At 37.7% G+C, this 194,758-nt stretch carries 152 protein-coding genes, 5 tRNA genes and 4 pseudogenes (1 of these 161 only partly in view); 115 read left to right on the top strand and 46 right to left on the bottom strand.

Features of this window, described 5'->3' with window-relative positions:
- The 12 genes and pseudogenes from rpoZ to O9A_RS08295 all read left to right on the top strand — a co-directional run.
- Window positions 1–67, top strand: partial view of a DNA-directed RNA polymerase subunit omega gene (gene rpoZ / locus O9A_RS03525; RefSeq protein WP_034458844.1) — the 3' portion only. 332 nt of this gene lie to the left of the window's left edge; 67 of the gene's 399 nt are visible here — the last part of the coding sequence; the start codon falls outside the window, past its left edge; its stop codon occupies window positions 65–67.
- A gap of 130 nt (window positions 68–197) precedes the next feature.
- Window positions 198–2,423 (top strand): RelA/SpoT family protein, encoded by a 2,226-nt coding sequence (locus O9A_RS03530; RefSeq protein WP_034458846.1) that lies wholly within the window; start codon window positions 198–200, stop codon window positions 2,421–2,423.
- Between the two features lie 17 nt (window positions 2,424–2,440).
- Window positions 2,441–3,019, top strand: coding sequence for an orotate phosphoribosyltransferase (pyrE, locus tag O9A_RS03535; protein WP_034458848.1), 579 nt, complete (start codon window positions 2,441–2,443; stop codon window positions 3,017–3,019).
- 94 nt (window positions 3,020–3,113) lie between these two features.
- A complete protein-coding gene (locus tag O9A_RS03540) occupies window positions 3,114–3,716 on the top strand; it encodes a DUF2062 domain-containing protein (RefSeq protein WP_034458850.1) in 603 nt (200 codons plus the stop codon).
- Window positions 3,713–4,114, top strand: coding sequence for a holo-ACP synthase (acpS, locus tag O9A_RS03545; RefSeq protein ID WP_034458852.1), 402 nt, complete (start codon window positions 3,713–3,715; stop codon window positions 4,112–4,114). The genes O9A_RS03540 and acpS overlap by 4 nt, the downstream gene beginning before the upstream one ends.
- Window positions 4,115–4,194: 80 nt before the next feature.
- Window positions 4,195–5,007, top strand: coding sequence for a signal peptidase I (gene lepB, locus O9A_RS03550; RefSeq protein WP_034458854.1), 813 nt, complete (start codon window positions 4,195–4,197; stop codon window positions 5,005–5,007).
- Window positions 4,988–5,695 carry a ribonuclease III gene (rnc, locus tag O9A_RS03555; RefSeq protein ID WP_034458855.1) on the top strand — a complete coding sequence of 236 codons (708 nt, stop codon included), beginning with the start codon at window positions 4,988–4,990 and terminating at the stop codon, window positions 5,693–5,695. The genes lepB and rnc overlap by 20 nt, the downstream gene beginning before the upstream one ends.
- On the top strand, window positions 5,688–6,593 hold the full coding sequence (gene era / locus O9A_RS03560; RefSeq protein WP_034458857.1) for a GTPase Era: 906 nt from the start codon (window positions 5,688–5,690) through the stop codon (window positions 6,591–6,593). Before rnc ends, era begins: the two co-directional genes overlap by 8 nt.
- Window position 6,594: 1 nt before the next feature.
- Window positions 6,595–7,341 carry a DNA repair protein RecO gene (recO, locus tag O9A_RS03565; protein WP_034458860.1) on the top strand — a complete coding sequence of 249 codons (747 nt, stop codon included), beginning with the start codon at window positions 6,595–6,597 and terminating at the stop codon, window positions 7,339–7,341.
- A gap of 181 nt (window positions 7,342–7,522) precedes the next feature.
- Complete coding sequence (gene panC / locus O9A_RS03570) at window positions 7,523–8,377, top strand: pantoate--beta-alanine ligase (protein WP_034458862.1); 855 nt, start codon at window positions 7,523–7,525, stop codon at window positions 8,375–8,377.
- A 3-nt stretch (window positions 8,378–8,380) separates the two neighbouring features.
- Window positions 8,381–9,208, top strand: a complete 828-nt coding sequence (panB, locus tag O9A_RS03575) for a 3-methyl-2-oxobutanoate hydroxymethyltransferase (RefSeq protein ID WP_034458863.1) — start codon at window positions 8,381–8,383, stop codon at window positions 9,206–9,208.
- Window positions 9,209–10,145: 937 nt separating this feature from the next.
- Window positions 10,146–10,421: pseudogene (locus O9A_RS08295) on the top strand (integrase); the annotation flags it as partial.
- 620 nt (window positions 10,422–11,041) lie between these two features.
- On the opposite strand, the gene O9A_RS03580 reads toward O9A_RS08295, so the two are convergent.
- Window positions 11,042–11,662 (bottom strand): YfbR-like 5'-deoxynucleotidase, encoded by a 621-nt coding sequence (locus tag O9A_RS03580; RefSeq protein ID WP_034458865.1) that lies wholly within the window; start codon window positions 11,660–11,662, stop codon window positions 11,042–11,044.
- Window positions 11,663–11,670: 8 nt separating this feature from the next.
- The gene (gene ygfZ / locus O9A_RS03585) at window positions 11,671–12,528 is read right to left on the bottom strand and encodes a CAF17-like 4Fe-4S cluster assembly/insertion protein YgfZ (RefSeq protein WP_034458867.1); all 858 of its coding nucleotides are present in this window, start codon (window positions 12,526–12,528) and stop codon (window positions 11,671–11,673) included.
- A gap of 65 nt (window positions 12,529–12,593) precedes the next feature.
- Between ygfZ and O9A_RS03590 the strand changes: the two genes are divergently transcribed.
- Window positions 12,594–13,922, top strand: coding sequence for a dihydroorotase (locus O9A_RS03590; RefSeq protein WP_034458869.1), 1,329 nt, complete (start codon window positions 12,594–12,596; stop codon window positions 13,920–13,922).
- 229 nt (window positions 13,923–14,151) lie between these two features.
- Here O9A_RS03590 and O9A_RS03595 read toward each other — a convergent pair whose 3' ends face one another.
- Complete coding sequence (locus O9A_RS03595; protein ID WP_034458871.1) at window positions 14,152–14,523, bottom strand: TIGR02301 family protein; 372 nt, start codon at window positions 14,521–14,523, stop codon at window positions 14,152–14,154.
- Between the two features lie 535 nt (window positions 14,524–15,058).
- Between O9A_RS03595 and cysS the strand changes: the two genes are divergently transcribed.
- The 5 genes from cysS to pssA all read left to right on the top strand — a co-directional run bounded on the left by cysS (window position 15,059) and on the right by pssA (window position 20,954).
- Entirely contained in the window at window positions 15,059–16,570 is a 1,512-nt protein-coding gene (gene cysS, locus O9A_RS03600) for a cysteine--tRNA ligase (protein ID WP_034458873.1), read from the top strand.
- Window positions 16,571–16,613: 43 nt separating this feature from the next.
- On the top strand, window positions 16,614–17,288 hold the full coding sequence (locus O9A_RS03605; protein WP_034458875.1) for a DUF421 domain-containing protein: 675 nt from the start codon (window positions 16,614–16,616) through the stop codon (window positions 17,286–17,288).
- A gap of 120 nt (window positions 17,289–17,408) precedes the next feature.
- Window positions 17,409–19,292, top strand: a complete 1,884-nt coding sequence (locus O9A_RS03610) for an ABCB family ABC transporter ATP-binding protein/permease (RefSeq protein WP_034458877.1) — start codon at window positions 17,409–17,411, stop codon at window positions 19,290–19,292.
- 115 nt (window positions 19,293–19,407) lie between these two features.
- Complete coding sequence (locus O9A_RS03615; RefSeq protein WP_034458880.1) at window positions 19,408–20,106, top strand: phosphatidylserine decarboxylase; 699 nt, start codon at window positions 19,408–19,410, stop codon at window positions 20,104–20,106.
- 8 nt (window positions 20,107–20,114) lie between these two features.
- Window positions 20,115–20,954, top strand: coding sequence for a CDP-diacylglycerol--serine O-phosphatidyltransferase (gene pssA, locus O9A_RS03620; RefSeq protein WP_034458882.1), 840 nt, complete (start codon window positions 20,115–20,117; stop codon window positions 20,952–20,954).
- A 381-nt stretch (window positions 20,955–21,335) separates the two neighbouring features.
- On the opposite strand, the gene O9A_RS03625 is transcribed toward pssA, so the two are convergent.
- From O9A_RS03625 to rpsF, 9 genes are all read right to left on the bottom strand, one after another.
- Window positions 21,336–22,085, bottom strand: a complete 750-nt coding sequence (locus O9A_RS03625; protein WP_034458884.1) for an SDR family NAD(P)-dependent oxidoreductase — start codon at window positions 22,083–22,085, stop codon at window positions 21,336–21,338.
- 2 nt (window positions 22,086–22,087) lie between these two features.
- Window positions 22,088–23,578, bottom strand: coding sequence for an amidophosphoribosyltransferase (gene purF / locus O9A_RS03630; protein ID WP_034458886.1), 1,491 nt, complete (start codon window positions 23,576–23,578; stop codon window positions 22,088–22,090).
- A 77-nt stretch (window positions 23,579–23,655) separates the two neighbouring features.
- The gene (locus O9A_RS03635) at window positions 23,656–24,237 is read right to left on the bottom strand and encodes a CvpA family protein (RefSeq protein ID WP_034458888.1); all 582 of its coding nucleotides are present in this window, start codon (window positions 24,235–24,237) and stop codon (window positions 23,656–23,658) included.
- Between the two features lie 118 nt (window positions 24,238–24,355).
- Window positions 24,356–25,753, bottom strand: coding sequence for a DNA repair protein RadA (gene radA / locus O9A_RS03640; protein WP_034458891.1), 1,398 nt, complete (start codon window positions 25,751–25,753; stop codon window positions 24,356–24,358).
- 5 nt (window positions 25,754–25,758) lie between these two features.
- Window positions 25,759–27,246 (bottom strand): replicative DNA helicase, encoded by a 1,488-nt coding sequence (locus O9A_RS03645; protein WP_034458893.1) that lies wholly within the window; start codon window positions 27,244–27,246, stop codon window positions 25,759–25,761.
- 1,574 nt (window positions 27,247–28,820) lie between these two features.
- The gene (gene rplI / locus O9A_RS03655; protein WP_034458895.1) at window positions 28,821–29,444 is read right to left on the bottom strand and encodes a 50S ribosomal protein L9; all 624 of its coding nucleotides are present in this window, start codon (window positions 29,442–29,444) and stop codon (window positions 28,821–28,823) included.
- 24 nt (window positions 29,445–29,468) lie between these two features.
- Window positions 29,469–30,449, bottom strand: coding sequence for a hypothetical protein (locus O9A_RS03660; RefSeq protein WP_034458897.1), 981 nt, complete (start codon window positions 30,447–30,449; stop codon window positions 29,469–29,471).
- Between the two features lie 149 nt (window positions 30,450–30,598).
- Window positions 30,599–30,847: a 30S ribosomal protein S18 gene (rpsR, locus tag O9A_RS03665; RefSeq protein ID WP_034458899.1), complete on the bottom strand. Its 249-nt coding sequence runs from the start codon at window positions 30,845–30,847 to the stop codon at window positions 30,599–30,601.
- Window positions 30,847–31,254: a 30S ribosomal protein S6 gene (gene rpsF / locus O9A_RS03670; RefSeq protein WP_034458900.1), complete on the bottom strand. Its 408-nt coding sequence runs from the start codon at window positions 31,252–31,254 to the stop codon at window positions 30,847–30,849. The genes rpsR and rpsF overlap by 1 nt, the downstream gene beginning before the upstream one ends.
- Window positions 31,255–31,609: 355 nt before the next feature.
- Between rpsF and O9A_RS03675 the strand changes: the two genes are divergently transcribed.
- From O9A_RS03675 to gmk, 7 genes are all read left to right on the top strand, one after another.
- Entirely contained in the window at window positions 31,610–32,197 is a 588-nt protein-coding gene (locus O9A_RS03675; protein WP_034458902.1) for an undecaprenyl-diphosphatase, read from the top strand.
- Window positions 32,198–32,273: 76 nt separating this feature from the next.
- Window positions 32,274–33,218, top strand: a complete 945-nt coding sequence (fabD, locus tag O9A_RS03680; RefSeq protein ID WP_034458904.1) for an ACP S-malonyltransferase — start codon at window positions 32,274–32,276, stop codon at window positions 33,216–33,218.
- 20 nt (window positions 33,219–33,238) lie between these two features.
- Complete coding sequence (fabG, locus tag O9A_RS03685) at window positions 33,239–33,976, top strand: 3-oxoacyl-[acyl-carrier-protein] reductase (protein WP_034458906.1); 738 nt, start codon at window positions 33,239–33,241, stop codon at window positions 33,974–33,976.
- Window positions 33,977–34,240: 264 nt separating this feature from the next.
- A complete protein-coding gene (locus tag O9A_RS03690; protein WP_011180466.1) occupies window positions 34,241–34,477 on the top strand; it encodes an acyl carrier protein in 237 nt (78 codons plus the stop codon).
- 110 nt (window positions 34,478–34,587) lie between these two features.
- A complete protein-coding gene (gene fabF, locus O9A_RS03695) occupies window positions 34,588–35,850 on the top strand; it encodes a beta-ketoacyl-ACP synthase II (protein WP_034458909.1) in 1,263 nt (420 codons plus the stop codon).
- Between the two features lie 109 nt (window positions 35,851–35,959).
- Window positions 35,960–37,069: an endolytic transglycosylase MltG gene (gene mltG, locus O9A_RS03700; RefSeq protein WP_034458911.1), complete on the top strand. Its 1,110-nt coding sequence runs from the start codon at window positions 35,960–35,962 to the stop codon at window positions 37,067–37,069.
- Window positions 37,070–37,131: 62 nt separating this feature from the next.
- Complete coding sequence (gmk, locus tag O9A_RS03705) at window positions 37,132–37,800, top strand: guanylate kinase (RefSeq protein WP_034458913.1); 669 nt, start codon at window positions 37,132–37,134, stop codon at window positions 37,798–37,800.
- A gap of 38 nt (window positions 37,801–37,838) precedes the next feature.
- Here the strand turns inward: gmk and rsmA are convergent, their stop codons facing one another.
- The 6 genes from rsmA to lptF form a co-directional block, all read right to left on the bottom strand.
- Complete coding sequence (gene rsmA / locus O9A_RS03710) at window positions 37,839–38,669, bottom strand: 16S rRNA (adenine(1518)-N(6)/adenine(1519)-N(6))-dimethyltransferase RsmA (RefSeq protein ID WP_034458915.1); 831 nt, start codon at window positions 38,667–38,669, stop codon at window positions 37,839–37,841.
- The gene (gene pdxA, locus O9A_RS03715; protein WP_034458917.1) at window positions 38,660–39,673 is read right to left on the bottom strand and encodes a 4-hydroxythreonine-4-phosphate dehydrogenase PdxA; all 1,014 of its coding nucleotides are present in this window, start codon (window positions 39,671–39,673) and stop codon (window positions 38,660–38,662) included. Before pdxA ends, rsmA begins: the two co-directional genes overlap by 10 nt.
- A complete protein-coding gene (locus tag O9A_RS03720; protein ID WP_034460184.1) occupies window positions 39,673–40,623 on the bottom strand; it encodes a SurA N-terminal domain-containing protein in 951 nt (316 codons plus the stop codon). The genes pdxA and O9A_RS03720 overlap by 1 nt, the downstream gene beginning before the upstream one ends.
- Window positions 40,624–40,740: 117 nt before the next feature.
- Window positions 40,741–43,095, bottom strand: a complete 2,355-nt coding sequence (locus O9A_RS03725; protein WP_034458919.1) for an LPS-assembly protein LptD — start codon at window positions 43,093–43,095, stop codon at window positions 40,741–40,743.
- Window positions 43,096–44,193: an LPS export ABC transporter permease LptG gene (lptG, locus tag O9A_RS03730; protein WP_034458921.1), complete on the bottom strand. Its 1,098-nt coding sequence runs from the start codon at window positions 44,191–44,193 to the stop codon at window positions 43,096–43,098.
- On the bottom strand, window positions 44,190–45,380 hold the full coding sequence (lptF, locus tag O9A_RS03735; protein ID WP_034458923.1) for an LPS export ABC transporter permease LptF: 1,191 nt from the start codon (window positions 45,378–45,380) through the stop codon (window positions 44,190–44,192). Before lptF ends, lptG begins: the two co-directional genes overlap by 4 nt.
- A gap of 412 nt (window positions 45,381–45,792) precedes the next feature.
- On the opposite strand from lptF, the gene O9A_RS03740 reads away from it, so the two are divergent.
- Genes O9A_RS03740 through O9A_RS08300 form a run of 3 tightly spaced genes read left to right on the top strand, consistent with a single transcriptional unit; the run spans window position 45,793 to window position 46,690 of the window.
- Window positions 45,793–46,239, top strand: a complete 447-nt coding sequence (locus tag O9A_RS03740; RefSeq protein ID WP_034458925.1) for a DNA polymerase III subunit chi — start codon at window positions 45,793–45,795, stop codon at window positions 46,237–46,239.
- Entirely contained in the window at window positions 46,236–46,388 is a 153-nt protein-coding gene (locus O9A_RS03745) for a hypothetical protein (protein WP_245262495.1), read from the top strand. The genes O9A_RS03740 and O9A_RS03745 overlap by 4 nt, the downstream gene beginning before the upstream one ends.
- 38 nt (window positions 46,389–46,426) lie before the next feature.
- The gene (locus tag O9A_RS08300) at window positions 46,427–46,690 is read left to right on the top strand and encodes a hypothetical protein (protein ID WP_034458927.1); all 264 of its coding nucleotides are present in this window, start codon (window positions 46,427–46,429) and stop codon (window positions 46,688–46,690) included.
- Here O9A_RS08300 and O9A_RS03755 read toward each other — a convergent pair.
- Window positions 46,687–47,976 carry an MFS transporter gene (locus tag O9A_RS03755; protein ID WP_034458929.1) on the bottom strand — a complete coding sequence of 430 codons (1,290 nt, stop codon included), beginning with the start codon at window positions 47,974–47,976 and terminating at the stop codon, window positions 46,687–46,689. The two genes, O9A_RS08300 and O9A_RS03755, sit on opposite strands and share 4 nt — an antisense overlap.
- An 807-nt stretch (window positions 47,977–48,783) precedes the next feature.
- Here O9A_RS03755 and O9A_RS07420 point away from each other — a divergent pair.
- The 6 genes and pseudogenes from O9A_RS07420 (at window position 48,784) to bafA (O9A_RS03775) (ending at window position 57,072) form a co-directional block, all read left to right on the top strand.
- A complete protein-coding gene (locus O9A_RS07420) occupies window positions 48,784–48,978 on the top strand; it encodes a hypothetical protein (RefSeq protein ID WP_051665573.1) in 195 nt (64 codons plus the stop codon).
- A 6-nt stretch (window positions 48,979–48,984) separates the two neighbouring features.
- Window positions 48,985–49,218, top strand: a complete 234-nt coding sequence (locus O9A_RS07425) for a hypothetical protein (protein WP_154656367.1) — start codon at window positions 48,985–48,987, stop codon at window positions 49,216–49,218.
- A 55-nt stretch (window positions 49,219–49,273) separates the two neighbouring features.
- Window positions 49,274–49,585 (top strand): hypothetical protein, encoded by a 312-nt coding sequence (locus O9A_RS07430; protein WP_154656368.1) that lies wholly within the window; start codon window positions 49,274–49,276, stop codon window positions 49,583–49,585.
- 501 nt (window positions 49,586–50,086) lie between these two features.
- Window positions 50,087–51,127, top strand: a pseudogene (locus O9A_RS03765) (autotransporter outer membrane beta-barrel domain-containing protein); the annotation flags it as partial.
- A gap of 379 nt (window positions 51,128–51,506) precedes the next feature.
- Window positions 51,507–54,071 (top strand): BafA family autotransporter, encoded by a 2,565-nt coding sequence (bafA, locus tag O9A_RS03770; protein ID WP_034458931.1) that lies wholly within the window; start codon window positions 51,507–51,509, stop codon window positions 54,069–54,071.
- A 385-nt stretch (window positions 54,072–54,456) separates the two neighbouring features.
- On the top strand, window positions 54,457–57,072 hold the full coding sequence (bafA, locus tag O9A_RS03775) for a BafA family autotransporter (protein ID WP_034458933.1): 2,616 nt from the start codon (window positions 54,457–54,459) through the stop codon (window positions 57,070–57,072).
- A gap of 274 nt (window positions 57,073–57,346) precedes the next feature.
- On the opposite strand, the gene O9A_RS03780 is transcribed toward bafA (O9A_RS03775), so the two are convergent.
- Window positions 57,347–59,218 (bottom strand): ABC-F family ATP-binding cassette domain-containing protein, encoded by a 1,872-nt coding sequence (locus O9A_RS03780; protein WP_034458935.1) that lies wholly within the window; start codon window positions 59,216–59,218, stop codon window positions 57,347–57,349.
- 521 nt (window positions 59,219–59,739) lie between these two features.
- Here O9A_RS03780 and ndk point away from each other — a divergent pair.
- On the top strand, window positions 59,740–60,162 hold the full coding sequence (ndk, locus tag O9A_RS03785) for a nucleoside-diphosphate kinase (protein WP_034458937.1): 423 nt from the start codon (window positions 59,740–59,742) through the stop codon (window positions 60,160–60,162).
- 91 nt (window positions 60,163–60,253) lie between these two features.
- Here ndk and pgsA read toward each other — a convergent pair whose 3' ends face one another.
- From pgsA to O9A_RS03800, 3 genes are all read right to left on the bottom strand, one after another.
- Complete coding sequence (gene pgsA, locus O9A_RS03790) at window positions 60,254–60,835, bottom strand: CDP-diacylglycerol--glycerol-3-phosphate 3-phosphatidyltransferase (RefSeq protein ID WP_034460189.1); 582 nt, start codon at window positions 60,833–60,835, stop codon at window positions 60,254–60,256.
- 74 nt (window positions 60,836–60,909) lie between these two features.
- Window positions 60,910–62,895, bottom strand: coding sequence for an excinuclease ABC subunit UvrC (gene uvrC, locus O9A_RS03795; RefSeq protein ID WP_034458939.1), 1,986 nt, complete (start codon window positions 62,893–62,895; stop codon window positions 60,910–60,912).
- Between the two features lie 405 nt (window positions 62,896–63,300).
- Complete coding sequence (locus tag O9A_RS03800; RefSeq protein ID WP_034458941.1) at window positions 63,301–64,164, bottom strand: 23S rRNA (adenine(2030)-N(6))-methyltransferase RlmJ; 864 nt, start codon at window positions 64,162–64,164, stop codon at window positions 63,301–63,303.
- Window positions 64,165–65,078: 914 nt separating this feature from the next.
- On the opposite strand from O9A_RS03800, the gene O9A_RS08305 reads away from it, so the two are divergent.
- The 11 genes from O9A_RS08305 (at window position 65,079) to O9A_RS03855 (ending at window position 73,700) form a co-directional block, all read left to right on the top strand.
- A complete protein-coding gene (locus O9A_RS08305) occupies window positions 65,079–65,366 on the top strand; it encodes a hypothetical protein (RefSeq protein ID WP_245262470.1) in 288 nt (95 codons plus the stop codon).
- Window positions 65,367–65,540: 174 nt separating this feature from the next.
- Entirely contained in the window at window positions 65,541–65,648 is a 108-nt protein-coding gene (locus tag O9A_RS08310) for a glycoside hydrolase family 3 N-terminal domain-containing protein (protein WP_245262490.1), read from the top strand.
- Window positions 65,649–66,097: 449 nt separating this feature from the next.
- Entirely contained in the window at window positions 66,098–66,397 is a 300-nt protein-coding gene (tatA, locus tag O9A_RS03810; protein ID WP_034458943.1) for a twin-arginine translocase TatA/TatE family subunit, read from the top strand.
- 60 nt (window positions 66,398–66,457) lie between these two features.
- Window positions 66,458–66,898, top strand: a complete 441-nt coding sequence (gene tatB, locus O9A_RS03815) for a Sec-independent protein translocase protein TatB (protein WP_034458945.1) — start codon at window positions 66,458–66,460, stop codon at window positions 66,896–66,898.
- Window positions 66,895–67,671: a twin-arginine translocase subunit TatC gene (tatC, locus tag O9A_RS03820; RefSeq protein WP_034458947.1), complete on the top strand. Its 777-nt coding sequence runs from the start codon at window positions 66,895–66,897 to the stop codon at window positions 67,669–67,671. The genes tatB and tatC overlap by 4 nt, the downstream gene beginning before the upstream one ends.
- Window positions 67,672–67,733: 62 nt before the next feature.
- Window positions 67,734–69,011 carry a serine--tRNA ligase gene (gene serS, locus O9A_RS03825; RefSeq protein WP_034458948.1) on the top strand — a complete coding sequence of 426 codons (1,278 nt, stop codon included), beginning with the start codon at window positions 67,734–67,736 and terminating at the stop codon, window positions 69,009–69,011.
- A gap of 132 nt (window positions 69,012–69,143) precedes the next feature.
- Entirely contained in the window at window positions 69,144–69,803 is a 660-nt protein-coding gene (locus tag O9A_RS03830; protein WP_034458950.1) for a protein-L-isoaspartate(D-aspartate) O-methyltransferase, read from the top strand.
- A 168-nt stretch (window positions 69,804–69,971) separates the two neighbouring features.
- On the top strand, window positions 69,972–71,150 hold the full coding sequence (locus tag O9A_RS03835) for a peptidoglycan DD-metalloendopeptidase family protein (RefSeq protein WP_034458952.1): 1,179 nt from the start codon (window positions 69,972–69,974) through the stop codon (window positions 71,148–71,150).
- 369 nt (window positions 71,151–71,519) lie between these two features.
- Window positions 71,520–71,966: a preprotein translocase subunit YajC gene (yajC, locus tag O9A_RS03840; RefSeq protein ID WP_034458954.1), complete on the top strand. Its 447-nt coding sequence runs from the start codon at window positions 71,520–71,522 to the stop codon at window positions 71,964–71,966.
- Window positions 71,967–72,456: 490 nt separating this feature from the next.
- Window positions 72,457–72,843 (top strand): Mth938-like domain-containing protein, encoded by a 387-nt coding sequence (locus O9A_RS03850; RefSeq protein WP_034458958.1) that lies wholly within the window; start codon window positions 72,457–72,459, stop codon window positions 72,841–72,843.
- Window positions 72,840–73,700, top strand: a complete 861-nt coding sequence (locus O9A_RS03855) for a phytoene/squalene synthase family protein (protein WP_034458961.1) — start codon at window positions 72,840–72,842, stop codon at window positions 73,698–73,700. The genes O9A_RS03850 and O9A_RS03855 overlap by 4 nt, the downstream gene beginning before the upstream one ends.
- Before the next feature lie 1,588 nt (window positions 73,701–75,288).
- Here O9A_RS03855 and O9A_RS03860 read toward each other — a convergent pair.
- Window positions 75,289–77,178, bottom strand: coding sequence for a peptidyl-prolyl cis-trans isomerase (locus O9A_RS03860; protein WP_034458963.1), 1,890 nt, complete (start codon window positions 77,176–77,178; stop codon window positions 75,289–75,291).
- A gap of 153 nt (window positions 77,179–77,331) precedes the next feature.
- Between O9A_RS03860 and tpiA the strand changes: the two genes are divergently transcribed.
- The 13 genes from tpiA (at window position 77,332) to O9A_RS03925 (ending at window position 90,802) form a co-directional block, all read left to right on the top strand.
- Window positions 77,332–78,096 carry a triose-phosphate isomerase gene (gene tpiA, locus O9A_RS03865; protein ID WP_034458965.1) on the top strand — a complete coding sequence of 255 codons (765 nt, stop codon included), beginning with the start codon at window positions 77,332–77,334 and terminating at the stop codon, window positions 78,094–78,096.
- 80 nt (window positions 78,097–78,176) lie between these two features.
- The gene (secG, locus tag O9A_RS03870; RefSeq protein WP_034458967.1) at window positions 78,177–78,635 is read left to right on the top strand and encodes a preprotein translocase subunit SecG; all 459 of its coding nucleotides are present in this window, start codon (window positions 78,177–78,179) and stop codon (window positions 78,633–78,635) included.
- A 125-nt stretch (window positions 78,636–78,760) separates the two neighbouring features.
- A complete protein-coding gene (locus O9A_RS03875) occupies window positions 78,761–80,389 on the top strand; it encodes a CTP synthase (protein WP_034458969.1) in 1,629 nt (542 codons plus the stop codon).
- 37 nt (window positions 80,390–80,426) lie between these two features.
- A complete protein-coding gene (gene kdsA, locus O9A_RS03880; protein ID WP_034458971.1) occupies window positions 80,427–81,266 on the top strand; it encodes a 3-deoxy-8-phosphooctulonate synthase in 840 nt (279 codons plus the stop codon).
- A 63-nt stretch (window positions 81,267–81,329) separates the two neighbouring features.
- Window positions 81,330–82,589, top strand: coding sequence for a phosphopyruvate hydratase (gene eno, locus O9A_RS03885; protein ID WP_034458973.1), 1,260 nt, complete (start codon window positions 81,330–81,332; stop codon window positions 82,587–82,589).
- A 79-nt stretch (window positions 82,590–82,668) separates the two neighbouring features.
- Window positions 82,669–83,073 (top strand): TM2 domain-containing protein, encoded by a 405-nt coding sequence (locus O9A_RS03890; RefSeq protein ID WP_034458975.1) that lies wholly within the window; start codon window positions 82,669–82,671, stop codon window positions 83,071–83,073.
- A 329-nt stretch (window positions 83,074–83,402) separates the two neighbouring features.
- A complete protein-coding gene (locus O9A_RS03895; protein ID WP_034458977.1) occupies window positions 83,403–83,732 on the top strand; it encodes an FtsB family cell division protein in 330 nt (109 codons plus the stop codon).
- Between the two features lie 128 nt (window positions 83,733–83,860).
- Complete coding sequence (pdhA, locus tag O9A_RS03900) at window positions 83,861–84,901, top strand: pyruvate dehydrogenase (acetyl-transferring) E1 component subunit alpha (protein WP_034458979.1); 1,041 nt, start codon at window positions 83,861–83,863, stop codon at window positions 84,899–84,901.
- A 16-nt stretch (window positions 84,902–84,917) separates the two neighbouring features.
- Window positions 84,918–86,291: a pyruvate dehydrogenase complex E1 component subunit beta gene (locus O9A_RS03905; RefSeq protein ID WP_034458981.1), complete on the top strand. Its 1,374-nt coding sequence runs from the start codon at window positions 84,918–84,920 to the stop codon at window positions 86,289–86,291.
- 14 nt (window positions 86,292–86,305) lie between these two features.
- The gene (locus O9A_RS03910; protein WP_034458983.1) at window positions 86,306–87,634 is read left to right on the top strand and encodes a pyruvate dehydrogenase complex dihydrolipoamide acetyltransferase; all 1,329 of its coding nucleotides are present in this window, start codon (window positions 86,306–86,308) and stop codon (window positions 87,632–87,634) included.
- Window positions 87,635–87,842: 208 nt separating this feature from the next.
- Entirely contained in the window at window positions 87,843–89,303 is a 1,461-nt protein-coding gene (gene lpdA / locus O9A_RS03915; RefSeq protein ID WP_034458985.1) for a dihydrolipoyl dehydrogenase, read from the top strand.
- 72 nt (window positions 89,304–89,375) lie between these two features.
- Window positions 89,376–90,338 carry a lipoyl synthase gene (gene lipA, locus O9A_RS03920; protein ID WP_034458987.1) on the top strand — a complete coding sequence of 321 codons (963 nt, stop codon included), beginning with the start codon at window positions 89,376–89,378 and terminating at the stop codon, window positions 90,336–90,338.
- Between the two features lie 2 nt (window positions 90,339–90,340).
- A complete protein-coding gene (locus O9A_RS03925) occupies window positions 90,341–90,802 on the top strand; it encodes a type II toxin-antitoxin system RatA family toxin (RefSeq protein WP_034458989.1) in 462 nt (153 codons plus the stop codon).
- A gap of 88 nt (window positions 90,803–90,890) precedes the next feature.
- Here the strand turns inward: O9A_RS03925 and O9A_RS03930 are convergent, their stop codons facing one another.
- The 3 genes from O9A_RS03930 to rirA are packed head-to-tail and all read right to left on the bottom strand — an operon-like array spanning window position 90,891 to window position 93,060.
- Window positions 90,891–91,379 (bottom strand): CinA family protein, encoded by a 489-nt coding sequence (locus tag O9A_RS03930; protein ID WP_034458991.1) that lies wholly within the window; start codon window positions 91,377–91,379, stop codon window positions 90,891–90,893.
- Window positions 91,376–92,569 carry a bifunctional 2-C-methyl-D-erythritol 4-phosphate cytidylyltransferase/2-C-methyl-D-erythritol 2,4-cyclodiphosphate synthase gene (locus tag O9A_RS03935; protein WP_195890928.1) on the bottom strand — a complete coding sequence of 398 codons (1,194 nt, stop codon included), beginning with the start codon at window positions 92,567–92,569 and terminating at the stop codon, window positions 91,376–91,378. The genes O9A_RS03930 and O9A_RS03935 overlap by 4 nt, the downstream gene beginning before the upstream one ends.
- Window positions 92,570–92,592: 23 nt before the next feature.
- Window positions 92,593–93,060, bottom strand: coding sequence for an iron-responsive transcriptional regulator RirA (gene rirA, locus O9A_RS03940; protein ID WP_034458994.1), 468 nt, complete (start codon window positions 93,058–93,060; stop codon window positions 92,593–92,595).
- A gap of 160 nt (window positions 93,061–93,220) precedes the next feature.
- On the opposite strand from rirA, the gene O9A_RS03945 reads away from it, so the two are divergent.
- The 8 genes and pseudogenes from O9A_RS03945 (at window position 93,221) to O9A_RS03980 (ending at window position 104,390) form a co-directional block, all read left to right on the top strand.
- Complete coding sequence (locus O9A_RS03945) at window positions 93,221–95,485, top strand: sensor histidine kinase NtrY-like (RefSeq protein WP_034458996.1); 2,265 nt, start codon at window positions 93,221–93,223, stop codon at window positions 95,483–95,485.
- A 1-nt stretch (window position 95,486) separates the two neighbouring features.
- Window positions 95,487–96,845: a nitrogen assimilation response regulator NtrX gene (ntrX, locus tag O9A_RS03950; protein WP_034458998.1), complete on the top strand. Its 1,359-nt coding sequence runs from the start codon at window positions 95,487–95,489 to the stop codon at window positions 96,843–96,845.
- A gap of 3 nt (window positions 96,846–96,848) precedes the next feature.
- Window positions 96,849–98,225, top strand: coding sequence for a Trk system potassium transporter TrkA (gene trkA, locus O9A_RS03955; RefSeq protein ID WP_034459000.1), 1,377 nt, complete (start codon window positions 96,849–96,851; stop codon window positions 98,223–98,225).
- A 76-nt stretch (window positions 98,226–98,301) separates the two neighbouring features.
- Window positions 98,302–98,998, top strand: a pseudogene (locus tag O9A_RS03960) (hypothetical protein).
- Between the two features lie 187 nt (window positions 98,999–99,185).
- The gene (gene clpP / locus O9A_RS03965) at window positions 99,186–99,818 is read left to right on the top strand and encodes an ATP-dependent Clp endopeptidase proteolytic subunit ClpP (RefSeq protein WP_034460192.1); all 633 of its coding nucleotides are present in this window, start codon (window positions 99,186–99,188) and stop codon (window positions 99,816–99,818) included.
- Between the two features lie 185 nt (window positions 99,819–100,003).
- Complete coding sequence (gene clpX / locus O9A_RS03970; RefSeq protein WP_034459002.1) at window positions 100,004–101,278, top strand: ATP-dependent Clp protease ATP-binding subunit ClpX; 1,275 nt, start codon at window positions 100,004–100,006, stop codon at window positions 101,276–101,278.
- A 180-nt stretch (window positions 101,279–101,458) separates the two neighbouring features.
- On the top strand, window positions 101,459–103,882 hold the full coding sequence (lon, locus tag O9A_RS03975) for an endopeptidase La (RefSeq protein WP_034459004.1): 2,424 nt from the start codon (window positions 101,459–101,461) through the stop codon (window positions 103,880–103,882).
- A 229-nt stretch (window positions 103,883–104,111) separates the two neighbouring features.
- Window positions 104,112–104,390 (top strand): HU family DNA-binding protein, encoded by a 279-nt coding sequence (locus O9A_RS03980; protein WP_034459006.1) that lies wholly within the window; start codon window positions 104,112–104,114, stop codon window positions 104,388–104,390.
- 635 nt (window positions 104,391–105,025) lie between these two features.
- Here O9A_RS03980 and trmFO read toward each other — a convergent pair.
- Window positions 105,026–106,432, bottom strand: coding sequence for a methylenetetrahydrofolate--tRNA-(uracil(54)-C(5))-methyltransferase (FADH(2)-oxidizing) TrmFO (gene trmFO, locus O9A_RS03985; RefSeq protein ID WP_034459008.1), 1,407 nt, complete (start codon window positions 106,430–106,432; stop codon window positions 105,026–105,028).
- A gap of 167 nt (window positions 106,433–106,599) precedes the next feature.
- Here trmFO and O9A_RS03990 point away from each other — a divergent pair.
- The 6 genes from O9A_RS03990 to O9A_RS04015 all read left to right on the top strand — a co-directional run bounded on the left by O9A_RS03990 (window position 106,600) and on the right by O9A_RS04015 (window position 112,272).
- Window positions 106,600–106,682, top strand: a tRNA-Leu gene (locus tag O9A_RS03990).
- 134 nt (window positions 106,683–106,816) lie between these two features.
- The gene (tig, locus tag O9A_RS03995; protein ID WP_034459010.1) at window positions 106,817–108,244 is read left to right on the top strand and encodes a trigger factor; all 1,428 of its coding nucleotides are present in this window, start codon (window positions 106,817–106,819) and stop codon (window positions 108,242–108,244) included.
- Between the two features lie 130 nt (window positions 108,245–108,374).
- Window positions 108,375–109,874, top strand: coding sequence for an Asp-tRNA(Asn)/Glu-tRNA(Gln) amidotransferase subunit GatB (gene gatB, locus O9A_RS04000; RefSeq protein WP_034459013.1), 1,500 nt, complete (start codon window positions 108,375–108,377; stop codon window positions 109,872–109,874).
- A gap of 192 nt (window positions 109,875–110,066) precedes the next feature.
- A complete protein-coding gene (locus O9A_RS04005; RefSeq protein WP_034459015.1) occupies window positions 110,067–110,465 on the top strand; it encodes an NADH:ubiquinone oxidoreductase subunit NDUFA12 in 399 nt (132 codons plus the stop codon).
- A gap of 85 nt (window positions 110,466–110,550) precedes the next feature.
- Entirely contained in the window at window positions 110,551–110,976 is a 426-nt protein-coding gene (locus tag O9A_RS04010; RefSeq protein WP_195890918.1) for a DUF2155 domain-containing protein, read from the top strand.
- 555 nt (window positions 110,977–111,531) lie between these two features.
- On the top strand, window positions 111,532–112,272 hold the full coding sequence (locus O9A_RS04015; protein WP_034459018.1) for a rhomboid family intramembrane serine protease: 741 nt from the start codon (window positions 111,532–111,534) through the stop codon (window positions 112,270–112,272).
- Here the strand turns inward: O9A_RS04015 and O9A_RS04020 are convergent.
- Complete coding sequence (locus tag O9A_RS04020; protein ID WP_034459021.1) at window positions 112,262–113,092, bottom strand: TrmH family RNA methyltransferase; 831 nt, start codon at window positions 113,090–113,092, stop codon at window positions 112,262–112,264. The two genes, O9A_RS04015 and O9A_RS04020, sit on opposite strands and share 11 nt — an antisense overlap.
- 204 nt (window positions 113,093–113,296) lie before the next feature.
- Between O9A_RS04020 and O9A_RS04025 the strand changes: the two genes are divergently transcribed.
- From O9A_RS04025 to O9A_RS04090, 14 genes are all read left to right on the top strand, one after another.
- Window positions 113,297–113,380 (top strand) — tRNA-Tyr (locus O9A_RS04025).
- A gap of 27 nt (window positions 113,381–113,407) precedes the next feature.
- A tRNA-Gly gene (locus O9A_RS04030) sits at window positions 113,408–113,481 on the top strand.
- Between the two features lie 187 nt (window positions 113,482–113,668).
- On the top strand, window positions 113,669–114,844 hold the full coding sequence (gene tuf, locus O9A_RS04035) for an elongation factor Tu (RefSeq protein ID WP_034459023.1): 1,176 nt from the start codon (window positions 113,669–113,671) through the stop codon (window positions 114,842–114,844).
- A 55-nt stretch (window positions 114,845–114,899) separates the two neighbouring features.
- Window positions 114,900–114,975, top strand: a tRNA-Trp gene (locus tag O9A_RS04040).
- Between the two features lie 206 nt (window positions 114,976–115,181).
- Window positions 115,182–115,394: a preprotein translocase subunit SecE gene (gene secE, locus O9A_RS04045; protein WP_034459026.1), complete on the top strand. Its 213-nt coding sequence runs from the start codon at window positions 115,182–115,184 to the stop codon at window positions 115,392–115,394.
- A gap of 20 nt (window positions 115,395–115,414) precedes the next feature.
- Entirely contained in the window at window positions 115,415–115,945 is a 531-nt protein-coding gene (nusG, locus tag O9A_RS04050; RefSeq protein ID WP_034459028.1) for a transcription termination/antitermination protein NusG, read from the top strand.
- 151 nt (window positions 115,946–116,096) lie between these two features.
- Window positions 116,097–116,525: a 50S ribosomal protein L11 gene (gene rplK / locus O9A_RS04055; protein ID WP_034459031.1), complete on the top strand. Its 429-nt coding sequence runs from the start codon at window positions 116,097–116,099 to the stop codon at window positions 116,523–116,525.
- Window positions 116,526–116,529: 4 nt separating this feature from the next.
- Entirely contained in the window at window positions 116,530–117,228 is a 699-nt protein-coding gene (gene rplA, locus O9A_RS04060) for a 50S ribosomal protein L1 (RefSeq protein ID WP_034459033.1), read from the top strand.
- Between the two features lie 367 nt (window positions 117,229–117,595).
- On the top strand, window positions 117,596–118,114 hold the full coding sequence (gene rplJ, locus O9A_RS04065) for a 50S ribosomal protein L10 (protein ID WP_034459034.1): 519 nt from the start codon (window positions 117,596–117,598) through the stop codon (window positions 118,112–118,114).
- 103 nt (window positions 118,115–118,217) lie between these two features.
- Window positions 118,218–118,589: a 50S ribosomal protein L7/L12 gene (gene rplL / locus O9A_RS04070; RefSeq protein ID WP_034459036.1), complete on the top strand. Its 372-nt coding sequence runs from the start codon at window positions 118,218–118,220 to the stop codon at window positions 118,587–118,589.
- 282 nt (window positions 118,590–118,871) lie between these two features.
- Window positions 118,872–123,023 (top strand): DNA-directed RNA polymerase subunit beta, encoded by a 4,152-nt coding sequence (gene rpoB / locus O9A_RS04075; RefSeq protein ID WP_034459039.1) that lies wholly within the window; start codon window positions 118,872–118,874, stop codon window positions 123,021–123,023.
- Window positions 123,024–123,199: 176 nt separating this feature from the next.
- Entirely contained in the window at window positions 123,200–127,408 is a 4,209-nt protein-coding gene (gene rpoC / locus O9A_RS04080) for a DNA-directed RNA polymerase subunit beta' (protein WP_034459041.1), read from the top strand.
- A 1,188-nt stretch (window positions 127,409–128,596) separates the two neighbouring features.
- On the top strand, window positions 128,597–129,286 hold the full coding sequence (locus O9A_RS04085; protein WP_034459042.1) for a nitroreductase: 690 nt from the start codon (window positions 128,597–128,599) through the stop codon (window positions 129,284–129,286).
- A gap of 354 nt (window positions 129,287–129,640) precedes the next feature.
- Window positions 129,641–131,038 (top strand): L-serine ammonia-lyase, encoded by a 1,398-nt coding sequence (locus O9A_RS04090; RefSeq protein WP_034459044.1) that lies wholly within the window; start codon window positions 129,641–129,643, stop codon window positions 131,036–131,038.
- Window positions 131,039–131,504: 466 nt separating this feature from the next.
- On the opposite strand, the gene O9A_RS04095 is transcribed toward O9A_RS04090, so the two are convergent.
- Both O9A_RS04095 and O9A_RS04100 read right to left on the bottom strand, forming a co-directional pair.
- A complete protein-coding gene (locus O9A_RS04095; protein ID WP_034459047.1) occupies window positions 131,505–131,783 on the bottom strand; it encodes a hypothetical protein in 279 nt (92 codons plus the stop codon).
- 32 nt (window positions 131,784–131,815) lie between these two features.
- Window positions 131,816–133,165 carry a D-alanyl-D-alanine carboxypeptidase gene (locus O9A_RS04100; protein ID WP_034459049.1) on the bottom strand — a complete coding sequence of 450 codons (1,350 nt, stop codon included), beginning with the start codon at window positions 133,163–133,165 and terminating at the stop codon, window positions 131,816–131,818.
- Window positions 133,166–133,577: 412 nt separating this feature from the next.
- Between O9A_RS04100 and O9A_RS08665 the strand changes: the two are divergent.
- Both O9A_RS08665 and clpA read left to right on the top strand, forming a co-directional pair.
- A pseudogene (locus O9A_RS08665) lies at window positions 133,578–133,780 on the top strand (ATP-dependent Clp protease adaptor ClpS).
- Between the two features lie 6 nt (window positions 133,781–133,786).
- Entirely contained in the window at window positions 133,787–136,138 is a 2,352-nt protein-coding gene (gene clpA / locus O9A_RS04110; protein WP_034459051.1) for an ATP-dependent Clp protease ATP-binding subunit ClpA, read from the top strand.
- A gap of 7 nt (window positions 136,139–136,145) precedes the next feature.
- Here the strand turns inward: clpA and O9A_RS04115 are convergent, their stop codons facing one another.
- Complete coding sequence (locus O9A_RS04115; protein ID WP_034459055.1) at window positions 136,146–136,568, bottom strand: HIT family protein; 423 nt, start codon at window positions 136,566–136,568, stop codon at window positions 136,146–136,148.
- A 140-nt stretch (window positions 136,569–136,708) separates the two neighbouring features.
- Entirely contained in the window at window positions 136,709–137,170 is a 462-nt protein-coding gene (locus O9A_RS04120; protein ID WP_034459056.1) for a RidA family protein, read from the bottom strand.
- A gap of 144 nt (window positions 137,171–137,314) precedes the next feature.
- Between O9A_RS04120 and O9A_RS04125 the strand changes: the two genes are divergently transcribed.
- The 13 genes from O9A_RS04125 to lpxB all read left to right on the top strand — a co-directional run bounded on the left by O9A_RS04125 (window position 137,315) and on the right by lpxB (window position 151,460).
- Window positions 137,315–138,139, top strand: coding sequence for a cell envelope integrity EipB family protein (locus tag O9A_RS04125; RefSeq protein WP_034459058.1), 825 nt, complete (start codon window positions 137,315–137,317; stop codon window positions 138,137–138,139).
- Between the two features lie 179 nt (window positions 138,140–138,318).
- Entirely contained in the window at window positions 138,319–139,092 is a 774-nt protein-coding gene (gene rpsB / locus O9A_RS04130; protein WP_034459062.1) for a 30S ribosomal protein S2, read from the top strand.
- A gap of 108 nt (window positions 139,093–139,200) precedes the next feature.
- A complete protein-coding gene (tsf, locus tag O9A_RS04135; protein WP_034459064.1) occupies window positions 139,201–140,124 on the top strand; it encodes a translation elongation factor Ts in 924 nt (307 codons plus the stop codon).
- A 159-nt stretch (window positions 140,125–140,283) separates the two neighbouring features.
- Window positions 140,284–141,003, top strand: a complete 720-nt coding sequence (gene pyrH, locus O9A_RS04140; protein ID WP_034459066.1) for a UMP kinase — start codon at window positions 140,284–140,286, stop codon at window positions 141,001–141,003.
- A 37-nt stretch (window positions 141,004–141,040) separates the two neighbouring features.
- On the top strand, window positions 141,041–141,601 hold the full coding sequence (gene frr, locus O9A_RS04145) for a ribosome recycling factor (protein ID WP_034459068.1): 561 nt from the start codon (window positions 141,041–141,043) through the stop codon (window positions 141,599–141,601).
- A 773-nt stretch (window positions 141,602–142,374) separates the two neighbouring features.
- Entirely contained in the window at window positions 142,375–143,190 is an 816-nt protein-coding gene (locus O9A_RS04150) for a phosphatidate cytidylyltransferase (RefSeq protein WP_034459070.1), read from the top strand.
- A gap of 15 nt (window positions 143,191–143,205) precedes the next feature.
- A complete protein-coding gene (rseP, locus tag O9A_RS04155) occupies window positions 143,206–144,354 on the top strand; it encodes an RIP metalloprotease RseP (protein ID WP_034460193.1) in 1,149 nt (382 codons plus the stop codon).
- A 207-nt stretch (window positions 144,355–144,561) separates the two neighbouring features.
- On the top strand, window positions 144,562–146,958 hold the full coding sequence (bamA, locus tag O9A_RS04160) for an outer membrane protein assembly factor BamA (protein WP_034459073.1): 2,397 nt from the start codon (window positions 144,562–144,564) through the stop codon (window positions 146,956–146,958).
- 65 nt (window positions 146,959–147,023) lie between these two features.
- Window positions 147,024–148,070: a UDP-3-O-(3-hydroxymyristoyl)glucosamine N-acyltransferase gene (lpxD, locus tag O9A_RS04165; protein ID WP_034459075.1), complete on the top strand. Its 1,047-nt coding sequence runs from the start codon at window positions 147,024–147,026 to the stop codon at window positions 148,068–148,070.
- Between the two features lies 1 nt (window position 148,071).
- The gene (gene fabZ / locus O9A_RS04170) at window positions 148,072–148,539 is read left to right on the top strand and encodes a 3-hydroxyacyl-ACP dehydratase FabZ (protein WP_034459077.1); all 468 of its coding nucleotides are present in this window, start codon (window positions 148,072–148,074) and stop codon (window positions 148,537–148,539) included.
- A gap of 23 nt (window positions 148,540–148,562) precedes the next feature.
- Window positions 148,563–149,387, top strand: a complete 825-nt coding sequence (lpxA, locus tag O9A_RS04175) for an acyl-ACP--UDP-N-acetylglucosamine O-acyltransferase (protein WP_034459079.1) — start codon at window positions 148,563–148,565, stop codon at window positions 149,385–149,387.
- 2 nt (window positions 149,388–149,389) lie between these two features.
- Window positions 149,390–150,262: an LpxI family protein gene (locus O9A_RS04180; RefSeq protein ID WP_034459082.1), complete on the top strand. Its 873-nt coding sequence runs from the start codon at window positions 149,390–149,392 to the stop codon at window positions 150,260–150,262.
- Entirely contained in the window at window positions 150,255–151,460 is a 1,206-nt protein-coding gene (lpxB, locus tag O9A_RS04185) for a lipid-A-disaccharide synthase (protein ID WP_034459085.1), read from the top strand. The genes O9A_RS04180 and lpxB overlap by 8 nt, the downstream gene beginning before the upstream one ends.
- A gap of 18 nt (window positions 151,461–151,478) precedes the next feature.
- Here lpxB and O9A_RS04190 read toward each other — a convergent pair whose 3' ends face one another.
- The 6 genes from O9A_RS04190 to gltX (O9A_RS04215) form a co-directional block, all read right to left on the bottom strand.
- On the bottom strand, window positions 151,479–152,252 hold the full coding sequence (locus tag O9A_RS04190) for an amino acid ABC transporter ATP-binding protein (protein WP_034459088.1): 774 nt from the start codon (window positions 152,250–152,252) through the stop codon (window positions 151,479–151,481).
- An 81-nt stretch (window positions 152,253–152,333) separates the two neighbouring features.
- Window positions 152,334–153,041: an ABC transporter permease gene (locus tag O9A_RS04195; protein ID WP_034459090.1), complete on the bottom strand. Its 708-nt coding sequence runs from the start codon at window positions 153,039–153,041 to the stop codon at window positions 152,334–152,336.
- Entirely contained in the window at window positions 153,041–153,760 is a 720-nt protein-coding gene (locus O9A_RS04200; protein WP_034459092.1) for an ABC transporter permease, read from the bottom strand. Before O9A_RS04200 ends, O9A_RS04195 begins: the two co-directional genes overlap by 1 nt.
- A gap of 78 nt (window positions 153,761–153,838) precedes the next feature.
- A complete protein-coding gene (locus O9A_RS04205) occupies window positions 153,839–154,591 on the bottom strand; it encodes a transporter substrate-binding domain-containing protein (protein WP_034459093.1) in 753 nt (250 codons plus the stop codon).
- 870 nt (window positions 154,592–155,461) lie between these two features.
- Window positions 155,462–156,757: a citrate synthase gene (gltA, locus tag O9A_RS04210; RefSeq protein ID WP_034459096.1), complete on the bottom strand. Its 1,296-nt coding sequence runs from the start codon at window positions 156,755–156,757 to the stop codon at window positions 155,462–155,464.
- A 255-nt stretch (window positions 156,758–157,012) separates the two neighbouring features.
- Window positions 157,013–158,464 carry a glutamate--tRNA ligase gene (gltX, locus tag O9A_RS04215; protein WP_034459099.1) on the bottom strand — a complete coding sequence of 484 codons (1,452 nt, stop codon included), beginning with the start codon at window positions 158,462–158,464 and terminating at the stop codon, window positions 157,013–157,015.
- A gap of 121 nt (window positions 158,465–158,585) precedes the next feature.
- Here gltX (O9A_RS04215) and O9A_RS04220 point away from each other — a divergent pair, with 121 nt between their 5' ends.
- The 7 genes from O9A_RS04220 to gltX (O9A_RS04250) all read left to right on the top strand — a co-directional run bounded on the left by O9A_RS04220 (window position 158,586) and on the right by gltX (O9A_RS04250) (window position 168,903).
- Window positions 158,586–160,910: a ComEC/Rec2 family competence protein gene (locus O9A_RS04220; protein WP_051665634.1), complete on the top strand. Its 2,325-nt coding sequence runs from the start codon at window positions 158,586–158,588 to the stop codon at window positions 160,908–160,910.
- A 392-nt stretch (window positions 160,911–161,302) separates the two neighbouring features.
- The gene (gene rpiA / locus O9A_RS04225) at window positions 161,303–162,007 is read left to right on the top strand and encodes a ribose-5-phosphate isomerase RpiA (RefSeq protein ID WP_034459101.1); all 705 of its coding nucleotides are present in this window, start codon (window positions 161,303–161,305) and stop codon (window positions 162,005–162,007) included.
- 105 nt (window positions 162,008–162,112) lie between these two features.
- Window positions 162,113–162,670 carry a DUF2059 domain-containing protein gene (locus O9A_RS04230; RefSeq protein ID WP_034459104.1) on the top strand — a complete coding sequence of 186 codons (558 nt, stop codon included), beginning with the start codon at window positions 162,113–162,115 and terminating at the stop codon, window positions 162,668–162,670.
- A 202-nt stretch (window positions 162,671–162,872) separates the two neighbouring features.
- Window positions 162,873–164,264, top strand: coding sequence for a glutathione-disulfide reductase (gene gor, locus O9A_RS04235; RefSeq protein WP_034459107.1), 1,392 nt, complete (start codon window positions 162,873–162,875; stop codon window positions 164,262–164,264).
- A 77-nt stretch (window positions 164,265–164,341) separates the two neighbouring features.
- Entirely contained in the window at window positions 164,342–165,721 is a 1,380-nt protein-coding gene (locus O9A_RS04240; protein WP_034459110.1) for a class II 3-deoxy-7-phosphoheptulonate synthase, read from the top strand.
- 127 nt (window positions 165,722–165,848) lie between these two features.
- Window positions 165,849–167,513: an NAD+ synthase gene (locus tag O9A_RS04245; RefSeq protein WP_084790513.1), complete on the top strand. Its 1,665-nt coding sequence runs from the start codon at window positions 165,849–165,851 to the stop codon at window positions 167,511–167,513.
- A 10-nt stretch (window positions 167,514–167,523) separates the two neighbouring features.
- Window positions 167,524–168,903, top strand: coding sequence for a glutamate--tRNA ligase (gltX, locus tag O9A_RS04250; RefSeq protein ID WP_034459117.1), 1,380 nt, complete (start codon window positions 167,524–167,526; stop codon window positions 168,901–168,903).
- A 79-nt stretch (window positions 168,904–168,982) separates the two neighbouring features.
- Here gltX (O9A_RS04250) and O9A_RS04255 read toward each other — a convergent pair whose 3' ends face one another.
- On the bottom strand, window positions 168,983–170,386 hold the full coding sequence (locus O9A_RS04255) for a DEAD/DEAH box helicase (RefSeq protein ID WP_034459120.1): 1,404 nt from the start codon (window positions 170,384–170,386) through the stop codon (window positions 168,983–168,985).
- Between the two features lie 150 nt (window positions 170,387–170,536).
- Complete coding sequence (locus O9A_RS04260; RefSeq protein ID WP_034459125.1) at window positions 170,537–171,310, bottom strand: NAD kinase; 774 nt, start codon at window positions 171,308–171,310, stop codon at window positions 170,537–170,539.
- A 269-nt stretch (window positions 171,311–171,579) separates the two neighbouring features.
- Between O9A_RS04260 and O9A_RS04265 the strand changes: the two genes are divergently transcribed.
- From O9A_RS04265 to O9A_RS04295, 6 genes are all read left to right on the top strand, one after another.
- A tRNA-Arg gene (locus tag O9A_RS04265) sits at window positions 171,580–171,656 on the top strand.
- Between the two features lie 646 nt (window positions 171,657–172,302).
- Window positions 172,303–173,841 carry a histidine ammonia-lyase gene (gene hutH / locus O9A_RS04270; protein WP_034459127.1) on the top strand — a complete coding sequence of 513 codons (1,539 nt, stop codon included), beginning with the start codon at window positions 172,303–172,305 and terminating at the stop codon, window positions 173,839–173,841.
- 1,658 nt (window positions 173,842–175,499) lie between these two features.
- Window positions 175,500–176,894 carry an amino acid permease gene (locus O9A_RS04275; RefSeq protein ID WP_034459130.1) on the top strand — a complete coding sequence of 465 codons (1,395 nt, stop codon included), beginning with the start codon at window positions 175,500–175,502 and terminating at the stop codon, window positions 176,892–176,894.
- A 1,153-nt stretch (window positions 176,895–178,047) separates the two neighbouring features.
- Window positions 178,048–179,820 (top strand): ShlB/FhaC/HecB family hemolysin secretion/activation protein, encoded by a 1,773-nt coding sequence (locus O9A_RS04280; RefSeq protein ID WP_034459133.1) that lies wholly within the window; start codon window positions 178,048–178,050, stop codon window positions 179,818–179,820.
- A gap of 23 nt (window positions 179,821–179,843) precedes the next feature.
- Window positions 179,844–187,814: a hemagglutinin repeat-containing protein gene (locus O9A_RS04285; protein WP_034459135.1), complete on the top strand. Its 7,971-nt coding sequence runs from the start codon at window positions 179,844–179,846 to the stop codon at window positions 187,812–187,814.
- A 723-nt stretch (window positions 187,815–188,537) separates the two neighbouring features.
- Complete coding sequence (locus O9A_RS04295; protein WP_195890929.1) at window positions 188,538–191,300, top strand: autotransporter outer membrane beta-barrel domain-containing protein; 2,763 nt, start codon at window positions 188,538–188,540, stop codon at window positions 191,298–191,300.
- Between the two features lie 451 nt (window positions 191,301–191,751).
- Here the strand turns inward: O9A_RS04295 and O9A_RS08555 are convergent, their stop codons facing one another.
- The 5 genes from O9A_RS08555 to O9A_RS08335 all read right to left on the bottom strand — a co-directional run bounded on the left by O9A_RS08555 (window position 191,752) and on the right by O9A_RS08335 (window position 194,528).
- Window positions 191,752–191,874 carry a hypothetical protein gene (locus tag O9A_RS08555; RefSeq protein WP_280949005.1) on the bottom strand — a complete coding sequence of 41 codons (123 nt, stop codon included), beginning with the start codon at window positions 191,872–191,874 and terminating at the stop codon, window positions 191,752–191,754.
- A gap of 204 nt (window positions 191,875–192,078) precedes the next feature.
- On the bottom strand, window positions 192,079–192,228 hold the full coding sequence (locus O9A_RS08320; RefSeq protein ID WP_246797547.1) for a beta-barrel domain-containing protein: 150 nt from the start codon (window positions 192,226–192,228) through the stop codon (window positions 192,079–192,081).
- Between the two features lie 1,236 nt (window positions 192,229–193,464).
- On the bottom strand, window positions 193,465–193,656 hold the full coding sequence (locus O9A_RS08325) for a hypothetical protein (protein ID WP_245262496.1): 192 nt from the start codon (window positions 193,654–193,656) through the stop codon (window positions 193,465–193,467).
- Window positions 193,589–193,837, bottom strand: a complete 249-nt coding sequence (locus tag O9A_RS08330; RefSeq protein ID WP_245262471.1) for an ATP-binding cassette domain-containing protein — start codon at window positions 193,835–193,837, stop codon at window positions 193,589–193,591. Before O9A_RS08330 ends, O9A_RS08325 begins: the two co-directional genes overlap by 68 nt.
- A 442-nt stretch (window positions 193,838–194,279) precedes the next feature.
- The gene (locus O9A_RS08335; RefSeq protein WP_034459140.1) at window positions 194,280–194,528 is read right to left on the bottom strand and encodes a 6TM ABC transporter family protein; all 249 of its coding nucleotides are present in this window, start codon (window positions 194,526–194,528) and stop codon (window positions 194,280–194,282) included.
- Between the last annotated feature and the right edge of the window lie 230 nt (window positions 194,529–194,758).

Below are 194,758 nucleotides of genomic sequence, written 5' to 3' on the forward strand. Positions count from 1 at the left end.
GTCTGAAGAAGAGCTTTTAGCGGGTATCGAAGGTTTGGTCGTTCCAGAGAAGAGTGACGATTATTAATTGCGGCGATTTACAGTACGAGAGCAAATATACGTTGTCATGCAAGGACGGTTATTTTTTTGGTCTTTTATTGATGAAATATTCATGTTCAATAAGGTTAGGTTTGTGAAAAAATAAAGGATATGCTTGTATGATGCGTCAGTGTGAGCTTGTTGGGCGTGTTCAACGTTACAAGTCTGACGTGGATGAAGCTCTTTTAAATAGAGCCTACGATTATGCAATGCGAAAGCATGGTCATCAGAAGCGTGCTTCGGGGGATCTTTATTTTTCTCATCCTTTAGAAGTTGCTGCTATTTTGACAGATATGCGATTGGATGAAGCAACAATTGCCGTTGCTCTTTTGCATGATACAATTGAAGATACAAGTGCTACACGGGCTGAAATTGATCAGCTTTTCGGGTCTGAAATTGGTAAGTTAGTTGAGGGGCTTACAAAGCTTAATAAGCTTGATCTTGTATCAAAAAAGGCAGTACAGGCAGAGAACCTGCGTAAACTTCTTATAGCTATTTCTGATGATGTTCGTGTTCTTTTAGTTAAACTTGCTGATCGTCTTCATAACATGCGCACCCTTGGTGTTATGCGTGATGATAAACGTCGACGCATTGCTGAGGAGACAATGGATATTTATGCGCCACTTGCGGGACGTATGGGTATGCAGGATATGCGCGAGGAGTTAGAAGATCTCTCTTTCTTTTATTTAAATCCAGAAGGTTATCGTACGATTACCAATAGACTTTCTGAATTATCAAAGCGCAATCGCGATTTGCTTTCTAGGATTGAAAATGAACTAACAAAACTTTTTTTCGAGAATGGCATTAAAGCAGATGTTAAAAGCCGTCAGAAAAAATCTTATTCCGTCTTTCGCAAAATGGAAAGTAAGGCATTATCTTTTGAACAATTATCCGATATTTTTGGATTTCGGGTTATTGTTGAAACAGTGAATGATTGTTATCGTGCTCTTGGTGTTATTCATACTACCTGGCCAATGGTACCTGGTCGTTTTAAAGATTATATTTCTATTCCAAAACAGAATGATTATCGTTCCATTCATACAACGATTGTAGGGCCTTCGAGACAACGGGTTGAACTACAGATTAGAACTGCTGCTATGGATGAAATTGCTGAATATGGTGTTGCCGCACATTCCATTTATAAAGACCACGGTTCCAATTATACAACTTCGAAGTTATCAAATGAGACCAATGCTTATGCATGGTTACGCCAAACGATTCAATCTTTATCAGATGGAGATAATCCGGAAGAGTTTTTAGAACATACAAAGCTTGAGCTTTTTCAAGATCAAGTTTTTTGTTTTACTCCAAAAGGCCGGTTAATTGCCTTTCCAAAAGGTGCTACTCCTATTGATTTTGCTTATGCAGTTCATACGGACATTGGTGATTCTTGTGTAGGGGTAAAAATCAATGGTCGTATTATGCCTTTGATGACAAAATTAAAAAATGGTGACGAAGTTGATATTATACGTTCACAAGCTCAAATTCCGCCAGCGGCGTGGGAATTTCTTGTTGTAACAGGTAAGGCACGTTCAGCCATTCGTCGAGCAACACGCACAGCAGTACGCAAGCAATATTCAGGTTTGGGATTTCGTATACTTGAGCGTTCGTTTGAATATATGGGAAAACAATTTTCAAAAGATGTTCTTAAGCAAGTTTTACCACGTTTAGCACGTAAAGATGTGGAAGATGTATTAGCTGCTGTTGGGCGTGGTGAATTGCCTTCCGCTGATGTGATTAAAGCAGTTGATCCTGATTATCAAGATTACCGTGTGGTCCAAAAGTCCTCTTTTAAGCCTGGGGAAGAAGGCTGGTTTAACATTGAAAATGCTCAAGGTATGATTTTTAAAGTTCCAGAAAATGAAAAGGATTCAACTACAGAGAAGCATCAATCCAAAGCATTACCTATTCGAGGAACCCGTGGAGATATTCCTGTACGCTTCTCTCCTGAGGGGGCCGTGCCGGGAGATCGGATTGTTGGTATTATGCAACCGGGGGCAGGGATCGTTATTTATCCGATACAGTCTTCGGCTTTGATGGCGTATGATGATCAACCTGAACGATGGATTGATGTCCGTTGGGATATTGATGCCCAAATGAGTGAACGTTTTCCAGCTCGAATTGATATTTTGGCTGTTAATAGTCCTGGCTCTTTGGCTGAAATTACGCAAGTGATTTCTGCTAATGACGCTAATATCCAAAATTTATCTTTTATCCGCACAGCACCAGATTTCACAGAAATTATGATTGATCTGGAAGTTTGGGATTTAAAACATTTGAATCGTATTTTTTCTCAGTTAAAAGAGGCTGGTTCGGTTAGTACAGTCCGACGAGTTCATGGATGAAAAAGGAAAATTCTGCGATGAATACACAAGGTGTGATTGATATTTTTAAACAAGCAGATGCTATTTTAGAAGGGCATTTTATTTTAACATCAGGCCGTCATAGTGCTATTTATATGCAGAAGGCGAAAGTATTCATGCATGCTGACTTAACAGAGAAGTTATGTCGTGGATTGGCTGAAAGAATTAAAAAATCTGTCGAGGGAAAAATTGATTATGTGGTTGGTCCTGCAATTGGTGGTCTTATTCCTTCGTACGAAACTTCGCGTCATCTTGGTATTCCCTCTCTTTGGGTAGAGCGTGTAAATGGCATATTTGAACTGCGTCGTTTTGAAATCAAGAAAGGTGCACGGGTTGTTATCGTTGAAGATATTGTAACAACAGGTCTTTCTATTCGTGAAACTGTTGAGGCTCTGCTTACAGCAGGAGCAGATGTGTTGGCGAGCGCATGTATTCTTGATCGTTCTGGCGGTAAAGTTGATGTCGGAGTTCCGTTGATTTCACTTGCTGAATACGAGATAGCATCTTATGCTAGTGATGCAATTCCTGCTGAACTTGCGAAACTTCCAGCGATTAAGCCAGGAAGTCGAAATATTTAATTGTTTTTCTATTTTTTTTTATGCAAAAGCTTGGAAAAATTAATTTGAATCATATGGATTATTTTATTGTCACAAAATATATATTGAGAATCATATGCTCTTTCGCCGTCGAGAACCAATAGATTTTGTAAAGCGTATTCGACTTTGGTTATGGCCACGTCGTTCATTTTCTCGCTTATTTTTTTATATACATAAACGCATTTTGCGTATATCAGCAACGCCACATAAAGTTGCCTTGGGATTTGCTATCGGCATTTTTTTAGCGTGCTCGCCTCTCTTTGGTATGCATATTGTTTTGGCAATATTTTTTTCTTGGATTTTGCGTGCAAATTTTGCAGCAGCGATTATTGGTACAATTTTTTCTAATCCACTTACATTTTTGCTGATTGTTGTGGCTGATTATAAGGTAGGCTCTTTTTGTTTATCGCTTTTTAGCAATGTGAGTGAGATTTCTCTTTCTCAAATTCACACTCTGTTTGATGGTTTGACGCTTTCAAATACATCTCTTCTTTTCAAGGGTGCATGGCAAACAATCATGAGGCCGATGATTTTAGGTGGTACACTTTTAGGTTTTATTTTCGGTAGTTTATCTTATATAGGCACTTACAGAGCAATCACTCGCTTTCAACAAAAGCGATATCAAAAGATTATCAAAAAAAGCGTTTGTAGCAAAAAAAAATCGGATGATATCTTATGATTGTTGGTCTTGGAAGTGATCTGATTGATGTAAGACGCATTGAGAAAATGTTGGTTCGCTATGGTGATCGTTTTATTCAACGTATTTTTACGGATATTGAGCAGAACAAATCTGAAAGTCTCCAAGAAAAATCTTCTTCTTATGCCAAAAGATTTGCTGCCAAAGAAGCCTGTGCTAAAGCTTTAGGTACAGGAATCGCTTGCGGTGTAAATTGGAAAGATATGGGGGTGGTCAATTTACCGTCTGGGAAACCAATTATGAAATTAACAAATCGTGCGCAAATGCAACTCCAAAAGTTATTGCCTTTTCATCATGATGCTGTCATTCATCTTAGCATGACAGATGATTTTCCTTGGGCGCAGGCATTTATTATTATCGAAGCACTTCCACGTGGATAGGTTTCGTGGGAGATTGTACTTTTGCTATTTGAAACATTATGATAAAAAAAGTTATATCTGTGATGGGAAGGCAGTTGATGATGATCCAGAAAGAGAAAATGTATAAAAATAAAGAAAAGAACGGAATTCTTGAATTTGTTTTCGTTTTGATACAGGCGTTGTTGTTAGCAGCGCTTATTCGGACACTTTTTTTTCAGCCTTTCAGTATTCCTTCCGGTTCCATGCGTCCTACTTTGCTAGTGGGAGATTATCTGTTTGTTTCTAAGTATGCATATGGGTATTCTCGTTTTTCTATGCCTTTTTCTCCTCCTCTTTTTTCGGGACGTATTTGGGCATCTCAACCTCAGCGTGGAGATGTTGTTGTCTTTCGTTTACCGAGTGATCCGGATATTGATTATATCAAACGTGTTGTTGGACTACCGGGTGATCGTATACAAGTTCGTCAAAGTGTCCTTTATATTAATGATGAGCCCGTTTTACGTCACTTTATGGGCAAGATTGAAAATGCTGATATAACAGAGGTTAATTATCCTGTTGATGTTTATCGTGAGATAATGCCTAATGGTGTTAGTTACGATACGCTTGATTTAGCTTTTATTCCGCAAGTTGATGACACAAAGGTTTTTGAAGTTCCGTCGGGGCATTATTTTATGATGGGTGATAACCGTGACAATTCAGACGATAGTCGTTTAGACGTAGGATATGTTCCAGAAGAAAATCTTATTGGACGAGCAAGTGTGATTTTTTTCTCTATTAGTAATGGTTCAAGTGCTTGGCAGATTTGGCGTTGGCCATTTGATGTGCGTTGGAATCGTTTGTTTTCTTTTGTTAATACTGTTCATGATTTGCCGATTATCAAGCAAGGAATCAATAATGAAGTTTCCAATGATTGATCAGCTTGAAAAGCTGACGGGGCATTGCTTTAAAGATAAAGAGAAATTAAGAAAAGCGTTAACACATTCAAGTGTACAAGATTCAGAACAGGGAAATTATGAAAGACTGGAGTTTCTAGGTGATCGGGTTCTTGGACTTTTGGTTGCGGAAATGCTGTATCAATTGTTTCCACAGGCAAGCGAAGGTGAATTATCAGTACGTTTAAATGGTTTGGTGAATGCGCAGACATGTGCTGATATTGCACTAGAAATGGGATTGCCTGGTATGATCCATGTTGGTTTTGAAATGAAAAGCTTAAAAGGTCGTCGGCTGACAAATATGTATGCTGATGTGATTGAAGCTTTGATTGCTGTAATATACCTTGATGGGGGATTGGAGAATGTTCGGCCTTTTATTCAAAGATATTGGCAAAGTCGGGCAAAGCAGATGGATGCTGGTCGGCGTGATGCTAAGACACAGTTACAGGAATGGGCGCATGTACAAGGTGGTCTACAACCACATTATCGGGTCGTAAAACGTTCTGGTCCAGATCATGATCCTGTTTTTATGGTAGAGGTAAGCATTTCTGGTTTTGTGTCAGAGATTGGGAAAGGAAATTCTAAGCGATGTGCTGAAAGAATGGCAGCTGAAAAAATTTTACGACGAGAGGGTGTATGGGAAACAATGGAAAAAAATGAGCATGAATGACGTTACTAAAACGCGTTCTGGTTTTGTTGTACTCATTGGGATGCCTAATGCTGGGAAGTCAACATTGGTGAATCAGTTAGTTGGAATGAAGGTTTCAATTGTAACGCATAAGGTGCAAACGACGCGAACTTTAATCCGGGGTATTGTCATTCACGATGATGCGCAAATTGTATTGATTGATACACCAGGTGTTTTTTCTCCTCATAAGCGGTTAGAGCGTGTGATGGTGTCTGCTGCTTGGGGAGGAGTTAAGAATGCTGATCTCCTGTTAGTTCTGATTGATGCTCAGAATGGTCTTTCGGATGAAGTTTGTAAGATGTTAGATATTGTAGAGAGTATTAAAAAGGATAAAATTCTTGTTCTGAATAAGATTGATACAGTTGCTAAGTCATCCCTTTTAGCGTTAACCGCTGAAATTAATGAGCATGTAAAGTTTTTGCAGACATTTATGATTTCAGCTCTCAATGGCTCTGGTTGCGAGGATTTGCTTCATACTCTAAGCACAATGATGCAGGAAGGACCATGGTATTATCCAGAAGATCAAATTTCTGATATGCCTATGCGTCAGCTTGCTGCTGAAATTACCCGTGAAAAACTTTTTCTTCGTCTTCACGATGAACTTCCGTATTCTTCAACAGTTGAAACAGAGAACTGGGAAGAGTGTCGAGACGGTTCAGTTAAAATTAATCAAGTCATCTACGTTGAGCGTGATAGTCAAAAAAAAATTGTTTTAGGAGCAAAAGGCAATACAGTTAAAGCAATTGGTCAGGCTGCACGTAAAGAATTGATGGATATCATGGGTCAAAAGGTTCACCTTTTTCTCTTTGTGAAAGTGCGTGATAATTGGGATACCGATCCGGAACGTTATCTCGAAATGGGACTAGATTTTTTTAAATAAAATGAAATGGAAAGAACAAGCCATTATTCTCGGTACACGCCAATATGGTGAAACAAGCGTTATTCTTGAAGTGATGACGCGTCAGCATGGACGTTATATGGGAATAGTAAAAGGAGGACGTTCGCGTCGTATGGCGGCTTTTCTTCAGCCTGGGAATTTTGTAGAGGTTGAATGGTGGGCACGTTTAGACGAACATTTAGGACTTTTTCGATTTGAAGCACTTGATTTACATGCCGCGCGATTAATTCTTTTACCAGAAGCACTTTATGCTTTGCAGTTAATCGCTTTCCATTTGCGTCTTCTTCCTGAGCGTGATCCGCATCCTATTTTATATGATATTTTACATCTTTTTATGCAGAATTTTGATGAGTCGTTTATAAACGCTGAATTGCTTGTACGTTTTGAAATGCGATTTCTTGAAGAACTTGGCTTCGGCCTTGATTTATCTCGTTGTGCTGCAACAGGCCACTTAGAAAAACTATGTTATGTATCGCCGAAATCAGGACGTGCTGTATGCGAGGAAGCAGGGCACCCTTGGAGGGAAAAGCTCTTAAATTTGCCCCAGTTTCTTGTGCAAAGAACTGTTCGTCCCGTTGATTTTAGTGACATAAAAAATGGATTTGTTCTAACAGGTTTCTTTTTAATGCGTCATGTCTGGGAACCACGAAGTATAAAACAGCCATCGGTGCGTATAAGTTTGATTCAATTATTTGAACGGCGATTCCGTATGCAAGCGTTCGTTTGTTGATCTGAAGACGATAAATAGAGTGTGAAAATATCAGTCTTAGAAACAATTACCGAAGTATGTTGGTTTGTCGCAGAAGGAAGACGATTAGGATTTTCGACTAGTTCTGTCGAACTATATTGGTATTACATGTTTGTATGCGAGCATTAGTTTATTGATTTGAAAAAATGAATAGAAAATGAAGATGAGAATCTTAAAGACAATTCCTGAAGTACGCCAATGTATCACAGAAGAACGACGTTTAGGATTTGCGATTGGTTTTGTTCCAACTATGGGAGCATTGCATAATGGTCATCTCGCATTAGTACGGCGAGCAAAAGCAATGTGTGATCGAGTATTGGTTTCTATTTTTGTTAATCCGAAGCAATTTGGTCCCGATGAGGATTTTGATAAATATCCAAGAGATTTGAAAGGCGATTGTGCTTTGTTAGAAGAAGCCGGTGTTGAATATGTTTTTACACCTTCTGTAGAAGAAATGTGGCCACCGGGAAATGAAACAATTGTGAATGTAGAGAAATTGTCACGTGTGTTGATAGGGAAATTACGTCCAGGACATTTTTGTGGTGTAGCCAGCGTTGTTGCAAAGCTTTTTAACATTGTTCAGCCGGATAAAGCCTTTTTTGGGGAAAAGGATTTTCAACAGATTTTGATTGTTCGTCGTATGGTTGAAGATTTAGCTTTTCCTATTGAAATTGTGGGAGTGCCTATTTTACGTGAAGCAGATGGTGTAGCGAGTTCTTCCCGTAATCAGTTTTTAACATTAGAAGATCGAAAAGCAGCAAAAATTATTCCTGAAAGCGGTAAAGCTGCTGAAAATCTCTATCGCCAAGGGGAACGGTCGGTTGATAAATTATGTAAAATTGTTCGGGATATTTTACAGCAAGAATCGCGCGCGATTATTGAATCAATAGATTTACGGGATATGGAAACTTTATCTGTGGTTAAAGGTAAATTAAACAAATCGGCAGTGTTATTATTAACTGTCCGTTTTGGTGAAATTAGGCTTATTGATCAATATATATTGCAAGAAAAGGGCTGAAAAATGACTATTCATAAGGCTGTAAAACGTATTACTGCTTCTGAAATACGATCAAGAAAAGGACAAAAACCGATTGTTTCTCTAACTGCTTATCAGGCTTATAGTGCGCGGATTGCTGATCCTTACTGTGATTTGCTATTAGTTGGTGATAGCGTTGGTATGGTTGTGCATGGGTTTGAGACAACGCTGCCAGTGAGTTTAGATATGATGATTTTGCATGGGCAGGCGGTTATGCGTGGATCTAAGAGAGCTCTTGTGGTTGTCGATATGCCTTTTGGATCTTATGAAGAAAGTCCAGAACAGGCTTTTTCCAATGCATCGCGTATTCTTGCAGAAACAGGGTGTAGTGCAGTTAAGCTTGAAGGTGGTGTTTATATAGCGGAAACAATTGATTTTTTGTGTAAGCGCGGTATTCCAGTTATGAGTCATGTTGGTCTCACACCACAGGCAGTGAATCGTTTTGGTGGTTTTAAGACGCAAGGACGCAATGAAAGTAATTGGCAACAGATTGAAGCTGACGCAGCAGCAATTGAAAAGGCAGGTGCCTTTGCTGTTGTTGTAGAAGGAGTTGTAGAACCATTAGCAGTAAAACTTACACAGATGCTTTCTATCCCTACCATTGGCATTGGTGCATCTAGTCAGTGTGATGGGCAGATATTGGTGATGGAAGATATGTTAGGTTATGGTACATGGGTCCCTAAATTTGTACGCCGTTATGGTATTCTCGAACAGGAGATGAAGAAGGCGATTAAGAGTTATGCGGATGATGTTAAATCACGTGCTTTTCCAGGTGATGAAGAAATTTATAAGCTCAAACAAAAATCAGGTTAAGACGAAGACTTTTTTAGAGAATGCTTGCTATGATAAGGTTAATATGAACGGATATTTTTTTTTGTGGGAATTTTTCTTTCTGCCTAGGCTTTGTTCAACTAAGTCAAGATGTGAGAGCAAAGGTTGATGGTAGTAACGTTCCATTTGTTTGTAAAGAACAAAGCGTTAGTAGAAAGAATTATCAAATCAGCCAAGTATTGGTAATAGAGTTAGCGTTTATTGAAGATAAGTTTCTCAGATGCATATGATAACTGAAAAACGTTCTCATTATTTTATTGAAAGCGTTCATTTTATTTTTAAATAGCGAAAATTTTTCTTTTACTTTTCAGATAAATGGTGTTTCATTTCTTCATCTATGGAAAATGGCGTAGCATACCTAAATGTTATAGAACTTGGTACCAGAAATGGATCTGGCATCCTGTTTTTAAGAGTATGCAAAGAACTATGAATATGGATTATGGTGGTAAAATTATCAGGGGTGATGCTATTTTTGTCTGTTTTCATCCTTGTACTTGCAGATTATAGATTGTGCAGAAATTCTATAAAGAAGGTCAGCACGAGAGAGACGATTTTGTAAGAAATAAGCCAAAGATTTGACTCCGAAGAGTCAGTCTATTGAAGATGGTTTGAGCCAAACTTTACGTTTTTGTCTCACTTTGTAGAATTGTAGAACTGGGATGCTATAATCTAAACAGCTTAGCTTGTTGAATGGGATGGAAATACATAAGTTGTTGCTAATAATAGTTGTATTCAAGAGATGTGCAAAGTATTGTTTTATAAGGATAGTTTATCATTTATCCATCTTGGATAAGAGACCTTAATATCGTAAGATTCTCTCATTTCAAATTTTGTTTATTTTAAAGCAATAAAAGCCATTCACTTGCACGTCACAAGTAGGATTTGTGTGTGGATAAAACACTTAAAGAAAGGGATAAAAGTGCTTCTTATGAATCGTCTCAAGTGCTAAGGGCTATAGCAACAATTGGGAGCTGGAAAATAGAATGATGGTCCAGCTTGCTCTTTCATAAGTGTAAAGATAGTGGTTCTCAATGGATTTTACGTTACACTATTCATGGGCGCTGTGTTGAAATGGGGTTGGGTGCCTTAAGAGGTTTTTCTTTAAAAAAAGCGTGTGAATTAGTAATAATGGCATTCTATTTTGCATGAGATGCGTGACCCCATTAAAGAACGCGGTAAACAAAAGCATAAAAGCAATGCGTATGAACAAAAGGGATGAAAAGAACAGGACTATGTCTCTATTCTTCTTTTCTGCTTAATTAAAAAATGATGCAGAATGATGATGAGCATCTTTACAAAGAGTGTTAGCTTATCGAAGACTTCTTTAATAAATTAAAAAACTTCAAATGTATCTGCTAATAATTGGGTGGAATTTTTTTCTCTTCTAGGATTATGCTTCAAACATTCTCTGGCTGAGAGAGTGAGGTGTGCAGGACTTAATTTGATTTATTATTTTGTTTATATATTTCATAATGGCTAATGACATCATAACTTTTCTGCAGTGTTGTGGGGAGCGTATGGGTATTTAGTGTTTGAGATCAAAACTGTTTTACGCCATTTATGGGATGCATTCCTCTCAAGATAAAAATTCTTTTCATAGATTGAATGCAAAGAGTTTTTTATATAAATCGCAATAATCTAATGTATGCAGTGTTTTTTTTTTGAATATTATTCTCTATAAAAATGAGATTATATTCTAATAAGATTATAGAGAATTATATGAGGATTTTTACATATATAAAAAGATTGGAATCATGGAGTTAGAATACCATAGAGTGTTTTGGTTGTGATAAAAGGTAAACAATCAAAACGATATCAATGTAATCTCTCAATATCAAGATCGTGAAAACGTTTTAAAAAAGCGTTCTCAATTTTCTGTGTAGAGCATGGTTGCAAATTGAGTTCTTCGGATGAAATATTATTTGGATGACCGAAGTAGCGAAGGGATTCTTCTATATTAAATCCGGCAAGAATAACAGATTCATGGAATGCAGCAATGCGATCAGCTTGTTTGATTTTTTTTAAGAGTTTTTTAGAGGGATCAATGGGGAGAGAAAAGCGTATGTGGATAGCATCTTGTATACGTTTTTCGATGAGTTCATATTGTTTTCCTATAACAGCTTTAAAAGGTGAAATTATATCACCGATAACGTATTCTGGTGCATCATGAAGAAGAGAACAAAGGCATTCATTACTCTGCGATTGCGGAAAAAGTTTCTGAAATATTTGTTCTACCAAGAGTGAATGTTGTGCAACAGAATAGGAATATTCCCCTTGTGTTTGACCGTTCCAACGTGCGACGCGAGCTAATCCATGAGCAATATCTTCGATTTCAATGTCAAAAGGAGAAGGATTTAAAAGATCAAGTCTCCGGCCAGAAAGCATTCTTTGCCAAGCGCGTGCTTCTCCATTTTGTGATAACTGAGCTTTGGCCATTAGTGAGTTTACTCAGTGCTTTCAGGGAAGGTAAAATTCATATTTTCAGCAATGCTTATAGTGACAGGAACATCTTTTACTGTAAAGGGGGTGTTATTATCCATCGCATCTTTGACGTGGTCAATACGCAGTAAAGCGAGAGCTTCATTCGCAGCACATGTTCCTAAAGAACCAAGTACTTTTGTTCTTGCTTCAATGTTAGAACCTGGGGTTAATTCATGCTGACTTTTTACGAGTAAAATACGGCGCCGTACTGCACGACGGTGATGCATTCGTGAGACAACTTCTTGTCCGATATAGCACCCTTTGTTGAATGATAATCCGTTGATTTGATCGTAATTAATATCATGGGGAAAGACTTTACCGATTTCATAGTCTTTATCGCTTTCTGCAATTGCATAACGGATACGCAATTGATTCCAATTGTCATGACATTCTGAAGCCAAAAGGGGTGTTTCCCCATAGATTCGCATTATTTTCTCTTTTGCTGGAAATCGTTTATCAATAAAACTTGAATCAAAATTTAAAATATCTGATTCATTATTCCAAGAAACTGTAACAAGTTCTTGTAATTGTTGCATAATTTCTACTTTCGTGCGCAGTTTATAGAGGAGAAGATGCTTGTAGAGGATATCAGATAAAAATGAAAAAATATCAATAAAATAACCATTATCTATTTTGCCGATGAGAAAATCAGCAAGAACCTTTCCTTGTGGAGATAAAAAGGCTCCAGGAAAAATTTCTTTTGGACCGATTTTTTTGACATCTGTTGTGATAAGGGCCTGCAGAAAATGTGTTGCTTCTTCACCCGTAACTTTAATAATCTTACGGTTTTTTAAGCGAATGGCATTTGGCTTTTTAATCATGGTTCTTGCCTTTCTGCTCAAAGTTACATAATCGATAAACGAGGGGACATTGAAGGAGCACGGTTATGTTTAAAACATTTGATACAATTTTTAAAGGTGCAACAGTTGTAAATCATGACGGAATTGGTAAGCGTGATATTGGTGTCACAAATGGCCGTATTGCTGAAATTGGTGATCTTACACGTGCGTCTGTAGGTGAAGTGATTGACTGTACAGGGCTTCATATTTTGCCTGGTATCATTGATAGCCAAGTTCATTTTCGTGAGCCAGGCAATGAACATAAGGAAGATTTGGAAAGTGGCTCTCGTTCTGCGGTTTTGGGAGGAGTTACAGCAGTATTTGAAATGCCTAATACTAATCCATTGACGACATCGGAAAAAACATTGACTGATAAGATTAAACGTGGATTTCATCGAATGCATTGTGATTTTGCATTTTGGGTTGGAGGAACACGTGAAAACGTTTACGAATTGGCTGAGTTAGAAAGACTTTTTGGTGTTGCTGGAATTAAAGTTTTCATGGGATCTTCTACGGGTGATCTTTTAGTGGATGATGATGAAAGTGTGCGTCTTATTTTGAAGAACATACGCCGTCGTGCAGCTTTTCATTCTGAAGATGAAGCAAGGCTCAGAGAGCGTAAAATGTTGCGTATGGAAGGAGATGCGTCATCGCATTCGGTTTGGCGTGATGAGGTTACAGCATTAAAGTGCACACAACGCTTGGTGAAAATTGCGCATGAAACGAAGGCGCGTATCCATGTTTTACATCTTTCTACTGCGGAAGAAATTGATTTTTTAAAAAATCATAAGGATATTGCAACGATTGAAGTTACGCAACATCATTTGACTTTAACGGCTGATGATTATCAAAAATTTGGCACGTTGATTCAGATGAATCCGCCTATACGTGAGAGTCGCCACCGTGAAGCGCTTTGGTACGGTGTGCAGCAGGGTATTATTGATATTATAGGCTCTGATCATGCGCCTCATACACTTGAAGAAAAGCTCCAGCCTTATCCAGCCTCACCTTCGGGGATGACAGGTGTTCAGACAACAGCAGCAATTATGTTAACTCATGTAAATGCAGGAAAGATATCTCTTGAACGTTTTGTTGATCTCACCTCTCATAGCCCTAGCCGCATTTTTGGCATAAGCCGTAAAGGACGCCTTGCTGTTGGATATGATGCTGACTTGACTATTGTCGACCTTAAACGAGAAGAGATTATGACGAATGCATTGATTGGTTCACGTGCAGGTTGGACACCTTATGATGGTAAAAAGGTTAAAGGTTGGCCTGTTGGGACCATAATCCGTGGTATGCGGGTGATGTGGGAAGGTGAAATTGTGACACCTTCACAGGGTGAACCTGTTAAATTTACGGAAGTTTTGGTATGAACAGATTAAAATTGAGGGTTTCATGGGATGGTTCCTTTGCCTAGAAAGCTTCTCGTGATGATTTAATACACATAAATATTGATCATACATAAAATAAAAGCCTTTTAAGGATTTGTTTTTTAGCAATTGAAATGGTTATTTATGTCAGATTTGGTTGATCAGTTTGTTCATTTTGACAATTATCATGATGAGTATAGCAAGGTTAAGTGGTTACTAATTTTATAGGCGCTTAGTTGTTAAGATGCGTGAGAAGGTTTTCGGATAAGAATTTTCCTTCTTTAACATATCGTTGGTTTGCTTCAATTGCTGATTTTGTACAACGATGATAATTTTCTGAAAAAGCGCGATAAGTTTCATTAAATGCTTCATAAAAATAAGCGCGTCTTTGTGGAGTCGGCTTTTCTGCTTTAATCAGTGAGCTCATATAGTCATACCAGAGGTTTGTTGGAGTGCTGCAAAGATTTTGTAGAGAGTGTAGGGCTCCCAAAATTTCTGCCAGTCGTAATAATTTTGTATCATAAGGTGGAGATTGTTGTGCAAAAGTTGATGTTGAAGTTAAACAAAATGTTAAAATAGAAATTTTTATCAGTGTATTACGCATTATTCTTATTGCTCCATTTTAATAAAATAAATTTCTATACAATTACAATCGCAGATAAAGTCATTTTGCCGTTGAACATATGTTGAAGAGTATGACAAAAACGGTATGTGCATCATTATTAACAGTGGGATGCATTATAAAATTTAGGGCATAGGAGACAATAAGGAAACAATTATGGGAATTATTGAAAATTTTCACGAAGCTTTGTGTAAGTAAAAATTTCAGGTTTTCTGCATGCAATCTGTTTTTTGCATAAATTCGCGTTATTTTTTCTGAATCGAAAATTTCTTCCTTTAAGATTTTTTTCATGAAGAAAAGGAATTAGAAATCTTTCTCAAGAAAATGTTCTTGTTCAATTAAATAAAATAAGGATTGTTTTTTTATGACGAATGATGGAGAGAGCCCTTTAAAATGGAGTAGTTATGAGAATGTACATGAGATTAAAAAGTTTTAATCTCAATCTACATAATGCAATGATTTTGGGTAAGCTTTACTTTGAAAAACGGCGAGTAAATATCGCTAACGGAGTGTAATGATGAGAGAGTTGCAATTTTATAATACACTTACACGTAAAAAAGAGAATTTTATACCGATAGATGCAACGAGAATCCGTCTTTATGTTTGTGGTCCGACGGTTTACGATTATGCGCATATAGGTAATGCACGTCCTGTGATTGTTTTTGATATTTTATTTCGCTTATTACGCTATGTTTATGGCAATGAGCATGTTATATATGCTCGTAATATTACAGATGTGGATGATAAGATTAATGCACGCGCAGCTTGTGAATATCCAGAGCTAGCACTAAACGACGCTATTCGCCAATTAACGCAGCTTACATATACTCAATTTCAACAAGATACAATGGTACTTGGTTGTCTAACACCCACCATTGAACCGCGCGCAACTAATCATTTAGAGGAGATGCGCTCTTTAATTGAAAGATTACTTGAAAAGGGACACGCTTATAAAGCGGAAAATCATGTTTTATTTTCAGTCAGCAGTATAAGAAATTATCCCTATTATGGATCATTTGCAAAACGCTCATTAGATGAAATGAGAGCGGGGGCACGTGTTGATGTTGCTGCTTATAAAAGAGAGGAGATGGATTTTGTTTTATGGAAGCCATCTGCTGAGGGGGAACCAGGTTGGAAATCGCCGGCAGGAATTCCTGTTCTGGGTCGTCCTGGTTGGCATATTGAATGTTCAGCAATGACCATGGCAAAGCTATTAACACCCTATGGCGGTGGTTTAACTTGTGATGATCCAACAGCGAATATTTTTGATATCCATGGTGGTGGTATTGATTTGATTTTTCCTCATCATGAAAATGAAATTGCACAAAGTTGTTCAGCTTTTGGAACTGAGCGAATGGCTAATCTTTGGATGCATAACGGTTTTTTGCAAGTTGAAGGCAAGAAGATGTCTAAAAGCCTTGGCAATTTCGTCACTATTCGTTCTATTTTGGAGAGTGATTTTTTTGAATTCAATAGTATTTTGACAAATAAAATGAAACAAAATTGGGCAGGTTTATCTGCCCGTTTTTCGATGTTACAAACGCATTATCGAGAACCGTTAAATTGGACCGCTCAGCGTTTAATGCAATCCAGTAGCGAATTGTATCGTTGGTATGAGTTGCTTCGTTGTGAAAAGAAGGAGGTGGAGAAGAAGAATGAGGTCGTTGATGATTCTTTGATAAACGCGCTCAGTGATGACCTTAATACTCCCAAAGCACTTACTCTTTTACGAAAATTTTATAAACAAGGGAATGCTGTTGCTCTTGCAAGTGGGATGAATTTCTTTGGACTCTTGCGGCATGAGTGGGTTAGAAATGAAAAATGCCCATTATTTATGAGAAAAACTGCTCTTGATGCAAAATTTATTGATCAACGCATTGCCGAAAGGTTACGACTTATCCATAATAAAAAATGGACAGCTGCGGATACAATTCGTGATAAGCTTGCAGCCGAGGGGATCGTCTTAAAAGATATCAAGGATCCACAAACTGGTGAGCGTACGACCATGTGGGAAATAAAACGGTTCTAATTCTCGGATTCTAGCAGCTTTCATAACTTAAGGAGGAAGCTTGATGGAATTTTTATCTTATTATGGATATGTTACACTTAAATTGGTTGTAGGCCTTGTAGCCTTTCTCTTAATTTTAAGAACCACGGGTCGTAGTAGTCTTAGTCAAATGACACCGGTTGATTTGGTCAGCAATTTTGTGATGGGGGGTATTATTGGGGGCGTTATTTATAATCAAAATATCAGTATTATTCAATTATTGCTTGTCTTATTTATTTGGCAAACTTTGATCACCTCTCTTAATTTATGGGGACGCCACTCAGTCTTTTTTCATCATTTTGTTATGGGGCGAAGTATTGCGTTAGTTTTAGATGGTGTTTTTCAAATTGATGAGATTAAGAAGTTGGGTATCAGTGTAAATGATTTAATTACAATGTTACGTATTAAAGGCTGTAATTTACATGAAGCGGCTTTTGTTCGTTTGGAGACCAATGGCGATTGTACTGTTATTAAAAAGGAAGAGAGGAAAAAATCTACTATTTTAGTGCAAAGTGGCGAAATTCTTGATGATGGTCTTAAAGAGATTGGTAAATCAAGAAAATGGCTTCAAGCAGAATTGAAAAAAAAGCATGTAAAAGTTGAGAATTTATTTGCAGCAGAATGGTATGAGAAGAATACAGATCAAAATGATAAAACCTCTAAAGGATTATTTCTTGTTCCTTTTTCAAAAACAGTCTAGGCTAAGCAGTTATAAATATAGTTTACTGAAAGCGTATAGAAAAAAGAATATGATCTCTAAACGATAAGAGGAGGAAGTATTATATACTTGTTGAATGGATGATAGAGAAGTTATGGCTTTATGGAACAGAATAAAATGGTAAAAACTGTGTCGTCAGATACAGGACAAACTCTACGTACGCTTTATAACTTATGGCCTTATATGTGGCCGGCAGATCGGCGCGATCTGAAGATGCGTGTTATATGGGCAATATTTTATCTTGTTTTAGCCAAGCTGGTTCTCATATCTGTTCCTTATTTCTTTAAATATACTATAGATGCACTCGATGTGAACTTAAAGTTTCCTGTATGGTTTCCCTCCAGTTGGGTTATGCCTATCATGCTCGTTTTTGCATATAATGTTGCACGTATTGTTCAGGCTGGACTAAACCAATTACGGGATGCCCTTTTTGCAACGGTTGGTCAACATGCTATTCGTCGGTTAGCCTATAAGACCTTTGTACATGTTCATGAACTGTCTTTACGATTTCATTTAGAAAGGCGAACAGGTGGCCTTTCTCGTGTGATTGAGCGTGGGACGAAGGGAATTGAAGCTATTGTTAGATTTTCAATTCTTAATACAGTACCAACGATTTTAGAATTTGTTCTGACGGCATTTGTATTGTACATAAGTTATGGATGGCATTATTTTCTTATAGTTGTGGTAACAGTTGTTTTATATACTTGGTTCACAATTAAAGCGAGTGATTGGCGCATTCGTATTCGGCAAGAAATGAATACAGCAGATGTTGAGGCTAATACACGTACTATTGATTCTCTTTTAAATTTTGAAACGGTTAAATATTTTGGCAATGAAACTCTAGAAGCATGTCGATTTGATTCTTCTATGGCAGGTTATGAAAAAGCTGCGACGAAGATTTGGACATCTTTAAGCTGGTTGAATTTTGGTCAGGCCCTTATTTTTGGTATTGGAATGACGATTTTGATGTTGATGTCGGCTTACGAAATTTTTCATAAAGCACAAACTTTAGGGGATTTTGTTTTTATTAATGCGCTTTTAATGCAGCTTTCTATTCCGTTGAATTTTATTGGTTCAATTTATCGTGATGTGCGACAAGGCTTAACTGATATTGAAGCTATGTTTGATCTTTTAGATGTTCAGCAGGAAATCGGTGATAAATTGGATGCCAAACCATTAGTGGTCAATAATGGGAACATTCGGTTTAATCAGGTAAAGTTTTCTTATGATCAGAATCGCCAGATTCTCAAAGGTATTAATTTTGAGGTCCCGGGAGGAAAAACTGTTGCAATTGTTGGTCCATCAGGTGCTGGTAAATCGACTATTTCTCGATTACTTTTTCGTTTTTATGATGTTGATGCAGGTTCTATCACAATTGATGGACAGGATATCCGTGATGTAACACAAAAAAGTTTACGTGAAGCTATTGGTATGGTACCACAGGACACAGTGTTATTTAATGATACAATTGCCTATAACATTTGCTACGGGCGTCCAAGTGCTACAGATGAAGAGATGCACAAAGCGGCTGAAATGGCACAGATATCAAAATTTATCGAGATGCTTCCGGAAGGCTTTCAGTCTATAGTAGGTGAGCGTGGACTTAAGTTATCAGGTGGTGAAAAACAGCGTGTAGCTATTGCACGGACACTGTTGAAAGCTCCTCCACTTCTTATTCTCGATGAAGCAACTGCAGCTCTTGATACTGCAACAGAACAAGAAATTCAACAAGCATTGGATATTGTAAGTCGTGGGCGTACAACATTGATAATTGCTCACCGTCTTTCTACTGTTGTAAATGCTGATGAAATTTTGGTTCTCAAAAATGGCCGTATTATTGAAAATGGAACACATACAGAACTTTTGCGTAAGAAAGGTTTGTATGCTTCAATGTGGAATAAGCAACTTGAAGCATCGCAAGCAGAAGAAAAATTACGTAAAATGCGTGAAGAAGATGAGTTGGGTGTTGTTAATCATAAAAAATAAGCTGCGTGAAATGATCTTTAGCTTTATAGAGAGTGATTGATTAAGTATAGAGAAAGATAGGAGGAACAAAAAGCGTTATTACTTGTTTAGATCATATTGATGAATAGGAAATTATATGAGTATTCTACAATCTGTCCATAATAGCTTTGCACCAATTCATAAAGAGGGTTACCCTTTTATCATAGCTTTTTTTGTTATTTCGCTCATTCTTGGTTGGGTATGGAGTCCTTTGTTTTGGTGTGGGCTTGTCCTCACAGTATGGTGTATATATTTTTTCCGCGATCCAAATCGCGTAATCCCCTTGAATCCAAATTGGATCATATCTCCTGCTGATGGGCGTATCTCATTCGCGGGGCCCTGTATTCCACCTGAAGAGTTGGGATTAGGTAATGCAGAAATGATCCGTATTTCCGTATTTATGGATATTTTTTCATGCCATATCAATCGTATTCCTATAAGTGGTACAGTGGAATCAATTGTCTATCATCCAGGTCGTTTTGCCAATGCTGAGCTTGATAAGGCTAGCCAGTTTAATGAGCGAAATGGGATGGTGATTGACAGCAAACATGGTAAAATTGGCGTAGTACAGATAGCCGGAGCAATTGCTCGCCGGATTGTTTGTTGGCCACAAGAAGATGATTCTGTTGTGATTGGGCAACGTTTTGGACTCATTCGTTTTGGTTCTCGTCTTGATATTTATATACCAACTGAAGTTAAATTGCGTGTTGCCGTTGGTCAGACAGCAATTGCTGGAGAAACAGTTTTAGGCTCTTTTGACGATAAGAGTGCTACAACTGAATTTAGATTCGATTAGGATAAACAATGAGAAATTTTTCGTTATTTTCTTCATTTAATCCTGAAGGACAGCATGATGATGTTGCACATCGGTGGCGTTCACCTACACCGATGCGGTATATCATTCCTAATATTATTACTATTTTGGCGATTTGTGCAGGAATGAGCAGTATTCGTTTGGCTTTTGAGCATCGCTATGAGGCAGCTATTTTAATGGTACTTTTGGCAGCAATTTTAGATGGAGCTGATGGTCGCATCGCCCGTTTAATGGATGGGAGTTCATCTTTTGGGGCGCAGATGGATTCTCTTGCCGATGTTATTAATTTTGGTGTTGCACCTTCACTTATTGTGTATTCCTTTGTTTTGAATCAGGCTCATCAAGTTGGTTGGATTGCAGGACTTGTCTATTGTGTTGCTTGTTGCTTGCGTTTAGCACGCTTTAATGTGATGTTGGATAACGCAGATATACCAAAATGGCAGGAGAATTATTTTGTTGGTGTTCCTGCCCCAGCAGGAGCGTTATTGCTTTTATTGCCTATGTATTTAGGAGCTCTTGGTTTAGTCCCAAGTTGGAGTTGGGCATTGTTTTTTAGCCTTTATACTGTGATTATTGCTTTTCTTTTGGTTAGTCGTTTACCTGTATGGAATGGAAAAACAATTGACCAAAATTTAAGACGTGATATCGTTGTACCGTGCATGCTAGGCATTGTTATTTATGTAGGTTTTCTGGCAACTTATACATGGCATACTTTATTGATCACGGCTGTTAGCTATATGATTTTTCTTCCCTATAGCTTTGTAGCTTATAATAAACGGGCTGCTTTAGAAGAAAAAAAAGCAAACATTAAAACTCTCTCAAGTTCATAAAGTTTCATATTTGGTTTTTGGTAAGCAAAGTAGAAGTAGAAAGAAAAATTTAATTCAGGTTTGTCATTTCTATGGCTTCTAACAAAGAATAGCAGGCTAAAGTGCTATTCACTAAAGAGGTTTGCTTTTTAAAAACACCTTGTTTCTCTCAAGCTCACTTCATGGTGGCGACTTGCAGAGAGAAGTGAAAATCCATTATGCACTATTATTGTTTAAAATTAAAGCTAGAAACTTTTACCGTTATTATATTTTACCAGTTTCCAATACCATAATGACTCTTAATTTAGATGGTTTATGAAAGATATATTTACTCTTTTCTTAGATGATTTTTCTAATTCATCATAAAAAAAATAAACTATTTTTATAAATTAATTTATTGCTTTAATTAGGTGCATGATAATCCATAAATCGATTTTTACGCACATTAAAGAGTTTGCCGGTTTCCTTTAAATCAGGTGAGAATAAATGTGCTATCTTTGCTGCAACTTCTTGTGGTGGAGGAAGAGTTTCAAGATCTTCCCCAGGCATAGCTTGTGCGCGCATGGCAGTGCGTGTTGCACCGGGATCAACACAGTTAATCTTGATTGGGGTTTGTTTTAATTCTTCTGCCCAACAGCGAGAAATAATTTCTAGAGCTGCTTTAGAGGCTGCATAAGGTCCCCAGAAAGCGCGCGCAACATGAGCAACGCTTGAAGATAAAAAAATTGCTCGTCCAGCATCAGATTTACGCAATAAGGGTTCGAAAGCTTTCATTAAGCGCCATTGGCTGATGAGATTTATTTGAAAAACATCTTCAAATACTTTGTTTTCTATATGAGCTATTGGTGAAAGTGTTCCAAGGATTCCTGCATTTGCGATCATAATATCGAGTTTTTTCCAGTGCTGAGAAATTGAAATAGCAAGAGCATCAATGTTTTCCATATGATGTAAATCGATTGGAATGAGTGTTGCACAAGCACCTTTTTTTCGGATTTGTTTGTCAAGTTTAGTGAGGCCACTAATCGTTCGTGCAAGAGCAATAATGTGAGCGCTACGTTTTGCAAGCTCTAATGCTAAATGATACCCAATTCCTCTTGAAGCACCGGTAACTAGTGCAACACGACCAAAGAGACTAAAATCAAGTTTTTTCATCCTTAATTCCTTGTTTTAAGGACAGATGATTGATGGATTTTAGGAATACTTTCTTGATCGATTAGATGGGTAGGATAATCTCCAGTAAAATAATGGTCAGTAAATTGTGGATCGGTATTATTTCGTTTTTCCCCTATCACAGCAAGATATAAACCATCTGTTGAAAGAAATTCTAATGAGTCAGCTCCAACAAAATTGCACATAGATTTTAAATCTGGATATTGATTAGCTAACAAGCTTTCAACTTTAGGTGTATCAATACCATAGAAATCAGGATAGAAAATCATAGGACTAGAGATGCGCATGTGAACTTCTTTTGCTCCTGCATCGCGGAGCATTTGCACAATTTTGACGGATGTTGTTCCTCGTACAATGGAGTCATCAACAAGAATGATGCGTTTCCCTTCAATAACAGGACGATTTGCAGAATGCTTTAATTTAACCCCAAAAGCGCGAATTTGTTGTGTTGGTTCGATAAATGTGCGTCCAACGTAATGATTACGAATAATACCAAGCTCAAATGGAATTCCAATTTCTTGAGCATAGCCAATTGCAGCGGGTGTTCCCCCGTCAGGAACAGGAACCACAATATCACCTTTACAGGGGGCTTCTTGTGCCAAATGGATACCCATATTTTTACGTGTCATATAAACACTTCGCCCTCCAACGATTGAATCAGGACGTGCAAAATAGACATATTCAAAAAGACAAAGTTTTTCTGGCTTATTATTTTCTGGCTTTATAATTTTTGTAGTAATTTCCCCATTTTTTTGTATTTCACATACGATGATTTCCCCATTTTTAACATCGCGGATATATTTTGCTCCAATAATATCAAGGGCACAGGTTTCGGAACAAAATATTGGTTTACCATTAAGTTCACCCATCACTAGAGGTCGAATACCTATTGGATCACGCGCAGCAATCAATTTAGTGCGTGTTAGCGCTAACATGGCATAACCACCTTCTACTTTTCGAATAGCATCAACAAAGCGATCTGACGACGATTCATAACGTGAACGGGCAATAAGGTGAAGAAAAACTTCAGAATCTGATGTTGATTGGCAGATGGCACCGGAAGCAATGAGTTCTTGGCGTAATGTAAGACCGTTGGTGAGATTGCCATTATGGGCAATAGCAATACCTCCAGCTTTTAATTCAGCAAAAAGGGGTTGCACATTGCGTAATGCTATTTCTCCAGTTGTTGAATAACGGGTATGCCCGATAGCGCGATTTCCCGGTAAACGTGCAAGTGTTGCAGGGTTTGTATAGTGATCACCAACAAGACCTAAATGCTTTTCTTGATGAAACATTTTATTATGATAAGAAACAATCCCAGCTGCTTCTTGCCCACGATGCTGAAGCGCGTGAAGTCCAAGAGCTGTTAAAGTCGCTGCATCCTCATGGCCAAGAATACCAAAAACTCCACATTCTTCATGAAGGGTATCATCATGCAATGAAAACTCCTGAAATGGAATGTCGATTTTTGTCATCGTATTCTTTCGGTTATGATGTGAGAAACGATTTGTATCATGCGTTGTATTACCTGAATTTTTTCCTCAATGATAAACTATTTTCCATTTTTGGGGGACATATTTTCATGAGAATGTTGATCATTTGTATTTGCACCATCTCTTTTAAAGAATTGTTCCGTTTTTTCGAGAAGAGTGTCGAGATTTTTAGGCAATATGTCCCAGACTTTTTGTCCCAGTGAATCGATGATGGGTTTTGTTTTCGCATTTTTAAACCAATCAGGTTGTTGTCCAGGTTTGACAAGTGCATTAATAAGTAACATGCTAATGACCATGATTAATAAGCCGCGCAGTGCTCCAAAAATAAAACCGATAGTGCGGTCAAGTATACCAATTCGGCTATCAATAATAAAATCAGATATTTTCATTGTAATGATGGAAGTAATAATTAGAATAGTAATAAAAATCACAATCAATGTGGTGATCAACGCAACTATTTTATTAGAAATATACTGTTCAAAGAAAGGCACTACGGATTTAAATAAAAATAATGTGACAACAGCTGCGATTATCCAAGAAATCAACGACAATACTTCGCGTGAAAATCCTCGGAGCATAGCGAGAAAGGCAGAAAACAGGATGACTGCTACGACAATTCCATCAAGAACTGTTATGCTCATTTGTTTATTCCTTATACATAAAATTGTACTCTATTTAAATAGCATGAAAGTATTTTGGGTTTGCCATTTTTTATTCTTATAGCAAGGATCTTTTTCATTTTGTAGAGTTTTTTCTTTATTATGATACATGTAGAGTAGTTCGTTTTTTACCTGAGGCAAGAGCGGCGATCAACTCAGGAAGTTCAGAGAATGTTTTTTGTTGAAAGTTTGGCGATTTTATCATTTTGGTTGTTGTGGTGGGTTGAACAGATCCTTGAAAGCCGAGTTTTTTGGCTTCATTGATGCGTTGTGCTGAATGAGAAACCGCGCGGATAGCTCCTGAAAGGCTTATTTCACCAAAATAGACATACTCCGTTGGGAGAGGAATATTTGTAAGTGAGGATACTAAAGCAGCGGCAACAGCTAAATCAGCTGCTGGTTCTGATATGCGATATCCACCTGCAACATTCAGATAGACATCATGTTGTCCAAAGCGAATGCTGCAATGAGCTTCTAAGACAGCAAGAATCATTGAAAGGCGATTGCCATCCCATCCAACAACGGCACGTCGTGGTGTTCCAAGTGAAGAAGGAGAAACAAGTGCTTGAATTTCTACTAATATTGGACGTGTTCCTTCCATTCCTGCAAAAACAACAGCTCCTGGTGCTTTTTCATTTCGTTCACCCAAAAAAAGTTCAGATGGATTGATCACCTCCCGTAATCCTTTATCAGACATTTCGAAAACACCAATCTCATCAGTTGGTCCGAAGCGATTTTTTACAGTTCTAAGGATTCGATAGTGATGTCCACCTTCACCCTCAAAATAGAGAACAGCATCAACCATGTGTTCGACAACCCTAGGACCGGCAATTTGTCCTTCTTTTGTAACATGGCCGACAAGAACAACAGTTGCTCCTGTTTTTTTGGCAAAACGGATCATTGCTTGAGCGCTGATGCGCACTTGTGTGACAGTGCCGGGTGCTGAATCTGCTGCATCTGACCATAGGGTCTGAATGGAATCGATAATAACCATATCAAGGTTTTTGTGTTTGTTTAAGGTTGCAAGAATATCTTCAACATTGGTTTCAGCAGCGAGCTGAATCTTTGTATTTGCGGCATCAAGTCTTTGGGCACGAAGACAGATTTGTGTGATAGCTTCTTCTCCTGAAACATAGATAACGTGATGTCCTTTTCGCGATAAGGTTGCTGCCGTTTGTGTAAGCAATGTTGATTTTCCGATACCTGGGTCGCCACCAACAAGTAATACTGATCCACGTACAAAACCACCTCCAGTTACACGATCAAGTTCAGAAATACCAGAATGGATGCGTGGAGCATCTTCAATATTTCCAGAAAGAGACGTAAGAGCAACTACACGCCCCTTGTGAATATTTTGCTTGGGGCCGGTGCCGATACCGCTATTCGTATTTTCTTCAATAAGAGAATTCCATTCTCCACAGGAATTGCATTTTCCGCTCCAGCGTGAATGAACAGTACCACAATTTTGGCAGATAAATTGAACACGGATACGTACCATAGTGATTAACCATATTGCTCTGGAAGATAATTATTGTCTGCCAGATCGCTAAAACGTGTGAAATCAGACTGAAAGGCAAGATGAACAGTTCCTGTTGGTCCGTGACGTTGTTTTGCAATAATAACTTCAGCTTTCCCAAAAGCTTTGTCCATGGTCTCTTGCCATCTTTCATATTCAAGAGTGCCTATCTTTGGTTCTCCATTTTTGAGGTAATATTCTTCACGGTACACAAAAAGGACAATATCGGCGTCTTGCTCAATCGAACCAGATTCCCGTAAATCTGAAAGTTGTGGACGTTTATCTGTTCGATTTTCAACTTGGCGCGAAAGCTGTGAAAGAGCAATAATGGGAATATTCAGTTCTTTAGCTAATGCTTTGAGGCCCGTAGTAATTTCTGTAATTTCTTGAACACGGTTTTCAGACGAACGCTTTGAATTGCTTGTCATGAGTTGTATGTAGTCAATAATTAAGACATCTAAACCATGTTGTCGCTTGAGACGCCTTGCGCGTGCTGCCAATTGGGCGATTGATATCCCACCAGTTTGGTCAATATAAAGAGGCGCTTTTTGTAGTTGATGCATTGCACGGATGATTTTGGAAAATTGCTCATCTAAAATAGATCCACGCCGAATGTCAGAAGAGGAAATCTCTGTTTGTTCCGAAATAATACGGGTTGCAAGCTGTTCTGATGACATTTCAAGCGAGAAGAATCCAACAATGCCGCCCTCATTTTCTTGTATATTGGTATCACGATTGCAAGCATTAGCAATATTAAAGGCAATATTTGTAGCCAACGACGTTTTACCCATACCAGGGCGACCAGCGAGGATAATAAGGTCAGAAGGTTGTAACCCTCCCATTTTTTCATCAAGTGTTTTAATATGGGTGGCTATCCCTGATAAGTGTGAAGAACGCTTTTTTGCAGCGGTTGCCATGTCAATAGCTTTTTTAACGGCCTCATTGAAATTTTCAAACCCACCACCATATTTCCCCTTTTCTGCTAGTTCAAACAACAGGTGTTCAACAGTTTCAATTTGTTGGGATGGCGTAAGCTCTAAAGGAGCATCGAAAGCTGTATTAACAGCTTGGTTACCAATATTAATCAAGGATCGCCGGATAAAAAGATCATAGATGACTCGTCCATAATCCTCAGCATTAATGATTGTTACTGCTTCTTTAGCTAAACGAATAACATAATTGAATACGGTGATATCTCCAATTTTTTCTTCTACTGGAATAAAGAGCTTGATAGTAACTGGATTTGCAAGTTTTCCATTTTTGATAAGGTGAGACACAACATCGTAGATTTTTTGATGCAAGGGTTCAAAAAAATGTTCGGGTTTTAGAAAATCTGAGACGCGATCGAGCGCATCATTATTAATAAGAAGTGCTCCAAGCAATGCTTGCTCAGCTTCAATATTATGTGGAAGTTCTCGAAAAGAAGCTTCTTCTTTTTGCAGAGAGCTGAAATTGACAACGCTTGTTTCTTCCATAACATTTTTTCCACTAATATTCTGTTTAGCTACTTTAAGCAATAAATCAAATAATACATATATTAAGAATAGGATTATAAATTTTTGTTAAGTGAAAATCACATTTTCAATTTTTAAAGGTGTTGAGCTCTAATTTCTTAATCACAATACATGCATGGCTTAATATGTAACATATTTCTTTATATTTTATCTTTTAAAAATTCAATTTCAGGTAAGAGTATCAGGTAATTTTCAAAATTGGTTTTTTTGTTTTCCAAAAAAAATATGCCACTGTGTTTTGAGTATTAGGACATTATGTGGTTTTTAAATATATATATTACATTGATTTATAAAGATAATTTATCGCTTTTCAACTTGAACAAAAGCCACGAATATTGTAAAATTCTTTCATCTTAAACCCTCTTATAATGAATCAATCAAAATCATTTTCTTGTATGTCATAAATGGTGTGTGGGTTTTCAAAAAAGGAATAAAAATGCCTCTTATGAATCTCTCAATGCAAAGGGGTACCGGAGTATTTTGAGTTGGCAAAGAAAATGATCGTGTCGGTTTGCACGCTCAATAAACGTAAAGATAGTGGTGCACAATAACTTTACTATTATACCCTTCATGGATGTGTTGTGAAGTAGGTTTGGGAGTATTAAGAGATTTTTCTTTAAAACAAGTGCGTGAATGTGCAAAACAATAGTGTTTTGTTTTGCATGCTGGGTATAACTCCATTAAAGAACGTGAGGGGTAAAAACGTGAAGCAATGCGCACTCTCCATTATTTAAAAGATATTGCTTTAAATACTTTTGAGAATCGTAAAGCCGAATTAAAAGAGTGATGATAAAGCTGGGTGCTGGTTTTTACCTTTACAGCTTTATATTCTCCAAAAATTAGACTACCTTTCTGGTTCAGAGATAAACCAAACAAATATACGTAAAAAACGTTTTTGCTCCGATTTAGCATACAAAAATTAATAGAGCTCATAGAACACTGAACCGTTCCTAATTTTGTCTCAAATATGCTGTTAGGCTAGGATTGGATGTTGATTTTACAAGTAGAAAAAAAAGTAATGGCTCTTTGGGGAAAAATACCATAAAACGAAAAATATGTGGGCTTATGGATTGGAGAGATATTCTGACTTTATTATCAGAAACTTTGCAAAAAAAATAACCACAACACATCTAGTTTTGCATTTGCTTATTCTTACAGGTGCTCGTACAAATCGTTTGCGTCATATTCATAAAGATCAAGTTGACGGTCATCTTATAGACAATTTCTGCTGAGAATATAGAAGGAAAACGTGATACTACAACAGAATTTTGTACACCCTTATTATTAAGAGCACTGAAAATGATTGAAAAAGCCCATTGTCTCTCCAAAAGTGATTTTATCCTTTTTTTCTGGTTGTGGTCTTCTTAGTGTAAATTTGCCTGTCACATCATATAATATACATAATGTTTATTCTTCGATGCTTTTATACAACATATCAAAGGTTGATTCTGTAACAAGAACTTAATTTTTAAGTTACGACATGCCAATTTAAACGGCAGAAAAATAAAAAAATGTAAAACAGAGAAAAACAGCAATTAAGTCTCTCTTTCATTGATGCTGTTTGTATCGTTTTTATTCATTTTTTCTGCTAATGCTTTCTGCTGTTTTTCTACGAACTTTTCTTCTTGATTTTCTGCTAATAGTTCTTGCTGAACATCATAGATTTCTTCGGCAGAGGTAAGAGTTTCACCTTCTGCTTGGTGTTGCGCTTCACTGGCTGAACGCGCAACGTTAATAATCACAGAAATTTGAACTTCAGGATGTAGGCTGAGCATGATGGTATGGAGGCCAATCATTTTTATTGGATGATTAAGCTTAACCTGATTGCGTCCTATAGAAAAGCCTACACTTGTTATGATTTCAGAAATATCACGTGTTGACACAGATCCGTAAAGTTGTCCTGTTTCACCAGCTGAACGGATGATAATGAAGGATCGACCATTAAGTTTTTCAGCAATTTTTTCTGCTTCGCTTTTGCGTTCAAGATTACGAGCTTCAAGTTGCGTGCGCTGTATTTCAAAATGTTTTTTATTAGCTTCATTAGCACGTAAAGCTTTGCCTTGAGGCAGGAGAAAGTTACGTGCATAACCTTCTTTAACTGAGACAATATCACCCATCTGACCAAGACGAGGAATGCGTTCAAGCAGAATAATATCCATAGTTTTTCCTTTCGAACAAATAAATTAGTGAAGTTTGTTACGTGACTGAAAGTTGTGTTGAATAGCTGCCCAAATACCCATTAAAAGCATCATGAAAGAAATAGGTGGAGCAAAAACAACGGTTAAAATAGCAATATAAACAAGGGAGAGTATAATGATCCGACCATTTATTCCTTTTGTAATATTGTGGAGATACGCTAGTCCATTGATTGATATAACGACAGTGTACGCAGTGCTAAAGACACGCGCGCTCAAATTAAGAGTAAAGCCTAACTCAATCATAGATGCTATACAAACACCAATGAAAATAACAATTCCCAAGATTGGGAGTCGGAGAGTTTTGCTCCAATCATCACGGGGTCTTTTGAGCCACTTCATATGCTGTGCTGTTATCATTGAAAAATAAAGATTACCAATGAGAAAAATCAGACTATAAACAGTCAAAACAATAGCTGTTAAAGTTGCTGTATGCGTCATTAAAAGTTCACTAAAGGCAACTATATCAGTTTCTTTTAGTGATTGCGATTGTTGCATAGCGTGAGTTATGTTTGCAGTGATTTTCTTCGCAATAAGAGATGTTGATGGATGAGTTTCAACATAGATTCCAATAAAGCTTGATATAAGAGCTATAAAATTGGTTAAATGAAAGATAACCGATGATAATGGATACCATATCAGCGAATTTTCTTTTTGCGCTGGTTGTGCAAGCCCAAGGAGCCAAGACGCATAGACAGCGGGAAGAAAAAATAATAACATAAAGCCAAAAGCAATGTAAATATTTGTAACTATGACAAGAACAACAGTGGCGCTTACTAAGGCAACGAGGCTAGCTAATGTTCCTCGACCGAATGCAACAATAAAAATTGGCAGTGAAAGAAAACAACCAAGAAAAAAAGAAAAATAGGGTGCGATATTTATGAAACTGATAATTGCTATCCCTATAACAACAACAAATAATCCAGCTAAAATACCAGTCACTATTTCATAAGTACGAAAATTTTTCATTTATTGCTGTCCTGCTTTCAGCAGTTAGGAGCATTGTCATGCCCCAACTTTGATATTTTATATCTTCCATAGTTAAGAAATTAAACCTATCGCTAAACCATATAAGAAGAGCAGCTGGGAGCTCCTCAGCTGCAAAGACGCATTTGATATTATTTTATAACATATGGAAGTAAGCCAAGGAAACGCGCACGTTTAATGGCATTAGCCAATTCACGCTGTTTTTTCTGACTAACGGCCGTAATTCGTGAAGGAACAATTTTCCCACGTTCCGAAATATAACGTTGTAATAATTTGATGTCTTTATAATCAATTTTGGGAGTATTGACACCTGAAAACGGACATGTCTTACGACGGCGATGAAAAGGACGACGTATTGCAGTTTGATTAATCTCAGTCATCATTCTACTCCTTCTATGACATCTTCACATTGACGAGGTGAAGAATGAGGACGTTCTTCATCATGACCAATGTGACCATTGCGATCAAGGCGTGAGAGCATAGCAGACTTTTCTTTTTCATGTTTTTCTACACGAATGGTCATATAACGTAAAATATCTTCATTGATTCGCATCTGACGTTCAACTTCAGCAATTGCTATAGCTGGTGCGTCAATATTGACCAGTACATAATAAGCTTTACGGTTTTTGCGAATACGATAAGCGAGGGGACGAAGACCCCAATTTTCTACACGCCCAACTTTTCCACCGTACGTTTCAATGACACCTTTGTAGATATTCAAAAGTTCATCAACTTGCTGCGGTGCAATATCTTGTCGGGCAAGGAACATATGTTCATAAAGAGCCATTGTTTTGCCTTTCTTCAATTAAATCTTACCGGTTTTAGCGCAAAGCCTCTGCGACTTGTCTTTTTTGGAAATCCAAAGAAGAAAGGACGCGTTTACAATTCGAGACATTCGAGAGTGGAGATACGGGAGGTCGGAAATATTGCACTTCCTACTGGTATTTTTAGTCCTCCGTTCAATCTCCAGCTAAAGTGCCGATAATGAACGTTTGGTATTTACAGCTTATCTTTTAAAATAGCAAGTTTATGCTCATAAAAAATGTGATTATTGAATCTTGATATATTTTTTATAACAGTTTGCTCTTCTTATGACAGAGATGATGCTATAAAACTATAAGTTAAGAAGGAAGGAGAAAAGAATGGATTTTTTAAACCAGATTGATGTTGCACTTTTTGAAATGTTTGCTGCTCATCATCAATCATGGTCTATCTTAGTTTTGTTTGGTGCTTTTTGTGCAAAGTTTTTAATTTATGTTATCCCTATACATCTTTGTGCGTTGTGGTTTTGCGGTGGAGAGAGGGAACGACGCGTAGTGCTAAGCATTTGTGTGAGCATTTGCATGGCTCTTTTTATAGGTTATTTCATTTCTCTTATTTATTTACGTCCACGCCCTTTTGTTGTGGGTTTGACAACACCACTGATTAAACATCGCGCAACTGCTTCTTTTCCTAGTAATCATGCCTTAATTATTTCCTCTTATATGGCGTGTCTCTATTTTTACAAATACAAAATTTCTTCTCAGTTTGCAGCGATATTTTTATGTTTGATTTGTTGGGGGCGTATCTTCGTTGGCGTACATTATCCCTTTGATATTTTGGCTGGTACAATTTTAGGAAGCCTTATAAGTTGGGGGATTATTCAGTTTATGGTACCGTATTTCCCTCAGTTTTTATATCAAATTCCGCCATTAAAATATAATTTTAAGAGGGATATTCGCTTCAAATAAAGTACTTTATCTTGATTTGTGCTCATAAATAAGTTCAAAAGAAAACAATGTCATTGAACAATTTAGGAGTCGATTAATGGGTGCAGCTTTTACTTTTCCAGGGCAGGGGAGTCAGCTTATTGGTATGGGAAAAGTTCTTACAGAGCAATTTGTTGTAGCGCGAATGGTTTTTGAGGAAGTGGATGATGCTTTAAGTGAGAAATTATCAGATATCATTTTTGAAGGGCCAGCAGATATTTTAACTTTAACAGCAAATGCGCAACCAGCTTTAATGGCTGTATCCATGGCAGTTATTCGTGTGATGGAACAATTGGGGCTTAATGTAAAAACAAAGGTAAAATTTGTTGCAGGCCATTCTTTAGGAGAATATTCGGCTCTTTGTGCTGCTGGTACATTTAGTCTTACTGATACGGCAAGGCTCTTGCGGATTCGTGGAAACGCCATGCAGGCTGCTGTTGCTGTTGGTGAAGGCGCTATGGCAGCACTTATTGGTTTGGATGAGAAAGATGTGGAAGAAATTTGTGGAGCTGTTGCCGAGGAAGGGCTCTGCCAGATAGCCAATGATAATGGTGGTAGGCAAATTGTTATTTCAGGTGAAGCAAAAGCAATTGAGACAGCGGTAAAGGTTGCATCACAAAAAGGTGCTAAACGTGCTGTTCTTCTTCCTGTTTCTGCGCCTTTTCATTCAGCTTTAATGCAGCCCGCTGCCAATGCCATGAAGAATGCATTTTTGACTGTCAATAAAACGGCTCCTATTGTTCCTCTCATTGCCAATGTTTCTGTTACACCAGAAAATGATCCAGAACGTATTGTGATGCTTCTTGTCCAACAAATAACCGGGAGAGTACGATGGCGTGAAACAATTGAGTGGATCAGTGCCAATGGGGTTAATACGCTTTTTGAAATTGGTTCTGGGAAGGTATTAACAGGTTTAGCGCGTCGTATTAATAAGGATATAAAAGCATTGACAGTTGGGACAGCGGAGGAAATAGAAGCAGCACTACGGGTGCTTGGTGTTTAGTCTATAAGGAGTCTGAAAAAATGTTTAAATTAACAGGTCGTAAAGCTTTTATAACAGGAGCAACAGGAGGAATTGGTGAAGCAGTTGCGCGTTGTTTCCATGCGCAAGGGGCAGTTGTTGGACTCCATGGAACACGTGAAGACAAGCTGAAAGAAATTGCTACAGATCTAGGAAAAAATGTTTTTGTGTTTCCCGCTAATCTTTCTGACCGTGAATCCATTAAGCAACTAGCTGAAGTAGCGGAAAGAGAAATGGATGGTGTCGATATCTTGATTAACAATGCTGGAATCACTCGAGATAGTCTTTTTGTTCGTATGCAGGATCAAGATTGGGATGATGTCTTAGCAGTCAACCTAACAGCTGCTTTTACTTTGACACGTGAATTGATACATTCGATGATGCGCCGTCGCTACGGACGGGTTATTAACATAACATCTATTGTTGGTGTTGTCGGAAATCCTGGACAAACGAATTATTGTGCTGCAAAAGCTGGTTTGATAGGTTTTTCTAAAGCATTAGCGCAAGAGATTGCTTCACGAAATATCACTGTCAATTGTATTGCTCCAGGATTCATTAAGTCTGCAATGACCGACAAACTTAACGAAAAGCAAAAAGAAGCTATTATGACTATGATTCCAATGAAACGTATGGGAATAGGAGAAGAAATAGCTTTTGCTACTGTTTATTTAGCAAGCGATGAAGCAGCATATGTGACGGGGCAAACACTTCATATTAATGGTGGGATGGCAATGATCTGAGTATTTGCTTTATTACACATTGATTTGTCAGTTGTATTATTTTAGATAGTGACGATTAAAATAGAAAAATCCATCTGTTTCTTTGAACAGGGTAGTTGATCAATTGATGTCGGAACGTCAGATTGATTCATTTTATAGGGGATATCCACAGGATGTTTTAAATTTCTACTAAAATCTTTAGGGTAAAGCATCTATTGCTTAATTAGACGATCTGATATAGCTAACCAAATTGTAGGAAAATAATATAAATTTGAGGATTTCAACATGAGTGATACAGTAGAGCGCGTTAAGAAAATTATCGTAGAGCATCTTGGGGTTAATGCAGATAAGGTAGTAGAAGATGCGAGCTTTATCGATGATCTAGGAGCAGATAGCCTTGATACGGTTGAGCTCGTTATGGCTTTTGAAGAAGAATTTGGTGTAGAAATTCCAGATGAAGCTGCTGAAACGATTTTCACAGTGGGCGATGCAGTAAAGTTTATTGATAAAGCTTCTGCATAATTCCTAAAAGGCAAAGGTGTAAAGTTAGAATGCTTTTGCCTATGTTCTTTGGGTGGCTATTTTGAGAAGGGAGCTTTGAGGGGTGAATCTCAATTCAGGGTTACAAAGTTATGAGGCGTGTTGTTGTTACTGGTTTAGGATTGGTATCTCCATTAGCTGGTGATGTCGAGTATAGTTGGAAACGACTTCTTGAAGGAAAAAGTGGTGTTCGGCGCATTACTGAATTTGATGTGTCCGACTTATCGTGCCAGATTGCTGCGCGTGTCCCTGTGGGGGATGGGACAAATGGTACATATAATGCTGATTTGCATATGGAATTCAAGGAGCAGCGTAAGGTTGATACATTTATTGTTTATGCAATGGCAGCTGCTGACCAAGCACTTGCAGATGCTGAGTGGTTTCCCAAGAGTGATGAAGACCAGGTTTGCACAGGTGTGTTAATTGGTTCGGGTATTGGTGGCATTGAAGGGATTGTTGAGGCCGGTTATACGCTTCGTAATAAAGGTCCACGGCGTATTTCTCCTTTTTTTATTCCAGGACGTTTGATTAATCTTGCTTCTGGCTATGTGTCTATTAAATATGGTTTGCGCGGTCCTAATCATGCGGTTGTAACGGCGTGTTCAACAGGTGCGCATGCCATTGGTGATGCAGCACGTTTGATTGCGTTAGGTGATGCAGATGTGATGCTAGCAGGTGGTACTGAATCCCCGATAAATCGAATATCTCTTGCTGGTTTTTCTGCTTGTCGGGCTCTTTCTACTTGTCGTAATGATGATCCTGAACGAGCATCACGTCCTTATGACGCTGATCGTGATGGTTTTGTGATGGGGGAGGGAGCAGGGATTGTTGTTTTAGAAGAGCTTGAACATGCAAAAAAGCGGGGTGCTCGTATTTATGCTGAGATTATTGGCTATGGTCTATCTGGTGACGCTTACCACATTACAGCACCTTCGGAGAGCGGTGAAGGTGCGCAGCGTAGTATGATGGCTGCTCTTAAGCGTGCACAAGTGAATGTGAGCGAACTTGATTACATTAACGCCCACGGTACATCGACGATGGCTGATGTTATAGAATTGGCGGCTGTAGAGCGTGTTTTGGGCCATTATGCACCACAAGTATCTATGTCATCAACAAAGTCATCTGTAGGGCATTTACTTGGAGCAGCTGGTGCAGCTGAGGCTATTTTTTGTGTTTTAGCTATACGAGACAATATAGCTCCAGCAACACTTAATCTTGACAATCCATCAATTGAAACGAAAATTGACCTTGTTCCACATAAACCACGCGAGCGAAAAATTGATACGGTTCTTTCCAATTCTTTTGGGTTTGGTGGAACAAATGCATCTTTAGTGATGCGGCGCTTTTCAGAATAATAAATATTTTTATTTGTTTTTGCATTTTATATTTTATTATAAAATTATTTAAAAATATAAGTAAGATATTATAGTTATAAGTACCTAAAAATTGTTGAGGTTGATAATTGTGCCTGACGTGAACAATCAAAAACCGTTTAAGGACGTAAATGCTTCCTCTTCAAATCATATAATGGATAATGAGTGTCTGTTAGCGCATAAGAAACGAAAGAAGTCGTCTATCATTCGTAATCCGTTAGTTATTCTCGGTCATTTTTTTTTGATGCTTATTGTGGTTTTTATTTTGGCCATAAGTATTCCTCTTTATATTGGAAAAAGTATTTTTGAAGGAAAGGGGATGATGGAAGAAGAACAAGTTGTCTTTATCTATCCTGGCACAGGAATTCGTGAAATTGCTTCACTTCTTGAAAAACATGATCTCATTCGATCATCTGATGTTTTTGTTTATGGGGTGGGTTACCACCAAAAAACAGCACATCTTAAGGCTGGTGAATATTTAATTCCAGCATATGCTTCTATGCGAGATATTATGGATATCTTAGTGAAAGGAAAATCTATTGAGTACACATTTACAGTGCCAGAAGGTTTGACGGTTCAACAAGTTTTCGATCGGTTAGCTGCTAATGAAATTTTAGTTGGAGATCTTCCAAAAGTTTTGCCTCCAGAGGGCAGTTTGATGACAGATACTGTTCGTTTTATTCGCGGAACAACGCGTAAAGAAATTATAAACAGACTGCGTGAAGGACAGACAAAATTAATTCATGCTATATGGGCTACGCGCTCACCTGATTTACCAATTAAATCCATTGACGAATTTGTTATATTGGCATCAATTGTTGAGAAAGAAACAGGAATTGCAGCAGAGAGACCGAAGGTTGCCGCGGTATTTTATAACCGTCTTGCAAAACATATGCGTCTTCAATCTGATCCAACGGTAATTTATGGTCTCTTTGGCGGAAAAGGACTACCATCCGGTCGTGCAATTTACCGTTCAGATCTTGAGAAGGAAACACCATATAATACGTATAAAATTAATGGTTTGCCACCAACAGCTATTGCGAATCCAGGTCGGGATTCTTTGAAAGCAGTGGCGCGTTCACCAAGCAGTGATGTGCTCTATTTTGTAGCTGATGGTTTTGGAGGGCATGTTTTTTCTAGAACTTTGGAGGAACATAATAAGAATGTTCGCAAATGGCGTGCATTAAAAGCAACACATTGATTTTGGGAGACTATAGAAAGCATGTTATTGAAGTTTGAAGGAAAGTTAAAAAATAGAACGATATGATGACCTTCTTTGAGAATGAATTGAGTATTAAAAAAAGAAATCAACGCCGCGGTTTTTTATTTATTCTCTCTTCGCCTTCAGGAGCTGGTAAATCAACTCTTTCTCGGTTACTTTTGAAAGATGGAAAATTAGAACTCTCCATAAGCATGACAACACGGAAAAGGCGTCCAAGTGAAGTGGATGGCCTTCATTATCATTTTATTTCAAAGAAAGAATTTAAACGCAAGCGCGATGATGATGAGTTCATTGAATGGGCAGAAGTTCATGGAAATTATTATGGCACTTTACGTGAGAGCGTTGAAAACGTGTTGAGTACTGGTAGAGACATGTTATTTGATATTGATTATCAAGGTACAAAACAGCTTCAAAAAAAGATGCCAGGGGATACTGTCTCTGTTTTTATCCTTCCACCATCAATGAAAGAACTCATTTCACGTTTGCATTGTCGAGCAGAAGATAGCCAAGATATCATCAATTTACGATTGAAAAATGCACTAACGGAAATGCAGCAATGGCGTTCTTATGATTATGTAGTCATTAATGAAGATTTAAATCAATCCATGTCGCTTATTAAATCAATTTATTTAGCCGAAACAGTAAAACGCGAGCGATGCTTCTTTCTTGAATCTTTTATTAATGGGCTTATTGCTGAAAAGATTGATTAATATTCTTATTGTTTTGCAAAAAAATAAAGTTACGCTTTTTAGATAACCAAATTAGCTAAAGTCACAAATTCGGAAATTGTAAGCGTCTCCGCACGGCGTGTTTCATCGATTCCAGCTTTTTCTAAAAGTACTTCACCTCCGAGTGTTTTGAGATTTTGGCGAAGCATTTTTCGTCTTTGTCCAAAAGCGGTTTTTGTTATAAAGCTTAATTTTTGTGCGGAGCAGGTGAGAGGTTGTGTTCGCGGAATAATATGAACAACAGAAGAAGTTATTTTGGGTGCTGGTATGAAGGCTTGAGGAGGTACATCAAAAGCAATTTTAGCAACGGTACGCCATCCGGTTAAGACACTCAGACGTCCATAATGGACGGATTGAGGTTTTGCAGTAATGCGTTGTGCAACTTCACGTTGAAACATCAATGTCATTGATTCATAAAAAGGAGGCCATGGCTCAGTAAACAGCCAATTTAACAAGAGTTGTGTTCCAATATTATAGGGAAGATTTGCAATAATGCGCGGTTTTTCTGGAGATTTTTCAAAGAGTTTTGAAAAATCTTGCTTTAGTGCATCATTACAAATAATTTTCAGTTTCTGCGGATAATACTTTTCTATCTCTAAGAGAGCTGGTATACAACGCTCATCACGCTCTATTGCTGTTACAATGGCGCCTTTTGCAAGTAATGCCCGTGTTAAACCTCCAGGACCTGGGCCTACTTCAATAACAGGTTTTCCTTCTATATTTCCTGCTTGATGGGCAATTTTAGACGTTAGATTAAGATCAAAAAGAAAATTTTGGCCCAAAGATTTATGAGCTTGCAATCCATATGTGTCAATGATCTCACGAAGAGGAGGAAGGTTATCTATTGGCATGGTATAGAACTATTTTCCGCCAGTTGATTTGCAAGTTTAAGAGCAGCAATAAAGCTTTCAGGAGAGGCAATCCCTTTAGCAGCAATATCAAAAGCAGTTCCATGATCTGGAGAAGTACGAATAAAAGGGAGCCCTAAAGTGATATTGACAGTGGTATCAAAGTCCAATGTCTTAACAGGGATAAGGGCTTGATCATGATACATACAAAGGGCAACATCATATGTTTTTCGCGCGCACTCATGGAACAATGTATCGGCAGGCAAGGGACCTACAATATTAAGTCCTTTATTTTTAAGAATTTCAATAGCAGGAATGATAATTTCAATATCTTCTTTTCCTATTGCTCCTTCTTCTCCAGCATGAGGATTAAGTCCAGCAACAGCTAGACGAGGTGAAATTATTTTAAATCGCGTTCTTAAGTCTTTTTCAGTAATGAGTGCTGTTTGGATGATTAAATGGTGGGTAAGATGTGAGGGAACTTTATTGAATGGAATATGAACAGTAATAGGAACGGTCTTTAATCGAGGACCAGATAACATCATAACCGGATGATAACATTTATCGGAAGCTTGATAAGCTAAATCGGCTAAAAACTCTGTATGACCGGGAAATTCAAATCCAGCATCATAAAGGCTTTTTTTTGCAATAGGGCAAGTAACGAGTGCACAGGCATGACCACTTTGAATCAACTGAACGCCGCATTTGATCGCTTCAATTATTCCAGCAGCATTTTCATGTGAAGGTAATCCTAGTTGATCACTTTGCCGGTTTTTTAAAGGTATTACAGGAAGAGCTTCTTGGAAGTTTTTTACAGGATTATCTGCTAAAACAGCCTCTACTTTGACGTCAATCTGTAAGAAATGCGCACGTGCACGAATAACATCTGGGTCAGCAATAAGAACAAAAGGTGGAATTTGACGTGTGGCACGCAAATTCCACGCTTTTAGTGCTATTTCAGGACCAATTCCGGCAGGATCACCACCACTAACAACAAGTACATCCATTATGAACTTTTAATACGCGCCACCTGCCGCAATTCTTTTAAATATTTTTCACTCAAGATTTCAAGTTTTTGCGGGCTTTTTTTCTTATTATCTTGAAGGGAAAAGATGAGTTGGGCAACATAATCATCAGAAACTCTTTTTATTTTGCAGACAGCAATTGCTTCAATTCCATTAGCTGTTTCTTGCAATTGTGTCATTTTTCCAGCAGGCGTTATACGAATAGCTTGTTCCCATTCTCTGGGAAGCTGGGGTTCCAGAAATCTTCCTAAGTTTCGAACAGTAACATCTAAAAAACCCTTTGCTTGCTCTGAAGTGTTAGCACATCCCCGGAAATGTGCGCGGAAATTATTCGCTTCTCTTTGACGTCTTTCAAAGATTTGTGAACGGCGATGCGCAGGAATGACAAAAATAATGCGCTGTAATGTATATTCATTTGTTGAAGGTTTGATACCACCATTTTTTAATATTCTGCGTACAGCTTCTTGTTCGCTGATCATACCTGTTTCAGCTTGATAACGCGCATTAACAAGGCGCCCCCACCCTAATTGTCCACGGATGTAATCCTTAAAGTGTTGCACGGTGATATCATTGTGTATCAGAATCTGGTTGAGTTGATCAATGGTCATATTATTTTGTGTTGCAAAGTTCTCAAAAGCACTCTCAACCTCATTATCGCTTACCTCAATATTACGGCGCTTTATTTCGATATTCTTGAGGACTTCATTGATAAGTTCATTTCTAGCTTGTTCAGAGAGATTTCCTTGCTTTTGTTGTAATTTGAGAAAAGCGACGCGCCTTTGAATATCGTAATTTGTGATAGGTCTGCCATTAACTGTAACAACAATGACAGTTTGCGCAAAGGTTGATGGAATCTCACTAACTAGCAGGTTGCTTACGCTCAAAGGTACGATACAAAATAAAGTAAGAATATGCTTTTTCAATTTGTTCATATGATTAGGCTTTCGCATTGTTTATCAATTCTCACCGATGATTTAAAATATACACTTTTTTTCATAAAAACAATGATAAGTTACATTACCTATACATTCTCTTTGATAAATCTTATTTTATTTTTTTTCGATATCTGCAATTGTACGCAATGAAAGAGAGAAATTGAAATTTTGCAAAGGTGTTTTTTCTCCTAGATTAGCTACTTGCTGATAACCAAATGTTAATCCAAAACATTCATCTGTATAACTTAAGCTGATTCCTCGTTTTACGAATGTACCGGATATTAAATCATAACCAGCATTGCTGTTAATGGACCAAGAGTTAGCCAATTTAATACCAGTTTGAAAAGAAATTTCTTGACGCTCTTGTGGATATTCATAGTCAGGTTGGCTTGCAATATAGGCATACTGTACAGCAGCCTCAAAATTTTTCCATTTCTGTGATGCTTCAATTTCACTACGGCGAATTGCTCCCGTTTTTTTATCAAAACGTCCACGAGCTTCCAACGAAAAACCATTCTTATGATTCGCACCAAACATTGCAACATAGTCTGAACGTGTTGTTTCAAGGCTAGAATGAATGCCTACATTAACAAAGTCCTTTTCTGCAAAAGAATTTTTTCCTGCAAGATGAAAGGATTGCCCAATAACACCATAAAGAGACCAATCATTGTTAAAGTTTCCAGAATACCTTAGTCCTATATTAGCTCTTGTTCCACCTTCTACACGGTCATAACCAGAGAACTTATCACGTTGAAAGAGAGTAGTTGCATCAAATACAAAACTTTGCGCATCTTCATTGGGGATTTGTCCAATATATTGTTCATTATTGCGTATAAAAATTTGTGCGGTTGGTTCTATAATATGCTTAGAGCTATCAAATGTAATGAGGAATGGATAGCGTAATTCTAAACCAGCAGTTGCCATGCCGCGCAGTGTTGAGCCACGGAGTATTGATAAGGAGTCATTTGTTATATGAGCATTCTCATTTTCGTGCGTATTTGTTGTCATGATATCAGCACGTAAAGAAAGAAGAGGAGTTAATATGAGGCTACCGTGTATGTTGAAGCGTTTTTTCCACTCTAGTTCGTTTGTTAAACGAAAACTATTTCCTGCGATACCAGAAAGCTTGGCAATGTTAAGCGGATGGCCGTTCCAGTCGCTAACGCTAAAGTCAGTATGACGACGATAAATTGATTGCATATTACTATGAAAAGTGAGCAGTCCAGCATAAATTGACTCATCTGGTGTGAAAGAATAATTGATTTGAGGGAGAACCCACGCTTGTCGAGAGTGGCGTTCATGAATAGGGTCATTCAAGATCAAATCTTGAATCTTAAAATGGTAAAAACGCATGTCAAAGTAGTTTTTACCTGCAAGACCATTCAGATAAAGCTGAGAAAGCTGTGTAAGGTCCTTGTAATTCTTAAGTTTATAAGCACGACTGAAATGTCGATCAGACTGTGCGAGAATATTCCATCCATAAGTCCAGCGTGAATTAATACGAAAATCACCCTTTGTTGCTAGCATATACCGGTTTTTATGCTGTGCATCAATAGTATCATTGTCAAAGTTTTGTGGTTGCATTTGGTATATATGAGCGAGGTGAATGTTATAATTGCCCGTTTTAAAACGTTGACGCCATTCACCCTCGGTTAAAAGACCTTGTTGGCTATAGACTGTAAAGGAAAGCGTGAAATCATAATGGGGAGCAAGATTCCAGAAATAAGAATTTTTTATGCCCATACCCAGATAATCGTTATAAAAAAAATGAGGTACGAGGAAACCACTAGCACGCCGTATCGTTGGGTCATAGAGCTCAAAAATTGGAAGCTGTGCAATTGGTACACCAAAAACTTCAAAACGACTATTTTCAAATCGAATTTTTTTTGTAACGCTATTCCATATAATCTTTCTTGCTTTAATCTTCCAAAGGACATCTCTATCTGGTTTATAAGAGCAAGGTTCACAGGCTGTGTAGGTGGCATTATCAAAAATTGTTATCTGGCTATTAATGCGTGTAGCACTTGTCGCTGCAAAATGGATATTGGTGGCTGTGTCGATGCGTAAAGCATTTACGAAGCCTTCGCCAAAATCTTTGGTCATATCAATCTGATTTGAATAAATTTTATTACCGTCTTTTTGAACAATTTCCACATCTCCTTGTGCTATAATACGTCCTGTCTTTTGATTATAGGTAACTTTTTGGGCGATAACTTTATTGCCATCATATTCGATTTGCACATTGCCTTGTGCAGAAACAGTATTTTCATCACGATTGTAGATGAGTTCATCTGCAGAGAGAAAGAGAGGACTTACGGGTTTTTGGCTGTGATTTTGAGCGAGAAAAGTAGGACTTTTGGCGTTTGTAGAACAGGATAAAAATATACTTAAGATACAGCCCATAATACTTTTAAAGGCAAGTACACGTACTTGTATTAAAATCACTTTTTTACTTATTAATGCTTTCACTTAGCCGTCCTCTTTATGGAGTAAAAAAGAGATTCCTAAAAATAATGCAATGAAAACTGGTGTCCAAGCTGCAATAATTGGTGGAATATATCCGGCATTACCAAAAGCTTGAACCAGTATGGAAATGACATAAAGCGAGAACCCAGCGGTTACGCCACCAAGAATTAATGTTTTAGATTGTCCAAAACGCGTAAAGTTTAAAGATACAGTTGCTGCAATCAGAGTCATTGCTATAAGCAATGCTGGTAATGCAATCAAAGATTGTAAATACATATCAAAATTATTGGCAGAATAGCCAAATGAGCGTGCAATCATGATTTTTGTTGGCAATTGGTAAAATGGGATAGTTGCGGGACTCGCTAAATATTCAGTTAAAAATTCAGGCTTTAGATTGGTTTTTATCTGAAATTCAGAAAACTTTTCAGGAGAATGCCCTATTTTATAAATTGTTCCATCTGTTAACAGCCAAGCCCCGTTTATTAATGTTGCTTTTCTGCTGTTAATCCAATTTTTGATTGTTGCATTATCGTTGTATTGAACAAATGTTGCATCGATAAGAGAAAGTCCTTGATCAGTGATAGATTTAGCACCAATGGTTGTTCTACCTGAATTTGTATGTTGTGTTAACCATAGGATGCGTGTATTATGAAGAGATGTAAGCACATTATTACTCTTACTGCGCCACTCTGTCATCATTCTTTCTGCTTGGGAAAATCCCCATGCTGCAAGAGGGTTAACGAGAAGAATTGAAAATAATCCAAAAAGAAAAGCTCCAAAACAAGCAGGCATGAGAAACTGCCACGCAGAAACACCGATTGAACGAGTTACAACAAGCTCAGATTTTCGATTAAGTGAGATCAGCATTGCCATTGCAGAAAAGAGTGCAATAAAGGGGATGAGTTGTTGCATGATAAAAGGGATGCGTAAAACGGAGATAAGGAATGCATCTTTTGCCGTATAACGAGGCAGAGAGGATAATCGACCAGAATTTTCTGTAAAGTCAATTAAAAGAGCGAGCACAAAAAAACCTCCCAAAAAATAACAGGTCATTTTGAGATAACGTATAAAGAAATATCGCCCAAGCGTCCATCCAATCATGATATCTCGTCCGAGGGAGATTGAGGTTTTCGATGTTCAAATTTACTGATTATTTTTTGAAAAACAATTTGAATAACCTCGTTAAATTTTGTAGGGATGCTAATTGTACGATCTGTTAAGAGCATGAAAAAAACGAGCATACCCATTCCTATTGGTACAATATAAAGGAGAGGAATGTATGCAAGATCACTCTTTGCTTTTTCGGCAGCAAAATATCCCATCCAATAAACTAGAAAAGAAAAGGCAATCGCGGAGAAATTTGCAGAATTACCCACTTGTCGATATGAGCGTGTATCTCCTGCTGCTGCTAATGCAATGAGTGAAAAAACGATAGGATAGAGCCATTCTGTAAGTCTGCGGTGAAATTCAGCTTTATATTGGAGTGGTTTACGCTGATAGTAGGGATCCTTCGGGTTAGGGTTTTGCAAATAAGAAAGAGGCCTATCTTTTGGATAAAGAGTGGGTGTTTTATCGTTGGGGATGAATTCACCCAGGCTAAAAGTATACGAGCTGAATTGAACGATTGAAACGCTGTCATTTTGATGATTGATTCTTTCTATTTCACCGTTATTGAGGATTAAAAAATGGCCGCTTTTATTACTAACAACTGATGCTTTTGTTGCATAATAAAAAAGGTCAATTTTAGGATCACGCTGGTCGGCAATAAAAAGACGTCCGAGGGTCCCATTGGGATTCCGTTGGCCAATTTCTATGTAAAGGTTATTAGCGAGTTTTTGGAAGCTGCCTTCACTAATGAAAAGATTAATAAGATCATAATGAGTATTTGCTAGCATTTGTCGCATATTAAGACGTGCTTGAGGAACGACAAAATTGGCTATAAAAAAGGATGCAGAGGATGCAATAAGAGCTAGAAGAAGAATTGGTTTCCAAACAGTGCTTTTGGGAAAACCAGAGGCACTGATGATAGCAAGTTCTGAGTCTTGATTCATTGCTGAAAGGGTGCTTGTAATTGCAATCACTAAGGCAAATGGAATAACAAGAAAAATAACAGAAGGAACCAATGAGAGTGAAAATTGCAAGACTGTTAGAATCGTTTGTCTACTTGTTGTAAGAAAGTTTATTCGTGCAAGAATTTGCACTGTCCAACTGATACCAATTGCTGCAATCATGACAGCACTGAATAGGATAAGAATGCGTTTCAGGATGTATAACTCAATGATACGCATAGATTGGATAACATCCTTAAAATTGAATTAGAGAGTAGATACTCTATACGAACCAGGTTGAAAAAGATAACCAGAATTTGTAAAACGCCTCTTTAATCTTGCACATTTTTATCAACATAAAGTATAAAGTAGCTAGTTAATTTCAACACATTCTGCCATACATTATATTCCAGTTTCAATTCTATTCTACAGAGAAGCTAAAAAATGGACTAAAATAGAACTTTTATTAACTTAAAAAATGACGATTTATCTTTTTTCTTTTTCTATTTTTAATACACAGCAGAAAAAATCTTTATATACAAATGCAAAAAAGGAATCTTTTATCTCAAAAAATTTTCTTTTGTATGAGGGATAGAGGAGTTTCTTCAAAAAGATATTGGCTTTTTCATAAAGAATGATAAGGGCGAAGAAGGTGGATATTCTTTTCTATCATTTGACGCAGTCAACGTTGGAAGATATTTTGCCAACACTTGTGGAACGTGCATTAGAACGTTTTGGTAGGGTAACAATACAATGTGTGAATAAAGAACGACGTGATGCTATAGATACACGTTTATGGGTTTATGCTGATGAAGCATTTATTGGACATGGAACTGAGTGTGATCAATATCCAAATTTTCAGCCTGTATTTCTTACTACAGGGCAGGGGAATCCGAATGATTCAAAGATACGTTTTCTCATAGAAGGAGCAATTTGTTCGGATATTGACGCTTATCAAAGACTTGTAGTGCTATTTAATGGTCAAAGTGATGAGCAGTTGGATCTTGTTCGTGCACAGTGGAAAAAATATAAAATGGAAAATCATAATTTGACTTATTGGCAGCAGACTGAAAATTGCTGTTGGAAAAAACAGGTTTGATGCGTATAACATCTATTATTTTGATTTTTATAGGACTGATAGGAATAATCAAGCAGGCAATTTTTATTGCAGAAGGAGGAGAAGGACGTTGCGATTTTTATTGTGATTTTTCTTCTGGAAGCAATAAAAATGTGGTCTATGATTGCTAATCATTGTCTTTCTGACAAAGTATTCAAACGGGGTGATGATGATCATTGATCGGATTTTGCTTATTTTATGGGCTGTAATGTTAGCTTTTTTTTGCGTTTCATGCTTGGGAACAACACATATCTTATCACAGATAGTTTCTGTTGCTTATATTGACAATATAGTGGATATTTTGTTCTTTTTTTTAAGTGCACTGTTTGCGGGAACATTGTGGTGGAATGTTCCTCAACCAATGCCTTTAAAAATGAAACTGGCAGCATTTCTGCCGCCAGTATTCATTTTTTTTCTCTTCATTGTGTTCTAGTTTGATATTTCCTCCTCCGTAAACCCAACAAAGCAAAGTAGTGAAATAAAAGAGGCAAGAAGTAAATAATAGCCGATATAAGAGGTATCAAAATGCTGCACCAGATATTCCGCAATATAAGGTGCAAGAGATGCACCTACGATGCCGGCTAAGTTGAAGGTTATAGAAGAACCAGTATATCGAATTGCTGTTGGGTATGGTGAAGCTAAAACAGCACCAAGAGGACTATACACCATTCCCATGATTGACAAGCCAATGGTAGACATTGCAAGCACTCCTATGACTCCAGAGCTTAAGAAATAAGGAATTGCGAAAGAATAGATACCAGTGATTATTGTAATGCAAATCATTAAAGTTCTGCGTTTAATACGATCAGCGAGTTTTCCAGTTAGGACAGTGAAAATTCCGCAGAAGATAGCACCAATGACTTCTACTTGGAGAGCCTGATAAAATGACAATTGCAAATGGTTTGTTGAATAACTTAACAGATACGCGGTGACCAAATAAAATAGAACGAATGTTGCCATACCAGCAAATGTCCCAAGAAATAAGATTCGTGGGCATTTTAAAAAGACATCTATTATAGGGACTTGAACACGCTCTTTGCGTTCAAGAGTTTTTTTGAATTCAACTGTTTCGTTGATTGAAAAACGAACCCATAATCCCACAAGCATTAGAAAAACTGAAGCAATAAAAGGAATGCGCCATCCCCATGCTAAAAGTTCGTCATGATCAAGGAAATGTAATAGACCTAAATAAACGACGATAGACAAGAACAAACCAATTGGAACGCCTAATTGAGGAAACATTGCATACCATCCACGCTTTTCTGGAGGAGAATTTTCTGTTGCAAGCAGAACGGCTCCACCCCATTCGCCTCCCAACCCCATTCCTTGTCCAATACGGCACAGGGTTAAGAAAAAGGGGGCAAACCATCCAGCTGTTTCATAAGTAGGAAGGAAACCAATAATGACTGTTGATAGTCCCATCGTCAGAAGAGCGGCAATAAGGGTTGCTTTTCGTCCGATTTTATCTCCAAAATGTCCAAAGACTATTGATCCAAGGGGGCGTGCAAAAAAGGCTGCTCCAAAGATTAGGAAAGATTGCAAAATGGCAATTTGATCATTTTGCGTTGGAAAAAACACATGAGGAAATATAAGAGCTGCGGCAGTTGCAAAGACATAAAAATCAAAGAATTCAATTGTTGGGCCAATGAGGCTTGCAAACAAAATGCGATAAGGAGAGTTTTGTTTGCTTATACCTTTTATTTCTGAGTTTATAGACATGAACAAAATGTCCCTTTCAGTATATGACAAATCAAATTATAAAACTAAAAGCTTATAATTATAAAAATTTAAAACTAGTGTCGAGTCGGTATTATTATGATTCCAGTTTATGAGAACAATGCAATAAGCATAGATGACTATACTGTATATGCGTCTGAATTGAAGATACAAAAACACCGTTTAAAAGAGAGGAATATCTTACTATAGACGATGCAATCTCTTTAGCCTTTCATTACTGTTTTCTTTAAAATACACTCCTATTTTTATCTGTTTAGGGATCAATCTTATTTTTGGTAAGCCAGTTTTTAGTATCTCAAGAGCATTTAAAAAAGTTTATATTGCTGCACTTTAAACAATTTTCGAGTGTATAATGCACATTTATTTTGGGGATTCAGAACTTAGTACACTGAATGCTGTCTGTAAGGTGGTTTGCCATCTTAAAAAAACAAGGGCGTGAGGAGACGCGTCATGACGTTTTTCTCTGTGCACTTTTTTCTCAATATGTAGTTATTTGAAATCATAGAGTCTGTAGAATGCAACGCAAATTGAATCTGAGTTTTTTGACGTTGTTGATGACCATTAGTTTTCTTATCAAAACTACAAATGCAGAGATAGTAGTTGCATCAGGAGACAGATCACAAAGGGCAGTAAGTATAAGCGAACAGCCAAGAGAAATGGATTAAGAATATCATCAATAGGAGCCTTATAATTTAAGGAGGATAAAGTTAGATTGTCAGAAATGGAGAAACTTCAAAGGGTACTCTTATCAATAAATATGGATTGCAGAGTGTTGAGTATGGAGGACAAATGAAGGATGTTAAAGTTCATGGTTGCAAACAGATTGTTTTAGGAGAGGGGAGCTATGCTTATAACTCTAAAATCCAAAGTAAAGGTAAAACATTAGGACAACAGAATGTGTATGATAATGGGGCAGCTTTTTTCGCAGATGTTATGAGCGGAGAAGAACAAAATTTTAGTGCATGGTTTGAAGATATTGGTTGATTGGCAGTGGCTACTAAGGTTTTTGTAGCAGGGGTGCAGAATGTTTTTGCTGGTGATAAAGCTAATACCGTACTTAGAAGGAGCTCTTCAAATGATGGACGCATGGAAACTCTGACGATTAATAGCGGGGCCAATTCATTGGTTTATTTTGGTGCAATATTGGAAGGAAAAGCAAAGGTTAATGGCTCTGGAAAACTCCATTTTGATGCTGGAGATAATGATCATCAGACTATGGTATAAAATATTGATTTAAATGGATAAAATGCCAGATTATACTTTATTTCTGATGAATTTGATGACAAAATCTTACATTCAGAAGTTAAGCGGTATAGGGAAAATTGTTTTTACTTCTGCGGGGGATGATTTGTATTACTCTTGGCTGTATATTGATGATTTTTCGAGTAGTATGCATTTCAATTTTAATGTCAGCTTTGCAGAAGAAAAAGGTGATTGTCTCTTTATTAAGTATGGCAGTGGTTCTCACACAGTAAGTGTTGTAGATTTTGGAATTGAAATTACAGATCATTCTTCAACAGATCTTGATTTAATTGTTGATCAAAGTGGGGTACGCGTTTCACTTTGTACAATTTGTCTGGTGCAAAAGTAAAATCTGTTGATTCTGGAACTTATTTGTATGGTTTAAAACAGAAAAATGGTGATGATAAAAATGAAAAAATTTAGTATTTATCTGTGGTATAGATAGTGTCCGGCATAGAGGCAGATTTTTCCGCTACTTAAATCAACCGATTTCTGTTCTTTCAACAAGTCTAGCTTCAGAAGAAAAGACAGCTGAAATTCCATGTCAAAGAGGAAGGTGCCAAAATTTACGTCAAAAACCTTTCGCTTCTGTTCATCCATTTACATCATCTCCGGAAAAGTACGCTGTTGGAGATTACATGAAAATAATATACACCAAAATTTAGATCAGATGCCATCGGGTTTTGATTCCTCGACCGTTTCAGTTTCTAAAAATCAGTTTTTTGAGATTTCACATCGGAATCATCCTCACCAGGATATAACTGAAGATTTGCAGATTTCTTCATCTACCTCATTTTTAGAAAGCCCAGTTTCTGATAGGTTACGCCCAACAGGCCATTATCATCCTTTTGATGAACAACAGCAGTCTGTAGTTTCTACGGATGATCAATCTTTAGCAGACCAGATGATTGTGCGTCCCAGTCAGCAGGATAGGCCTTCACTACAATCAAGTCAGAAGTTACCAGTTTTTAATTTTTTGACTACCCCTTCTACAGATGCAGTATTGTCTATGTCCGTAACTCCAGCACTGGTTTTTCACAGTGAGATGCAAACTGTACGTGCGGGAAGAAGAATTGTAGACAGAAGTAAACAACACGCGTCTTTTTGGACATATGCAATAAAGAGCAAAGAAAACATCGTTGTAGATCATAGAGACTTCAAGCTTGATCAGACGGGTATAGTTCTAGGTATCAGTGGTGTAAGTGAGCTGATGGATGGAGAGTTTTATATCGGTAGTTTTGGCAGTTATGATCAAGCACGTGTTGCACATGCACGAGGTGGTGTTAGCAATCTAAACATTTATAGTATTGGAGCGTATGCAACTTATTTTGATCATAATGGATGGTATCTAGATGGTGTTTTAAAATACAATCAGTATCAGAATAATCTGAAGGCTGTTTCAACGAATGGTATAGCCATTGAAGGAAATTATGGTCAATGGGGGGTGGGTACGTCATTTGAAGCGGGTTATCGTTATAAGACAACGAAGAGTGGTTGGATGCAACCATATGCACAATTCAGCTGGTTGCAGGTTAAAGGTAAAGAGATCAAGCTCTCGAATGAGATGATGGGTGATATAAATCGATTTACATCATTACGCAGTGAGTTTGGCTTATCTGCGGGATATGAATTCTGTTTAGGAGAAGATGTGTTCTCTATGGCTTACATTACGGCAGCATGGTTGCGTGAGAATAGAGATAACAATCATACGACGATTAATAAGTTGCATCAATTTGTTACAGATTTGTCTGGGAATTTTGGTAAATTGGGGATTGGTTTGAGCAGTTTAGTAAGTGAGAAATTCAAGCTTTATGCGGAAGCGCAGTATGTTAAAGGGGACAAAATGAAGCAGTCCTTTCAAGGTATTTTAGGGGTACGCTATAGTTTTTAAGGATGTAGGTTGGTTTCGTTTCCTGATCTGTTTTGAAAGTGTCATTTTTAAAAACGAAGTATTCAATGTATGGTTAAGGAACAGTTTTTGAGAGAATGTTGATACACTTTTTATAACAAACTGTGCGCTTCAAAGTATATTGTTTTTTGTATTTTTCTCTTTTTCTTTGATAAAAAAGCTTAGGGAAAAATGAGAAAAGAGCAATGAAGGAACTCCTTTATGCTTTCAGTCAAAAAAAAATCGAAAGAATACTAAGGGCATTTTTTTAGAGAAATAAAGAGGATGTTGAAGAGGATTATTATAATTTTAGATTGAAAATAGGTTTTGCAGAGCTAATTACGTTTCATATCTGTCCAGATATGAAGGGGAGGGTGTGATTATGCGATATAAGTGGAAACGGAGTTATTGGGTACTCATTGTGAGCAGCTGTTTTGTGCAAGCAGTTTTTGCGGGGGAGGGGGGGAGATGGCTTTTTTGTCTGCCTTCAAGCTATAGTGAAAATGAGAAAACATTCCATACTCGGTATAATGAGGATGTAAGAACAGTGAATTGCATACTTGAAGCATCTAACATGAACGTTCTTTTAGGAATGAACGAGGGGAAAGATACTTTGGAAAGGCTTAGTGGCTTCACCATGAAGAACAGCCCTGAAATATTGGTTAGAAAAATACGGGGACTTGAGAGCAAGAATGATGGTAATGCTGTACAGAATATACAAAAAACAAATATTACGCCACTTAAAAAGCTTGAACTCATTTTTGTTAAAGATGGGGCACGTCTGGAAAATTTTGTACTCGATCATAATGGGAAAGCCTACATTTCAAATGATGGTGAGATAGATAATCCAGGACAATCCATCAATAACACGGTGAGGAATGGTGCAGAGCTTTATGTTTATGCGGGAGGTTTCAGTAAGAATAGCAAAATTGAACATGGTGGGACTGAAAATGTTCAGGCTTTAAAAGGAAAACAAGGTTTTTCAAAAAATGCTATCGTTAAAGAAGACGGACAGCAAAGTGTTGGGAATGGAGGAAAAGTGGAAGGGACCAAAATTTATGGTGGAGAGCAGTTTGTTTTCGGAGAAGGGGATGTTGGAGGACAGATTAAAGGGAGTAGTGCTTCTAGTACTATTATTTATGGTCAAGGGGAAACATTAGGACAACAAAAGATATACGATGGAGGGATAACTTGGAATACAAAAGTTATGCGTGGAGGTGTGCAAGAGATTTCAAAAAAGACTCAAAGCGTAAAAAATGGTGGCTCTGCTTTTGATACACAAGTCTTTAGTGGTGGTAAACAGCGTATTTTAGAAGGGGGTAAAGCTATTGGAGTTACTTTAAATGAGACCTCTATTCAGGAAGTATATGCTGATGGATTTGTAAAAAATCTAACAATTAATGATAAAGCAAAATCATTGGTGTATGCTGGGAGTACATTGGAAGGAAAAACACTGGTAAGTCATTCTGGACAACTTCATCTTTATGCTGGAAAAGAGCAACATCGTACTACTGTAGAAGAGATTATTTTAAATGGAAAAGAGACAAAACTGTATTCTATCACCGATGAGTTTGATGGCAAAAGCTCTTTCATTCAGAAATTAAGTGGTGAGGGGAGTGTTATTTTTGCATTTACCGGCTCGGATCCCTATTATTCTCAGCTTCATGTTAATAATCTTTCAGGAAGTTTACATTTCGAGTTTAATACAACTCTTGCACAAAGTCGTGGTGATTATCTCTTCGTTGAGAAAGGCAAAGGTAATCACGCATTAAGTGTTGCTGATTCTGGGGTTGAAATCACTGATCCTTTTTCAAATAAGCGTGATTTAATTACAGATCGAAGTGGTGAAGCCTATTTTACTTTGATAGATCTCTCTGGTGAAAAAATTCATGCTATCGATGGTGGAACCTATATGTATGATTTGAAACAGAGAAAGGACGAAAATGGAAAAGTTTGGTTTTTATCTGCGGATCGCATCACTGGACCAGAATTTTCACTTACTGATCCGATAGATTCGTTAACTCCTGGTGGTCCGTCAACGACTCCTTCAGTCGATGCTGTACTCTCTACAGTGGTAGCTCCTGGACTTATTTTTATTAATGAGTTGGAAATTGTGCGTACTGGCAGAGGAGTTCTAGACAAAAATAAGAAAGATATAGACTTATGGGCTTATGCGATTAAGAGCAGAGAACGCGTTGCTACAGGCCATATGCATTTTAAGCTTGAGCAGACAGGTATAGTGGTTGGTGCTGATCAGTTGAGCGAATTAATGCATGGAGAGTTGTATGTTGGTGGTTTTGGCAGTTATGATCAAGGACGCGTTGCTCATGCACGAGGCGGTGACAGCAATCTCAACACTTATAGTATTGGAGCTTATGCGACTTATTTTGATCATCGCGGATGGTATCTAGATGGCGTTTTAAAATATAATTATTACCGTGATAATTTAAAAGCTCTTTCAACGAATGGTTTAGTCGTTCAAAGCAATTATAATCAGTGGGCAATAGGTGGAACATTTGAAATGGGTTATCGTTTTGAGCCAGCGCAGAACACTTGGATGCAGCCTTATGTCAAATTAACAGGTTTGCAAGTTGAAAGTAAAAAAATCACACTTTCCAATAAAATGGCGGCTGATATAAGTCCATTGACTTCATTGCATAGTGAAGTTGGATTAACTGCAGGGCATGAATTTATCGTAGAGGAAACTTCATTAACGGCCTACATTACAGCAGCGTGGTTGCGTGAGAATATAAATAATAATCATGCGACAATTAATAACCGGCATAAACTTGTCACCGACTTATCAGGAAATGCTGGTAAATTGGGAATAGGTTTGAATAGTTTCATTAACGATAAATTAACGCTTTATGCAGAAGCGAATTATCTTAAAGGACATAAGATTAAGCAAGCACTTCAAGGCATTTTGGGGTTACGCTATAGTTTTTAAGTTTATACGTTATTTTCTGATTAACTTTAGAAATCTAATTATTTTTTATAAAGGAAACAAGGCAATGTCTATAAATTTTTCAGAGATATAAACATTGCCGATGAGCTCATGTTCTATTTAAAGGTAATGTCATTTTTTTATTTATTATTGCAGTGTTACAAATTGCACCTTGAATATAAGAAACAATTTAAATTTTACAATAATTCTTTTTCATTAGACTATAATAGTCTTTTAATTCATATAGTTACTATTAATACTTAAAGTTTATGATGCCGCATTACAAAGTAATTGCAACATAAATAAAACACATTATGGTTTAATCTGAAGTAAACTACCTTTGTAGTCGCGGGATGTTTGTTTCATTATTGATAGTGGAGTGTTGATCATGCGGCATAAATACAAATTAAGTTTTTCAATATTAATATTCAGTAGTTATTTCACGCAAGTTACAAGTGCGGGTGAGAGTAAAAATGAGGCACTAACAAGAGTGGAAAGTGTAGGAAATGGAAAAGAGCTAGCAAAGGGTTCTGCGCTGATCACTAGGTCTCCAGTTTCCAGTAATAATATAAAAATCAGTGATGGCAGTGTAGAAATCGTTGAGAATGGTGGATATTCAATAGGTGCTACTATTCAAAAGGGTGGAAAACAAGTAATTACGCGCCAAGGAATTGCAATAGATACTAAGATCTTTGGTGGCAAACAATTTGTTTTTGAAGAGAGTTCTGCCAATCTTGAAGATTTGCAAAGGCAGAGTAGCGCTTATAATGTAACAGTTTCTGGTGAAGATGGAGGATTAGTAGGACAGCAGAATGTATATGATGGTGCGACAGCTTGGGAGACGAAAGTCATAAGGAATGGGGAACAAAATCTTTATAGGGGGCATAGAGAAGAGGGTGGTATTGCACAAGGTACTATAGTTTCTGGCAATGGTAGACAGCACGTTTTAGCAGAAGGGATAGCTACTAACACTACATTGAATCAGAGTGCTACTCAAGTAGTATATCCTGATGGGATTGTGGATGGACTAACGATTAATGACTCTGCTAGCTCGTGGCTGTATGTTGGTGCAGACTTAAATGGGGAAATAAAGATCAATGATGGAGGGCATCTTTATTTGTTTGTTGGTGATATCACAGACCATATTACAAAAGAAAAGCTTTCTGTTACAGAAAGGAATGGTGAAGTGCTATTTTCTGTTGGGACACGAAGTAATAAGGATAAACCTCAGATTTATATTGAGAATTTAAGCGGTAACGGTGGAACGGTTGGTTTTGCTTCCATCCCGTATGATCCACGCCACGTTTTGCTTAATGTTGAGTATCTTTCAGGGAGTTTAACTTTTCATTTAAATATTAGTCACGCGGAAATGCACAGCGATTACTTATTCATTGAAAATGGTACAGGAAATCATAAAATAAATATTTCCGACTCTGGTCGCGAAATTACAGGTTCCTTTTCACGAAACAACGATACTCTCGCCGAGCTTAATTTAATTTCTGATAGAAGTCAAGGTAAAGGAGCAAGTTTTACTCTGGTAAATCAATCAGGTGAAGAAATTGAAGCTATTGACGGTGGGACCTATATGTATCGTTTACATAGAAGAGAAAGGAATGCTGATTTTAACGGTGATTTTATAACTTGGTATTTGGGTAGAGAGACTGGTAGGCCAAGTTCTTCGGTAATTTCCTCTCCACGTGTGCATAAGAGAGCGAAGACACGTGTTCCTTTAGTTGCTTCATCTACTGATGTGGGTATGCAATCTCATCAGAAGCCCTCTTCTTCTCAGAGGCAAGGTTCAAATTCTCAAACTACTCGTAGAAAAAATAATGAACAAACATTTAAACAACGACCTCCTCGCCATTTAAGAGATGCACAGCATTTTCCTGTTCTTCCGACTGCCTCATTTTTAGAAAGCCCAGTTTCTGATAGGTTACGCCCAACAGGCCATTATCATCCTTTTGATGAACAACAGCAGTCTGTAGTTTCTACGGATGATCAATCTTTAGCAGACCAGATGATTGTGCGTCCCAGTCAGCAGGATAGGCCTTCACTACAATCAAGTCAGAAGTTACCAGTTTTTAATTTTTTGACTACCCCTTCTACAGATGCAGTATTGTCTATGTCCGTAACTCCAGCACTGGTTTTTCACAGTGAGATGCAAACTGTACGTGCGGGAAGAAGAATTGTAGACAGAAGTAAACAACACGCGTCTTTTTGGACATATGCAATAAAGAGCAAAGAAAACATCGTTGTAGATCATAGAGACTTCAAGCTTGATCAGACGGGTATAGTTCTAGGTATCAGTGGTGTAAGTGAGCTGATGGATGGAGAGTTTTATATCGGTAGTTTTGGCAGTTATGATCAAGCACGTGTTGCACATGCACGAGGTGGTGTTAGCAATCTAAACATTTATAGTATTGGAGCGTATGCAACTTATTTTGATCATAATGGATGGTATCTAGATGGTGTTTTAAAATACAATCAGTATCAGAATAATCTGAAGGCTGTTTCAACGAATGGTATAGCCATTGAAGGAAATTATGGTCAATGGGGGGTGGGTATGTCATTTGAAGCGGGTTATCGTTATAAGACAACGAAGAGTGGTTGGATGCAACCATATGCACAATTCAGCTGGTTGCAGGTTAAAGGTAAAGAGATCAAGCTCTCGAATGAGATGATGGGTGATATAAATCGATTTACATCATTACGCAGTGAGTTTGGCTTATCTGCGGGATATGAATTCTGTTTAGGAGAAGATGTGTTCTCTATGGCTTACATTACGGCAGCATGGTTGCGTGAGAATAGAGATAACAATCATACGACGATTAATAAGTTGCATCAATTTGTTACAGATTTGTCTGGGAATTTTGGTAAATTGGGGATTGGTTTGAGCAGTTTAGTAAGTGAGAAATTCAAGCTTTATGCGGAAGCGCAGTATGTTAAAGGGGACAAAATGAAGCAGTCCTTTCAAGGTATTTTAGGGGTACGCTATAGTTTTTAAGGATGTAGGTTGGTTTCGTTTCCTGATCTGTTTTGAAAGTGTCATTTTTAAAAACGAAGTATTCAATGTATGGTTAAGGAACAGTTTTTGAGAGAATGTTGATACACTTTTTATAAAATAGATAGGAGGTAGGTATGTTAGGTCATTATAGAAAGTATTTTCTCTGATCTCTCGTCCATTTTATGTATAATTTTTAGTGGAGGCATGAATTTTTTGTCTTGCTATTATCCCAGAGTTACCAATCGAGCAAATTTTAAGTGATAAGAGTTTATTTTTACATCAGTTGTGTTTCATATTGATCAGATAACATAAACCAAAGTGTTTCAGACTCTTCTAATTTTTTAACTATTTTCGCACGTTCTTTTATTTTTTCAGGTATTTTGTTATGGAAAGAAACAAAAGTGAGTTCTTCATCAAGTTGTGCAATTTGTTTATAAAGGTGCTCTATCAATGCTTCAGTTTCAACTATTTTTTTACGTAATGGAGCGCGATTAGCACGTTTTTGGGCGTTGCTTTTTCGTTGATCATTTTTAGAAAAGGAAAGTTGTTTTTTAAGAGATACATTTGTTTCTTTTTTGGGGGAAAGCCCAAGAATCTCTTCACGGTAAGTATGCATGTCACCTTCATAAGGGAGTACAGTTTTATTTTTCACAAGCCATAAGCGATCCATTGTTGCTTCAATAAGATGGCGGTCATGTGCAATAAGTATTACTGCTCCATTAAAATGATTGAGTGCATATATCAGTTCTTGACGGCTATCGATGTCAAGGTGATTGGTTGGTTCATCAAGAATAAGAAGATGGGGTCCTTCAAAAACAGTAAGTCCCATAAGCAAGCGAACTTTTTCACCTCCTGAAAGCTTTTTGGCTTTTGTCATCATTTTTTCCGTTGATATTCCCATACGAGCGACTGCAGCGCGTATTATAGATTCTGCTTTTCTTGGCATAAGATGGCGCATGTGATCTATTGCATTTTCTTCTGGTTGAAGATCATCAAGTTGATGTTGAGAAAAAAAAGCAATTTTCAGATTTGGAGCAAGGGTGATTGTTCCTTTTTCCGATTTCAGACGGCCGGCGAGCAATTTAGCAAGAGTTGATTTTCCGTTTCCGTTTGAGCCCAAGAGAGCGATACGGTCATCATTATCAATTCTTAAATTTAATTCTTGTAAAATTGGTTTTCCTGTTTCATAACCGACACTTACGTTTGATAATGCAATAATAGGAGAGGCTACAGGCTTTTCTGCTTTTGGAAAGATAAAAGGCTGAACATGTTGAATTTTCCACCTTGTGATGGGTTTAAGCTTTTCGAGTGTCTTGAGGCGTGATTGTGCTTGTCGCGCTTTACTTGCTTTAGCACGAAAACGGACAATAAAATCTTCCATATGTTTTTGTTGCGCTTCTTGTTTTTCAATTTGTTTCTGTTGTGCTTTAATAATTTCAACTTTTTGGTGTTCGAATTGATCATAATTACCATGCCAGAAGGTAAGTTGGTTATTTTCGAGATGCATGATAGAGTTAACTGTATTATTTAAAAAATCACGATCATGACTAATTATGATCACTGTATGGGGATATTGACGCACATACTCAGAGAGCCATAAAGTTCCTTCAATATCGAGATAATTTGTTGGTTCATCGAGGAGTAAAAGATCAGGCTCAGTAAACAGTACGGCTGCTAGCGCAATTCGCATGCGCCATCCGCCGGAAAAGGACGAGAGAGGTCGTTGTTGCGTATGAGAATCAAATCCTAAACCAGAGAGGATTTTTCCGGCACGCGCTTTTGCAGAATAAGCATCAATATCGGCTAAACGTGCATGAATGGCAGCAATACACATAGGATCAGTTGCGGTTTCTGCTTCATGAAGAAGATTAGCGCGTTCTGCGTTGGCGGCTAAGACAGTTTCGAGTAAAGAGCACTTAGTTGCAGGTGCTTCTTGAGCAACTTGACCAATCTTTGTATTTTGTGGCATGAGAATATCGCCATTTTCGGGTGATATTTCACCTGTAATGGCGCGAAAAAGAGTTGATTTTCCAGTGCCATTACAGCCAACAAATCCGGTTTTTGAACCAACAGGAAGAGCAATGTTAGCACGGCTAATTAAAAGGCGCCCAGCTATTCGTATGGTAATATTATTCAACACTAACATAATAAAAAGCCTCCTTTGCATATTTTAAAAATAAGTGCAAATGGATTTAATCTTTAAAGGTAAAATGTGTATGTTATTGTGCACCGCCATTTTTACGCTTGGTGCAAGTTGGCACAATTATTCTATTTTCCGGCTCAAAATGTTGCGAAAACTCTTATATTGAGACGGTTCATTAGGGGCATTTTTACTCCTTTCTTTAAGTGTTTTTATTCACACGCTATTCTCGTTTGTGATTTGCAAGCAAATGATTTTGATTAATTCACTATAAGAGAGTTTTAAATGAGAGAATCTTACAATATTCTGGGTTTTCATTCAAGTTGAAGAAAGGTAGATTATCTTTATAAATCAATCTATTGTATCTGTGATGGAGCAATAAATTAAAATGAGATTTTTTATTGAAATCAGCGAATAACTATACAATTCTAAAAATTGATGCGGATTTTCTCATAGTCACTTGGCAAGAGGTATCTTGCTCGTTATAAAACGGCCAGATAATTTATAATAAAATATAAGGTGGTCAAATGGCTGTAGAACGTACTTTTTCAATGATTAAACCAGACGCAACACGTCGTAATTTAACAGGTGCAATTACAAAGATGCTTGAGGATGCAGGGCTGAGTGTTATCGCATCTAAACGTGTGTGGATGAGTCAACGTGAAGCTGAAAAATTTTATGCTGTTCATAGAGGACGCCCATTTTTTAGTGAATTGGTTGAATTTATGTCTTCTGGTTCAACCATTGTTCAGGTTTTAGAAGGCGAAAATGCAATAGCTAAAAATCGTGAAGTGATGGGTGCTACAAATCCTGAAGATGCACGGGAAGGAACAATTCGTAAAATCCATGCTTTGTCGATAGGTGAAAATTCTGTTCATGGTTCAGATAGTGCTGAAACAGCAAAAACAGAGATCGCTTTTTGGTTTTCCGAAGTAGAAATTGTTGGTTAATAAAAAGCAAAAAATTCCGAAACATACTGTTTTGGAATTTTTCTTATGAAGTTATAGATTTCTTTAAAAGAGATGTAAGATTTATCATTTTTCATGTGATAACATGTTTTAAACCTGCACGAAAATAATCCCATCCTGTCCACAATGTAAGAAGGGCAGAAATCCACAGCATAGCGATGCCAAATTCCACTGTATAAGAGATAATTTTATTACCAGCTGGTCCCGCTAAAAGAAAGATAATAGCTATCATTTGTACAAAAGTTTTCCATTTTGCAAGACGAGAGACAGGGACACTAACTTTCAATTCAGCCAAATATTCACGTAATCCTGATACAAGAATTTCCCGACAAAGAATAATAATGGCTGCCCATAATGTCCAGCCCGCAATAGTACTGTCTGCTGCAAGCAAGAGTAAAGAAGCAGAGACGAGAAGTTTATCTGCAATTGGATCTAACATGCGCCCGATATTGGATGTTTGTTCCCAAATACGGGCAAGGTAGCCATCAAGAAAGTCAGTAATAGATGCAACCACAAAAATAGAAACAGCAGCCCAACGTGCAATATCGCTTGATTGTAATCGTCCTTCTAAAAAAAAGCATGCAACAACCATTGGCACAGCAACAATCCGTACATAAGTTAAAATATTTGGAAAAGAAAAAGTATGATTTTTCATAAAGCTATTTTCAATTTTTTGTGAAATTACAATATATTTTATAAACGTAACAAGACAAAGATTATGAAACAAGCTTATTTTTCATTAAAATGGTTATGAATTTTTTGTGCAATCGTGATAGAAATTCCTATAACTTTTGTTAAATCTTCTAGTGAAGCGTCAGAAACGGCTTTAGCACTTCCAAAGTGATGAAGCAACGCACGCTTTCTTGATGGACCAATATTTTCGATTTCATCAAGCGGATTTTTCAATGTTTCTTTTTTTCGTTTTGCTCTGTGAGTCCCAATAGCAAAACGATGTGCTTCGTCGCGTAAACGTTGCAAAAAATACAAGATAGGGTCGTGCGGGGAAAGTATAAAAGGTGTTTTTCCTTTTATAAAAAAACGTTCACGTCCCGCTCTACGATTGGCGCCTTTCGCTATTCCAACTACTGTAATGAAATTATCCAATCCTAATTCAGATAATATTGTATGCACACTGTTTATTTGTCCTTGACCTCCATCGATTAAGATAAGATCAGGCCAGATGGGAAAAGAAACATCGCCTTTACTTTGTATGTTTTTGCTTTCATGAGGCAGACCATGCTCTTTGATAAGGCGTGAAAATCTTCGTTTAATGACTTCTTTCATCATTCCAAAGTCATCGCCAGGCGTGATATCGGTTGAGCGAATGTTGAATTTGCGATATTGATTTTTAATAAATCCATTTTTACCTGCAACAATCATTGCACCTACTGCATTTGTCCCCATAATGTGGGAATTATCATAGATTTCTATACGGCATGGGGTATGAGGCAGTTGAAATATTTCTGCAATACCCTGAAACAATTTTGTATGTGTGGCTGTTTCAGCAAGCTTGTGTCCAAGTGTTTCATGGGCATTGATATAGGCGTGATTAACCAGGGTTTTGCGTTCACCTTGTTTTGGTAAAGAGAGGCATATTTTACGATTTGCTTTTAGACTGAATGCTTCTGCAAGAAGTGTCTTGTCTTCAATTGATTCAGATAAAAGGATGAGTTTTGGAAGTGGCTTATCATCGTAGAATTGGGCAAGAAAACTCGCTAAAATTTCACTACTGGAGAAAGATGGGTCTGCTTTAGGAAAATATGCTCGGTTTCCCCAATTTTGTCCCATACGGAAAAAGAACACTTGAATACAGGTTACTCCCCCTTTTTGCGCAATTGCAAATACATCTGCTTCTTCTATTGTTTGGGGATTAATGCCTTGATGACTGTGTATGTGAGAGAGAGCAGATAAACGGTCACGGTAGGACGCAGCTTGTTCAAAATCAAGATTTTCTGCAGCTTTATGCATAGCTTGCACCATATCATTTTTAACGGATTGGCTTTTTCCCGAAAGGAAAGATATTGCTCCTTTAACGAGTTCACTATAATCACGGTCACTAATTTCATGGGTACAGGGTGCAGAACATCGTTTGATTTGATAAAGCAAACAGGGACGTGTACGGTTTTCAAGAACTGAATCGGTACAGGTGCGTAATAAAAAAGCGCGTTGTAAAACGTTGATTGTTTGTGTAACTGCACCAGAAGAGGCAAAAGGACCAAAATAATGGGCTTTTCGTGTTCGAGCGCCGCGATGTTTGTATAGTGCGGGTATTCGATGATCATCAGTAATAATGATGTAAGGAAAGCTTTTATCATCACGCAGTAACACATTAAAACGTGGATGCGACCTTTTGATGAGATTAGCTTCTAAGAGGAGTGCTTCTGTTTCTGTGTGAGTAATGATAAATTCCATATGAGATGTTGCACGAATCATGCGGGTGATACGGTTCTTATGTCCCTGTTCACGCGTATAGTTTGAAACACGTTTTTTAAGATTACGTGCTTTACCAACATAAAGAACCTCACCATTTTCATCAAACATTCGATAAACTCCTGGCTTATGTGGAAGATGCTTGACAAACTCTTGTATAAGTTTGGTACCTTTGAATTGGCTTTTATTATTTCCTTGATTGGCATTATCCCATGTAAGGTTAGAGAGAAAAGGAAGATTTTCTAACTCATTTTCGGTACAAGCTGTTTTGTTTTTCAAGATCATTCTGTTTACCCAGGAATGTTTTGTGTTTTTTATATGAAATATTCTACTCCATTAAATCTTATCATTTATGTATTTATAGTTTTTGCCTGTAAATAATGCATTATGGTATGAGATTACATGATTTTTGAGTTATTACTTTTTATAAAAAAATGCGGAAACTCTCTCAGAGAACAGTTTTACAAGTCGGCCAACTTCATTTAATGAACTGATTGAAATGGTAAATTTGTTATAATAAGGATTATTTAAGATATTGTTTTTAAAAAATAAACACATACCATTCGCTGTTCTATGCATTTTGAGTCAATTGTAGAGCAAAAGACTTACCTCGTGTTCCAACCCTAAGTAGTTTAACCCTCTTTAATTACCCTAACAGGATCTTCTTTTAGAAATCATAGAAAAAAGTTTTTAACATAATAGCTGTTCTTTTTGAATCCATTTATGAGTTATGTGTGCATTTTTATCTTGCCCAAGACGAGTGATAAGAAAAGGGCTGAGCTTTTTCATTTCTTCTTCAATAAGATATGGGGGATTGATAAGAACCATGCCACTTCCATTCATTGTAAGGGGTATGGAGCTTTTTCGAATACGCATTTCGAGTTGTAGAATTTTTGGAATTCCTGTTTGATGAAGTGCATGAAGAAAGTTTTCAATTTCTTTGTCATATTTAACGGGGTACCATAAAGCATAAATTCCTCTAGGGAAACGGCGATATGCTTTCCTCAATCCCTCAATGAGACGAGAAAATTCACCAGGTTTTTCAAAGGGAGGATCAACAAGGATGAAACCACGTTTTTCTTTTGGTGGCAGATGGGCATTTAAGGAAAGCCATCCATCTAAATGTAAAACTTTTGTTTGATAATCACCAGCAAAATTTTTTGCTAAAATATGATAATCTTCATGGTGCAATTCAATTGCTGTTAACCGGTCTTGTTTACGCAGTAATTGACGAATAAGAACAGGAGAGCCAGGATAAAATAGGATTTCTTTTTCCCCCTTATTGAGTGCTTCGATGATATTACACCATGGATAAAGGAGTGCTTTTAAATCTTCTGGAATAGGTGCTGAAAGAAGTTGGTAAACACCTTCACGCCATTCACCTGTTTTATGTGCTTCTAGAGAGGAGAGATCATAAATGCCGATTCCAGCATGCGTATCTATAATACGAAAAGCTTTTTCTTTGCGTTTGAGATATTCTATGATGCGAGTGACAATAATATGTTTAAAAACATCAGCAAAATTGCCAGCATGATAAATATGCCGATAATTCATAAGTAAAATCTATCCTATCTAAGAATGCTCACCAAATCCCTTTCTAACATAAAAAGACAGTTTTCCTATTCACAAAAAACCTCTGAGAGAGATAAAATAATGTCTTGCTCAAAAAAACATATATGTTTGGCAGAATACCAATGTCATAGATTTACAGTGATTGGCTATACTATTTTATATCAATCTAATTTGTATAAATTAGATTAATCGCTAAGATTTCAAATCTTTTAATAAAACATGGCTAAAAAAAGAGAAAATACTTCGATTAAGGCATTTGGCAGATTATGAAAGAATTTTTTTATTACCACCGCCTCAAAAGGAAATGAATAAAAGGTACAAGTTAATTGATGTATCAGTAGAGGTTTCTAAAGATTGTAAGCGCAATTTGCACATTCATCAATAAATTTTCTAAGTTTTTGAAGATAAACTATTTTTAATATCTCACAAAGCAGTTAAACTGATCAGTTATAAATTCTATGAACAACAATAGTAAAAATGTTTGCACGCTGTATCGACAGATTTCTCACGGGAGCATTTAAGGAGTGTCTTTGTTTGGAACGCAAGTTTCACATTACATATGTGAAACGGTGAGGTTTTTATAGGATATCAAAAGACGAGTTTTAAAAAACTGACATAAGATGTACGAACTGTTTCAATCAAAGGAGAGATTATGAAGAAAATAAGCATAAAGATATCGAGATAATGTCAGAAATAAAAGCTATGATTACTAGTATTTCTAATTTTTTCTAAGAAAAAATGAAAAAACGTTCATTGCTGAGCATAAGCCTTGAACTTTTATTCTCTTTGCTTCCAATATTGGGTCGGCAGATGATGTCAAAGCACTGACTACATCTTTACATTGTGGTAAGTAGGCGTGATGATATTTTTCTTGATCAAGAAGGGGGAAAGGTACAATGTTTTCTTCCACCTTTGGTACTTCTTTATCCGGCAGCTGTAATTTTTGGGGAAATAAAAGGGATCAAGATAAGGGAATTCGTGCTGCGTGGATTATGTCTCGATTTCGTGCTATTGATTTAATAAAGTTTGGTATAAATGCCAATTGTCTTCCTGTTTTAGATATTTTGGTGGGTGGAACGCACGATGTTATTGGAACGCGTGCTTATGCTAAAGGTGTAGAAACAGTGATAGCTTTAGGGTGTGCAATTACTGAGGGACTTTTGGATGGGGGCTTTTACCGGTGATAAAACATATTCCAAGATATGGTAGAGCATTTTGAGAGACGCATTTTGAATTAGCATGTGACAATGTACCCCTTGATATTTTGGAAAAGTATGATTTTATGTTTTTAAAAAATTTGACTGATTTGCTTATCTGCGATAACTGCGCATATTGGCTATGAAGCAATTGACAAAAGAATTTCTGCAACGCTTTCTAAAAGAGTTATTGAGAATATTATTCGTAAAAAGATAGGTTTTTATGGGCTTTTAATGTCAGATAGTGTATCAATGAAAACTCTTTGGTAAAATGCATTTTCAGAAAATTTCTCTAATTTAACACGTGAAATTTTTTCTGCAAGCTGTGATATTATTCTACATTATAATGGTCATTTAGAAAAAATATTTGCGATCACGCATACGGTTTTGTTTTTAAAAGGTAAAACATTGGACGTGCGTATAGAGCTCGCAGACGGGATTTTCAACCAGACAGATCAGATGAAGTTGCTTTGAAAGAGGAATTTTCAAACCTTTTGACTTTTATTTGAAGAGGTTTGTCATTTTTGATTTATCTGCGCTTGTTGTAATATGCTAATTAAAAGTTGGAGAGGAGCTAAAAGCTATTTTACAATAAAAAATGTTCAATTGCCTTTAACTTGAGAAGAAAATATACAAGTAAGATATGATATATTTGGTATATTCCTTACAGAACTGTTATGAACAAGTGAAATCAAATTAAAAAGCAGTGAGAGAGAGTGATGGGTAATATTTTTTCACCAACACATTTAATTGTAATTTTATTGATTGTTATTGTGCTTTTCGGGCGCGGTAAGGTTTCTGAATTAATGGGTGATGTGGCGAAGGGAGTTAAAGCTTTTAAAAAGAATATAAAAGACGAAGAGGACATTCTCGAGGATAAGCTTGAGAGGGCTCACCATTCTGAAATAATTGATGTTGAACCTCAAAAATCTCAGTCTTTATCGGTGAAGCGTGCAGCTACGCATGTAAAAGGTTCTTCTTCCTCTAGAAAAAGCAAAACTTCTGTTGCTAAAAAATAGTGTGTAAAATAACAAAGACACAATCATAATTGTTCAAATAAGGAAGTCGAGTATAAACTGATGTTTGGGATTGATGGGCCTGAGTTTTTCGTGATCTTACTTGTTCTCATCGTCGTAGTTGGACCAAAAGATTTACCTAAAATGCTAAGGACAATGGCAAAGGCAATAGCTTATGTCCGTTCAACAGCGAATGAATTTCGTCACCAGTTTGATGATGCAATGAAACAAGCTGAGCTTGATAATCTGCAAAAGACACTATCGAATATAAGCGATTTTAATCCAGACAAGAAGTTGACAGGAATTTTAAATCCCATGCATGATATAAGAGGAGATATCTCCGATAATTTTGATGTAAATACAACGCACCATAAATTAGAAAAAGATCAAGAAAATTTTGAATGTGATCAGAACAAAACCAATGAAGATTTAGACGTACCTGTTGTTGTTCGTAGTTTTGGGAGTGTATCTGTAACTTCTAAAGATAAAGTAGATGCGTCATGAATGTTAAGAAAGATGAAGTTGATGCTAATATGGCACCCCTTTTAGAGCATTTGATTGAACTGCGTCAGCGAATTATTACTGCTCTGATCGCATTTTTTATCGCTTTTATTATATGTTTTCTTGTCAAAGATTATATCTTAAATTTTTTGATATGGCCTTATCAGTGGGCAATGAAAATATCAGGTAGTAATCCTGAGAGTATTCGTTTGCAATCAACGCAAGTATGGGAAACTTTTTTAACGAAGATGAAACTTGCTACTTTTGGGGCAGCTATTTTGTCTTTTCCTTATACGGCTTTTCAGTTTTATAGCTTTATTGCACCAGGACTTTATAAAAATGAGCGTATAGCTTTTTTACCATTTCTAATTAGTGGGCCGATTTTATTTTGTATTGGTGGGGCGTTTGTTTATGCTCTGGTGGCACCGATTATGCTTTGGTTTAGCCTTTCTCAGCAATTTCTTCCGGATGTTCATTTAAGAATAGAGTTTATAGTGCGTATCTCCGATTATTTAAGTTTTATGACATCGTTTATTCTAATTTTTGGTTTGATTTTTCAATTACCTCTTGTCACCAGTCTTTTAACGAAAGTTGGACTTTTAACTTCTCATAGTTTAGCGTCTAAACGAAAGTGGGCTATTCTCATCTCTTTTATAATTGCGGCGATAGTAACTCCATCGGATTTTTTTACTATGTTTGCGGTAGCATTACCAACGATAGCTCTTTACGAGATTTCAATTTTAATTGCCTACTGTATGGAAAAGAAATCCCCTTAAGAGAAATTTATAACTTGTGCCATAGGAAAATGAATTAGAAACGATGCAAATGAGGAATTTTGATGCTTGATATTAAGTGGATTCGTGAACACCCTGAGAAATTAGATGCAGCGTTGGCAAAGAGAGGTATTGAGCCACAAGCTGAAAGGTTAATAAAACTTGATTTTGAGCGTCGGTCATATGTCGCTAGATTACAATCCGCGCAGGAGCGTCGCAATGCAGCTTCAAAGGAAATAGGACAGGCTTTAGTTACCTGTGATCAGAAAACGGCTGAACACTTTAGAGCTGAGGTTGAAGAGATTAAGGCCTTTCTTTCTTCTGCTACAGTAGAAGAAAAACGATTGACAAAGAGTTTGGAGAATGCTCTTTCAGCTATCCCGAATATTCCATTAGATGATGTTCCAGAAGGTAAAGATGAAAGTGATAATGTTGTTATTCGACATTTTGGTACACCTACGGCGTTTGACTTTACACCAAAGGAACATTTTGATCTTGGTCAAAATCTCAAACAGATGGATTTTGAACGGGCAAGCCGTTTGTCGGGTACACGTTTTACAGTACTCTCAGGTATGTTAGCACGGCTTGAACGTGCATTGGGTCAATTTATGCTTGATGTACATGTTTATGAGCATGGTTATACAGAAGTTTCTGTACCTCTCCTTGTTCGTGATGAGATTGTTTATGGAGTAGCTCAGTTGCCGAAATTTGCTGATGATCTCTTTCGAACAACAGATGGTCGGTGGCTTATTTCAACAGCAGAAGTTCCGTTAACCAATTTGGTAAACAATGAAATTCTTGAGATATCGGATTTGCCATTGCGATTTTCTTCTTTGAGCCCTTGTTTCCGATCCGAAGCGGGATCTGCTGGTCGTGATACACGTGGTATGTTGCGTCAACACCAATTTTGGAAAGTAGAAATGGTATCAATTACCACTGCAGAACAGTCTTTAATTGAACTGGAACGTATGACAGAATGTGCAGAAGATGTATTAAAACGACTCAATTTGCCTTTTCGTACCGTGGTTCTTTCTACAGGTGATATGGGATTTTCCGCACGCAAAACCTATGATATTGAAGTTTGGCTTCCTGGTCAAGGATGTTATCGTGAAATTTCCAGTTGCTCATTTTGTGGAGATTTTCAAGGGCGACGTATGAATGCACGCTATCGTAAAGAAGGTGAGAAAACATTACATTTCGTCCATAGTCTTAATGGTTCCGGTACGGCTGTTGGTCGTTGTCTTATTGCCATTCTTGAGAATTATCAGCAGGCTGATGGGTCAATTATTGTACCCGATGTTTTACAACCTTATATGAAGGGCATACGTTGCATTACTGCTTAAATTTGAAAAGGAGAACGACTATACGTTTATTGTTGACAACTGAGAGCATAAAGACACAAGGGGATACCATTTAAAAAGAAATAAAATGTGAGTACAATGATATAACGACTCTGTTGGAGATCGAATGATATTATGGAGAAAAAGTGTATTTTACGATTTCATGAGGAGCTAGCTGGTCTTGTGTTAAGAATGCGCAGCAAAGGAATTGATGATGTTCACTTTTTTGCGGCATTGGAGAAAATTCCACGTCAACAGTTTGTCGGTTCTCCTTGGTTTAAGGGTGCTTATGATAATAAAGTTATTCCAATTGAGTGTGGTGAATATATTGAGCGTTTAGAAGAGCAACTCTTGATTCTTTATGCTTTGTCTTTGAAAAAAAAACATCGTGTTTTAGAGATTGGTACGGGTTCTGGTTTTTGTACTGCCCTTATGGCATGTCTTAGTGACCGTGTGATAACAGTTGATCGCTATAAAACGCTTGTTGATTTGGCGCGTCAAAAATTTCAAACTTTAGGCATTGAAAATATTGTTATACGGCAGATTGATGGAAGTCGTATTGTTGCAGGTTTGGGGTCGTTTGATCGTATTCTTATTTGGCCATCACGCTCTGATGAACCGAAAGAATTTTTAGAACTTTTAACTGAAAATGGAATTCTCATTCAAGCTATAGGACCTGATGAAGGGGTACAAACCATTACGCGTTATACAAAAATTGCGAGCCGGTTTGAGTGCTTAGAAATGTTTCAAGTGCGGTATCAACCATTTATTGAAGGTATTGCGGAAACACTTTGATTTTCAGACTATAGATACTCCATAAAATATTTCCTCTCTTAATTTTATGATAAATTCACTTTGATTTTATTGTAAAAATATTCCTGAATAAAATACCTTATTTTAACTCTTAGGTAATATTACAAAGCTTTAATAGATTGAGTTGAGTATTGGTGAATGAGCAAAACTATGTTTTTAAAAGTTTTGGGTAATGTTGTCCGATGTAATCAGAGTATAGCTCTTTTAGCGATGATAACAGTTCTTGTGGGATGTAGTTCTGGTATGGAGCGTTTCGCTAATACTTTCTCTTATTCTACAGTTTTTAATCAGCCAAATATGTCTACAACGATGTCGATGTCTACGGATTCTCCAACGTTGTCGTATGGCGCTGGTATGATACAAAGTACTGAATTGCCACCTGTAGAGCCAAGTAATGATTTATCAACCTATGATAATACTGTATATAATTCTCCTCCACAAGATGAGACCCCTTCTCCTGATAGTCGAGTTATGGGAACACCACCACGCAATCTTGGAACGCTTTCTCGTGCACAAATGAAGAAAGAACCTCTTTTTCGACGAAACTCTTATATTGTTCAAAGTGGGGATACGTTGTTAAGCATTGCTCGGCAAAGAGGAGTCAATGTTGAGGTATTAAAATTAGTAAACGGCATAAGTAGTAATTCCATTTATATAGGCCAGGTCCTTATAATCCCAAGTGGTCGTACAATAGAAACTTCGAATGCTCGCAATAATGATGGGAGGACAGAAAAACAATCTTTATCTCAGCCTCGAGCCACGTCTTCTATAAGACACAAGGAAGATTCATTTGCAGAGAAAGCTCCTATAACAACCAAGTCTTCTGCAAAGATAAGCAGGTCACATATTATACAGAATTTTTCCACACAGATGCCCTCATTAAATGATGAAACGGGTATTTTAGACACTGTGATGAATAAGGATAATGGTGTGACACCACAAGTCACAGGAATTTCTAAGATGCGTTGGCCGGTACGAGGGCGTTTATTAAACCAGTTTGGTCAAAAGAAAGGGACAGTAACGAGTCGGGGAATATATATTGCTGTGCCTGAAGGCTCATCGGTAAAGTCAGCGGAAAACGGTATCGTTATTTATGCAAGTGATGGGTTAAAAGAGCTTGGCAATGTTGTTATGATCCGACATGAGAATAATATTATCACTATTTATGGATGTAATAGCAAGCTTGTTGTTACTAAAGGGCAACAGGTACGGCGTGGTGATGAGATTGCTAAGTCTGGTGTTTCAGGTGATGTTAAAACTCCACGTGTTTATTTTGAAGTGCGTGAAAATTCTTTACCTGTTGATCCTATCAAGTATTTAGAAAACTAACGTATGGTGACTTTTAAAAAAAAATTTATAATTTATCTGGATTTCAGACAAAATAATCAATCTGCTTAAGTCAATGCTCTTTCAGCAAAAAAATCTTACACGCTTAAGGATAGCGATCAGTTTAACTGATTTAGAAGGGAAGAAGATTATTGTTCATTTATTTTTTCCGAAAAGAGAAACAAATCTGTTTTTTAAAAGTTTTTTCTCGTTGCCTTCTGCCTTTTAAGGTTTTATTGCCTTTCGATAAAGCTGTAATTACAGTTTGTAGTTATTGTTCTGCATGACGATCCTCTAGGAAAGCTTTTTTTAATCAAAAGCTTATTTAAAAAGAATAGGAAATACCTGAAGTTTAATCTATAGGAGATAAAAATGTTTATTACTAACGCTTATGCTCAAATTGCAAGCGGTGTTTCCAATGGGCCCTCACTTGTTACTTTCATCCCATTTATTCTGATTTTTGGGATTATGTATTTTTTTATTATTCGTCCACAGCGTGTACAAATGAAAAAGCGCCAAGAAATGCTTAATACTGTGCGTCGTGGTGATACAGTGATAACGGGCGGTGGTGTTATCGGCAAGGTTACGAAAGTTTACGATGGGAGCGGTGAATTAGAGGTTGAAATTTGTGATGGTATGCGCATTCGCGTTATACGTTCAACATTATTAGATGTTCGCGTTAAAGGAGAACCAATTTTGGAAGAAAAATCAAAATTGAATGCTAAAGCGAAAACATCATCGAAAGCTAGAGTTGTAAAAAAGGAAAATATGGGCGCTTCTAAAGAGAAAAAAGCTGTATCAAAGGAAGAACATTCTTAAAGTATGATGGCAGTTATCGTGTCCTTTTAAAACTGATTTTTATGAAAGTGGGTGGCTTTTATATATTTATGTAAAAGCCTTTTCATTGTATGGGTTGTTTTATAGTCGACAAATGAACCTTAATAATTTTTTGTTAAAAAAAATAGTTATTTTATTTGTTGAATATTGTGATAATTTTTAACTACTCTTCGAACAAGACCATTGTTCTAGAGGACGAAAATTGTTTGTTTTTGAATGAATAGGTTCAGATAAATTTATTTTCAATAAATATGTTGAAAACGGATATGGTATTTGACTACGTTTTATGGCAGACTTTTTCTATAGTATCTGTAATAGTTTTTATATATTGCTTTTTGCATTTTCAGGAGTGTATTCTTTATGAAAAATTTTGCATTAACCTTGCGATACAGGGTATCATGGTTTCTTTGCTGACTTTTAGGGGTAAAGGGGAAAAAACGCAATTAAGCTTTCAAAATAAAGGCAATGACTAGTGTTTCATGCAATTCAAATCCGCGAGGCGCATTTTCCAGGGCGTGCACCTATTGATGCTTATGGAAATGGTGGCTTTCGTTTTGCTGATATGTCACATAGAGGTTCTATTATTTGTGTACCATCAGGTATTTATGGTATTGATATGGCATGGCCTGTTCCTACTCAAGAGGATGTATCTCGTGTATTAGAAGAGTCAGACCAAATTGAGGTTTTATTAATAGGCACGGGAGTTGAATTATTGCGATTGCCTGAAGAGTTACGGGTACTGTTATGGGAAAAGCGTATTTCATCAGATACAATGAGTACAGGAGCAGCAGTGCGTACATTTAATGTTCTGTTAGCTGAAGATCGTGCAGTGGCTGCTTTATTGTTTGCTGTAGAATGATCAATTTTCTTCCTTATAGCCTTGATATTTTACGTTCTACAGATCGTGATCGTTATATATCAGTCTTATTTGCGCCTAAAAAGAAGCGTAGAGCATTGGCCGCTCTTTATGCCTTTAATGCAGAAATTGTTCGTATTCGTGAAAATGTGCATAATCCCCTTATCGGTGAGATACGATTACGCTGGTGGTATGATTCGATTGCTAAGAGTGAAATGGAGAAAAGTGAAAGCAATCCGATTTTGAGTGATTTGTTTACGGCAATGACTCTTTTTAATTTACCTAAGACAGCTTTTTTACGTTATTGTGATGCGCAGATTTTAGATCTTTATCACAATCCGATGGCAACTCTTTACGATCTCGAATTCTATTGTGGTGAGACAGCAAGTATAATTTTACAGCTTTCTTGTCAGATATTAGATTCAGATGCGGCACAAAATTTTACATATGCCTATCAACATGGGGGGATTGCACAAGGGTTAAGTGGTGTATTGCGCCTTTTATCATTCATGCAATCACGATATCAATATTATTTACCTGCTGATATGCTCAAAGCTTTAGGGGTGAAGAGGAAAGAGTTGGAGTCCAACCATATCAGTAAAGAACAAAAATGCCACATCATTGAAGCTATGGTAGCTTTATCACGAGATCGTTACACTAGATTTTACGAATATTTTAATATGATTCCTAAAACTCTTAAACCAGCGTTTCTTCCATTGGCAATTATACCAGCATCTCTTCAAAAGGCAGTACAATTGGGAGCAGCAGTTTTTCAAGAAAACACAGCTTTACCATTACTTCACCGCTATTGGTTTATAACCAAAGCAGCGATAAGTGGTAATCTTCCAAAGATATTGTAAAATAAAAAGAGCATTCACAAAGAGAGAATCAATAAAGATACGAGCAGATTTTTTACATTGAAGAGCCCAGTGCTATTGTGATTTCAATTCGTTTCTTTGTCATTTTAGAAACAGTGCTTACGCATGAAACGGGATGCTCTTAAAAGAGTTCAAATTGAGATTTACAATGTTGAAAATAATGCATATTGACTCATTGATTATGCATTTGTTAACTTCCTTGTATCGGTGGATGTAGAGAACATAAAACATGAGATCAAGTTCATACAATAGATCAGCTGGTTTTCTAGGGTTTATGCACCAGAGCAAAATTTAGGAGTAAAAGCGCGGTGGTGGTAATGTTTTCATTTGTAAAGAACAGGAATATTATCAGGAAAAAGCATTCCATCACCCAAGATTGGCAAAGGATTGAGAATTTATTAAGGATTAGATATAAGTGAGGACTGAAAATTTTATCCATCTTTTGTTGAAAGCATTTATTTTATTTTAAAATGGTGAAAATTTTTACCTTCAGGTGAGAGGCTTAACATCCCTAAACATTATGATATTTTGTATCAGAAAGAGATCTGAAATTTGATTTGAAAGAGCTTATCAAGGATTATGAGTTTATAATAATGATCTGTGAGAACCAATATCACCTTTGTTCGAGCGTATTCCTATGCTGTAAATTATAGATTTTTCTGGAGTTTATAGAGAAGCTTAGCATTAGAGGAAAGCATTGAGAAAAGAATTGTAAAAAAGAAAGCTAAGATTATTCCTGAAGAGTCATGCTATGGTGGAGATTTTGAACCGATCTTTACGTTTTTTTCTTAAATAAGGAGATTGAATGATATTGTTCCAGAATCTCAGTTTTTTGAAGGGAATAAAAATACATTCAGCTATTGCGAATAAAAGGCTATGTTTAGATGTATTAAGAAAAATGGAGGGGAAGTAAAACTGCATCTCTGTTTTTTTCCACTCAACTCAGAAAACATTATAGAATAATGATGAGCGTCTTTACAAATCGCTTTATCAAAATCTCCTTTAAGAAACTCAAAGATTTGAGATCTATCTCCTATTGATTCAATAAAAAAGCTTCTCCTTTGATAAAATTTCTAGTCAATTTTTCAATCACCCTCTTGTTTAGAGTGTTAAATACACAGAATCTAGGGATATTGGAATTTTAATACTCAGAGCTTTGAATGTATTGAGTGTTTTATTTTCTGATAAAACATGATTTCTTGTTTTAACGAGAAAAACTCTCTTTTCTTCTTACAAGAAAATTTTCAACTATGGATAGACTGTGAAAAATAAATAATCAATGTCTGTCACAACAACATTTAAATTTCAGTTAGAGCTGATAAAATCTTTAAATACACTAAAGAAACGCTTTTCTAAATTTCTTCGTCTGTTTCATAAAAATTTATCTCCGTTCGATAAAGATGGGATGCATTTATTTTTCTACAGTTTCAAGGGTTTAAAAGAAAGCTATTATAAAAATGTTATGTGTTCTAAAACCAGACGAAAAGAATTTTGTCTGGTTTTTAAATTACAGATAAAATGCTAAACACAATTTTATCAAAATAAATATTTAAAATCATTTGCAACACTTTTATTGGAGCGCTTTAAAGATTTGATTATAGTTAGTGCTATTAATTTTTAAAGGATGTTCTTTATTGGCAGCATGCAGCATCTCTAGCTTTAGATCTTCTCTTATCATCATATCTATGTTGGTACGAATATCAGATGAAAGGGTATGAGCAGAGATGTCTTTAGGCAGAGTGACTTCCTTTATTTGATAAAGGATACGGTTTGTTGTAACAGGACCTTTTACTATACCATAGTGACCTTTTGGACCAGAAAATAATGCTTTAACGCCTTCAAATCCAAGGATTTCAGATGAATCTTGACGCCGAAGGGGCTGTGTCGTTTGTTTTGTAATACCAAGTATATGGGCAAGAGAAACAAGACTTTTTCCTTCATTAAGCTGTTTGAGAGCATTCTTGGCTTTTTCATCAAGAAAGCGTTGGATTTCTTCCTTTTTCCATTGGGCAATAACCTCTTGTTTTGCTTCTTCAAGTGTTTTATCGTGCGAAGGAGTGATAGTATCGACCTTGTACCAGAGATACCCGCCTTTTGGAAGAGAGAGTGGATCAAGATCAGCTCCTTCGTTTGATTGATATATGGAGTTCAGCAAAAGATCTTTTTGGGGTAGATCTGTAAGTATTGTGTCTTCAATTGTTTTTCCTGTTTTATCAAGGGTAATTGTCCGCAAAGGCAATTTATATTGGTCAGCAAGCTCTTTGAGAGAAGTGCCTTCAAAACGTGCATTTTCAATTGCTGTATAATTGTTACGTATATCATCAGCAGCACGATTTTGAGCAAGTATTTGGCGAATATTGTTTTCCACTTTTTCGAAAGGAATGGGGCCTGCAGGTGTAATATGTGTAACACGAATGATAACAGGACCTTGTAAATCATTGATTACAGCACTGACTTGTCCTTGTTTAAGTTCAAAAATCTCGGAGGATAGGTAGCTAGGAAGTTCACTTTCTGCTAGAGGCCCTTTTTTTATGTCATTGAGAGTCTTGTTTTCAGCTTTAACTAAATCATCGAAACTTAATCCATTGGCTATTTTTTTCGCTGCATTATCAGCTGCCTCGCGTGTAGGAAATCGTAATTCTTCAATCGTACGTTTTTCAGGAGTTATAAAACGCGAGGCATTGTGGGTATAATAGGTTCTCACCTCATCTTCTGAGATATCTTCGGGTTTTACAAAATCAGCGAGTTTCATGGATAAGAAAGAAACGGTACGGTATTCTGGAACACGAAATTCGCTCTTATGTGTTTCAAACCATTTTTGCAATGTTTCTTGATCAGGTTCAGAAATTGTTTCCTTTTCTTTTAGATCAAGAACAAGATAGTCGGCAATGCGGGTTTCTACTTGATAAAAAGCGAGTGCTTTATAAAAAAGATCTGGTGCTTTCATCCCTGACAGTGACGCTGAAATAAGCTGATTACGCTTTTCTTTTTTTGTGTAATAATCAAGGAAATTACTTTCGTTGATATGTAATTGTTGAAGGTAGTTACGAAACAAATCATGATTAAAGACACCGTTTATTTGGAAAATATTATCCGCACTAATGCTATGAGCTATAGCATCTTTTGAAAGATTGATTTTCATTTGACGCGTTTGCTCATCAAAGAGCACATCTTGTTGTAATTGATTAAAAACAAAAGCGGGGATTTGGTATTGCTGCATTTCACCTGGTGTGAACATGCGTCCAAGACGAGAAGCGAGTGCTAAACGTGCACTTTGATCAGCTAGTGCGAGACGATAATCATCGACAGTTATTATGGACTCTCCAGAAGAGATAAGACCTCTTTCACTCTTTGTGTATAATTGTGGTATCCCCCATAAAAGGATGAAACATAAAAGCAAAATAGCAAGAAAAATTCTAGCAATCCAAGAATTTGTAGAGTTTCTTATGATGTCAAGCATCGTTCAATTCCATTTGTTGCATGAGTTATCATCAAAGTAATAACCGAATTTGCAATAAAGATGCGTAAGATGCAAGCTTAAAGACTTGCTTTCATTTTATAATTTGATACCTAAAGATAAACAATATGTTGTGATTGCTCTTAAGGTAAAAATATGTCTCAAAATATTCGACCTCTTATTGCTGGAAATTGGAAAATGAATGGAACTGGTGAATCTCTTGGAGAGTTGCGTGCCATTGCCGCTGGCATTAGCTCTGATTTAGGTCGTTTGTTTGAAGCGCTTATTTGTGTTCCAGCAACGCTTTTATCCCGTGCTTCTGATATTCTGGGTGGAGAAAATATTCTCTTAGGGGGGCAAAATTGTCATTTTGATGATTATGGTCCTTATACTGGAGATATTTCAGCTTTTATGCTTAAAGAAGCAGGAGCAAGTCATGTTATTGTTGGGCATTCAGAGCGTCGCACAGTTTATCAGGAAAGTGATGCAATTATTTGTGCTAAAGTGCGAGCGGCATGGCGAGCAGGTCTTGTTTCTCTTATTTGTATTGGAGAAACGTTGGAAGAGCGCAAAAGTAATAAAGTCTTTGGTGTGCTTACGCGGCAACTTGAAGGATCTTTACCGGAGGGCGCAACAGCAGAAAATGTCATTATCGCTTATGAACCTATATGGGCTATAGGGACAGGCAATACAGCGACTTCCGCAGATGTTGCAGAGGTACATGCGTTTATTCATCATAAGATGCGTTCTCGTTTTGGTGATGAGGGAGGCAAGATACGTTTGCTGTATGGTGGATCAGTAAAACCATCCAATGCATTCGAGCTTCTGAGTACTGCTCATGTGAATGGTGCTTTGATAGGTGGAGCAAGTTTAAAAGCAATTGATTTTTTAACTATTTGCGATGTTTATCGTAAATTATAATAGAAAAACTTGGTTTTCTCTTGGATTGTGTGCGATTTATGTGTAAATAACCATAAAGAGTTATTTGAAGAGCAGGATTTATGCAAACAGTACTTATTGTTATACATTTTTTGGTTGTTATTACTTTGGTTGGTATTATATTAATTCAACCTTCGGAAGGTGGTGGGCTTGGTGTTAGTAGTGGTTCTGGGTTAATAAAAACCCGTGGTAGCAAAAATGCGCTGTCTCGTTTGACGGCTATCCTGGCGTGTTGTTTTTTTGCAATATCTATTGGACTTATCGTAGTAGGCAGTATATCAAACTTCAGTTCTGATATTCTCAAACGTATTCCGGTCCACTCAGAACAAAATTCTACCAATAAAGGCACTTCAGAAGTTGCGCCATTATCAGATAGCAAATCCGAACCCTCTACTCTTGAGAAACTAGGTGGTGGTTCGATTCCACTTCAAGAACAAAATCAGCCTAGAGATCATCCTGCAGTTGAAAACCCAGTCCCGCCGATTCTTGAAAATCCGACCGATAATAATGGCGAAAAGTAGTTTTTTCAAGAGAGACAGATTGAAAAAGGTGATTTTTTCACCTTTTTTATTTTATAGGAAAAAATTGTTTTTCTTTACATTTTTTTCTGGAAAAATCATTATAAACTGCTTATCACTATAAGCCCATGGCACGTTATATTTTTATTACTGGTGGTGTGGTTTCTTCCCTTGGAAAAGGCATCGCAGCGGCAGCGTTAGCTGCGTTATTGCAGGCTCGTGGGTATCGCGTACGGCTTCGCAAACTCGATCCTTATTTGAATGTTGATCCAGGTACGATGTCGCCTTATCAACATGGTGAGGTGTTTGTAACAGATGATGGTGCAGAAACGGATCTTGATCTTGGTCATTATGAGCGTTTTACCGGGCGTTCTGCAAATAGCCAAGATAACATTACAACAGGGCGTATTTATCGCAATATCATTGAACGAGAGAGACGTGGTGATTATCTGGGTGCAACAGTCCAGGTGATTCCTCATGTCACTGATGAGATTAAGAGGTTCATTACTACGGGAAACGAAGAATTTGACTTTGTTTTATGTGAAATAGGTGGCACTGTTGGTGATATTGAAGCAATGCCTTTTCTTGAAGCGATTCGTCAGCTTCACAATGAATTGCCGAGGCAAAATGTTATTTATGTGCATCTTACATTAATGCCTTATATTTCTTCGGCTGGTGAATTAAAAACAAAGCCAACACAACATTCTGTCAAAGAATTACAATCAGTTGGTATTGCTCCCGATATTTTGTTGGTGCGTGCAGATAGACCTATTCCAGAAACAGAGCGGAGTAAATTATCACTTTTTTGTAATGTTCGCCCAACTGCAGTTATTCAGGCATTAGATATGCCAACGATTTATGATGTTCCCATAGCATATCATAAAGAGGGATTAGATTCAGAAGTTCTTTCTGCTTTTGGAATGAATCCAGTACATAAACCAAAAATGGATTGTTGGGAAGATATTACACGTCGAATTCACCATCCCGAAGGGGAAGTGACAATTGCTGTTGTTGGGAAATATACGGGATTGAAGGATGCGTATAAATCTCTCACTGAAGCGATTGCACATGGTGGTTTAGCCAATAAAGTAAAAGTTAATATTGAATGGATTGATGCGGAGCTTTTTGAAAGAGAAGATCCGACATCTACTTTACAAAAAGTTCATGGGATTTTGGTACCTGGTGCTTTTGGAGCGCGTGGTGCAGAAGGAAAAATGCGAGCAATTCAATTTGCGCGGGAATGTAAAGTTCCATTTTTCGGTATTTGTTTTGGGATGCAATTAGCTTGTATAGAAGCTGCGCGCAATATTGCACAGATTGAGAATGCTTCATCAAGTGAGTTTTGCGAAACAAAAAATCCGATTGTGGGTTTAATGACAGAATGGCTCAAAGGGGATATTCTTGAGACACGCACTCAATGTGGCAATCTTGGTGGTACCATGCGTCTTGGTTCTTTTGCCGCAGAGTTGAAAGAAAATAGCCATATTGCCAAAATTTATGGCATGACAAGGATTTGCGAGCGACATCGTCATCGCTATGAGGTCAATATTGATTATAAAGACAAGCTAGAACAGTATGGTTTGATTTTTTCTGGTATGTCTCCTGATGGTATTTTGCCGGAAACGATAGAATATGCAGATCATCCATGGTTTATTGGTGTTCAATATCATCCAGAACTAAAATCACGTCCGTTTGATCCACATCCACTTTTTTCTTCTTTTATTGCAGCCACTGTAGAACAAAGTCGATTGGTTTAGTTCATAAAATTGGGTTATTTGCTTTTTGAGGTATACAATGTCTGAACCAAATGCCGTTGTGAAAGTTGGAAATATTGTTTTTTCAAATGAAGCACCTTTTTCATTAATTGCAGGACCATGTCAGATAGAAAGTCGCGATCACGCTTTTGAAATGGCTGGCCTAATTAAGACAATTACGGATCAAGTTGGTATTGGGTTTGTGTATAAATCAAGTTACGATAAAGCCAACAGGACGTCTTTGAATGCGGTACGTGGTATTGGTCTTGAAAAAGCAATGGCTATTTTTTCTGATTTGAAGAAGGCATTTGGTTGTCCGATTTTGACTGATGTGCATACAGAAGAGCAATGTGCAGTTGTTGCTCCAACGGTAGATATTTTGCAAATACCCGCTTTTTTATGTCGTCAAACAGATCTTTTGGTAGCAGCAGCCAAAACGGGGCGTGTTATCAATATAAAAAAAGGTCAATTTTTAGCGCCGTGGGATATGAAAAATGTTTTAAGAAAGGTCACGCAAAACGGTAACCGGAATGTTATGCTTTGTGAACGCGGCACTTCATTTGGTTATAATCGACTTATTTCTGATATGCGTTCATTGCCTATTTTGCGTTCATTTGGTGTTCCTGTTATTTTTGATGCAACGCATTCTGTTCAGGAGCCGGGTGGTCAAGGTGATTCATCTGGTGGGCAGCGTCAATTTGTTGAAATTTTGGCGCGTGCGGCTGTTTCGGTTGGGGTGGCTGGTATTTTTTTAGAAACGCATCAAGATCCAGATAATGCCCCTTCTGATGGACCGAATATGATTAAAACTGATCATTTACAAAGACTGCTTGAGACTTTAATGGAATTTGATTATCTGTCAAAGAAGACAATTGGATAGAGAGGATATTTCTCATTATGATATTCAAAATGATCGAGACTTGTGTTGAATAAGGGAACGCACATGACTGCAATTATCGATATTATTGGACGTGAAGTGCTTGATAGCCGAGGTAATCCAACGATAGAAGTTGATGTTCATTTAGAAGATGGAGCTTTCGGTCGTGCTCTTGTTCCTTCCGGGATATCGACTGGTACCCATGAAGCTATAGAACTACGTGATGGTGGTATGCGCTATCAAGGAAAAGGCGTTGAGAAAGCGGTTGCTGCAATAAATGGCGAGATTTTTGAGGAACTTAGTGGGCGGGATGCCAGAAATCAAATCGGCATTGATCAAGCAATGATTGCCTTGGATGGAACACCAAACAAGGTGCGTCTTGGCGCTAATGCGCTTCTTGGTGTTTCATTGGCTGTAGCAAAAGCGGCAGCAGAGTCATTGTCTTTACCTCTATATCGTTATATTGGTGGTACACAAGCACATGTTCTTCCAACACCAATGATGAATATTATTAATGGTGGTGTCCATGCTGATAACCCAATTGATTTTCAAGAATTTATGATTATTCCTGTAGGAGCATCTACGTTAAAAGAAGCAATTCGCTATGGTGCTGAAATTTTTCATACGTTAAAAAAACGTTTAAAAGATGCAGGTTATAATACCAATGTTGGTGATGAGGGTGGCTTTGCACCTCAATTTAAAAGCACCGAGCAAGCAATTGATTTTATTATGGAATCTATAATAACCTGTGGGTATAAACCAGGTAAACAAATTGCTCTTGGTTTAGATTGTGCTGCAACAGAACTTTATAAAAATGGTTCATATTTTTATAAAGGTGAGGGAAAGTGTCGTGATGTGGGGGAACAGGTAGATTATTTAGCGCAACTTATTAAAACTTATCCTATTATTACAATTGAAGATGGTATGGCTGAAGACGATTGGGAAGGTTGGAAGTTACTCACTGACTCAATTGGAAAAAAATGTCAGCTTGTTGGTGATGATTTATTTGTAACAAATTCTGCGCGTTTGCGGGATGGTATTAAAATGGGAGTGGCCAATTCTATTCTTATCAAAGTTAATCAGATTGGCACGCTGAGTGAAACACTTGATGCTGTAGAAACAGCGCATAAAGCAGGTTATCGTGCTATTATATCTCATCGTTCAGGTGAAACGGAAGATTCTTTTATTGCAGATCTTGCCGTTGCGACCAATTGTGGGCAAATTAAAACGGGTTCGCTTGCACGTTCGGATAGATTAGCAAAATATAATCAGCTTATTCGTATTGAAGAAATGTTAGGATTGCAGGCATGTTATGCCGGTAATTAGTATTGTTGATTGTGATATCATTGAAATTGTAAGATTTAACTATGAGGCATGAGGGCAAAGATTTTATAGGTGTTAAAAGATGAGAGGTATAATTATTAGTCAGGATCAGGGAACTTATCTCGTTTCCGGTGATGATGGTAAGCGTTATCAATTTGTGACTTGGGATTGGTCAGGGAAGAAGCCACCGAAGATAGGTGATACTGTTGATTTTGTATGTGAAGGCGATGTTGTCAATTCTGTTTTTCCATTATTAAAAAAACAGTCAGAACATTTAAAAGTAATGCTTGCACTCGTTTGTTGGATTGCTGGTATATTTGGTGTTCATCGTTTTATGGTTGGTAAAGTTTGGACTGGTGCTTTAATGCTTATTCTATCTTTAACACTTGTCGGGTTGATGATTACAGGAATTTGGACAATTGTTGATTTTATAGTCATTATGGCTGGGAAATTTACTGACAAAAATGGTAATCAAATTACACATTAGTGGAAATTGTATATAATAACATAAAGTATTATTGTAAATGTAGAATATAAAAAATAAGAAATATTTTTTGGGTTTGAGCATTTAGTGTTTTTATAGTCATGTTAAAGCGAACTTTATAGACAAATGACTATAGAGTCATGAATTAGTAAATACCCCGTATATTGCAATGTAATAGAAGATAATATGGCAGAGCTTTGTTATGGCAGGGGTGCTCAGCGTATAATAACAAATTATTTGCATATATGGATTTGGTAATAAGGTATTAATCAAAATTGTTCATACTTGAATCAGGTATGAAAAGGGTTATGCTTTAAAGATTGTTCTATTTTATGTGGACAAAGCAAAAACGCAGATCAATCAAAATGCGCTTTGTACTCCCACTTATGACAGTGGGAGTTTTAAGCTATTTCAGTTATCATATTTATCATGGTGAATATGGCTTGTACTCACGCAATGAAGTTAATCAATATATTGCCGAATTAGAAAAGGAACTTCAGAAGTTAGAAGCTAAGCGGATGCTCATTGAAAAGCGTATTTCTCTTTTACGCAACGGGCATATTGAAAAGGATATGCTGGATGAGTACGTTAGGAAGAATTTAAACTTTTCGAAGCCAAATGAATTGACAATTTTAACTCCTTTAAATGATATTAAAAGTTAATTAGAAATCGCTTAATTTCAAAACATATTTTAAAACAATCCCCTATGATATTATTTAAACTGATTGATAATGCTTGTAACTTTTGTTCGTAAAGTTTATTCCTAAATAATCATAACAAGGAGTTTAATATGGCAGAACGATCTACAAAAAATTCTGCGTCGGTGGTACATAATGCATTATCAAACACCACAAAGAAAGGACAAATAGCCAGTTTTACAAAAGAAGAGGAAATTGATGCCTACCGTAAGATGCTTTTAATTCGCCGTTTTGAAGAAAAGGCAGGGCAACTTTATGGTATGGGGCTTATTGGTGGGTTTTGTCATCTCTATATTGGGCAAGAAGCTGTTGTTATTGGAACCTTAAAGGCAGCAAAAGAAGGTGATCAGGTTATTACATCTTACCGTGATCATGGACATATGTTGGCGGTTGGGATGAGCCCCCGTGGGGTCATGGCAGAGTTAACAGGGCGTCAAGGTGGTTTTTCCAAGGGGAAAGGGGGGTCGATGCATATGTTTTCTAAAGAAAAGAATTTTTATGGTGGGCATGGCATTGTTGGTGCACAGGTTCCAATTGGCTCTGGTTTGGCATTTTCGAATCAGTATCTTGGTAAAGATAACGTGACATTGGTGTATTTTGGTGATGGTGCTGCCAATCAGGGGCAAGTTTACGAGAGTTTTAATATGGCTTCGCTTTGGAAGCTTCCCGTTGTCTATATTATTGAAAATAACCAGTATGCTATGGGGACATCAGTTGCTCGTGCATCTGCAGAAACTGATTTTTCTCGTCGTGGTCTTTCCTTTGAAATTCCAGGTATTGTTGTTGACGGTATGGATGTTCGAGCAGTAAAAGGAGCTGCTGATGAAGCAATTACTTGGGCGCGTTCAGGTAAAGGGCCTATTATCCTTGATATGCAGACTTATCGCTATCGTGGTCACTCCATGTCTGATCCAGCAAAATATCGCTCAAAGGAAGAAGTGCAGAAAATAAAAGAGGAACAAGATCCGATTGATCAAGTAAAAAATCGAATTCTTCAACAGTGTTTTGTGAGCGAAGACGATTTAAAATCTATTGATAAAGAGGTACGTGCGATTATTGCTGATGCGGTAGATTTTGCGCAAAGTGATCAGGAGCCAGATGCTTCTGAGCTCTATACTGACATTTTAATTTGATGTGAGGGAAGCAAGTATGTCTATTGATATTTTGATGCCTGCACTTTCACCAACTATGGAAGAAGGTAAATTATCTAAATGGTTCAAGAAAGAAGGCGATAAAGTTAGTTCTGGTGATATAATTGCTGAAATTGAGACTGATAAAGCAGTGATGGAAGTAGAGGCTCTCGATGAAGGTATTCTTGGTAGAATTTGTGTGCTTGAAGGCACTGAAGGGGTGAGAGTTAACACCGTTATTGCAGTATTGTTAGAAGAAGGTGAAACTATTGAGAATATTTCGCAGACTACAAATTCTTTAAATATGCATCAAAAGAATGGGGGCACGTCTTCCTCTTTTTCTTCATCAGTGCCACGGCCTCCTATTCTGGTTACTCTTCCTGATTTTGATATTCCAGAGGGGACAAAAATGGTTACGATGACAGTGCGTGAAGCGCTTAATCAGGCTATTGCTGAGGAGATGCGGCGTGATGAAATGGTTTTCCTGTTGGGGGAAGAAGTAGCGCAATATCAAGGTGCTTATAAGGTTAGCCAAGGTTTATTGGAGGAATTTGGTACACGCCGGGTTATTGATACACCAATTACAGAACATGGTTTTGCAGGATTGGCTATTGGTGCTGCTTTTGGAGGACTGCGTCCCATTGTTGAGTTTATGACATTTAATTTTGCTATGCAGGCAATTGACCAAATTATCAATTCCGCAGCGAAGACCCGTTATATGTCTGGTGGGCAAATGACCGCTCCTATGGTTTTTCGAGGTCCCAATGGGGCTGCTGCACGTGTTGGCGCTCAGCATTCTCAGTGTTATGCTGCCTGGTATAGTCATGTTCCAGGTCTTAAAGTTGTTATGCCTTACAGTGCTGCCGATGCAAAAGGTTTGCTAAAAGCTGCTATTCGTGATGACAATCCCGTTATTTTTCTTGAAAATGAGATTTTGTATGGTTATCAATTTGATGTTCCACAAATAGATGATTTTGTTTTACCTATTGGGAAAGCGCGTATTCATAAATCTGGACAAGATGTGACGATTGTTGCGTGTGGGATTGGCATGCATTATGCAGTTCAAGCATTTCCAGAAATTGAAAAACTTGGTATTGACGTTGAATTGATTGATTTACGGACCATTCGTCCGATGGATCTTCCAACAATTGTTTCTTCAGTTAAAAGAACAGGTCGTTTGGTAACAATTGAAGAGGGATATCCGCAGTCATCTGTTGGGACTGAGATAGCAACGCGCGTTATGCAGCAGGCTTTTGATTATCTTGATGCTCCAGTTGTTACAATTGCTGGCAAAGACGTTCCAATGCCTTATGCTGCAAATCTTGAAAAATTGGCTTTGCCTAATACCGCTGAAATTGTTGAAGCCGTTAAGGCTGTAACGTATAAAGCATAACGGAGGAAAGCACTATGCCCATTAAGATTACAATGCCTGCACTTTCTCCAACAATGGAAGAAGGAAATTTGTCAAAATGGAATATTAAGGAGGGGGATAAGGTTTTCTCTGGTGATGTAATTGCTGAAATTGAGACAGATAAAGCGACAATGGAAGTAGAGGCGGTTGATGAGGGAATCGTTGCTAAGATTGTTGTTCCTGCAGGAACACAAGGTGTTAAAGTGAATAGTTTAATTGTTGTTTTAGCAGAAGAAGGGGAAGACTTAGCTGAGGCTGCAAAGGTTGCAGAAGAAACTCCTTCCTTTTTTGCAATAAAAGAATCAGAGGGAGCAAAACAGATAGATTCAAAGGTAGCACAGATTTCTCATATATCATCAGTCCAACAAGTTATGCAGCAAGATAAAAAGGGGATGCGTCTTTTTGCTTCTCCTTTGGCGCGGAGATTGGCAACTCAAGCTGGTCTCAATTTATCACTTGTTTCTGGAAGTGGTCCTCATGGGCGTATTATCAAACGTGATGTAGAAAAAGCCATGAGTGGTAGTGTTTTAACGGCTTCTTATTCTTCACAAATTGAACAATCGGTAGTGGCAAGTACTTCTGACAAACAGATACTGCAACTCTTTAAAGAGAATGAATATACATTCATACCCCATAGTAATATGCGTAAAACAATCGCCAAACGTTTGGTGGAATCAAAGCAAAGAATTCCACATTTCTATGTAACGCTCGATTGTGAACTCGATGCATTAGTGGAGTTGCGTGCGCAATTGAATGCTGCTGCACCAATAATTAAAATGCAAGAAGGCTCTAAGCCTGCTTATAAGCTTTCCGTTAACGATATGATTATTAAAGCTGCAGCACTTTCTTTGCTGGCAGTTCCCGATGCTAATGTTTCTTGGCTTGAAGGTGGAATACTTCATCACAAACATTGTGATGTTGGGGTAGCTGTTTCTGTTGAGAATGGGTTAATTACACCAATTGTTCGCCATGCAGAGAAAAAATCTTTATCGATTATTTCTAATGAGATGAAAGATCTTGCAAAGCGTGCACGTGAGCGCAAGCTGAAAATGGAAGAATATCAGGGGGGAACAACAGTTGTATCGAATATAGGGATGTATGGTGTGAAAAGTTTTTCTGCTATTCTTAATCCGCCGCATGCGACAATTTTTGCTATTGGTGCAGGTGAGCAACGTGCTGTTGTTAAAAATGGTGCATTAGCGGTTGCGACAATTATGTCGGTTACACTTTCTGCTGATCATCGTGCTGTTGACGGTGCGTTAGCAGCAGAGCTTGCGCGGACTTTTAAGAAGATGATTGAAAATCCATTAACAATGCTCATTTGAGCTGTTTAAAAAATGCTTCACGTAAAGTGTGTGTGAGTGTGGTATGCTAATATGAGAACAGTGGATTTAAGGAGTTTGAAGGGTGATATTGTTACCACTTCTGATTGAGTAAAGGCATTTATGTGAAGCTTAGAATAAAAGTCATCAGAAAATTCTGTTATATTTTTGGTCTTAAGCTCAAAGAGTGCATATCCATGGAGGAATTACTGTGGCGAATCTTTATGATGTAATTGTGATCGGATCGGGTCCTGGCGGATATGTAACCGCAATTCGTGCGGCGCAATGTGGCTTCAAAACTGCGATTGTTGAACGTGAACATCTAGGTGGGATTTGCTTAAATTGGGGTTGTATTCCAACAAAGGCGCTTTTACGTTCAGCGGAAATGAAGCGTTTTGCTGAAAATCTGAAAGATTATGGTTTAAAGCTCAACGGTTCAATTGAAGCCAATATCAAAGATGTTGTGGCACGTTCGCGTACAGTTTCAGCGCGTTTAAATGCTGGTGTTGGTTTTTTGATGAAAAAAAACAAAATCGATATTATTTGGGGTGAAGCAGAGCTTACCAAGAAGGTGAAAGGGAACCAGCTTGTGGAAATTATGGTTTCGTCGTCTTCCAAACCGATTATGCAACCACAAAATCCAGTACCGAAAGGAACGTTAGGAGAAGGGACTTATCAAGCAAAGCACGTAATTATTGCAACAGGTGCGCGTCCTCGTACCCTTCCTGGTATTGAGCCAGATGGGAATCTCATTTGGACTTATTTTGATGCTATGACTCCCCATGCAATGCCGAAATCGCTTTTGGTTATGGGGTCTGGTGCAATTGGTATTGAATTTGCCTCTTTTTACCATGATATGGGTGCTAAGGTAACCGTTGTTGAAGTGATGCCTCACATCATGCCTGCTGAAGATATTGAAATTTCAACATTTGCTCGTAAACAGTTAGAGAAAAAAGGCATTCGCATTCTTAGTCAAGCAAAAGTAACAAAGGTTGAAAAAGCTTCCAATTCTGTTACTGCATCTATTGATGTTAAGGGTAAGAAAGAAACAATTATAGTGGATCGGTTGATTTCAGCTGTTGGGGTTCAGGGTAATATTGAGAATCTTGGATTAGAAGCTTTGGGTATTAAAACCAATCGTGGGTGCGTTGTAACTGATGAGTGGAGTTGGACAGGTGTAGAGGGTATTTATGCTATTGGTGATGTAGCTGGTCCACCTATGTTGGCACATAAAGCAGAAGAAGAAGGTGTGATATGCATTGAACGTCTTGCGGGGTTGGAGAGTGTTCATCCTCTTGATAAAAGGAAAATTCCAGGCTGTACATATTGTACACCGCAGGTCGCTTCTGTAGGGCTTTCAGAAGCGGCGGCAAAAGAAGCAGGCTATGATATACGTGTTGGTCGTTATTCATTTTCAGCGAATGGCAAAGCTATTGCTTTGGGTGAAGATCAGGGATTAGTGAAAACTATTTTTGATAAAAAAACAGGACAGCTTCTTGGTGCACATATGGTAGGGGCAGAGGTAACAGAATTGATTCAAGGTTTTGTCATTGCTATAAATCTTGAAACAACCGAGGAAGAATTGATACGTACTGTCTTTCCACATCCGACATTATCGGAAATGATGAAAGAAAGTGTATTGGATGCTTATGGTCAAGTTTTAAATGCTTAATAACTGGATTGTATGAAAAGTTTTGTGTTTAATTTTTCATTGGCATTTTATATTGATGAGGCAAAGGCTTAGATGGTTACGGTTGTTGATAGAATTACGAATAGACGTTTGCGTCATCCTGAAAAGGCACATCGTCCGGATACAAGCGTTCAAAAAAAACCGGATTGGATTCGTGTAAAAGCACCAACATCACAAGTTTATAAAGAAACGCATGGTATTGTACGTGCTCATAAATTAGTAACCGTATGTGAAGAAGCAGGTTGTCCAAATATTGGTGAATGTTGGAGCCAACGTCATGCCAGCTTTATGATTTTGGGTGAAATATGTACGCGGGCATGTGCGTTTTGCAATGTTGCAACAGGTATTCCATGTGCTGTTGATGAGAACGAGCCAGAACGTGTGGCAGATGCTGTTGCACGGATGAAATTAAAACATATCGTCATTACATCAGTTGATCGTGATGACCTTTCTGATGGTGGTGCTGAGCATTTTGCGAAGGTTATTTATGCGATTCGTCAAAAAGCTCCAAAAACAACAATTGAAGTTCTCACACCTGATTTTCGCCATAAGGATGGTGCTTTAGAAATTGTTGTTACTGCTAAACCTGATGTTTTTAATCATAATTTAGAAACAGTTCCTTCTAAATATTTAAAGGTTCGCCCAGGAGCACGTTATTTTCATTCGATTCGGTTATTACAACGTGTTAAAGAACTTGATCCGACAATCTTTACAAAATCAGGCATTATGGTTGGTCTTGGAGAAGAAAGAAACGAAATTCTCCAATTGATGGATGATTTGCGCTCTGCTGATGTTGACTTTATGACAATTGGGCAATATTTGCAACCTACGCGAAAGCATCATCCAGTTATTCGTTTTGTGCCTCCTGAAGAATTTGAGTCTTTTGCTAAAATTGGTAAAGTGAAAGGTTTTTTACATATGGCTTCTAGTCCTCTGACACGTTCATCTCATCATGCAGGTGATGATTTTGCAATTTTGCAAAAAGCACGTGATAAAAAATTTGCTTTACAGAGATAGTTATGCCGACTTTTACAACACATCGGCAAATTTCCCATAGTGCCCGTGAAATGTTTGATCTTGTTGCAGATATTAAACGCTATCCTGAATTCTTACCGATGTGTGAGGCTTTAATAGTCCGTTCTTGCAAGGAATGTGAGGGGAAGACATTGCTTCTTGCTGACATGACAGTTGGCTATAAACTTGTCCGAGAAACTTTCACAACTCAAGTATTTCTTCAACCGAAGGAAAAACTCATAGAGGTTAAATACATTGATGGCCCATTCAAATATCTTGAAAATCGTTGGGCTTTTCATCATACTGAGAAGAGCAATGTTTGTAATATAGAATTTTTTATTGATTATGAATTTAAAAGTAAAATGCTAGGGTTGGTAATGGGCTCAATGTTTGATATTGCTTTTTATAAATTTACCGATGCTTTTGAAAGGCGTGCTCATAGGATTTATGGTGCTCCGGTAACATAATTTGTTCAGTTAAATTTATGATACCTGTCGTATGTCATGGGACGGTGTTTGTAGTGATGTGTCATCTTGAAATCAGATGGAGAGAATATCATTGCAGAGATTCCAAGATCATTTTCAAAGCATTTTCAACAGTTGCATGACGAATAGCCTTGCGATCAAGATTACCAAAGCGCATTTCTGTGTGCAGGGTTTTATGATTTTTATAAATAACTGCGAAATGCACAAGTCCTAAAGGTTTATCGAAACATGCTCCCCCTGGTCCTGCAATTCCTGTGACAGAGACTGCAATTTCAGCTTGTGAATATTTTAATCCACCTTCGGCCATTGCAAGAACAACTTCTTTTGAAACGGCACCATAGGTTTTTATAAGTTCAGCGCGTACGCCAACAAGGCGAGTTTTAGCTTCATTTGAATAAACAACGAATCCACAATCGAATACATCGGATGACCCTGCAATATTGGTTAGATTTGCAGCAATGAGCCCTCCTGTGCAGGATTCGACAGTTGTTAAAAGCAAACCTTTTTGGCGACAAGCTGTAAGGACTTTATGTGCTTGTTTTTCACAAAAACATGTCATTTAGGAATTTCTCCTGGATAAAGGACGTTTGCTGTTGCAAAAGCTGCAATGCCTTCACCACGACCAATAAATCCAAGCTTTTCATTTGTTGTGGCTTTTATGGAGATTCGATCGGATGAAATTGTGAGTATATTCATAAGATTTTCTATCATTGTATGACGATAAAGGCTGATTTTAGGTTCTTCAGCGATTAATGTAATATCAACATTGGCAATACGCCCACCTGCTTGTTTAACAATACTAAGAGCATGACGTAGAAAAAAATCTGAAGATGCATTTTGCCACTGAGGATTAGAGGGGGGAAAATGTGTGCCAATATCTCCTGCTCCTTGAGTAGCGAGAAGAGCATCTGTAAGTGCATGAAGAGCAACATCAGCATCAGAGTGTCCATTTAATTTTTTATGAAAAGGGATTTTTATGCCACATAATACAAGAGCAGTTCCTTCTTCAAAAGAATGAACATCATAACCATTGCCGGTACGGATATCAGGGAACATTTGCATTTTTTTCTGGAGATATAAATGTGCGGTATTAAAATCTTCGTGCCATGTAATTTTTATGTTGTTAGGGTCTCCAGGAATGGTACGCATAGAAATTCCAAACCATTCAGCAATTGCAGAATCGTCGGTGAATTCTTTTTTGCAAGCTTGTATTGCTTTTTCATGGGCTGCTAAGATACGTTCAAAAGGAAAACACTGTGGAGTTTGTGCACTATAAAGATGTGTGCGTGGAATTGTTTCTAAAACATGGTGTGTGCTATTGACACGTTTGAGAGTATCAGAGACGGCGAGAACGGGAAGAACGCCTTCTTGATGATTGATGGTAGTATGGATTTGCTCAAGGAGCTTGTTTTCGATAAAAGGGCGTGCACCATCATGAATATGCACATATTTAGGCTTAAATTTTTTAAGTGCTTGAAGTCCACGTAAGGTAGATTTTTGACGTGTATTTCCTCCTTCAATGATGATGAGCTGTTCTTTAAAGTCAGCAATAGCTTGTTCACAGATTTGACGGTCTTCTGGATGAATAACAAGGATAATCGTTGTTATCGCTGGGTTTTGACAAAAACAACGCACAGTATGGCAAATAACCGGCTCTTGTCCTAGAAGTCGGTATTGTTTTGGTTTTTTGGGAAGAGATCTTGCTCTTTTACCGCGTCCAGCGGCTAATATAATTGCTGCAATAGAAATGATTGATTTTCCTTATGTATTACTTAGTTGCTTTTCGCATGATTTGAGTTGGTTGTTCCACGATTATCAATCTTTAATTGATTTCGAAAGGAGGGGCGTTGCAGATCAGCAAGAGATATCACGGATAATACATCAAAAAAAGCATTTAATGCTTTTTGAAGTGCGGTATTTAAATTACAAAAATCGATCAATGGGCAATTAGATTTTGCAGTATCAAAACATTCTGCCATGGAAAAATTATCTTCTGTTACTTTCACAACATCGGCCACCGAAATCTCTGCTGCAGGTTTAGCCAATTTAACGCCACCATTGCGTCCTCGTACTGTTTTTATAAAACCTGCTTCAACAAGTGGTTGAAGAATTTTAAATAAAAAAAGCTCAGAAACGGCATATGCTTTGGCAATTTCTGGAATACGGCTTAGAGATTCCTGATTATCTGCACAATACATGAGAATTCGGAGGGCATAATTTGTCTGTTTTGTTAACCGCATCTCATCTCCTCTGTAAAATATTACCGAAAGCGCTTTATTTTAAACATATTTTGGAAAATGTAGAAGTTCTTTATTGGCTATATTTTAAATGTAGTATTGTCAATTTTTGTCACAAGAGGTTATATGGAGACAATGGGATAAGGTAGAGTATAAGTTAATTATGAATACAACATCTGTGGCGACTCTCCAAGACATAGAACAAAGTACTTATAACGATGAACTGTATCGCTTAAGTAAGGTATATATCTTTTTAGGTATCACAATTATTGTGTTGGCTTTATTAACAGCGTCTGTTTCATTTATTATTCTTATTGGGTTAACCCCTATTGTTCCCAGTAGAGCTGTAACTCTTATTCTTATAGGGATTAATAGTGTTTGGGTTTTGGGGCTGGTGATCATTGTTTTTTACGAGATGACACCTATCATTCGTACGTGGCGGTCAAGGCGTGCAGGATCTCGTCTTCACGTGCGTCTTATTTCATTGTTTGCACTTGTTGCAACAATGCCAGCTGTTGCAGTTGCTCTTGTATCAGGACCTGCTCTGAATTTAGGTCTTGATCGATGGTTTGATACGACAACGCGGCAAATTGTAGGTTCTTCTATTGATTTAGCGAATGCTTACGCCGATGAAATGCTGCAAAATTTGAAAAATTTATCTTACGCTATGGCTTTTGCACTCGATAACAAAAAGCTTTTGGAGCGTAATCCAGCTGAATATCGGATGCAATTGACACGTCATGCTATAGGACGTAATCTGCGTGGTGCATTTTTGTTAAGTTCTAGTGGAACTGTTTTTATATCGAGCGATCTTGGTGATGAGGATAAACTGCCTATCCCCCCTTCCAACCTTATCGAGCGAGCAAGTAGCACAAGACTTTTTTCCTTTCAACCGGGAGTTCATGATTATTTTGGCATTATTTTAAAATTTACCAATATTCCAAACACATTTTTGTATCTAGTGCGTGACGTTGATAAAGACGTTTTGTCTGCTTTGCGTTTGACAGAAGTTAATACAGACCGTTATCGTGATTTAAATGAAAATCGACTGCTAACGCAAATCGCATTTGGTATGCTTTATTTGTGTCTTTTTTTTAGTTTATTCTTGTCGGCTATTTGGGCTGGTATTGCTGTTGCTGATCGCTTGGTGCGTCCTATTCGCCTTCTTATTAGTGCTGCTGATGATGTAGCTTCTGGGAATATGGAGATCTTTGTGCCAGTCCGTGCGAGGGATGGGGATATTGGGCAGTTAGCAAAAACTTTTAATTACATGGTCAGTGAACTAAAAAGTCGACGCAATGAGCTAATTGCAGTTCGTGATCAAATTGATGAGAGACGACGTTTTTCTGAAGCTGTTTTGTCTGGTGTAACAGCGGGTGTAGCTGGAATCGATGATAATGGGAGTATTACAATTATCAATCGGTCTATTGAAACGATGTTTAATATTCGCTCTGAGCAAGTTATCGGACACAGTCTTTTATCGTTAAGTACTGAAATTGATCAAGTTTTTCAGTTTGCGCGTTCATTAGGTCGTAAAAATCATTGTGAGCAGGTAACTTTAAGTGTTTCCGGACAAGAACGCGTTTGTAATGTGCAAATTACGATGGAAGAAGATGACGGACAGGGTCAATCCTGGGTTTTAACGATTGATGATATTACAGATCTTGTTGAAGCACAACGTTCATCGGCATGGGCAGATATTGCACGCCGTATTGCACACGAAATTAAAAATCCACTTACACCTATTCAATTATCAGCTGAACGTATTCGTAAACGTTACAACAAAGTTATTACACAGGATCGAGAAGTTTTTGAGCGGTGTATCGATACGATTATTCGACAAGTTGGAGATATTGGGCGTATGGTTGACGAGTTTTCTTCTTTTGCGCGCATGCCCAAACCGCAAATGAATACTTTAGATATACGTGGATTACTGCGTGAAGCATGTTTCTTGATAGAAGTTACGCGACATGATATTCATTTTGAGAAAGACTTAGGAAGTGCACCACTTATGGGCGCATTTGACAACCGTCTTATTGTGCAAGCTTTTTGCAATGTTATCAAAAACGCGAGCGAATCTATAGACTCAGTCATGCGAGAGGAGAGTATTCACGGACATATTCTTGTACGTTCCTATCATCAAGAAGGATCTGTAGTTGTGGATGTTGTTGATAACGGTAAAGGGCTTCCTAAAGAGCAAAGGCAAAAATTATTAGAACCCTATATCACAACGCGGGAAAAGGGTACAGGGCTTGGGTTAGCCATTGTGCGCAAAGTTATTGAAGATCATGGTGGTTACATGGAATTGCATGATGCACCAAAAAGCTTTTATGAAGGTCGTGGAGCGATGATCCGTTTGATATTTCCGGCGGATGGGGCTAAGCAGAGTAATGTTGCACAAGCCATAAATCATAAGATAGGGGAATAAGATGGTATCAGATATTTTAATTGTCGATGATGAGGCGGATATTCGTGAACTTATTGCTGGTATTTTAGATGATGAAGGCTATGAAACACGTGTTGCGTGTAACTCTGATGAAGCATTGGCACAAATTAGTGAGCGTATTCCAAAGCTCATTTTTTTAGATATTTGGTTGCAAGGAAGTCGTCTCGATGGACTAGCACTGCTTGATGAAATTAAAACGCGATATCCCAATCTTCCAGTGGTTATGATCTCTGGTCATGGTACTATTGAGACAGCTGTTTCTGCGATAAAACGAGGAGCGTATGATTTCATTGAAAAACCTTTTAAAGCTGATCGGCTTGTCTTGGTTGCAGAACGAACTCTTGAAAATTCAAATTTAAAACGTGAGCTTTTAGAATTACGAAAGCGCTCAAATGAGACATTGGAACTGCTTGGAACATCGACTGCTATAAAACATTTGCGCCAAATCATAGAAAAAGTAGCGCCGACCAATAGTCGCATCATGATTACAGGTCCTTCGGGTGCTGGAAAAGAGATGGTAGCACGTGCTATTCACGCACTTTCAACGCGTTCGAATGGGCCATTTGTTACAATAAATGCTGCAACGATCACTCCGGAAAGAATGGAAATAGAATTGTTTGGCAGCGAAATGGAGGGGGGAGAACGTAAGATTGGTGCGTTAGAGGAAGCCCATGGTGGAATATTATATCTTGATGAAATTGCTGATATGCCACGTGAGACTCAAGGTAAGATTCTTCGGGTGTTAACGGGGCAGGCATTTGAAAGAATTGGTGGTACAAAACGTGTCAAAGTAGATGTTCGTATTATTTCTTCAACAGCACAAAATCTTGAAAATCTCATTTCTGATGGGCGCTTTAGAGAAGATCTTTTCCATCGTCTTTCAGTCGTTCCTATTGCTGTTCCACCGCTTTCAGCACGTCGTGAAGACATTCCAGAACTTGTCCGCCATTTTGTTAAAACAATATCGCAGCAAGTTGGTATTAAACCGCGTGAAATTAGTGAGGATGTAATGGCTATTTTGCAAACACATGCTTGGCCGGGTAATGTACGGCAGCTACGCAACAATATTGAGCGTCTTCTTATTCTTGTACGTGATGGTGATGATCCAATAACAACAGAGTTTCTTCCTAGTGAAGTGAGCGATTCTTTACCGCGCCTTCAAATGGATACAGATGAGAGTATAATAGATTTACCATTACGTGAAGCACGAGAATTGTTTGAAAAGAAGTATTTAGAGGCGCAGATTAGGCGTTTGGGTGGAAATATATCGCGTACAGCTGAATTTATAGGTATGGAACGTTCAGCTTTACATCGTAAGCTTAAGGCACTTGGAGTTTCATAGATTATGCGTGTTATTATTTGCGGGGCGGGACAGGTCGGATATGGGATAGCAGAGCGTCTTGCTGCTGAAAATCATGATGTCACTGTTATTGATATTGAAGCGAGATTGATTGAAAAAATTCGTGATACGTTGGATGTTAGAGGTTTTGTTGGTCATGGTTCTTGTCCTGAGGTCCTTTTGGCTGCTGATGCAGACAAAGCTGATATGTTGATTGCAGTAACTTTATTTGATGAAGTCAATATGGTGACTTGTCAGGTGGCACATTCATTGTTCAATGTTCCAACAAAAATTGCACGTATTCGTTCACAATCCTATTTAGAACCACGTTATAAGATGCTTTTTGCTCGAGAAAATATTCCCATTGATGTAGTTATTTCGCCAGAAATTGAAGTTGGAGAAATGGTTCTGCGTCGTATTGCTCTACCTGGTGCAATAGATGTTCTTTATTTTTGTAACGATGATATTGTTGCGTTAGCCTTGGAATGTATGGAAGATTGCCCAGTTATTAATACACCTTTGCGTCAGTTAACGGAGCTTTTTCCGGATCTTCGCACGACGGTTACTGCTATTAAGCGAGGCTCAGAATTATTGATAGCTCATTCAGAGACACAATTACAGTTTGGCGACATCACCTATCTTGTTGCTGCTCGTGATCAGATGCGTCGTGCAGTTGGGCTTTTTGGTCATAAAGAACAAGATGCACACCGCATGATTATTGCAGGAGGAGGTCACATAGGTCTTTATGTTGCTCAAGCTATTGAAAAGCGCCTCCATAAATTAAGGTTAAAAATTATAGAATCGAAAAGAGAGAGAGCGCTAACAATTGCTGATCAACTCGAAAAAACAACCGTTTTATATGGTAATGTATTAGATCCAGTTATTCTTCAAGATGCTGGAATTGATCAGGCCGATTTAATGATTACATTGACCAATCAAGATCAGGTCAATCTTTTGAGTGCTATTATTGCTAAGAGACTGGGATGCAAAGCCAATATGGTGTTGATCAATAATGTTGCTTATCAGGAATTTAGCCGTGCAGTTGGTGTGGATGCATATCTTAATCCACATAGTGTTACGATATCGAGAATTTTACAACAAATGCGTCGTGGGCGTATTCGTGCTGTTCATTCAGTTTTTAATGGTCAGGCAGAAATCATTGAGGCTGAAGTGATGCAAACTTCCTCATTGGTTGGTAAGTCATTGTCAGAGCTAGGGTTATCAGACGGTTTAAGGATTGGTGCGATTTATCGCAATAAGACAATAATCCAGCTTTCAGCAGATACGCGTATTTTGCCTGGAGATCGGATCGTGATTTTTGCTCTTGCTGAATGTGTTCGTGATGTTGAACAACTTTTTCGCGTAAGTTTGGAATATTTTTGATATATTGCTTATGGATATTTGCACTTTTTGATATAGGGAAAAATTGAGATTAATTGATAAATTTTGTTTGTCTTCAATGGTAAAAAACTGGGCAGCGTGTTAAGCTTTTTAGCTATGATAAAGTAGAAAATTTATCTTCTGGTATTGAATTGCATGAAACCGAATCGATTCTACCACGTTCGGCAATTTACCGCCTTGATCCCAATTTTTCTGGTAGTAGATTAGGGTGTACAATTGTTCAGTTTTTGGATTTTTTCGTGTTATGTTGATGAAATATCAACAGATTGTTTGGTTGGATACAGATGTTTACCTGGTTAAACAGTTTCATCCGGATGCGAATAAAGTTTTGTTTGCAAAAGAAAATACTTTAAAGGTAGGTATTTCTGCACTTTATTTTACACCCGATATCCTATTATAAAGGTGTTTAAAGATTATTGGACAGGTGCAGAAATTATTCCTAAGTGGTTTGGGTTTAAACGTCGTATTTGGAAGCCATTTGAGTTAAAGAGGAAAAAATGCCTATTTTACAGGCAAATCTTGGAGTTACAATCTTTGGAAATGATGGTATTTCGCGATTGGCTAAACGGTATAGTTTTTTTCATGAAGCAAAGAAAAAAGAAACTTTTTATTATTGGATGGGGCAAAAAAATGAATATATTTTTGATTCAGTTTTTTCTGTTGAGCCGCTTGCAGATCCATGTTTTATAGAATTTCATATCCACAGAAAGGCAAAGACCACTCAAAAACTTCAGGAAGGCAGCTTTTACCATTAGGCAGTATCTCGCATTCGTGGTGCTTATGATTTGTTCAGTTAGAGTTGTTATTGCTATTTTAACCATTGGGATTTTAATTTTGCCTGAGAGAACGTTGATTGCGGCTTGCGTAAGAGACTAGTGTTAGCCTATGGATAAAAGCGTTAAGCGTGTGAAGAGTGATTGTTATATAAACGGAAGTGTAAATATGAGTGATCCAATAAAAACAGCATTAAGTCTTGTTCCTATGGTTATTGAACAAACTAATCGGGGCGAACGAGCCTATGATATTTTTTCTCGTCTTTTAAAAGAACGGATTATTTTTATTAATGGTTCCGTTGAAGATGGTATGGCGATGCTTGTTTGTGCACAATTGCTTTTTTTGGAAGCGGAAAATCCTAAGAAAGAGATTAGTCTTTATATAAATTCGCCAGGTGGTGTAGTAACATCTGGTATGGCAATTTATGATACTATGCAGTTTATTCGCCCTCCTGTTTCTACGCTTTGCATGGGGCAAGCAGCATCTATGGGATCATTACTTTTAACGGCTGGAGCGAAAGGTCATCGTTTTACTTTACCCAATGCACGTATTATGGTGCATCAGCCATCTGGTGGTTTTCAAGGTCAGGCTTCAGATATTGAACGGCATGCGCAAGATATTATAAAGATGAAGCGGCGTTTAAATGAAATTTATGTTCAACATACAGGTCAGGATTATGAGGTTATTGAAAGAACGCTTGATCGTGATCATTTTATGACAGCAGAAGAAGCTAAGCAATTTGGTTTGGTTGATGACGTTATACAATGTCGTACAGAAACTGAAAAAGAAGAAAAAGATTAAGAGTTTTTATAGAAAAAGCCGCTAATTTAATAAAGAGTTTTGTAAAAAATATCGCGACAATAAGAAAAAAACATCTAAAGATATTGAGACATGCATGGTTTTTATATGTCTTTGTATTTTTTCATTATGAAAAACTTCCTTTTAAAAGGCGAAGTATTCATATATCGTGGTGAAAGGAAAGAGAAATGAGCAAACTTGGCAATAGCGGGAACGAATCAAAAAATACTCTCTATTGCTCGTTCTGCGGCAAAAGTCAGCATGAGGTGCGTAAGCTTATTGCAGGACCTACTGTATTCATCTGTGATGAATGTGTAGAGCTTTGCATGGATATTATTCGTGAAGAAAATAAATCTTCTGGGATTAAAGCGCGTGATGGTGTTCCTACTCCACAGGAAATTATAACAGTTCTCGATGATTACGTTATTGGTCAGCAGCATGCAAAGCGTGTTCTTTCTGTTGCTGTCCATAATCATTATAAACGGCTTGCACATCAGTCTAAAAGCAATGATATTGAGTTAGCAAAGTCGAACATTCTTCTTGTTGGTCCAACGGGGTGTGGTAAGACGTATCTAGCACAAACATTGGCCCGTATTATTGATGTTCCTTTTACGATGGCAGATGCGACCACTTTAACTGAAGCAGGCTATGTAGGTGAAGATGTTGAAAATATTATTCTAAAGCTTCTTCAAGCTGCTGACTATAATGTTGAACGTGCACAACGTGGTATCGTGTATATTGATGAGGTTGATAAGATTTCTCGTAAGGCTGATAATCCTTCTATTACAAGAGATGTTTCGGGAGAAGGTGTTCAGCAAGCGTTGTTAAAAATTATGGAAGGAACAATTGCTTCTGTTCCTCCTCAGGGTGGACGTAAGCACCCACAGCAAGAATTTCTTCAGGTAGATACGACAAATATTTTATTTATTTGTGGAGGGGCTTTTGCTGGTTTAGAGCGGATTATTTCGGGACGTGGTGAAAAAACTTCCATCGGTTTTTCTGCTACTGTTACAGCGCCTGATGAGCGTTGTGTTGGTGAGATTTTTCGTGACTTAGAGCCTGAAGATCTTATAAAATTCGGTTTGATACCAGAGTTTATTGGTCGGCTTCCCATTGTAGCAACGTTAGAGGATTTGGATATTAATGCGCTTGTTCAAATTTTGTCACAACCCAAAAATGCGTTGGTAAAGCAATATCAGCGTCTTTTTGAGATGGAAAATGTCGAATTAGCATTTCATGAAGATGCTTTGCGAGTTATTGCCAAGAAGGCGATTGAGCGTAAAACTGGTGCACGTGGTTTACGCTCTATTATGGAGAAGATACTTCTTGAGACGATGTTTGAACTTCCGACTCTTGAAGGCGTTCAAAAAGTGGTTATTTCGAGTGATGTAGTTGATGGGAAAGCGCGTCCTCTTTACATTTACTCAGAACGTACAGAAGATAAAGAAAATGTATCGGCATGATGTTGTGCCATATGAGAAGTAGGAATAAATATCATTTGAGGATGGATGTTTCTGGATATTATAGTCATAATGCTTGATTTATATGTTCACAGTCCCCACTTCATGTATTATGGAGAACTGGGTCTTTTCTAATGGTAGGCTTGTGTAGCGGATAGATCATAGGCTCCAGAAAGGAGAATTATGCAATATATTGATGAAAAGACAGATGGAGTAAGAGGAGAAATTTATGCTGTTTTACCTCTTCGTGATATCGTTGTCTTCCCACATATGATTGTTCCACTTTTTGTAGGCCGAGAAAAATCAATTCGAGCTCTCGAAGAAACAATGGCGGTTGATAAGCAAATATTATTAGTGACGCAAAAAAATGCTTCTGATGATAATCCAAAATCGGAAGATATTTATGATATTGGTACATTTGCTAATATTCTGCAACTTTTAAAGCTTCCTGATGGAACTGTAAAGGTTTTGGTTGAGGGGATTGCACGTGCAAGAATTAGCCAATTTATTACGAATGAAAATTACCATCAGGCTTTTGCAACTCTTACAGAAGAGTCTAGAGAGAATGATGTTGAGATTGAAGCTTTTTCACGGTCGGTGGTTGCTTATTTTGAAAATTATGTAAAGCTTAATAAAAAGATTTCTCCTGAAGTGGTCAGTGCTATTGGCCAGATTGATAATCCTTCTAAGCTTGCCGATACTATTGCTTCGCATTTGATGATTAAACTTTCAGAAAAGCAAGAAATATTAGCGCTATTACCTGTACGTGATCGCCTTGAACGTGTTCTTTCTTTCATGGAAGGAGAGATTTCTGTTTTGCAGATTGAGAAGCGTATTCGTTCACATGTTAAACGGCAAATGGAAAAAAACCAACGGGAATATTATCTCAATGAGCAGATGAAGGCTATTCAGAAAGAGTTAGGATCAGGTGATGATAGCCGCGATGAGCTCTCTGAGTTAGAAGAACGCATTACGAAGACAAAATTTTCGAAGGAAGCGCGCGAAAAGGCTGGAGCAGAATTAAGAAAATTAAGGAATATGTCTCCTATGTCTGCAGAGGCAACAGTTGTGCGTAATTATCTTGATTGGTTATTAGCAATGCCTTGGGGCAAAAAGTCGAAAATTAAAAACAATTTAAACTTTGCTGAAAAGGTCATGAATAATGAACATTTTGGTCTTGAAAAAGTTAAGGAGCGAATTATTGAATATTTAGCAGTACAAAGTCGGGCATCAAAAATAAAAGGTCCTATTATTTGTTTGCTAGGTCCTCCTGGTGTAGGGAAAACATCACTTGCTCGCTCTATTGCAAAAGCGACGGGGCGTGAGTACGTTCGTATCTCCTTGGGAGGTGTGCGGGATGAAGCAGAAATTCGTGGACATCGCCGGACATATATTGGCTCTATGCCTGGAAAAATTATCCAGTCTATGAAAAAATCTAAAAAATCTAATCCGCTTTTCTTGCTTGATGAAATTGATAAAATGGGGCAAGATTTTCGTGGTGATCCTTCATCAGCTTTATTGGAAGTGCTTGATCCTGAACAAAATGGTACTTTTATTGATCATTATTTGGAAGTCGAGTATGATCTTTCAGATGTCATGTTTATTACAACTGCCAATACCCTGAATATTCCAGGACCATTAATGGATCGGATGGAAATTATTCGTATTGCAGGTTATACTGAATGTGAAAAAATGGAGATTGTTAAGCAGCATCTTTTACCAAAAGCATTGAAGGATCATTGTTTAACTAAAAAAGAGTTCAGCGTTTCTGATGGCGCTATAAGATCAATGATACAATTTTATACACGTGAGGCAGGTGTTCGTAACCTTGAACGTGAATTAATGAAGGTAGCACGTAAATCAGTTACCAAAATTCTTAAAACGCAGCGAAAATCTATAAAAGTTACGGAAAATAATATTAATGACTTCTTGGGTGTTAAACGTTATCGCTATAACCAGATTGAAGGTGAAAATCAAATTGGTATTGTGACTGGCCTTGCTTGGACCGAAGTTGGAGGAGAGTTATTGACCATTGAAGGTGTTATGATGTCCGGTAAAGGCAAGATGACTGTAACTGGAAATTTGCGTGATATCATGAAAGAATCAATTTCAGCGGCAGCATCTTATGTACGTTTTCGTGCCGTTGATTTTGGTATTGAACCCCCACTTTTTGATAAACGTGATATCCATGTTCATGTTCCAGAAGGCGCTACACCAAAAGATGGGCCATCAGCTGGAGTTGCAATGGTGACGGCAATTGTTTCGGTACTAACAGGGATAGCTGTGCATAAAGATATTGCGATGACTGGTGAAATTACTTTACGCGGGCGTGTTTTACCGATTGGCGGATTGAAAGAAAAGCTTCTTGCAGCTCTTCGAGGGGGTATAAAGAAAGTACTCATTCCTGAAGAAAATGCAAAAGATTTAATTGATATTCCCGATGATGTCAAAAATAATATGGAGATTATTCCAGTAAGCCATGTGAGTGAAGTTCTTAGACACGCTTTGGTTCGTTTCCCTGAACCTATTGGATGGACGGATCCTTCTACGGTATCTGTTCCTATCAGGACAGAAAACGAAACTGAAGGAATACAGATTGCACACTGATTCACTTTCCGTTTTTTACTGCATTTTAAAGGCAGCAGAAGGCATTTTCGTGGTTATTTTTCTGTTTATTTTGAAAAAAAATAAAAAAATCCGTGAATAACTGTGATTATTGCTAAAAAAACAATGTTTTGGATAAAAATAAGGCTTCTGTTTACTGTACTTTTCAATAAACTGGCCGATGACACGGTTAAGTTGTGTTATCTGGTAATATAGGGAAAGGAAATATTCTATGAATAAAAGTGAATTGGTTAGCTCCGTTGCTGAAAAAGCAGGTGTTTCGAAAGCGCAGGCTGGCTCTGTTGTTGATGCTTTTATCGCTTCTGTAACAGAAGCTTTGGCTTCAGGAGGAGATGTTCGTCTTCCAGGTTTTGGTTCTTTTGAAGTTTCTCATCGTGCTGCCACAAAGGGGCGTAATCCTTCAACTGGCGCTGAAATTAATATTCCAGCGCGTTCTGTGCCAAAATTTTCTGCAGGGAAAAGTCTTAAAGAAGCTGTTAACAAACAATAGGTCACATCGCACTAAAAAACCCGGTTTATTTATAAGCGGGGTTTTCTAGAAATGTTGTTGTATGCTTTTCATACGAAGTTTTGTAGCATGTCTTTGCTTCAACTGTTTCAATGTTTTTAAAAGATGTTTTTAGAGTTTACAGAAAGTATTCGATGTGGAAATGTATCTTTATTACAACATTTTCAAATAAAATATTTGACTGTGAGAGTTGATATCCACTGTAAATAAAGGAGAGAGCTTAGCTTTGTGTCACAAGATAACACCAAACTTTCTCTAAATAGCAGAAAATTATGGCATTAATTAAGATTCTTGCTAGTGTGTGGGCTTTTTAGTGTCTATTTGGCTGCATTTACTATTGCAACATATTTCCTATCATATTTCATGTTTATGCTTGAAGTGTCTTTGAAAACTGTTTTTAAAAATGGTTGTTTTTCATAAGAAAAGATTTGAAGCTTCCACACTATATAATAAATGATAACTTATATATTGAGTGTTTATTGGTTAAGAAAGTCGCAAAGTAAACAAGTTTTTTGTTGTTTTTGAGGGAGGATAATGGCGTTTCTCTAACAAATTAGGAAAAAAGAGTTATCTATATCATGAAAATTAAAGACAACAATTGGTTGCTGGTGTTTGATCTAGAGTCTTTTTTCTTTGTAATTTGTTAGCCACTGAATGCAAGTATCTAGAGCTCTGGCAGTTATCGCTTGTTTTTTTGCTATTTTTTTTTCTTTACTTAGTAAGCGTTTTTCTGAGTAAGAAGCAGAAGCAATAGGAGGGAAAAGTCCAAAATTGATGTTCATTGGTTGAAAAGATTTTTTTCTTGTTTCTTCATCTACGATATGTCCATTGGTAATATAGTTCAAAAGAGCTCCCAATGCTGTGGTTAATGGTGGTAGGCAAGGGCAATTATGGTGATATTCAGCAGCGGCAAAACGTCCAGCGAGAAGCCCTATTGCGGATGATTCTACATATCCTTCACATCCGGTAATTTGTCCAGCAAAGCGCAGTCCGGGTTTTTGTTTTAGACGAAGAGTTTGATCAAGAATGATTGGTGAGTTGAGATAGGTGTTACGGTGAAGTCCACCAAAACGGGCGAACTCTGCGTTCTCAAGACCAGGAATCATTCTAAAAATACGAACTTGTTCACTATATTTCAGTTTTGTTTGAAAGCCTACCATATTATAAAGGGTTCCAAGCTTGTTGTCTTGGCGTAATTGGACAATGGCGTAAGCTTTAACCGTGGGATTATGAGCATTGGTTAAACCGATAGGTTTCATGGGACCATGCCTGAGGGTTTCAAGTCCGCGTTCAGCCATAACTTCGATTGGTAAGCATCCATCAAAATAGGATGGTTTTTCAAAGTCGCGGAATTCTGTTTTTTCCGCATTTTTCAACGCTTGAACAAACGCTTCATATTGTTCTTTATTAAGAGGACAATTAAGATAATCCTTTCCTGTTCCCTCAGGACCGGTTTTATCATAGCGCGATTGATACCAACAAATATCCATATTAATAGTATCGGTATAGATAATAGGTGCGATAGCATCAAAAAAAGAGAGAGATTCTGTTCCGGTTATCGTTTGGATTGCTTTAGCGAGTTTTGGTGAGGTAAGGGGGCCCGTTGCAATAATAATGTGAGGCCAATTCTCAGGAATCTCTTGAATTTCTTCACGCTTTATCGTTATAAGAGGATGGTTTTCAAGTGTTGCAGTAACGGTTTTTGAAAATCCATCACGATCAACGGCAAGCGCGCTTCCTGCTGGTACCTTATTGGTATCTGCAGCCTTCATAATCAAAGATTTTGCTAATCGCATTTCAGTATGGAGGAGGCCTACAGCATTTGTTGAGGAATCATCAGAACGGAATGAGTTTGAACACACCAGTTCGGCAAGTTGATCGGTTTTATGGGCATCTGATTTTTTTTGAGGTCGCATTTCATGCAAAATAACTGGAATTCCTGATTGAGCGATTTGCCAGCTTGCTTCACACCCAGCAAGACCGCCACCTATAATATGAATTGAAGTACTGAACTTATTTAGCATAATTTACTTTTAGCGGAAGCTGTTTTATCTGAAAAGTATAGATTTTTGTTTTTGTAATTTTGTAAGGATATACGTATTTGGTTTTTTGAATATATTTGTTTGCTTTTTTTCTTTAATTAATGGTATAGAAACGCCGCTTGTATAAGGTTAGTAGTTTGTAAGTTTGAGCGGATGTGGCGAAATTGGTAGACGCACCAGATTTAGGTTCTGGCGGGAGACCGTGGGGGTTCGAGTCCCTCCATCCGCACCAAAGGAATTTTTAGGCACTATGAACATCTGTGTGTCTGAAATTCTGTTTCGTGGTGATTTAACACTCAAGTGTTAGAATGTAGTTATTATCAGAGTAGGGTTATCCCTTTCTTTAGGAAGAATGAAGGTTGTTGAATGCAGGTTACCGAGACGCTTAATGAAGGACTGAAGCGCGAAATTAAGATCGTGGTTCCGGCGAGAAATTTAGAAGAGAAATTGAATGAACGGTTGGATAATACCAAGGATAAAATCAAACTTAATGGTTTCCGTCCCGGTAAGGTACCAGCTGGATATCTACGAAAGATGTACGGTAAGTCTTTTATGGCGGAGATTCTCAATGAGATTGTCAGTGATGCGCCTCGTTCTATTTTAGCTGAGCGCAATGAACGCTCGGCCATGCAGCCACAAATTGATATAGAGGAAGATGAAAAGATTCTAGATGGCAAAAGCGATTTTATTTTTAGTTTAAAATATGAAGTTTTGCCAAAATTTAAAATTAAAGACTTTGAACATATTGAAATCATCCGTGAAATTGCGGCTGTTCCTGAACAAGAGATTGATGATCAAGTAAAGCGCGTACTTTCTTCTACGCGTAATTATTCTCTAAAAGATGGCCCTTCTGAGGAAGGTGATCGTGTTACGATAGATTATTTTGGTAAACTTGAGGGAGTTCCATTTGAAGGTGGAGCAGATAGTGATGCGCAATTGATTCTAGGATCGAAACAATTTATTCCGGGTTTTGAAGAACAATTAGTTGGTGTAAAAACAGGTGATACAAAAACAATTTTTGTTAAGTTTCCTAACAATTACAGTGCAGTTCATTTGGCTGGTAAGGATGCAGAATTTGATATTACCGTTAAAGCTGTCTGCAAATCAGACGAGCTACAAATTGATGATGAAGCGGCACAAAAAGTTGGTTTGGAATCTTTAGAACGCTTGCGTGAAGTTGTTCGTGGGCAGATTGAAAGCCAATATGGTTTAATGACACGTCAAAAAATTAAACGTCAAATTCTTGATGCTTTAGATGCTGATTATAATTTTGAGATTCCTGAAGGACTTTTAGAAATTGAATTTAACAATATATGGGCGCAGGTTAATGATGATTTAAAAAAGGCTGGGCGCAGTTTTGAAGATGAAGGCGTTACAGAGGGACAGGCATGGGAAGAATATCGTGTGCTTGCACAGCGCCGTGTTCGTCTTGGTTTGGTACTTTCTGAAATTGGAATGAATATTGGTGTTGAAGTAAGTGAAGATGAGTTAAAAGCAGCAGTTTTTGATAAAGTTCGCCAGTATCCTGGACAAGAGAAAGAAATTATGGACTTTTTCCGTAATACTCCGGAAGCTGTTGCAAATCTGCGTGCTCCAATTTTTGAGGAAAAAGTTATTGATCATTTGTTGGCACGGATAAAGATCACAGATAAAGAAGTGACAGTTGAAGAGCTTATGAAGGAATATGATGAAACAGATTTAGCGGAAAGAAAACCGGTAAAGAAAAAGTCTGCAGTGAAAGAAAAAGCTGCAGAGAAAGTTTCAACTAAGAAAAAGACACCTAAAAAAGGTTAATATTTACACCAATAAAACAAGCCCGACTTCATCGGGCTTGTTTTATAAGATTTATATTCTAGGCTTGCACTTATAGTGGTTTTAGATTAGCCATCAGATATGTTTGAAAAATATTGATAGTGGATTGGCAATGGGAATCGTTGATACGCGTACTCCTGATTCTAAGCGTTTTATTTCTGGGGTTACAGGTGATTGGGAAGTCATCATTGGCATGGAGGTCCATGCGCAAATTATATCAAATTCAAAACTTTTTTCAGGTGCATCAACAGAATTTGGTGCAGAGCCAAATAATCACGTGTCACTTGTGGATGCTGCGATGCCTGGCATGTTGCCTGTTCTTAATCAAGAATGTGTTCGTCAAGCAGTTCGAACTGGTTTGGGATTAAAGGCGCGTATTAATCTGAAATCTGTTTTTGATCGGAAGAATTATTTTTATCCAGATTTACCGCAAGGATATCAAATTTCTCAATTTCGTTATCCAATTGTAGGAGAGGGGAAGATTATCATATCTGTTGGTCCAGATTCGAATGGTCAGTTTGAAGATATTGAAGTTGGGATTGAGAGATTACACCTTGAGCAGGATGCTGGAAAATCCATGCATGATCAGCATCCAACAATGTCTTTTGTGGATCTTAATCGTTCTGGTGTTGCTCTTATGGAAATTGTTTCTAAACCAGATATGCGCTCAGCAGATGAAGCTAAAGCCTATATGACAAAATTGCGTACGATTGTCCGTTATTTGGGAACTTGCGATGGCAATATGGATGAGGGCTCCATGCGGGCGGATGTTAACGTATCAGTTCGTCGTCCTGGTGAGAGTTTTGGAACACGTTGCGAGATAAAAAATGTGAATTCTATTCGCTTTATTGGCCAAGCGATTGAGTATGAGACTCGCCGTCAAATCGCGATTTTAGAAGATGGTGGTGTTATAGATCAAGAAACTAGGCTTTTTGATGCGGCGAAAGGGGAAACGCGGTCTATGCGCTCAAAGGAAGAAGCGCATGACTATCGTTATTTTCCTGATCCTGATCTTTTGCCATTGGAATTCGATCAAGCATTTGTAGATGCTTTGGCGGCTGAGTTGCCTGAATTGCCTGATGATATAAAAATACGTTTTATTAATGAGATGGGATTAACAGCATATGATGCCTCCATTCTTGTAACAGAAAAAGCCATTGCTGGTTATTTTGAAAAAGTAGCATATGGGCGTGATGGAAAAACTGTTGCCAATTGGGTAATTAATGATCTTTTGGGTGCTTTAAATAAAGATAATCGTGCAATTGAAGAGACACCAGTATCACCGGATCAATTGGGAGGCATTATTGATCTTATTAAGGAAGGGACTATTTCTGGAAAAATTGCCAAAGACCTTTTTGAAATTATTTGGCATGAAGGCGGGGATCCGCGTCAGATTGTAGAGGAGCGCAATATGAAGCAGGTAACAGATACAGAGGCTATAGAAAGAGCTGTTGATGAAATTATGGCCAATAATTCTGATAAAGTTGCTCAAGCAAAACAAAAACCTGCTTTAGCTGGTTGGTTTGTTGGGCAGGTCATGAAAACAACAGGTGGTAAGGCAAATCCTCAAACTGTTAATGAATTGGTTAAACTGAAACTTGGCATAGGTTAGTATTATGGGGTGGAGAAAAATCCGTAAATATGATATTTTCTTGGAGTTGAGGAATACGAGTTTGAAATTTTGATATCAAATAAAATTCTGATTGAGTTTACAGGTGGTTTTTGTCTCTAAGTAATTTCAAGCGTCATAACAGGTCTATTCCAATGGTTGGTTTTGTAGGTGTGCTAAGAAATGGAATAAAAGATGGCTAGTGTTTTTAAACAAGTTTTTACGTGGTGGAATGGAAATACTATCAATACGCGCTTTTTTACGTGGTGTAAAGGCAAGCGTGTAGGGGAGGACCAGTTTGGGAATATTTATTATGAAGGTGGTTATCATAAAGATGGTTATCTGCGCCGTTGGGTTATTTATAAAGATTATTCTGAAGCGTCTACTATTCCACCAGGTTGGCATGGTTGGATTCATCATCGCTGCGATATTCCACCTACGCAGGAGAATTATCAGCCATATGAATGGGAAAAGCCCCATGTTGCTAACATGACAGGGACAGGTGCAGCTTATCGACCAAAGGGCTCGATCGTTCATAAAAATGAGCGTTCCTCTACACATGAAGACTATGATGCATGGTCACCTAAAAAATGAAGTTTTTTAGTGCGTGAGTGTATTTTTTCTTAGTTTTCGCTATTTTTAGTTAGAATTGTTTTTTATATGCGATTGATTTGAGATTATGATTTTTTTTTTACTGCCAAGGTTAAGGCACATTTTTTGTGCTTGTTTTATAGGAATTGGAGTGATTTTATCTTCAAAGGGTGGGGTGCAGGCTGAACGTATTAGCAATGGAATTGCTGTTTTTGCAGGTCTTGATAAAATCACTGCTCGAACTACGCGTTTTGAAGTTTCTCTTGGTGAAATTTATCAATACGGTGCTTTGCAGGTGACACCACGAGCATGCTATACGAGTTCTAAGGATGAGCCGACTCGTACAACTGGTTTTGTTGAAGTGAACGAGGTGACATTAGATAAAAAAATACGGCGTATTTTTACAGGATGGATGTTTGCAGATAGTCCTGGCTTAAATGCTGTAGAACATCCTATTTATGACGTGTGGTTAAAAGATTGTAAGCAGAATTCTCAAAATCTGCCTCTTCAATGATTTGTTATATAAAACTATTACTGGAATCAGCTTATTATTTTTTATAAATCTTTCATAAAATTATCTTTTAAAATTATAGCAGTAGCGGGTTAAATCAAAAATTTATTAATATTTTTACTTTCTCGTCTCTAGGCAGTTTCTCTACTTTACATTTATGATGATTCTTGTGAAGATACTAACTATAAAATTGCTAAATTATCAGGTGTCATTTTTATAAAGAAAAAAGATAAATGAGATAATGAGCTTTGTTCTAACAACGGTTTTGTTTTTTCATTTTGATTGATCTGTGCGCTAAAGAGTTTAATAATCAAGATGTAGTTTTAGCTAATTTAAACAATCTTAAGTTTAAGTTTTGCATGGTGCAGGAATTTTGTGGGTGATATTTTTCATATCCGTTTTTTTGAAAATTTTTTGGATAGGATATAAAAATCTTTGGCTTTATGAGTAAAAATCGGAAAATTGTAAATTAAAGGGTTTGGTTTTTCATTATTTAAATTGATATATTTATTGTGCAAAAAAACTATCAATTTTGTAAAGTGTACGAGATTTTATACAATGGAAGATGCTAACTACCAATTTAATAATGCTTCTTTGCTACCAAAACAGCCTAGGGAACCATTTTTGAATATTCCATTGACTATAATTATTGTGATAGTATTTTGTTTTTGTATTTATTGCGTTACCCAGTATTTTTTTTCTGATGAGCTCTATATTGAAAGTCTTGATTTTTTTTCATTTACACCAGTGTTATTCAAAGCTGCGCCTTTAGCATTTTCTCATACTATTATGAGTTATTCATTTATACATGGGAGTTTTGAACATACTGCTATTAATATGGTTTGGCTTTTAGTTTTTGGGTCTCCTTTGGTAAGACATTTTGGAAGTTTACGTTTTTTAGTTTTTTGGGTCTTAACAGCAGCTATTTCTGCGTTGACTTATTTTGCGTTTCATCAAAACAGTATAGCGTCGCTTGTTGGGGCTTCGGGTGCAGTTTCTGGAATGATGGGTGCTATTGCACGTTATGGTTTTTCCCCTGTTCATTTTTGTGTCAATACGCAAAATGGGAGATTTTTTGGGCCTTTGTGGTCGGTTAAAAAAACACTTTGTTCCAAGACTGTTCTTGTTTATGTTTGTGTATGGCTGATGATTAATTTCATTATAGGTATTTTTTCCTCTTTATTTGAAAGGGATGATATTTCAATTGCGTGGGAGGCCCATATTGGTGGGCTTATTTCGGGATTTTTGTTGGTTGGTTTTTTTGACGTTTCGCGCGGTAAAATAAAGATTACCCTCTAAGATATTTATGAGTCGCATAGAGCGCTATTGTTGCTGCGTTTGAAACGTTTAACGATTTAATATTTCCAGGCATATCAAGGCGTGTTAATGCACAAACGGTTTCACGTGTTTTTTTGCGTAAGCCTTTACCTTCTGCTCCTAGAACAAGAGCAATTTTTTCTCCTGTTAATGTTTTTTCGAGAGGGTGATCGCCTTCTGAATCAAGTCCAAAACTAATAAAGCCTGCTTTGTGGAGTTCTTGGAGCGTTTCTGCGAGGTTTCGTACGGTGATATAATGAATCATCTCCAAAGCTCCGGATGCGGCTTTAGCAAGAACGCCACTTTCTTGGGGAGAGTGGCGACAAGTTGTAATAAGTGCCTCAGCTTTAAATGCGACTGCAGAACGCATAATAGCACCGACATTATGTGGATCAGTAATTTTATCCATTAGAATGACAAGATTAGTGTTTGTTAGTTCGGACAATTGGCACGGCTTGAGGGGTTCAGTTTCCAAAACAATACCTTGATGAACTGCATCACTTCCAACGAGCGAATCAAGTTGTTTGGGTGAGCATAATGTGATCGAACATGGTAAATCTGCTTCGAGTACATTTAATCGTTTTAAGGCATTTGGTGTGATATAGAGACGTTCAAAAACTCTTTTAGGATTTTTTAAAGCTGCATGAACGGAATGAAAACCATAAAGATGGATTATTGCATGTCTCACGGGAACAACTTTCTGTTTCATGCGCGCTGCAGGTAGAAAAGGAAAGCTTTTTTTGTCGTGAGATCGACGCTGTAAGCGAGTATAGTGAAAACTTTTCGATATTTTTTCTCTCATATCCTCTTTATAGCGCGTTAATAACAAAAGTAGAGAGAAAAAAGCTGTGGTTTGAAATTATTAGCAAAAAATTTGTACGGAATCGTATTTATTCTGTTGACAGATACGATAGTAATCGGCATAACCACCAGGAGACTAATTTGAAATGGGTAATCAAAATTTCTGTTGTCGTGATGCTTTATCATGCAGCTTTTCCGGTGTAATGGAGGGGTGCCCGAGTGGTTAAAGGGGGCGGACTGTAAATCCGTTGCGTATGCTACGTTGGTTCGAATCCAACCCCCTCCACCATTCATCGAAAGAGAGGTGTTATGTGTTGCGGGTATAGCTCAATGGTAGAGCAGCAGCCTTCCAAGCTGAATATGCGGGTTCGATTCCCGCTACCCGCTCCAAATGATTGTTAATACAGTGTAATTGTTGATGATTAGGCAAGTGAGCATGATGGGAGAGTGTTTCCATCGTAAATTGGGTGGGGTCTTCCGTCTAAGAGTTGTGATGGCCGGATTGATCTATCAATCTGGTTTAATTTAGTTCTGCAGATCTGTTTCTAGGTGCTAAGAAAACAAGAGATTAACAGCAATGGCAAAGAGCAAATTTGAACGCACAAAACCGCATGTTAATATTGGTACGATTGGTCACGTTGACCATGGAAAGACCTCATTGACAGCAGCGATTACGAAATATTTTGGTGAATTTAAAGCTTATGACCAAATTGATGCGGCACCTGAGGAGCGTGCGCGTGGAATTACTATTTCTACAGCGCATGTTGAATATGAAACAGAGAAGCGGCATTATGCACATGTTGATTGTCCAGGTCATGCGGATTATGTGAAGAACATGATCACAGGCGCAGCGCAAATGGATGGTGCGATTTTGGTTGTTTCTGCTGCTGATGGTCCTATGCCTCAGACACGTGAGCATATTCTTCTTGCGCGTCAGGTTGGTGTTCCAGCGATTGTTGTTTTTCTCAATAAGGTTGATCAGGTTGATGATGATGAGCTTTTGGAGCTTGTTGAACTTGAAATTCGGGAGCTATTATCAAAATATGATTTTCCAGGAGACGATATTCCGATCGTTAAAGGTTCTGCTTTGGCAGCACTTGAAGATAAAGATAAAAGCATTGGTGAAGATGCGGTTCGTCTTTTGATGAGTGAAGTTGATAATTACATACCGACGCCTGAGCGTCCTGTTGATCAACCATTTTTGATGCCAATTGAAGATGTTTTTTCGATTTCGGGTCGTGGGACTGTTGTGACGGGTCGTGTTGAGCGCGGTATCATTAAAGTTGGTGAAGAAGTTGAGATTATCGGCATTCGTCCAACTTCTAAGACGACAGTTACAGGGGTTGAAATGTTCCGCAAGCTTTTGGATCAGGGGCAAGCGGGTGATAATATTGGAGCGCTACTTCGTGGTATTGATCGTGAAGGGATTGAGCGTGGACAAGTTTTGGCGAAGCCTGCTTCGGTTACACCTCATACAAGGTTTAAAGCGGAGGCTTACATTTTGACGAAAGATGAAGGTGGTCGTCATACTCCATTTTTCACGAATTATCGCCCTCAGTTTTACTTCCGTACCACAGATGTGACGGGGATTGTTACGCTTCCGGAGGGTACAGAAATGGTTATGCCTGGTGATAATGTTGCTATGGATGTCTCTCTGATTGTTCCGATTGCCATGGAAGAAAAACTTCGTTTTGCTATTCGTGAAGGGGGTCGTACTGTTGGTGCAGGTATCGTTTCTAAGATCATTGAGTAAATAATGGTTGTTACATTATTGAAGGTGTATTAAAGATATTTTAATTTTGAGAGTTAGGGGTATAGCTCAGTTGGTAGAGCGGCGGTCTCCAAAACCGCAGGTCGCGGGTTCAAGCCCTGCTGCCCCTGCCAGGACAGTTAGGTTTTTAATTGTTGAGGGGGTAGATTTTAGCCTTTTTTTCTTTATTTTTGTGTGGGGCTTGTTTTTTTGTACGTGAATCGGTATTGAGTAGAGAATGAGAAAACTGTATAAGGTTAAAGATTAGCCTTTTGCATTTTTATCGTTTTTATTTTGTTGTATAAATCACAATAAGGTTAGAAAGAGTATAGTGTGACTGATGCCATCTAAAACCAATCCCGTTACCTTTTTAAAGCAAGTTTATGCAGAAACAGTTAAGGTGAAATGGCCAACCCGTCGTGAAACAGTGATCTCTGTTTTCATGGTGTTATTGGTGACGTCATTAGCTTCAGCTTTCTTTTTTATTGTGGATCAGGTTATGCATTTTAGTGTTTGGCATGTTATTGATCTTCTGAAATACCTTTTTAGTTGATAGTGCAAGGAAGTGTGACTGTGGCTGCTCGTTGGTATATTGTTCAAGCGTATTCGAATTTTGAAAAGAAAGTAGCGGAAGCTATTGATAAGGAGGCGAAGCAAAAAGGACTTGATCATTTATTTGAGAAGATCTTTGTTCCGACGGAGCGTGTTATTGAAGTTCGTCGTGGTCGTAAGGTTGATGCTGAGCGAAAGTTTTTTCCTGGTTATGTTCTTGTTTGCGCTGAGTTGACGGATGAGGTTTATCATCTCATTAAGAATACGCCTAAAGTGACAGGTTTTTTGGGTTCGGATTCGCGTCCTGTTCCGATTTCTGATCGAGAAGCTGAGCAAATTCTTAGACAAGTTCAGGAAGGGGTTGAGTCTCCGAAGTCCTCCGTATTGTTTGAAGTTGGAGAACAGGTTCGTGTTGCTGATGGCCCTTTTGTTTCGTTTAATGGAGTTGTTCAAGAGGTTGAGGAAGAGCGCTCTCGTCTTAAGGTAGAGGTGTTGATTTTTGGGCGTCCTACGCCTGTTGATTTGGAGTTTAATCAGGTTGAAAAGCTCTGATTAAACGTGGGGTGGTTTTAATCACCTTAGGTAACTGGTGGGAGGTGAGTTATGGCTTTTGTCGGCTTAACAATCCGAACCACTTAAACTGCAGAGGGTAGCCGGCGAGATGATTTGTCGGCTTACCGATTGAGATTGAAGGCAGATTGTTATGGCAAAAAAAAGTATAGGCCAGCTGAAGTTGCAGGTTCCTGCGGGGGCGGCTACTCCGTCTCCACCAATTGGTCCTGCCCTTGGTCAGCGTGGTATTAATATTATGGAATTCTGTAAGGCGTTTAATGCGGCTACACAGGAAATGGAAAAGGGGGCACCAATTCCCGTAATTATTACTTATTACCAAGATAAGTCTTTCACATTTTCTCTAAAGACGCCTCCTGTATCGTTTTTCTTGAAGAAGGAAGCAAATTTGAAATCTGGTTCAAAAGAGCCTGGTAAAGTCTCTATAGGGAGTATTTCTCGCGATAAAATTCGTTCAATTGCACAAGCAAAGATGAAGGATCTTAACGCAAATAACATTGAAGCAGCGATGCGCATGGTAGAAGGTTCTGCTCGCTCTATGGGCTTGGAAGTGGTGGGCTAATGTTATGGGAAAAATAGCAAAAAGAATAAAAAATATCCGTAAAGATATTAATTTCAATAAGCTTTACACTTTAAAAGATGCTGTTTCGATGGTTAAAGAGCGCGCAGTTGCTAAGTTTGATGAAACAATAGAAATTTCAATGAACTTAGGGGTTGATCCTCGCCATGCAGATCAAATGGTGCGAGGTGTTGCTCATTTACCTAATGGAACTGGACGCAATGTTCGAGTTGCTGTTTTTGCCCGTGGGGATAAGGCCGAAGAAGCTAAGGCCGCTGGTGCAGATATTGTGGGTGCTGAAGATTTGTTTGAAAGCATTAATGGTGGAGCTATTGATTTTGATCGTTGTATTGCAACGCCGGATATGATGCCTCTTGTCGGGCGTCTTGGTAAGATTCTGGGGCCACGGAATTTGATGCCAAATCCAAAAGTTGGTACTGTAACACTTGATGTTTCTGGTGCTGTTAAAGATTCTAAAGGTGGTGTTGTTGAGTTTCGTGTTGAAAAAGCTGGTATTGTGCATGCTGGTATTGGTAAGGCTTCTTTTGGAGTTGAGAAGATAGTAGAGAATATTAAAGCTTTTGCTAGTGCGGTTATTAAAGCTAAGCCGCAAGGTGCAAAAGGTGAATATATTAAGCGTGTTGCGGTTTCTTCTACTATGGGGGTTGGAATTAAAGTTGATCCTACGACTGTTCGTTCAGAGTAGGTATGAGCAGATTTATCATTTTATTTTGGGGTATGTGAATAATCAAAAATACATTTAAAGTGTCGGTTTTTGTCGACATTTTGCTATCTAAGCTTTATTGAGCTTGGGTTATAACGGAAGAAATTCCGCAATATCCTGTCCGAGATTGTGGGTGATACTGTTTAAGTATCTTAATCAATAAAAAGCCTTCATGAGACTGGGGTAAGAACTGTAGAGTTTAAAGACTTAAAGGGTTTGAGCCAGGGTTACCTTTGATCGTTGTGCGTGAAAAAGGGGACAGGATCCTCATCGATAACATAAAGTATTTTATGTTATCATAAGGTAACCAACAGATTTTTTAAGCAAATCTGTTAAATGGAGAGAGACAGTGAATAGAGCGGAAAAACGCGAATTTGTTACATGGCTTAATGAGGCTTTTCAAAAGTCTGGTTCTGTTATCGTTGCACATTATTCCGGTCTGACGGTTTCACAGATGAACGACCTTCGTTCGAAAATGGGTGAAGCTGGCGGTGCCATTAAAGTCGCCAAAAATCGTCTTGCTAAAATTGCTCTTCAGGGCACGGAATCTGAATCGATAGTAGATTTGTTTAGTGGGCAGACACTTATCGCTTATTCAGAAGATCCAATTACGGCACCGAAAATTGCTGTTGATTTTGCGAAAGCCAATGACAAATTTATCATCCTTGGTGGTTCAATGGGTGCAACAAGTTTGAGTGTAGATGCTGTGAGGTCTTTAGCTTCATTGCCTTCATTAAATGAGTTACGGTCTAAACTCGTTGGTATGATTTCTACCCCTGCAACTCGTATCGCACAGGTTGTTAATGCTCCTGCTGGTAAGATTGTACGTGTTATTGGCGCATATGCTCAGGAGGGTAAGGCAGCTTAGAGCTGTTTTGTGCTCATGGTGATAGAAGAGTTATGATGCTTTTCTGTTTTTTAAATAAGTTCTAAACAATGGTTTAAATCTTTTAATTTAAAGGAATTTTAAAATGGCTGATCTAGCGAAGATCGTAGAAGACCTTTCTAACCTAACCGTTTTGGAGGCTGCTGAACTTTCTAAGTTACTTGAAGAAAAATGGGGAGTTTCGGCTGCCGCTCCTGTGGCTATTGCTGCTGTTGCTGGTACTGCTGCTCCTGTTGCTGAAGAAAAAACAGAATTTGATGTTATTCTTGTTGAAGGTGGTGCGCAGAAAATTAATGTCATTAAGGAAGTTCGTGCTCTTACAGGGCTTGGTCTTAAAGAAGCTAAAGATCTGGTGGAGGGGGCGCCCAAACCTATTAAAGAGGGTGCTTCTAAGGATGAGGCAGAAAAAATTAAATCTCAGCTTGAAGCTGCTGGTGCTAAAGTTGAACTTAAATAAATTTGATTTTATCGGCGGGCCTTTATGTTCGCCGATTTTCTTTCTCCTGAAAGAGGAAAGGTGATTAATACAGCCCTTTTTCCTAACAGTTCAATAGCTGTCGGGTATGGGGTTGCTCTTACTGCCCTTCGTAGATCCAAGTAAATGGATTTCTGTTATTAATGGGGCAAATTGGTGATACTCACTATCGGGTATCAAATGAACTGGTCTGCATGTGCAGGTTAATGATGTAAAGCTTTCAAGGTTTAGTCTACCTTGAAGAGTAAAAATCGAGGAGCGACGATGGCTCAGACCCTAGCAATGACGTCTCAATTCAATGGTCGTAAGCGCGTACGCAAGTTTTTTGGTAAGATTCCTGAAGTGGCAGAAATGCCAAATCTTATTGAGGTTCAAAAAGCATCATATGATCAGTTTCTCATGATTGAGGAACCGAAAGGCGGGCGTCCAGATGAAGGCTTGCAGGCTGTTTTTAAATCGGTATTTCCTATTTCGGATTTTTCCGGTACAGCTATGCTCGAGTTTGTTAGTTATGAATTTGATTCACCAAAATTTGATGTTGAAGAATGTCGTCAGCGTGATTTGACTTATGCTGCACCATTAAAGGTGATATTGCGTTTAATCGTTTTTGATGTTGATGAAGATACAGGTTCAAAAGATATCAAAGATATTAAAGAGCAAGGCGTTTATATGGGCGATATGCCTTTAATGACGATGAATGGTACCTTTATTGTTAATGGAACGGAGCGTGTTATCGTTTCACAAATGCATCGTTCTCCCGGTGTCTTTTTTGATCATGATAAAGGAAAATCGCATTCATCAGGAAAGTTTCTTTTTGCTGCTCGTGTTATTCCTTATCGTGGTTCTTGGCTTGATATTGAGTTTGATGCTAAAGACATCATTTATGCTCGTATTGATCGACGACGCAAAATTCCTGTTACAAGTCTTTTGATGGCATTAGGGATGGATGCATCAGATATTTTATCGACTTTTTATAATAAAGTTACCTATGAGCGAGATGGAGATGGATGGCGTATTCCTTATTCTGTTGAGCGCTTTAAAGGCATGAAGCTTGTTTCTGATCTTATAGATGCAGACAGTGGTGAAGTTGTTGCAGAAGCTGGTAAAAAACTGACGGTTCGTGCAGCGAAGGCTTTGGCAGAAAAAGGTCTCAAGGCAGTTAAAGTCAGTGAAGACGATTTATTAGGATCTTATCTCGCGGAAGATATAGTTAATTACCAGACAGGTGAAATTTATCTTGAAGCTGGTGATGAAATTGACGAAAAAACATTAAGGATTTTGTTTGATGTTAATGTAGATAAAATCGATATTCTTGATATTGATCACATGAATATTGGGGCATATATCCGCAATACTTTAAAAGTGGATAAAAATGAAAGTCGGCAAGATGCATTGTTTGATATCTATCGGGTAATGCGTCCAGGTGAGCCGCCAACAATGGATACAGCAGAAGCTATGTTCCATTCGTTATTTTTTGATCCGGAGCGTTATGATCTTTCCGCTGTGGGGCGTGTTAAGATGAATTTGCGTATGGATCTTGATTGTCCAGACACAATCCGAGTTTTGCGTCAAGAAGATGTTCTTGCTGTGGTTAAAATGTTAGTTGAATTGCGCGATGGTCGTGGTGAAATTGATGATATTGATAATCTTGGCAATCGTCGCGTTCGTTCTGTCGGGGAATTGATGGAGAATCAGTACCGCATTGGCTTACTTCGTATGGAGCGTGCGATAAAAGAACGTATGTCCTCGGTTGAAATTGATACCGTCATGCCACAGGATTTGATTAACGCAAAGCCAGCCGCTGCAGCTGTTCGCGAATTTTTTGGATCTTCGCAATTATCGCAGTTTATGGACCAAACCAACCCCTTGTCAGAAATTACCCATAAGCGCCGTCTTTCTGCTCTTGGTCCAGGTGGTTTAACCCGCGAACGAGCAGGTTTTGAAGTTCGTGATGTACATCCTACGCATTATGGTCGTATTTGCCCAATTGAAACTCCGGAGGGTCCTAATATTGGTCTGATTAATTCCTTAGCAACCTTTGCGCGTGTTAATAAATATGGTTTTATTGAAAGTCCATACCGCAAAATTATTGATGGAAAAGTGACAACAGAAGTTATTTATCTTTCTGCTATGGAAGAGTCAAAACATTATGTGGCTCAAGCTAATTCTTCCTTAGATGTTGAAGGACGTTTTTCAGAAGAGTTTGTTGTTTGCCGTCATGCAGGTGAAGTTTTGATGGCACCACGCGATCATGTCGATTTGATGGATGTTTCACCAAAACAGTTGGTTTCAGTAGCTGCTGCTCTTATTCCGTTTCTGGAAAATGACGATGCGAATCGTGCGTTAATGGGATCGAATATGCAGCGTCAGGCAGTACCACTTGTACGCGCTGAGGCACCATTTGTTGGTACGGGAATGGAATCAATAGTTGCACGCGATTCAGGAGCTGCTGTTGCTGCAAAACGTAGTGGTATTGTTGATCAAGTTGATGCAACGCGTATTGTTATTCGTGCGACAGAAGATTTAGATCCTTCAAAATCTGGTGTTGATATTTATCGTTTGCAGAAATTTCAGCGTTCCAATCAGTCTACTTGTATTAATCAACGTCCTCTTGTGCATGTTGGTGATCGGGTAGAAAAGGGCAATATCATTGCGGATGGTCCATCTACAGATCTTGGAGATCTCGCTCTTGGTCGGAATGTCCTTGTGGCATTTATGCCTTGGAATGGGTATAATTATGAAGATTCCATTTTGCTTTCTGAACGTATCGTCGCTGATGATGTTTTTACCTCGATTCATATTGAGGAATTTGAGGTTGCAGCACGTGATACAAAGCTTGGTCCTGAAGAAATTACGCGCGATATTCCTAACGTTGCAGAAGAAGCATTAAGGAATCTTGACGAAGCTGGAATTATCTATATTGGTGCTGAAGTTCAGCCTGGCGATATTTTGGTTGGTAAGATTACCCCAAAGGGTGAAAGTCCTATGACACCGGAAGAGAAGCTTCTGCGTGCAATTTTTGGGGAAAAGGCTTCAGATGTTCGTGATACTTCTATGAGAATGCCTCCTGGGGCTTTTGGGACTGTTGTTGAAGTTCGTGTTTTTAACCGCCATGGTGTAGAAAAAGATGAACGTGCGATGGCGATTGAACGCGAAGAAATTGAACGTTTAGCTAAAGATCGCGATGATGAACAATCAATTCTTGATCGCAATGTTTATGCACGTCTTGCCGATATGTTGGTGGATAAAGTTGCTGTGGAGGGTCCAAAAGGCTTTTCAAAAAATAAGAAGCTCGACGCTACAATAATGGGGCATTATCCAAGGTCTCAGTGGTGGCAATTTGCGGTTGAGGATGAAAAGCTTCAGAATGAAATTGAGGCTTTGCGCAACCAGTATGATGAATCGAAAGAAGCCTTACAACGGCGCTTTATGGATAAAGTTGAAAAGGTTCAAAGAGGCGATGAAATGCCCCCTGGTGTAATGAAGATGGTAAAGGTTTTTGTGGCTGTGAAGCGTAAAATCCAACCAGGCGATAAGATGGCGGGACGTCATGGGAATAAGGGTGTTGTCTCACGTATTCTTCCAATAGAAGATATGCCATTTCTTGAAGATGGAACCCATGCTGATATTGTCTTGAATCCGCTCGGTGTGCCTAGTCGTATGAATGTTGGTCAAATTCTTGAGACGCATCTTGGTTGGGCATGTGCAGGTATGGGCAAGAAGATTGGCGATTTGGTAGATTTGTATCAAGAGACTGGTGATATACTTCCTTTGCGTCAACGTATTGAGAATCTTATGCCTGATAATGATCATAATGAACCAGTACGTCAGTATGATAATGAGAGCCTTTACAAATTGGCACTGCAGATGAGGAAAGGTGTTTCAATTGCAACTCCTGTTTTTGATGGAGCGCATGAAGCTGATATCAATATGATGCTGGAAGATGCCGGTTTGGATAGTTCAGGGCAGGTTACGCTTTATGATGGTCGTACTGGAGAGCCTTTTGATCGTCCTGTGACGGTGGGATATATTTACATGTTAAAGTTGCATCACCTTGTTGATGATAAGATTCATGCTCGTTCGATTGGGCCATATTCGCTTGTTACGCAGCAACCATTAGGTGGTAAGGCACAATTTGGTGGTCAGCGTTTTGGTGAAATGGAGGTTTGGGCACTTGAAGCTTACGGTGCAGCATATACTTTACAGGAGATGCTGACAGTGAAATCGGATGATGTGGCTGGGAGAACAAAAGTTTATGAGGCGATTGTGCGCGGTGACGATACATTCGAAGCAGGTATACCTGAAAGCTTTAATGTGTTGGTGAAAGAAATGCGTTCACTCGCTCTCAATGTAGAACTCGATGATGCGCGTGAGCTTATTACGCAACGCGCGTTATCTGATACAACGGAACGATAATTCAATGAGCACACTGGAAAGAGTGCACTCTAGTTATCTTGAAAAGGCTAAATAAAGGAATTTTTATTAAGTTAGTACAGGCAGTTTAAAAAGTAAAAACAGGTTTTAAATAAGGTCTGTAATTAAAATTAATGAGATATTACAACAGGTTCTAAGAATCTTTGAAGGAGAACGGCATGAACCACGAGGTCATGAATCTTTTCAATCCTCAGTCCCCAGCGCAGACATTTGACTCTATTCGTATTTCAATTGCGAGTCCTGAGAAGATTTTGTCTTGGTCGTATGGTGAGATTAAGAAGCCTGAGACTATTAATTATAGGACTTTTAAGCCAGAGCGTGATGGTCTTTTCTGTGCACGTATATTTGGTCCAATTAAAGACTACGAATGTCTATGCGGTAAATATAAACGCATGAAATATAAGGGCATTATCTGTGAGAAATGTGGTGTAGAGGTTACTCTTTCGCGTGTGCGTCGTGAGCGTATGGGCCATATTGAGCTTGCAGCACCTGTTGCTCATATCTGGTTCCTTAAATCCTTACCAGGTCGCATTTCTACACTTTTAGATTTGACTTTAAAAGATATTGAGCGGGTTCTCTATTTTGAGAATTATATTGTAACAGAGCCAGGACTGACATCCCTTAAGCTCCATCAGCTTCTTTCTGAAGAAGAATATATGCTGGCTATTGATGAGTTCGGGGAAGATCAGTTTACAGCCATGATTGGTGCAGAGGCTATTTATGAACTTCTAGCCAGTATGGAGTTAGAGAAAATTGCCAATGATTTGCGTGCCGAATTGTCCGAAACAACTTCAGAGTTAAAACAGAAAAAGCTTATTAAACGGCTTAAGATTGTTGAGAATTTCCTTGAGTCTGGCAATAGACCAGAATGGATGATTATGAAAACGATACCGGTTATTCCACCGGATTTACGTCCATTGGTTCCACTTGACGGTGGTCGTTTTGCTACGTCTGATTTGAATGATCTTTATCGGCGAGTTATAAATCGTAATAATCGATTGAAACGATTGATTGAATTGCGGGCTCCTGGGATTATTGTACGCAATGAAAAGCGTATGGTGCAGGAGGCTGTTGATGCATTGTTTGATAATGGTCGGCGTGGGCGTGTAATTACTGGAGCCAATAAGCGTCCGCTAAAATCTCTTTCAGATATGCTAAAGGGTAAGCAAGGGCGTTTTCGTCAAAATTTACTTGGAAAGCGTGTTGATTACTCTGGGCGTTCTGTTATTGTCACAGGTCCTGAATTAAAATTGCATCAATGTGGTCTTCCAAAGAAAATGGCTCTCGAATTGTTTAAGCCATTTATTTATGCACGACTTGATGCAAAGGGGTATTCATCAACTGTAAAACAGGCAAAGAAACTTGTTGAAAAAGAGCATCCAGAAGTTTGGGATATTTTAGATGAGGTTATTCGTGAACATCCTGTTTTACTTAATCGTGCACCAACATTGCACCGTCTGGGGATTCAAGCTTTTGAACCTGTTTTGATTGAGGGGAAAGCTATACAGCTTCATCCATTAGTGTGTACTGCTTTTAATGCTGATTTTGATGGAGATCAGATGGCGGTCCACGTTCCGCTTTCTCTTGAAGCACAGCTTGAAGCTCGTGTTTTGATGATGTCGACCAATAATATTCTTCATCCAGCCAATGGTGCCCCAATTATTGTTCCATCACAGGATATGGTTCTTGGTCTTTATTATCTTTCGATTGTTTCTGAAAAAGAACCGGGTGAGGGAATGGCTTTTTCCGATATAGGCGAACTTCATCACGCCTTGGAAAATAAGGTTGTAACTCTTCACACGAAGATCAAAGGCCGTGTTAAAAATATCGGTAAGGATGGAAAAGAAGTTGCTAAACTTTATGATACAACACCTGGTCGTTTGATTATTGGAGAACTTTTACCGAAAAATTCGAATATCTCCTTTGATATTGTTAATCAAGAAATGACTAAAAAGAACATTTCTAAAATGATTGATCAGGTTTATCGACACTGTGGGCAAAAAGAGACGGTTATTTTTTGTGACCGTATTATGCAGCTTGGCTTTTCTCATGCTTGTCGTGCGGGAATATCATTTGGTAAGGACGATATGGTTATTCCTGATAGCAAGTTGCGTTTGGTTGCGGAAACAGAAGCTTTGGCTAAAGAGTATGAACAACAATATAATGATGGTCTGATTACACAAGGTGAAAAATATAACAAAGTTGTAGATGCTTGGGGTAAATGCACGGATCGTGTTGCCGATGAAATGATGAAACGTATTCAAGCTGTCGAATTTGATCCTAAAACAGGTCGTCAGCGGCCAATGAATTCGATCTATATGATGTCACATTCTGGTGCGCGTGGTTCTGCTAACCAAATGAAACAATTGGCTGGTATGCGTGGGTTAATGGCAAAACCATCAGGTGAAATTATTGAAACACCGATCATTTCAAACTTTAAGGAAGGTCTTACTGTTAATGAGTACTTTAACTCAACTCATGGTGCACGTAAAGGGCTTGCTGATACTGCATTAAAAACCGCTAACTCTGGTTATCTTACACGGCGTCTTGTTGATGTTGCACAAGATGCTATTATTTCAGCGGTTGATTGTGGTACTGCAAAGGGGCTGACTATGCAGCCAATTGTTGATGCTGGACAAATCGTTGCGTCTCTTGGGCAAAGAATTCTTGGTCGTACAGCGCTTGTTGATATTCTGCATCCAGTTTCTGGGGAGGTTATTCTTGAAGGTGGTGCGATGATTGAAGAGGCTGATGTTGCTAAAATTGAAGAAGCTGGAATTCAGTCTGTTCAAATCCGCTCTGCTTTGACATGTGAAACACGCCTCGGTGTTTGTGCTAAATGCTATGGTCGTGATTTGGCGCGCGGGACACCGGTTAATCAGGGTGAGGCAGTTGGTGTTATTGCCGCTCAGTCGATTGGAGAACCTGGAACTCAGCTTACTATGCGTACTTTTCACTTAGGAGGAACAGCGCAAGTTGTTGATTCATCTCATTTAGAAGCATCTTATGAAGGTACGGTAGAGATTCGTAATCGCAATGTGGTTCGCAATTCTGAAGGCCATTTGATGGTTATGGGACGTAATATGGCCATCCTTATCAAGGATGGATCTGGAAAAGAGCGTGTTGTACATCGTGTTAGCTATGGTGCGCATATTTTTGTTGATGATGGTGATGTTGTTAAATGTGGCCAGCGTATTGCAGAATGGGATCCCTATACGCGTCCAATTCTCACTGAAGTTGAGGGGTATGTAGGTTTTGAAGATATGATTGATGGTTTATCAGTCACTGAAACGGCTGATGAATCTACGGGGATTACGAAGCGCTTGGTGATTGATTGGCGTGCTAATCCAAGGGGAACTGATCTAAAACCAGCCATTATCATCCATGCAGATAAAAAAGGCGAAGCTATTGCCAAATATAAGGGAGCTGAAGCCCGTTACATGATGTCAGTGGAGACTATTCTTTCTGTTGAGCCTGGTTCTCATGTTAAGGCGGGTGATGTTATTGCGCGCTTGCCAATGGAAAGTGCCAAGACAAAAGATATTACAGGTGGTCTTCCACGTGTGGCTGAGCTTTTTGAAGCGCGGCGTCCAAAAGATCATGCTATCATTGCTGAAATCAGTGGTACAATCCGATTTGGTCGTGGTTATAAGAATAAGCGTCGTATTATTATTGAACCAGACGATGAAACTCTTGAGCCAGTAGAATATTTGATTCCAAAAGGTAAATTGTTTCATTTCCAAGAAGGTGACCAAATTGAAAAAGGAGATTATATCCTTGATGGTAATCCAGCCCCTCATGATATCTTGGCAATTAAAGGTGTTGAAGCTTTGGCATCTTATCTTGTTAATGAAATTCAAGAAGTTTATCGTTTGCAAGGCGTTTTAATTAATGATAAGCACATTGAAGTGATTGTTCGTCAGATGTTGCAGAAAGTTGAAATTACTGAATCGGGAGATTCTGGTTATATTCCGGGTGATCACGTTGATCGTATTGAGTTAGATGAAATCAATGATAATTTGCTTGCAGAAGGAAAAAGGCCTGCATCTGGTAATCCTATACTGCTTGGGATTACAAAAGCATCTCTTCAAACGCCCTCCTTTATTTCAGCAGCATCATTTCAGGAAACAACTCGAGTGCTTACGGAGGCAGCAGTTTCTGGAAAGATTGATACTTTACAAGGTCTTAAGGAGAATGTTATTGTCGGTCGTCTTATTCCTGCGGGTACAGGGGGTACAATTGCTCAAATCCGTCGTATTGCTGCAGTTCGTGATGATTTGATCGTTGATGAACAGCGCAAGTCTAGTAATAACGAAGTAGCTAAGGCTATGTTAACAAATATGACAACAAGCGCAACTGCTGAGTAATTTGAATATGTACCAGCAGTGATAAAAAAACGCTTAAATCTCTATTTAAGCGTTTTTTTAGATCTTAAAATGCAAAAATAGTGTTTTTCCTGACAAAAGCGATTGTAAAAACGATAAAATGATAGTTGTTTCAAGCATTCTTGAAGCTTATTATACTTATAGCATTTTCTTATGAGGAGAGGAATCTTTTCTATAAAGCTCCTCATTTATAGCAATATGCTAGAAAGTTTTCTTTCAATAGATTCTAAAGTTAAAAAATGCATGGGCTAATATAATTAGCTGCTATGTGTTAAGGATAGATTGTTTTAAAACAAGGTGAATGTTGGTTTTGAATAGTTTTAGATTTTTTTTATGAATATCTTTTATAAAGATTGAAAAAGCATTAATGAACACTCAAAAATTTTTATTGTAGTTCGAAAAATAATTGATTTTCTACTGTACCATGTTTGTGTGGTTGGAAAACTTTATTTTTGCTCTATTTAAAAATACAAGGAATCTGAGGATAAAAAGCTAACTAAAATTTTATAAAAAACAGATATATTTCTGTGAATAGTGTGGTTTACGAAAACAGAATGATAGAATGTATGGATATTATTCAATTGGTGAGTTAACATGAAAATTTTCAATAACTGCTCGGACGTTACGTTATTATGAATGAGGGGGACTTTTTGTGCCCTTCCGGCGTGAAGGTGCAAGGTTTTATATGCAAACTAGATCGCTATAAATTAAAACAAATACTGCATGCTAAAAGAGTTAAATTTTTTATCTGAAATATCCGATATATTAAGCATAGTTAGAAAACCACAGAATGATGAGAAAAAACTTAAGGAATTAAATTGCAGGGATTAATAAAAATGCGCTGATTTACAGTAGATGCATCGCGATATTGATGATCTTCTACGTGATTTAGAACACATCGAGGAAACTTTTTTGAGAATTTAGCTGAATTGGGGGTTGATCGTTGGTTTTAAAATATATTTCATTTACTTATTTTTGAGGATTGCCTTTCTCTTAAAAGAGAGAGGCTTTATTGTTCTCTAATGATAGACATGAACAGAATATGGAATGTGTCAGTCATTTGGGAGGCGTAGCCTGAATAAAAGAGCTGCAAAGTTTTTTACAATACATTGATATTAAATGAGAAAACAATAATGTTCAAATTTATTTTTTAAAAAGAAAGTAAAAACAATGGCGGATTCTCCTATTGACATTTTTCAATCTATTCTGTCGCGAAAGTCAATACGGGCTTTTACTGATCAGCCTGTTACACAGGAAACGATTAGAGAAATTTTAAAACTTGCAGCACGTGCGCCATCTGGAACAAATCTCCAACCATGGCAAGTGATTGTTTTAACGGGAAAAATATTACAGAAAGTAGGACAAGAACTTTCACAACTTGTCCTTTCAGGAATAAAAGGAGAGCGTGAATATCATTATTATCCACGTCAATGGCGTGAACCTTATCTTTCAAGGCGTCGAAAAGTTGGTTTAGATCTTTATAAGAGTCTTGGAATTCAAAAAGGTGATCAAGAAAAAATGCTTCATCAGAAGGCAAAAAATTTTTTATTTTTTGGTGCACCTGTAGGATTTTTGTTCACAATAGATCATGACATGGAGATGGGGAGCTGGCTTGATTTAGGCATGTTTATGCAGACTATTATGTTAGCAGCACGTGGATTTGGATTAGATACGTGCGCCCAAGCGGCTTTTGCTGATTATCATAAACAAATTCGTACACTTTTGTCTGTGCCTTCTGATCGGCATATTATCTGTGGTATGGCACTCGGCTATCGCGATATGAACGCACCAGAAAACAATTTTGAGACTGAACGCGAGCCAATCGAGAATTTTGTACGTTTTATTGAATCATATCCATAGAATGTTTTTATGTAATTGAGCATAAAAAAATTAAGACATTGAAGTTCATATGAAAAATATTTTGGTGGGGAATTCTCATTCTTATTTCATTTTGATATTGCATCTTAACACTTATTTTACTACGCTTGGTGCATCAAGGGAATGATTGTTCGGGGTGTCGGGGGTCATTGTCAGTTTTTTGAAGGTTGGCTATGGAAAGCGCTATAGAAAGAAAGTGTTGGATAGTAGCAAGACGAGCAACATTCGTTTTTATTGCTGTTATTTTTTTAGCTTATCTCGCTATTTAATTTTAAATGGGACAAACGTGATAAAAAGATGTGCACCCAAAATTTATATTTGATTTTGAGGTGATTGGTGTTTTTATCTGTTTTTGAACTTTTTAAAATTGGTATTGGTCCATCCAGCTCCCATACGATGGGGCCGATGACTGCTGCTAATATGTTTTTGCGAGAGATTGTAAAACGCAGTTTTTTAAGGTCATCTCATACTGAGGTTTCTCATATACGTGTTTATCTTTATGGTTCACTAGCTTTTACTGGAATTGGTCATGCTACAGATAGAGCTATTATATTAGGACTTTTAGGAGAAGAAGCCGCAACTGTTAATCCTGATAATATGGATATGCTGTTAGAAAAGGTTATACGTGAAAAAAAAGTGCAACCAGACGGCCATCCTGCTTATTGGTTTGATTTCCAAAGGGATCTTATTTTTGAACGAAAGGAAGTTTTACCTGGACATACTAATGGACTTGCGTTTGAAGGGCTTGATTCTGATGGGAATGTTCTTTTGCGGCAGATTTATTATTCTGTCGGCGGCGGTTTTGTGGTGACTGAGGATGAATTAAGCTTTATGAATGGTACTACACAATCAACAACCTTCAAGGTACCATATCCTTTTGATTCTGCGTGTAAAATGTTATCAATGGCAGAAAAATCAGGGCTGTCAATTGCTGAAATGAAGCGCTTAAATGAAGAGACAAAAATGGAGCGTTCTGCGCTTGATACAGGGCTTGATAACATTTTTTCAGCGATAATGAGATGCATTGATAGAGGTCTTTCACAAGAAGGTGAATTGCCAGGTGGATTGGGTGTTTCAAGGCGTGCTAAAAAACTATATGAAACTCTTTTAGAAAACCAAAAGAAAAATTGCAATTATCCATTTTTGGCAAATGATTGGCTTTCAGTATATGCCATAGCAGTGAATGAGGAAAACGCCGCCGGTGGTCGTGTTGTTACGGCACCGACGAATGGTGCAGCTGGTGTTGTGCCTGCAGTTTTGCGTTACTATCTTCAGTTTAATGATGATTCGGATCGAGAAGGAATACATAATTTTTTGTTGACAGCAGCAGCTATTGGTGGTGTCATAAAGCATAATGCCTCGATTTCTGGTGCAGAAGTTGGTTGCCAAGGTGAAGTGGGGACGGCATCTTCAATGGCAGCTGCAGGATTGACAGCTGTGTTAGGTGGTACACCAGCTCAAATTGAAAACGCAGCAGAGATTGCACTTGAGCATCATTTGGGAATGACGTGTGATCCGGTTGCAGGTCTTGTACAGGTTCCTTGCGTTGAGCGCAATGCGATAGGAGCTGTTAAGGCAGTAACAGCTTCTTCTCTTGCGTTGTATGGTAATGGGAAGCATTTTGTTTCTCTTGATGCTTGTATAGAAACAATGCGCCAGACCGGACATGATATGAGTGAACGCTATAAAGAAACGAGTAAAGCTGGTCTCGCAGTTAATGCAATATCTTGTTAAAGTATGAAAACAATATTTAATCGGATAATTTTTTGCGATTTTTGGTTTGATAAAGAACACAAGTTTAAAAAAGTGCTTAGGCGGTTTTGTACACTGTCTATCTACATTGTTTTGAAATCTTTGTACGTCATTAAAAAGAAGTTCTTTATTTCATTGAATTATTCACGACAATACCTCGATAATAAGAGCTTATCTCCAATGGGGAAGTGCTTTTTTATAAAAAGGCATTCAGGCTAATTTTTGATATTAAATCTAAAATAATACAAGATTGAGTATTTTGACGTATTTGAGAGCGATTTTATTAAAAAACTAGAGATGCTTATTCAGAGAGTTTGACAGAAATTTGCAGCACAATTCTTATAAGTTTAAGGAAGAAATGATTTGTAAGGCTTTTTTAAAGATTGTAGACAATAATATGTAAAAACTCTTATTAACAAAATAATCCTTATAAAAATTATTTATAGAATTAAACATTTGTTGCACCAAGACGGATTTTAATAGGTACGCTATTTGTTTGGCTTGCAACGCGTAAATGAATTCGTACAGGAGGCATGATGAGACGACGATTCCGCGTTGTTTGGCAAATGAGAAGGTTGACAAGAGACTGTGTGTTTAGAGAAGCCGGATTATGCTTTAAGCCAGCAAGTTTTGTTGCAACATCCTGAAGAGAACGCAATGAGAAAAGAAATGATTGCTTCAACAAATTTTCTTTTTCAGCGGATGAAGCAAGAGCATTATGTGTCATAGTACTATCCTTAACGCAGAATTTAAAAACCTTCAATAAGCTACAGTATAGCAGTTAAAATTTGCTTTCTTTAATAAAGAACAAGCATTAAATGCAGCTTTTTTTGATTGAAATCCTACAAACCGCGCACGATAATAACGACGTTCGTTTTTTTCAAAAAGTTGCATGTGTGAAGATGTGTTCTTTAAAGCGAAATAGGCTGTATTTTTTGCTTTTAAAAGCAGATTTTCTGCTTGTTTTTTACTAGGAAGAGAACCAATTTGGATAGCCCATCCAGCGTTTGTGGACAAAGAGGCCGTAACAATCTCATCAATTTTAACAGATATAGCTTTTTGAGGGTTAGGGAGTGGTATAATTGCCTGGTTTACAGCCGCTATTGCTATATTAGAATTTCTAGGTTGTTCTGCAAATGCTGTCAACAGAGTAGAAATTTCATCATCAGAATCGGTTGAATCAGCTTTAATGAGCGGGATAGGAGTCTTAGTGCCAGTGGGCAAGTTATAGTGCGCAGAATTCATTAAACGTCCATCATTTTTTATGCGGCTTGCTTTGGGTAAATATTGGCTTAATAGGCTGGACATGTGCTTATCACGTGCGGTAGAGGATTTACCTCCCATAACGACAGCAACGATAGAGCGTCCTTCAATACGCATAGAAGTTGCTAAATTAGAACCTGACATTTGTGTATATCCTGTTTTAATTCCATCGACGCCGTTCATTGTTTTAACTAAGTTATTGTGAGTGTTTACGGTATGTCCATGGAAAATAAAACTTTTTGTTTTGAACAGTTTATACTGTTGTGGAAAATGTTTACGTAGGGCCAATGACAAAGTGGCCATATCTCGTGCTGTAGAATAGTTGCGCACATCCGGAAGTCCTGAAGCATTTACAAAATGAGTATTTATCATACCAAGTTTGCGAGCTTTAGCTGTCATCATTCGGGCGAATTTTTTTTCATTGCCACCAAGATATTCAGCAATTGCAGTAGCAACATCATTTGCTGATCGTGTAATGAGTGCTTTAGAGGCTTCTTGTGCGGAAATTGTTTGTCCTGTTTTAAGTCCAAGTTTTGTTGGTGGGCGTGCTGCTGCATTTCGTGAAACAGGGATTGGTGTATTGGGTGTTACGCGACGCATATGCATAGCCTCAAAAAGAAGATAAAGCGTCATCATTTTTGTCAAAGAAGCTGGATAACGTTTTAGCGTTGCATTGGCTTGAAATAGGGTTTTTCCTGTATTTTCATCTATAACGATAGCAGCATACTTATCAGTATAGGCTTCTTGAGGAGTAGCGAATGCCCAAGAATAAGAGAGAGCTAAAACAACAAATGCAATTACTATTTTCTTATAGCAACGCACAATTTTTTGGCAGTTAATATACACTTGCAGTATCCTATTTCTCCATTTACCCTAAAAAAACTGTAAAACTTTTTTGCGCAGCGGCTTGTCGATATAATTTATGCGAATGGTATTACTAATTTGTTTACAGAAAGTATTTTTGGAATTTTCATATTTGACCTAATCTCACCATAAAAGAAAGTTTTCTTTGTTCTTTACATAAACAGTTGTTGCAATAGTTATGAAAGAATTTAAGATTAATAAAAGGCCTGCTGCACAGGAAATAATGATGGTACAGAAGCTAATAAAAAATTCCTTACTCCGTATTATGCACAATGAAAAGGGCAAGAATGGGGATGAATACAGGCATGATGCTATTATAATGCCCAAAATGAGATCAAAACTTCAAAAGCCTAAGCTATATCGTGTGCTTTTACTGAATGATGATTATACACCTATGGATTTCGTTGTTTTTGTTTTAAAAAACTTTTTAAAAAAAGACTTCGAAGAAGCAATGCGTATTATGTAAATGTTCATCAAAATGGAGTAGGTGAATGTGGAATTTATAATTACGAAGTAGCTGAAATGAAAGTAATACAAGTTAGGGAGTGCGCACGTCAAAATGAACATCCGTTACAATGTGTAATGGAATGGAAGTGAGGATTTATGCCATCTTTTACGCCTAGTCTTGAAGAGGTTCTGCATCGCGCATTAACGATTGCTAATCAAGCGCGACATGAATATGCGACATTAGAGCATCTTCTCCTTGCTCTTCTAGATGATGCTGATGCAAGTTCAGTAATTCGAGCTTGTCAGGTAGATGTAGAAGAATTGCGAAAGCGCTTAACCAAATATTTACAATCAGAATTAGATGCACAAATGAGAGAGGGTGAGGATACAAAACCGACAACATTTTTCCAGCGTGTTATCCAGCGTGCAGTGATTCATGCTCAGTCAGCTGGGAAAAATGAAGTATCGGGAGCAAACGTTCTTGTTGCAATTTTTTCTGAACGTGAAAGTTATGCCGCATATTTCCTTCAAGAGATGGGCATGACACGCTATGATGTGGTGCGTTTTATTTCACATGGTATCACGCGTGATGATGGATTATCCATGTTACTTGAAGATCTAGAAGAGCAATTAGATCAGCAAATATCGGACAGTAGTGCAAAGGTAACAAGTGCACTGACTGCTTATTGTATTGATCTCAATTGTAAAGCACGCACTGGAAAAGTTGATTTATTAATTGGTCGTGAAGTGGAAATTTCACGCATGATTCAGGTTTTATGTCGAAGATCAAAAAACAACCCGCTTTTAGTTGGTGATCCTGGAGTTGGAAAAACAGCTATCATTGAGGGGTTGGCAAAACGCATTGTTGATGGGCAAGTGCCTGAAGTTTTATCAAATACAACGATATTTTCCCTTGATATGGGAGGGATTATTGCTGGTACACGCTATCGCGGTGATTTTGAAGAACGATTAAAACAACTTATTAAAGAATTTGAGCAATATTCAGATGCTGTTTTATTTATTGATGAAATTCATACATTGATTGGAGCAGGGGCTACATTAGGAGGGAACATGGATGCGGCAAATCTTTTAAAGCCTGCATTATCTTCCGGAACTATTCGATGTATCGGTTCGACGACTTATAAGGAATACCGCAAAATTTTTGAACAGGATCGAGCTTTAGAACGTCGTTTCCAGAAGATTGATGTTAATGAGCCTTCTATTGCCGACGCGATTAAGATTTTGCAAGGATTAAAGCCTTATTTTGAAGATTTTCATCAGATTAAATATACAGATGAAGCGATGAAGGCATCCGTAGAATTATCTTCACGTTATATGATTGATCGTAGATTACCTGATAAAGCAATTGATGTTGTTGATGAAAGCGGTGCAGCACAAAGGCTTTTGCCAAAAAAACAACGAAAGAAAAGTATAGGTGTCAAAGAAATTGAAGCAACTGTTGCTACTATGGCTAGAATTCCGCCAAAAACAGTTTCTGGTGATGATCAGAAGATACTTAGCAAGCTTGAAAGGGAACTCAAGCATGTTGTTTATGGACAAGATCAAGCAATTTCAGCATTAGTATCTTCCATTAAATTAGCTCGAGCAGGATTGCGCGATGCAAACAAACCAATAGGAAGTTATTTATTTTCAGGGCCAACAGGTGTAGGAAAAACTGAAGTTGCAAAACAGCTTGCATCGTCGTTAGGAATTGAACTGTTGCGTTTTGATATGTCAGAATATATGGAACGACATGCGGTGGCGCGCTTAATCGGAGCTCCTCCAGGTTACATAGGGTTTGATCAAGGAGGTCTCCTTACGGATGCAGTTGATCAGAAGCCTCATGCAGTTTTATTGCTGGATGAGATTGAGAAAGCCCATCCAGAGCTCTTTAATATTTTGTTACAGGTAATGGATTATGGGAAGTTAACAGACCATAATGGCAAAAAAGTTGATTTCCGCAATATCATTTTAATTATGACAACCAATGCTGGTGCTTCAGATATGGCGAAGTCGGCTATTGGATTTGGCAAGGTGCATCGCGACGGTGAGGATATAGAAGCGATCAATCGTTTATTTACACCAGAATTTCGTAATCGGCTAGATGCAATCATTCCATTTGCACCTTTATCTCAGTTAATCATCAATCAGATTGTGCAAAAGTTTATTTTTCTGCTTGAGGCACAACTGGCTGATCGGGGAATTTGTTTTGAATTAAGTCCTTCTGCAATGGTTTGGCTTGCCAATAAAGGGTACGATTTTCAGATGGGTGCGCGTCCATTGGGGCGTGTTATACAAGAATATATTAAGAAACCGCTAGCTGACGAAATTTTATTTGGACAGTTGCGCAATGGTGGCATGGTTCACGTATTAACATATAAACCAAATGGGGGAAAAGAGAAGCTACAGTTAAAAATTTCATCTTTCGATGGATCTGTTGGCTTAAAGAACAGAAAAACGGCACGTTTTAGCAAAAAAAATGTGGGAATAAAAAGGTCAGCAACTTAAGATTGCTTTAAAGGGCATCTCGAATTTTTTTTGCGTTCTCTTCAAGTATTTCTGTAGGCGTTATAACATTATTATGGGGGGTAAGTTCTATTCCTTCCATACGTGGTATAATATGGAAATGGAGATGATAAACGGTTTGTTGACTAGCAGCTTCATTAAATTGCATAACTGTTATCCCATCTGCTTGAAAGGCTTTTTTTACGGCATTAGCGATTTTTTGGACAGCTCTGATAACTGGAAATAATGTTTCAGTATCTGCGTCTAGGAGGTTTCTAGAGCCTTTTCTAGGAATAACCAGCGTATGTCCTGGCGCTTGTGGCATAATATCCATGAATGCAATAACATCATCATCTTCATAGACACGGATGGAAGGAATTTCATTACGAATCAATCTGGCAAAAATATTATTATTATCATAAACTTGTTTCATACAAATATTTCCTTTTATTCGTTTTGAGTTTAACTTTTAATTCAAGATGAAAAAAAATGCGAAAGTTGGTAGGGTGGACAAAAGAGAGGTTTTATATTCAAGTTTTTCTTTATATAGGTATTCTATCATTTGATGAAAGTTTAAACTTCTATGATGGCTTCAATTTCTACTGGAACGTTCATAGGAAGAGAGGCAACGCCAATAGCAGAACGGGCATGTTTTCCAGCGTTACCTAGGATATTGACGAGGAGATCAGAAGCTCCATTAGCGACAAGAGAAATATCGGTAAAATGAGGATCTACGGCAACGAAAACAGTGATTTTTACCACGCGTTTTATTTTATTTAAATCACCCAGAGCTGTTTTAACTTGTGCAAGAATGTTGAGCGCGCAGACTTCGGCTGATTTTTTTGCTTGTTCAGCGCTAACAGTTGCACCAACTTTACCGGTTTCTACTGGCTTGCCACCAAAAAGGGGGAGTTGTCCAGAAATAAAGAGTTGGTTGCCGCTTTGTGAAGTTGTTACATAATTGGCAATAGGTTGTGTTGCTTCTGGCAGAGTAATTTCAAAATTTTTGAGGTGCTTTTCAATTGCGTTGGTCATAATTTAAACTCCATAGCTATTCTATTATACATTTGTTGCATAAACTATTTTTCGATTTAAGGAAATGTGTGGTTAATTAAGATGCTGACCTTTTTTGTCTTCGTCTATGATGGTATGAAATGGCAATAAAATTGGAAGTTAGTGATGAGCAGATTATTATTTGTAACAGCTTTATATGTTGCTTTTTTGTGTGCGGCGAGAGCTGAGGAGTCTATTTTCGTTGCTCCACATCGAGCTGTTTACGATTTTCAGCTTGATAGTGCTTCTCACGACATGGCAATTTTGGGGATGACTGGACGAATGGTTTATGAACTTACGGGTTCAGTATGTCAGGGGTATACGACACGTTTTCGTTTTATCAGTCGTATTCATATTGAAGATATGCCAGTGCGTTTAACTGATCAACAAACGACGAGTTATGAAACAGGTGACAGTCGGACGTTTCATTTCAGTGTTAAAGATCAGGTTGGACAAGAGGTTGCGCGGAATTCTGAAGGTTTAGCTGAACGTACTCGAGATGGAATTATAATAAAACTGAAAAAGCCAAAAGATGAAGAATACAAGCTTGCAACGGCTGAGTTTCCAATTATGCAACTCAAGAGTATCATACGGCAAGCAAAAGCAGGTCGTCATTTTTATAACACTACCGTATTTGATGGAACAGATAAAGCGGACAAAGTCATAAAAGAAAGTATAATTATTGGGGAAAAGAAGACGCAGTTCTCTGATGATGAAAGGGAGAAGTTGGGAAAATTGGATGAGGAGGGATATTGGCCGGTTACGATTTCTTATTTTGATGATATAGAAAAAAAAGATGGCTTACCTCTTTATCGTACCAGCTTTCTTTTACATGAAAATGGTGTAATGCGTGATCTTCATATAGATTATGGAGCTTTTGCAGTGCGTGCAAAATTGAACAATCTTGAATTTCTTGATGGCGAGAAAAGCCTTGATCAATGCAAACATTAAATGTCAATGTAAGCGTTAAATGATTGTATAAAATAACTTGAAAAAGAATCAAATATTAGTATGGTTATCTCATTACACACGCGGAACTTTGGTGCTTGCAGAGAAAGTCTAGCAAGTGTCCGCCGGTAGTAGAGTTATCTACTTTTTCCGCGGAGGTTAAACCGGAAAGGATGAATTTAATGGCACTACCAGATTTTACTATGCAACAGCTTTTAGAAGCAGGTGTACACTTTGGTCACCAGACTCATCGCTGGAATCCGAAGATGACTCCTTATATTTATGGTCAGCGTAACAATATTCATATTATTGATCTTGCTCAGACTGTTCCACTTTTACACCAAGCGCTTAAACTTGTTTCAGATACGGTTGCACGTGGTGGTCGCATTCTTTTTGTTGGTACCAAGCGGCAGGCTTCTGATATTATTGCAGATGCGGCGAATCGTTCGGCACAATATTATGTTAATGCACGTTGGCTCGGAGGCATGCTGACAAACTGGAAGACAATTTCCAATTCGATACATCGTTTGCGTAAACTAGACAAAATTCTTGCTGCTGAAGCGCAAGGCTTTACTAAAAAAGAACGTTTAAATCTTGAACGTGATCGTGAAAAGCTTCACCGTGCACTTGGTGGCATTAAGGATATGGGGTGTGTTCCAGATCTTATATTTATTATTGATACCAACAAAGAAAATATTGCTATACAAGAAGCAAAACGTTTAGGTGTTCCTGTTATTGCTATTATTGATACCAACTGCGATCCTGATAACGTTGATCATCCGATACCCGGTAATGATGATGCTTCGCGGGCTATTTCTCTTTATTGTGATCTTTTTGCTCGTGCAGCTCTTGATGGTATTGCTCGTCAGCAAGGTGCGATGGGTGTCGATTTAGGAGCTCAAGCTGATGCTCCTGTGGAGCCTGTTTTGGAAAATGCTGTTTCGATTTCTGAGTAATATTAAAAAAGACGCTTATTAGGTACTTATTTTCTAAAAAAAGATCATAGGCGTGCATAGGAGTTTCTTTTTGCACGCCTTTTACAGTTACAGAATAAAGAGGCAAATATGAGCATTACTGCTGAACAAGTAAAAGAACTTCGAGAATTGTCAGGCGCTGGTATGATGGACTGCAAAGCAGCTTTGGAGGAAACCAATGGTGATATGGAGTCTGCTGTAGATTGGCTTCGTAAAAAAGGAATAGCTAAAGCAGATAAAAAAGCTGGCCGTACTGCTGCTGAAGGGTTGATTGGGATTGTATCACAAGATTTAAGCGCGGTTTTAGTTGAGATCAATTCTGAAACAGATTTTGTCGCGCGCAACGATGTATTCCAAGACATTGTACGCAATGTAGCAGCAGCTACTTTGAGAACAGATGGGAGTGTTGATGCTGTTTGTGCATCTTTTTATCCAGGTTCTGAGAAGACTGTAGAGGTTACAATTAGAGATGCAATTGGGATTATTGGGGAGAATATGACATTTCGTCGTTCTGCTAAATTATCGGTTGAGAATGGTGTTGTTGCTACTTATATGCACAATAGTGTGGCTGAGGGACTGGGTAAACTTGGTGTTTTGGTTGCTATCGAAACGACAGGAAATAAGAAGGCAGCAGCAGCTTTTGGTAGACAGGTTGCAATGCATATTGCTGCAACCAATCCGTTGGCGCTAACAGTAGAAGATGTTGATTCCAGTGCTATTGAGCGTGAAAAAGCAATTGTTTCAGAACAAGCACGCCAATCTGGAAAGCCTGAAAATATTATTGAAAAAATGGTTGAAGGGCGTATGCATAAGTTTTTCGAAGAAGTTGTTTTGCTTTCTCAGGCTTTTGTTATGAATCCTGATATTACTGTTGATGCTGCTTTGAAGGATGCTGAAAAATCGATTGGTGCGCCGGCAAAAATCACAGCTTTCATTCGTTTTGCTCTGGGCGAAGGTGTGGAAAAAGAGGAGTCTGATTTTTCTGCAGAGGTTGCAGCTGCTGCAAAAGGATAGCTATTTGTAAATGATTGATCAGAGATTTTAAATCTTACCATTGATTATAAAATCACTGATAATAAAGGGTATAATTATTAAAGAGGGCGTCACGTAGCAAAGTGGTGCCCTTAGTGGTGTCAAAAGCAAAAAGTAAATATGCTTTTGGGGAGATTCTCAATGACATTAGCACTTCAGTATAAACGTATTCTTTTAAAAGTTTCTGGTGAAGCTCTTATGGGGGGGCAGAGTTTTGGGATTGATGTTTCCGTTGCAGACCGTATCGCTGCTGATGTTGCTGAGGTGCGGGTGATGGGAATAGAAGTTGCTATTGTTATAGGTGGAGGCAATATTTTTCGTGGAGTTGCCGTTGCTTCGCATGGTGGAGATCGTGTGACAGGTGACCATATGGGAATGTTGGCGACAGCTATTAATTCCTTAGCATTGCGAACATCATTAACAAAACTAGGGATTGAAACGGTAGTATTATCTGCGATTGCTATGCCACAAATTTGTGAGAGTTTTTCACAGCGTAAAGCAATAGGTTATATGAATCAAGGAAAGGTTGTTATTTTTGCAGGTGGTACTGGTAATCCGTTTTTTACTACTGATTCTGCTGCTACTTTGCGTGCAGCAGAAATTGGTGCAGATGTTCTCCTGAAAGGAACACAAGTAGATGGTATTTATTCTGCAGATCCAAAGATAGATCCTACGGCTAAACGTTTTGATCAGTTAACACATGTTGAGATTTTACAATTGGGGTTATCCGTCATGGATACAACGGCGGTTACTTTAGCGCGCGAGAACAATGTACCAATTATTGTGTACTCTATTCATGAAAAAGGTGGTTTAGCTAAGGTGTTGAATGGAACAGGACGGTTTACAATAGTATCGGAATGAAGATAATTTTCAAGGCGTAATTAAAGGAGACAGAAATATGAGTGTTACATCAATTATGGATGATCTGAAACGTCGCATGCACGGTGCTATTTCGGCTTTTAAACATGAATTAGGGGGATTGCGGACTGGGCGAGCATCAGCCAGTTTACTAGAGCCATTAACAGTTGAGGCTTATGGTTCTGTTGTACATATAAATCAGGTTGCGAATATTTCTGTTCCAGAACCGCGGATGCTTTCAGTTTCTGTTTGGGATAAAACGATGGTAGGGGCTGTGGAGCGTGCTATTCGTGATTCTGGTCTTGGTTTAAATCCTATCACTGATGGTGTGAATTTGCGTATTCCTTTACCTGAATTGAATGAAGAACGTCGTAAAGAATTAGTAAAAATTGCTCATCACTATGCAGAGCAGGCCCGTGTTGCTACTCGTCATGTTCGCAGAGATGGCATGGATAATTTGAAGAAGTTAGAAAAAGAAGGTGAAATCGGTCAAGATGAAGCACATAGTTTATCCGAAAAAGTTCAAAAACTTACGGATGAAACCATTGCCGATATTGATAAGATTTTGGCTGTCAAAGAATCTGAAATTATGCACGTTTAAGACGGTTTTTTCACTAGAAAAAGAATATTACATCCCTATCTTATTCCTATTGGTGCTAAGGACAAGTTATGTGTGCTGTTGATAGCAAGGCATGGAATGCGAAGAAATGTATTTTACTATATTTATATATTGTATAAGAAAGATTAATTTGGAGTAGCAGATGTTTTTTGAAACTTTTTTTACCTTTGAGTAAGGCCTGGAGCGCATTATTTAATTAGGTAATGAAAGTTTTTTTCTCAATCTAATTTTGTTGAGTTCCGTGACAAAAATGTTTTCATGTTAATGATCTTTCAAATATTTCACGGCAACTTTTGGAAAAAGAATGTGAGTCAAAAAATCAATCTTAATCTTGATATTACTTTTCATTACGAATGAAACGGTAGGATAGATAAAGGAGCGTTGTTCTGTGCAATTTTTTATGTTTTTTTACTTTGAACAGATACTTAATAGTTTTCTAGAAAAATTTTTTAATGTCAAATAAATAGTAAAATTCATAATTCGCATGGTGAGTGAAGAGTATTTTCTTATTTTTAAAATCAGGGGTATATTGAGAAAAATATTTTAGGTTTGGTCTTTGATGTGTAAGCTTTTGAAGTCGTTATCACTGATTACTTGGTCTTATGAACACTATCTTGGTAGAGTAGATCATTTATGGTCAATTATTGGTAAAGTGTGCAAAATGTAAATATAAAAATTCTCCATAGCAAAGCCAGAGTTTTTTGTTTGCAGAGGCTTTTGAGTTTGCCTTTTTAATTTGATGTTTGGAAGTTGTTTTGTCTAATCTGGTTTCTCGTATTCTTACTGCTTTAACTTTTGGTTTCATTGCTTTGTGTTTAACGTGGGTTGGGGGCACTTTATTTTTTTTATTTGTTTGGGTTATTGGTGGTTTTATTCTTTATGAATGGATGAGTATTACTAAAGAAAAGTGGCATGTTTCACAAAAAATATTAGCGAGTATTTTTTATTTGGTTTTTTGCGCCTTATTGGTATCGAATGCATCTGCTTCATTAATCTTTTGTATTTTGATAGCTTTGGCAGCACTGTTAGCTATCGGGCCTGTGAGAAAGAGTATTTGGGTTTTTTTTGGTTTTTTATATGTATGTTTTCCGGTTGTGGCTTTATCCTTTTTACGGGGGCATGAGTCATTAGGATTCTGGGTTGTTATCTTTTTATTTACAATAGTGTGGGGAACAGATATTGCTGGATATTTTAGCGGACGTGCGTTTGGTGGTCCTAAATTAGCACCACAATTTTCCCCTAATAAAACATGGGTGGGGGCAATTTGTGGTACATTTGTTGGAGTTTTTGGCGGTGTATTGATTGCTTTTTGGTTTTTTGACTTAAATTCAGCAGTTTTTTTTGTACCATTGCTTACGCTCATTTTATCAATTGTTTCGCAAATGAGTGATTTAGGGCAATCATGGCTAAAAAGGCAATTTTCTGTTAAAGATTCTAGTTCTTTATTGCCTGGGCATGGTGGGTTTATGGATCGTATGGATGGATTAATAGGGGCTGCTTTTCTTCTTTATTTAATTGGTTCTTTTATGTCTGATATGGATACACCTTTTAATCTCTTTTGTATGGTTTAAATGGGAGAAGATATCTTGGATTTTTTGAATCATATAATTGCTTTAGGCGACGTACTTTTAAGAAGTTTGAGTGTTCTTTTCGTTGTTATGATTATCATTTTTGTTCACGAAGCTGGACATTATCTCATTGGGCGGTGGTGTGGTATTAAGGCATCGGTTTTTTCGCTTGGATTTGGACCACAAATAGTGGGTTACACAGATAGGCGTGGTACACAGTGGCGTTTAGCACTTATTCCTTTAGGAGGATACGTAAAGTTTATAGGGGATGAAGAAGGAGTGCATGAAACATCTTCTCGATCACTTCCGATTGTTGACGGTTCATTTGCTAGTGCGCATGCTTGGAAAAAAGCAGCAACTGTTTTTGCTGGTCCCTTGTTCAATGCCCTTTTTACCGTTGTTATTTTAACGTTTTTTTTCTTTATATATGGTCGTGTAGCCATTGAACCAGTTGTTGGTTCTTTCGTAAAAGATTTTCCTGCTGTTCAAGCTGGTTTGCAATTAGGCGACCGTTTTATTGAAATAGATGGTCGACAGGTTGAAAGTTTTGAAGATTTGATGAACTATGTGACGTTTCATGGTGAAAATCCTATAGAATTTAAAATGGAACGCGGTGGGCAGGTCTTTACGACGGTGATTACGCCAAAAGTGGTGGAGCGAGATGATGGATTTGGTAATCGGGTTCGAAGTGGACTGATAGGTGTAGGGGTTCCTGTTGATCCAGATAATCCTGCGCGTTTAGATCCAGCCTATGTGAAACATATTCGCTATGGTTTTGGCAGAGCTTTAAGAGAAGCATCAAAACGTGTTACGTTTATTGTTACCCAAACAATTTTTTTTATGGGGCGTTTACTAGGTGGAAAAGAAGATCATTGTCGGCTAAGCGGTCCTTCTAAGACAATTAAAATTGCTTGGCAAGTAAGTGAAACAGGTTTTATCTCTTTATTGAATTTTATGGCTTTTTTTTCAATAGGTGTTGGGCTTATTAATCTTTTTCCAATTCCTCCACTTGATGGTGGGCATTTGTTATTTCATGTTGTTGAAATCATTATTGGGAGACCAATATCAGTTAAAATTCGAGAGATTATTTTTCGCTTAGGTCTCTGCTTTGTTCTCCTATTTATGTTGTTTGCGCTCTTTAATGATTATTTTTGTTGGTTTAGCTAATTAAATTATGGAAAACATTTTATAAATTAGGTAATAGTAGAAGAATACAAATGAAAAGTCGTTTACCATATCCACAAAATATTGTGGCATCATGTGCTATAATGAGTAATTAAGGGGTGGAAAGTCTTGCTGTGAATAAAAGAGTTGTTATGGCAGTTAGCTTTTTGAGGCGTTGTGTTCAGGGAATAAGATAAGGTAAAAAAGCCAATGACTATGAATTCAAGGTTTTTAAATGCAGCATCTGTGTTGGTGTTAGGTATGAGGATTATTATCCCAACAACAGCCTTTGTATCAACTGCGATGGTTGGAGAAGTACAAGCATCTGTGGTTCGTTCCATTGAGGTTCGTGGGAATAAATTTGTAAGTGCTCAGGTGGTTCGAGATAATATAGATATTAAAGTTGGAAAGAGCTTTTCCAGTGGTGATGTCGATTCTGCGGTAAAGCGTCTTTTTGGATTAGGGTTATTTTATGATGTTAAAATAAACCAGGTAGGCGATAGGTTGGTTGTGTTAGTCAAAGAGTATGAAGTTGTCAATCAGGTGTTGTTTCAAGGAAATAAATCTCTTAAAGATCCTGATCTTAAACGGTTTATTTCTTTAAAACCGAATGAGCCTTTCAATTCTGCCAAGCTTTCGGCCGATACTAATATGATTCGTGAAGCTTATAAAACTGTTGGTCGTAATGATATCGTTGTTACGGTTCAAACTATTAACCTTGGAAAAGGGCGTGTAAATGTGGTTTTTAATATTGTTGAAGGTCGCAAGACAAAGATTAGCAATATCACTTTTAAGGGGAATCACGCTTTTGAGAGTCGCCGTTTACGTGATGTGATTTCAACAAAGCCTTCAGGATTACTCTCGTTATTGTTGAGAGGTGATGTTTATAGTGAGGAACGTTTGGCTGCTGATGAAGAGGCGCTCCGTCGCTTTTACTATAACCGTGGTTATGCTGATTTTCGCGTTATTTCCTCTAAAGCGGTTTTTGATGAAGCGCGTAATGCTTATAAAATTGATTTCGTTCTCGATGAGGGTGTGCGCTATAAAATTGGTGATGTTCAGATTGAAAGTGATATCGATGGGATTGATGTTCAATCTATGAAAGGGATACTTAAAACCCGTTCGGGTGATGTTTATAGTGCAGAAAATATTGAACAATCTGTTGCAATTATCAACAATAAAGTTGCTGATTCAGGATATGCTTTTGCTAAAGTTGAGACACGAGGAAATCGTGATTTAGCAAATCATACAATTTCTATTTTGTATAACATTGAACAAGGTCCTCGGGCTTATGTTCAGCGTATTGAAGTACGTGGTAATGAAAAGACACGTGACTATGTCATTCGCCGTGAGATTGATTTAAATGAAGGTGATGCTTACAATCAGACCTTAGTGCAGCGAGCAAAACGTCGTCTAGAAAATTTAGGCTTTTTTAAAGCCGTTAATATTTCAATGGTTCCCACCGATCAACCTGATCAGATTATCTTGGTTGTAGATGTGATTGAAGCACCAACAGGAGATCTTTCTTTTTCTGGAGGGTATACAACGGGAGGTACAAGCCCTGGTGTGTCACTTGAGGTATCTGTTACCGAGCGTAATCTTGGGGGACGTGGTCAGTATGTTCGTTTAAGCTTAGGTGCTGGACAAGAGAAATCCCGTAATTACAATTTATCGTTTGTTGATCCTTATTTCTTAGGTTATCGTTTATCCGCTGGGGTTGATATTTTTCGCAGTACTTATCGCGCTGATAAAGCATATGATGTAAGACAGACAGGTGGATCACTTCGGTTTGCGGTACCTATTAATGACCAGTTATCTGCTAATTTAGCTTATTCTTATGTGCAGGAAGAATATGATTTCGGTAAAGAATATGACTTAAGCAAAGATACTGATATAAGAGACTTATATGGGAAATATTCTGGTGCAATTGTTCAAGCAGCGCAGCATAGTCCTTGGAAACGTTCATCAATTAGTTATGGTCTAACCTATAATACTATTGATGATATGAAAAATCCGCATGATGGATGGTATCTACGTGTTCTTCAGGAATATGCAGGACTTGGCGGCAGCGCAAAGTTCTTGAAGACAACTGGTAAAGCGATGATGTATAAAACACTTTCCGATCGGATGGATCTTGTCGGTTTACTTTCTTTTGGTGGTGGTTATATCCATGAAATAGGCCGAGAGGGGGCTCGTATCTTCGATATGTTTAAAATAAATACTGATATGATCCGTGGGTTCAAATATAACGGGATAGGTCCGCGTCAAGTTTCCAATAAAGGTGAGGTTTATTTCTTAGGGGGAACGACATATATGAATGCGACTGCTGAAGTACAGTTTCCCATACCTGTTGTGCCTGAAGGGTTAGGATTTCGCGGTGCATTATTTGCGGATATTGCAACGCTTTATGGCAGTAATTATAAACCTGTTTTTCAGGGTGAAATGCCTGTTACAAATATCAAAAGTGCATGGCGTTCATCCGCAGGTGTTAGTTTGATGTGGGATTCGCCGTTTGGTCCGCTGCGTTTTGATTATGCTTGGCCACTAAAAAAGCAAGAAGGGGATCGTTTGCAGCAATTGAACTTTGGTATTTCTACGAAGTTCTGATTTAAATTTTTTTTAGAAGAAAAAATTTAAAGAAAATGGGGTAAGCTGGGAGAGAAAGTATTTTGATGGCGGATACATTTTTTTTTACGCCGTCCCGGCGGTTGACGGTTGCTAATGTTGCTGAGTTGACAGGTGCAAAACTTCTTAATCCAGAGTTTTCTAACAAAGTTATAAATACTCTTTCTTCGCTTGAAAATGCCGAAAAAGGTTCTCTTGTGTTTGTGGAGAATCGGAAGTTTTCTGATGCTTTAGTAGGAAGTTCTGCTGTTGCTGTTTTTTGTACGAATGAAATCGTTTTTAAAGTTCCTGAATCTATGGCAATTTTGGTGACATCCACACCACAGCGTGATTTTGCCCAGATTGGTCGTATCCTGTTTCCCGATTCTGTTAAGCCCATGCCTTGGTTTGGACAGAGGGAGATCTCTCCGCACGCGCATATTCATCCAAGTGCTAAGCTTGCAGATGATGTATGTATTGAAGCGGGAGCTGTTATCGGGAGAGATGTTGAGATTGGTTCAGGATCTCTTATTGCATCTACTGCTGTTATCGGTGAGAACTGTCGTATTGGGTGTGACTGTTATATTGCTCCCAAGGTAACAGTTCAGTATTCTTTGATAGGTGACAAAGTTCATCTTCACCCTGGTGCCAGCATTGGGCAAGACGGTTTTGGCTATATTGATGGTTCTTCTGGAATTGAAAAAGTTCCACAACTTGGTCGTGTTATTATTGAGGATGGTGTGGAAATTGGTGCCAATACGACAATTGATCGTGGAACATTTGAGGATACCATTATTGGTAAAGGAAGCAAAATTGATAATTTAGTACAGATTGCCCACAATGTGAAGATTGGTCGCTATTGTCTTATTGCCGCTCAATGTGGAATTGCTGGAAGTACATCCATAGGTGATATGTCTCAACTTGGTGGGAGTGTTGGGGTAGCAGATCATATCATCGTAGGTAAATATGTTCAGATTGCTGCTGGCAGTGGTGTTATGAATGACATTCCGGATGGTGAAAAATGGGGAGGTAGTCCCGCTCGACCATTTAAACAATGGTTCCGTGAAGTAGCGGCTTTGCGTAATATTGGCAAAGTTAAAAAGGAGAAACGCTAATATGATCACCACCGAAGAAACTAGAAGTTTAGAGGCTTTAGATATTGAAAAATTACTCTCAATATTACCTCATCGTTATCCGTTTTTATTGATCGATCGGATTGTTGAAATTGATGGTGAGCAAGAAGCTATTGGTATTAAAAATATAACCATTAACGAGCCACATTTTGTAGGGCATTTTCCTGAAAAACCTGTCATGCCTGGTGTGTTGATTTTAGAAGCTATGGCACAAACAGCGGGAGCAATTTCACTTTTAAGATTAGGGAATAAGCAAACAAAATTGGTTTATCTTATGACTGTTGATAATGCGAAGTTTCGTAAGCCAGTTATACCTGGTGATCAGCTAAAGATCCATGTTCAGCTTTTAAAAAAGCGATCTGGCGTGAGGCGTTTTTCGTGTATTGCAGAAGTAAAGAGCGTCCGTGTTGCCGAAGCGGAAATTGCTGCGATGATTCTCGAAAAAGAGTAAACGATATTGATGGGAATTTAAAAATGTCCGGTACGAAAATCCATCCAACTGCTCTTGTGGAGAAGGGAGCGCAGCTTGGTGAGAATGTATTCGTTGGGCCGTTTTGTCATATTAGTTCAGAGGCTGTTATTGGTGATGGATGCAGTTTGATAAGTCATGTTGTGATAATGGGGAAAACAACTTTAGGAGCCGATAGTAAAGTATTTTCACATGCAATTTTAGGAGCAGAACCGCAAGATAATAAACATAAGGGAGGTTATACAACTCTTTCTATTGGTAAAAATTGTACAATTCGTGAAGGCGTAACAATGCATAGAGGCTCTGATTCGAGTGTGGGAATGACAATTGTGGGTGATAATTGCCAATTTTTTTGTTATGCTCATATCGCCCACGATTGCCGTGTAGGGAATAATGTAACATTTGCGAATAATGCGATGATTGCTGGTCATGTTACTGTTGGCGATTATGTTATTATTGGTGGTGGTGCTGCTGTTCACCAATTTGTTCGTGTTGGACATCATGCGTTTATTGGTGGTGTATCGGCGCTAGTTGGTGATTTAATTCCCTATGGAACAGCTGTTGGTGTGCAAGCAAAACTTGCAGGGTTAAATATTATTGGTATGAAGCGTGCAGGTCTTGAGCGTAAAGATATTCATGCACTACGCCATGCGGTTGCTATGCTTTTTGATCACAGCAAACCGTTTAAAGAGCGTGTCAGCGATGTTGCTTCTTTCTATCCCGCTTCTCAATCTGTTGTTGATGTAGTTAATTTTATTAAAGAAAAAGGAAAGCGTTTTTATTGTACACCCAAATTTGAAGGTGATAGAATAAAAGAAAATAAGGATTAAAAATGTCTGTCTCTGGTGCGAGAAATTTTCTTTCCGGCCGTACTGCTATTATAGCAGGAAATGGTGTTCTACCTATCACTGTTGCTCAAGAACTTGAAAAGGATGGACAGAATCCTTTTCTTGTACTTCTGCGTGATGAAGCAGATGCTTTGCTTTATCGCTATGAACATTGTGAGTTATCAATTGTAGAGTTAGCGCGTCTCGTTAAAATTTTAAAGGCAGCTGAAGTTTGTAATATTGTTTTGGCCGGTGGTGTGAAAAGGCGGCCACTTCTTACGCAATTACAATTCGATTGGACAACATTTTTAGCTCTTCCTAAGTTAATTGGGGCTTTGAAGGGAGGGGATGATGTATTATTGAAAGCCTTTGTACGGGTTATTGAAGCGCATGGTTTTTATATTATTGGTGCTCATGAGATAGTCCAGAATCTTTTAGCTCCGAGAGAATTTGATTTAACATTACGGCGAGCCACGCGAAAAGAGAAAAAAGATATTGTCCTAGCAGCAGAAGCAGCAAAACTTTTAGGTCGTTTAGATATAGGGCAAGCAGCAGTTGCTAGCAATGGAAGGGTGATTGCGGTTGAGGGAGCAGAAGGAACTGATAATATGCTATGGCGAGTTTGTGAAATGCGAGAAAGAGGACAAATTCCGCCTAAAGGTGGTGTTCTTGTTAAATGTGCGAAACCACAACAGGATCATCGCTTTGATTTGCCATCAATTGGTCCTACGACAATAATGAATATTGCAAAGAGTGGACTGTCTGGTATTGCGGTGGAGGCAAATAGAAGTCTGATATTATCAGTGAAAACAACGATAGAAAAAGCCAACAAATATTCCTTGTTTATAGAAACATTTGAAAAATTTGATCATGAATAAGTGTTTCTTAAAAATTGCTATTGTTGCAGGCGAAGAGTCTGGTGATTTGCTTGGGGCAGATTTGATTTCTTGTTTAGCACAACAGATAGGATGCAAAATTGAGTTGATTGGTGTTGGAGGAAGTCATTTAAAGGCATTAGGTTTAAAAAGCCTTTTTGATTCTCAAGATATTGCTTTAATCGGTTTAGGCGCAGTATTTAAAAAATTGCCATCATTATTGATACATATTCGCAATTTATCTAAATTTATTGCAGAAGAACAACCCGATTGTTTAATTATTATTGATAGCCCTGATTTTACCCATCGTGTTGCAAAAAAAGTGCGTGTTTTAGCGCCTTCTATTCCTATCATTAAATATATTGCACCAACAGTTTGGGCATGGCGTCCTGAGCGCGCTAAAGCTATGCGTAAATTTGTTGATCATGTTTTGGCGGTTTTTCCTTTTGAAAAAAAGATTATGCAAGATTTGGGAGGTCCACCCACTACTTATGTCGGACATCGTCTTTTGACTTATCCTCCACTGTTGACTATCCAATCAGAAAAAAGGCATCAATCAGAAAAAAAACGTGTGTTTGCTAAACAAACGTCATCGCCTACATTAGTTATTTTGCCAGGATCACGTAATTTAGAGATTCGCTACTTAATGCCTATTTTTCGAGAAACAGTAGAAATTCTTATACAACGCGTTCCTCATTTACATATTATTTTACCAACTTTACCACATTTTGTGGATGAAATTCGTACTTTTGTACAAAGCTGGAAAATCAAAGTAAAAATTCTTGTTGATGAAGATGAAAAATGGCATGCTTTTTCGAAAGCTGATGTTGCGCTTGCGGCATTTGGAACGGTTTCACTTGAATTAGCATTAGCGAAAATTCCCATGGTTCTTTGCTATAAACTTGATCGTTTTTCTCAATTATTCATTTTTCCCAAAATAATGTTATGGAGTGCTGCTCTTCCAAATATTATTTCTGATAAGCCTATTGTGCCAGAATATTTTAATGAATTTCTACGTCCTGGCATGTTAGCAAGGCAGATAGAACAACTTTTGTATAATCCTTTATTACGACAAGCACAGCTCGATGCTTTTGAGATGGTAGAACAGAAAATGAAGACTGAAGTTCCATCCAGGGTCATTGCTGCTCAAACAATTGTCACCCTTCTCAAAGAGAGATCGGGACCTTTAAAATTCTCATAGATAAAACAATGTTAATGATTAATGTTTAATTTTAGTAAGAAAATCACGAGCACGTTGACTTTTAGGGTTAGTAAAAAATTCATCAGATGCTGTATCTTCAATAATTTTTCCATTTTCTAGAAAAAGTATTCTTTCTGAAACTTCTCGAGCAAAACCCATTTCATGGGTAACACACAGCATTGTTATGCCTGTATCTGCTAATTGAACCATAACTTCTAAAACTTCTCCGACACTTTCTGGATCAAGAGCTGATGTTGGTTCGTCAAAAAGCATCACTTCAGGTTTCATACAAAGTGCACGTGCAATTGCAACACGCTGTTGTTGTCCACCAGAGAGTTGTAAAGGATATTTCTCACAGTATTTTTCAATTCCAACCTGTGTCAGATAATGCGTTGCCAGTTCCTTTGCTTGTTGTTTGGAAAGTCCTTGAACTGTCATAGGTGCTAAAATGCAATTTTGCATAACAGTCATGTGGGGAAATAAATTAAAATGCTGAAAAACCATTCCTATTTTGCGCAGAACAGTTTTTTGTTGCTTTAGAGGAGCCGTATGGATATCAATATTATGGATACAAATTGAACCTTTGTGTGTTTGTTCTAATTGATTAATACAACGAATCAAAGTTGATTTTCCTGATCCAGAAGGTCCACAAATAACGATGCGTTGGCCAGTTTCAACATCTAGGTTAATATCATGGAGCACCTGAAAGTTTCCGTACCATTTATTTAAATTTCGAATAGAGATCACTGGGCTTTTAGTGGTATAGACAAGTTTATTATTTTTCAAATTCATCTTTTATATTCTTTCATTGATGAATAAATTGATTAATTTAAATATTTTAAGTTTAGTAAAAATTTTCCTGATCAGTTTTGTTTATCGTAAATATCGGGTGAGGTAGCGTTCAATCGCGATGATAAAACGGTGAATAAGGGCAACGACAAAAAGATAAATAAGAGCAGCCCAAACATAAACTTGAAAATCAAATGTACGTGAATAAGTGAGTTTCGCAATCCCCATTAAATCATAAATAGTAATAAGTGAGGCAATAGCACTGGATTTAATCATTAAAATAAATTCATTTCCTAGGGGACGTAACGCTACAACCATTGATTGTGGAAGAATAATTTTAAAAAACGTTGTAGAGCTACTTAGCCCTAGAGCTTTTGATGCTTCAATTTGTCCAGTTTTTACGGATAAAAAACTTCCTTTAAAGATTTCAGACTGATAAGCAGCGGAATTAAGCGCAAAAATGAAAATACAGCAATACCATGCATTTTGAAAAAACCACCATAAACCAACTTGTTGCCAAAAGCTATTCATTGAACCAAGTCCATAATAAAAAAGGAAAAGTTGGGCTAATAAGGGGGATCCACGGAAAAAATAAACATAAACATGTGCAAAATACCGCAAAAGCTTATTATTTGATAAACGCACAAATGTAATAAGCATACCGAGAAAAAAACCAAGAGAGCAAGAAATAAAAACCAGCTCAAAAGTTACAAGAAATCCATCAATAAATTTTAGTCCATAACGGTTCAAGAGAGTAGGATTGAAAAGAAAATGGAGCCACTCAGGAATCATCAGACTAATACCTTCTGATATCCTGATAGAGTGCGTATTTCAAGATAATATAGAATTGCGGAAAAAAAAGCTGAAAATAATAAATAGAGTAAACATGCCACAAGATAAAACAGCATAGGCTTATTGGTGGCAGCAACTGCTAAATTCGTTTGTTGCATAAGGTCAACAAGTGAAATAGTTGAGACGAGTGATGTATCTTTAAGTAAAGTAAGCCAATTATTGGAAAGCCCTGGCAAGGCATTTCGAATAAGTTGAGGAAAGACAACACGAAAAAATGTAGTTGAACGTGAAAGTCCTAGAGCTTTAGCCGCTTCATATTGACCGTTTTCAAAAATACTGAATGCTCCGAGCCAAACTTCACAAGAAAAAGCAGCAAGAACCATACTAAGTGCAAGAACACTAGCAATAAAAGCATTGATACTAAATATTATTTCAATGTTAAAATAATCAAGAACAGTTTGAATAATGCTTTGTAAACCATAATAGACTAAAAATAAAGTTAAAAGCTCTGGGAGACCACGAAATACTGATGAAAAAATGGTAGCTATAGCTTTAGCTGTCCTGATATTGGATCGTATCATCAGTGCATTTAGAAGTCCTAGAGGAAGCCCTAAGAGTCCACAGCATAAAGCCAATGATAATGTTATCCCTGCACTTGAAAGTATAACTACACCCCACCCCCCATTGCTAAATGATAGCAATGCTAAATTTTCAGCCATTTTTGTGCTCCTCACAAAAATTTAGATAAATTTTCTTACAATAAATAATTTTTTCAAATTTAGTTTGTATTGATATTTTTAATAAATATCGAATGTAAAATATTTTTTCATAATTTTATCATAAGTTCCGTCCTCACGGATTTCTTTTATTGCTTCATTGAACTTATTTTTAAGATCGTTATTATTTTTGCGTATAGCAATTGCAATGGGCAATTTTGTTTTTTCCAGACTACCAAGAAGTTGGCAGCAATCTTTTTCTTCATTTCCGAGCCATGTTACTGCTGCCAGTTTATCAGAGATAACGACATCAACCTTATGACTTAAAAGATCACGCTTAACTTCTATTGCAGTAGGATAAAGTTTGATATTGGCACCCTCAGATGCATAATGATCTTCTGCGTACGCAGCTTGTGTTGTATTTGATTGCACACCAAGATTTTTATTTTTAAAAGCCTCTGCCGAAATTTCTTTAATTCCTGAATCTTTGTGAACGATTACAACCAATTCTGTACTGTAATATGCGTCTGTGAAATCAATTTTTTGTAAGCGCTCTTCTGTAGGAGCGAGAGAAGAAATGATAGCATCGTATTTTTTTGCAAGAAGTCCAGGGATCATTCCTTCAAAGTCTTGGGTGACGATAGTACACTCGACATTCATTTTTTTACACAGTGCATAAGATATATCAATATCAAAACCCTGAAGTTCGTTATTTGAGTTGACGTAACTAAATGGGGGGTAGGAAGCATCACTCGCAATTTTCAGTGTTTTAGCATTGGCCAATTGGGCGAACAGTGTTGCACTTGTTATGAGGGCTACAGCTAATAATTTCATTATGTTCTCCTATCGGATAAGCGAGAGAATATTAGATCATCATGTATTTTATAATCTGTAAGCTCTTCTAAGAGCAATGCAAAAAATTTATTTGGCTTCATTTTATTATCATTGCAAGAATATCATTATTAAAAAGAATTATCTATTCTTATTCAAGGTTAATAGAGGAAAGAAATATTTTATTGACAAAAATTGAGAATTTAGCTTTTAAAAAAAGACACTTCTTAAGTAGAATAATTTTTTCTGAGATATCTACATATCGAAGAGCATAAAAAATCAATTATTTTGGGTCAATGCGGATATTTTACTCGTAAAAGAAGTATATTGCTAACAGATAATTTCAAAAAGATTCTTTGCATAGTGTTATATAGGCATATAACAGTACTTTTTATGTCGGTTTTTCATAGAAAAATTTTAATAATAGGCTTAGATTTTGAACTTTTTCCTAATCTGTAGAGAAAGTGCAAAAGGTATTTTTAGTTGAAAAAAGCACTTAGGTAATTTTTTGCGATGCTGTTTTAGGTGAGAGAGTGAAATTCTTACCATCACTGAGTTTTCATATGGAGATAATGTTTTTTATTTGTAGATAGATGGAGCTGTGGGTAATAAGTGTCTAAGTGAGTAGAATTATCAATCGAAGTTTTTTTATTTTACAAAATATATCGCTGATCTGAAAGAAGAGTCACCTTAATTCTATTGATTCACCAAATAGAGTTCATCAGAAAATTTCCATCACGATTTTTGTGTTATGATAATGTTATAGCCATGAAGAGAGCTTTAAAATCGAAGATTGTAAAAACATTTGATTTTCAGACCATTGAACATTCTTACTCAAGCTTCAATAAATTGAAGCTTGAGTGAATGGTTACTTTAATTTACACGCTTGTCTATAGGGACATATTCACGTGTGGTATAGCCTGTGTAAAGCTGGCGTGGTCTACTAATTTTTTGTGCAGAATCCTCAATCATTTCTTTCCATTGTGCAACCCAGCCAACACTGCGTGCTAGTGCGAAAAGAACAGTAAACATTTCAGTTGGAAAACCTAAAGCTTTTAATGTAATACCAGAATAGAAATCGACATTAGGGTAAAGTTTTTTTCCAACAAAATATTCATCATTCAGGGCAATATTTTCAAGTGCGATAGCAATATCAAGAAGTGGATCATCTTGAATGTTTAGTTCTTTTAAAACCTCATGACAAGTTTGTTGCATAATTTTTGCACGTGGATCATAATTTTTATAGACTCGGTGACCAAAACCCATAAGGCGGAAAGAATCATTTTTATCTTTTGCACGTGCAATGAATTGAGGGATTCTTTCAACAGAACCTATTTCTTGTAACATTTTTAGGCATGCTTCATTGGCTCCACCATGAGCTGGTCCCCAAAGGCATGCAACACCTGCTGCAATACATGCAAATGGATTAGCACCTGATGAACCTGCAAGACGTACAGTGGATGTAGAAGCATTTTGTTCATGATCTGCATGAAGGGTAAAGATTCGATCCATAGCTCGAGTTAGCACTGGATTAATTTTATATTCTTCACAAGGGATAGAAAAACACATATGGAGGAAATTTGCAGCGTAACTAAGATCATTACGTGGATAAACAAATGCTTGTCCGATGCTATATTTATAGGCCATAGCGGCAAGAGTTGGAACCTTTGAAATGAGACGAATAGAAGCAATCATTCTCTGTTGAGGATCTGTAATATCAATAGAGTCGTGATAGAATGCAGACATAGCTCCAAGACATGCAATCATGACAGCCATAGGGTGAGAGTCGCGACGAAAACCGTGGAAAAATCTTGCAAACTGTTCATGAACCACCGTATGCTGCATAATACAGCGGTCAAAATCAATTTTTTCTTGTTTTGTTGGAAGTTCACCATAAAGTAAAAGATAGCAACTTTCAAGAAAGTCTCCTTTTTCAGCCAATTGATCAATAGGATAACCGCGATAAAGCAAAATTCCTTCATTACCATCAATATAAGTGATTTTCGATTCACACGAAGCGGTAGAGGTAAAACCAGGATCATAGGTAAAAGTATCTATTTCTTTGTAGAGAGAAGCAATTTCAATAACGTCAGGGCCAAGTGTACCTTTACGCACGGAGAGTTCTATTTTTTTATCATTCACAGTAATGTGTGCTTTATTCTCAGACATGAGACATTCCTTTCAGATCCTTCTCCCTTGAAAATCAAGATGCCGCTTCATCAAAGAGGGAAGGGTATAAATGAAGCTTTTTCTACTATGTGAGGGTAGATTTACTCTAAAAGTTGGTACATGCAATATAAAAATATTTTTATTTGCAATTTTGCCAAACATGTATTTCAATTATTTGAGAGAGAAGGTAACTTTCAGTTTGTGTTGAGTCATCTATCCTTGATACCCATAGTGATGAAACAGATTCTCATTAGGCTAAATACATTGATCTATATCCAATGAGCGTGCGGATGTGACAAGTTGGTCATTGATACGGTTAAGAGACTCATCACGTCCTAATAAAGCAAGGACATCAAAAATTCCCGGAGATGTTGGGCGTCCTGTGAGAGCTGCGCGAAGTGGTTGAGCAATAGATCCAAATTTGAGATCTTGTGTTTGTGCATAAGATCGAAGAGTTTCATCCAAGCTTTTTACATCCCAAGAAGAGCAAGCTTTCAAAGTAAAATAAATAGCTTTTAAAATGGCTAGGCCATTTTTATCTAGGAGCCTTTGTGCTTTTTCATCAAGCTGTAATGGACGTTTTATAAAAATGAAGGAGGCATTGTCAATGAGTTCGCAAAGTGTTTTTGAACGTTCTTTTAAATTTGGTATAGCTTTTAGAAATTGAGCACAACGTTGTTCATCAAGCCTTTCCATGATTTGTAATCCACCTTCAATTTCTTCTAAAATATTAAGAGCAGCATCAAAAAGGTTTTGATCATTGCTCATACGTATATAATGTCCATTGATGGCGTCGAGCTTTTTGAGATCAAAACGCGCTGCACTTTTATTAATATCATCAATATCAAACCAGGAAATCATATCTTCGATTGACATGAGTTCGTCATCACCATGACTCCAACCCAGACGGACAAGATAATTGCGCAAAGCAGCAGGAAGGTACCCCATTTTTCGATAAGCATTGACACCTAGTGCGCCATGCCGTTTTGATAATTTTGCGCCATTTTCACCATGGATAAGTGGAATATGTGCCATAACAGGAATATCCCATCCCATTGCATTAAAAATGATTGTTTGGCGGGCTGCATTTGTGAGATGGTCATCACCACGTATGATATGTGTTACACCCATATCATGATCGTCAACGACGACGGCATGCATATAAGTGGGCAAACCATCGGAACGTAAAATAATAAAGTCATCCAGATCTTTATTAGGAAAGCGAACATCACCTTGAACGCGATCGCGCACAATTGTTTCTCCGTCTTGTGGTGCTTTGATACGAATAACAGGTTTTATATCTTTAGGAGCTCTCGATATATCACGTTCTCTCCAACGTCCATCATAACGCGGTGGGCGACCTTCTGCTCGGGCATTTTCACGCATTTCAGCTAATTCTTCAGGGGAAGCATAGCAATAATAAGCTTTTCCATCTTTGACCAGTTGTTCAGCGACTTGGCGGTGACGTTCTGCTCGTTCGAATTGTGAAATAGGGAGACCATCATAACTAAGTCCCATCCAATGGAGACCATCTATAATAGCTTTTACAGCTGCTTCTGTTGAGCGCTCTCGATCTGTATCTTCAATGCGTAGGAGCATTTTTCCACCAGTATGTTTTGCATAAAGCCAATTAAAGAGGGCAGTACGGGCACCTCCGATATGAAGGAATCCTGTTGGTGAAGGTGCAAAGCGGGTAATAACGGGCACGGATATCTTCCTTTAAAATTAAGATGTTATTTATAGAATTTTATGGAAAAGTTATGTTAGCATAGGTAATAGGGTGTGCAATAGCCGCATTGCAAGTAAAGTGGGGATTGGGGATTTGCGGATGTTTCATCGAGATAAAGTTAAGGATGGTGTGTACATAAGGAATGTATCAGAAAGAAAAAAATCACGACTGATATGGCACGCTGCTTTGTCTACCTTTTATGGTGCAAAGAACGATAGTTGTAACAAACAAGAGATTTTCTTATTTACACCCTTAAAAAAAATAATAATTTTTTTCTGGAAGTGGTTGATAGATTGCATATACAAAGAAATCTCTTTGGGGCTTCTTTTTTCGTTAATTTTAATCTTTTTTTCCATAGGCATCATTTTTTATTTTAGGTTAGAGCAAGAGCCAAGTTGGGGGCAATTGGGGGTATTGATTAGTCTCTTTCTTGGAATACTATATATTTTACGCTCTTATCAAAGAATATGGATCACTACGGGATTTCTGTTTTGTATTGTCTTAGGCGTTTTGGCTGCAAAAATAGAAACGTGGCGTATATCTACACCAATGTTAAGTGGCGACATCATTACTACATTAACAGGAAGAATTGTTTCTATTGATGCAAGGCAAAGAGGGCAATTTCGTTTAGTTCTAGATGTTTTAAGTACAGAAAAGCCAGTATTACATCATGCTCCTCATCGTGTTCGTTTATCAGCAAGGCATTTACCACATGGATTGGCAATTGGTGATGGGTTATATGGGAAAGTCAAGATTCGTGCATTATCTGGGCCAGTATATCCAGGAGGCTACGATTTTAGTTTCCATAATTATTTTAAAGGAATTGGTGCACAAGGGGTTTATTTTGGAAAACCAATCAAAATATCAGTTTCGAAGCCCGATAGCATATTAGCTATAGTCCTACAGAAAATTGAGAATTTACGGATAAACATGACACAAAGAATCCGTATGGCAATTAATGGGGAAAAGGGTAGCGTTTCGGCTGCACTCATAACGGGACAGCGGGGTGGTATTTCAAATAACATAAATGAAGCATTGCGGATAGCTGGATTAGCGCACATTTTATCAATATCAGGTTTGCATATGGCTTTGTTAAGTGGCATAATTTTTATAATCATCCGTAATTTTTTAGCACTTTTTCCAGTTTTTTCATCCTATTATTCCGCTAAAAAATTCGCTGCCATTATTGCATTAATGATAACAGCTTTTTATTTGCTACTGTCTGGTGTAGCTGTATCAGCACAGAGAAGTTTTATGATGATTGCAGTTATGTTGATTGCCGTACTGTTTAATCGTTCTGCTGTAACAATGCGTAATTTTTCTATTGCAGGTTTGGTAACTCTGGCTATTATGCCGCATGAAATATTAGGCCCCAGCTTTCAAATGTCTTTTTCGGCAACCGCAGCTTTGATTGCATTTTTTGATTGGTGGAGTGGGAGATCATTTTTTCGTAAGAGAAACACAAGATCCTCTTATGTTGGAGCTGGAGTGATTTACTTTGCGTTCTTATCGATACTTTCAATATGTGCATCTTCATTTGTAGCGGGGATTGCTAGCGGAATTTACGCTGTTTATCATTTTTCCAATATTGCATTTTTTACCATCATCAGCAATTCTTTAGCTTTGCCAATAGTTTCAATTCTCATCATACCTTTTGGATTAATTGCAGTCCTTGCAATGTTTTTGGGGCTTGAATGGTTACCACTTCAAATTATGGGTTTTGGTGTTGGTCTTGTGATAAAAATTGCTCATGCTGTCACATCCATTTCTCCTGATTTGAATCCTGGATCTATGCCGTTATCTGCGTTGGTTCTATTCAGTATAGGTTTGGTTGGATTGACTTTTTGCAAAACATCTCTCAGGTTTTTTTTTAGTTTTTTTATTCTGGCTGGTATTTATGCTTGCTTGGTGCATTCACCTGTACAACTCATTATAGCAGAGAATATGAGGGTCGTGGGTGTTATCAGTGAAAAGAAATTATATATTGATCATTACCATATTTCTAAATTTACGACATCTATATGGGAAAAATCATTTCGTGTGAATGAAATAATTAAGCCAACGAAATATGGCCCTTCATTTAATGAACAGTTCATGTGTGATAATCATGCGTGTGTATCTTTATTAGAAAATGGATTAAAAGTGATTGTTTTACGTGGAAAAACAGATCAATGTGTAGAAGCAGACATCATGATTAAGACATTTGCAATGAGTAGTCAAACATGCAACAAGAAAACAAAAATAGTATTCACTCCCCAACAATTGTTAACACGAGGGAGTGTTATGATGACTAAAAGTGGAGAGATCATTTGGTCCTTGGTAGGGTTTTACAGACCATGGAATAGGTACAGGCAGTATTCACAAAAATCGTACAACCTGTTGCATTCTCCATCCTTTTTCACGTCTAGGAAAAATATAGAATAGGAAATGATAGGCATATTTTTTTATGAAACTTTGTTATTTTTTATGGGCATTGTATTAGAGATGCCCAATTGTTCACAGTTTTTCAAAAAACAAACATTTTTTTTGAGATCTGAACAATTTATAATTTTGTAAAAGCATTTTATGTGTGTATTTTATCAATAGTGAGAAATCAGCTCAAAATGCTTATTGAATATGGAAAATGTCAATAAATTTTATCAAGAGATAAAATTGTTAATTATTCTATTTTATTATTATAATAATTTTTATAACAATTAACATTTCCTCAACAAAAAGGTGACGAATACATTACATGGCAAGAGTGAGGCAATAGGTTACTTTTTGTTATCGAATTGTAGTAAATGTTACTGCTTTGATAAAAGGTAAAATAATTCATGAATGTTCAGCAGTTAAAAAAAATGGCAGCTTTAAAAGCGCTTGAATTTGTTGAAGATGATATGCGGCTTGGTATCGGATCTGGTTCGACAGTAAATGAGTTTATTTCTCTTCTAGGTGAGCGTATCGCGAATGGTCTGCGCGTAACTTGTGTTGCAACCTCGCAGTATTCTGAACAACTCTGTCATAAATTCGGCGTGCCTATCAGCACTTTAGAAAAAATACCTGAACTAGACCTTGATATTGATGGGGCGGATGAAATTGGTCCAGAGATGACTCTTATTAAAGGAGGGGGTGGAGCATTATTGCATGAAAAAATTGTAGCATCGGCTTCTCATGCAATGCTTGTCATCGCTGATGAAACAAAAATGGTAAAAACGCTTGGTGCTTTTGCGTTGCCAATTGAAATTAATCCGTTTGGTATGCACGCTACACGCATCGCCATTGAAAAAGCAGTTGGTGATTTAGGGCTTTCTGGGAAAATTACATTACGAATGAATGGAGACAACCCATTTAAAACAGATGGTGGTCATTTCATTTTTGATGCATTTTGGGGGAGCATTTTACAGCCAAAATTATTATCGGAGGTACTTCTTGCAATTCCTGGTGTTGTTGAGCATGGTCTTTTTTTGGGATTGGCTTCACGTGCAATTGTAGCGATGGCGGATAGTCAAATAAAAGTTTTAGAACCGTTTGATTTTTAGGTAAGACAGTTTACATCTCTCTAGGTCAGCGTAATAAAGAGAGGTTGAAGGTTTTTGGTAAAATAATAAATTTGAATTACAATTAATTATCGGGGTAATCATTACATGGAAAAAATATTTTCTTTTCAGCGTTTTATAGGGTATTTTGGTGCAGTTGCTGTTGTGTTTGTGAATGTTGGAATAGTTCATGCACAGGGTGTAAGCGTTCAGCATTTAATTTCAGCGAGAAAGACTATCAATGCTATTCATGCCACTGATCAATTTGATAGCTTTTTACCAACTGCAGCACGTGATCTCAAAAATGAATTGATAGGCGATGATCCGAATTTGGCAACGGCTATTTCTGAGATTGTTGATAAGCAGGCACTTGCTTTGGTGAAACGGCGTTCTGATTTAGAAAAAGAAATTGCTCAGGTATATGCAAAGTATTTTACTCAAGAAGAGCTTGATGCAATCACGGCATTCTATAATTCCGATACCGGTAAAAAGTTTTTAACAGAAGTTCCAAGTATTGCACGTGATGCTTATTCTACATTTGATTCATGGCGTTCTAGTATTATGCAGGATCTTGTAAAAAATGTAAAAAAAGAAATGTCTGAAACACTTCATTTAGAAAATTCCATTACACCTACGAAATCTAGCTCTTCAGAAAATCCCGAATAGCTTAAGTGGTATCATTTATAATAATGAATGCTTCTTTGTTTATTTTTTTTTGAATGGCGGTTTTTCCGCCGTTTTTAATAAAAGTAAGTCTTTTTAGGATGTTACTTTATAGAAAAAATGAGACTGGAGAATAAAAAAGGACTTTCATTTAATATAAATGACGAGAGCCTCTTGTTTGAAGACATATAAGAAGGAATAGTTTATGGGATCCTTTGACTTTGATTTGTTTGTTATTGGAAGCGGTTCTGGTGGGGTGCGTGCTGCGCGTCTTGCTGGAGCACTCGGCAAACGTGTCGCGATAGCAGAAGAGTATCGTATAGGAGGAACTTGCGTTATTCGCGGTTGCGTTCCCAAAAAACTCTATGTTTATGCATCACAATATGCACAAGAGTTTAGTAAGAGCGTTGATTTTGGATGGAAATACGCTGATCCAATTTTTAACTGGGAAAAATTGGTTGCGGCTAAAAATAAAGAAATATCAAGATTAGAAGGACTTTATCGCAAGGGACTACAAAATAACAATGTTCATATTTATGAAAGTCGTGCTGTTTTTGTAGATGAACATACATTAGAACTCTCTATGACAGGTGAATGGGTAAGCGCAGAAAAAATTTTGATTGCCACAGGGGCAAAAATTTCATCAAACTCTACTATAAAAGGTAGTGATTTATGTCTTACTTCCAATGAAATTTTTGATCTTGAAAAACTACCAAAATCAATAGTCATTGTTGGTGGAGGGTATATTGGCGTGGAATTTGCTAACATTTTTCATGGATTAGGTGTAAAAACAACGCTTCTCCATCGTGGTGATTTAATTCTTCGTAATTTTGATTATGATTTGCGCCAGTTGCTTAATAATGCAATGGTTGCAAAAGGGATTTCTATTGTTTATGGAGCAACTGTTTCTCAAGTTCAGTCTAGAGGGAATTGCTATGATGTTATTTTAACAAGTGGACAAACGATTCGTGCCGATCGGATTATGTTGGCTACGGGGCGTGTGCCAAATACGACGGGTTTGGGACTCGAACGGGCAGGCGTTAAAGTGAATGAATTGGGTGCAGTTGTTGTTGATGAAAAAATGATGACAAATGTATCTCATATTTGGGCTGTTGGTGATGTAACAGGTCATATTCAATTGACACCTGTTGCTATTCATGATGCAATGTGTTTTGTTAAGAACGCATTTGAGAATACATCCACAACACCTGATTATGATCTAATCACAACAGCGGTTTTTTCACAGCCAGAGATCGGAACGGTTGGTCTTTCAGAAGAAGAAGCACTTCATCGTTATAAGCGTGTCGAGATTTATCGTACAGTTTTTTGTCCTATGCGCAGTGTTCTTTCCGGAAATTCGGAAAAAGTATTTATGAAGCTTATTGTTGATGGTGAAAGCCGTATTGTTATAGGGGCCCATATTTTAGGGGAAAATGCTGGTGAGATGGCACAGCTTATTGGCATATCTCTCAAGGGGAAAGTAACGAAGGATATTTTTGATAAAACTATGGCAGTGCATCCGACGATCGCAGAAGAATTGGTAACGATGTATAAACCGAGTTATGTATATGAAAACGGGGAAAAACTCGACAATTGAACAGCAGTGTATATTGCGGTAGAGCGTAAAGCGTTTGGCGTGACGATTTGTAAGCTTAAGTTTCTGGAGAGAATATAATGATAAAAAAATGGGCGCCAGATTCCTGGAGAACAAGGCCAATTGAACAAGTTCCGACTTATCCTGATAAATTTGTTTTAGCAGATGTTGAACGAAAGCTAAGGAGCTATCCTCCTTTGGTTTTTGCGGGTGAGGCACGTGATTTGAAAAATGAATTAGCAACTGTTGCGAAAGGTCAGGCTTTTTTATTGCAAGGAGGAGATTGTGCAGAAAGCTTTGCAGAGCACGAAGCTGATAATATCCGTGATTTTTTTCGTGTATTTTTGCAAATGGCGATTGTTTTAACTTTTGGCAGTTCTAAGCCGGTTGTTAAAATCGGTCGTATTGCTGGTCAGTTTGCAAAGCCACGCTCTTCAGACATGGAAAGTAAAGAAGGTGTTGAGCTTCCTTCTTATCGAGGAGATATTATTAATGACATTGAGTTTGAGGTGAATTCTCGTATTCCTGATCCTCAAAGAATGTCTATGGCTTATCGCCAGTCTGCTGCAACGCTTAATTTGTTGCGTGCTTTTTCACAAGGGGGCTATGCTAATTTAGAAAATGTTCACGCATGGATGTTGAGTTTCGTTTCTAATAGCCCACAGGGCGAACGTTATGAAATGCTAGCAGAGCGTATTTCTGAAGCGATTGATTTTATGCGTTCTATAGGAATTAACTCCAAAACAAATTCTTCATTACGTGAAACATCTTTTTATACCAGTCACGAAGCACTTTTGCTTGGATACGAAGAGGCTTTAACACGAATTGATTCGACTTCTGGAGATTGGTATGCAACGTCTGGCCATATGTTATGGATTGGCGATCGTACACGTCAGATTGATCATGCCCACGTTGAATATTGCCGCGGTGTTAAAAATCCACTTGGATTGAAATGTGGCCCTTCCATTGAATCTGATGAACTTTTGAGATTGATTGATATTCTAAATCCTGAAAATGAACCGGGGCGGTTAACACTCATCACACGTTTTGGTTATGATAAAGTTAAGAATTATCTGCCTAAATTGATCCGGGCAGTTGAACGCGAAAAGCGTAAGGTGATATGGTCATGCGATCCAATGCATGGTAATACAGTTACTATTAATGGCTACAAAACGCGCCCCTTTGATTATGTTTTGAAGGAAGTAGAGAATTTTTTTTCAGTGCATTATGGAGAAGGAACTTATCCAGGGGGCATTCATATTGAAATGACTGGTCGTGATGTAACAGAATGTACAGGTGGTGCACGTGCTATTTCTGTAGAAGATTTGTCTGATCGCTATCATACGCAGTGTGATCCACGATTAAATGCAGATCAAGCGTTGGAATTAGCCTTTCTTGTGGCTGAACTCCTGAAGAAAAATCGTGATACGGAACCATTAGTATTTGCTGCGAACAGTTAGACAGAAAATAATACATAACATTTTTTATTTAAATTTTTATAAGAGCAGAGGTTTTTTGAAAAAGAAATGTTTTCGATAAGTAAAGCAGAGTTATGGCTGCCAAACGGATAAAATGGTACAAAAGCTTGTGAAAAATGATTTTCGGGTAGCAGTTGCCCAATTAAATCCTATCGTTGGTGATACGGAGGGAAACTCTTCTCTTGCTATAATGGCGCATCAAAAGGCTAAAGAAGAAGATGCTGATCTTGTATTATTCACGGAGCTTTTTATAAGTGCTTATCCACCGGAAGATCTTGTTCTGAAACCTGTTTTTACTAAAGCATGTAAAGATGCTGTTAAAAAATTAGCAAAGCTAACAAAAGGAGGGCCAGGAATAGTCATTGGTCTTCCTCTAAGGCATAATAATAACATTTACAATGGTGTTGCGCTTCTTGATGAAGGACGGATAGTTGCTGAAAGCTTGAAACTTGATCTACCTAATTATGCTGAATTTGACGAAAAGCGTGTATTTTCTTCTGGTCCACGCCTTGAGCCTATCGTCTATCGTGGACTAAAACTAGGGATAGTGATTTGTGAAGATATTTGGAATGATTTCTCTCTATGTGCAGAACTTGCTAATAAAGGAGCTGAGATTGTTCTCGTCCTTAATGGATCTCCCTATCATCGTAATAAAACACTAAAGCGAATAGAAGTTGTACGTGCGCAAGCTCTTCAATCCGGTTTGTCAATTGTTTATGCTAATCAAGTTGGTGGTCAAGATGAGCTGGTTTTTGATGGAGGATCTTTTGCATTGAATGGAGAAGGCAAAATGGTGTTTCAAATGAAACATTTTGAAAGTCATATTGCTTTAAGTCATTGGCGACGAAAAACGGCTGGATGGCAATGTGTTTCTGGTCCAAATGAAACTCTTCTTAATGGGTTAGCTGCTGATTATCAAGCTTGTGTTTTGGGTTTGAGAGATTACGTCAATAAAAACCGCTTTCAGAATGTTATTCTTGGTCTTTCAGGAGGAATTGATTCAGCTCTATGTACGACAATGGCGGTTGATGCTCTTGGTGCTGAGAAGGTTCGCACTGTAATGATGCCTTATCATTATACTTCACAGGAATCATTAAAAGATGCTAAAAAGTGCGCGCATCTTTTAGGATGTCGTTATGAAATAATACCAATTGTTCAACTTGTTGAAGTTTTTTTGAAGACAATGGCACCTGTTTTTTTAGGATTGCCATCTGGTGTAACAGAAGAGAACCTTCAAAGTCGTATACGCGGTGTTATCTTGATGGCACTTTCGAATAAATTTGGCTCAATGGTGGTAACAACAGGTAATAAATCGGAAATGGCTGTGGGATATGCAACACTTTATGGTGATATGAATGGAGGGTTTAATCCTCTTAAAGATGTTTATAAAACACAGGTATATGCATTAGCTCAGTGGCGCAATAAAAATCACTTGCAAAATTTGAAGGGACCAGAGGGAGTTGTAATTCCCCCTAATATTATAGTAAAAGCACCTTCCGCAGAGCTTCGGGAAAATCAAAAAGATGAAGATTCTCTTCCACCTTATCCTATTCTGGATGATATTTTACAATCCCTTATAGAAAATGACATGAGTGTTTGTGATATTATTAAACGTGGGTATTTACGGGAAACAGTTGAGAAAATTGAACACCTTCTTTATGGTGCCGAATATAAAAGGCGGCAATCTGCCCCTGGCGTAAAAATCAGTTACAAGAACTTTGGACGTGATCGCCGTTATCCCATTGTTAATCGTTTTCGCGATAATAAAAATTGAGCATTGTTTTATGATAAAAGTTCGTTTTGCACCTTCTCCAACAGGCTATATTCACATTGGTAATATACGTATTGCCTTGTTCAACTGGCTTTATGCGCAAGCACATAATGGAACATTTATTTTGCGCTATGATGATACAGATGTTGAACGTTCTAAGCAGGAATATATTGATGCTATTGCTATTGATCTTGAATGGCTTGGTATTCAACCAGATGAAATTTATTATCAATCTAAGCGATTTAATCGATATGATGAAGTTGCAGAAATTCTCAAACAACGTGGTCTTCTTTATCCCTGTTATGAGACAGCAGAAGAATTAGATCGGCGTCGTAAAATCCAACTTTCACGAAAATTGCCTCCTGTTTATGACCGCGTTGCATTGAAATTGACACCAGAAGATAAAAGAGAATTTGAAACACAAGGTCGTAAACCTCATTGGCGTTTTCTTCTCCCTAATTTTAAAGATAATCCTTTACAAAAAAAGCGAACAGAAGTTTGTTGGAACGATGCAGTAAAGGGAAAGCAGATAATAGATTTAGCTTCTCTTTCAGATCCTATTTTAATTCGTGAAGACGGAAGCTATCTTTATACGTTACCCTCTGTAGTTGATGATATAGATATGGCTATTACGCATATTATTCGTGGGGATGATCATATTACAAATACAGGTGCACAGATTGCTCTTTTTGAAGCCCTCAATGCTAAATTGCCAATTTTTGGTCATATTAATTTGTTGACCACGGTTTTAGGAAAAGGGCTCTCAAAACGGAACAATGATCTTTCTATCCGTTCTCTACGGGCAGAAGGATTTGAATCTATAGCTGTTCAGTGTCTTGCTGTTTTGATTGGAACGTCACAAAATGTGTATCCTTATCCTAATCAAGCAGCTCTTTTAAAGCATTTCAATCTGCAAGATACCTCAAGATCGGTTGCAAAATTTGATACTGCTGATCTTCTTACTTTAAATAGTTATCTTGTCCACGAGTTAACCTATGAGGAAGTTAAAAAACGGCTTGAAAATCTTTCTATTAATGGAGAAAAGGTGGAGTATTTTTGGAACACAATAAGAAGCAATATTGATAAAGTGAATGATGCTGTTTTGTGGTGGAGAATGCTTCATGATGAACAGAACTTTGATACAGTGACGCTTGAGGATCGCGCATTCGTTCGTCAGTCACTCAATTTATTGCCCGAAGGTGCATTGAATGATGAAAGTTGGAAAGTCTGGACGACGGCATTAAAGGAAAAAACAGGTCGTAGAGGAAAAGCTTTGTTTCTGCCCTTGCGTCAGGCACTTACTGGAATGGATCATGGACCTGAAATGGGAAAACTTTTACAGCTTTTAGGACGTGAGAAAGTAATAAAAAGACTGACTATACAAGGGAAATAAAAACGAATGCCTCTGGGGTATTATATTCGTTTAATTGTTTTTTTGATGATTTGCCCTATCCAAGAAGCGAATTTCTATTTTAAGTGCGGATTTTTATGAGCATAAATGCTGGTATATCATCGCCAAATCCAGGGGGAGTATGATTGTTATTTTTTCGATGATTATGTTTTTGAAGTAAATTGACTTTATTATTTGTAGCTTTCGTATAACCAACTTTATCATTTTTAAAGGACTTTTGGGTGTGCACAGAACACTCTTTTTGAGCAGTTTTCTTTGATGGTGTTGGAGATTTTCTCTTTAAAATGATATCATCTGTTTGATCAGTGGTTGTTAAAGTAGAGAGATCTCCATTGAGCCATTCAATTTTTTCATTGCTTATTTCTTCAATGGCACTGATATATTTTTGATCAGCTTTTGTGACAATCGTGAAAGCTTTTCCGCTACGATTTGCACGTCCTGTACGACCAATTCTATGAATGTAGTCTTCAGCGTGTGTAGGAACATCATAATTGAAGACATGACTTACGGCTGGAATATCAAGTCCACGCGCGACTACATCAGAAGCGACAAGAAGTGTGATTTTGTTGTCTTTAAAATCGGCCAATGTGCTCATACGAGAATATTGGTCCATATCACCATGGAGTGCGCCTACACTAAAATTATGTCTGATGAGCGACCTCAAAAGTTCAGAGATATCTCTCTTTCGGTTACAAAAAATAATAGCATTTTTAAGTTCGTCACCTTCATTGTGAATAAGTTCTCGCAAAACAGCTCTTTTATCCCATGACTTATTTCCAGATTTGACGAGCCGCTGTGTAATTGTGCTAGCTGTAGAGGATGCTTTTGTAACTTCAACAGTCACAGGAGAATGTAAAAATTGTTTTGTTAGTTTTATGATTTCTGGCGCCATTGTTGCGGAGAAGAACAAAGTTTGACGCGTAAAGGGGGTTAGTTTACAGATGCGTTCAATATCAGGAATAAAACCCATATCCAACATACGATCAGCTTCATCAATAACAAGGATTTCAACACCCATTAAGAGCAATTTACCGCGTTCGAAGTGGTCAAGAAGGCGTCCTGGTGTTGCTATAAGAACATCAACTCCTCTTTCAAGTTTACGATCTTGCTTTTCAAAAGATACGCCACCGATGAGAAGAGCAACATTTAAACGATGATTTATTCCGTATTTATCAAAATTTTCTTCAACTTGGGCTGCAAGTTCCCGTGTTGGTTCTAGTATGAGAGTACGGGGCATGCGCGCTCTTGCACGCCCTTTTTCGAGGAGAGTCAGCATAGGTAAAACGAAAGAGGCTGTTTTTCCAGTTCCTGTTTGGGCTATTCCTAAAACGTCTTTTCTTTGCAGTACATGGGGAATTGTACCACTCTGAATAGGCGTTGGAACAGTGTATCCAACTAACTTTACTGCCTTGATAACCTTTGCAGAAAGACCTAAATCATCAAAACTGTTTAAAGGTTGTGTCATTTTTTTTTTATCAACTGTTCTGCGATTTTAACTTCGCTCTCCAAGTTCTTAGTAAAATTAAATATCCTATATTATTAGAGAGAGGTAAGATGCCTTCATAAAAAAGTCAACTATAACTGACATACTCGCATAGAGAGCATAATACAATAATTAATAGAGAAATTGTTCTGATAAAATGCGTTCATCCCATGAATGATTAGAATCAAAAAGGATTGAGACTATTACTTCTGTTGCCGTTGAAATAGTAACTGAATAAACAGATTTGACTTCAACATTATCGGCTGCGGCATTCACGGGGCGTTTATTAGATTCGAGCATATCAAAGTGTACTATCGCCGTATTAGGAAGCAGTGCTCCATGCCAGCGACGAGGACGAAAAGGGCTAACAGGAGTAAGCGCCATAAGGGGAGCCATGAGAGGCAAAATAGGTCCTTGTGCTGATAAATTATACGCGGTAGATCCTGCTGGTGTGGCAACGAGGATACCATCGCAACTTAATTGTTCCATACGCACGTTGTTATCAATGCTGATACGAATTTTTGCTGCCTGATAAGATTGACGGAAGAGAGATACTTCATTGATGGCGAGTGCTTCAATAGTTCCTTGACACTCAGCTTTTGCAATCATACGCAGGGGATGAATCTCCTTTTTATGTGCGACGGCAATACGGTTTGGCAATTTTTGTTCATGAAATTCATTCATAAGAAACCCTACAGACCCTTGATTCATGCCATAAATAGGTTTTCCGGTGTTCATAACATTGCGTACTGTTTGTAACATTGTTCCGTCGCCACCAATTGCAACAACGACGTCAGTTTCTTCCAAAGAATAGTGACCGTAAACGGAAATTAATTTATTGGTCGCTTTAATGGCATCTTCAGTTTCCGCAGAAATAAAATGAAAGCGGCTTGGTAATCGAGTCATTAAAAAATTATCCTGATATTTGCAATTTATTTGTAACTTACTTTTTGAGAGTTTTGAAGTTGTAATAAAAGCTATTTTTATAACAAGAAGAGAATTTTGTGCAAAAAAGAAGCTGTTTATAGAGAAAAGCTCATTGCTGGAGAGGGAAAGAAGATTATGTAGTTTGCATAAAACATAAACAAATATTTTTATCAGAATGATAATTCATCATTGAAGCCGAGAGTATGATCAGTTAAGAGGCTAAAGATGATTTTAATAACCAGCTATAAGCACCCGTAGCTCAGCTGGATAGAGCGCTGCCCTCCGAAGGCAGAGGTCACAGATTCGAATTCTGTCGGGTGCACCAAAATTTTCCATTTTATTTTTTATCATTTTTGTAACTGGTCTTGATTTTTGACAATAAGATTATTCTTATTTTTAAAAGATAACTTTATGAAAATGCGTTATTAAGTTATATTGAATGGGAAAAAAATTTTAAAAGGATAGAGCTTATTGTTTTTTTATAGTCATTGTGGTTAATTGTTTTTAATATTAAAATCAAGAGAGTGGGGGGCTTAATAGGAAAAATTGCTGTAATTTTTGCTATTTTTATAGAGACATTACATTCTGTATAAATGAAAAATCTAATTTATAAGACAGAACTGTTATTTTAGGAAGCAGAGTGGAATTCAGGAATTTTATTTTCGAAATCTTTGTTTCTTGATTATAAGTATGATGATGGTACTCTATAATATATTGCGTTATTGCATTGAAAATTTCATAAAAATTATTCGTAAAGTGATATGCATATATTGTCTTAATATTTTTATTTTTCGTGAAATTGTCGAAAGAAAATGTACGAGTATCGTTATTGAGCAGATTTAAATAATGGGCAAAATTGGTTTATCTAAGCAATTTAAAGCGTCGCATAAGTATTAAATAGCAAAAGTACTTTTTTGTTTGATAAATAAGCAGCAATATTAAGTATTTATAAATAAGCGAGAAAGAAAATTATGACTATTGTACTAGATCCGGGCAAAGTAATGCTTAGCCAACTTGAATCTGTTTATTGGAATGGTGAAGTAAGCAAACTTCATCATGATACGCATTTTGCTATCAAGAAGGGAGCAGAACGCATTGCAAAAATTGCCGCTGGAAGTGAACCAGTTTACGGTATCAATACCGGTTTTGGTAAATTAGCGTCGATTAAAATCAGTGCGGACAATGTAGTTATTTTACAAAGAAATCTTATTTTGTCACATTGTTGTGGTGTGGGGGTGCCTTTAGCAGAAAATATTGTGCGTTTGATGATGACCTTAAAACTTATTTCATTAGGGCGAGGGGCTTCAGGTGTTCGTCTAGAGTTGGTGCAATTGCTAGAAAATATGCTTGCAAATGGAGTTATTCCTGTTATCCCTGAAAAGGGGTCTGTTGGTGCATCAGGTGATCTTGCCCCACTTGCTCACATGGCTGCTGTTATGATGGGAGAGGGAGAAGCATTTTTTCAGAGTACTCGTATGAGTGGGGCTGCTGCTTTAGAAAAGGCAGGGTTGTGTCCTATTACTTTAGAGGCAAAGGAAGGTTTGGCTCTTATTAACGGCACCCAAACATCAACAGCACTTGCTCTTGCAGGTCTTTTTCGAGGTTATCGGGCATTGTGTGGTGCACTTCTTGCAGGAGCATTGACGACAGACGCTATCATGGGATCAACGGCACCATTTCATCCTGATATCCATATTTTACGAGGCCATTATGGACAGATTGTTGTATCAGAAACATTAGAAAAACTTGTAAAGGATTCAGGAATTCGGGAAGCACATTTGTGTGATGATGACCGTGTACAGGATCCTTACTGTATACGTTGTCAACCGCAGGTTATGGGCGCATGTTTTGATCTTCTTATGGCAGCAGCAAAAACACTGATTATTGAAGCAAATGCAGTCACAGATAATCCATTGATTTTAAGCGACGGTGCAGTGATATCGGGTGGAAATTTTCATGCTGAACCTGTAGCATTTTCTGCTGATCAGATCGCTCTTGCATTATGTGAAATAGGATCAATTTCTCAAAGGCGCATTGCTCTTATGGTTGATCCAGCGCTTTCTTATGGGCTTCCAGCTTTTTTAGCCCAAAATGCGGGTCTTAATTCGGGTTTTATGATTGCTGAAGTAACAGCAGCAGCTTTAATGTCTGAAAATAAACAAATGGCACATCCTGCTTCGGTTGATTCAACGCCAACTTCAGCAAATCAGGAAGATCATGTTTCAATGGCTTGCCATGGTGCTCGTCGATTGTTGGCAATGAGTGAAAATCTTTTTACTATTATTGGTATTGAAACGCTTGTTGCAGCACAAGGAATTGAATATCGGGCTTCTTTAAAAACAAGCTGTTTATTGCAGTCTGTTATAGAATATCTCCGCAAAAATATTGATACTTTGAAGGTAGATCGTTATCTGGCTCCAGATCTCCATAAAGCGCATATCTTTGTGAGTGAAGGGCATTTATTATCCGTTGTATCAGAAACAATTTTTCCACAATTAAAGCCAGAGTAATATTTATTTTGAGAGCAAGAAGGAAGAAGAAATAGTGAATTATGGCAAACAAAAGCAAAAAAAAATACAAATAGTGTGCTCTTAAGATAAGAACCATAAATTGACTTATAACTATCTTCTTCATATTCAAAGAGTAGCTAATCAAGGAAGTTTTTCTGATTGCAACTTCTCTGATTCAAAACCATAAACATTGGCTTATACGTTACAAGAAGGAGCAATATGGGGGAAAATCGCTTAAGAAAGGAGTCAATATACCTTTTATGAATCATTTAAATGCTAGAGCAAGAGTCATGTAATATTAGGAGCTTAAAAATATAATAATAATTTCTGATCTTGTTCTTCATGAGCGTAAAGAGGGAAATGTTGAGTAGAGCTTATATTATATCGCTCATGGTTGAATCAAGCAGACACTACCATTCTATTTGTTAGCTCCAATGTTGCATAACCCTTGCATTAAGACGGTTGATTAAGAGGCATGTTTATTCCTTATCTTGAATAGTTGTTATCCACATGATAAATCCACTTGTGACGTGCAAATGAATAAAAGTGATTGATTCACTATAAAAGGGGGTGAATGAGAGAATCTTATGATATTCTAGTCTCTCATTCAAGTTGCAAAAAAGATAAATTATCCTTATAAGTCAATATCTTATTCAAGTAAGCAACATTACCAGTAAGAAGAGTTTTCATATTGCCATCTCAATTGATTCTGAACAAATAGAATAAGAATTTAGATTAAATTTCTTAATATGAAGTGTTTGAATGTCCGTAGATACTGTTTTTCAAAACAGAATATAAGCATATAGATTTCATAAATCAAAGAAACAGTACCGTATAATAATTTGTATCATCGATTTCTTCATTCTTTTGATAATTCAAGACCATTATAATAGCACTTAAAACAGCAAACTCTTTGGTTCTTAAACAGACCGAGTATCTTGTTATAAAATAAACCAATCATCTACATGTAAAATTCACGAACCGCTATCACTTTTACATTTATGAAATAATAAAGCCAACATCATCGCTCTCTTGAATATACACTACTTTCATTTCAAGAGAGTGCATGAATTGCATATTAGATCCATTCTAAAATTGTTTTTCAATGGGTTAAACCAGTTCTAAGTTATTATTGAACAGTTTTGACTAGTTTAAAATAAGAGCATTGAAAAGTAAAAAAATACAATATCAAAAATCTGTTTTAATGTGCATTTAATTCTTCTCTAGAGTACAGTAATGACAGTTTTACTGTTGTGCATAATATGTTTTTCATTATGTTGGATTTATCTCTCGATAACAGCTTGCTCCTCTAAAGTTTTTTTGCTAAACGCGACAAGAATTAAACTTTAAATATGCTGTAAGGATACTGAAAGAGTGTCATCAAATCAGGTTTTTTTGTTATCAGTAACTCTTTAAATTGAGAAGGCAAGAGGGTGCGATTTTTTTATTGTAACCGCAGTTTGCTGCATTATCACTTAAAATGAAGTTATGCATCTTAGCCGTTATGATGCTGTACTCTTTTGTGAAAATGAAGCAACAGAAATTGCAAGTCCTCCAGATCCGTTAGAGTTTTTTCACATTTCAACCGGCTTCGATGCTTATAAATCTACGAATTTTATCTTTATTAGGGGATGGTAGCATTTTGAAGAAGGAAAGAAATGGCAACAAATGAACTTAAACGAGGTATGAGCAAGCGCCAGGTTATCTTTTTAGCTCTTGGTTCTGCTATTGGAACGGGTCTTTTTTACGGATCTGCACAAGCCATCAAGTTTGCTGGTCCTAGTGTTTTGATTGCTTATTGTATTGCTGGTTTAGCTATTTTTATGGTTATGCGGGCTTTAGGTGAGATGATCATTCATAATCCATTACCTGGCTCTTTTGCTCGTTATGCTGCAAATTATATATCACCATTGGCTGGTTTTTTAACAGGATGGACATATGTTTTTGAGATGATTCTTGTTGGTTTGGCTGATATCACAGCTTTTGCCACCTATATGGGATTTTGGTATCCTGATATTGCACCTTGGATATGGGCCCTTAGCATTACATTAATCATTACCGGTATTAATTTGGCAGCAGTAGAAGTATATGGTGAGCTAGAGTTTTGGCTGTCTTTCATCAAAATCATTGCTATCATTGCTATCATTGTTTTAGGAGTAACAATTATCTTTTGTGGTTTGGGTACAAGTACAATTTCTTCTGCAGTTAGTATCGGTAATCTATGGAAAAATGATGGTGTTTTTCCCAATGGTTGGTTTGGTTTTTTTGCTTGCTTTAGCGTTGTTATCTTTGCTTTTGGTGGCATAGAAATCATCGGGATGGCGGTGATGGAAGTACAAGATCCTCATCAAACAATTTCAAAGGCTATTAATTCTACTCCGATTCGAATTTTATTCTTTTATATCATGACGTTAACCATTTTGATGGTACTTTATCCTTGGAATGAAATTGGCTTTACGGAAAGTCCTTTCGTTTCAATTTTTGAAAGTCTTGGAATTTCATCAGCAGCTAATATTCTGAACGTTGTTGTTGTTACGGCCGCTATTTCAGCAATGAATAGTGGAATGTATGGTGCTGGTCGCATGATATATGGGTTATCGCAAGAAGGTTATGCTTTGAAGAAGTTTCAATATTTATCAAAAAACGGTATACCAATTTTTGTTATTTTACTGATTTTTATCATCTTTCTTCTTGGTGTTGTACTGAATTATTTTTACCATGATAAGCTTTTTTTTCTCATTGCAGCAATGGCAACATTTGCAACAGTTTTTGTTTGGATCATGATACTACTTTCGCAAATTTTTATGCGATTTAAGATGTCTAAAGAGGTGCAATGTAGTTTAAAGTTTCCAATTCCATTTTGGCCGATAGGATCAATTTTTTCTGTCTTATTTATGGTTTTTATTTTTATTCTGCTATGGTTCTTTGATGATACGCGACCCATTTTAATCGTAGGTGTTAGTTGGATTTCTTGGCTTATTATTTGCTTTTATGCACTTAAATTTTTTAATTTTAAGAAAAATAAAGGACACCAGAGTACGAATAAGGATTAAGCCAAGAACAAAAGGCGGCTAATTTGTTCTAGAAGGACACCTGATAATGCTCATCCAAGATTAGAAAAAATCTGCTAGTTCTCATTTTATTTTGAAGATATACTTATGTCCTTGGCTGATGATGATTGTTCAATCATATAAAGCAGTGATAGTTATAAAGTTGATAATCAGCCAGGTTATAAATTTATCTTCCTAATTTTCATTATACCATTGCAGGTTAAGAGCTTTTATCAGATTTCAGAGTGTCGTAAAAAATAGTTAAGCTCCCTCAAATCTATATTGGTGAAAATATTATTTCATAAGAGAAGTGCACTGAAATAATTATTATCATTTTAAAAATTTACATATCAATATTATTTTCATTTCGAAATATATTTACAAATCTTAAAGAGGATTATTATAAACATATTGAAATTATTAAATTGTTTTTATTTCTTTTATACTATGAAAGTTAAATTTCAAAAATAGTTTTTTATATGTTGATATTTTTAAATTTAGATAATAAAATAGAAATTATACTTTATATTAGGTTATAAAATTATTCTTTTTACATTTTAAAGATTATTTTTATATATTAAAAATATTAGAAAGTAATTAATATTTTATTCATTATGTATATTATTTATGTATGAATTTTACTACATAACAAATTATATTGATGGCAACAAGAAGAAAGGTTTTTGATAAAAGAATTTTATGATGAGTTTGATTATTGTAAGTTTTCTAACTTTTAATAAAAGGAAGGAAAAGAGTGAAACAATGCAAAACTTTATAAAAACAGTAAATCCAAAATACTGATAAACGTATAATAGTTTTTTCTATAGCTATAACATTTATGATGTCAGAGAAGATAGAGAGTAAAAGTTTCTTTTTTGGTACTTATTGTTGCCTGAATGTTTCTTTTCTGGAGGGTTCTGTAACAGCATTTAGGGGAGAAGATATGGCAAACAAGTTTTACCATAGTTATTAGAGAATCAAGGTATTGGGCGTCTTCATATTTCATAATTGGGATGCGAAGGTAAACGTGCTTTTAAAAGTGTCGAATATAGAAGTGATCATTTTTATTTTTTAAGAGGTTTCTATCAGGATGTAATTTTTTTAAACGATTTTTCAGGAATGCTTAATGAATAATAAAATGTAGGGGAATTTTGTGATGTTTTTTCTTTCGTTAAGCCACAAGTTGGCCTTCAGAATTTCTTTTTCCATTTTTGTATTATCCGGCTTTTTTGATAGCGTCACAGTTTATGGGCGTTCTTCTTCTATTTTATTCTCACAGTCCCCCACAGATAATTTTGTTCGGCAACAGTCTGAACAGCAAAGATTAGAGAGAATTAAGAATTTAAGGGCTTTTGCGCCTGAAAAAGTTTCTTCTTTTGTCGAAGGAAAACAGGAAGCGCTTGTTGGCGGTGGATCCTGTTTTGCGGTTCATCGTATTGTTGTGGACGGGGTCCATCATATCAAAAAGCGCACCATATCAGCAGTTACGACCCCTTATGTTGGGAGATGTATAGGTCTGTCTGATATTCAGATATTAATCAAGCAGTTAACCAAGCTTTATTTGGAAAGAGGCTATGTAGCGGCGCGTTTTTATATACCAGATCAAGATATCAAAAACAGCAAGGTGCTAAAGTTTGTTGTTGTTGAGGGAAAGTTATCAGAGATTTACTATAATGGTTTACCGGCTTTTCCTGATAACAATATTGTTTGGAGTGCTTTTCCAGGACTTAAAGGCCAAATTGTCAATATACGCGATATTGAACAAGGGCTTGATCAGATAAACAGGCTTGTTTCAGCCCATGCTAAAAGCGAACTTCTTCCAGGCAAGGAAGAGGGGAGCACAATTTTAAATATTAACAATCAGCCTGAGAGAGCTTTGAGGGTTACTGTTTCCCATGACAATATGGGACAATCCTTGACGGGCTACGCGCGTTATAAAGCGGGTTTAACGTTAGAAAACATTTTAGAAATCAATGATGCGTGGGATTTTGGTTATCAACGCAGTGAACGGGATTATTGGGGTGGGAGCAAACAAGAGGGGCATAGCAATAATCTTTCTGCGCGTGTGAGTATTCCTTATGGTTATTGGACATTTTACCTGAGCGGTTATGTCTATAATTACCAAAGTATTATCCATGGAAATTTTACCGATATTGAGACTACGGGGGATTCCAGTGAATTACATGCCGGTACAAGCAGGGTTCTTCATCGTGATAGTCTCTCACTTACAACCTTCAATTTGGGTCTTTTTTATAAAAAAAACCACAATTATCTTCTTGGCAATAAGATTGAGGTTGGTAGTCGCCAATATAGCGTTGCCAATTTTGGGATTTCGCACTCTCGCCAGATGTTAGGAGGAACATGGACATTTGATACCAGTTATTTGCAAGGAGTCAGCTGGTTTCATGCTGTTAAAAAACATGATCCAGGAGCGGGGGATGCGGAGCCTCAGTTTACGAAATTTACCGGCACGCTCAGTGCAATGACGCCTTTTAAGTTAGGAGCATGGAATTTCCTATTAAGCAATCTTTTGAGTGGGCAATATTCACCGCATAATTTATTGGGCGCGGAGCAGATTTCGTTAGGCGGTGTTTCAAATGTTCGTGGGACGCGCGACAGTTTGCTTTTTGGCAACAACGGTTTTTTTACTCGTAATGACTTGTTGCTGCGAACCATTCCATGGAGCAACAACGCCAAGCTCAAAAGGATTTTTGGTGAACTTCGTCCTTATATTGGATTGGACTATGGTCGTGTTTTTTCAAACTCTTTGTATGGTTTTACAGGTGGACGACTTGCTAGTTGGACAGCTGGCGTAAAGCTTGTAGGGGGTACCATATCGCTTGATGCATGCTATTCAAACGTTTTATGGAGCACGCTCAAGCATAAAAAGTCTGGAACAGCTTTTATGACAGTCACAATAAATCTTTAAGCATAGCGATGGGGAATTAAAGTATGTCATATGATTATAAAAAGAAGAGAGCAACTTGCTTAGGTATTTTAGTCTCCAGTACGATGCTTAAGAAGGTTTTGCTAGGCGGGCTTGGTTTTTCTTTTCTGTTCCAGCCTTCAATACTTCAAGCGCAAATTGCTGTTGATCCTCATGTTAGTGCCGCCAATCGTCCTGATCTTGGTGCAGCGCCTAATGGAGTCCCCTCAATTGATATTGTCACACCAAACAGCAGTGGTTTATCGCACAATAAATATTACGATTTCAATATTAGTCATTCTGGTGTTATTTGGAACAATCATGCTCAGGAATTAGGACAATCGCAATTGGGGGGTATTATGCCAGGCAATCCGCATTTACGTGTTTCTGGTTCGGCAAAAGTTATTTTAAATGAAGTGACAAACGGAAAACGTAGTGCGCTGAATGGCTCAGGGGAAGTTTTTGGGAAACAAGCCGATGTGATTATAGCCAATCCCAATGGCATAACCTGTGATGGCTGTGGGTTTATCAATACGTCCCATGCTATATTAACCACAGGTATTCCAGAAATTGATGTTTCTGGCTTTTTGAAAGGTTTTGTGGTGAGAGGTGGAGATATCACTTTTGGTGTAAGAGGTGCGAATTTTTTTTCAGGCAAGAGGGCGGTTGATGTTGTCGATATTGTTTCTCGGACGGTGCATTTTGGAGGTGCTGTTGCCGGCAAGGAAATTGGAGTTGCGGCTGGTACGGGAAATTTTGATTATGCTTCTCGCCAAATGAAGGCACTTACCGATATTACTGGCAAACCGGAATATGCGATAGATGGTTCTGCTTTTGGTGCCCTACAGGCGGATCGTATTAAAATTGTAGCAACAGAAAAAGGTGTTGGGGTTCGTATGCGTCATGATATGGCGGCCAATGCGGGGCAATTGCACATTTCTGCGGATGGAAAAATCTCGTTGCAGAATGTTTTTGGTCATGGAGGTGTTGTTCTTCAATCAAAGAAACAGAGTGTGTTGGCAAAACAGATCACATCGAAAAAGTACATTGAGATTGCGGCGCACAAGGATGTCACATTAGAGACGGTTGGTACTGATGGTCATTTATCCTTAGATGCGCAGAGTGGAGTTTTATCGATGGCAGAAAAAGCAACCTCTATAGGCAATATGAAGCTGTCTTCGGGCCGTGCTATCAAAGTCTCGCAGCTTGGTGCTGGTGCTGACATGGTGTATGAGACAGCTGGTGATTTGACCATTGGTGGTTATGTTTTAGCTGGGGGGATTCTCAAAGCGCGTGTGGGTGGTGATATCAGGGCGCACTTTTTAGCTGGTGGGGTTGATATGGCAGCTACAAAAGCTGCTGCTAGCCTTGTTTTTGGCAAAAAAGGAGGTGTTGATCTCCAAAGTGCAGAAGGTACTATTAATGCAGAAAACATTTATGGAGCTGGTGATGTTACATTGGTTGCTAATGGTGGGCTTTCTATTTCTCAAACACTGATATCGCATCACGATATCGCAATCCATGCAAAATCCAATGTTGCTGTTCATTTTGGTCAACTTATTGCCTATGGTAACGCAGACATTCGTGGTGGGGCGATTGATTTTTCTTCTCTGATGACGGGTGGTGATGCTGTTTTGAAGGTAGGCAGCCTTGAGGCTAGAACACTCCTTATAGGGGGAGACTTTTCCCAATCGAGTGTTTCTGGCAAACTTATTTTGCATGAGAAGGGCTCGCTTTCGATTACGGCAGAAAAAGGAGTCGAGGTTGGTCAGATTGTCAGTGGTGAAAATATTGCACTTTTTGCCGGCAATGACATTTATTATGATCAAATTATCGGCTATGGCACAGCAACGCTGACATCGGGGTCTGGAAGGATCAGTATTAAGAATATGCTGTTTGTCATGGGGGATGTGAGATTGACAGCAAAAACACTTGATTTAAGCAAGAATCGTTCTCGTATTCACACGCCTCAAACGCTATTTTTAAAAGGGGATTATATTGATGTCTCGGGGAGCGAATTGATTTATGGCGGTTTAGATTTTAACAGTACAGAGGCTCTTAAGATTCATCATGCACGACTGCAAGCAGTAACAGATGAGGCCGGGAGTGGAGATATTGTTTTTATAGCTCCAGACGTTATGGTTGATGAGGCAACGTCGGTTTTAGCAGCACGAGATTTTACTATAAAAACAGGGAAGTTTAAGAATAACGGTCAATTGGCCGCGGGACGAGATTTATCTTTTAGCGTAACAGGTGATGTGACCAATAGCAGAACGGGCTTAATCTATGTGAGGGGCAATGGCGCTCTCAAAGTTGATGGGATTTTGTTGAATGATTTTGGTGCTATTGTGGCAGAGCGTGATTTATCTTTCACCAATGTTGATGGCACAGGAAAGAGCCTTTCTCTTATCAACAAAGCAGGTTTGATTCAGGTAGGTGGAAACTTAAGCATCCAAACAAAAACTCTAAAAAACCAAGCTGATAGAACGCCGGTAATAACGGATAAAACTGAAGAAGTCGCCATCGCATTCAAAAAACCGGACAATTACGATTCACTCAACAATAATGGTTTATTAAACAAAATAACATCCGATCGCTGGAGCAAAGGGTACATTGATACCCCTTTTCTTGAGCACAGAGAATTTATTTTGGAAAAAGAGTTTTGGGATAGCAAAGAAAAAACCTATGGCAAGGTAACCTTGAATAGTGGAATAGTCTACAAAGCATTTACGTGGCAAATCGCAGCTGAAAATGGCAAAGATCGCACACAAACGTATATATGGAATGATCGGTCTTATATGACAGAGAAAACTGTCACGCAGGCGTTTTCGTATAAACCTGTGGTTCAGGGAATGATTCAGTCTACGGATGATCTTATCATTCACGCTGATAACATTGAGAATCATTATAGCATTATAGAAGCTGGGAGAAATGCTGATATTCATGCTGATGTACTGACCAATTTGGGTAAAACAGTTTATAAAAACATCTATCTAGGCTGTAAGGCAGGTACGGATAATTGTTATGCTTATAACGTTGATGGCAGCCGCAATATTGCTTTAGATCTCACAAATGATACCTTTCGCCATATCAGTTCACAAGTTCTTGATACAGTTTCTGGTTTTATTCAAGCGGACGGCACTTTGAATCTTATGGTTGAGACACTCGATAATACGGCAGCAGAAGGTTCCATTACAGGGGGAGCCCATTTTGGAGCAAAAGCGGTTGGAGGTAATCCACTGGATATACTGAATGGTTTGACCGGGGTGGAGGCTTTGTTTAGCCAGAAATTTGATATCAATGGTGCAGGAGGATTTGCTGAGGGGAGCGCTTTGCCTTTGCCAAAACCTCAATTGGATAATGTTGGTGGCACTTTGCCAAAACAAAATTTCCTTTATAAAACTCGGGCGAAATTCCTTGATGTCGACAAATTTTATGGCTCAGCCTATTTCTTGAATAGAATTGGTTACAATCCAGACAAGGAGATTTTTTTCTTAGGCGATGCTTATTTCGAAAAGCAATTGGTTGAAAACCAATTGCGTGATCTTGTGGGTCAAGGTTTAGGCAAAGGGATGTTGATTCCTGGCAAGGATGTCATTGAACAAATGAAAACTCTGCTTGACAGAGGAGCAGAATATGTAAAAGCCAACAATCTCTCCTTTGGAGAGGCTTTGAGCGAACAAAAATTGGTTGGTTTAGAAACTCCCATGGTGATTTATGTACGCCAAAGCGTAAAAGGCATGGATGTTTATGCTCCCGTGCTTTACATCCCCGAAAAAGACAGAGCCTCCTTTATTTCTGCTGGTGCTTGGATCATGGGAGAGGATGTCAATATCACCAGTAAAAATATCACCAATTCAGGGCAGATAAAGGCTGCACATCACTTGCAAATGAAGAGCAGTAAAATTCTAGGTCAAGGGGGGCATTTCGTTGCTGCTGGTGATGCTGTTTTGCTTGCGGATAGCAATATTTGTTTTGAATCAGGACGGACGAGTGTTGAAGGTGTAGAGACAGTGTTAAACACCGATGCGCTTTCTGTTGGAGGCAATGTTGTTGCCATTGCAAAACAAGATGTAACAGTGTCAGGGGTGCGGATTACAACAAGAAGAGCATTGGTACTGTCAGCACTAGAGGGAATTTTGTCTATAGTATCTGCTGCTAACACAAACCATATAGGACAAAATATTTTTGTCATACAGCATCAATCGGAAGTACACTCTGGTGGTTCTGTAACGTTTTTAGCGGCTAAAGATTTGAGTGTTGCAGGCTCTCGTGTCCAAGCTCATGATACTCTTTATTTAAAAACAGAGAAAAATGTTTCGATAGATGCCACGCACAATAGCATTAATCATTATACTCATGATCAAACATCACGATTCGTATTGCATAAATGCTCTCATTTAAGTGCTGGAAAAGACATCGTTGTCACAGCAGGTCAAGATATTGGCGTTTCTTCTTCCAATTTAGAAGCGAAGGGCAATGTGTCTTTTGGTGGACAAGGGGCAATAAATATAATAGCAAAAGCTGATAAAGTGGAATACCATTTGCAGAGTAAAGGCACTCAAATCGATAGGCATGTATCAGCTTTTGTTGGGGCATCTATTAAGGGCAAAGGGGATTTCATTGCTGTTGCAGGACAGGAGGGAAAACCGCATGACCTTAGCATATTTGGTAGCTCTGTTACTGCTGATGGCAAGGTGTGGATGCAAGCCAGCAACGATATCTTAATCACCAATACCGAAAATAGTTTACGGCTTAAGATATCAGATCACACAAAGGGTGGATTTTTTGGTAGTGATAAATCAGTTCATAACAATGTTGAAGTTAGCGAAGTTATGGGTTCAAACATATTCGGAGGTGAAGGGGTTACCATTGAATCTGGAAAAGATACACAAATTGTTCAATCAATCCTCATTGCCAATATGGCAGATGAAACACAAGATCAAGTAAAAGCAAATATTTTCCTTAAATCTGGTGACAATATTATCATAAAAGGAGCCGAAGAGAAGTTTAATCAACAAAAAGAGTGGATAAAAAAAGCATTTTTAAATAAAAAACGCTCACATAAATCTGAGGTGCATAAAACACCTGTCTCGTCCACCTTTGAGGCAGAGGGTAATATTGTAATTGAGTCAAAAGGTAATACAGTGATTTCAGGCTCTCAACTATTTACTGGAAAAGGTATGAGTGTGACGGGAGAGAGTGTTTCTATTGATGGTATGAACGAACATCATAACAGTCATTCACAAGAGCATGAGTCTGGTTTTGGTGTAGGTTCAACTACTAATTTCATATTTATCGGAGGAAAAGAATCCAAAACAAAAAACGATGAAATAGTTGAGTATAAAGGATCTTCTCTGAATGCTGGTGGTAATATAAAAATCGCTGCCGAAAAATCCAATGTGCGTGTAGTAGGCTCTGACCTTACAGCACGTGAAGAACTACGTCTTTCAGCTGCCCATAATGTCAATGTTAAGGATGGCCTTAATAATCATTCGTCGAATTCTCAAGAAAAACGTTTCGGTTTTGCCATTCAATTAACTAAAAAACACAATGACTCTGCTTTGGGTATTGTTTATGCAAAAGACAATGAGAAACAAGGAGAAAATTCCACGGTTCAGTCCTATCTCATGGGAAGAAGGGATGTGCAGGTTGGTGCTAATCATGATGTGTGTGTGCAAGCAGCAGATATTTTAGCAGAGCGTGATGTGAACATTCATGCTGGTCATGATGTAAAACTCTTAAAAAGTCATGATGGCTCCAATGCGAATGAAGTGCATGAAAAATCTTTTACAAATATTAAAACTTCTGTCAGTGTTGGCACGGTAAAGGATGTGAGTGATGCAACAAAATGCTTCACAAATGAGGATGAAAAACATGAAATTAACAGCAGCATTGCTGGAAAGAAAGCTTATGATCTCTATAACAAAGGCAAAGATCCTTACAATGGGATAAAGGGCGAAGTAACAAAAGATGCCCTTCTTCAGGGTGCCGATGTTTCCACTAGCATTACAGTCGGCTTTAAGTCTGAGAAAACAGCGGCATCTTCTCACATATCCACCGCAGTAACAGATACAATAGAGGCAGGGCGTGCTGTGAACATACAAGCGCAGAAAGGAAGCATCTATGGTATTGGAGCCGATATCATCGCTGGCAGTAATCCAGTTTATCAGGTTGATAATAATGAACAGAGACAGAATATCACCTTAAAAGCGGGTCAAAATATCAAGCTTGAAAGTGCGCAAAATACAAAAGCAACACAAAACAATTCGCAAAATAGTTTGGTGAATATTAATTACAACTTTAGTTCCAATGATTCAGGATGGATAGGAAATGCTTCTGTTGGGAAAGGAAAAGACTCCAGTGAGGAGGTACAGCAGAAGAACAGCCATGTTGTAAGTACGGACACTGTTCAGATCAGCAGTGGGGCAAACACCGCACTAGAAGGTGCCGTGGTGTCTAGCAAACATGCCAAAATGGATGTAGGCAGTGATTTCACCATCATGAGCCGCAGTGATAGGGGACAAACTTCTAGCAAGCAGCAATCCCTTTCTATCGGTTATAACGGTAAAAAAAAGACTGATGCAGCTACAACTAATATGTCCTTGAACAAGGATAAATTCTCTAGTGAGTATCACAGTGTTGTGGAACAATCAGGCATCAAAGCCGGTAAGAAAGGCTTTGAAATCATTGTTAAAGACAAAACAACGCTGACCGATAGCATCATTGAAAGTAGTGCTTTGGCAGAGAAAAACAGCCTGATAACAGGAACCATCACCATGAGTGATATTGCTAACAGTGCTAAAGCTCAAGCCAGCAGCAAAGGTTTAAGCCTTGCTACGGGTGGCCCGATGTATCAAGGTAAATACGGTATTGCGAAAAACATTGCCAAAAATGCTTTGGATCATGCAAAAGAGCATGATTCAGTGGAAGGGCAAACAAAGTCCGCTATCAGCGATGGCACGATCATCCTGACAGATGAGATTGGGCAAAAGGCATTGACAAGACAAGAAGCAGAACAAGCAATCGTCTCCCTTAACCGTGATATTGCCACAGCCCATCATGCTGTATCACAAATAGATGTAAAAAAATTGGAACGTATCGTCCATGAAAACCGTGAAATGGTAACACAATTGCTGGAAGAAGGGTTTAAGTATAGTGATGAAGCTTATAAAACTATGTTTATCAAAGAACACCCCATCGCTGTAGTGGAACGTGATAAAGATGGCAATATTATCTATCTCAAAGATAAAAATGGAAATCCTATAAAAAACAGTCATGGACAAAAAATTCCTAAATCTCATTATTTAACGGCTGAGGAGAAGGAGCACTTACAAGCAGGTTCTGATGGCAAGGTACATGTTTTTTTCAATGGCATCTTTAACTCACCAGAGGCAGCGGCTGGTTATGCAGTACAACATGCTGATAATAAAAATGAACCACTTTATTTTGTCGTCTTCCCACAAGCCAACTCTACCATTTCAGAACTTATGATTGCTGGGTATCAGAAATTTCTAGAAAATAACTTTTGGGGTTTGACTAATTCAACAAAAGAAGCACAAGATTTGTTGAAGAGCAATGGTAATACAGGGTTGCAACTTTACGGACATAGTCGTGGTGGTATGACATTGGGCAATGCGCTGAGCGCACTAGAAAAACAAGGCGTTCACGGGTTAGCAGGCAATACAAGTATCAATCTTTATGCACCAGCCTTTAATGCGCAATCTATAGCAAATATGTTAGATAAACTGAGTGATGGTAAGCAAACTAGTGTTGGCTTTGAAAATCATCAATATGACTTTGTGGGTACAGTGATTGGAAAAAATCCTTATACCTATGAGAAGATACCTGCTGGCAGTAATGAATCGATAGAGACACTCAAAATAATAAATGGTTATCCTAGTGTCCATGCTTGTCTTGGGAGTGGGAGTCCACAATGCCATGATATGTACGGACCATCTTATCGCGTACAAATTCCTTCAGGGCAAACAAGATGAAACAAATTTTAAAATTGTTAATTAGCTTACCTTTTGTTAGGTGTGTCTGGATGTAACTTAGGTAAATCTGTTCCAGGAGTAATGAGTATGTGGAAGAAATCAGGTGCAGATTTTACTGAGATAGGAAAAGCGTTATTAGAATGTAGCATGCTAACTCCTTATGATGCCGATCAAAAAAATCAAAAGCTTAAGCATCAATGCTAGAATATTCATTCATGCTTGCATGGTTTAATCTGGATTTCACTATAAATATGATGTGGGGAGATGGTGTGGAAATCATAAAGAAGAAAACCTCCACATTTTTCGTACATTTTACCTTTTTTGAGTAGTTTTATATAAAAGCAATTTATATATTTTCCTTTGAATATTTTCCTAATTTTATTTTCTTTTTGCATTTATTGAAAACGCGGTTAATTTTAATATTTAATTCTCTTCAAAATTTCTATTAATAGCATTTTCTTTTAATAAATAAAAGATTATTAGGCTGTTTTTAGTGTTTTTCGTTATGATTTCAACGGTGTTTTAGAACACAGTGCTATAAGTGATTGTAGATGTAAATTGTGGTTTTTATTTTTCAATTTCGCTTTACATAAAATATAAAACGAATTATACGCACTTCAGTTAGTTAGATAAGTAGTAAATGATTATCATTTGTTTTATACTTATTGTACTTTTAATTCATATTTTGTTTTTGCTGAGAAAAAGAAAGTTTGAAGAAGAATGATGGTCAGATTTTCTAAAAATCGCTTATATTCGTGCGTTTTCACAGCAGCTATTTTTTCTTTTTTGTCAGGTATAGATGTTGAGGCACGTTCTCATTCATTCGTATCACTTTCGTGTGGCGAAGGAAAATTACCTTATAGATGCAGTGATGGTGCAAGTCATACGATTAGTGATAAAGTATATCAGTTCGTTAAATCGACTGAAGAAAAGAATGGAAGTGAGGCTTCTCTTATATCGTCTACTATTATAGTAGCACAGCAGCCAAATACAGTTATCCAGGCAAATCGTGTACAAATTAATGGTGTTGATGGTGCGGGGGCTACCGATAATACTTATGGTGTAGTTGCTTCGCAAGGGGGAAAAGTTGTTTTGAGCGATTCAACTTTGAAGGATATCTCAACAGGTCTTAGAGCTGAAAGTGGAACGATTGAGGTAAATCGTGGATTGGTCAAAGCTACTCAGGTAGGTGTTTATGCAGACAAGCAAGGAACATCTGTTCTTTTAACGAATACAAAAATTAAGGTGAAGAGTCGTGACTTTAACCAAGGGGTAGCTCTTTTCAATGGTGCTGATGCAGTTATTAAAATGAAGGGTGGATCAATTGATGTTACGGATGCAGCAGCTCTTTATGTAAGGGTAAGGGGGAGTACAACTTTAAACGATGTTACCATTACTTCAAAAAGCCAGCAAGCGATAGATAAAGGAAATGCAAATAAAGAAGATGACGTTTCTTATGCAGTTTTAAATGTAAACCAGCATAGTTCTCTTTCTTTAAATAACACCAATATTGTTGCTACCGGTGTTCATGCTTTGTGGATTGGATTAGAAGCTAATGCACAATCAAGTGTGGGGCAGGAAGCGAGTATTTTAATTTCGCGGGTGAATATTGAAGATTCAAAAATTACAGTATCAGGTACTAAGCATGGTATGCACTTTGATATGGACAAAGAAGACAATGAATACCAACAAGGGTTTATCTTTTTGAAAAGAACAACTTTTGATGTTCCGGATGGTGCGGTTATTCATAGTTATAGGGGTAGTAGTTATATTGGCGTAACAGAAGGAACCAAAATCTCAGGTGATTTATTATTAACAGCTGAGAAGGAGTCTTCTGTGGCAATTTTGGCAAATTCTTCTTCCCTTACAGGGGGCACACGTGTTGCTGATGATTCTGTTGCTGAGCTGTATTTGACAGGAGGATCAAAGTGGGTTTTGACAAAAAGCAAAGAAATGAATCAGCAAGTCTCGAACTTAGTTTCATCCATTTCATTTGTAAAACTTTCTGATAGTATGATTGCTTTTTCTCCACCAGCATTCCAGGAATATCAGACACTTTATATTGGAAAAGGAGAAGAAGAAGTTTATAGTGCGCAGGGTAATGCACATCTTTATCTTAATACGTTTCTCAAAGGAGATGGTTCGCTTGATAATCAAAAGACTGACCGTCTTTTGATTCATGGTGATGTAGTTGGAAAAACTACAGTTCATGTGCAATTTATTGCAGGAAATCAGGCTGAGGCAGTGGGTAATGGAAATGCTGAAAGCATTTCACTTATTCAAGTTTCTGGAAAAGCAGCAGAAGATTCTTTTCAGCTGAGTAGTTCTTATATCGCGTTGGAAGGTTTGCCTTATCAATATTATCTCTATGCGTATGGCCCAAGTTCCTCTCTTGGAAAAGCAAAGACTTCTCAAAGGTTAGTTAAAGGGAATGGAAATTTTTGGGATTTTCGCCTTGAAAGTAAATACGTTCAGCTAACTCCCAATGTGTCTACAGTACCTGATTCTGAACTAATGGTGAGGGATGTTGTTCCACAAGTTCCAACTTATCTTTTTTTACCAAATGCTTTATTTCACGCTGGATTGATGGATATCGAAAATAAAAACAAGCAGTTAAAAATTATGCGATCTGTTTCCAGTAAACTTTTAAAATTCGAAAGAATTCCTACTTTATCTGTTTATGATTATGGCGGAAATTATCATTATGTCTCAGATCTTTCTCTACTTGAATATGGTTATGGAGGTCATCTTCATTATAATGCTCTAGAGGCAGATATTTTGCTCAAAACAATTGAGAGAGCACACATTACAACATCTTTTGGGATTCTGACAACCTATGGAAAACTTTCTTTGCGACCTCAGGGTGTTGAACACAGTCAAAAAAACATATTTCATAAATGGTCAGTGACAGCATATGGTAACTTGGAAAGTAGCGTTGGTTTTTATGTAGATAGTCTTTTAACCTATGGTTTGTTTAAAGGCGATGTTCTTACCTTTGCACGGAATAAAACAGCAACATTAAAAGGAAATCCTCTGAACGTTTCTTTGTCTGTTGGTAAAGCCTTTACAACAGGGGGTAAAGCCTTTGTTTTTGATCCACAGATTCAGCTTATTTATCAACACCTTCAGTTTCATAAAGCACACGATATTGACGGATTTGATGTTGAGATGGGAAAATTGGATCAATGGGGAATGCGTATTGGTGGGCGTCTGACTAAGACGCTTGCAGCATCTGAAAAAGATCGTATCGTTTCTTTTTATGGCAAGATTCATCTTTCTCATAGCTTTAGAGGAAAACGATCTGTGTATTTTAAAGATGCCTTTCAGTTAAGTGCCTTTGGCTCTTCCCTAGAAGCTGGAGTGGGTGTTCATTCGCAGTTGTCTCCAAAGTTTACACTGCACGGTGATCTGATGTATCAGCATAAGCTTACCAAAGCTGGTTTTAGCGGAATTCATTTTTCTGGTGGATTGCGCTATCGTTTTTAAAATGAGCTCGGGAAAAAGTTAAATCTAAGCAAATCTATTATGAGGAAGATGTGCGGAGAGAGTTCTTAAATGATTTATACTCACTTGGTTTACAAAAGCTATTCGGAAGGGTTTTGTGTTCTATAGAAACACCAGAAAGTAATTTTTTGTATCCCTCCGTCTTCATTGCATCGTATAGCATCACAATAATGCTGATCAGGAAATACATGACATGATGTTGCATGTCGCGTACAATACGAGCAGCATGGCCATAGGGTGCGGTGCGTAATCAATGAATCACATATATTTTCCAGTCTGCTAATTGGCATTGGAGAAAAATTTTCCTTTCTCAAGCATAACTCAAGCATAAATTGATGATTTTTTGAATTTAAAAAAGTCCAGGTATTAAAGACACAAAATTCTCCATGCTCATTTTTATAAAGCTTGTATTTCCCAGTTTGTAAGGACAGACCTAAGTTTTGTCCAATATTCCAGATTCTCCAGCGACGGTGGAAGGGGTATCAAGCATTAAAACGACCATAGTTCTCAAAGCCATTATTGGGTTTATGAGTGATGGTAATAGGTTTTCATTCATACAGATTATCTTTCTTTTAGTTATAGGTTCAAAAAAATAAAAAATTCAAAGCCATTTTATTTTTAATGATAGCTGTAACGGTCATGCCAGAGATAAATTTTTTAAGCTCTTTGTGATTAAAATTGATATGATCTTAGTCAATTTTAATTAAAAATAACATAAGCACCATTAATTTTTTGGTCGTGGCGGGCTGTTATACTTACATTAACTAATTGTGCCGTAGAGAACGCTATAACGTTTAGGTGGAAAGGCAGAAAATTTTATGTAAACACGTTGGCCTTTTTCTAAAAAGCCAATATCTCGGTTATCAAAAAACGCTTCCACGATGAGGCTATCTGTGCCAGGAACAAACACGCTTTAAAGTTTTACCCGTCTCTACAAAGCCGCCTAAAGTGTGAATATTTAAATCATCTATCAATGGGTGCACAAAATGATAAGTGTTCAAGACGATATTGGCTATAGTATGGTTTTATAAAGCCTTAAAAAGAGAGTTCTGTTTCAAGAGAAAGTTGCCGATAATGGGTGATCTCATCGGAAATGAGGGTTTTGTGTCATTGTTGACGGAGGCCTTTTATTTCAGCGATATTTTTTTCCAAGTGCTTTTGATTGGTTAAAGTTTCGTGTTCCACATTTTTAAAGTCATGTAAACGTTTTAAATCAAGAGAATTGCTGATGATTTTTGTTTCCATCAGACTTTTGGAAACTTTGAGCTTTTTCTTGGCTTAATTGTTAGTCATCTTGTAATTTATCCAATTTCGCATATTGGACAGCACTGCTGTATGTGACTCGATCAGTCTGAGTTTTTCAGTGTTTTTACTTTATCTTGTAGCGATTTTCAGTGTTTTTACTTTATCTTGTAGCGATTGAAGAATAGCACTGATGAGTTTTTTCCCTTCCATCCCTGCCCTACTGCTTGCTGCTGGAGGTAGAAATTTGCAAGATAAGCAAGTCATTTTGTTACAAAATACTTATCCAAGAGATCACTTTCACTCAACGCTGCTAAAATGGCTGCGGAAATTTGCGCTTAAAGAGTTTTCTGGGCAATATCTGTTTGAACTCGTGCACGTTCATTTAAGACTTTACGTAGATCTGATTGAATAAGGAGATCGCCTTGATGAACGGAATTGTTCTTCTTTTACAAGAATTTTCTCAATAGGGCCTGTATTTTGCGCTTGAAGCAGCTGGACATAAGGTGGTGGGTATAACTGCTTCTTGCCTCCGTGCAACAATCTCTGTTTTTTGAGAAAGCTATCAATTACAATAAAAAAGGAATAAAGCAATCAAAACAGAAACTACTATATAAAAGGTTGGCGATAAAGAGCGCAAATGAGATACCTTATATACCTTTTTTCCTTCAAATCAGTAAAATTTAATATGGTTGCATGCTGAGAAAAAAGATCACGTTTGTGGATAATGACGAGAACGATACGATTTTGCAAAATTATATAAATGTTCAACAATTTTTGTATTGATCGTATCATCCAATGCGGAAGTGGGGTTCATTTAGAATAAAAAGCTGCGGTTCTATCAGAAAAAAACAAGCCAATGCTAAATGCTAAGCGTTGACGTTACCCACCTGAAAAAGTCACTTTACTCGCCCACTTGGGTATTAAGCCATTGAGGCAATTGAGCAATAAGATCATGACAAGCGCTAGCACGAATTGCAGCGTTGATTTCATCCTCAGTCGTATCTGTTTTGGCAAGATACAAATTTTCAAGAATGGTTCCGGAAATAAAGACGAGGACTTTGAGAAAAATCGATAATTGTTTTGTGCACGCCACGGATATCAAAATTCTGTAAAGATTGATGGTTAATCAATATCTGCTCATTTGATGGGGGGGAGAGAGCACAGAGAAGTTTGGCTAAAGTTGATTTTCCACAGCTTGAAGGACTAAGAAACGTAATAGGCTTACCAAGTTGTAAATAAATATCAAGATGGTTAAATAATAGGTATTTCTCCATAAAAAAACAAATATCTTTTGCTTCATGATAGGGCGCTGTAGTAAGCTGAATGGACGCCTTTTCCTTTTTCCATTCTGAAGGGGGGTAAGAATATCACTCAAACGAAGACGAGAAATTTTTAGGTGTTGACTTCCATAAAGACGCAAGGCTTAAGATAGTAGAAGATTGCTCGCGAGAAGATGAAAGGCAATAAGTTGCCGTAGCTTAATCTGGTTTTGCAGCACTGCTTTAGCTTCAAAAAAGATAATAAAAATGGTCGAAAAGGTTACAAAAAATATGGCTTAAAGCTTCATTTGAAAGATGAAATTTACTGGCTCTGTGAGGCTTTGATCAAGACTGTGGGCTATAAATATAAAGTTTTTTGCATGCGTATTGTATGAGTTGGTTCTTTTATGTGTGCTTTGATAGCTTCAAGGTTGGTGAAACTTTCTATAAGGCACGATTAATGGGTGGCTTGCAGAGTGAAAGCACGGCATAATTGTTGGCGTAAAACAGGGTAAACCAATGCTAAAGATCCTATTTGCAAGGGTAAAATAATAAGGATAATGAAGGTAAGTTTCGGTCTAGTGGAAAAGAGCACTGCGAGATAAATAATGGCGAACAGAACATTCAGTACGGTTTTTGCAATGGTTCCTGTTAAAAGACCGCCAATCGTATCAACTTCTCCAATACAAGTAAATAGTTCCCTCATTTTCCAATGGCATAAAATAGGCAAGGAGAGGCTTAACCCACGGGTGCAATTGCTAATAGTTTGACGGTTGCCGAAAGCTTGATAAGAAATACTGCTGCAGGATTTGCACAGAAGGTTTGCATGTATTGGTGATAATTTATTTAAAATAGTATAAAGATATCTTTGAATTATTAATTTGTAATAAAAGTACCAAATTATATATTTAAAATATGTATTAACTGGACTTTTTA

It is taken from the genome of Bartonella koehlerae C-29 (genome assembly GCF_000706625.1).
Classification (GTDB): domain Bacteria; phylum Pseudomonadota; class Alphaproteobacteria; order Rhizobiales; family Rhizobiaceae; genus Bartonella; species Bartonella koehlerae.

Bases quoted from the DNA above. Each gene is read 5' to 3' on its own strand.
- O9A_RS03530 (WP_034458846.1), top strand. From the start codon at position 198: ATGATGCGTCAGTGTGAGCTTGTTGGGCGTGTTCAACGTTACAAGTCT.
- pyrE (WP_034458848.1), top strand. From the start codon at position 2,441: ATGAATACACAAGGTGTGATTGATATTTTTAAACAAGCAGATGCTATT.
- O9A_RS03540 (WP_034458850.1), top strand. From the start codon at position 3,114: ATGCTCTTTCGCCGTCGAGAACCAATAGATTTTGTAAAGCGTATTCGA.
- acpS (WP_034458852.1), top strand. From the start codon at position 3,713: ATGATTGTTGGTCTTGGAAGTGATCTGATTGATGTAAGACGCATTGAG.
- lepB (WP_034458854.1), top strand. From the start codon at position 4,195: ATGATCCAGAAAGAGAAAATGTATAAAAATAAAGAAAAGAACGGAATT.
- rnc (WP_034458855.1), top strand. From the start codon at position 4,988: ATGAAGTTTCCAATGATTGATCAGCTTGAAAAGCTGACGGGGCATTGC.
- era (WP_034458857.1), top strand. From the start codon at position 5,688: ATGAATGACGTTACTAAAACGCGTTCTGGTTTTGTTGTACTCATTGGG.
- recO (WP_034458860.1), top strand. From the start codon at position 6,595: ATGAAATGGAAAGAACAAGCCATTATTCTCGGTACACGCCAATATGGT.
- panC (WP_034458862.1), top strand. From the start codon at position 7,523: ATGAGAATCTTAAAGACAATTCCTGAAGTACGCCAATGTATCACAGAA.
- panB (WP_034458863.1), top strand. From the start codon at position 8,381: ATGACTATTCATAAGGCTGTAAAACGTATTACTGCTTCTGAAATACGA.
- O9A_RS03580 (WP_034458865.1), bottom strand. From the start codon at position 11,662: ATGGCCAAAGCTCAGTTATCACAAAATGGAGAAGCACGCGCTTGGCAA.
- ygfZ (WP_034458867.1), bottom strand. From the start codon at position 12,528: ATGATTAAAAAGCCAAATGCCATTCGCTTAAAAAACCGTAAGATTATT.
- O9A_RS03590 (WP_034458869.1), top strand. From the start codon at position 12,594: ATGTTTAAAACATTTGATACAATTTTTAAAGGTGCAACAGTTGTAAAT.
- O9A_RS03595 (WP_034458871.1), bottom strand. From the start codon at position 14,523: ATGCGTAATACACTGATAAAAATTTCTATTTTAACATTTTGTTTAACT.
- cysS (WP_034458873.1), top strand. From the start codon at position 15,059: ATGAGAGAGTTGCAATTTTATAATACACTTACACGTAAAAAAGAGAAT.
- O9A_RS03605 (WP_034458875.1), top strand. From the start codon at position 16,614: ATGGAATTTTTATCTTATTATGGATATGTTACACTTAAATTGGTTGTA.
- O9A_RS03610 (WP_034458877.1), top strand. From the start codon at position 17,409: ATGGAACAGAATAAAATGGTAAAAACTGTGTCGTCAGATACAGGACAA.
- O9A_RS03615 (WP_034458880.1), top strand. From the start codon at position 19,408: ATGAGTATTCTACAATCTGTCCATAATAGCTTTGCACCAATTCATAAA.
- pssA (WP_034458882.1), top strand. From the start codon at position 20,115: ATGAGAAATTTTTCGTTATTTTCTTCATTTAATCCTGAAGGACAGCAT.
- O9A_RS03625 (WP_034458884.1), bottom strand. From the start codon at position 22,085: ATGAAAAAACTTGATTTTAGTCTCTTTGGTCGTGTTGCACTAGTTACC.
- purF (WP_034458886.1), bottom strand. From the start codon at position 23,578: ATGACAAAAATCGACATTCCATTTCAGGAGTTTTCATTGCATGATGAT.
- O9A_RS03635 (WP_034458888.1), bottom strand. From the start codon at position 24,237: ATGAGCATAACAGTTCTTGATGGAATTGTCGTAGCAGTCATCCTGTTT.
- radA (WP_034458891.1), bottom strand. From the start codon at position 25,753: ATGGTACGTATCCGTGTTCAATTTATCTGCCAAAATTGTGGTACTGTT.
- O9A_RS03645 (WP_034458893.1), bottom strand. From the start codon at position 27,246: ATGGAAGAAACAAGCGTTGTCAATTTCAGCTCTCTGCAAAAAGAAGAA.
- rplI (WP_034458895.1), bottom strand. From the start codon at position 29,444: ATGGATATTATTCTGCTTGAACGCATTCCTCGTCTTGGTCAGATGGGT.
- O9A_RS03660 (WP_034458897.1), bottom strand. From the start codon at position 30,449: ATGAAAAATTTTCGTACTTATGAAATAGTGACTGGTATTTTAGCTGGA.
- rpsR (WP_034458899.1), bottom strand. From the start codon at position 30,847: ATGACTGAGATTAATCAAACTGCAATACGTCGTCCTTTTCATCGCCGT.
- rpsF (WP_034458900.1), bottom strand. From the start codon at position 31,254: ATGGCTCTTTATGAACATATGTTCCTTGCCCGACAAGATATTGCACCG.
- O9A_RS03675 (WP_034458902.1), top strand. From the start codon at position 31,610: ATGGATTTTTTAAACCAGATTGATGTTGCACTTTTTGAAATGTTTGCT.
- fabD (WP_034458904.1), top strand. From the start codon at position 32,274: ATGGGTGCAGCTTTTACTTTTCCAGGGCAGGGGAGTCAGCTTATTGGT.
- fabG (WP_034458906.1), top strand. From the start codon at position 33,239: ATGTTTAAATTAACAGGTCGTAAAGCTTTTATAACAGGAGCAACAGGA.
- O9A_RS03690 (WP_011180466.1), top strand. From the start codon at position 34,241: ATGAGTGATACAGTAGAGCGCGTTAAGAAAATTATCGTAGAGCATCTT.
- fabF (WP_034458909.1), top strand. From the start codon at position 34,588: ATGAGGCGTGTTGTTGTTACTGGTTTAGGATTGGTATCTCCATTAGCT.
- gmk (WP_034458913.1), top strand. From the start codon at position 37,132: ATGATGACCTTCTTTGAGAATGAATTGAGTATTAAAAAAAGAAATCAA.
- rsmA (WP_034458915.1), bottom strand. From the start codon at position 38,669: ATGCCAATAGATAACCTTCCTCCTCTTCGTGAGATCATTGACACATAT.
- pdxA (WP_034458917.1), bottom strand. From the start codon at position 39,673: ATGGATGTACTTGTTGTTAGTGGTGGTGATCCTGCCGGAATTGGTCCT.
- O9A_RS03720 (WP_034460184.1), bottom strand. From the start codon at position 40,623: ATGAACAAATTGAAAAAGCATATTCTTACTTTATTTTGTATCGTACCT.
- lptG (WP_034458921.1), bottom strand. From the start codon at position 44,193: ATGATTGGATGGACGCTTGGGCGATATTTCTTTATACGTTATCTCAAA.
- lptF (WP_034458923.1), bottom strand. From the start codon at position 45,380: ATGCGTATCATTGAGTTATACATCCTGAAACGCATTCTTATCCTATTC.
- O9A_RS08300 (WP_034458927.1), top strand. From the start codon at position 46,427: ATGATCATTGATCGGATTTTGCTTATTTTATGGGCTGTAATGTTAGCT.
- O9A_RS03755 (WP_034458929.1), bottom strand. From the start codon at position 47,976: ATGTCTATAAACTCAGAAATAAAAGGTATAAGCAAACAAAACTCTCCT.
- O9A_RS07420 (WP_051665573.1), top strand. From the start codon at position 48,784: ATGAAGGATGTTAAAGTTCATGGTTGCAAACAGATTGTTTTAGGAGAG.
- O9A_RS07430 (WP_154656368.1), top strand. From the start codon at position 49,274: ATGACAAAATCTTACATTCAGAAGTTAAGCGGTATAGGGAAAATTGTT.
- bafA (WP_034458931.1), top strand. From the start codon at position 51,507: ATGCGATATAAGTGGAAACGGAGTTATTGGGTACTCATTGTGAGCAGC.
- bafA (WP_034458933.1), top strand. From the start codon at position 54,457: ATGCGGCATAAATACAAATTAAGTTTTTCAATATTAATATTCAGTAGT.
- O9A_RS03780 (WP_034458935.1), bottom strand. From the start codon at position 59,218: ATGTTAGTGTTGAATAATATTACCATACGAATAGCTGGGCGCCTTTTA.
- ndk (WP_034458937.1), top strand. From the start codon at position 59,740: ATGGCTGTAGAACGTACTTTTTCAATGATTAAACCAGACGCAACACGT.
- pgsA (WP_034460189.1), bottom strand. From the start codon at position 60,835: ATGAAAAATCATACTTTTTCTTTTCCAAATATTTTAACTTATGTACGG.
- uvrC (WP_034458939.1), bottom strand. From the start codon at position 62,895: ATGATCTTGAAAAACAAAACAGCTTGTACCGAAAATGAGTTAGAAAAT.
- O9A_RS03800 (WP_034458941.1), bottom strand. From the start codon at position 64,164: ATGAATTATCGGCATATTTATCATGCTGGCAATTTTGCTGATGTTTTT.
- O9A_RS08305 (WP_245262470.1), top strand. From the start codon at position 65,079: ATGTTTTCTTCCACCTTTGGTACTTCTTTATCCGGCAGCTGTAATTTT.
- tatA (WP_034458943.1), top strand. From the start codon at position 66,098: ATGGGTAATATTTTTTCACCAACACATTTAATTGTAATTTTATTGATT.
- tatB (WP_034458945.1), top strand. From the start codon at position 66,458: ATGTTTGGGATTGATGGGCCTGAGTTTTTCGTGATCTTACTTGTTCTC.
- tatC (WP_034458947.1), top strand. From the start codon at position 66,895: ATGAATGTTAAGAAAGATGAAGTTGATGCTAATATGGCACCCCTTTTA.
- serS (WP_034458948.1), top strand. From the start codon at position 67,734: ATGCTTGATATTAAGTGGATTCGTGAACACCCTGAGAAATTAGATGCA.
- O9A_RS03830 (WP_034458950.1), top strand. From the start codon at position 69,144: ATGGAGAAAAAGTGTATTTTACGATTTCATGAGGAGCTAGCTGGTCTT.
- O9A_RS03835 (WP_034458952.1), top strand. From the start codon at position 69,972: ATGTTTTTAAAAGTTTTGGGTAATGTTGTCCGATGTAATCAGAGTATA.
- yajC (WP_034458954.1), top strand. From the start codon at position 71,520: ATGTTTATTACTAACGCTTATGCTCAAATTGCAAGCGGTGTTTCCAAT.
- O9A_RS03855 (WP_034458961.1), top strand. From the start codon at position 72,840: ATGATCAATTTTCTTCCTTATAGCCTTGATATTTTACGTTCTACAGAT.
- O9A_RS03860 (WP_034458963.1), bottom strand. From the start codon at position 77,178: ATGCTTGACATCATAAGAAACTCTACAAATTCTTGGATTGCTAGAATT.
- tpiA (WP_034458965.1), top strand. From the start codon at position 77,332: ATGTCTCAAAATATTCGACCTCTTATTGCTGGAAATTGGAAAATGAAT.
- secG (WP_034458967.1), top strand. From the start codon at position 78,177: ATGCAAACAGTACTTATTGTTATACATTTTTTGGTTGTTATTACTTTG.
- O9A_RS03875 (WP_034458969.1), top strand. From the start codon at position 78,761: ATGGCACGTTATATTTTTATTACTGGTGGTGTGGTTTCTTCCCTTGGA.
- kdsA (WP_034458971.1), top strand. From the start codon at position 80,427: ATGTCTGAACCAAATGCCGTTGTGAAAGTTGGAAATATTGTTTTTTCA.
- eno (WP_034458973.1), top strand. From the start codon at position 81,330: ATGACTGCAATTATCGATATTATTGGACGTGAAGTGCTTGATAGCCGA.
- O9A_RS03890 (WP_034458975.1), top strand. From the start codon at position 82,669: ATGAGAGGTATAATTATTAGTCAGGATCAGGGAACTTATCTCGTTTCC.
- O9A_RS03895 (WP_034458977.1), top strand. From the start codon at position 83,403: ATGTGGACAAAGCAAAAACGCAGATCAATCAAAATGCGCTTTGTACTC.
- pdhA (WP_034458979.1), top strand. From the start codon at position 83,861: ATGGCAGAACGATCTACAAAAAATTCTGCGTCGGTGGTACATAATGCA.
- O9A_RS03905 (WP_034458981.1), top strand. From the start codon at position 84,918: ATGTCTATTGATATTTTGATGCCTGCACTTTCACCAACTATGGAAGAA.
- O9A_RS03910 (WP_034458983.1), top strand. From the start codon at position 86,306: ATGCCCATTAAGATTACAATGCCTGCACTTTCTCCAACAATGGAAGAA.
- lipA (WP_034458987.1), top strand. From the start codon at position 89,376: ATGGTTACGGTTGTTGATAGAATTACGAATAGACGTTTGCGTCATCCT.
- O9A_RS03925 (WP_034458989.1), top strand. From the start codon at position 90,341: ATGCCGACTTTTACAACACATCGGCAAATTTCCCATAGTGCCCGTGAA.
- O9A_RS03930 (WP_034458991.1), bottom strand. From the start codon at position 91,379: ATGACATGTTTTTGTGAAAAACAAGCACATAAAGTCCTTACAGCTTGT.
- rirA (WP_034458994.1), bottom strand. From the start codon at position 93,060: ATGCGGTTAACAAAACAGACAAATTATGCCCTCCGAATTCTCATGTAT.
- O9A_RS03945 (WP_034458996.1), top strand. From the start codon at position 93,221: ATGAATACAACATCTGTGGCGACTCTCCAAGACATAGAACAAAGTACT.
- ntrX (WP_034458998.1), top strand. From the start codon at position 95,487: ATGGTATCAGATATTTTAATTGTCGATGATGAGGCGGATATTCGTGAA.
- trkA (WP_034459000.1), top strand. From the start codon at position 96,849: ATGCGTGTTATTATTTGCGGGGCGGGACAGGTCGGATATGGGATAGCA.
- clpP (WP_034460192.1), top strand. From the start codon at position 99,186: ATGAGTGATCCAATAAAAACAGCATTAAGTCTTGTTCCTATGGTTATT.
- clpX (WP_034459002.1), top strand. From the start codon at position 100,004: ATGAGCAAACTTGGCAATAGCGGGAACGAATCAAAAAATACTCTCTAT.
- lon (WP_034459004.1), top strand. From the start codon at position 101,459: ATGCAATATATTGATGAAAAGACAGATGGAGTAAGAGGAGAAATTTAT.
- O9A_RS03980 (WP_034459006.1), top strand. From the start codon at position 104,112: ATGAATAAAAGTGAATTGGTTAGCTCCGTTGCTGAAAAAGCAGGTGTT.
- trmFO (WP_034459008.1), bottom strand. From the start codon at position 106,432: ATGCTAAATAAGTTCAGTACTTCAATTCATATTATAGGTGGCGGTCTT.
- tig (WP_034459010.1), top strand. From the start codon at position 106,817: ATGCAGGTTACCGAGACGCTTAATGAAGGACTGAAGCGCGAAATTAAG.
- gatB (WP_034459013.1), top strand. From the start codon at position 108,375: ATGGGAATCGTTGATACGCGTACTCCTGATTCTAAGCGTTTTATTTCT.
- O9A_RS04005 (WP_034459015.1), top strand. From the start codon at position 110,067: ATGGCTAGTGTTTTTAAACAAGTTTTTACGTGGTGGAATGGAAATACT.
- O9A_RS04010 (WP_195890918.1), top strand. From the start codon at position 110,551: ATGATTTTTTTTTTACTGCCAAGGTTAAGGCACATTTTTTGTGCTTGT.
- O9A_RS04015 (WP_034459018.1), top strand. From the start codon at position 111,532: ATGGAAGATGCTAACTACCAATTTAATAATGCTTCTTTGCTACCAAAA.
- O9A_RS04020 (WP_034459021.1), bottom strand. From the start codon at position 113,092: ATGAGAGAAAAAATATCGAAAAGTTTTCACTATACTCGCTTACAGCGT.
- tuf (WP_034459023.1), top strand. From the start codon at position 113,669: ATGGCAAAGAGCAAATTTGAACGCACAAAACCGCATGTTAATATTGGT.
- secE (WP_034459026.1), top strand. From the start codon at position 115,182: ATGCCATCTAAAACCAATCCCGTTACCTTTTTAAAGCAAGTTTATGCA.
- rplK (WP_034459031.1), top strand. From the start codon at position 116,097: ATGGCAAAAAAAAGTATAGGCCAGCTGAAGTTGCAGGTTCCTGCGGGG.
- rplA (WP_034459033.1), top strand. From the start codon at position 116,530: ATGGGAAAAATAGCAAAAAGAATAAAAAATATCCGTAAAGATATTAAT.
- rplL (WP_034459036.1), top strand. From the start codon at position 118,218: ATGGCTGATCTAGCGAAGATCGTAGAAGACCTTTCTAACCTAACCGTT.
- rpoB (WP_034459039.1), top strand. From the start codon at position 118,872: ATGGCTCAGACCCTAGCAATGACGTCTCAATTCAATGGTCGTAAGCGC.
- rpoC (WP_034459041.1), top strand. From the start codon at position 123,200: ATGAACCACGAGGTCATGAATCTTTTCAATCCTCAGTCCCCAGCGCAG.
- O9A_RS04085 (WP_034459042.1), top strand. From the start codon at position 128,597: ATGGCGGATTCTCCTATTGACATTTTTCAATCTATTCTGTCGCGAAAG.
- O9A_RS04095 (WP_034459047.1), bottom strand. From the start codon at position 131,783: ATGACACATAATGCTCTTGCTTCATCCGCTGAAAAAGAAAATTTGTTG.
- clpA (WP_034459051.1), top strand. From the start codon at position 133,787: ATGCCATCTTTTACGCCTAGTCTTGAAGAGGTTCTGCATCGCGCATTA.
- O9A_RS04115 (WP_034459055.1), bottom strand. From the start codon at position 136,568: ATGAAACAAGTTTATGATAATAATAATATTTTTGCCAGATTGATTCGT.
- O9A_RS04120 (WP_034459056.1), bottom strand. From the start codon at position 137,170: ATGACCAACGCAATTGAAAAGCACCTCAAAAATTTTGAAATTACTCTG.
- O9A_RS04125 (WP_034459058.1), top strand. From the start codon at position 137,315: ATGAGCAGATTATTATTTGTAACAGCTTTATATGTTGCTTTTTTGTGT.
- rpsB (WP_034459062.1), top strand. From the start codon at position 138,319: ATGGCACTACCAGATTTTACTATGCAACAGCTTTTAGAAGCAGGTGTA.
- tsf (WP_034459064.1), top strand. From the start codon at position 139,201: ATGAGCATTACTGCTGAACAAGTAAAAGAACTTCGAGAATTGTCAGGC.
- pyrH (WP_034459066.1), top strand. From the start codon at position 140,284: ATGACATTAGCACTTCAGTATAAACGTATTCTTTTAAAAGTTTCTGGT.
- frr (WP_034459068.1), top strand. From the start codon at position 141,041: ATGAGTGTTACATCAATTATGGATGATCTGAAACGTCGCATGCACGGT.
- bamA (WP_034459073.1), top strand. From the start codon at position 144,562: ATGACTATGAATTCAAGGTTTTTAAATGCAGCATCTGTGTTGGTGTTA.
- lpxD (WP_034459075.1), top strand. From the start codon at position 147,024: ATGGCGGATACATTTTTTTTTACGCCGTCCCGGCGGTTGACGGTTGCT.
- fabZ (WP_034459077.1), top strand. From the start codon at position 148,072: ATGATCACCACCGAAGAAACTAGAAGTTTAGAGGCTTTAGATATTGAA.
- lpxA (WP_034459079.1), top strand. From the start codon at position 148,563: ATGTCCGGTACGAAAATCCATCCAACTGCTCTTGTGGAGAAGGGAGCG.
- O9A_RS04180 (WP_034459082.1), top strand. From the start codon at position 149,390: ATGTCTGTCTCTGGTGCGAGAAATTTTCTTTCCGGCCGTACTGCTATT.
- lpxB (WP_034459085.1), top strand. From the start codon at position 150,255: ATGAATAAGTGTTTCTTAAAAATTGCTATTGTTGCAGGCGAAGAGTCT.
- O9A_RS04190 (WP_034459088.1), bottom strand. From the start codon at position 152,252: ATGAATTTGAAAAATAATAAACTTGTCTATACCACTAAAAGCCCAGTG.
- O9A_RS04195 (WP_034459090.1), bottom strand. From the start codon at position 153,041: ATGATTCCTGAGTGGCTCCATTTTCTTTTCAATCCTACTCTCTTGAAC.
- O9A_RS04200 (WP_034459092.1), bottom strand. From the start codon at position 153,760: ATGGCTGAAAATTTAGCATTGCTATCATTTAGCAATGGGGGGTGGGGT.
- O9A_RS04205 (WP_034459093.1), bottom strand. From the start codon at position 154,591: ATGAAATTATTAGCTGTAGCCCTCATAACAAGTGCAACACTGTTCGCC.
- gltA (WP_034459096.1), bottom strand. From the start codon at position 156,757: ATGTCTGAGAATAAAGCACACATTACTGTGAATGATAAAAAAATAGAA.
- O9A_RS04220 (WP_051665634.1), top strand. From the start codon at position 158,586: ATGTTTCATCGAGATAAAGTTAAGGATGGTGTGTACATAAGGAATGTA.
- rpiA (WP_034459101.1), top strand. From the start codon at position 161,303: ATGAATGTTCAGCAGTTAAAAAAAATGGCAGCTTTAAAAGCGCTTGAA.
- O9A_RS04230 (WP_034459104.1), top strand. From the start codon at position 162,113: ATGGAAAAAATATTTTCTTTTCAGCGTTTTATAGGGTATTTTGGTGCA.
- gor (WP_034459107.1), top strand. From the start codon at position 162,873: ATGGGATCCTTTGACTTTGATTTGTTTGTTATTGGAAGCGGTTCTGGT.
- O9A_RS04240 (WP_034459110.1), top strand. From the start codon at position 164,342: ATGATAAAAAAATGGGCGCCAGATTCCTGGAGAACAAGGCCAATTGAA.
- gltX (WP_034459117.1), top strand. From the start codon at position 167,524: ATGATAAAAGTTCGTTTTGCACCTTCTCCAACAGGCTATATTCACATT.
- O9A_RS04255 (WP_034459120.1), bottom strand. From the start codon at position 170,386: ATGACACAACCTTTAAACAGTTTTGATGATTTAGGTCTTTCTGCAAAG.
- O9A_RS04260 (WP_034459125.1), bottom strand. From the start codon at position 171,310: ATGACTCGATTACCAAGCCGCTTTCATTTTATTTCTGCGGAAACTGAA.
- hutH (WP_034459127.1), top strand. From the start codon at position 172,303: ATGACTATTGTACTAGATCCGGGCAAAGTAATGCTTAGCCAACTTGAA.
- O9A_RS04275 (WP_034459130.1), top strand. From the start codon at position 175,500: ATGGCAACAAATGAACTTAAACGAGGTATGAGCAAGCGCCAGGTTATC.
- O9A_RS04280 (WP_034459133.1), top strand. From the start codon at position 178,048: ATGTTTTTTCTTTCGTTAAGCCACAAGTTGGCCTTCAGAATTTCTTTT.
- O9A_RS04285 (WP_034459135.1), top strand. From the start codon at position 179,844: ATGTCATATGATTATAAAAAGAAGAGAGCAACTTGCTTAGGTATTTTA.
- O9A_RS04295 (WP_195890929.1), top strand. From the start codon at position 188,538: ATGGTCAGATTTTCTAAAAATCGCTTATATTCGTGCGTTTTCACAGCA.
- O9A_RS08555 (WP_280949005.1), bottom strand. From the start codon at position 191,874: ATGAATGAAAACCTATTACCATCACTCATAAACCCAATAATGGCTTTG.
- O9A_RS08330 (WP_245262471.1), bottom strand. From the start codon at position 193,837: ATGGAGAAATACCTATTATTTAACCATCTTGATATTTATTTACAACTT.
- O9A_RS08335 (WP_034459140.1), bottom strand. From the start codon at position 194,528: ATGAGGGAACTATTTACTTGTATTGGAGAAGTTGATACGATTGGCGGT.